The 180708-nt window shown below is 67.6% G+C and carries 163 protein-coding genes and 1 pseudogene; 95 read left to right on the top strand and 69 right to left on the bottom strand.

Features of this window, described 5'->3' with window-relative positions; translation table 11 throughout:
* Positions 1-410: 410 nt before the first annotated feature.
* Both ACTOWK_RS11115 and ACTOWK_RS11110 read right to left on the bottom strand, forming a co-directional pair.
* Positions 411-638 (bottom strand): DUF6289 family protein, encoded by a 228-nt coding sequence (locus ACTOWK_RS11115; protein ID WP_441330230.1) that lies wholly within the window; start codon positions 636-638, stop codon positions 411-413.
* A gap of 247 nt (positions 639-885) precedes the next feature.
* Positions 886-1113 carry a DUF6289 family protein gene (locus ACTOWK_RS11110; protein WP_031374244.1) on the bottom strand — a complete coding sequence of 76 codons (228 nt, stop codon included), beginning with the start codon at positions 1111-1113 and terminating at the stop codon, positions 886-888.
* A gap of 415 nt (positions 1114-1528) precedes the next feature.
* Here ACTOWK_RS11110 and serA point away from each other — a divergent pair, with 415 nt between their 5' ends.
* The 10 genes from serA (at position 1529) to ACTOWK_RS11060 (ending at position 17076) form a co-directional block, all read left to right on the top strand.
* Positions 1529-3091 (top strand): phosphoglycerate dehydrogenase, encoded by a 1563-nt coding sequence (serA, locus tag ACTOWK_RS11105; RefSeq protein ID WP_441330229.1) that lies wholly within the window; start codon positions 1529-1531, stop codon positions 3089-3091.
* Between the two features lie 2 nt (positions 3092-3093).
* Positions 3094-3738 (top strand): histidine phosphatase family protein, encoded by a 645-nt coding sequence (locus ACTOWK_RS11100; RefSeq protein ID WP_441330228.1) that lies wholly within the window; start codon positions 3094-3096, stop codon positions 3736-3738.
* Positions 3739-4874: 1136 nt separating this feature from the next.
* Positions 4875-5819: an energy transducer TonB gene (locus ACTOWK_RS11095; protein ID WP_441330227.1), complete on the top strand. Its 945-nt coding sequence runs from the start codon at positions 4875-4877 to the stop codon at positions 5817-5819.
* 61 nt (positions 5820-5880) lie between these two features.
* Positions 5881-7170, top strand: a complete 1290-nt coding sequence (gene folC / locus ACTOWK_RS11090) for a bifunctional tetrahydrofolate synthase/dihydrofolate synthase (protein WP_441330226.1) — start codon at positions 5881-5883, stop codon at positions 7168-7170.
* A gap of 174 nt (positions 7171-7344) precedes the next feature.
* Positions 7345-8472: an SPOR domain-containing protein gene (locus tag ACTOWK_RS11085; protein WP_441330225.1), complete on the top strand. Its 1128-nt coding sequence runs from the start codon at positions 7345-7347 to the stop codon at positions 8470-8472.
* A 102-nt stretch (positions 8473-8574) separates the two neighbouring features.
* The gene (locus tag ACTOWK_RS11080) at positions 8575-9402 is read left to right on the top strand and encodes a CvpA family protein (RefSeq protein ID WP_441330224.1); all 828 of its coding nucleotides are present in this window, start codon (positions 8575-8577) and stop codon (positions 9400-9402) included.
* Between the two features lie 33 nt (positions 9403-9435).
* Positions 9436-10905 (top strand): amidophosphoribosyltransferase, encoded by a 1470-nt coding sequence (gene purF, locus ACTOWK_RS11075; RefSeq protein ID WP_441330223.1) that lies wholly within the window; start codon positions 9436-9438, stop codon positions 10903-10905.
* A gap of 7 nt (positions 10906-10912) precedes the next feature.
* Entirely contained in the window at positions 10913-11728 is an 816-nt protein-coding gene (locus tag ACTOWK_RS11070) for a ferritin-like domain-containing protein (protein ID WP_441330222.1), read from the top strand.
* 254 nt (positions 11729-11982) lie between these two features.
* Positions 11983-14463, top strand: a complete 2481-nt coding sequence (locus tag ACTOWK_RS11065) for a DPP IV N-terminal domain-containing protein (protein ID WP_441330221.1) — start codon at positions 11983-11985, stop codon at positions 14461-14463.
* 333 nt (positions 14464-14796) lie between these two features.
* Complete coding sequence (locus ACTOWK_RS11060) at positions 14797-17076, top strand: TonB-dependent receptor (RefSeq protein ID WP_441330220.1); 2280 nt, start codon at positions 14797-14799, stop codon at positions 17074-17076.
* A 121-nt stretch (positions 17077-17197) separates the two neighbouring features.
* On the opposite strand, the gene lpxH is transcribed toward ACTOWK_RS11060, so the two are convergent.
* Positions 17198-17932, bottom strand: a complete 735-nt coding sequence (lpxH, locus tag ACTOWK_RS11055; protein ID WP_441330219.1) for a UDP-2,3-diacylglucosamine diphosphatase — start codon at positions 17930-17932, stop codon at positions 17198-17200.
* Positions 17933-18199: 267 nt separating this feature from the next.
* Between lpxH and gltX the strand changes: the two genes are divergently transcribed.
* Positions 18200-19600, top strand: coding sequence for a glutamate--tRNA ligase (gene gltX, locus ACTOWK_RS11050; RefSeq protein WP_441330218.1), 1401 nt, complete (start codon positions 18200-18202; stop codon positions 19598-19600).
* A 31-nt stretch (positions 19601-19631) separates the two neighbouring features.
* Positions 19632-20120: a transcriptional repressor gene (locus ACTOWK_RS11045; protein ID WP_441330217.1), complete on the top strand. Its 489-nt coding sequence runs from the start codon at positions 19632-19634 to the stop codon at positions 20118-20120.
* 526 nt (positions 20121-20646) lie between these two features.
* Here ACTOWK_RS11045 and ACTOWK_RS11040 read toward each other — a convergent pair.
* The 3 genes from ACTOWK_RS11040 to ACTOWK_RS11030 form a co-directional block, all read right to left on the bottom strand.
* Positions 20647-21903, bottom strand: coding sequence for an MFS transporter (locus ACTOWK_RS11040; protein ID WP_441330216.1), 1257 nt, complete (start codon positions 21901-21903; stop codon positions 20647-20649).
* Positions 21904-22329: 426 nt separating this feature from the next.
* Complete coding sequence (locus ACTOWK_RS11035; RefSeq protein WP_441330215.1) at positions 22330-22725, bottom strand: MarR family winged helix-turn-helix transcriptional regulator; 396 nt, start codon at positions 22723-22725, stop codon at positions 22330-22332.
* A gap of 271 nt (positions 22726-22996) precedes the next feature.
* A complete protein-coding gene (locus ACTOWK_RS11030; protein ID WP_441330214.1) occupies positions 22997-25027 on the bottom strand; it encodes a TonB-dependent receptor in 2031 nt (676 codons plus the stop codon).
* Positions 25028-25119: 92 nt separating this feature from the next.
* On the opposite strand from ACTOWK_RS11030, the gene ACTOWK_RS11025 reads away from it, so the two are divergent.
* From ACTOWK_RS11025 to ACTOWK_RS11015, 3 genes are all read left to right on the top strand, one after another.
* Complete coding sequence (locus ACTOWK_RS11025; protein WP_441330213.1) at positions 25120-25527, top strand: MerC domain-containing protein; 408 nt, start codon at positions 25120-25122, stop codon at positions 25525-25527.
* Positions 25528-25702: 175 nt separating this feature from the next.
* Positions 25703-25891, top strand: a complete 189-nt coding sequence (locus tag ACTOWK_RS11020) for a 30S ribosomal protein THX (RefSeq protein WP_031373010.1) — start codon at positions 25703-25705, stop codon at positions 25889-25891.
* 234 nt (positions 25892-26125) lie between these two features.
* A complete protein-coding gene (locus ACTOWK_RS11015) occupies positions 26126-26758 on the top strand; it encodes an outer membrane beta-barrel protein (protein WP_441330212.1) in 633 nt (210 codons plus the stop codon).
* A 116-nt stretch (positions 26759-26874) separates the two neighbouring features.
* On the opposite strand, the gene ACTOWK_RS11010 is transcribed toward ACTOWK_RS11015, so the two are convergent.
* Together ACTOWK_RS11010 and hutI are read right to left on the bottom strand one after the other, a co-directional pair.
* Positions 26875-28077: a dipeptidase gene (locus ACTOWK_RS11010; RefSeq protein WP_441330211.1), complete on the bottom strand. Its 1203-nt coding sequence runs from the start codon at positions 28075-28077 to the stop codon at positions 26875-26877.
* Positions 28078-28303: 226 nt separating this feature from the next.
* Complete coding sequence (gene hutI, locus ACTOWK_RS11005) at positions 28304-29557, bottom strand: imidazolonepropionase (RefSeq protein ID WP_441330210.1); 1254 nt, start codon at positions 29555-29557, stop codon at positions 28304-28306.
* A 107-nt stretch (positions 29558-29664) separates the two neighbouring features.
* Here hutI and ACTOWK_RS11000 point away from each other — a divergent pair, with 107 nt between their 5' ends.
* Complete coding sequence (locus tag ACTOWK_RS11000) at positions 29665-30945, top strand: formimidoylglutamate deiminase (RefSeq protein ID WP_441330209.1); 1281 nt, start codon at positions 29665-29667, stop codon at positions 30943-30945.
* Positions 30946-30986: 41 nt separating this feature from the next.
* Here the strand turns inward: ACTOWK_RS11000 and ACTOWK_RS10995 are convergent, their stop codons facing one another.
* The 3 genes from ACTOWK_RS10995 to ACTOWK_RS10985 form a co-directional block, all read right to left on the bottom strand.
* Positions 30987-31499 carry a methylated-DNA--[protein]-cysteine S-methyltransferase gene (locus ACTOWK_RS10995; protein ID WP_441330235.1) on the bottom strand — a complete coding sequence of 171 codons (513 nt, stop codon included), beginning with the start codon at positions 31497-31499 and terminating at the stop codon, positions 30987-30989.
* The gene (locus ACTOWK_RS10990; protein WP_441330208.1) at positions 31499-33073 is read right to left on the bottom strand and encodes an AlkA N-terminal domain-containing protein; all 1575 of its coding nucleotides are present in this window, start codon (positions 33071-33073) and stop codon (positions 31499-31501) included. The genes ACTOWK_RS10995 and ACTOWK_RS10990 overlap by 1 nt, the downstream gene beginning before the upstream one ends.
* Before the next feature lie 1149 nt (positions 33074-34222).
* Positions 34223-35464, bottom strand: coding sequence for an alkaline phosphatase family protein (locus ACTOWK_RS10985; protein ID WP_441330207.1), 1242 nt, complete (start codon positions 35462-35464; stop codon positions 34223-34225).
* Positions 35465-35657: 193 nt separating this feature from the next.
* Between ACTOWK_RS10985 and ACTOWK_RS10980 the strand changes: the two genes are divergently transcribed.
* Together ACTOWK_RS10980 and ACTOWK_RS10975 are read left to right on the top strand one after the other, a co-directional pair.
* Complete coding sequence (locus ACTOWK_RS10980) at positions 35658-36218, top strand: YybH family protein (RefSeq protein ID WP_441330206.1); 561 nt, start codon at positions 35658-35660, stop codon at positions 36216-36218.
* A gap of 118 nt (positions 36219-36336) precedes the next feature.
* Entirely contained in the window at positions 36337-36675 is a 339-nt protein-coding gene (locus tag ACTOWK_RS10975; protein ID WP_441330205.1) for a hypothetical protein, read from the top strand.
* A gap of 125 nt (positions 36676-36800) precedes the next feature.
* Here ACTOWK_RS10975 and ACTOWK_RS10970 read toward each other — a convergent pair whose 3' ends face one another.
* The gene (locus ACTOWK_RS10970) at positions 36801-37382 is read right to left on the bottom strand and encodes a TetR/AcrR family transcriptional regulator (protein ID WP_441330204.1); all 582 of its coding nucleotides are present in this window, start codon (positions 37380-37382) and stop codon (positions 36801-36803) included.
* A 143-nt stretch (positions 37383-37525) separates the two neighbouring features.
* On the opposite strand from ACTOWK_RS10970, the gene hutU reads away from it, so the two are divergent.
* Positions 37526-39196: a urocanate hydratase gene (gene hutU / locus ACTOWK_RS10965; RefSeq protein WP_441330203.1), complete on the top strand. Its 1671-nt coding sequence runs from the start codon at positions 37526-37528 to the stop codon at positions 39194-39196.
* 68 nt (positions 39197-39264) lie between these two features.
* Here hutU and ACTOWK_RS10960 read toward each other — a convergent pair whose 3' ends face one another.
* A complete protein-coding gene (locus ACTOWK_RS10960; RefSeq protein WP_441330202.1) occupies positions 39265-39708 on the bottom strand; it encodes an SRPBCC family protein in 444 nt (147 codons plus the stop codon).
* Between the two features lie 256 nt (positions 39709-39964).
* Between ACTOWK_RS10960 and ACTOWK_RS10955 the strand changes: the two genes are divergently transcribed.
* Positions 39965-41389, top strand: a complete 1425-nt coding sequence (locus ACTOWK_RS10955; RefSeq protein WP_441330201.1) for an MATE family efflux transporter — start codon at positions 39965-39967, stop codon at positions 41387-41389.
* Positions 41390-41440: 51 nt separating this feature from the next.
* Here ACTOWK_RS10955 and ACTOWK_RS10950 read toward each other — a convergent pair whose 3' ends face one another.
* From ACTOWK_RS10950 to ACTOWK_RS10935, 4 genes are all read right to left on the bottom strand, one after another.
* Complete coding sequence (locus ACTOWK_RS10950) at positions 41441-41677, bottom strand: hypothetical protein (protein WP_441330200.1); 237 nt, start codon at positions 41675-41677, stop codon at positions 41441-41443.
* A gap of 112 nt (positions 41678-41789) precedes the next feature.
* Positions 41790-42140 carry a VOC family protein gene (locus tag ACTOWK_RS10945; RefSeq protein WP_441330199.1) on the bottom strand — a complete coding sequence of 117 codons (351 nt, stop codon included), beginning with the start codon at positions 42138-42140 and terminating at the stop codon, positions 41790-41792.
* A gap of 30 nt (positions 42141-42170) precedes the next feature.
* Positions 42171-43049, bottom strand: a complete 879-nt coding sequence (locus ACTOWK_RS10940) for an alpha/beta hydrolase (RefSeq protein ID WP_441330198.1) — start codon at positions 43047-43049, stop codon at positions 42171-42173.
* Positions 43050-43245: 196 nt separating this feature from the next.
* Positions 43246-44157: a CsgG/HfaB family protein gene (locus ACTOWK_RS10935; protein ID WP_441330234.1), complete on the bottom strand. Its 912-nt coding sequence runs from the start codon at positions 44155-44157 to the stop codon at positions 43246-43248.
* Positions 44158-44509: 352 nt separating this feature from the next.
* Here ACTOWK_RS10935 and ACTOWK_RS10930 point away from each other — a divergent pair, with 352 nt between their 5' ends.
* Complete coding sequence (locus tag ACTOWK_RS10930) at positions 44510-45670, top strand: AAA family ATPase (protein WP_441330197.1); 1161 nt, start codon at positions 44510-44512, stop codon at positions 45668-45670.
* Positions 45671-45916: 246 nt separating this feature from the next.
* Here ACTOWK_RS10930 and ACTOWK_RS10925 read toward each other — a convergent pair whose 3' ends face one another.
* On the bottom strand, positions 45917-46858 hold the full coding sequence (locus ACTOWK_RS10925) for a LysR substrate-binding domain-containing protein (protein ID WP_441330196.1): 942 nt from the start codon (positions 46856-46858) through the stop codon (positions 45917-45919).
* Between the two features lie 141 nt (positions 46859-46999).
* Here ACTOWK_RS10925 and ACTOWK_RS10920 point away from each other — a divergent pair, with 141 nt between their 5' ends.
* From ACTOWK_RS10920 to ACTOWK_RS10910, 3 genes are all read left to right on the top strand, one after another.
* Positions 47000-48016, top strand: a complete 1017-nt coding sequence (locus tag ACTOWK_RS10920; protein WP_441330195.1) for a zinc-dependent alcohol dehydrogenase family protein — start codon at positions 47000-47002, stop codon at positions 48014-48016.
* 161 nt (positions 48017-48177) lie between these two features.
* The gene (locus ACTOWK_RS10915; protein ID WP_441330194.1) at positions 48178-48744 is read left to right on the top strand and encodes a GNAT family N-acetyltransferase; all 567 of its coding nucleotides are present in this window, start codon (positions 48178-48180) and stop codon (positions 48742-48744) included.
* Positions 48741-49292, top strand: a complete 552-nt coding sequence (locus tag ACTOWK_RS10910) for a GNAT family N-acetyltransferase (RefSeq protein WP_441330193.1) — start codon at positions 48741-48743, stop codon at positions 49290-49292. The genes ACTOWK_RS10915 and ACTOWK_RS10910 overlap by 4 nt, the downstream gene beginning before the upstream one ends.
* 44 nt (positions 49293-49336) lie before the next feature.
* On the opposite strand, the gene ACTOWK_RS10905 is transcribed toward ACTOWK_RS10910, so the two are convergent.
* The 4 genes from ACTOWK_RS10905 to ACTOWK_RS10890 all read right to left on the bottom strand — a co-directional run bounded on the left by ACTOWK_RS10905 (position 49337) and on the right by ACTOWK_RS10890 (position 54327).
* Positions 49337-50395, bottom strand: a complete 1059-nt coding sequence (locus ACTOWK_RS10905) for a DNA methyltransferase (protein ID WP_441330192.1) — start codon at positions 50393-50395, stop codon at positions 49337-49339.
* Complete coding sequence (locus ACTOWK_RS10900) at positions 50382-51515, bottom strand: hypothetical protein (protein WP_441330191.1); 1134 nt, start codon at positions 51513-51515, stop codon at positions 50382-50384. Before ACTOWK_RS10900 ends, ACTOWK_RS10905 begins: the two co-directional genes overlap by 14 nt.
* A gap of 256 nt (positions 51516-51771) precedes the next feature.
* Complete coding sequence (locus tag ACTOWK_RS10895; RefSeq protein ID WP_441330190.1) at positions 51772-53196, bottom strand: nicotinate phosphoribosyltransferase; 1425 nt, start codon at positions 53194-53196, stop codon at positions 51772-51774.
* A 75-nt stretch (positions 53197-53271) separates the two neighbouring features.
* Positions 53272-54327 (bottom strand): bifunctional nicotinamide-nucleotide adenylyltransferase/Nudix hydroxylase, encoded by a 1056-nt coding sequence (locus ACTOWK_RS10890; RefSeq protein WP_441330189.1) that lies wholly within the window; start codon positions 54325-54327, stop codon positions 53272-53274.
* 139 nt (positions 54328-54466) lie between these two features.
* Between ACTOWK_RS10890 and ACTOWK_RS10885 the strand changes: the two genes are divergently transcribed.
* A complete protein-coding gene (locus ACTOWK_RS10885; RefSeq protein ID WP_441330188.1) occupies positions 54467-55459 on the top strand; it encodes a hypothetical protein in 993 nt (330 codons plus the stop codon).
* 100 nt (positions 55460-55559) lie between these two features.
* Here the strand turns inward: ACTOWK_RS10885 and ACTOWK_RS10880 are convergent, their stop codons facing one another.
* Positions 55560-55787 carry an RNA-binding S4 domain-containing protein gene (locus ACTOWK_RS10880; RefSeq protein WP_441330187.1) on the bottom strand — a complete coding sequence of 76 codons (228 nt, stop codon included), beginning with the start codon at positions 55785-55787 and terminating at the stop codon, positions 55560-55562.
* 172 nt (positions 55788-55959) lie between these two features.
* On the opposite strand from ACTOWK_RS10880, the gene ACTOWK_RS10875 reads away from it, so the two are divergent.
* On the top strand, positions 55960-56952 hold the full coding sequence (locus tag ACTOWK_RS10875; protein ID WP_441330186.1) for a zinc-dependent alcohol dehydrogenase family protein: 993 nt from the start codon (positions 55960-55962) through the stop codon (positions 56950-56952).
* 10 nt (positions 56953-56962) lie between these two features.
* Positions 56963-57352 (top strand): MAPEG family protein, encoded by a 390-nt coding sequence (locus ACTOWK_RS10870; protein WP_441330185.1) that lies wholly within the window; start codon positions 56963-56965, stop codon positions 57350-57352.
* 78 nt (positions 57353-57430) lie between these two features.
* Here ACTOWK_RS10870 and ACTOWK_RS10865 read toward each other — a convergent pair whose 3' ends face one another.
* Positions 57431-57700 carry a GIY-YIG nuclease family protein gene (locus tag ACTOWK_RS10865; RefSeq protein ID WP_441330184.1) on the bottom strand — a complete coding sequence of 90 codons (270 nt, stop codon included), beginning with the start codon at positions 57698-57700 and terminating at the stop codon, positions 57431-57433.
* Between the two features lie 152 nt (positions 57701-57852).
* On the opposite strand from ACTOWK_RS10865, the gene ACTOWK_RS10860 reads away from it, so the two are divergent.
* On the top strand, positions 57853-58887 hold the full coding sequence (locus ACTOWK_RS10860) for a fatty acid desaturase (protein ID WP_441330183.1): 1035 nt from the start codon (positions 57853-57855) through the stop codon (positions 58885-58887).
* A 274-nt stretch (positions 58888-59161) separates the two neighbouring features.
* Positions 59162-59473 carry a metalloregulator ArsR/SmtB family transcription factor gene (locus ACTOWK_RS10855; RefSeq protein ID WP_031373429.1) on the top strand — a complete coding sequence of 104 codons (312 nt, stop codon included), beginning with the start codon at positions 59162-59164 and terminating at the stop codon, positions 59471-59473.
* 46 nt (positions 59474-59519) lie between these two features.
* Here ACTOWK_RS10855 and ACTOWK_RS10850 read toward each other — a convergent pair whose 3' ends face one another.
* From ACTOWK_RS10850 to ACTOWK_RS10835, 4 genes are all read right to left on the bottom strand, one after another.
* Positions 59520-60638 carry an SRPBCC family protein gene (locus ACTOWK_RS10850; RefSeq protein ID WP_441330182.1) on the bottom strand — a complete coding sequence of 373 codons (1119 nt, stop codon included), beginning with the start codon at positions 60636-60638 and terminating at the stop codon, positions 59520-59522.
* Entirely contained in the window at positions 60635-61624 is a 990-nt protein-coding gene (locus ACTOWK_RS10845) for an acyl-CoA desaturase (RefSeq protein WP_441330181.1), read from the bottom strand. Before ACTOWK_RS10845 ends, ACTOWK_RS10850 begins: the two co-directional genes overlap by 4 nt.
* A gap of 646 nt (positions 61625-62270) precedes the next feature.
* Positions 62271-62765 carry a GreA/GreB family elongation factor gene (locus ACTOWK_RS10840; RefSeq protein WP_441330180.1) on the bottom strand — a complete coding sequence of 165 codons (495 nt, stop codon included), beginning with the start codon at positions 62763-62765 and terminating at the stop codon, positions 62271-62273.
* A gap of 102 nt (positions 62766-62867) precedes the next feature.
* Complete coding sequence (locus tag ACTOWK_RS10835; protein ID WP_441330179.1) at positions 62868-63437, bottom strand: hypothetical protein; 570 nt, start codon at positions 63435-63437, stop codon at positions 62868-62870.
* A 193-nt stretch (positions 63438-63630) separates the two neighbouring features.
* Between ACTOWK_RS10835 and dbpA the strand changes: the two genes are divergently transcribed.
* The gene (dbpA, locus tag ACTOWK_RS10830) at positions 63631-65049 is read left to right on the top strand and encodes an ATP-dependent RNA helicase DbpA (protein WP_441330178.1); all 1419 of its coding nucleotides are present in this window, start codon (positions 63631-63633) and stop codon (positions 65047-65049) included.
* Positions 65050-65211: 162 nt separating this feature from the next.
* Here dbpA and ACTOWK_RS10825 read toward each other — a convergent pair whose 3' ends face one another.
* Complete coding sequence (locus ACTOWK_RS10825) at positions 65212-65607, bottom strand: DoxX family protein (protein ID WP_441330177.1); 396 nt, start codon at positions 65605-65607, stop codon at positions 65212-65214.
* A 160-nt stretch (positions 65608-65767) separates the two neighbouring features.
* Complete coding sequence (locus ACTOWK_RS10820; RefSeq protein WP_441330176.1) at positions 65768-66964, bottom strand: glycoside hydrolase family 64 protein; 1197 nt, start codon at positions 66962-66964, stop codon at positions 65768-65770.
* Between the two features lie 348 nt (positions 66965-67312).
* Between ACTOWK_RS10820 and ACTOWK_RS10815 the strand changes: the two genes are divergently transcribed.
* The 3 genes from ACTOWK_RS10815 to ACTOWK_RS10805 all read left to right on the top strand — a co-directional run bounded on the left by ACTOWK_RS10815 (position 67313) and on the right by ACTOWK_RS10805 (position 72320).
* Positions 67313-68734: a M1 family metallopeptidase gene (locus ACTOWK_RS10815; protein WP_441330175.1), complete on the top strand. Its 1422-nt coding sequence runs from the start codon at positions 67313-67315 to the stop codon at positions 68732-68734.
* Positions 68735-69385: 651 nt separating this feature from the next.
* Positions 69386-71830: a TonB-dependent receptor plug domain-containing protein gene (locus ACTOWK_RS10810; RefSeq protein ID WP_441330174.1), complete on the top strand. Its 2445-nt coding sequence runs from the start codon at positions 69386-69388 to the stop codon at positions 71828-71830.
* Between the two features lie 31 nt (positions 71831-71861).
* Positions 71862-72320, top strand: a complete 459-nt coding sequence (locus ACTOWK_RS10805) for a TfoX/Sxy family protein (protein WP_441330173.1) — start codon at positions 71862-71864, stop codon at positions 72318-72320.
* A 340-nt stretch (positions 72321-72660) separates the two neighbouring features.
* On the opposite strand, the gene ACTOWK_RS10800 is transcribed toward ACTOWK_RS10805, so the two are convergent.
* Complete coding sequence (locus tag ACTOWK_RS10800) at positions 72661-73545, bottom strand: LysR substrate-binding domain-containing protein (RefSeq protein WP_441330172.1); 885 nt, start codon at positions 73543-73545, stop codon at positions 72661-72663.
* A 136-nt stretch (positions 73546-73681) separates the two neighbouring features.
* Between ACTOWK_RS10800 and ACTOWK_RS10795 the strand changes: the two genes are divergently transcribed.
* From ACTOWK_RS10795 to ACTOWK_RS10785, 3 genes are all read left to right on the top strand, one after another.
* The gene (locus tag ACTOWK_RS10795; protein WP_441330171.1) at positions 73682-73978 is read left to right on the top strand and encodes a cupin domain-containing protein; all 297 of its coding nucleotides are present in this window, start codon (positions 73682-73684) and stop codon (positions 73976-73978) included.
* Between the two features lie 313 nt (positions 73979-74291).
* Positions 74292-75230, top strand: a complete 939-nt coding sequence (locus tag ACTOWK_RS10790) for a DMT family transporter (RefSeq protein WP_441330170.1) — start codon at positions 74292-74294, stop codon at positions 75228-75230.
* A 422-nt stretch (positions 75231-75652) separates the two neighbouring features.
* Positions 75653-76549 (top strand): cyclase family protein, encoded by an 897-nt coding sequence (locus tag ACTOWK_RS10785; RefSeq protein ID WP_441330169.1) that lies wholly within the window; start codon positions 75653-75655, stop codon positions 76547-76549.
* A gap of 253 nt (positions 76550-76802) precedes the next feature.
* Here ACTOWK_RS10785 and ACTOWK_RS10780 read toward each other — a convergent pair whose 3' ends face one another.
* Positions 76803-77711 (bottom strand): LysR family transcriptional regulator, encoded by a 909-nt coding sequence (locus ACTOWK_RS10780; protein WP_441330168.1) that lies wholly within the window; start codon positions 77709-77711, stop codon positions 76803-76805.
* 83 nt (positions 77712-77794) lie between these two features.
* Between ACTOWK_RS10780 and ACTOWK_RS10775 the strand changes: the two genes are divergently transcribed.
* Positions 77795-78451 (top strand): NAD(P)-dependent oxidoreductase, encoded by a 657-nt coding sequence (locus ACTOWK_RS10775; RefSeq protein WP_441330167.1) that lies wholly within the window; start codon positions 77795-77797, stop codon positions 78449-78451.
* Between the two features lie 160 nt (positions 78452-78611).
* Here ACTOWK_RS10775 and ACTOWK_RS10770 read toward each other — a convergent pair whose 3' ends face one another.
* From ACTOWK_RS10770 to ACTOWK_RS10760, 3 genes are all read right to left on the bottom strand, one after another.
* Positions 78612-79574: an aldo/keto reductase gene (locus ACTOWK_RS10770; protein WP_441330166.1), complete on the bottom strand. Its 963-nt coding sequence runs from the start codon at positions 79572-79574 to the stop codon at positions 78612-78614.
* Positions 79575-79856: 282 nt separating this feature from the next.
* Complete coding sequence (locus tag ACTOWK_RS10765) at positions 79857-80759, bottom strand: DUF72 domain-containing protein (protein WP_441330165.1); 903 nt, start codon at positions 80757-80759, stop codon at positions 79857-79859.
* The gene (locus tag ACTOWK_RS10760) at positions 80756-81175 is read right to left on the bottom strand and encodes a VOC family protein (protein ID WP_441330164.1); all 420 of its coding nucleotides are present in this window, start codon (positions 81173-81175) and stop codon (positions 80756-80758) included. The genes ACTOWK_RS10765 and ACTOWK_RS10760 overlap by 4 nt, the downstream gene beginning before the upstream one ends.
* Positions 81176-81309: 134 nt before the next feature.
* Between ACTOWK_RS10760 and ACTOWK_RS10755 the strand changes: the two genes are divergently transcribed.
* Positions 81310-81660 carry a GFA family protein gene (locus tag ACTOWK_RS10755; RefSeq protein WP_441330163.1) on the top strand — a complete coding sequence of 117 codons (351 nt, stop codon included), beginning with the start codon at positions 81310-81312 and terminating at the stop codon, positions 81658-81660.
* Between the two features lie 165 nt (positions 81661-81825).
* On the opposite strand, the gene ACTOWK_RS10750 is transcribed toward ACTOWK_RS10755, so the two are convergent.
* Genes ACTOWK_RS10750 through ACTOWK_RS10735 form a run of 4 tightly spaced genes read right to left on the bottom strand, consistent with a single transcriptional unit; the run spans position 81826 to position 87089 of the window.
* On the bottom strand, positions 81826-82050 hold the full coding sequence (locus ACTOWK_RS10750) for a hypothetical protein (RefSeq protein ID WP_441330233.1): 225 nt from the start codon (positions 82048-82050) through the stop codon (positions 81826-81828).
* 13 nt (positions 82051-82063) lie between these two features.
* A complete protein-coding gene (locus ACTOWK_RS10745) occupies positions 82064-84415 on the bottom strand; it encodes an FdhF/YdeP family oxidoreductase (RefSeq protein ID WP_441330162.1) in 2352 nt (783 codons plus the stop codon).
* On the bottom strand, positions 84412-85335 hold the full coding sequence (gene fdhD, locus ACTOWK_RS10740; RefSeq protein ID WP_441330161.1) for a formate dehydrogenase accessory sulfurtransferase FdhD: 924 nt from the start codon (positions 85333-85335) through the stop codon (positions 84412-84414). Before fdhD ends, ACTOWK_RS10745 begins: the two co-directional genes overlap by 4 nt.
* Positions 85336-85379: 44 nt before the next feature.
* Positions 85380-87089: an OFA family MFS transporter gene (locus ACTOWK_RS10735; RefSeq protein ID WP_441330160.1), complete on the bottom strand. Its 1710-nt coding sequence runs from the start codon at positions 87087-87089 to the stop codon at positions 85380-85382.
* Between the two features lie 248 nt (positions 87090-87337).
* On the opposite strand from ACTOWK_RS10735, the gene ACTOWK_RS10730 reads away from it, so the two are divergent.
* Entirely contained in the window at positions 87338-88423 is a 1086-nt protein-coding gene (locus tag ACTOWK_RS10730) for a substrate-binding domain-containing protein (protein ID WP_441330159.1), read from the top strand.
* A 236-nt stretch (positions 88424-88659) separates the two neighbouring features.
* Here the strand turns inward: ACTOWK_RS10730 and ACTOWK_RS10725 are convergent, their stop codons facing one another.
* Positions 88660-90501, bottom strand: a complete 1842-nt coding sequence (locus ACTOWK_RS10725; protein ID WP_441330158.1) for a DUF885 domain-containing protein — start codon at positions 90499-90501, stop codon at positions 88660-88662.
* Between the two features lie 973 nt (positions 90502-91474).
* Here ACTOWK_RS10725 and ACTOWK_RS10720 point away from each other — a divergent pair.
* Both ACTOWK_RS10720 and ACTOWK_RS10715 read left to right on the top strand, forming a co-directional pair.
* Complete coding sequence (locus ACTOWK_RS10720) at positions 91475-94123, top strand: TonB-dependent receptor (RefSeq protein WP_441330157.1); 2649 nt, start codon at positions 91475-91477, stop codon at positions 94121-94123.
* Between the two features lie 313 nt (positions 94124-94436).
* A complete protein-coding gene (locus ACTOWK_RS10715; protein WP_441330156.1) occupies positions 94437-95273 on the top strand; it encodes a DUF4349 domain-containing protein in 837 nt (278 codons plus the stop codon).
* Between the two features lie 68 nt (positions 95274-95341).
* On the opposite strand, the gene ACTOWK_RS10710 is transcribed toward ACTOWK_RS10715, so the two are convergent.
* The gene (locus ACTOWK_RS10710; protein WP_441330155.1) at positions 95342-95638 is read right to left on the bottom strand and encodes a hypothetical protein; all 297 of its coding nucleotides are present in this window, start codon (positions 95636-95638) and stop codon (positions 95342-95344) included.
* Positions 95639-95785: 147 nt separating this feature from the next.
* On the opposite strand from ACTOWK_RS10710, the gene speG reads away from it, so the two are divergent.
* The gene (gene speG / locus ACTOWK_RS10705; RefSeq protein WP_441330154.1) at positions 95786-96370 is read left to right on the top strand and encodes a spermidine N1-acetyltransferase; all 585 of its coding nucleotides are present in this window, start codon (positions 95786-95788) and stop codon (positions 96368-96370) included.
* 85 nt (positions 96371-96455) lie between these two features.
* Here the strand turns inward: speG and ACTOWK_RS10700 are convergent, their stop codons facing one another.
* Both ACTOWK_RS10700 and ACTOWK_RS10695 read right to left on the bottom strand, forming a co-directional pair.
* The gene (locus ACTOWK_RS10700) at positions 96456-97418 is read right to left on the bottom strand and encodes a peptidylprolyl isomerase (protein WP_441330153.1); all 963 of its coding nucleotides are present in this window, start codon (positions 97416-97418) and stop codon (positions 96456-96458) included.
* Between the two features lie 14 nt (positions 97419-97432).
* Complete coding sequence (locus tag ACTOWK_RS10695; RefSeq protein WP_441330152.1) at positions 97433-97891, bottom strand: hypothetical protein; 459 nt, start codon at positions 97889-97891, stop codon at positions 97433-97435.
* A gap of 176 nt (positions 97892-98067) precedes the next feature.
* On the opposite strand from ACTOWK_RS10695, the gene ACTOWK_RS10690 reads away from it, so the two are divergent.
* Together ACTOWK_RS10690 and ACTOWK_RS10685 are read left to right on the top strand one after the other, a co-directional pair.
* On the top strand, positions 98068-98433 hold the full coding sequence (locus tag ACTOWK_RS10690) for a PadR family transcriptional regulator (RefSeq protein WP_441330151.1): 366 nt from the start codon (positions 98068-98070) through the stop codon (positions 98431-98433).
* Entirely contained in the window at positions 98430-99362 is a 933-nt protein-coding gene (locus ACTOWK_RS10685; protein WP_441330150.1) for a sensor domain-containing protein, read from the top strand. Before ACTOWK_RS10690 ends, ACTOWK_RS10685 begins: the two co-directional genes overlap by 4 nt.
* Before the next feature lie 431 nt (positions 99363-99793).
* On the opposite strand, the gene ACTOWK_RS10680 is transcribed toward ACTOWK_RS10685, so the two are convergent.
* The 3 genes from ACTOWK_RS10680 to ACTOWK_RS10670 all read right to left on the bottom strand — a co-directional run bounded on the left by ACTOWK_RS10680 (position 99794) and on the right by ACTOWK_RS10670 (position 102865).
* The gene (locus tag ACTOWK_RS10680) at positions 99794-100186 is read right to left on the bottom strand and encodes a hypothetical protein (RefSeq protein ID WP_441330149.1); all 393 of its coding nucleotides are present in this window, start codon (positions 100184-100186) and stop codon (positions 99794-99796) included.
* 533 nt (positions 100187-100719) lie between these two features.
* The gene (locus ACTOWK_RS10675) at positions 100720-101964 is read right to left on the bottom strand and encodes a polyhydroxyalkanoate depolymerase (RefSeq protein ID WP_441330232.1); all 1245 of its coding nucleotides are present in this window, start codon (positions 101962-101964) and stop codon (positions 100720-100722) included.
* A gap of 292 nt (positions 101965-102256) precedes the next feature.
* Positions 102257-102865 (bottom strand): class I SAM-dependent DNA methyltransferase, encoded by a 609-nt coding sequence (locus ACTOWK_RS10670; RefSeq protein WP_441330148.1) that lies wholly within the window; start codon positions 102863-102865, stop codon positions 102257-102259.
* A 150-nt stretch (positions 102866-103015) separates the two neighbouring features.
* On the opposite strand from ACTOWK_RS10670, the gene ACTOWK_RS10665 reads away from it, so the two are divergent.
* On the top strand, positions 103016-103438 hold the full coding sequence (locus ACTOWK_RS10665) for a CopD family protein (RefSeq protein WP_441330147.1): 423 nt from the start codon (positions 103016-103018) through the stop codon (positions 103436-103438).
* 337 nt (positions 103439-103775) lie between these two features.
* Here the strand turns inward: ACTOWK_RS10665 and ACTOWK_RS10660 are convergent, their stop codons facing one another.
* The 3 genes from ACTOWK_RS10660 to ACTOWK_RS10650 form a co-directional block, all read right to left on the bottom strand.
* Positions 103776-105482, bottom strand: coding sequence for an alkaline phosphatase (locus ACTOWK_RS10660; protein WP_441330146.1), 1707 nt, complete (start codon positions 105480-105482; stop codon positions 103776-103778).
* A gap of 307 nt (positions 105483-105789) precedes the next feature.
* Entirely contained in the window at positions 105790-106962 is a 1173-nt protein-coding gene (locus ACTOWK_RS10655) for an MFS transporter (RefSeq protein WP_441330145.1), read from the bottom strand.
* 122 nt (positions 106963-107084) lie between these two features.
* Complete coding sequence (locus ACTOWK_RS10650; protein WP_441330144.1) at positions 107085-107861, bottom strand: SDR family oxidoreductase; 777 nt, start codon at positions 107859-107861, stop codon at positions 107085-107087.
* Positions 107862-107992: 131 nt separating this feature from the next.
* On the opposite strand from ACTOWK_RS10650, the gene ACTOWK_RS10645 reads away from it, so the two are divergent.
* The 4 genes from ACTOWK_RS10645 (at position 107993) to ACTOWK_RS10630 (ending at position 111354) form a co-directional block, all read left to right on the top strand.
* Positions 107993-108418 (top strand): ArsR/SmtB family transcription factor, encoded by a 426-nt coding sequence (locus ACTOWK_RS10645; protein ID WP_441330143.1) that lies wholly within the window; start codon positions 107993-107995, stop codon positions 108416-108418.
* A 176-nt stretch (positions 108419-108594) separates the two neighbouring features.
* On the top strand, positions 108595-109920 hold the full coding sequence (locus ACTOWK_RS10640; RefSeq protein ID WP_441330142.1) for a dicarboxylate/amino acid:cation symporter: 1326 nt from the start codon (positions 108595-108597) through the stop codon (positions 109918-109920).
* A gap of 81 nt (positions 109921-110001) precedes the next feature.
* Positions 110002-110547: a hypothetical protein gene (locus ACTOWK_RS10635; protein ID WP_441330141.1), complete on the top strand. Its 546-nt coding sequence runs from the start codon at positions 110002-110004 to the stop codon at positions 110545-110547.
* Positions 110548-110643: 96 nt separating this feature from the next.
* Positions 110644-111354, top strand: a complete 711-nt coding sequence (locus ACTOWK_RS10630; RefSeq protein WP_441330236.1) for a hypothetical protein — start codon at positions 110644-110646, stop codon at positions 111352-111354.
* Positions 111355-111410: 56 nt separating this feature from the next.
* Here the strand turns inward: ACTOWK_RS10630 and ACTOWK_RS10625 are convergent, their stop codons facing one another.
* Positions 111411-111899 carry an NUDIX hydrolase gene (locus ACTOWK_RS10625; protein ID WP_441330140.1) on the bottom strand — a complete coding sequence of 163 codons (489 nt, stop codon included), beginning with the start codon at positions 111897-111899 and terminating at the stop codon, positions 111411-111413.
* A 204-nt stretch (positions 111900-112103) separates the two neighbouring features.
* Between ACTOWK_RS10625 and ACTOWK_RS10620 the strand changes: the two genes are divergently transcribed.
* Both ACTOWK_RS10620 and ACTOWK_RS10615 read left to right on the top strand, forming a co-directional pair.
* Entirely contained in the window at positions 112104-113516 is a 1413-nt protein-coding gene (locus tag ACTOWK_RS10620) for a M16 family metallopeptidase (protein ID WP_441330139.1), read from the top strand.
* A 12-nt stretch (positions 113517-113528) separates the two neighbouring features.
* Positions 113529-114953 (top strand): M16 family metallopeptidase, encoded by a 1425-nt coding sequence (locus ACTOWK_RS10615; protein ID WP_441330138.1) that lies wholly within the window; start codon positions 113529-113531, stop codon positions 114951-114953.
* A gap of 102 nt (positions 114954-115055) precedes the next feature.
* Here the strand turns inward: ACTOWK_RS10615 and ACTOWK_RS10610 are convergent, their stop codons facing one another.
* Positions 115056-115688 carry a hypothetical protein gene (locus ACTOWK_RS10610; RefSeq protein WP_441330137.1) on the bottom strand — a complete coding sequence of 211 codons (633 nt, stop codon included), beginning with the start codon at positions 115686-115688 and terminating at the stop codon, positions 115056-115058.
* Positions 115689-115715: 27 nt separating this feature from the next.
* On the opposite strand from ACTOWK_RS10610, the gene ACTOWK_RS10605 reads away from it, so the two are divergent.
* Both ACTOWK_RS10605 and ACTOWK_RS10600 read left to right on the top strand, forming a co-directional pair.
* Complete coding sequence (locus ACTOWK_RS10605) at positions 115716-116324, top strand: NADPH-dependent FMN reductase (protein ID WP_441330136.1); 609 nt, start codon at positions 115716-115718, stop codon at positions 116322-116324.
* Positions 116321-116818 carry an acyl-CoA thioesterase gene (locus tag ACTOWK_RS10600; RefSeq protein WP_031372917.1) on the top strand — a complete coding sequence of 166 codons (498 nt, stop codon included), beginning with the start codon at positions 116321-116323 and terminating at the stop codon, positions 116816-116818. Before ACTOWK_RS10605 ends, ACTOWK_RS10600 begins: the two co-directional genes overlap by 4 nt.
* Positions 116819-118565: 1747 nt before the next feature.
* On the opposite strand, the gene ACTOWK_RS10595 is transcribed toward ACTOWK_RS10600, so the two are convergent.
* Both ACTOWK_RS10595 and ACTOWK_RS10590 read right to left on the bottom strand, forming a co-directional pair.
* On the bottom strand, positions 118566-119279 hold the full coding sequence (locus ACTOWK_RS10595; RefSeq protein WP_051885445.1) for a C40 family peptidase: 714 nt from the start codon (positions 119277-119279) through the stop codon (positions 118566-118568).
* A 182-nt stretch (positions 119280-119461) separates the two neighbouring features.
* On the bottom strand, positions 119462-119959 hold the full coding sequence (locus tag ACTOWK_RS10590; protein ID WP_441330135.1) for a C40 family peptidase: 498 nt from the start codon (positions 119957-119959) through the stop codon (positions 119462-119464).
* Between the two features lie 210 nt (positions 119960-120169).
* On the opposite strand from ACTOWK_RS10590, the gene ACTOWK_RS10585 reads away from it, so the two are divergent.
* The gene (locus ACTOWK_RS10585) at positions 120170-120649 is read left to right on the top strand and encodes an FKBP-type peptidyl-prolyl cis-trans isomerase (RefSeq protein WP_441330134.1); all 480 of its coding nucleotides are present in this window, start codon (positions 120170-120172) and stop codon (positions 120647-120649) included.
* A gap of 152 nt (positions 120650-120801) precedes the next feature.
* Positions 120802-122064, top strand: coding sequence for a DUF418 domain-containing protein (locus ACTOWK_RS10580; RefSeq protein ID WP_441330133.1), 1263 nt, complete (start codon positions 120802-120804; stop codon positions 122062-122064).
* Positions 122065-123225: 1161 nt separating this feature from the next.
* Here the strand turns inward: ACTOWK_RS10580 and ACTOWK_RS10575 are convergent.
* The 3 genes from ACTOWK_RS10575 to ACTOWK_RS10565 all read right to left on the bottom strand — a co-directional run bounded on the left by ACTOWK_RS10575 (position 123226) and on the right by ACTOWK_RS10565 (position 127068).
* On the bottom strand, positions 123226-124824 hold the full coding sequence (locus ACTOWK_RS10575) for a M4 family metallopeptidase (protein ID WP_441330132.1): 1599 nt from the start codon (positions 124822-124824) through the stop codon (positions 123226-123228).
* Between the two features lie 208 nt (positions 124825-125032).
* Positions 125033-125197, bottom strand: a complete 165-nt coding sequence (locus tag ACTOWK_RS10570) for a hypothetical protein (RefSeq protein ID WP_441330131.1) — start codon at positions 125195-125197, stop codon at positions 125033-125035.
* Positions 125198-125271: 74 nt separating this feature from the next.
* A complete protein-coding gene (locus ACTOWK_RS10565; protein ID WP_441330130.1) occupies positions 125272-127068 on the bottom strand; it encodes a M4 family metallopeptidase in 1797 nt (598 codons plus the stop codon).
* 657 nt (positions 127069-127725) lie between these two features.
* Here ACTOWK_RS10565 and ACTOWK_RS10560 point away from each other — a divergent pair.
* Genes ACTOWK_RS10560 through ACTOWK_RS10540 form a run of 5 tightly spaced genes read left to right on the top strand, consistent with a single transcriptional unit; the run spans position 127726 to position 134681 of the window.
* Complete coding sequence (locus ACTOWK_RS10560; RefSeq protein ID WP_441330129.1) at positions 127726-129000, top strand: NAD(P)/FAD-dependent oxidoreductase; 1275 nt, start codon at positions 127726-127728, stop codon at positions 128998-129000.
* Complete coding sequence (gorA, locus tag ACTOWK_RS10555; RefSeq protein WP_441330128.1) at positions 128997-130385, top strand: glutathione-disulfide reductase; 1389 nt, start codon at positions 128997-128999, stop codon at positions 130383-130385. Before ACTOWK_RS10560 ends, gorA begins: the two co-directional genes overlap by 4 nt.
* Positions 130386-130440: 55 nt before the next feature.
* Positions 130441-132612, top strand: coding sequence for a S9 family peptidase (locus ACTOWK_RS10550; RefSeq protein WP_441330127.1), 2172 nt, complete (start codon positions 130441-130443; stop codon positions 132610-132612).
* Positions 132613-132621: 9 nt separating this feature from the next.
* On the top strand, positions 132622-133428 hold the full coding sequence (hutG, locus tag ACTOWK_RS10545; RefSeq protein ID WP_441330126.1) for an N-formylglutamate deformylase: 807 nt from the start codon (positions 132622-132624) through the stop codon (positions 133426-133428).
* The gene (locus ACTOWK_RS10540) at positions 133425-134681 is read left to right on the top strand and encodes a winged helix-turn-helix domain-containing protein (protein WP_441330125.1); all 1257 of its coding nucleotides are present in this window, start codon (positions 133425-133427) and stop codon (positions 134679-134681) included. The genes hutG and ACTOWK_RS10540 overlap by 4 nt, the downstream gene beginning before the upstream one ends.
* A gap of 39 nt (positions 134682-134720) precedes the next feature.
* Here the strand turns inward: ACTOWK_RS10540 and ACTOWK_RS10535 are convergent, their stop codons facing one another.
* Positions 134721-135119 (bottom strand): hypothetical protein, encoded by a 399-nt coding sequence (locus ACTOWK_RS10535; RefSeq protein WP_441330124.1) that lies wholly within the window; start codon positions 135117-135119, stop codon positions 134721-134723.
* A 484-nt stretch (positions 135120-135603) separates the two neighbouring features.
* Positions 135604-137523: a DNA topoisomerase IV subunit B gene (parE, locus tag ACTOWK_RS10530; protein WP_441330123.1), complete on the bottom strand. Its 1920-nt coding sequence runs from the start codon at positions 137521-137523 to the stop codon at positions 135604-135606.
* Between the two features lie 332 nt (positions 137524-137855).
* Here parE and ACTOWK_RS10525 point away from each other — a divergent pair, with 332 nt between their 5' ends.
* From ACTOWK_RS10525 to ACTOWK_RS10475, 11 genes and pseudogenes are all read left to right on the top strand, one after another.
* Entirely contained in the window at positions 137856-138083 is a 228-nt protein-coding gene (locus tag ACTOWK_RS10525) for a hypothetical protein (protein WP_441330122.1), read from the top strand.
* Between the two features lie 121 nt (positions 138084-138204).
* A complete protein-coding gene (locus tag ACTOWK_RS10520; protein WP_441330121.1) occupies positions 138205-138591 on the top strand; it encodes a DUF488 domain-containing protein in 387 nt (128 codons plus the stop codon).
* Between the two features lie 332 nt (positions 138592-138923).
* On the top strand, positions 138924-140582 hold the full coding sequence (locus ACTOWK_RS10515; protein ID WP_441330120.1) for a CTP synthase: 1659 nt from the start codon (positions 138924-138926) through the stop codon (positions 140580-140582).
* Positions 140579-140881 carry a hypothetical protein gene (locus tag ACTOWK_RS10510; RefSeq protein ID WP_441330119.1) on the top strand — a complete coding sequence of 101 codons (303 nt, stop codon included), beginning with the start codon at positions 140579-140581 and terminating at the stop codon, positions 140879-140881. The genes ACTOWK_RS10515 and ACTOWK_RS10510 overlap by 4 nt, the downstream gene beginning before the upstream one ends.
* Positions 140882-140988: 107 nt before the next feature.
* Complete coding sequence (gene kdsA / locus ACTOWK_RS10505) at positions 140989-141822, top strand: 3-deoxy-8-phosphooctulonate synthase (protein WP_441330118.1); 834 nt, start codon at positions 140989-140991, stop codon at positions 141820-141822.
* 268 nt (positions 141823-142090) lie between these two features.
* Positions 142091-143377, top strand: coding sequence for a phosphopyruvate hydratase (gene eno, locus ACTOWK_RS10500; protein WP_441330117.1), 1287 nt, complete (start codon positions 142091-142093; stop codon positions 143375-143377).
* Positions 143378-143393: 16 nt separating this feature from the next.
* A pseudogene (gene ftsB / locus ACTOWK_RS10495) lies at positions 143394-143765 on the top strand (cell division protein FtsB); the annotation flags it as partial.
* A gap of 174 nt (positions 143766-143939) precedes the next feature.
* Entirely contained in the window at positions 143940-144629 is a 690-nt protein-coding gene (ispD, locus tag ACTOWK_RS10490; RefSeq protein WP_441330231.1) for a 2-C-methyl-D-erythritol 4-phosphate cytidylyltransferase, read from the top strand.
* Positions 144630-144758: 129 nt separating this feature from the next.
* On the top strand, positions 144759-145238 hold the full coding sequence (gene ispF, locus ACTOWK_RS10485) for a 2-C-methyl-D-erythritol 2,4-cyclodiphosphate synthase (RefSeq protein ID WP_441330116.1): 480 nt from the start codon (positions 144759-144761) through the stop codon (positions 145236-145238).
* Complete coding sequence (gene truD / locus ACTOWK_RS10480) at positions 145235-146326, top strand: tRNA pseudouridine(13) synthase TruD (protein WP_441330115.1); 1092 nt, start codon at positions 145235-145237, stop codon at positions 146324-146326. The genes ispF and truD overlap by 4 nt, the downstream gene beginning before the upstream one ends.
* Before the next feature lie 310 nt (positions 146327-146636).
* Entirely contained in the window at positions 146637-146879 is a 243-nt protein-coding gene (locus ACTOWK_RS10475) for a hypothetical protein (RefSeq protein WP_441330114.1), read from the top strand.
* Between the two features lie 52 nt (positions 146880-146931).
* Here ACTOWK_RS10475 and ACTOWK_RS10470 read toward each other — a convergent pair whose 3' ends face one another.
* Positions 146932-147516, bottom strand: a complete 585-nt coding sequence (locus ACTOWK_RS10470; protein ID WP_441330113.1) for a Smr/MutS family protein — start codon at positions 147514-147516, stop codon at positions 146932-146934.
* Between the two features lie 285 nt (positions 147517-147801).
* The gene (locus tag ACTOWK_RS10465) at positions 147802-148569 is read right to left on the bottom strand and encodes a helix-turn-helix transcriptional regulator (protein ID WP_441330112.1); all 768 of its coding nucleotides are present in this window, start codon (positions 148567-148569) and stop codon (positions 147802-147804) included.
* A gap of 105 nt (positions 148570-148674) precedes the next feature.
* Here ACTOWK_RS10465 and surE point away from each other — a divergent pair, with 105 nt between their 5' ends.
* The 4 genes from surE to ACTOWK_RS10445 are packed head-to-tail and all read left to right on the top strand — an operon-like array spanning position 148675 to position 151653.
* Positions 148675-149478 carry a 5'/3'-nucleotidase SurE gene (gene surE, locus ACTOWK_RS10460; protein ID WP_441330111.1) on the top strand — a complete coding sequence of 268 codons (804 nt, stop codon included), beginning with the start codon at positions 148675-148677 and terminating at the stop codon, positions 149476-149478.
* A complete protein-coding gene (locus ACTOWK_RS10455; RefSeq protein ID WP_031374354.1) occupies positions 149475-150155 on the top strand; it encodes a protein-L-isoaspartate(D-aspartate) O-methyltransferase in 681 nt (226 codons plus the stop codon). Before surE ends, ACTOWK_RS10455 begins: the two co-directional genes overlap by 4 nt.
* Positions 150156-150180: 25 nt before the next feature.
* Positions 150181-150795, top strand: a complete 615-nt coding sequence (locus ACTOWK_RS10450) for a YqaA family protein (protein ID WP_441330110.1) — start codon at positions 150181-150183, stop codon at positions 150793-150795.
* Positions 150796-150855: 60 nt separating this feature from the next.
* Positions 150856-151653: a peptidoglycan DD-metalloendopeptidase family protein gene (locus ACTOWK_RS10445; RefSeq protein WP_441330109.1), complete on the top strand. Its 798-nt coding sequence runs from the start codon at positions 150856-150858 to the stop codon at positions 151651-151653.
* A gap of 6 nt (positions 151654-151659) precedes the next feature.
* Here the strand turns inward: ACTOWK_RS10445 and ACTOWK_RS10440 are convergent, their stop codons facing one another.
* From ACTOWK_RS10440 to yhbY, 3 genes are all read right to left on the bottom strand, one after another.
* Positions 151660-152295 (bottom strand): D-Ala-D-Ala carboxypeptidase family metallohydrolase, encoded by a 636-nt coding sequence (locus ACTOWK_RS10440; protein ID WP_441330108.1) that lies wholly within the window; start codon positions 152293-152295, stop codon positions 151660-151662.
* Entirely contained in the window at positions 152292-152666 is a 375-nt protein-coding gene (locus ACTOWK_RS10435; RefSeq protein WP_441330107.1) for an Mth938-like domain-containing protein, read from the bottom strand. Before ACTOWK_RS10435 ends, ACTOWK_RS10440 begins: the two co-directional genes overlap by 4 nt.
* Positions 152667-152748: 82 nt before the next feature.
* Entirely contained in the window at positions 152749-153054 is a 306-nt protein-coding gene (gene yhbY / locus ACTOWK_RS10430) for a ribosome assembly RNA-binding protein YhbY (protein WP_441330106.1), read from the bottom strand.
* A gap of 78 nt (positions 153055-153132) precedes the next feature.
* Here yhbY and rlmE point away from each other — a divergent pair, with 78 nt between their 5' ends.
* The 10 genes from rlmE to ACTOWK_RS10380 all read left to right on the top strand — a co-directional run bounded on the left by rlmE (position 153133) and on the right by ACTOWK_RS10380 (position 163728).
* On the top strand, positions 153133-153780 hold the full coding sequence (rlmE, locus tag ACTOWK_RS10425; RefSeq protein ID WP_441330105.1) for a 23S rRNA (uridine(2552)-2'-O)-methyltransferase RlmE: 648 nt from the start codon (positions 153133-153135) through the stop codon (positions 153778-153780).
* A 147-nt stretch (positions 153781-153927) separates the two neighbouring features.
* A complete protein-coding gene (ftsH, locus tag ACTOWK_RS10420) occupies positions 153928-155835 on the top strand; it encodes an ATP-dependent zinc metalloprotease FtsH (RefSeq protein ID WP_441330104.1) in 1908 nt (635 codons plus the stop codon).
* Between the two features lie 393 nt (positions 155836-156228).
* Positions 156229-157131 (top strand): dihydropteroate synthase, encoded by a 903-nt coding sequence (gene folP, locus ACTOWK_RS10415; RefSeq protein ID WP_441330103.1) that lies wholly within the window; start codon positions 156229-156231, stop codon positions 157129-157131.
* Positions 157132-157670: 539 nt separating this feature from the next.
* Positions 157671-157880, top strand: coding sequence for a hypothetical protein (locus tag ACTOWK_RS10410; RefSeq protein ID WP_441330102.1), 210 nt, complete (start codon positions 157671-157673; stop codon positions 157878-157880).
* Positions 157881-158635: 755 nt separating this feature from the next.
* A complete protein-coding gene (gene miaA, locus ACTOWK_RS10405) occupies positions 158636-159607 on the top strand; it encodes a tRNA (adenosine(37)-N6)-dimethylallyltransferase MiaA (protein ID WP_441330101.1) in 972 nt (323 codons plus the stop codon).
* Positions 159608-159789: 182 nt separating this feature from the next.
* A complete protein-coding gene (gene hfq / locus ACTOWK_RS10400) occupies positions 159790-160071 on the top strand; it encodes an RNA chaperone Hfq (RefSeq protein ID WP_031374342.1) in 282 nt (93 codons plus the stop codon).
* A gap of 41 nt (positions 160072-160112) precedes the next feature.
* Entirely contained in the window at positions 160113-161411 is a 1299-nt protein-coding gene (hflX, locus tag ACTOWK_RS10395) for a ribosome rescue GTPase HflX (RefSeq protein WP_441330100.1), read from the top strand.
* Between the two features lie 143 nt (positions 161412-161554).
* Entirely contained in the window at positions 161555-162670 is a 1116-nt protein-coding gene (hflK, locus tag ACTOWK_RS10390; protein WP_441330099.1) for an FtsH protease activity modulator HflK, read from the top strand.
* Positions 162667-163530 (top strand): protease modulator HflC, encoded by an 864-nt coding sequence (gene hflC, locus ACTOWK_RS10385; RefSeq protein ID WP_441330098.1) that lies wholly within the window; start codon positions 162667-162669, stop codon positions 163528-163530. The genes hflK and hflC overlap by 4 nt, the downstream gene beginning before the upstream one ends.
* 6 nt (positions 163531-163536) lie before the next feature.
* Positions 163537-163728 (top strand): DUF2065 domain-containing protein, encoded by a 192-nt coding sequence (locus ACTOWK_RS10380; RefSeq protein WP_441330097.1) that lies wholly within the window; start codon positions 163537-163539, stop codon positions 163726-163728.
* Positions 163729-163965: 237 nt separating this feature from the next.
* On the opposite strand, the gene ACTOWK_RS10375 is transcribed toward ACTOWK_RS10380, so the two are convergent.
* Together ACTOWK_RS10375 and ACTOWK_RS10370 are read right to left on the bottom strand one after the other, a co-directional pair.
* On the bottom strand, positions 163966-164454 hold the full coding sequence (locus ACTOWK_RS10375; protein WP_441330096.1) for a YcxB family protein: 489 nt from the start codon (positions 164452-164454) through the stop codon (positions 163966-163968).
* 85 nt (positions 164455-164539) lie between these two features.
* Positions 164540-165013, bottom strand: coding sequence for a DUF6714 family protein (locus tag ACTOWK_RS10370; RefSeq protein WP_441330095.1), 474 nt, complete (start codon positions 165011-165013; stop codon positions 164540-164542).
* Positions 165014-165385: 372 nt separating this feature from the next.
* On the opposite strand from ACTOWK_RS10370, the gene ACTOWK_RS10365 reads away from it, so the two are divergent.
* The 4 genes from ACTOWK_RS10365 to ACTOWK_RS10350 are packed head-to-tail and all read left to right on the top strand — an operon-like array spanning position 165386 to position 168626.
* Complete coding sequence (locus ACTOWK_RS10365; protein ID WP_441330094.1) at positions 165386-166429, top strand: cupin-like domain-containing protein; 1044 nt, start codon at positions 165386-165388, stop codon at positions 166427-166429.
* A gap of 49 nt (positions 166430-166478) precedes the next feature.
* Complete coding sequence (locus ACTOWK_RS10360) at positions 166479-166724, top strand: hypothetical protein (protein WP_441330093.1); 246 nt, start codon at positions 166479-166481, stop codon at positions 166722-166724.
* Entirely contained in the window at positions 166721-167467 is a 747-nt protein-coding gene (locus ACTOWK_RS10355) for a hypothetical protein (RefSeq protein ID WP_441330092.1), read from the top strand. The genes ACTOWK_RS10360 and ACTOWK_RS10355 overlap by 4 nt, the downstream gene beginning before the upstream one ends.
* A 13-nt stretch (positions 167468-167480) precedes the next feature.
* Positions 167481-168626: a protein-L-isoaspartate O-methyltransferase family protein gene (locus ACTOWK_RS10350; RefSeq protein WP_441330091.1), complete on the top strand. Its 1146-nt coding sequence runs from the start codon at positions 167481-167483 to the stop codon at positions 168624-168626.
* A 67-nt stretch (positions 168627-168693) separates the two neighbouring features.
* Here the strand turns inward: ACTOWK_RS10350 and ACTOWK_RS10345 are convergent, their stop codons facing one another.
* The 3 genes from ACTOWK_RS10345 to ACTOWK_RS10335 form a co-directional block, all read right to left on the bottom strand.
* A complete protein-coding gene (locus ACTOWK_RS10345; RefSeq protein ID WP_441330090.1) occupies positions 168694-169164 on the bottom strand; it encodes a group II truncated hemoglobin in 471 nt (156 codons plus the stop codon).
* 72 nt (positions 169165-169236) lie between these two features.
* Entirely contained in the window at positions 169237-169479 is a 243-nt protein-coding gene (locus tag ACTOWK_RS10340; protein ID WP_441330089.1) for a hypothetical protein, read from the bottom strand.
* 214 nt (positions 169480-169693) lie between these two features.
* Positions 169694-170665: an MBL fold metallo-hydrolase gene (locus tag ACTOWK_RS10335; RefSeq protein ID WP_441330088.1), complete on the bottom strand. Its 972-nt coding sequence runs from the start codon at positions 170663-170665 to the stop codon at positions 169694-169696.
* Positions 170666-171316: 651 nt separating this feature from the next.
* On the opposite strand from ACTOWK_RS10335, the gene ACTOWK_RS10330 reads away from it, so the two are divergent.
* The 6 genes from ACTOWK_RS10330 to ACTOWK_RS10305 all read left to right on the top strand — a co-directional run bounded on the left by ACTOWK_RS10330 (position 171317) and on the right by ACTOWK_RS10305 (position 179142).
* A complete protein-coding gene (locus ACTOWK_RS10330) occupies positions 171317-173059 on the top strand; it encodes a hypothetical protein (RefSeq protein WP_441330087.1) in 1743 nt (580 codons plus the stop codon).
* 398 nt (positions 173060-173457) lie between these two features.
* The gene (locus ACTOWK_RS10325) at positions 173458-174750 is read left to right on the top strand and encodes an adenylosuccinate synthase (RefSeq protein ID WP_441330086.1); all 1293 of its coding nucleotides are present in this window, start codon (positions 173458-173460) and stop codon (positions 174748-174750) included.
* 203 nt (positions 174751-174953) lie between these two features.
* The gene (locus ACTOWK_RS10320; RefSeq protein ID WP_441330085.1) at positions 174954-175811 is read left to right on the top strand and encodes an NAD(P)H-dependent oxidoreductase; all 858 of its coding nucleotides are present in this window, start codon (positions 174954-174956) and stop codon (positions 175809-175811) included.
* 97 nt (positions 175812-175908) lie between these two features.
* A complete protein-coding gene (locus ACTOWK_RS10315) occupies positions 175909-176856 on the top strand; it encodes a hypothetical protein (protein ID WP_441330084.1) in 948 nt (315 codons plus the stop codon).
* 300 nt (positions 176857-177156) lie between these two features.
* Entirely contained in the window at positions 177157-177819 is a 663-nt protein-coding gene (locus ACTOWK_RS10310) for an ankyrin repeat domain-containing protein (RefSeq protein ID WP_441330083.1), read from the top strand.
* 108 nt (positions 177820-177927) lie between these two features.
* Positions 177928-179142 carry an XVIPCD domain-containing protein gene (locus tag ACTOWK_RS10305; protein ID WP_441330082.1) on the top strand — a complete coding sequence of 405 codons (1215 nt, stop codon included), beginning with the start codon at positions 177928-177930 and terminating at the stop codon, positions 179140-179142.
* Positions 179143-179213: 71 nt separating this feature from the next.
* Here ACTOWK_RS10305 and ACTOWK_RS10300 read toward each other — a convergent pair whose 3' ends face one another.
* On the bottom strand, positions 179214-179660 hold the full coding sequence (locus tag ACTOWK_RS10300; RefSeq protein WP_441330081.1) for a carboxymuconolactone decarboxylase family protein: 447 nt from the start codon (positions 179658-179660) through the stop codon (positions 179214-179216).
* Positions 179661-180708 lie beyond the last annotated feature (1048 nt).

Raw genomic sequence — 180708 nt, 5'->3', positions numbered from 1 at the left:
CGAGCGTCGCTGGGCTATCAGTTCCCCGCCGTGGTGTTCTTGCGCGAACTGGGCATGCCGGAGTTAGCAGCGAAAGTTCGTCAGAGTGTCTTCGATTCGTTTGCTGCACTTAGACGTTGACAGTGCATAACCAAAGAAAAGGCCTTCCTTGCAAGGGCACAAGCCCGCACGAGCGAAGCCAACGCAGGGATGCTCCAGACAGGCCATCCATGGCCTGCTTGCGCACGGCCCGCATCCATGCGGGCCGCCCTACGGGTCTTCTCTTGACCGGCAAAGCAGCAAAGCAAAGCAACAAAGCAAAGCCACAAAGCAAAGCAGATCAAAATATCGGCAACGGCAACGGCAACGGCGACCCACAAAAAAAGGGCCGGCATATGCCGGCCCTTCCTCTCCCCAATGCGAAACGACGATCAGCGCGGATTGCAGACCATGTGGCCGGCGCTGTAGCTGGCGGTGCGCACGCCCGATTCGCTGTAGACGCCCTCGCAGCTCAGCTGCGCCTGGCCGACGACCTTGCCGGCGGCGTCGAAATACACATAGAACTCGCCGATTTCGTCCGGACCCGGCGGGCGGGCCAGGGCGACGGTGGCGACGAGGGCGGCGACGAGGCCGAGACCGAGGGCGAAAGATTTACGCATGACGAACTCCCATCTTTGCTAAGCAGATTGGATACCCGGCGCGGTGACGGACACGGGGCCGGACAGTGGCGTGATCTTCGATGGTGCGGGCGCGCTGTGCGCCAAGCGTCGCTCACGCTCGACGGTGTCGTGCCGGTGCGCCGATCGCTCAGATCGGTGGTGCAGGACGAACGAGGCGACCGTTACTGTGCCGATGCGCGACATGGATCGTGCCGCGGCGAAACGGAAGGCGGCGATCGCCGGTCGATCAGATTTCAGGGTCGCAGATGAAATAACCGTCGCTGTAGTTCTTGGTGAACTTGCCCCAGGATTCGCGGGTGTTGTCGCAGCGAATGGCCGAGTAGCCGACGACGGTGCCGTTGTCGTCGTAGTAGGTGTAGAACTGGCCGGGGCCGGTGGGACCGATTGCAGCGACTGCGGCGCCGACCGCGGCGAGCGCCGCGAAGCCGAGCGTCAGAGCGAGTTTCTTGCGCATGGGTGTTTTCTCTTCGGATGCCGGCAGGACACCGGCGCCACGACGCTAGGACCCGGGTCGCGATTTCTCAATGTGCCATCGCGACTCGATTCGTATCTTTGTGACGCGGTTCCGAAGCGCAATCGCAAATTGCTAATTCCTGCACAAAACGCATTGCGCCCCGGCGAGGGCCGCCGCCGCAGTCATGAACGCGGCCGCGCTTGCCAAGCGGCGGTCGGCTGACTTAGGCTGCGCGAGCAGTCGCGGATTCCCATGCCAGCCGGCCCCGTCTCCCGACCCGTGTCAGATGCCGCCTCGTGCGGCGCCGCCATCCAGCGGCATCGCGGCCCCAGCTTCAGCCTGAGGGCGCGAGATCCAACCGTAGTGCCGGCTCGCTCGTGCTCCGTGGTCTGTCCCCTACGACCTGGAGCTTGCGATGAAAGTACTGGCCTGCGATGGCATTCACGAAGACGGTCTGGCCCTGTTCCGCGATGCGGGCTGGGAAGTCGTCGTATCCGAACCGATCAAAGACACCGCGGTGCTGGCCCAGGCCCTGGTCGGCGTCGACGCCGTGCTGGTGCGTTCGGCCACCAAGGTGCCGGCCGAGGCGCTCGCCGACGCCGCCCAGTTGCGGGTGATCGGCCGTGCCGGCGCCGGCGTCGACACCATCGACGTCGAGGCGGCCACCGAACGCGGCATCGCGGTCATGAACGCGCCCGACGGCAATACCCTGGCCGCGGCCGAACATGCGATCTCGCTGCTGTTCGCACTCGCGCGCCACATCCCGCGCGCCGATGCCGGCATGAAGGCCGGCGAGTGGCCGAAGGCGGGCCTCACCGGCTTCGAACTCGAAGGCAAGAAGCTCGGCGTGATCGGCCTGGGCCGCATCGGCGGCACGGTCGCGCGCAAGGCGCAGGGCATCGGCATGGAAGTCGCCGCGCACGATCCTTTCCTGCCGGCATCCGCGGCCGGCAAGGGCAGCGTGCCGCTGAAAACGCTCGACGAACTGCTGGCCTGGGCCGACGTCGTCACCCTGCACATCCCGCGCACCAAGGAAACCACCAACCTGCTCTCGGAAACGAGCATGCGCGGAATGAAGAAGGGCGCCTACCTGATCAACGCCGCGCGTGGCGGCCTGGTCGATGAGGCCGCCTTGCTGCAGCTGATCGAAGAAGGGCATATCGCCGGCGCCGCGCTCGACACCTTCGTCACCGAACCGCTGCCTGCCGACTCGGCGCTGCGCGCGAACGCGAAGCTGATCCTGACCCCGCACCTGGGCGCATCGACCAGCGAAGCGCAGCAGGCGGTGAGCACGATCCTGGCCCGCCAGATCATCGATTTCGTCGCCACCGGCGCGGTCGCCGGCTGCGTCAACCTGCCGCCGCTGACCGCCGAAGCCGCGCGCGAATCCGGCCCGTGGATGCCGCTGATGTCCTCGCTCGGCCGCCTCGCCGCGCGCCTGGTGCCGGCGCCGACGCGCCTGGAAATCACCTATGCCGGCCGCACCGATGCGCTCGACACGCGTCCGCTGACGCGCCTGCTGGTCGCGGCCTTGCTCGGCACCGCCTCGGGCCGCGTCACCCCGGTCAACGCCTTGCAGGAAGCGGCCGCACGCGGCCTGACCGTGGCCGAGACCCTCGGCGGCGACGGCGACGGTTTCGACCGCTTGCTCAAGCTGCGCGTGGTCGGCGAGAAGCGCACCCGCGAAATCGAAGCGACCTTGCACCGCGGCCCGCGCGTGGTCCGCCTGGACGGCGTGGAGATCGAATTCGATCCGCAGGCGCACGTGCTGTTGCTGCGCAACGAAGACCGTCCCGGCATGATCGGCGCGGTCGGCTCGCAGCTCGGCGCGGCCGGCGTCAACATCGTCAACTTCGCCCTCGGCGCGGCCGGCGACGGCCAGGCGCGCGCGGCGATCACCGTCGACCGCCCGGTCAACGAACAGCAGCTCGCGCTGCTGCGCGCGACGCCCGGCATCCTCTCGCTGGCGCAGGTCTGATCATGCGGATCTTGCTTGCCCGTCATGGAGAAACGCCGTGGAATGCCGAAGGCCGCTATCAGGGCCAGGAGGACATTGCCCTGTCGCCGGTCGGCGAAGCCCAGGCCACTGCGCTCGGCGCACGCTTGCGCGACGTTTCGATCACCCGCGCCGTCGCTTCGCCGTTGTCGCGCGCGCGCCGCACCGCCGAGCTCGCGCTCGGCAGTGAGCGCGCGAGCCTGTTGCAGTTCGACCCGGGCCTGATGGAAATCGCCCACGGCACCTGGGAAGGCTTGCTCGCCAGCGAAATCCGCGAGCGCGACGGCGACCGCCTGCGCGCCTGGCGCGACACCCCGCATGAAGTGTTGATGCCCGGCGGCGAATCGATCGTGCACGTGCTCGACCGGGCCTGGCCCGCGTTCGCACGCGCCTGCGAAGGCCTGCGTGCCGACGACACCTTGTTGATCGTCGCCCACGACGCGGTCAACCGCGTGCTGCTGTGCAAGGTGCTGGGCATTCCCTTGTCGAAGCTGTGGACCTTCCGCCAGGCGCCGACCACGCTCAACCTGCTCGAAGGCGACAGCGTGGACACCCTCGAGGTGGTGCGCTTGAACGACTGCAGCCACCATACCGCCTTGTTCGGCGAGGCGGTGCATCGGGCGTTGTGATGGGTATGGATGGACAGGAACGGACGCCTCTGCGGAGGCGCCCGTTTTTGTTTTGGGGTTACACGAGTGTTCGCGATGCGATTTTCGGGCAAGCCGTGATCCATCTTTAAGTTGCGGTTGCACCGGATCGAAGCCTGAAGTTGCTCTTGCCGAGCCTTCGCCTAGTCTTTTTGCCTTTGCCTTTGCCTTTGCCTTTGCCTTGGCTTTTGTCGTTGCTGTTGCTGTGCGTCGTTTAAGCCTCGCGAAGGCGATAGAAGACCCGGAGGGCGGCGCGCATGGATGCGCGCCGTTTTTCATCGGGACATGGATGTCCCGTATGAAAAATCCCTGCGGATGCATCGCTCGTGCGGGCTTGTGATTCAAAGAAAAGCATTTTTCTTTGGTTAGCTTTCTTTTGTTGCTTTAGACAAAAGAAAGTAACCCGCCGCTTTAGTGGCGGAAGCTCTTAGCGTTTGATCCTGATCCTGATCTTGATCTTGATCTTGCTTGAGCGATACGCCGCGAGACCGAAACGACGCGGTCGCGGCTTGCGCCGCTCCTACCCCGGCTCCAGCCGGAAGCGGCGCGAGGTTGGCGTCGCGGTCGCCGCTTCTAGGGTAGGAGCGACGCAAGTCGCGACATCGTTCTGGCGGCCTCCGGCGCAGCCTTCAAGCAAGAGCAAAGCTTCCGCCCGCTGACGCGGCCGGGTTACTTTCTTTTGCTGGCCCAAAAGAAAGCTAACCAAAGAAAAGGGCTTTCCTTGACGAAGCTCCCTTGCGAGCACGCAGCTTGCGCCGGGATTTTTCGATAAGACGTCCCTGTCTTATCGAAAAACGGCGCACGTCCTGTGCGCCGCCCTCCGGGTCTACGGTTGCATCGCAAGTTCGACACTGCGCCAAGCTTTCAAAGCAACAGCAACAGCAACAGCAACAGCAACAGCAGCGACAACAGCAACAACAGCAACGACAGCAACAACAGCAACAACAGCAACAACAGCAACAACAACAGCAACAACAGAGTCGACAGCCCATTGCAGCCGAGCGCCCTCGCTGGCCTCGACCGCGCCGCCGCCGTCCAGGCCCGCATCTCCCCTCACCCCAACGCCTGTGTTGCAATAACCCCCGCCGCAGGACGCGGTGCGATAGCAGGGAATGGCGGTGTCGAAATTCGCATGCAGATTTGCGGCCGTGCTGGCCATGTTGTTCGCCGCGCCGGTCGCGGCGCAATCGATCGGTCCGGGCGAGGGAGCGCGGATGCCGTCCGGCTGTCCGAGCGGCGGGCAGTCGTGGCCGGCGCCGAAGTATCCGACGGAGGTCTTCGGCGCCGCCGGCACGGTGACGCTGGTGCTGGATATCGACCGCTGCGGTCAGGTCGATCAGGTCTGGATCGAAATGAATTCGGGTTATGAAGCGCTGGACCGCGCCGCGGTGGAGACCGCGAAGAACTGGCGGGTCAGTCCCGAGTATCGCGACGGCACGGCGGTGGCGTCGCGGGTGCGGGTGCCGGTCGACTTCCAGGCGCCGTCGCCGGAGCAGATCGCCGCGCATATGGCCCGCGCCCAGGCCAAGTGGGACCAGGTCTGGCCCTTGGCCCAGGTGCCCGAAGTCGCCGCCGCGCGCGACGGCAGCCTCGACGGTTTCCTGCCCGATGCCTTGCCGATGGAGGAGGGCAGCGTGACCGAGCTGATCGCCAGGGCGCGACGCGAAGGCCACGAGTTGTCCGGCGGCGAGCTGGGCTGGCCGGCACTGCGCGTGAGCGACGACGGTGGAGCGTTCCAGTGGCTGTTGATCGAAGACGGTCATCCGGCAGCGCCGTCGCTGGTCCGCCAGCGTCTGGTCAGCGACGGCAAGAAATCCTTCTACGTCAGCCGCGTGCTGTGCGGCGCGGCCAAGGCGTCGGCCTGCGCGAAGCTGGAACGCACGGTGCGGGCCTGGCCACGCCAGCGTCCGGGCCAGCCGCTGTCGCAGCGGTTGTCGGCGGAACCGCCGTTGCCGCCGAAGCAAAGCCCGACCCTGCGTCCGCTCGGCCCCTCGCGGCTGGTCCCGGAGGACTCGAGCGCACCCACCGATCCGAACGCGCGGCCGGCCTGGCAGCGCGGCTGAGGGGGCGAACCGCCAGCGCCGGTCGCTCATCCGGTGCGCCGCATCTGCGAGAATTCGCGCCATGCAACGCACGCTCGCCGACTGGCTCTCCCACATCGAACGCATCCACCCCAAGTCCATCGACATGGGGCTGGAGCGCATCCGCATCGTTTCCCGGCGCCTGGGCCTGAAGCGCCCGGCCCGCAAGGTCGTCACCGTCGGCGGCACCAACGGCAAGGGCTCGACGGTCGCCTTCATCGAGGCGATCGCGCGCGCCGCGGGCTGGCGCGTCGGCGCCTACACCTCGCCGCATCTGCTGGCCTATAACGAGCGGGTGCGGATTGGCGGCGTCGATGCCGGGGATGCCGCTCTGGTCGAGGCCATCGAGGCCATCGAGGCCGCGCGCGGCGAGGTCGTGCTGACCTATTTCGAATACGGCACCCTGGCGGCGCTGTGGCTGTTCGAGCGTGCGAAGCTCGATCTGGCGATCCTCGAGGTCGGGCTGGGCGGGCGCCTGGACGCGACCAACCTGGTCGACCCGGACGTGGCGGTGATCACCACCGTCGACATCGATCATCAGGATTACCTCGGCCCGGACCGCGAGAGCATCGGCTTCGAGAAGGCCGGCATCGCCCGCGGCTGGAAACCGTTGATCCTCGGCGACGACGACCCGCCGTCGAGCGTGCTGCGCCATGCCTACGCGATCGGCGCTTCGGCGGTGCGCGCGGGCTGCGATTTCTTCTTCGAGGCCGTGCCGCCGGACGCCGAACGGCCCGATGACGGGCCACGCTGGCGTTGGCGCGAGGTCGGCTACCGCGTCGAGCTGCCGATGCCGGCGCTGGCCGCGCCGGCGCAGATGCGCAATGCCGCGGTCGCGGTGGCGGCGCTGCGCGCCTTGGGCAAGTCGCCCACGCGCCAGCAGTTCGCCGAGGGCGTGGCGGCCGCGCACGTGCCCGGCCGTCTGCAGCGTTTCGAACGCGACGGCATCGAAATCGTGGTCGACGTCGGCCACAACCCGCAGGCCGCGCGCGAGTTGGCGGCGTGGCTGGCCGCCGCGCCAGCCCCGGGCCGGACCCACGCGGTGTTCGCCGCGCTGGGCGACAAGGACGCGGCCGGCGTGGTCGCGGCCTTGCAGGCAGGCATCGACGCCTGGCACTTGGCCGGGCTGGCCGACAGCGGTCCGCGCGGGGTCGAGGTGGAGGCGTTCGCCGAGCGCCTGCGCGATACCGCGGCCGGCGCGGGCAGCCGGCATGCCGATGTCGCCGCGGCGCTGGCGGCGGTGCGGGCACAAGCCGGTGCCGGCGATCGCATCCTGGTGTTCGGCTCCTTCCATACCGCCGCCGCCGCGCTGGCCTGGCTGGCGGCGAATTGAGCCGGTCGGCTGCGTGTCCGGCGTCCCTGACGGCGGCGGGAGCCTTGCGGCGGCGGACTTTCGTTGCCAAGGATTCTGAATACAACGCTCCGGGCCAGGCATGCACACCGGTGCCTGCCCGTCGCGGGGGTATAATTCGCGCCGGTAACCGGCCCTGCGAGTGATCGAGTAGCGATGGAACCTGCCCTGAAACAGCGATTGATCGGTGCGATGGTCCTGGTCGCACTGGCGGTGATCTTCCTGCCCATGCTGATCAAAGGGCCCGCGCCCGAAAGCGGCGCCTCCGATGTTCCCTTGACCTTGCCGGATGCGCCTGCGGGCGAAACCGAGACCCGCGAACTGCCGTTGGTGACCCCGGGCGATGCGCCGCAGGGCGGCGTGGTCGGCATGCAGCCGGCCGACGTCACCCAGCCGGCCCCGACCGGCAGCGACACCTTGCCGACCGTGGACACCGCGGCCGGCGCCAAGACCATGCAACCGGCCTCCACCGCCGGCGGCGATTACGCGGTCAGCTTCGGCAGCTATGCCAGCGCCAGCGACGCCGACCGGGTGATCGCGGCGCTGCACGCCGCCCGCCTGCCGGGTTATCAGGAAACCGCCGCCGGTGCCGGCGGCCGCACCTTGTTCCGGGTCCGGATCGGGCCGTTCGCGACCCAGGCCGACGCCGAGGCGGCGCGACTGGGTTCGACCAAGGTCCGCAAGGACGTCAACGCCAAGGTCGTGGTGCTCAACGCCGACGCGGCCGAGCCGGCCGATGCGGCCGTCGCCACCACCGCGCCGGCTGCTTCGGCGCCGTCGGTGAGCGCGCCGACGCCGCTGGCCGAGAGCAAACCGCTCAAACCCGCACCGCTGCCGGCGGAAACGCCGAAGCCGGTCGCGGCCAAGCCCGCAGAAGCCAAGCCCGTAGAAGCCAAACCGGCCAAGCCTGTCGAAACCAAACCTGTGGTCCCGGTCAAGCCCGCCGAAACCAAGCCGGTGGCGACGACCAAGCCGGTCGAGACCAAGCCCGCTGCAGCGAAGCCTGTGGAAGCTGCGAAGCCTGCGCCGAAGCCGGCCGCCGCCGGCACCGGTTTCGCGGTCCAGTTGGGTGCGTTCGGCAACGTCGACGAAGCCAACAAGCTACGCGATCGTGCACGCGCCGCTGGCTTCAGCGCCTTCGTCGAACAGGTCCGGACCGACAAGGGCACGCTCAACCGCGTGCGCCTGGGCCCGGTGGTCAATCGCGCCGACGCGGACAAGTTGAAGGCGCAGGTCGCCGGCAAGCTCGGCGTCGGCGACGCACTGGTCAAGCCGCACCCGTGACGGATCGCGGCGTGGCCTGCAGTTGAATACATCGGTGCAAGGCGCGCCGGTGAACGGCGCGCCGCTCGAGCGTGCGCCAGCGACGAGAGGGAGCGTCACGCTATGACAGCACTGGATTGGGGTTTGTTGTTGATCGTCGGCTTGTCGGCGTTGCTCGGCATGCTGCGCGGTCTGATCGGCGTGGCGGTGTCGCTGGCGGCGTGGCTGCTGGCCGGCATCGCCGCCTACGTGTTCGGCGGCGAAGTCGGGCGCAGCCTCGGCGACGGCGAGATGGGCTGGCTGTCGTATCTCGGCGGCTATGCGCTGATTTTCGTGGCGGTGTGGATCGGCGTCGGCCTGTTCGGCATGGTGGTGCGGCGGATCGCGCACTCGGCCGGCTTGTCGGAGATGGACCGTTTGATGGGCCTGGGCCTGGGCGCGGTACGCGGCGTGTTCTTCGCCTGCGCCTTGCTGGTGGTGCTGGGCATGACGACCTTGCCGCGTGAGCCGGCATGGCGCGGTTCGATGGTCGCCGCGATGCTGATGCCGGGCGCGGAACTGATGCGCGCGGCATTGCCGGACGGGATGGCGCGCAAGGTCGACCTGGAAGGGCGCGGCACTTCCTTGCAGGCGACGGTCCAGGCCGAGGCCAAGAATCTGGAAGACAAGCTGCCCAAGCTATCGGGCGGATTGCCGGGCGGACTGTCGGACATGATGCCGAGCGGCGGCGGTATGGACTCGCTGCCGCAGGCCGTACCCGAAGGCCTGTCCGGGGCCTTGCCGGATGGCCTGGCCAAGGGCTTGCCCGACGTGCTGCCCGAGGCGGTGCGCGACATGCTGCCGCAGAAAGGCCAGCAAGGCGCGCAGTCGGGCGCGACGGCGACGCAGATCAAGGGCGACCCGGCCAAGGTCGGCGCCGACCGCGGCCAAGACGACAAACGCGTTCATTAGCAACAACAACGACTCTCAGCAGGATCAAGCGCTATGTGCGGCATTCTCGGTATCGTCGGCAACACGGATGTCGCCGCTCAGCTTTACGACGGACTTACGGTGCTGCAGCACCGCGGCCAGGATGCGGCCGGCATCGCCACCGCCGATGGCGCGCGCTTGCGCGTGCACAAGGGCAACGGCCTGGTCAGCGACGTCTTCAACGAGACGGCGATGCGCCTGCTCGAAGGGCGCGTCGGCATCGGCCATTGCCGTTATCCCACCGCCGGCAGCGAAGGCTCCGACGAGGCCCAGCCGTTCTACGTCAATTCGCCGTTCGGCATCGCGCTGGCCCACAACGGCAACCTGATCAACACCGACATGCTGCGGCGCGAGGTGTTCGAGCAGGACCGCCGCAACGTCAACACCGAGTCCGACTCGGAAGTGTTGCTCAACGTGTTCGCCCACGAGCTCGACCGGCATCGCGCGCTGACCGCCGATTCGGCGTTCGCCGCGATCGAAGGCGTGCACCGCCGCTGCGTCGGCGGTTACGCGGTGGTCGCCACCGTGCTCGGCCTGGGCCTGGTCGCGTTCCGCGACCCGCACGGCATCCGTCCGCTGGTGCTCGGCAAGCGCAACACCGGCGGCCAGGACGAGTATGCGGTGGCGTCGGAATCGGTGGCTCTCGACCTGCTCGGCTTCGAGCGCGTGCGCGACGTGCGCCCGGGCGAAGGCATCGTGGTCACCCCGCGCGGCGAGTTGTTTACCCGCGCCTGCGCGGAGCCGCGCCAGCACTCGCCGTGCATCTTCGAGTACGTGTACTTCGCCCGCCCCGACTCGATGATGGACGACGTCTCGGTGCACAAGGCGCGCATGCGCATGGGCCAGACCCTCGGCGAGAAGATCCTGCGCCTGCGCCCGGACCACGACATCGACGTGGTCATCCCGATCCCCGACACCTCGCGCGATTCGGCGCTGGAAATCGCCAACACCCTCGGGGTGAAGTACCGCGAAGGCTTCATCAAGAACCGCTACGTCGGCCGCACCTTCATCATGCCGGGGCAGGGCGAGCGGGCGAAGTCGGTACGCCGCAAGCTCAACCCGATTCCGCTGGAGTTCCGCAACCGGGTCGTGCTGTTGGTCGACGATTCGATCGTGCGCGGCACCACCTCGCGGCAGATCGTGCAGATGGCGCGCGACGCCGGCGCACGCAAGGTCTACCTGGCCTCGGCGGCGCCGCCGGTGCGGTTCCCGAACATCTACGGCATCGACATGCCCTCGACCGACGAGCTGATCGCGCACGGCCGCACCGACGAGGAAGTGCAGACCCTGCTCGGTTGCGACTGGCTGATCTACCAGGATCTCGACGCGCTGGAGCAGGCGGTGTCCGGGCCGAAGCACCGCATCGACCACTTCGACTCGTCCTGCTTCAACGGTGAATACGTCACCGGCGTGGAGCCGGGGTATTTCGAGCGCATCCAGCAACTGCGTTCGGACGAGGCCAAGAAGACGCGTCGAGCGTCCTGAGCCCGGGGTGCGCGCGGTGACTTCGCTGTTCGACGCCGCGCGCGCCTGCCTCGACGCGTCCACGCCCGAGGCCAAGGTCGAACTGACCTTCGCCGCGGCGCAGGCTTTCGCGCGCGGCGAGCTGGCGGTGCCGCAGGACGCGCCGCCGCCGCAACCGATCCGCATGCCGGGCCGGCCGGCCAGGCCGGCGCTGGTGCATCCGCGCGAACTGCCCAAGCGCGGCTTCGGCACGGCCGACGGCCGCGCGGCGTTCGTGCACGCCATCGCCCACATCGAATTCAACGCCATCGACCTGGGCTGGGACGCGGTCTATCGTTTCCGCGGCCTGCCGGCGCAGTTCTATGCCGATTGGGTCGGCGTGGCCAACGACGAGGCGCGGCATTTCAGTCTGTTGCGCAACCGCCTGTGCGAGTTGGGCTACGACTACGGCGATTTCGGCGCCCACAACGGCCTGTGGGAAATGGCCGAGAAGACCGCCCATGACGGTCTGGCGCGCATGGCCCTGGTGCCGCGCGTGCTGGAAGCGCGCGGGCTCGACGTGACCCCGGGCATGATCGTCAAGCTGCGCTCGCTCGGCGACGAAGCGACGGTGGCGATCCTCGAAACCATCCTGCGCGAAGAAGTGGCCCACGTCGCCGCCGGCTCGCATTGGTACCGTTGGTACTGCGAACGCGCCGGCATCGACCCGTTGCCGCGTTTCCGCGAATTGCTGGCCGAGTACGCGCGCGCCGTACTGTACGGGCCGTTCAATTTCGACGCGCGCAGCGCCGCCGGTTTCGACGAAGAAGAGCTGCGCATGCTCGAGGCCTTCGCCGTACGCTGAGCCGCCGCGGTCGTCGCGACGAGAGCGCATCCTCCTTAGAGCCCCTCTCCCGTTGACGGGAGAGGGGTTGGGGTGAGGGCCGCTGCAGGCGCAGCACCTACGCTCCACCACGCTATCGACGCCAACCCCCGGAATGAGACCGCGTTGGCGCTACTCAGGCGCCGGACGACCGTTCGTCCGTGACGCCACGCCGCGTAAAGTCGCGGCCCGGGCCCTGTGCCATCGTCGGCCTTCCGATCCAGGGGAGGGATGGCATGCACAGGCAATGGATACGCGTGGCGACGGTGTTGGCGACGGCACTGGTGTTCGGTCTCGCTGCGACCGCAACCGCCGGCGCGCAGCCGGCGAACCTCGGCACCGCCGATTACGCGCGCGCCGAAAAAGTCCTCGACTACCACCTCAAGGGCCGGATCAAGAACGCCCGGGTCGAACCGCATTGGTTGTCCGACGGACGTTTCTGGTATCGCCGCGATGGCGAGCATGGTGCGGAGTACCTGCTGGTCGATCCGGCCGCGCGCACTCGCGGCCCCTTGTTCGATGCCGCGCGCCTGCGTGCCGCCGCGAGCGCGGCCCTGCCCGCGGCGCCGCTCGCGCCCATCTCGGTCAGTCTCGAATCGGTCGGTCCCGAGAACAAGGCCTTGCATCTGCGCCTGCCCGGCGACTCGAAGCACGAGCTGTCCTGCGATCTGCTCGCCTACCGCTGCGCGCCGGTGCCGGCGATGACGCCGGACCGCTACTGGCTGACCTCGCCGGACGGCCGCCGCGCGGTGTTCGTGCGCGACCACAACCTGTGGCTGCGCGACCTGCGCAGCGGCGAGGAGCGCGCTCTGACCCACGATGGCGAGGCCCACTTCGGTTACGGCGAACTGCCCGATTTCGCCCTGCACGCGGTGCAGACCCAGCAAGGCCAATGGAAGGTGCCGCCGTTCGCGCTGACTTGGTCGCCGGACGGCAAGCGTCTGTTCGGTACGCGCTACGACGAACGCAAGGTCGAGCCCTATCCGATGGTGGCGATGGCGCCGGAACACGGCTTCCGGCCGCAGGTCCACTACATCCGCCTCGGCCTGCTCGGCGACCGCGAGGCGGCGCGCGACGAGTGGTACAGCATCGATGTCGAGCGCGGCGCCACGCGCAGCATCCGCCTGCCGCCAGGCTGGAACGGCGCCATCGAAGCCGACGTGCTGGGCTGGTCGCCGGACCACCGCCGCGCGTACGCGGTGACCGCGCGTTACGACCACCCGGCGCGGATGCGCCTGGTCGAGGTCGGCCTCGACGACGGCAAGGTGCGCGAGGTAATCGAAGAGCGATCCGACACGCGCGTGCAGCTCAACGATTTCATCTACAGCCGTCCGGCGGTGCGCGTGCTCGCGGCCAGCCATGAGGTCGTGTGGTTTTCCGAACGCGACGGCTGGGGCCATCTGTATCTGTACGACTTGCGCGACGGCCGCATGATCCGGCGCCTGACCGCGGGCGATTGGCTGGTGCGCGACATCATCGGCATCGACGAAGGCAAGCGGCAGTTGTACTTCACCGCCGGCGGGCGCGAGCCGGGCGATCCCTACGAGCGCAGGTTGTACCGGGTCGGGCTGGACGGCGGCGAGCCGCGCCTGTTGACCCCGGAAGCCGCCGACCATGACCTCGACAGCGGCGTCAGCGTGATCCTCGGCGGCGAGGCGCTCGACTTGTTGTCGCCGACCGGCACCGCGGTGGTCGACAACTATTCCACTCTCGACACGCCGCCGCGCACCGTGCTGCGTTCGACGCAAGACGGCGAAGTGCTGTTGGAACTCGAACATGCCGATGCTTCGGCCGTGCTCGCGGCGGGTTGGAAGGCGCCGCAGCGGGTCAGGCTGAAGGCAGCCGACGGGCGCACCGATCTGTACGCGACCGTGTTCTTCCCGCCCGGCTATTCGAGCGAAGGTGCGAAGCCCGCGCAGTACCCGATCATCGACGCCTTCTACGGCGGCCCGCAGGTCACCAACGCGCCGGTGGGCTTCGCCGAAGCCGCATCGGCGATCAATCCGGTCTCGCGCTCGAGCCTGGCCGCGCTGGGGTTCGTCGTGATCACCATCGACGCACGCGGCACGCCGGGACGTTCGCAGGCCTTCCACGATGCCAGCTACCACGGCGGCTTCGCCGATACTCAGGTCGACGACCACGTCGCCGCCATCGGCGAACTCGCGGCGCGTTATCCCGGCCTCGACCTGGAGCGGGTCGGCGTCTACGGCCATTCTGCCGGCGGACACGCCTCGGCGCGTGCGATCCTGCGGCGCCCGGACTTCTACAAAGTGGCGGTGTCGTCGGCGGGCAACCACAACCAACAAGGCATGTACGGCGGCGGTATCAACGGCCTGGAACGGATACTCGCCGGCGCGCCGGACTACGGCGCCAGCGGCGTGCTGCGACCCTCGCCCGATGCGGTGCCGGCCAACTACGTCGCCAACGACAACGCCGTACTGGCCGCGAACCTGCGAGGCAAGTTGATGCTGGTCTACGGCGACCTCGACGAGAACGCCTTGCCCGCGGTGACCATCCAACTGACTTCGGCCCTGATCAAGGCCAACAAGGACTTCGACCTGCTGTATCTGCCCAACCAGAACCACGAACTGTTCCGCAACGACGCCTATTACACCCGGCGCATGTGGGACTACTTCGTCGAACACTTGATGGGGGCGAAACCACCGCAGGACTACCGGCTGCAACCGCCGCCGAAGCAGGGTGGCGGGGGGTATTGATTCGGGTTCGCGCGGTGCCCGCGCCGCTTAATCGGCGCGGGATGAGTTTTCGCCTGGATTGAAACGGGTCGGTGTGGCTTCGATGTGGCGAGATCCTTGCGCTCTCGCAGGCACGCTCGTGTCCGGATGATGACGATGCGCTTCAGAGCGCTGTTTTTCAGCGCATCCCGTGATCGTCGGCGCATAGCGTCTTTGCCGAATCCACCAACTGACGCGGTTCTGAAATATCCCGTTCACACCGAATCGACAGACTTGCGGGCTTCGCTCTGACGCCGCCCAAGAGCGGACTGCGCATTACGCGCGGCGGCCACTCTGATTTGGAAGTTCCCTGAAATGACGACGAAGACGACGCTCCTCGCCGCCTCGATTCTGTTCTGCCTGTACGCCGGCAACAGCTTCGCCGCAGAAACCATCACTGCCTCCGCCACTGCTGCCGCTGCCGATCCGGCCACCGCCGCCGTCGGCGCGGGCGCGGTCGACGACGCCACCACCCTCGACGCGGTCTCCGTGGTCGGTACCGGCCAGACCCGCCAGGTGCAATCGCTGGGCAAGCAGGATCTGCAGCGCGTAGCCGCCGGCACCAGTCCGCTCAAGATCATGGCGAAGCTGCCGGGCGTGCACTTCCAGAGCTCCGATCCCTGGGGCAACTACGAGTGGTCCAGCAAGCTCAGCATCCGCGGCTTCTCGCAGCAGCAGCTCGGTTTCACCCTCGACGGCGTGCCGCTCGGCGACATGAGCTACGGCAACCACAACGGCCTGCACATCAGCCGCGCGATCGCCTCCGAGAATCTGTCGGGCGCCGAGCTCTCGCAGGGCAGCGGCGCGATCGACACCGCGTCCTCGGGCAACCTCGGCGGCACCTTGCGCTTCTTCAGCGCCGACCCGATGGCCGAGTACGGCCTGCGCCTGGCCCAGACAGTCGGCAGCGACGCCACCAGCCGCACCTATGCGCGCATCGACACCGGCGACCACAACGGCTTCAGCGCCTACCTCAGCGGCGTGTTCCACACCACCGACAAGTGGAAGGGCGAGGGCCCGCAGCGTAACGGTCAGTTCAACGGCAAGTTCGTCTATGCCAACGACGAGGTCAAGATCACCGGGTATGCCGCGACCTCGCGCCGCCGCGAAACCGACTACGCCGATCTGTCGCTCGACTCCGCGCGCCGCCTCGGCATGGATTGGGACAACTACGCCAACGACTGGCAGCGCGCGATCGACGCGGCCAACGGCAAGTTCAGCGGCGGCGTGACCAGCCTCGACGATGCGTACTACATCGCCCGCGGCGTGCGCGACGACGACCTGGCCTACCTCAGCGCCGACTGGAACGTCAACGACGACCTGGTGCTGGCGGCGACCGTGTACTACCACAACAACCAGGGCCAGGGTCACTGGGCGACGCCGTACGCGGTCTCGCCGACCGTGCCGCTGCGCATGCGCACCACCGAGTACGACATCGAGCGGACCGGCATCATGCCGAGCCTGACCTGGCAGATCGGCGACCACCGCCTGCAGGCCGGCCTATGGCTGGAGAAGAACGCCCACGGCGTGCAGCGCAACTTCTACGACCTGCAGCGCAACGAAGCGCCGAACGAGATCTTCTTCTACCGCAACCCGAGCGCGCGCGTGTTCCGCCAGCGCTTCGATACCGATACCCGCCAGTTCTATGTGATGGACCACATGGAGTTGATCGGCGGCCGCCTGGCGATAGATGCCGGCTTCAAGGGCCTGCGCGTGGAAACCGACGGCAAGACCCTGATCGGCGGCGCCAGCCGCGCGAGCGGCAAGCTGGTTTCGGAAGACAACTTCCTGCCGCAGCTCGGCGCGCGCTGGCAGTTGAGCGAGCACGAGGAAATCTTCGGCTCCTACAGCGAAAACCTGTCGGCCTTCCGCACCGGCGTCAACGGCCCGCATTCGACCTCGCAGGCCGCGTTCAATGCCGCCGTCGCCTCGCTGGAACCGGAAAGCTCCAAGACTCTGGAAGCGGGCCTGCGCACCAGTCGCGAGCAGTTCGAGGCTTCGCTGGCGGTGTACCGGGTCGACTTCGAGAACCGTCTGCTCGCCATCGCGCGTTGCGCCGGTATCGTCGGCTGCGCGTCGAGCTTCGCCAACGTCGGCGACGTGGAAAGCCGCGGCGCCGAAGTGACCGTGGTGTGGAAGCCGTTCGCCGGCTTCAGCTGGTACCACTCGCTGGCCTTCAACGATTCGCAGTACGAGTCGGATTATCTCGACGGCACCACTCTGGTCCGCACCAAGGGCAAGCAGGTCGTCGATGCGCCCAAGCGCCTGTACGCCACCGAAGTGCGCTGGGAACGCGACGGCCTGTCGCTGCAGCTCGGCGCCAAGTACACCGACAAGCGCTACCTGACCTACCTCAACGATTCCTCGGTCTCGGGTTTCTGGGTGGTCGACGCCTCGGCGTCTTACGAGTGGAAGGAGCTGTCCTGGGCCGACGCGTTCAAGCTGCAGTTGAACCTGACCAACGCCTTCGACAAGCAGTACTTCGGCAGCCTCGGCACCAACGGTTTCGTCGCTTCCGACCCGCGCGGCCTCAACTACACCGTGCAGTCGGGTGCGCCGCGCCAGGCCTTCCTGACCGCCGAGGTAAGGTTCTAAGTCGCATCGGTCCCGATGCGGCGGGGCGCTTGGATCGGGCTCGATCCAACCGTCTCATGCGAGCGCCCGGACTTCGCGTCCGGGCGTTTTCGTTTCTGCGACGGAGCCGTAGGCGGCTCGCTCAGTCCAGCGCCTGCAGGCGGGCGCCGTCGCGGTCGACGCGCAGCACCGAGCCTTGCTCGTACCAATCGCCGAGCACGATGCGCCGGCAGGCGTGTCCAGCGACGTCCAACTCGTGCACGGCCGGGCGATGGGTGTGGCCGTGGATCATGCGGTCGATGCCGTAGCGCGCGAAGGTGTCGGCCACCGTGGCCGGCGACACGTCGGTGATGGTTTCCATGCGGCCCTCGTCGCGCAGACCGGCCTGATGCGCCTTGCTCGCGGCGCGCGCCTGTTGCGCGAAGGCCAGGCGTGCGGCGAGCGGCTGCGACAGGAACTGCGCCTGCCAGGCCGGGTGCCGGGTCTGGGCGCGGAACTGCTGATAGGCGAGGTCGTCGGTGCACAGCAGGTCGCCGTGGCCGATCAGGGTCGGGTGGCCGTACAGCGGCACCACCGCGGGGTCGGGCAGCACGCTCATGCCGGCGCGCCGCGCATAGTCCTGACCGAGCAGGAAATCGCGATTGCCGCGGATGAAATACACCGGCACGCCGCTGTCGGACAGGGTCTTGAGCTCGCGCGCGACGTAGGCGCCGGTCTCGGACGGGTCGTCGTCGCCGACCCAGGCTTCGAACAGGTCGCCGAGGATGTACAAGGCCTCGGCGCCGCGGGCTTCGTCGCGGACGAAGCGGCCGAACAGTTCGGTGATCTGCGGACGCTCGGCGTCGAGATGGAGGTCGGAGATGAAGAGGGTCGTCATGGGCTTAGTTTAGCCACGCCGGTTAAGGGCGCGTGGTGGGCGATGGACGGCGCTCCGTCGGCCGGCCGAGGGATGAGCGAGCCGGGGCGAGCTCGGGATCGGTTCCGGCTTTCGTCGGGACGACGGGACCGGCGGCTGCGGCAGGTGCCGGAGCCTGGCTCGTAATCGGTTCGAACCCCTGCACGGGCGCCGGTTCGCGGCTTTTCCCGACGCCTGCGCCCCGGCTCCGTTAAAATCCCCGGTCTCCCTGGATTCACCGAGCCCCGCATGACCTGCCGCACCCGTTTCGCCCCCAGTCCCACCGGTTACCTGCACATCGGCGGCGCGCGCACCGCGCTGTACTGCTGGCTGGAGGCGCGCCGCGCGGGCGGTCAGTTCATCCTGCGCATCGAGGACACCGACCAGGAGCGCAGCACCCAGGCCGCGATCGACGCGATCCTGGAGGCGATGCAATGGCTGGGCCTGGACTACGACGAAGGCCCGGTCTACCAGACCCATCGTCTGCCGCGTTACCAGGAGGTCGCCGAGCAGATGGTCGCGGCCGGCACGGCTTATTACGCCTACGAGACCAAGGAAGAGTTGGCCGCGGCGCGCGACGCGGCGATGGCGGCGAAGGAGAAGCCGCGTTACAGCGGCGCCTATCGCGACCGCAACGAGCCTTACCGGGACGACCCGAACCGGGTGATCCGCTTCAAGAACCCGCTCGACGGCACCGTCGTGTTCGAGGACAAGGTCAAGGGCCGCATCGAGATCGCCAACAACGAACTCGACGACCTGGTGATCTTCCGCGCCGACGGCTACCCGACCTACAACTTCGCCGTCGTCGTCGACGACCTCGACATGCGCATCAGCGATGTCGTGCGCGGCGACGACCACGTCAACAACACCCCGCGCCAGATCAACATCTATCAGGCGCTGGGCGCGCCGGTGCCGCATTTCTCGCATCTGCCGATGATCCTCGACGAAGAGGGCAACAAGCTGTCCAAGCGCACCGGCGCGGCCGACGTCATGCAGTACCGCGACGCCGGTTATCTGCCGCACGCGCTGCTGAACTACCTGGTCCGCCTGGGCTGGTCGCACGGCGACCAGGAAATCTTCTCGATCGAGGAGATGACCCGCTTGTTCGAGCTCAAGGACGTCAACTCCAAGGCCTCGCGCCTGGACTCGGCCAAGCTCGGCTGGCTCAACCAGCAGTACCTCAAGAGCGACGATCCGGTCGCGGTCGGCCAGCACCTGGAATGGCATCTGCTCCACAACGGCTACGACCTGGCCAGCGGCCCGGCTCCGGCCGACGTGGTGATCGCCTTGCGCGACCGCGTCCAGACCCTCAAGGACATGGCCGAGCGCGCCTCGGTCTGGTACCGGCCGCTGACCGAGTACGACGATGCGGCGGTCGCCAAGCACCTGACCGCGAATGCGCGCGCGCCCTTGGCTGAGGCCCGTGCCCGCCTGGGCCAGCTCAGCGCCTGGACCACCGAGACCGTGTCGGCGGCCCTGCACGAGACCGCCGAAGCGCTGGCCATCGGCATGGGCAAGGTCGCCCAGCCGCTGCGGGTGGCCATCACCGGCACCCAGGTCAGCCCGGACATCTCGCATACGGTGTACCTGGCCGGCCAGGCCCAGGCCTTGCAACGCATCGACGCCGCCCTCACTAAACTCCCTGCGTAGGAAGCATCGCGCCGCGATAATGGAGTCCGCCATGAGCACCAGCCACGCCTGTACCGATCCCCAGCACCACGTCCACGACGGCAACGCCTTCGTGCAGGAGGTGGAGCGGGCCTGCGAACAGCGCGGCTTGCGGCTGACTCCGATCCGCGCCCATGCCCTGCGCCTGATCGCCGACGCCGGCAAGCCGATGAAGGCCTACGATCTGCTCGACCAGATGAAGGCCACCCACGACGCCGCCGCGCCGCCGACGATCTACCGCGCCCTGGATTTCCTGCTCGAGCACGGCTTCATCCACAAGCTCGCCTCGATCAACGCCTATGTCGGCTGCCATCACCCGGGCGGCGCTCAACACGCGGTGCCGTTCCTGATCTGCGACAGCTGCCAGTCGGCGACCGAGCTGGAAGACGAACGCATCGTCGACCTGCTCGAAGGCCGCGCCCGGGCGCTCGGTTTCGTGCCGCAGGCGCAGACCCTGGAAGTGCACGGCATGTGCGCCGACTGCGTCGCCGCCAAGGTCTAAGCTGATTGGGGACTCGGGACTCGGGACTCGGGACTCGGGACTCGGGATTCGGGATTCGGAACCGCGTAGCCGCGCGAGTTCCTCCCTCTGAGCCGTCACCGCGAAAAGCGCCCCTTTGAAAATTCGCCCCCTTTGCAGAAGGGGGCTGCGCCTTACGTTGTTTGAAGTCGGGCGAGGCTGGCTGGCGCGGGGGATTTGGCTTCAGATCGCGATGATCTGCGAAGCAAAAGCAAATCCCCCCCTAACCCCCCTTTTTCAAAGGGGGGGGAAGTCACGCATCTCGATGATGCGCAAGCTTCTGATGATCCGCACCTTCGGATATAGGGCCGCTCGAAGTCGCCCCCTTTGCAGAAGGGGCTGCGCCTTGCGTTGCTTGAAGTCGGGTGAGGCTGGCTGGCGCGGGGGATTTGGCTTCACGTCGCGATGATTTGCGAAGCGAAAGCAAATCCCCCCTAACCCCCCTTTTTCAAAGGGGGGAACTGCTAGGTAGATGCGTCGGGGCGTGAGCCGTGGTCTACGCCGCAACTCAAGCCTTCGCCGGCACCAAGCCCGTCATGACCGGTTTCGCTTCGCGGATCGGCAGGTTCGCCAGCGCGGCCAGCAAGGCCAGCACGATGTCGGCGTACCACATCCAGGTGTAGTCGCCGAACTTCGCCATCGCGATACCGCCGAACCAGGCGCCGAAGAAGCCGCCGATCTGGTGCGAGAACAAGGTCAGGCCGAACAAGGTGCCCAAGTAGCGCGGCCCGAACAGTTTGCCGACCAGGCCTGCGGTCGGCGGCACCGTCGCCAGCCAGGTCAAACCCAGGCCGGCGGCGAACAAGTAGAAGGTCAACGGCGTCGGCGGCGACAGCAGATAGATCGCGATCATCGCCGCGCGGCCGGCGTACATCAGGGCGAGCAGGTGCTTCATGCGATAGCGCTGGCCGAGCCAACCGGCGGCGAGGCTGCCGGCGATGTTGAACAAGCCGATCAGGGCCAGCGACACCGCCGAGACGTTATCCGACAAACCGCACAAGGCGATTTCGCCGGGCAGGTGGGTGACCAGGAAGGCGATGTGGAAGCCGCAGGTGAAGAAGCCCAAATGCAGCATCCAATAACTCGGGTCGCGCAAGGCGATGCGCAATTGCGCGCGCAAGCCGATCTCGACCGGCGCTGCAGCGGCGACGGCGCCGTGCGCAGCAACTGGCGGCGTGCGACGCCGCAACGGCCAGGCCAGCGGCAGGGTCGCGATGGCGGCGACGGCGAGCGTCCACATCGCCATCATCCAGCCTGAGGCGGCGATCACCGCCTGCACCAGCGGCGCGAACACGAACTGGCCGAGCGAGCCGCCGGCGTTGATGAACCCGGCCGCCATCGAGCGCTTTTCCGCCGGCAAGCGCTGCGCGGTGGCGCCGATCAGGATCGAGAAACTGCCGGCGCCGGCGCCGGCCGCACCGAGCAGGCCGAGCGTCACCATCAAGCCCCATTGCGACGACACGAACGGCGTCAGCCCCATGCCGGCGATCAACAACACGCCGCCGAACACCAACACGCGCCCCGGCCCACGTTGATCGGCCAGCGCGCCGAACACCGGTTGCACCGCGCCCCAGACGAATTGACCGATCGCCAGGGCGAAACTGATCTCGGCGATGCCGAGCCCGGTGCTCTGGCCGATCGGTTTGACGAACAAGCCCTGCGACTGGCGGATGCCCATGGTGATCATCAGCATCGCGGTGGCGGCGAGCAGCAGCGGCCAATAGGACGCGGGTTTGATCGTGGGCGGAGAGGACGTCGTGCTCATGGGATTCTCGGCGGCAGAGGAAACTGCGGGGAGGGGTTGGGCGAGCGTGGTGTTCGCGAGCGAGGAACTTCAGGAACGAGGAACTTCAGTGCGTTTCCGGCGAATGCAGTCGCGCGGCTGTTTGCGGCGACTCCCGCGCAGGGCAACTTCGCTGAAGCGAAGCGCCGGCTCTCGCGGAGTGGCGAACGGTAAGTAACTCGCAGTATTTGCCCGATCCCTCTGTCGATGCTGCGAGGCTCGAATGCGCGTCGGTGAGGATCGACGCTGGTCTGCTGCTCTCGTCATTCCCGCGAAGGCGGGAATCCAGAGACCTCGAGCGTTTTTGCATGAAAGGCTTCGAGCATTCGGTTCCGCCGATGCAGGACGCAATGCGCTTTCGCCGGAACGAGGCAAGGAACCCGGAGCGGATCGTGCGCATCGGCGCGCTCATGGCCCGTCGTCCTGCAACTGTGCGATCGCGCGGTCCAATTGCGTGTGCAGGGCGGCGATGCCTTCGGCGCCGAGCCCACGGTCGATGGCGTCCTGCGCCTGTCGCCATAGCGGTTGTGCGCGTTCGATCACGCGCTGGCCTTCGGCGGTGATGCGCAGGCGGCGTTGGCGCGCATCCACGCCGGCCACGGTCTCGATCCAGTTCGCCTGCACCAGCGGCTTGAGGTCGCGGCTCAGGGTGCTGCGGTCCATGCCGAGTTCGCGTGCGATCTCACCGAGCGGGCGGCCCTGGCCGCCGGTGCGGCGCAGGATCGAGTACTGGTTGAGGTTGATCCCGGCCGGCGCCAGAGCCTGGTCGTAGCGCTGGCTCATCAGCCGCGCGAGTTTGCGCATGCGGAAACAGGTGCAGACGCTCTGGGTCGGCGTCGGCGTCGGCGTCGGCGTCGGGGTGGGGGTGGGGGTGGGGGTGGGGGTGGGGGTGGGGGTGGGGGTGGGGGCAGATTCGGTTCGGGCGCTCATTGGGTGTATATACACCTAATTGCGTCGTCACCGCAAACGCCGACACGAGGTCGGCGTCTGGGCCACGGGGAAGCGTCAGGTCACGACTTGGAAAGAGATCGTTGCGAACCCCGAAGTCAGGTGGCGCCCATTGGACAAAGTGCCATCAGAAGAACACCCGCACGCCGAAATCGACGCCGCGGCCCGGCAGGACCACCGTGTCCTTGAGGAAGGAGGTGTGCACGCGCGCTTCCTGGTCGGTCAGGTTGCTGCCGTTGAGGAACACCTCGTAACCCAGATTGCCGGCGTCCCAGTGGTAGGCCAGGTGGGCGTCGACCAAGGTGTAGCCATCGGTCGCGGTTTCGTTGGCGGCAACCTTGTCCTGCTTCATGTAACGCGTCGCACCAAGCGAAGCGCGCCAGGAATCGGCGTCCCAACGCAGCTCGCCGCCGACCCGGCCGGGCGCGATGCGCGGCAGGTTGCCGCCGTTGTCGAGCTTGGCGCGCACGCTGTCGCCGAACACGCGCACATCGAACTTGCCGGCGTCGCCGTCGAACAGATGCGCGATCGCCTCGCCCTCGAAACCGGTGAACTTGGCGTCGGCCTGGCTCCACTGGCGCACCGGGCTGTCGTCCTCGATCTCGCCGGTGTCGAGCAGATAGATGAAACCGTCGAAACGGGTCTGATAGGCGGCGAGCTTGGCCTCGAATTTCGCGCCGTGGTAGTGCACGCCGAGCTCGACCTGGTTGGCGCGCTCCTTGCGCAGATCGGCGTCGCCGATCTCGAACGACGCGGTCGCCGCGTGCAGGCCGTGGGCGAACAATTCCTCCTCGGCCGGCGCGCGTTCGGCGCGGTCGAGGTTGAGGCTCAGGCGCCAGGCGTCGCTGAATTTCCACAGCGCGCCGGCGGACAGGCTGACCGGGGTGAAATCGCGCTTGGCCGCGCCGAACGGCGAGCTTTCGATCTTGTCCACGCGCGCGCCGAGTTCCAGCTGCAGCGGGTCCCAGGTGCGCTGCTCGGTGACGAACAGGCCGGCGGCGCGGGTCTTGGTCTTCGGCACGAAGGCCTCTTCGCCGATCGCCTGGAACTTGCGCTCGTAGCCCTGCACGCCGACCGCGCCGACCCAGCCGGCGAACGGCTTATGGGTCAGTTCGAGACGGCCTTCGGTGGCATCGCTGAGGAAGCGGGTGCCGACTTCGTCGCCTTCGAATTCGATGTGTTCGTATTCGGTGTTGGCCACGCTCGCGCGCAGGCCGCTGAAGATGCCGAAGGCCTGGTTGACGCCGCCTTTCAGCTCGAAGCGGTTCTGCTTCATGTCGATGTGCACCGGCGCTTCGCCTTCGAGCGCGTCGCCGGGTTCGCCGGGATTGCCGTAGCGGTCTTCGTAACGTGCGGCGGAGAAGCCGAGGAAGCCCAGGTCGCCGACCAGCGAGGCGCCGAGTGCGCCGGTCTTGGTGTCGACGAAGCTGTTGCGCTGGCGGCCGAGCGGGGTCTCGTAGTCTTTGTTGTTGCGGTACACGCCGTCGGCATGCAGCACCAGCGCGCCGTCGGCGCCCATCGCATCGACGCGGGCCATGCCGGTGACGCCGTCGTTGACGGTGTCGTGGCGGATTTCGGCGCGGCCGGACACGGTCTCGTCGAGCGGGCGCTCGGCGATGCGGCCGTCGACCACGTTGACCACGCCGCCGATCGCGCCGCTGCCGTAGAGCAGGGTGGCCGGGCCCTTGAGCACTTCGATCTGGTCGGCGAGGAAGGGCTCGACGGTGACGTTATGGTCCTGGCTGACGGTGGACACGTCCTGGCTGGCGAGGCCGCCGGTCAGCACGCCGACGCGCGGGCCTTCCAAACCGCGAATGATCGGGCGGCCGACGCCGGCGCCGAAGTTTGAGCTCTGCACGCCGGGCAGCTTGCCGATGGTCTCGCCGAGGGTGGCGCCGCGCGCTTCGTCGAGCTTTTCGCCGGCCAGCACCTCGACCGGCTGGGCCAGTTCCTCGGCGCTGGACTGCAATGGGGTGGCCGTGACGACGACGGCGTCGAGGCTGGTAGCCTTGTCGTGGCGGGTGTCGCTGGCGGTGCCGGCGGGCGGCTCCTGGGCACCAGCCTGGGCCGTGGCCAATACGGCCGGCAGGGCCAGGGTCAGGGCGAGAGTGAGCGCGCTGCGACGTGCGCCGAGGAATGAACGGATGGGCTTGGGCATGATGAACCGGCTGACGATGAACTGGCGGGGGATGGTGAAATGTTATAAAGTAACGTTTACCAATTGACAACCATCCCAGAAGTCATCCCCCCATGTCTTCATTGCTACGCGGCTTAATCGACCGGATCGGCGCCTTCGGCTCGCTGGCCTGCGCCATTCATTGCGCAGCGCTGCCGCTGCTGATCGCGGTGCTGCCCTCGCTGGGCTTTGCCGGTTGGTTCGACGACGGCTTCGAACTGGCCTTCGTCATCTTCGCCAGCATGCTCGGCACGGCCAGCCTGATCTCCGGCTATCGCCGCCACCACGCCGTGCGCGCGCTGTCGCTGTTGGTTCCGGGCCTGAGCGTGCTGTGGATCGGCGTGCTGTACCCGCCGCTGCACGGCTCGACTCTGCCGCACGCCATCGCCATGACCTTCGGCGGCACCTTGGTCGGCCTGGCCCATCTGGCCAACCTGCGCCTGAACCACAGCCACGTCCACGACGCCAGCTGCGCCCACTGAGCGCCCGCGAGAGCGGGTGCGAACGCCTCGGATCGACGCTTGTGCTAGGCTTCGCAGCCTCGCGCGCGGCCGCGCAGCGCCGGACACCGGGCCTCGGCCCCCGGCGAAATCGCCTGCAGCCTGCGCGGACCACCATTCGATTCAACTGTAGAACGTCTTAATTAGGAGCACGACCATGGGTAAAGGCGACCGCAAGACCGCCAAGGGCAAGCGCTACAACTCCAGCTACGGCAATGCCCGCAAGGCCGTGAGCAAGGCGACCGGCACCGCCGCCGCGCCGGCAGCGAAGAAGACCGCCGTCAAGAGCGCGACCAAGGCACCGGCCAAGAAGGTCGTGGCCAAGAAGACCGCTGCCAAGGAATAAGCCGGCCGCAACGCCGACGCTGGACGAAAAGCCCCGCATCGCGGGGCTTTTTTTTGTCTGTTTTCGGGCCTGCGCACTCGGCGTGGCGCCGCTGTGGAAGCTCGTCGCGGCGGAGTTTTCCGGGCCGTGCCTATGCCCTTGGGTACACACAGACAAGGTGTAATTTTTTCATTAAGATGCGCGCGTTCCCGAGGAAGGGAACGGTCATCACATTTCGAAGGATCAAGGGGATTTATGAAGAAGCAACTCGCGCTGGCGCTTGCGCTGGCCATGGCCTCGACTGCGGCCGCCGCTGCGGACGGCCTGAGCTACAACTACGTCGAAGGCGGTTACTCGGTGCAGAAGTTCGAACTGCCGAGCATCGATGAAGACATCAGCATCCAGGACCCGAAGGCTGCAGGCGGCTACATCGCCGGCTCGGTCGCGGTCAGCGACGCGATGCACCTGTTCGGCGGCTACCGCCAGGGCAGCGACGAGATCGACGTCAGCTACCTCGGCACCCGTCTCGGCGAAGCCGATTTCGACGCCAAGCAGTACCACGTCGGCCTGGGTTACCACCACACCCTGTCCGACCGCGTCGACTGGACCGGCGAGCTGAGCTACCTGCGCACCGAAGTCGACGTCGAAGACGAAGAAGCCGGCGAAGGCGACGACTTCCGCGCTTCGCTCGGTCTGCGCGGCGATCTGGCGGCGAACTTCGAAGGCTGGGTCAAGGCCAACTACACCGACGGCGACGTCTACGAAAGCGAGTTCAGCGGCACGATCGGCGCACTGGTCAAGTTCAACGAGACCTGGGGCATCGTCGGCGAAGCCGAATTCGGCGACAAGGTCAGCCAGTTCAACCTGGGTGTCCGCGCCAGCTTCTAAGCGGTTGCGTACCTGCGATAGCGGAAGCCCGGCGCAAGCCGGGCTTCTTCGTTGCGGCTTTGCAAGAGTACGAGCGGCGCAAGCCGCGACCGTCCTGCATGCACAACCCGGCCGCCTTACGACTTCTGCGCCAGCTTCTCGACCGCGCTCCACACCCGCAGCAGATTGCCGCCGAGCACCTTGCGTATGGTTTCGTCGGAGTGGCCGCGCGCCTTCAGGCCTTCGATCAGATTCGGATAATCCGCGACCGACTTCAGCCCTTCCGGCAGGGCGCCGCTGACGCCGTCGAAGTCCGAACCGATGCCGACATGATCGGCGCCGAGCAATTTGATGCCGTAGTCGATCTGGTTCAGCACCGCATCGATCTTGACCGCGCGCGGCGGATGCGATGTCTCCCAGGCATGGTCGAAGGATTCCTGCGTCTGCACGGTTTCGCCGCGTGCGCGTGCGGCGGCCTGTTCCTTTTCGAACTTGGCGTTGGCGTCGAAATAGCCCTGGGTGTCGGCGGCCGAGGCCGGGTCGACGAAGGCGTTGCCGAACACGATCTGGACCACGCCGCCCTTCGCCGCGACCGCCTTGGCGAGCTCGTCGCTGAGGTTGCGCTCGAAGCCAGGAGTGAAATGGCGCAGACCGGAATGGCTCGCGATCACCGGCGCCTTGCTGCGCGCGAGCACGCCAAGCACGGCGTCGTCGGACAGATGCGAAACGTCGACCATGATGCCGAGCCGGTTCATTTCGTCGACGACTTTCTCGCCGAACGGGCTCAGGCCTTTCCACTTATGGTGCTTGTCGTAGGACGAATCGCTGATGCGGTTGTCCTGGCCATGGGCGAGGGTGATGTAGCGCACGCCGCGGCCGTGGAAGCGCGCGAGCTGGGCGAGGTCGTCGCCGATCGGCGCGCCGTTCTCCATGCCGAGCGCGAGCAGCACGCGCTGGCCGCGTTCGTGCAGGCGTTCCAGGTCGGCCGGCGAACGCAGCAGGGCGAACTTGTCCGGATGGCGGCCGATCATCGCCTCGACCGCGTCGATCTGGGTGTGCGCGGTCTGCTGCGCGGTGCCGGCGACGTCTTCGCCGGGCGAGGTATAGATCGACATGAAGGCGACATCGAGCCCGCCCTGGCGTGCGCGCGGGTAATCGAACTCGACCTTGGGCGTATCGACGCCGAGGTCGTTCCAGCGACGCAGCAGTCCGCTCGGCGCGTCGATGTGAGTGTCGACGATGATCGCGTCCTGGGCGAAGCGCTGGCCCGCGCTGAGGGGCTGGTCGGCGAGCGCGAACGGCGACGACAGCAGCAGGGCAAGAGCGAGAACGGTTCGCACGGTACCTCCAGGTTGACAGCGAAGGCGGCGCGGCGCCGCATCGGGCCGCCAGCGTACAACAGCGCGCCGCGGCTGCCTTGCGGCGGCGCAGCGTATGCGCAAGTCGTCAGTGCCTGATTGGGCTTACCTAGAGCGCTGCTTGCAAGGGTAGGGGCGGCGCAAGCCGCGACCGTTCTCTGTCGGATCGTTGCGTCGAAGGGTTCAGGCGAAAACGATCGCGCCGAGCCTAGCCGACCGTATCGACCAACAATCGCCCACCCGCGAACACCCGCTGCGCCAGATCGCCGTCGAGCCAGTAGCACAGCTCCGAGGGATGGCCGATGCGCCATTGCACGAAATCGGCGCGCGCGCCGACCCGCAGCACGCCGCGATCCGCCAGGCCGAGTGCGCGCGCCGCATGCACGGTCGCGCCGCGCAAGGCTTCCTCCGGGGTCAGGCGGAAATGCGTGCACGACAGCTGCATGGCCTGGCGCATCGACAGCAAGGGCGAGGTGCCGGGGTTGCAGTCGGTCGCCACCGCCATCGCCACGCCATGTTCGCGGAAGGCGTCCAGCGGCGGCAGCTTGGTTTCGCGCAATACATGAAACGCGCCGGGCAGCAGCACCGCGACCGTGCCGTGCGCAGCCATCGCGCGCACGCTGTCGAGCGAGGCGTGTTCGACATGATCGGCCGACAAACCATCGAAACTCGCGGCCAGGGCGGCGCCGCCGAGATCGCTGAGCTGGTCGGCGTGCAGCTTGACCGACAGGCCGAGCGAGCGCGCGGCCTCGAACACGCGGCGGGTCTGCTCGGGGCTGAAGCCGATGCCTTCGCAGAACGCGTCGACCGCGTCGATCAGGCCTTCGGCATGCAGACGCGGCATCCACGCGCAGACCGCGTCGATGTAATCGTCGGCGCGCCCGGCGTACTCCGGCGGCAGCGCATGCGCGGCCAGATAGGTCGCGCGCACTTCGACGCCGAGGGCGTCGCCGACTGCGCGCGCGACCCGCAGCATCTTGCGTTCGTTGTCGAAGTCCAGGCCGTAGCCGGACTTGATCTCCACAGTGGTGGCGCCGTCGGCGAGCAGGGCGCGGGCGCGCGGCAGCGACTGGCGCAGCAACTCGGCTTCGTCGGCGGCGCGGGTCGCGCGCACGCTGGAGACGATGCCGCCGCCGGCGCGGGCGATTTCTTCGTAGCTCGCGCCCTGCAGGCGCTGCTCGAACTCGCGCGCGCGGTCGCCGGCGAAAACCAGGTGGGTGTGGCAGTCGACCAGGCCCGGGGTGATCCAGCCGTCGGCCTCGATCACCGTGGCCGCCAGGCTCGCCGGGTCGGCGCCGAGCGCGCTGCGCGGCCCGACATGGGCGATGCGGCCGTCGCGCCAGGCCAGGGCGGCGTCGGCGATCTCGCCGTAGCCTTGGGCGGCGTCGAGGGTGGCCAGCGAGGCGCCGACGATCAGGCCGTCGTAGCGGCCGCCGCCTGCGGGGTGGGATGCGGTGCTCATGGGCCGATTCTACATGGGCGATTCTACTCGGCCGGTTCTACTTGGCCGATTCCAGCCGCTGCGCCGCGACGGTCGCATCGCGCGCCCGCGCAGGCGAGAATGCAAGCATGACGACCTCAGACCAAGCCGCTCTCTGGACCCCCGCCGGCTGGCGCCGCGACGACACCATCATCGAACGCATCGTGCCGGGCATCGCCAACCTGCATTCGCACGCCTTCCAGCGCGCGATGGCCGGCATGGCCGAGCGCCAGAGCGACCCCAAGGACAGCTTCTGGACCTGGCGCGAGACCATGTACCGCTTCGCCGGGCGCTTCACCCCGGAGTCGCTGCATGCGGTCGCCAGCCAGCTCTATGTGGAGATGCTCGAAGCCGGCTATACCACGGTCTGTGAGTTCCACTACCTGCATCACGCCCCCGACGGCCGGCCCTATGCCGACCCGGCGGCGATGTCGCGCGCCCTGATCGAGGCCGCGCGCGAGACCGGCATCCGCATGACCCTGCTGCCGGTGCTGTACATGACCGGCGGGTTCGACGAACGCCCGCTCGGCGAGCGCCAGCGCCGTTTCGGCCATGAAGTGGATGCCTACCTGCGCTTGCTCGACAGCTTGCGTACCGAGTCCGATGAGCTGCTGAAAGTCGGCTGCTGCCTGCACAGCCTGCGCGCGGTGCCGCCGGCGCCGATGCGCGAGGTGCTGGCGGCGCTGCCGGACGACAGCCGCGTGCACGTGCACATCGCCGAGCAGGTCGCCGAAGTCGAGGATTGCCTGGCGATCCGCAAGGCGCGGCCGGTGCGCTGGCTGCTCGATCATGCCGACGTCGACGAACGCTGGACCCTGGTGCACGCGACCCATCTCGATGCCGGCGAAGTGCAGGGCATCGCCGACAGCGGCGCGACCGTGGCGATCTGCACCACCACCGAGGCCAATCTCGGCGACGGCCTGTTCCCGCTGCGCGATTACCTCGACGCCGGCGGCGCCTGGGGCGTGGGGTCGGACTCGCATATCTCGGTGTCGCCGGTCGAGGAACTGCGCTGGCTCGAATACGGCCAGCGCCTGATCACGCGCCGCCGCAACATCGCGGTCGGCACCCATTCGACCAGCGTCGGCGAGACCTTGCTGCGCGGCGTGGACGCGAGCGCCGAGCGTTCGACCGGCTTTGATGCGATCAGCCTGGCCGGGGATTTCCTCACCTTGGATAGCGACGCCCCAGCTTTCGCCGGCGCGACCGACGAGGACTACATCGACCGTTGGTTGTTCAGCGGCAACCGCAACCTGGTGCGCGAGGTCCATGTCGGCGGTCGCCAGCTCGTCGCCGAAGGTCGCCATCGCGATCGCGACGCGGTTGCCGCGCGTTACGGACGGACTTTGCGGGCCTTGCTCGCGGATTGACGCGCCGCGCGTGAGTTATCGCGCGCGGCCGCGACTCGCGCTCAAGCCGGCGCGAACAGGTCGTCGATCGGCACCCGCCGCGGCAGCACGCCTTCGAGGGTGAGCAGGAATTCCTTGGTCGGCAAGCCGCCGCCGAAACCGGTCAGGCTGCCGTCGGAGCCGATCACGCGATGGCAGGGCAGCACGATCGGCAGCGGATTGCGGCCGTTGGCCGCACCGACCGCGCGCGTCGCGGTCGGCTGGCCGATATGCCGGGCCATCTGCGCATAGCTCCAGGTCTCGCCCCAGCGGATCTGCATCAAGGTGCGCCACACCTGCAACTGGAACGGCGTGCCGTGCGGCGCCAGCGGCAGATCGAACGCCTGGCGCGTGCCGGCGAAGTATTCGCCCAATTGCCTGCGCGTTTCGAGCAGCACGCCGTTGTCGCCCTCGTGCCAATCCGCGCCGCGCTTGACCGGATGCCAGGGCGCTTCGAACTCGATCACTCGCAGGCCGTCGTCGGCGCTGGCGAGCAGCAGCTGGCCGACCGGGCTGTCGATGTGTTGGAACGTAATCATGCGGCTTTCCGGGGTTTCTTCGCGGCGCGTGCGGGTGCCGCAGCGGCCTGGGGGGTGTCGCCGGCGGTTTTGCCGATCGGCACCGGCATGCTGTCGCGCCAGACGTGAATCACCGCATAGGCCCGCCACGGGCGCCAGGCTTCGGCGCGCGCGTTGAGTGCCTTCGCGGTCATTCGCACGCCGTCTTCGGGCACGGCTTTCTGCAGCACCAGGTCGTCGGCCGGAAACGCATCGGGGTGGCCGAGCGCGCGCATCGCGACGTAGTGCGCGGTCCATGGGCCGATGCCGGGCAGGGCGACCCAGCGCGCGACGAAATCGTCGAGAGTGCGCTCGGCGCGGAAATCGACCCGGCCGTCGAGCAGCGCGCGCGCGACCGTGCGCACGGTATCGGCGCGGGCGCGGGTCAGGCCGATCTGGGTGAGGTCGGCATCGGCCAGGGCTTCCGGCGTCGGGAACAGATGTTCGAGGCCGGCGGCGAAGGGCTGGGGCAAGGTCTCGCCGAAGCGCTGCGCGAGCCGCGTCGCCAAAGTGCGTGCAGCGGCGACGCTGACTTGTTGGCCGAGGATCGCGCGCACCGAAATCTCGAAACCGTCCCAACCGCTCGGCAGGCGCAGGCCCGGGCGTTTCGCGAGCAAGACCTTCAGGCGCGGATCGACCGACAGCGCCGCGGCGATCGCGTTCGGATCGGCGTCGAGATCGAACATGCGGCGCAGGCGGTTGGTGATCTCGAGCAGGCGCGCCGGTTTCGGCCCGCGCAGTTCGAGTTTCAGCGCATGCTCGCCGCCGGGCCAGGCGCTGACGCGCAGCCAGCCGGGCGCATCGATCGGGCCGATCACTCGGCTATAGCTGAGCGCATCGACCGTTTCGACGCCGGGCAGGGCGCGGCCGCGCAGGAAGTCGAGCATCGCCGCGAAATCGTAGGGCGGGCGATAGCCCAGGCGCAGGGTCAGGCAATCGCCGTCGCCGTCGGGGCTTTCGTTGGGGCGCCGGCGCAGATCGCGTGGCGCCATCCGGTAGGCCTCGCGGAAGGTGGTGTTGAAACGGCGCAGGCTGCCGAAACCGGCGGCCATCGCGACCTCGGTGATCGGCAGACGGGTTTCGGTCAACAGTTGCTTGGCGAACAACAGCCGCCGCGTGCCGTGCACGCCGATCGGCGGTGCGCCGAGGCGTTCGACGAACAAGCGCCGCAGCTGGCGTTCGCCGACGCCGACGCGTTCGGCCAGGGCCGCCAGCGGTTGATCGGCCAGCAGGCCTTCGTCGATCAGCTTGAGCGCGCGCGCCACCGCGGCATCGCCGCGCCGCCACGCGCCTTCGCCCGGCGACAGTTCCGGGCGGCAGCGCAGACAGGGCCGGAAACCGGCGGCTTCCGCGGCCGCGGCATGGCCGTAATAGACCACGTTCTCGCGCTTGGCTGCGGGCGCCGGGCAGACCGGCCGGCAATAGATGCCGGTGCTGGTCACCGCGGTGAAGAACAGGCCGTCGAAGCGCGGATCGCGGCTGAAACGAGCCTGTTCGCAGACCCGCCAATGCGGCAGCGAGGCGGTTGGGGCGGGGGTGATGGGGGCGTCCATGGAGCAAGGCTAGCACCGGCGAGGGGGCGGGACTCGCCGGATTCGGACATCAATACTGGAGGGGGTGTTCTTGCCTTGTGGGGTCGGTATGCGGGGTTGATCGGTAGTTGGCGTGGCTTGAGGGGTAGGCGCGGCGCGAGCGGCGACCGCGGGGCTTCAAGCTGATGCGGCCGGTTGTTCGATGCCGCCGTGCTGGCTCTAGCTCTAGCTCTGGCTCTGGCTCTGGCTCTGGCCTTGGTTCTGCCCTTGGCTGTTGCTATTGCTGTGCGTAGCTGAGCACTCGCGAAGGCCATCGAAGACCCGGAGGGCGGCCTGCATGGATGCAGGCCGTTTTTCATCGGGACAGGGATGTCCCGTATGAAAAAGCCCCGCGGATGCACCGAGCGTGCGGGCCCTTGACTCAAAGAGAAGCAACTTCTTTGGTTACCTTTCTTTTGTTGCTTTAGACAAAAGAAAGTAACCCGCCGCTTTAGTGGCGGAAGCTTTTAGCGTTTGATCCTGATCCTGATCTTGCTAGGTCGATCCGAAGCGAGACCGCAACAACGATGTCGCGGCTTGCGCCGCTCCTACCCTGGCTCCAGCCGGGAGTGCCGCGAGGTTGAGGCGTCGTGGTCGCCGCTTCTAGGGTAGGAGCGACGCAAGTCGCGACATCGTCCTGGCGGCCTCCGGCGCAGCTTTCGAGCAAGAGCAGAGCTTCCGTCCGCTGACGCGGCCGGGTTACTTTCTTTTGCTGGCCCAAAAGTCCCACAGGGAGTTCCTTCGGTCAAAGCTAACCAAAGAAAAGGCCTTCCCTGCAAGGGCACAAGCCCGCACGATCGAAGCCGACGCAGGGATGCTCCAGACAGGCCATCCATGGCCTGCTTACGCACGGCCCGCATCCATGCGGGCCGCCCTACGGGTCTTCAGTTGACCGGAAAAGCGGCAGAGCAAAGCGACAAGCAAAGCGGAAAAACAGATCCAAATCACGGCAACGGCAACCGTCGAAGGCTCGGCTTCGGGGTAGGAGCGGCGCGAGCCGCGACGGCGAGGCTTCGATCTCGCGGCGCTGCCGTCTGTCGCCGTTGTAGGAGCAGCGTAAGCCGCGACCCCGCAGAGGCGCTGTCGGCTCGGTGCGCTGCGGCTGCGTGTCGGTCCGCGCCGCGCTCGCGCTCAGGGATCCCGCAACGCCGGTAGCAGGGGCTCGATGTCGCCGTCGTTGTGCGCAGCGGGGATGCCGATCAGGCGGGCCAGCAGCGGGTAGACGTCGACGTTGTCGATCGCCGGAATCGTCGCGCCGGGTTTGAAGGCGGGCCCGCGGGCGACGAAGATCGCTCGCATCGAGGGCAGGGCGGGGTCGAAACCGTGCGAGCCTCGCGTTTGCCCGAGTCCGTCCTTGGGCAGTTTTTCGCGTTCGATCGCATCCCAGCCTTCGTGCATCTGGCAAACGATCGGCGGTACCCGCGGGTGAGTGCCGTAGTGCCACTGCGCCGGCAATTCGGTCTTGCGCCAGCAGTCGTAGGACACATGCGGGCCGAGCAGGCGTTGCTCGACCTCGGCTTCGTGACCGCGGTTCGGGACGATGCCGATCGATTGGCCGAGCGAAGTCACCACGGCTTGTTCCGGGGTGACCATGTCTTCGACCGCGATGCGGTGGCCGGGGGCGACTTCGGCCATGCCGTGGTCGGACACCAGGACGATGTTGGTGCGATCGAGTTGCTTGCGTGCGGCCAGACCGTCGAGCAGGCGGCCGATGGCGGCGTCGATGCGGCTCAGGGCTTCGCGCACTTGCGGCGAATCCGGGCCGTGGTCGTGGCCTTCGTGGTCGAGGGCGTCGAAGTACAGGGTCGCCACGTGCGGGCGCGTCGAAGCGGGCTCGCCGAGCCAGCCCAGCACTTCGTCGACGCGGGCGTTTTCGCCGACGGCGGCGTCGAACGGGCGCCAGCGGTCCGGGCGCAGGCCGTGAATCGGCGCTTCGCTGCCGGGCCAGAACAGGGTGGCGCTGCGCAGGCCGGCTTTCTGAGCGCCGATCCAGATCGGTTCGCCGCCGTTCCACCAGCGCATCTCGCCGACGGCGTCGCGGTCGGAGATCTTGAAGCGCCCGAGCGACTCGTCGCTCATGCTGTTGTGGACCACGCCGTGATGATCCGGACGCAGGCCGGTGACCAGGGTGTAGTGGTTCGGGAAGGTCAGCGACGGATACGACGGGGTCATCCATTGCGCGCGCACGCCGTCGCGAGCGAAGCGTTCGATGTTCGGGGTCAGGCCGAGCTCGAAGTAGCTCGCGCGGAAACCGTCGATCGAGATCAGCAGCAGAGGCGTGTCGGCCGGCGGGGCTACGCGGGTCGGCGCAGCGCAGGCGGCGAGGACGAGGATGAGCAGGGCGGACGCAGCTGCGGAAAGAATCGAACGCATCGCGACATCATAGCGGCAGCCGGTTGCCGGCCGATGTCAGGCCGGCGGCGCCGGCGACCGAGCGGCGAGCGGCCGGGGTCGGCATGGTTTTTCAGCATGATCTTGCGTCACGGCTTCTCGGCATGACTTCCGTCGCTGGCGGGTCGGCTGCGGCGGGCCGATAGTGAAGCCAGCCCGCCACCGAGTCGCCGCCATGCGCCCTGTCGTCCGCGCCGCCCGCTTGTCCCTGTCCTTGAGCTTGTCGTTGACCGCGACGGCAGCCGCCGCGCAGACGCCGCCGAAGCCGCTGCCGGTGGCGCCGCTCAGCGACGAGGAATGCGCGGTGTGGGCGCGCGAACTCAGTTTCGCCGCATCGATCGCCGGGCACGACGCCAAGGCCTTCGCCGCGCATTTGCACGAGCAGGCCGCGTTCGGTTCGGGCAGCCCGCAACCGACCCGCGGCCGCGACGAGATCGCCAAGCGCTGGGCCGGCCTGATCGAGGGCAAGGCCCTGCGCCTGCGCTGGTACCCGGCCCGGGTCACGATCGGCGGCGCGCGCGATGTCGCCTGGTCGACCGGACCGGCGCTGTACCAGAAGCTCGAACCCGGCGCCGAGCCGCGTTATTTGATCGGTGCTTATCAGTCGGTTTGGCACCGCGGCCAGGATGGGGTATGGCGGGTGCTGTTCGACGACGGCCTGACCCCACGGCCGGCCACCGAGGCCGAGGCGATGGCGTTCCAGAACGGCCGCCGCGAGGCCTGTCCGCGAGGCTGACACGCGCCTAAACGGCGGTGCCGATGCGGGTCCCGGCGCCGCGGCGGAGGCGTATCGTGGCTAGGCACATTGATCGAAGCTCGTATCGAAGCCCGTGCCCGTTCACAGGAGGCACCTCATGAAACGTTTGATGTTCGCTGCGCTGCTGAGCGCTTTCGCGTTCGCAGCGTCCGCGCAAACCACCGCCGCGCAAGTCGATGCCCAGGTCGACGCGAAGGTTGCGGTCCCCGCCGTCGCCGACGTCGATGCCCGGGCCGATGCGCGGCTCGCGACGAAGACCGAACAGCGCAAACACGATCCGAATTGCCTGCGTCACACCGGCTCGCGCCTGCAGCCGCGCAACAAGGACGGCTGCCTCGCCGGCGCCGGCCGCAGCTACAGCCGCGACGACCTCGACCGCACCGGCGAAGTCGACGTCGGCGATGCGCTGCGCAAGCTCGATCCGCGTCTGTACTGAGCGAGCCCGGCGCGTATCGGTTCCGGTCCGGGCGAGAGTCCGGGCCGTCCTGAAGCCCGGCATTCGTGCCGGGCTTTTTTGTGCGCGAAGCCGGGGCTCGCACGGCGCCTTTCCGTAGGCGCCGGTCAGGCGCCGATGCCGTCGAGCAACCGCTGCAGCGAGGCTTCGTAGAAGCGGCGGAACTCGCGTTCGTCGTAGCTGAAGCGGCCGGCGCGATACAGCGCGATCAAGCCATGGGTATGCGCCCACAAGCTCATGGCGATGTCCCAGGCGTCGCCCGCGCGCAAGCGGCCGGCCTGCTGCGCTTCGAGCACCACGTCGGCGACCACGTTCAAGGTCGGCGAGCGGCGCGCACGGAAATCTTCCGGGAAGCGCCGCGCATGTTCGCGCCGCATCGAGAACGCATGGTCGAACAGATGCGGATGGGCCAGGGCGTAGTCGAGGTAGATGCGTTGCACCGCGAGCAGGCGCGCGATCACGTCGCTGCCGTCGTTGCGCGCACTCCAGTGACGGGCGATCTCGTGGAAGCTGTCGTCGCTGATGCGCTGGAGCAGGGCCTCGCGGTTCGCGAAGTGGCGATAGATCGCCATCGGCGTGATGCCGACCGCCGTGGCGACGGCGCGCATGGTCACCGCGTCGACGCCGCCGCGCTCGAACAAGGCGCGGGCGGCGCGCAGGATGCGCTCGGCGGTGGCGGGCGTGCTCATGTATACAGCGTATACATTTTCCCGCCGATACGACAAATCGGACCGAAATAGGCGCTTGCCGGCGGCTGGCGGCGGTGGCGGCGCTGGCTGGGGCCGAGAGTGCGGCGCGATAATTCCAGTCTCCCCAGCCGATCGGAATCGCCATGTCCGCAGCCACCCGCAACGATCCCAGCCGCGTCGTCCGCGCCCCGCGCGGCAGCGAGAAGAGTTGCAAGTCCTGGCTCAGCGAAGCCGCGTTTCGCATGATCCAGAACAACCTGGACCCGGACGTGGCCGAGAACCCGGCCGAGCTGGTGGTCTACGGCGGCATCGGCCGCGCCGCGCGCGATTGGCCCTCCTTCGATGCGATCCTCAAGTCGCTGCGCGAACTCGAGGACACCGAAACCCTGCTGATCCAGTCGGGCAAGCCGGTCGGCATCTTCCGCACCCATGCCGACGCGCCGCGCGTGCTGTTGGCCAATTCCAACTTGGTGCCGCATTGGGCGACCTGGGAGCACTTCAACGAGCTCGATAAGAAAGGCCTGATCATGTACGGCCAGATGACCGCCGGCAGCTGGATCTACATCGGCTCGCAGGGCATCGTCCAGGGTACTTACGAGACCTTCGTCGAGATGGGCCGCCAGCACTACGGCGGCAGCCTGGTCGGCAAGTGGATTCTCACCGCAGGCCTCGGCGGCATGGGCGGCGCGCAGCCGCTGGCGGCCTCGCTGGCCGGTGCCTGTTCGCTCAACATCGAATGCAAGCAGAGCAGCATCGACATGCGCCTGCGTACGCGCTACGTCGACGAGCAGGCGAGCGACCTCGACGACGCGCTCGCGCGCATCGCCAAGTACACCGCGGCCGGCGAAGCCAAGTCGATCGCCTTGCTCGGCAACGCCGCCGAAGTCCTGCCCGAGCTGGTGCGGCGCGGCGTGCGCCCGGACGCGGTCACCGACCAGACCAGCGCCCACGATCCGGTGCACGGCTATCTGCCGATCGGCTGGACAGTCGAGCGTTGGCTGGCCGAACAGAAGAGCGACCCCGACGGCGTGCGCGACGCGGCCAAGAAGTCGATGCGCGTGCACGTCGAGGCGATGCTGGCGTTCCAGCAGCAGGGCATTCCGACCTTCGACTACGGCAACAACATCCGCCAGATGGCGCAGGACGAAGGCTGCAGCAACGCTTTCGATTTCCCCGGCTTCGTGCCGGCCTACGTGCGGCCGCTGTTCTGCCGCGGCGTCGGCCCGTTCCGCTGGGTCGCGCTGAGCGGCGATCCCGAAGACATCTACAAGACCGACGCCAAGGTCAAGGAATTGATTCCCGACGACGAGCACCTGCACCGCTGGCTCGACATGGCGCGCGAGCGCATCAGCTTCCAGGGCCTGCCGGCGCGCATCTGCTGGGTCGGTCTGGGCCTGCGCGACAAGCTCGGCCTGGCCTTCAACGAGATGGTGCGCAACGGCGAGCTGAAGGCGCCGGTGGTGATCGGCCGCGACCATCTCGACAGCGGCTCGGTGGCCTCGCCGAACCGCGAGACCGAGGCGATGCGCGACGGCAGCGACGCGGTCAGCGATTGGCCCCTGCTCAACGCCATGCTCAACGTCGCCGGCGGCGCGACCTGGGTCTCGCTGCATCACGGCGGCGGCGTCGGCATGGGCTATTCGCAGCACTCCGGCGTGGTCATCGTCTGCGACGGCAGCAAGGAAGCCGACCAACGCATCGCCCGCGTGCTGTGGAACGACCCCGGCACCGGCGTCATGCGCCATGCCGATGCCGGCTACGAGATCGCCCAGCAGTGCGCGAAGGAACGTGGGCTGAAGTTGCCGATGCTCTGATCGGTTTGTCGGTCAGGTTCGAAGAAAACGGCCCGGTTTGCGGGCCGTTTTCGTTGGCGGCACGAGGCTCAACCCGGAATCGTCGGCTCGACCAGCCGCTCCAACAGAGTCAGCGATTCCTGCCAGCCGAGGTAACACTGCTCGGCGGGGATCACCTCGGGGATGCCTTCCTGCACGACCTGCACATCGGTGCCGCAGGACACCGGGCGCAATGTGATCGTGGTCACCATGGTGCCGGGCAGGTTGGGGTCGTCGAAGCGGTCGTCGTGGACGATGCGTTCGTTCGGCACCAGTTCCAGATAGGTGCCGCCGAACGCGTGGCTGCCGCCGCTGGAGAAATTGGTGAAGGCCATGCGGTACTTGCCGCCGACCCGCGCATCGAGCTCGTGCACGGTGCAGGTGAAGCCGTCCGGCGGCAGCCATTTCGCCAAGGCGGCGGCATCGAGGAAAGCGCGGTAGATGCGCTCGGGCGGGGCGGTGAACACGCGGTGCAAACGGACGGTGCCGGTCATGGGTAATCTCCGTAACGAGGTGAAGCCCTCACTGTCTCCGACGAACGCGAGGGGCGCGAATCGACATCCGCATCGGATTGTCGCGCACGCGGTCGGGTGCGGCGTCGCGCGGGTTCAGGTTGTAGCGCATCGCGCGGCGGCGAGGGAAGCCTGCTGCTGTGTCGATCTGTAGTCCTGCCGTTCGTCGTATTGTTGTCACTGGCGCATCGGGCAGCTCGCCCTATCATCCGTCGGTGCGACCCAACAGGAGCACGCGATGAGTCAAGAACCCACAGCCGCCCTGGCCGAGCCCGCGCCGCACACGCTTTGGAGCGACCTGCGCGACGCCGTCCGCGGCACCGATGCGGACTACACCAAGATCCCCTTGCGGCGCGCGGTGTTCCTGCTCGCGGTGCCGATGGTGCTGGAACTGGTGCTGGAATCGACCTTCGCGGTGGTCGACATTTTCTTCGTCGCCAAGCTGGGGCCGTCGGCGGTGGCGACGGTGGGCCTGACCGAGAGTTATCTGTTCCTTCTGTATGCGCTGGCGATGGGCCTGGCGATGGCCGTCACCGCCGTGGTGGCGCGGCGCATCGGCGAGGGCAAGCGCGAGGACGCGGCGATCACCGCGGTGCAGGCGATCTTCATCGCCGTGCTGGTGTCGTTGCCGCCGTCGGTGGCCGGCATCTTCTATGCCCAGGACCTGTTGCGGCTGATGGGCGCCGACGCCTGGAGCATCGAGCACGGCTATCGCTATACCCAATGGATGCTCGGTGGCAACGCGGTGATCATGCTGTTGTTCGTGATCAACGCGATCTTCCGCGGCGCCGGCGATGCGGCCATCGCGATGCGCGTGCTGTGGCTGTCGAACGGCCTCAACATCCTGCTGTGCCCGCTGCTGATCTTCGGCCTCGGGCCGGTGCCGGCGCTCGGCATCGAGGGCGCGGCCATCGCCACCAACATCGGCCGCGGCATCGGCGTGCTGTTCCAACTGTGGGTGTTGTTCCGCGGCGGCAAGCATATCCGGGTCACGGCGGCGCAGTTCGTATGGCGCGGCGCGATGTTGTGGAACATCGTGCGCACCTCGCTCGGCGGCGTCGGCCAGATGATCGTGGCGATGACCTCGTGGATCTTCCTGATGCGCATCCTGGCCAGCATCGGCAGCGAGGCCGTGGCCGGAGCGACCATCGCCATCCGCATCATGATGTTCACGATGATGCCGGCCTGGGGCATGTCCAATGCCGCCGCCACCCTCGTCGGCCAGAACCTCGGCGCCGGCCAGCCGGAGCGCGCCGAGGCCTCGGTCTGGCATATCGGCTGGTACAACATGGCCTATCTGGTCGTGGTGTCGGTGCTGTTCTTCCTGTTCCCGCGGCCGTTGGTCGCGTTCTTCACCGACGATCCGCAGGTCGTCACGATCGGCGCCGAATGGCTGCGCATCCTGTCCTACTCGTTCTTCATTTACGGTTGGTGGATGGTGACGGTGCAGGCCTTCAACGGCGCCGGCGACACGATGACGCCGACCAAGATCAACGTCGTGTTCTTCTGGCTGATCCAGATTCCGCTGTCCTACGTGCTGGCGATCACCCTGGACTGGCAGCACTTGGGCGTGTTCTGGGGCGTGTTCGTCTCCGAGACCTCGGTCGGCGTGTTCACCCTGTGGCTGTTCACGCGCGGGCGTTGGAAATCGGCGCAGGTGTAGCGGGCGAATGCGGCCATCGGCGGAAGATCGCGCAGGCCGATGCCTGCGCGATCAAGTGCCGAGATGGAGATACCAATACGCCGCTGCGAAGGCGGCGATCAAGGCCAGCCAGACCAGGCCGCCGGCCCAGGCGAACAAGGGGTGATTCGGTGCCCGCGTGCGCAACATCGGAAACAGCAGCACCCAGCCGGTCCAGTACGACACCGTCCGCATCGCTTTCCATGCCAGCTCGAGGCCGGCTCCGAATACCTCTCGGAGGACGAATTCCCCCAGGAAATCCAAGGCCATGCACTGTTCCTTCAGCGGCGGTCCAAGTGCCGAGCATAGAGGCTGGTCGGGGCGGCGGACTGAGCGCCGGCTGAAGCGCTCGCGATTGTCCAGCCGCGACGGTCGCCCGGGCTCAGCGGTCCGACCACACCGCCAGTTCGTAGCCGTCCGGGTCGATGAAGTGGAAGCGGCGGCCGCCGGGGAATTCGTGGCTGGCGACGACCTTGGCGCCGGCGGCTTCGACCCGGTCTTGCGCCTGCGCGAGGTCGTCGGCGTACAGCACGATCAAGGCGCCGCCCGGGCGCGGCGCGCCGTGGGTGTTGAAGCCGCCTTTCATGCGGCCGTCGTCGAACTCGCAGTAGTCCGGGCCGTAGTCGGTGAAGGTCCAGCCGAAGGCCGCGCCGTAGAAGGCCTTGGACGCGGCGATGTCGGCGACGGTGAATTCGATGTAGTCCAGGCGCAGATTGCGGTCGGAAGCGGTCATGGTGGTTCCTGCAGGGATAAGAATGAGGCGTCAGCCGGCCGGGCGCGGATGGACTTGCTCGGTGAGGAATGCGTCCAGCGCGCGGCGGAACTCCGGCGAATCGGCGGCGTTCGTATGATCGCGCGCCGGAACGATCAGCAACCGCTTGCGGTCTTCGGGCGGCGGCGTCGCCCGGTACAAGGCTTCGGCGAAGCGTGGCGGCGTTGCGGTGTCGTTCTCGCCGGCGACGAACAGCACCGGCTCGTCCAGGGCGGCGACGACGTGGCGGTTGCCCTGGCCGGCCAAGGCGCCCGCCGGCGCGACGCGTCGCACCAGGATGCGCGCCCACAGCTTCTGCCGAGAGCGCATGTACGCGCCCCAGTCTTCGAAGCTGGTCACCGAGCTTTCCAGGATCAACCCGTCCAATTGGCGCGCCGCGGCGACTTGACCGGCCATGAAGCTGCCCAGCGAATGGCCGTGCACGATCAGTGGCATCGCGCCCAGTTCGGGATCCCGGCGCAGGCTGTCGTAGACCGTGGTCGCGTCGGCCAGCAGGGCTTCGAGCGAGGCGGTGCCGCTGCTGGCGCCGTAGCCGCGGTGATCGACCAGGACGAAGTTGACCGGCGCCTCGGCATAAGCCTTGGCGCTGGTCGCGGCATGCTTGGCCACGGTGTAGCCGTTGCCGCCGAAGTACAGCACCGTGGCGACCGCATCGCCGCGCAGGGCGCGCAGCGAATACAGCTGCGCCCCGTCGGCGGCGGCGATGCGGTTCTCCTCGATGCGATAGGACGGAAGCTGGGCGCGCAACGCGGCCAGGTCGGCCGAGGGCGCCGCACGCGGGATCACGATGTTGTCTTCGCGCACGTGCCAGGTGCAGGCGGACAGGCTGACGGCGAGACATAACGAACACAGACGGCGGACGAGCTGCATGGTTCCTCCCTGATGACGGTGCGTTGCCTGGCCGGCCCGCGGTGGACGATGCCGTTGCGCACCGGCCCGCATGTATCGCCGATTGTCCGGCCGAAAGAAAGTGGGCCGATCCGGAGCTGCGGTGCGGCGAGTGACGCGTCAACGAAAAAGGCCGCCGGTTTCCCGGCGGCCTTCGCGCACGCGAACGTATCGCGGCTTACTTCGACAGTTCCAGCGCCAGTGAAGAGACCCAGCCCTTGTTGCCGAGTTCGTCTTCGACTTCCCACATCGCACCCTGCTTGGTGCCGGTGGGGTAGAGCATCATGCCCGGGTCGAGCGGACGCACGACCTTGCCGCTGCCGGAGGCGTTGGCGAACAGGCGCGCGGCCTTGACCACGGTGACCGCCTGCTGCGAGTTCGATGCCGACGGGTTGCCCGACAGGCCGCCGAGTTCGGTCACCAGGTTGGTGTAGGCCTGCAGGTAGGCCATGGTGATGACCTGGCCGACTTCGGTGTTGGCATAACCGGACACGCCGGCGCCGCCGAGGCCGCTGCTGCCGAACAACGCGCCGCCGGCGCCGAAGCCGATGTCGGTCTTCTTGGCGCTGCCTTCGGCCATCGCGACTTGCTCGGACGAACGCACGTCGGTCACGGTCAGGACCACGTCGGCGGTCTTCTTGCTGAAGTTGAGGTTGCCCGCGATGGCGCCGGCCTTGCCGCCGATCAAGCCGCCGAGCAGGCCGCCGATGGCGTTGCCGCCGGCGTTGCTGTTCTTGGAGATCAGGTCGGGCACCAACACGTAGTCGGCGGCGCGCACCTGGCCCTTGCCGATGTTGGACTTGTTGCGCAACTGGCCGCTGGAGGCGAGTTCGCGTTCGCGCATGGCCATGTCCATGCCCGCACCGCGGTCGACCAGGGTGAAGCAACGCGACTTCTGCACGAACACCTTGATCAGCTTGCTCGGTGCGGGCAGCTGCTGGCCGCTCCACCAGTTGACCGCGTCTTCCGGTTCGATCACCGAGATCGCGCCCAGGTTCTTCGAGCAGGTCGGAATCTGGTTCATTTTTTCCGCACGCAGATCCTGCGCGCTCTTTCTCTGCGCCCAGGTCGGTGCGGCGCTCAGCGCCATGCCCAACCCGATCACGCATGCCACTGCTTGAATTCCCCTGCTTGCCGTCTTCATCGTTTCTTCCTTAATACTGCTTTCCTGTTTGCCGCGACACGATGATCGCGACGCCTGACGGAGTCCGTTCGTCACCCGGCCTGCGCTGTGTGCAGCGGGAGGTCGCCGGGGCCCCAGACGAAGTCGGCCGCGATGGATCGCGCCCGAGTGGAGACTCGCCCGCCAATGATAACGTGATCGCCGTCCGCTTCAGGTCACCCACCCGTCGACTTTGACAGGCGGTCGCGCCCGGCGAGACCGGGCTGGTCTACAAGGGCGGGCGCCTTGCGCCGCACCGTTTCCTCGAGCCCCATGCCCCATGTTGACTACCCTGGCCGTCGCGAATTACCGATCCCTGCGTCAGTTGGTGCTGCCGATGGGCCGTTTGAACCTGGTCACCGGCGCCAACGGCAGCGGCAAGTCCAACCTCTACCGCGCCTTGCGCCTGCTGGCCGAAACCGCCCAGGGCGGGGTGGTGCCGGCGCTGGCGCGCGAGGGCGGTCTCGGCTCGACCCTGTGGGCCGGCCCGGAGACGATCTCGCCGCGGATGAAACGCGGCGAGGTGCCGGTGCAGGGCGCGGCGCGCACCGAGCCGGTGGCGCTGCGGCTCGGTTTCGCCGGCGACGAATACGGTTATGCGATCGACCTCGGCCTGCCGGTGCCGAGCCGTTCCCTGTTCGCCCACGATCCGCAGATCAAGCGCGAGGTGATCTGGGGCGGGCCGTTTCTGCGCCCGGCCAGCGTGTTGGTGGACCGGCGCGGGGCGATGGCGCGGGTACGCGACGGTCGCGGTTGGCGTGTCGCGGCCGAGCACCTGAGTCCGTTCGAGAGCCTGTTCGGCCAGATCGCCGACCCGCAGACCGCGCCCGAGGTCTTGAGCCTGCGCGAGACCATCCGCGGCTGGCGTTTCTACGATCACTTCCGCAGCGATGCACAAGCGCCCGCGCGGCAATCGCAGTTGGGCACGCGCACGCCGGTGTTGAGCCACGACGGCCGCGACCTGGCTGCGGCCTGGCAGACGATTGTCGAGATCGGCGACCCGCAGGCGCTGAACGAAGCGGTGACCGATGCGTTCCCGGGTGCGCGCGTCGGCGTGCTCGGCGATGGCGGGCGTTTTTTGCTGGAGTTCTCCCAGCACGGCTTGTTGCGGCCGTTGTCGGCGGCGGAACTGTCCGACGGCACCTTGCGTTATCTGCTGTGGATCGCCGCCCTGCATACGCCGCGGCCGCCGCCGTTGATGGTGCTCAACGAACCCGAGACCAGCCTGCATCCGGATTTGTTGCCGGCCTTGGCGCGTTTGATCGCGCGCGCCGCGAAACGCACCCAGGTCTGGGTGGTCTCGCACGCCTCGCGTTTGATCGCTGCGCTGGAGGCGGAGACGAGCTGCAACACCATCCAACTGGAAAAACAGTTCAGCCAGACCGGTGTGGTCGGGCAGGGCATGCTGGATGCGCCGGCGTGGTATTGGCCGGAGCGGTAGGAGGTGGTGGGTTGGTCGCGGTGGTGGCTGCGACAGCAGCAGCAACAGCAACAGCAAATCCCCCCTTGGCCCCCTTTTTCAAAGGGGGGAAGCACTCGGGTTGTTGGGGGGCAATGGCTGCGTGAGTGACCGGCTCAGACTTTGCTGTTCCCCCCTTTGAAAAAGGGGGGTAGGGGGGGCTTGGCCGTTCCGCTCAAAACAGAGCAGGCGGGCCATCAACAGTGCGTTCCGACGACGCATACGTCCCTAACCGCACACCACCGCCGGGTTGGCCGGGTCCCACGCCACCAACTGCGGGATGCGCTCCACCAGCAAGTCGATCGCCGCGCGCGTGCGCAGCGGCAGGTAATGCGTATGCGGCCAGACCGCGTTGATGCGGCTGCCGATCACCCGGTCGGCGTACATCACCATCTGCAGTTCGCCGTTGCGTACGTAACGCGACAGCATCCAGCACGGCAGCAGGGCCAGACCGGCGCCGGCGACCGCGGCGTCGGCGATCGCTTCCAGGTCGTCGAAACGCAGGCGTGCCTGCACGCGCGGTTCGCGCACTTCGCCGTCGTCGTCGCGCAGGCGCCAGGCCACGTTGTGGCCGTTGCGGCCATAGACCACGGCCTGGTGGCCTTCGAATTCGTCGATGTTGCGCGGCCGTCCGCATCGCGCCAGATATTCGGGCGAGGCGCAGATGCCGAGCCGTTCTTCGGTCAACTGACGCGCCGCCAAGGTCGAGCTGTCGGGCAGACGGCCGATGCGGATCGCCAGGTCGTAGCCGTCCTCGACCAGGTCGACGACGCGGTCGCTGAAAGACAGGTCGATGTCCAGGCGCGGATGGCGCCGCGCCAGTTCCAGCATCACCGGCGCGACGCAACGGCGGCCGAACTGCACCGACGCGCTGACCCGCAGGCGCCCGCTCGGTTCGCGCCGGCCGCTGTCGAGCGCGGCTTCGGCGGCGTCGAGTTCGGCCAGGGCTTTGACGCAACGTTCGTAATAGGCCTGGCCGTCGTCGGTGAGGCTCTGGCGGCGGGTGCTGCGGTTGAACAGCCGCGCGCCGAGCTGCTGTTCGAGCCGGGCGATGCGTTTGCCGATCGCCGAGCGGGTCACGCCCAGGCGTTCGGCCGAGACCGCGAAGCTGCCGGCCTCGGCCGATTGGACGAAGGCTACGATGCCGAGCAAACGGTCGTTGACGGCCATATTGGTTCCTGATGCGCTACGGAATGTGGATAAAGAAGAGGCACTGCGGATGTGCCGGAAGCGATATCGTAGCGCCACTCGATCGTTCCGGCAGCGGTTCCCGACCGCCGGCGGTCACCTCCCCCCAACCAAGAGACAGACATGAAGGCTTATCGCATCGACAGTGGCGCCGGCATCGGCGCCCTGGAGCAGTTCGAACGCGCATCCGCGCCGCTGACGGCCGGCCAAGTCCGGGTTCGCGTTCGCGCGGTGTCGCTGAACTTCCGCGACCTGATGATCGCCAACGGCGGTTACCTGAGCGGCCCGGCCGCTCCGTTCGTGCCGGCCTCCGATGCGGTCGGCGAAATCGTCGAAGTCGGCGCCGGGGCGTCGCTGTGGAAGGTCGGCGACCGCGTCGCCACCAGCTTCTTCCCGTATTGGCTGCAGGGCGCGCCGACGCCGCATGCCACCCGCGATGCCTTCGGCGCGGTCGTCGACGGCGTGCTGGCCGAAGAGATCGTGGTCTCCGAGCAATCGTTGTTCGCGGTGCCCGCGCATCTCGACGACGCCCAAGCCGCGACCCTGACCTGCGCCGGCGTCACCGCCTGGAACGCGCTGTTCGTCGAAGCCAAGCTGCAGCCCGGCGCCAGCGTGTTGCTGCTCGGCACCGGCGGCGTCTCGATCTGGGGCCTGCAACTGGCCAAGGCCGCCGGCCTGCAGGCCATCGTCACTTCCTCGAGCGATGAGAAGCTGGTCCGCGCCAAGGCGCTCGGCGCCGATGCGACGGTCAACTACCGCAGCACCCCGGAATGGCAGGACGAAGTGCGCGCGCTGACCGGCGGCCGCGGTGTCGACGCGGTGCTCGAAGTCGGCGGCAAGGGCACCTTGCAGCGCTCGATCGATGCCGCGGCGATGGGCGGCACCATCGCCGTCATCGGGGGCGTCAGCGGCTTCGCCGGCGAGTTCGACCCGTTCGCGCTGATCACCGGTGCCAAGCGCCTGTCCGGCATCTATGTCGGCAGCCGCGGCATGGCCGAGGACTTGTCGCGCTTCGTTGGCGTCAACCGCATCGTGCCGGTGGTCGACCGCGTGTTCGCTTTCGACCAGGCCCGCGAGGCCTACACCCACCTCGAAAGCGGCGCCCACTTCGGCAAGGTCGTGATCCAGGTCGCCGGCTAAGCGTCACCCGACCCGGAAGCGAACGGCGGTTGCGCAATCCTCCGCGGCCGCCGTTCGCATGTGTGGCGCGGCGACTACTGCGCGGCTGCGACTTTTCGCCGATGTGCGCGACGCGGCCGGTGTGCGATCTTGAGCGCATCGCCGCCCGTGATCGAATGCGCATGAACACCGTCTCCACCTCCACATCGAATACCGCTGGCGATGCCGCGCGCGTCCGCCGCGCCGATGCCGACGACGCCGGCGCCCTCGCGCTGGTCGGCGCCGCCAGCTTCCTGGAAACCTTCGCCGGCATCCTGCACGGCCGCGACATCGTCGAGCATTGCCGCCAGCAGCACACGCACGCGGTGTATGCGGATTGGCTGATCGACCCGGGTGCGGCGCTGTGGCTGGCCGAAACCGCGGAGGGCGCCGCGCCGGTCGGCTATGCGCTGCTGACGCCGCCGAAGCTGCCCTTGCCCGACCTGGGCGAGGGCGACCTCGAACTCAAGCGCATCTATCTGCTCTCGCGTTTTCACGGCGGCGGCGTCGGCCGCGAGCTGATGCAGCAGGCGGTCGCCGAAGCGCGCGCACGCGGTGCGCGCCGCTTGCTGCTCGGCGTGTATGCCGGCAATGCGAAAGCCCTGGCCTTTTATGCGCGCAGCGGCTTCGAACAGGTGGGCGAACGCCGCTTCCAGGTCGGCGGCAATAGCTACGGCGACGCCATACTGGCGCTGGACCTGCGACGATGAGCGCGCTTGTCGAGCGCTTGTGCGCCGAGCGTATCGAGGCTGCGCTGAGCCTCGACGGCAGCTTCCTGGTCGATTCGCGCTTGAGTCTTCACGCCCGCGATGGCGTCATCGATTACGAGCTCGTGCCGCTGCCGCCGTACCGCAAGCGTTACCGCGACGAAGCCGACGATGACGACTTGCGCGACTATCTCGCGACCGAGGATCGCATCGCCTTCGTCGCGATCGAGCGCGGCGAAGTCATCGGTCGCGTGTTGGTATCGACGAGCTGGAACGGCTACGCGATGATCGACGACATCGCCGTCGACGCGGGCCACCGGCGCAGCGGCGCAGGCGCGGCGCTGCTGGACCGCGCGATCGCCTGGGCGCGAGAGGGCGGTTATCCGGGCCTGATGCTGGAAACCCAGGACCACAACGTCGCCGCCTGCCGTTTCTACGCGCGCCAGGGCTTCGTCCTCGGCGGCTTCGACCGATTCCATTACCGCCACGATGCGGCGGTCAGGCACGAGACCGCCTTGTTCTGGTATCTCGATCTCGCCTCGCAGGTCTGATCGGTCGACTCACGCGGCAGGCTAGCAGCGCGGCCGCAGCCAACTCAATCGCCGATGTGCTGGCTCGCCAGCCCCAGATCCAGGCGCACCAGGCGGCCGAGGCGGTCGCGGCGTTGCGCACGCAGATACCAATGCTGCGCCAGCCGTTCGAGCCGCAGCGGCGGCCGTAGCGGTTCGCCCCACAGCGTGAGTTGGTAATGGCGTTCGTGCAGCCAATAGAGCAGACGGTTGAGCTCGTCCTCGTCGTCGGGCAGGCACAGGTCGGCGTCGGCCGGCGGGCGCGGCAGGGCCTGCGGCCCGTGTTCGAGCCAGCGCGCGAAGCTGCCGTACAACGTGTACTCGAAACCGGCCGCGCGCATGGCTTCGAGTTCGCTGCGGGTGCTGTCGAGGCAGACTGTTTCGGGGATCTTCTGGAACACCAGCGCGTATTCGTGGCTGCGGTCGCTGTCGGTGGCGCCCGGCGCCAACGGCTCGGCGTCGCGCGGGTAGCACAGCAGCCGCTCCTCGCGCGCCACGAACAACTCGCCGAGCATGCGGCCCAGGTCCCAGGCCAGCGGCAGCATGCGGCCGTCGACGACCAGGTTTTCGGCCATCGCGATGCAGAAGCCGCCTTCGGGCAAGGCCTTGCGCACCGCATGGAAGACGTCGCGCAAACGCTGCAGGTACGCGGCGTAGTCGTGTTCGTCGTAGAGCTGGCCCGGGCTCGTGCCGGCCTGTGGCCAGCGGCAGCCGAAGTAGGGCACGTTGGTCAGGCACAGGTCGATCGGGCGCGGGATCTCGACCTGCGGCAGGCCGCCGACCGCGATAGGCGCCTCGACGCCGTGACGCGCCAGGCGTTCGCGTGCGAGCGCGGCGCGGCCGGGGTCGATCTCGGTGCCGCAACCGTCGCGGCCTTCGAGCGCGGCGGCGAGCAAGGTGGTGCCGAAGCCGCAGAAGGGATCGAACACGCACTGTCCGGGTCGAGAGAAATGGCGCACGAACGGGCGCATCTGATTGACCCAGCCGCAGTCTCGGCCGACCAGGGCGTCGCGTTCGCGCAGGTCCTCGGGCAGGCGATGTTCGGGCGGGTCCGGCGTCGGCACCCACCAACTACGGCTGTCCATGCGCGGGCTCCCAGAGAATGTCGCGGTCGGGCTGCCAACCCGCGCACAGGCGGCCGTTGGCGTGGAACACCAGTTTGTAGAGATCGCCGCTGGCATGGCGGCGATGCATGGCGCCGTAGTCGGAGGACTCGAACACCACCTGCAGGCCGCGGCGCTCATCGCGCAGGCGCAGATTCCAGAAGTAATAGCCTTCGGTGATCTGTTGCGGCGTCATCCGCGGCCACCACGGCGCGGCCATGCAATCGGCCAGCACCGCCTCGATCGCGACTCGCTCGCGTTCGATGTAGCGCCGGCTGGCGTTGTCGCGGTAGTCCGGGCCGAGGCGCGAGAACTCGCGGAAGATCACCGTGCCGGCGCCGCAGCGCTGGGCCCAGTCCAGATAGGCGTCGATGCCGACGGCATCGTCGATACCGCCGTGTTGCAGGATGCAGACCTGGCGCAGCGGCAGCGCGTCGGCGATGCGGCGCGCGACGCCTTCGAACACGGCGGCGTCGGCGATGGCTTCGTGCTCGCGGAAACGCATGATGGCCTGGTTGCGCAAGGGCTCGGGATGATGGCGCGACAGCTCGACCCAGGACAGCCCGAACCGTTGCAGCGCGGCGATCAGTTCGGCACCGCGTCCGCGCGCGAAGCCGGCGCCGTTGCTGTAGAGCACGCGTTCTTCGACCGCGACGCCGTCGCGTTCGGCCGCGGCGAGCGTGTCCAGCAATTGCAGGAACCAGGCTTCGTCGTCGCTGGCTTCCAGCCCCGACAGCGACCACGACAGCGGCACCCCGCGCAACTGCGCCAGCGCCTGCGACAAGCTCGCGAAGTAATCGGCGCCGGGTCGCAAGGTTTGCGCCAGCGTGCCGCCTTCGAGCGGACGCAGGGTTTCCGAACAGAAGCGGCAACGCGCCGAGCAGGCGCGCGCGGAAGCGTAAGGGGTGAAGGTGATCGGTTGGGCGAAGCGATAGTCGCGGCCGTTCAAGCGGTGCGTGTGCCAGCGAGCGGCATCGTCGCCGGGGGCGCGTCGGGCGAGTTGCGGGGTTGCCGCGCGCAGGCGCTCGAACAAGGGCGACGCGGCGCTGAGAGGCAGGCTGGCCGGATCGGCGGCGGCAAGCCCTTCGAGAGGGGCTGGCATGGGCGGGTCCTGATGGGTTGTGCGTGGCTGGGTGGTCGAGAGTGAGGGGTTTGCGGCTACGGCGTGCTTGCCCTCACCCTAACCCTCTCCCGCAGGCGGGAGAGGGAACTGTTGCGTCGCGGCTAGATACTCTGTCGCTTGCGGGTAGGGAGACCATTGCGTCGCTCTTGGCCCCTCTCCCACTTGCGGGAGAGGGGTTGGGGTGAGGGCCGCTTAGAGTGAAAGCTCGCCAGCAACGTCTCAGCGAACCCTCACCTCAAAGCCGCGCCGCGTTCGCCAGCGCGCGCACCTGGGCGAAGGTCCAGTCGTTGACGATGCGGCCGTCTTCCCACACCGTCACCATCGCATCGTCGAAGCCCATCGGCTTGACCGCTTCTTCCAGCGAGGCCGCTTCCGGCGGCACCGGCACGGTCTTGAAGTGGCCGTATTCGCGATGCCGCACCAGGGTCATGCGGCCGCGCTTGCTCGACTTGCCCTTGTCGGTGACCGGGTCCTTGTAGACGTCGATCCATTCGCCGTGGATGCGGGCGGCCGAGCACTTGAGCGCGAACTTCTGGGTATCGCGGTCGAGGCGCTGCAGCAGGGCGCCGCCCATGCCGAAGGCCAGGTTGTCGGTGGCGTAGCCGTAGCTGGTGATGCGTTCGAGGATGGCGCGGATGCTGGTCGGGTTGATGCCGTCGCCCTGGATCACCCGCACGTGGTTGAGCACCTTGTAGCCCTTGCCGTTGACGGTGTGGCCGAAGGCTTCGTCGAGCATGCTCACGCATTGCTGGACGACGTCGACCGGGTCGCCGGAGTCCGGCCGCACCACCAAGGTCGCGCCGGAGGCGATGACTTCATTGCGCAGGGTCTTGCCCCAATGCTCGCGGATCGCATGGAAGATGTCGTAGCTGTCGGAGACCACCGCGACGATCGCGCCGGGCTTGCCGAACTGGGTCAGCATGTTGCGGTAGGCGTCGACCTCGTGCTCGCGGCCCCAACTGGTGATGGTGCTGTGCTCGGCGGCCGGGATCGAATAACCCGCCATCGGCTCGTGGTAGTAGCGGCGCGCCAGCAGCAGGCCGGAGACGGTGTCGGTGCCGAGGAAATTGACCAGGTGCGCAGCGCCGCCGAACGCCGCCGATTCGGTGCTCGACACGCCGCGCGCGCCGAAGTCGTGCAGCTTGAACGGCAACTGGCCTTCGGGGTCGTCGCTGGTGCGTTCGAGGAACTGGCGGATGGTCTGCTTGGCGTGCCAGCTGATCGTCGCCACCGTCACCGGGTACCACAGGCGCAGCAACAGGGTTTCCAGGTACGACGGCACCCAGTAGGCCTGCGGGTCGGTCGATTCGATCGTCACCAGCGCTTGGTGGGTCGGCACCACCGTGCCCTCGGGCACGGCGCGGATGCGGATCGGCAACAGGCCGCCGTGGGTGTCGACGATGTAGCGCCAGCCGGCTTCGTTGAAGGGCTCGCCGTGGGCGGCGAACAGGTCGCGCGCCTCGTCGACGTCGGCGTGGGTGACCGGCTTGGCCAGGTATTCCTTGAGGATCGCCTGCAGGCCGAAGAACACGGTGCGGTCGTGCACGCCGCCGCGCGATTCGACATAGAAGAAGGTGGCGTCGGTGCCGGGCGGGTATTGCAGCCAGTGGCTGGCCTTGTAGCTGTCGGTGTTGAGCAGCAGGTTGTCGAGGCATTGCATGACGGGAAGCTCCTTCGCGTCGAGTGTGGCCGGCGGTCTGTCCACCGGCGCGGAAAGCCGGGCGGTCCGGGTGGATCAGCCGCGGCCGAGAAAGTATTCGAGGATGTGCAGGTGATCTTCGTAGAGCTGCGGGCCCATCTCCAGCGCTTCGGCCACCGCGATCCAGCGCGCCTTGTCGGCGTCGTCGCCGCCGCGCACCGGCGGCAGCTCGCCACTCGGGAAATCGAAGTGGTAGGCGTGGGTGATGGTGCGGCCGCGCGAGCTGCGTTCGGGGTGGTCGAACACCCGCTCGCCCTTGAGCGAGCCTTTCAACACCGGCAGCGGCAGCTTGAGCCGGGTTTCCTCGCGCAGTTCGCGCAGGCAGGCATCGAGCAGACTCTCGCCCTGGCCGACGAAGCCGCCGGGCAAGGCCCACAGACCCTTGCCCGGCTCGGCGCGGCGGCGCACCAGCAGCACGTGGCCGGAATGCACGACGACCGCGTCGGTGGTGACGAAGGTCGGCGGATACGGCGCATCGGCCCAGGCCGCGCGGTAGCGCTCGATGAACTGGTACTCGGCGACCAGTTGGGTGAAGGCTGGGGAGCTCTTGCGGAAGGCTTCGAGCATGTCGAACACCGGGCCGGGCACGTTGGCGCGGATCAGCATCAGGCCGCCATGGCTGTCGATCTGGTTGGCTTCGAACAGATAGCGGCGCAGCTCGGTCGCCGACAAGGTCGCGGTGTGGCTGACGTCGACCAGCGGCCACTGCGGAAACTCGCGCAGGTAATAGCTGGAGGCGTCCTTGTCCATGCCGATCAGGCCGACCCGCGATTCGCTGCCGCCGCCGTCGTGGCGGACCGCTTCTGCGACGGTGCGCTGCACGCTGGCGATCCACTGGCTCTCGTTGTAGAGATGGTCGCGCAGCGGCTGCACGATCAGGCGCTCGCCGGCGTCGGGCAGGGTGGCCTGGATCATTACCGCGCGCTCGGCGACGGTGAAGGGGTTCTTGATGGTGCGGGGAGTGTCGGCGGAACCGACCAGGAAGATGACCTTGCGGGCCTTGCCCAGCGCGTGGCGGGCGACGGCGGCATGGCCGTTGTGGAAGGGCTCGAAGCGTCCGATGAAAACGAGGTAATCGAATTCGATTGCCATGAGAATCCCTCACGGTTTGAGTCGCCGCCGGTCTGTCCGAGGGCGTGGAGAAAATGCTACGCCGATGGCGCGCGCCGTCAAGTGCCGGCGTCGCCCGCGGGCTGCGCCTACAATCGGCCGACTTTGCATGGAGGCAGCGATGGCGATGATCGTTCCGGAGTTCTGGGCCGAAGCCCGTGTCCACGAGGCGTTCGATAAACGCCACGCGAGCGGTCGGCGTTCGCTGACGGTGCGCCGCTTCGGGTGGTCCGACGCGAGCCTCGGCGAGGCGCAGGCGATGGCCGACGCGCGTGCGCGCGAAGCCTTCGACCGCATCCTTGCCGGCGAATCGCTGCTCAAGCGCGAACCGCGCGTGCCCTACGATGCCGAGGGCCTGCCGATTCGCGAGCAGATCGTCGAGCGCGACGGCGACCTGGTCGTCACTCGCAACAGCTATGGCGTGCGCTGCCTCAACACGCCCGAGGTCTTGTTCGCCGACATCGATTTCGACGAGCCGGTCTCGGCCTGGCGCAAGAGCTATTTCTGGACTTCGCTCGCGCTCGCCATCGGTGTCGGCGCGGCGACGCGCTGGGGCTTGGGCGTGCTGACGATGATCGCGATGCTGTGGCTGTTCGCCTGGATCGCCAGCCTGCACTCGCGGCGCAGGCATCGCGCCGACGGCGGGCCGGAAGGGCGCGCGACCGCGCGCATCAAGGCGTTCGTCGCCGCGCATCCGGACTGGCATCTGCGCTTGTACCGCACGCCGAAGGGCCTGCGGCTGCTGGTCATGCACCGCGTGTTCGACCCGAACGAAGCGGCGGTGATCGAATTCTTCGACGCGATCGGCGCCGATGCGTACTACGCGTTGTTATGCCGGCGCCAACACTGCTTCCGCGCCCGCGTCAGCCCGAAGCCCTGGCGCATCGGCATTCACACCTATCTGCGTCCGCGCCCCGGCGTGTGGCCGATCGCGGCCGATCGCATGCCCGAACGCGAGCGCTGGGTCGCTGAGTACGAGCGCAAGGCCGAGGGCTATGCGTCCTGCCGCTTCATCGAAGCCCTGGGCAGCAGCGATTACGTCTCGGCCACGCGCAGCGTGCAGCGCGCCCACGACGATTGGTGCAGGGCGACCACGACCTTGCCATTGGCTTGAGACGATGACGGCCGCGCCTGATGGGCGCGGTCCCGACCCGCACGGCCTGGACAGTGGCCCGAACAGCGGCGTGATAAGCGGGGGATTCGCTGAGCGGCGCTCAGGCGCCGGCGACGACCTCGATGCTCACGCCCTCGCAGGCCACCGTCTGGCCCGCGCGGATCTTGCAGGTCTTGCGCAGCTCGACCTGGCCGTCGACGCGGACCACGCCGCTGGCGACCATCGCCTTGCCGGCGCCGCCGCTGTCGCACAGGCCGACCAGCTTGAGCAATTGGTTGAGTTCGACGTGGTCGTGCTGGGCGTCGAGTTCGAAACGGATCGGTTGCATGCGGGCTGGGCGTGAACGGGTGGGGCAGGGTCGCAGTGCTGAGACCTGGGCGCAAGACGTTTGCACCGGCGCGGGCGTACTCTCGCGTATGCAGTCGGCCGCCGGCGCTGGAGCGTGTGGGTTTCCGGCCGGGCCGCAGCGCCCTCTCCGCCGCCTCGAAGGATTGCACTCCATGAAGAAAGCCCAGTACGCGCAGCGCGGCCCGGTGCCGCAGGACGTCATCGAGGCGGTCGAGTTCGAGGCGCCGCCGCTGGGCGCCGGCCAGGTGCTGATCGAGGTGCTGGCCGCGCCGATCAACCCTTCCGACGTACTGACCTTGACCGGCGAGTACGGTCTGCTGCCGCCGCTGCCCGCGGTCGGCGGCAATGAAGGCGTGGGCCGGATCGCCGCGGTCGGGCCCGACGTCGCCCATCCCCAGGTCGGGCAGACCGTGTTGCTGCCGATCCAGGGCGGCACCTGGGCTACCCATCTGGTCGTCTCGGCCAAGGGCCTGGTGCCTCTGCCCGACGGCGCCGACCCCAAGCAACTGGCGATGATCACCATCAATCCGCCGACCGCCTTGCTGATGCTCAGCGAGTTCGTCGACCTGCAGCCCGGCGATTGGGTGATCCAGAACGCGGCCAATTCGGCGGTCGGCAGCTATCTGATCCAACTGGCGAAACTGCGCGGCCTGCGCACCATCAACGTGGTGCGGCGCGAGTCGGCGGTCGAGGCGGTGCGCGCGGCCGGCGCCGAGGTGGTGCTGGTCGACGGCGACGACCTCGCCAAGCGGGCGCGCGAGGCCACCGACAAGGCGCCGATCCGGCTCGGCATCGATGCGGTCGGCGGCACCGCGACCCAGCACCTCGCCCAATCGCTCGGCGAGGGCGGCGTGTTGGTCAATTACGGCGCGATGAGCGGCGAGGCTTGTTCGATCTCGCCGGCCTCGTTCGTGTTCCGCGACGTGACCCTGCGCGGGTTCTGGCTGTCGCGCTGGTTCCAGGCGGCGACGCCGCCGCGCCGCGCCGAGGTGTTCGGCGAAATCGGGCGCCTGGTCGCGAGCGGGCAACTGACCGCGCGGGTGCAGGCGACCTACGGCCTGGACCAGATCAAGCAGGCGGTCGCCGCGGCGGCCGCGGGCGAACGCGACGGCAAGATCCTGATCCTGCCGAACGGCCCGGTCTGAGGACGCGCGCATGAGCATCGAACTGCAGATGCTGGCTTGGTCGATCGTGCTGGCGATCGCGCACTTGCTGATTGCGGCGAGCCTGATGACCCAGCAGCGCGGGGTGCGCTGGAACGCCAGCGCCCGCGACGGCACCCCGGAGCCCTTGACCGGAGTGGCTGCGCGGGTGGACCGCGCCTGGCGCAACTTCCTGGAGACCTTCCCCTTGTTCGCCGCGGCGGTGCTCGCGGTCGGGCTGGCCGGACGCGGCAACGACGACACCGCGCTCGGCGCGCAGCTCTACTTCTGGGCGCGGCTGGTCTACGTGCCGGTGTATGCGGCCGGCGTTCCTTACCTGCGTTCGGCGGTGTGGGCGGTGTCGCTGTGGGGCCTGATCAAGCTGGTCTGGGCGCTGTTCTGAGTCACGCGGTCTGAGCCGGGCTGGCCTGAGCCGGGGCTGGTCCGAGCCGGGGCTGGTCCGAGCCGGGCCGGTCCGAGCTCAGGCTGGAGCGGCCGCAGCCGGCGTGTTCGCGCAAAGTGCGCGTTTTGCGCTCGCCGTCAGCTGCTTGATGGCGTATTCCGCCCGCTGCGCCGATGAACGGTCGGGGTGCGGAAACTGCGCCAGCAGTCGCAACGGCGGGTGCGAACGGGTGTAGCGCGCGCCCTTGCCGGCGACATGCTCGGCGTAGCGGCGCTCCACATCGACGGCCACGCCCGTGTACAGGCTGCCGTCGCGGCATTCGATCAGATAGACGTACCAGGCGGACATGCCGCATAGCCTAGCCGGGGCCGGGGCGGCTTGGCCGAAACGCGGCGGGAAAACTCCGAAGCCGGATAGCGATCACGTCCATACGCCTGCGAACGTCATTGCCAGGTCAGGATGCGCTGACCACAATGGACCCTCCTCTATGGAGTTGCCGCTTGAACGCCGACGCCGAACCGCAATCCACCGTCACCAATCTGCGTCAGCTTTGCGCGCGCTTCGCCAAGCCCCATCTGGGGCGGGCCGTCTGGCAATTGATCAACACCCTGGTGCCGTTCGCCGTCCTGTGGACGCTGATGGCCTGGAGCGTGGTCGGCGACTGGGGCTACGGCTGGACCCTGCTGTTGGCGATCCCGGCGGCCGGCCTGTACGTGCGCACCTTCATCATCCAGCACGACTGCGGCCACGGTTCCTTCTTCGCCAGCAGCCGCGCCAACGACCTGGTCGGGCGCTGCCTCGGCGTGGTCACCCTGTTTCCGTACGGCTACTGGAAGAAGACCCATGCCGTCCACCACGGCACTTCGGGCAACCTCGACCGCCGCGAGATGGGCGACATCGAAACCCTGACCGTCGCCGAATACCGCTCGCGCTCCTGGTTCGGGCGCCTGTGCTACCGCCTGTACCGCAGCACCCCGGTGCTGCTGGGCGTCGGCCCGCTGTACCAGTTCGTCATCAAGCACCGTTTCCCGTTCGATCTGCCCTTCACCTGGAAGCGCGAGTGGGCGAGCGTGCTGTTCAACAACCTGGCGTTGGGCCTGATCCTGCTGTCGATGGGCTTCGCGATCGGCTGGCACACGGTGCTGATGGTGCACCTGCCGGTGGTGTTGATCGCCGGCGCGGTCGGCGTGTGGCTGTTCTACGTCCAGCACACCTTCGAAGACGCCTACTGGACCCGCAAGGACGATTGGAACTGGCACGAGGCCGCGATCGCCGGCAGCTCGTTCTACGACTTGCCGCATATCGTGCATTGGTTCACCGGCAACATCGGCTATCACCACATCCATCACCTTTCCAGCCGCATCCCGAACTACCGCCTGCGCGAGGCCTACGAGTCGAGCCCGCTGTTGCAGGCCGCACCGCGCCTGACCATCTGGTCGAGCCTGAAGTGCGCGCGCCTGAAGCTGTGGGACGAAGAACTCAAGCGCATGGTCGGTTTCCCGAAGCGCGTGCGCGTCGAGGCCGTCGGCGCCTGAGCCGAGCGGCTGTGCACCGTGCAGCGCAAGGCTGCACGGTCCGGGTCGGGGCGTAAGTGGCCTGATCCGATAGAACCCCGGCGAGTCTCGCGGCCATGCGGCGCCACGACGCTCGCCTGCATCGGCTGCGTTGCGCTACCGCGTCTGCGCCGGCTTTTCCGACCTCATGGATCGCTGCCCGGGCGCCGCCCGACCGGCGGCGCTTGACTTCGAGTGGGTCGGAATTAGTATTTTAGTTAATTAAACAAATATCCGGGGCCGCGGTTCCCGCCTGATGCAGGACAAGATCTTCGAAGCCCTGGCCTCGTCGCCGCGACGGCAGATCCTGGCCTTTCTGTCCGAGCGCGAACTCAGCGCCGGCGACATCGCCGCGCGCTTCGAGATGAGCGCGCCGGCGATCTCGCGGCACCTGTCGGTGCTGGTCAATGCCGGCCTGATCAGCAGCGAGCGCCGCGGCCAGTTCGTGGTCTACAAGCTGGTGCCCGACAACCTGGTCAACACCCTGACCCAGTTCGCCTTCGAGATCTGCCCGGTGGGCGGACCGCTCAAGCGCGAAAGCCGGCGCGCCAAGAAAGCCGCCGGCTGAGCTTCGTGTGCTCTTGATCGCTAGTTCCTAGTTGCTAGTCCCTGGCTCAGCCCGCCTGCGCGCGCTGTCGGTAGAAATCCAGGATGACCTCGCTGAAATCGCCGATCAGCCAATCGGCCAGCGGCACCGTATACCAGTTGAAGCCGGTGCTGACCCGGTAGTCCATGCGGATCGTCAACAGCGTCGCGTCGCCGCGCGGAGTCAATGTGTAAGTGGTGTCGCGCAGGTCGAAGTAATCGCCGCCGATGCGCACATGGTCGTCGAGCGCGCCGGCCGGCACCGAGTCTTCCTCGAACAGGTACTGCCAGCGCACGTAGCGCTGCGGCTGCCAATCGCTCGACATTTGGCGGAAGTGGATGCCCTTGCCCATGCGCACCTCGCGCACCAGGCCGCGCTCGCTGCGATGGGTGACGCCGGCGAGCGGGGTCGGCACGCCGATCCGATACATCCAGGCGCGATCGACTTCGGCGGCCTGGATATGGTCGGCGTCGAGCAGGTGCTTCCAGACCTCGGCCGGCGCGGCCTGGATCAGCACGCTGCGTTCGACGTGTTCGAAGCGTTGCGGCGTCTCGTTGCCGACGCCGAACGCGGCCAGCACCACCGGCAGAGCGACGAAGCTGTAGACCGTGGGCCGCGACTTCCACTTCATCCGGCAGATCACCCCCATGATCAGTCCGCCGAACGCGCCCACCAGCATGAACACCGGCAGGATAAGGATCGCGCAGATCGCGCCTTCCCACAGCATCGCCATGCTGCCGAGCACGAACAGACAGGTCGATATCATCGGCGCGAGCACGTAATAGCCCAGGCTGCGCGGCTGGACGCGTTCGGCCAGGTAGACGGTGACCGCGCCGACCGCGAGCGGGGCCAGCAGCAGGAACACCGGCAGCATCGGCGAGAACCGGCCGTCCTCTTCGCCGCTGAAGATGGCGCGCAGGATCAGGCCGATCAGGGCGCCGCCGAGCAGGGGCCACCAGTTGGAGAACGTCGGCTTGTTCGATGGGGTCGGCGGCGGTGGCGGCACGACCGCATGCGAAGCCGGCAACGGCGGCGGCTCGGATGCAGGCCGGTGCCCGTCGTCGCTGCGGTCCTGTGCGTGGGCGGCGTTGTGCTCGGGATCGCGGTTGGGATCGTGTTCGTGGTCGGGCGTGTGCGGCAGGGTCATGGCAGCGTCCGGTGCAAGGGGGCGGCAAGCAGTGCGACGGGGCGCGCCGGTGTCGGTGTCGGTTCCAGGCGATGCAGTTCCTCGCGCGGTGGCAGGTCCTCGGGCAGGCGCAAGCGCCAGACCAGGCCGATGCGTGCGCAGGCGCGCAGGAACCACCAGCCCGGGTCCCATTCGCCGGCATACAGGCCGAGCCGGGCCGAGCCGGGAAACGCATGGTGATTGTTGTGCCAGCACTCGCCCATGGTCAGCAGCGACATGAAGCGCACGTTGCGGCCTTGCACGGCGGCGCCGCGGACCTCGTGATGCATGCCGCCGTGGTTATGGGCGAAGTAGCCGACCAGCCAGTGGCCGAACACGCCGGCGGTGACGCGGGCGCAGACGCCCCAGAACACCCAGCCCCAACCGCCGATCGCATAGAAGGCCAGCGCCCACGGCAGGTGTTGCCACATCCAGGTGCGCTGCAGGAAACGGTAGTAGCGATCGTCGGCGATGCGCGCTTCGATCTCGATGCGCGGCGGCGCGCTCAGGCGCAGTTCGCAATGCAGTTGCCACCAGGCGTCGATGACGAAGGGCTGGCGATGGGCGAGGTAGTCGTGACAGTCGGGCAGGCGCTGGGCGTAGTCGCGCAGGTCGTGGCTGCGCACCAGGCCGATCGGGCCGGCCAGGCCGACCTGCACGCCGCAATACACCAGCAGGTATTCCAGCCACTTGGGGCAGGCGAAGCTGTTGTGGATCAGCTTGCGGTGCATGCCGAGCGAATGGCCCAGCAACAGCACGGTGGCGGTCGACACCACGAACAAGGCGAACGCCGGCCAGCTGAAGGTGGCGATGCCGCCGACCACCGCGCCCAGCGCCATGGCGCTGAACCACAGCGAGCGCACCGGCTCCCAGATCACGCGGCCGTCGCTGACGCTGCGGATCGAGTCGAGTCGGTCGGCCTGCGACTGGACGCGGTGCGACCTCAGGCTTTCGGGCAATGCGTTCATGACCTCTCCCTGGTGAACGTGTCGAGCGGCGGTGCCGGGCGATAGCGTCTAGCCGAGCCTGCCGAGCGACGGCCGCTGCGGCCCGGGCCTCACGCCGCTGCAGGTATTCAGCAATTAACTAATTTGCTAAATGATTCTTCCGCCATCGGGCAGCGTCAAGCGCTTGCCGACGAGCGGTCGGGGAAGAGCGCAGGGATGCGAACGCGCCGTCTTATCGTCATGCGATGCGGGCGAGCTTCTTGAGGTGCGGCGAAGGGCAGGACCGAATTTTCCCTGGCCCCTTTCCGAAGGGGATGCGGGGGAGTTGTGTCGAATTGCGATCATCCGGGAGGCAAGAGCAAATCCCCCCTGGCCCCCCTTTTCCAAAGGGGGGAAGGATATTCGGAGGTTCGAAGGCGGTCGCGATACCTCGTTTGCCGCAACGAAGGGCGCTGCGGCAGCGAAAGCCTTTGATGCGATCGCGATAGTTCGCCCCCTTTGCAGAAGGGGGCTGCGCCTTGCGTTGTCCGAGGGCCGGCGAAGTCTGCTGGCGCGGGGGATTTGCTTGCAGACCGCGATGATCCCTGAGGCGAAAGGCGCCATCGGCTCCCGACGCCGGCCGACTGCGTCGGAGCTGCCTCGTCGATGCGGGTACCGCGGCTGCGGCTCAGCCGTAATCGATCGCCAGCACTTCGATCGCGAGATCGCCGGCCGGCCGTTTCCAGACCACGCTGTCGCCGACGCGCGCGCCGTGCAGGGCGCGCGCGAGCGGCGACACCCAGCTGATCAGGCCGAGCTCCGGGTCGGCTTCGTCTTCGCCGACGATGCGGTAGCGGTATTCGCGGCCGTCGTCGTCGACCGCTTCGACCCGCGCACCGAAGGCGGCCCGGTCCGACGGTTGGCGTTCCGGCGCGATGGTGATCGCGCCGAGGATGCGCGCCTGCAGCCAGCGCATTTCGCGTTCGATGTGGGCGCTTTCGAGCCTGGCCCCGACCGCATCGGCGTCGATCGCGGCCAGGCGCTGAAGCGCATCGTCCAGGCGCGTGCGCAGCAAGGCCATGCCGCGCGGCGTGACGTAGTTGGGATGCTCGCTGATCGGCAGTTCGGGCAGATCGCCGGCGCTTTCGTCGCCGTCGCCTTCTTTCACGAAAGCGCGGCTCATGGATGCAGGCAAGACGGAATCATGCCGCCACGATAGGCGGCGCTGCGTTGTCGCCGGGTGAGCGCGCGACAGCGGACGCGTCGCACAGCGCGGCGCGCGCGCCTATTGGACGAAGTCGAACAAGCGATAGATCCACGACACCTGGTAGATCAGGCTCGCGGCGACGAAGGCGCGGTGGAAGGTTTCCGAGCGGGTGCGGATGGCGACCAGGCACAGCAGCACGTAGCTCAGGTTGCGCAGCGGATATTCGATGCCGAAGCTGTCGAAATAGGCGCGGCCCTTGATCAGGGTGTCGCCGAAATCGATCAGGTAGGACACCGCCATGATCCCGAAGAACCATTTGCGCCGCGACTGGAAATATTCCTGCCAACTGCCGTAGTCGCCGATGTCGTCGGGAAACAGCAGGGTACACAACAGGTACAGCACCACCACGTACAGGATCAGGAAGGCGTAGGCGACGAAGCTCCAGTGCACGTGGTGGACCAGGCGGAATTCCCACCACCAGAAATGCGCGAGCAGGGTGAACATCGAGATCGCCCAGGCGATGTGCACGCCATAGACGCGGTCGCGGCCTGGGTGCTGGACGAACCGGGCCAGGCCCTTGAGCAGGGTGGTGATGGCCAGGCCCAGGACGATGCCGAGCAGGACGCGGATATGCAGGAACTGCTCCATGACGGGTCTCCAGGCCGGGTCGTGCAGGGGCAGGCAGGGGGGTCAAACAGGGGCGGGCAGCGCGGCAATGCCCGCAGCATAGGCCAGACCAGACCAGACCAGCTCGCCCCCGGTCCGGGGCGCAGACGGCGCTATGACGATGGCAAACCGCGGCCCCGAGCCCATGCTCGGCCCGAAGCTGCGATCATGGCGCATGAACGATCCGATCTCGCCCACCGCGGCCCCGGCCGCTGCCGACTCCCTGGCCTTCGACTCCCTTTCCCTCTCGCCGGCCCTGCTGCAGGGTGTGGCCGCGCTCGGCTACAGCACGATGACGCCGATCCAGGCGCGCGCGCTGCCGGCGATCCTCGACGGCCGCGACCTGATCGCGCAGGCGCCGACCGGCAGCGGCAAGACCGCCGCCTTCGGCCTGGGCCTGCTGCAGCGGCTCGACCCCGCCGCGATCAAGACCCAGGCGCTGGTGCTGTGCCCGACCCGCGAACTCGCCGACCAGGTCGGCCAGCAACTGCGCAAACTCGCCTTCGCGATCCCGAATCTGAAAGTGTCGGTGCTGTGCGGCGGCATGGCGCTGGGGCCGCAGCTGGCCTCGCTGGAACACGCGCCGCACGTCGTGGTCGGTACGCCCGGCCGCTTGCAGGAACTGCTGCGCAAGAAGGCGCTCAAGCTCGACGGCGTGCGCACCCTGGTGTTCGACGAAGCCGACCGCATGCTCGACATGGGCTTCGAAGAGCCGATGCGCGAAATCGTCGCCAAGACCCCGAAGACCCGCCAGAGCCTGCTGTTTTCGGCGACCTTCCCGGATGCGATCCGCGACCTCGCGCGCGGCGCGATGCGCGAGCCGGCCGAAGTCACCGTCGAAGGCGAAGCCGCGGCGCTGCAGATCGAACAGTATTTCTACGAAGTCGAAGCGGCCAAGAAGACCCCGTTGCTGGCCGCGCTGCTGCTGGAGTACCGGCCGGACTCCTGCGTGGTGTTCTGCAATATGCGCAAGGACACCGAGGAAGTCGTGGGCTCGCTGAGCCACTACGGTTTCACCGCGTTGGCCCTGCACGGCGAGATGGAACAGCGCGACCGCGACGAAGTGCTGGTGCGTTTCGCCAACCGCAGTTGCAACGTGCTGGTCGCCAGCGACGTGGCCGCGCGTGGGCTCGACGTCGAGGAACTCGCGGCGGTGGTGAACTACGACCTGCCGACCGACCCGGACGTGTACGTGCACCGCATCGGCCGCACCGGCCGCGCCGGCCGCGGCGGCATCGCGTTGAGCCTGTGCGGGCCGCGCGAAAGCGGCCGCGCCGAACAGATCCAGGAACGCCAGGGCGCGCCGCTGGCCTGGCGCCGCGCCGTGCCGATCGCCGGCAAGGCCAAGAACGCGCCGGTCGCGCCGATGGAAACCCTGCGCATCGACGCCGGCAAGACCGACAAGCTCAGGCCCGGCGACATCCTCGGTGCCTTGACCGGCGACGCTGGGCTGAAGGCCGATGCGATCGGCAAGATCAACGTGTATGCGACGCGCTCCTACGTCGCGGTGGCGCGCGCGCAGGCCGGCGCCGCGCTCGCGCGCCTGCGCGAGGGCAAGATCAAGGGGCGCAAATTCCGGGTCAACCGGATTTGAAGGCTTCGATTCGTTCGATGCGAACCGGTCCGGTCGCTCCGGTCGACCCCACCATCCTGCGCTAGAGAGTTAGCTGCTGGCATGGCCAACGTTGCGGCAAGACCGCGATGTCGCGCCGGCGTTACAGCGTTAGATGTCGCGCCGGCGCTCCAGCGTTAAGCGTTACTTGCCGTTGAGGCTGTACTGGCCCGGGCCGAACAAGGCCAGCGCGACCGCGCTGGCCAGGAACAGCGCCTGCAGTTCCAGCGCCCAGCCGCCTTGCTCGTTGAGCTGGCCGATCTGGCCCAGATGCACCAGGCCCAGCGCGACCACCATGTTGGCGGCGATCAGGGCCGCACCGATCCGCGCGTGATAGCCGGCGATCACCAGCGCCGGTGCGAGCACCTCGCCGATCAGCACGCCGTAGCCGAGGAAACCCGGCAGGCCCTGCGATTCGACCAGGCCGACGATGCCGGCGGTGCCGCCGCGCAGCTTGGCGATGCCGTGCAGGAGAATCAGCAGGCCGAGCGCGAGACGAAGAATCAGCTTGCCCAGGTCCTGGTGCTTGTCGGCGTTCATGGCGTCTCCGAGGCGGCCGCCGCGAGGGCGGGTCGTCCGCATCATAGGCCAGGCCCGGACAGCGCTTGCTGCGCTGCGGCAGGGGGAAGCCGGCCGCACGTTGCAAGCGCACGGCCGGCCGGTCCGCTAAGCGAAGACGCCTGTCGTCGCGGCGGCTTGCTCAGCGCAGGGTACGCAAGGTCACCGTCAAGGTGTCCGGATCGCCCGAACGCGCCGCGCCGCTGAAGTCCTGGCCGCCGCTCGGAGAAACGTCGTCGTAGGGGAAGGCGTAACCGCGGTTGTCCGGCAGGCGCTCGTGCACCAGCCGCGCGTAGTGGTTGGTCTGGGCGTTGCGATAGAAACGGCTGGCGACTTCGCCGCTGGGCTGGTCGGCGTTGTCGAGCAGGGTGGTGCGGTTCAAGGCGGCGGCCAGGCGCGGAATGATCGCCTTGCGCACCTCGCTGGCGCCGGCGAGGCTGAAGGGCCCGCTGTCGCAGCTCAGCACGTTGGCGGTGCTGGGCCGCGCGAAGGTCTCGCCGTTGTTGAAACGCAACAGGCCGTCGCCGCCGACGCGCGCGGTCAGGCGGCCGAAGCCGGACTGGGTGTCGACGGTCAGGGTGGTCGAGGCGTATTTGCTCCAGACCGCGTTGATGTAGCCGCTCAGATAATTCTGGAAGCGGCCGGCCTGGTAGTGGGCGCTCATCGCGCGCAGGTTGAGGCCGTTGCTGCCGCGCTGGATCAGCGAATCCCAAGCCGAACCCTCGCGGCTGGCCTGTTGTTGCAGCGCGTAGCAGATCGGATCGAGCGAGCCGGCGGGCAGGCCGGGGATGGTTTCGACCCGCCCCGACAGCGAGCGCAGCGACAAGCCCAGGGGCGCGGCGACGAAATCGACGTAGCTGATGTTGGAGAACAGCTCGTACTCGTTGAAGGTGAATTCGGCGAAGGTCCAGTTCTTGTTGAAGTTCGGATCGCTGGTGTTGAGGAAGCTGGGGTGGACGATGGCCGGGCCCGGATTGACGAAGAAATCGAGCTTGCTGCCGGTGACCACGTAGATGCGCGCGCCGTACATGCGCGGGATCGAGACCCGCGTCGACGAGCCGTGGCCGCCGAGCGCGATCGCGCAGTCCTGGCCCAGCGGCGTCACCGGTGAGGACGGCGAGGGCGGGTAATAACTGCCGCCGTCGGCGCGTACGAACAGCGGACGTCCGCCCGACAGGCCGACCACATAGGCATAAGCGGTGTTCTGCCCCGAGGCATTGACCAGGTTGAGAGTGAAACGCTGCGGCGCGGCGGCAGCCTCGCGGGAGGCGAAGGGCGCGACGACGCCGGCCGCCATCGCGGCGGCGGAGGCGCTGAGGAAAGTACGGCGAGTGACCATCCGAGGGCTCCTGAGCAGGGACAAGCCTTCGGCTTCCCGTGCCCTGGCGGGCCCAGGCGGCGCAATGCCGCGGGAAAACGCGAGCTTGGCGTGGGTGGGCGTGACCGCCCGCGACGCGATCGCCCGCGCGCCTGCGCTCACGATCCGCACCTTGGTGGTAAATGACAGCGCTGTCAGTGATCGGGGGCGCAAATCCGGCGCAATCCCTAACCGCAGACAAACCATGAACGGCCGGTGGGTTCAGCGCAGCGCCCGCATCGGCGATGATCGACGCCTGATCCCGAGGATCGGCCCGATCGGACACGAATCGCAGGACCGCGATCGGCAGGGGAAGGGATGGAGCGAACGATGCGCGATGTAGCGATGAACCACGCCAGCCGGATTCGAGCGCGCAGCCGCCTGCTGCGGCGCACGATCGCGGCCGGCGTTCTCGCTTGTACCGCCTTCGCCACTCTCGCCGCTGCGAGCAAGTCCGCGAGCGAAGCAGCGCGCGCCGGCGCCGACATCGACGTGCTGCATTACACCGCGCGTATCGAGCCCGACCTGGCCGCAAAGACCTTGCGCGGCCATGTCGCGATCCGCTTCATCGTCCGCAGCCAGGGCGCGCAACGTTTCGACTTCGACGCCGGCGACCTCGACATCGTCGCGGTCAGCGAAGACAAGCAGGCGCTGAGCTTCGAGAAGCTCGACAAGCGCGTGAGCGTGCGCCTGGCCGCGCCGGCCGCGGCCGGTTCGCGCCATGAGATCGAAATCGCTTATCGCGGCGCGCCGCGTTTCGGCCTGGAATTCCATCCCGAGCGCAGCGAGCTGTACACGGTGTTCTCGACCAGCCAATGGCTGGTCTGCATCGATGCGCCGCAGGAACGGGCCACGCTCGACCTCACCGTGACCTTGCCGGAAGGCCTGAAAGCGGTCGGCAACGGCCGATTGATGTCGAAGTCGGCGCTCGGCGGCCGCCGCGAGGCCTATCGCTGGCGCCAGGATGCGGCCATGCCGAGCTATGTCTATGGCTTCGCTGCCGGACGTTATAACGAAGCCGGCGGCACCAGCGAGAACGCTGCGCTGCGTTACCTGTCGAGCGATCTGCAAGCGCCGCAACTGCGCCGCGTGTTCGCCGACACGCCCGATATGATGCGTTTCTTCGGCCGCCGAGCCGGCATCCGCTACGGCGGAACCTACAGCCAGGTGCTGGTCGCCAAGACCATCGGCCAGGAACTGGCAGGTTTGTCGTTGATGTCGGAAGCCTACGGCCGCGAAGTGCTCGACGACCCGAGCGCCCAGGCCTTGATCGCCCACGAAGCCGCGCACCAGTGGTGGGGCAATTACGTCACCTGCCGCGATTGGGGCCATTTCTGGCTCAACGAGGGCTTCGCCAATTTCATGGCCGCGGCCTATCTGCAGCACCGTTTCGGCGACGAGGCCTACCGCAAACAGGTCGACGGCTGGAAACGGCGCCTGGACAAGCTGCGCGAGACCGGCAAGGACCATGCGCTGATCTACGAACACTGGACCAAGCCGAGCGCCGACGATCGCGCCGTGGTGTACCAGAAGGGCGCCTACGTCCTGCACCTGCTGCGCGAAGAGCTCGGCGAACGCGCGTTCTGGGGCGGCATCCGCGCCTACACCCGTGCGCACTACGGTCATTCGGTGGTCACCGCGGATTTCCGCAAGGCGATGGAACGCGCGAGCGGCCGCGACCTCGGCGAGTTTTTCGCGCGTTGGGTCGAATCGGCAGAGATCGTGGCGAAGCCGGCGGCGCCTGCGAAGTGAGTGGGGCATGGCCTTCGATGCAGCCAGATGTAGGAGCGGCTTAAGCCGCGACCGCGCCGCTGCAAACGCCGGCGTTGCGTAAAAGCCAACCGGCGTTGCTCTCGTGCGAACCGCCGCATCCATCTGTTCTCGCGCCCATGGAGCTATCGTCGCGGGTCGAGGTTTCGCGGTCGCGGCTTGCGCCGCTCCTACCCAGAAGACGCGCAGCCAAGGGGTAGGAGCGGCGCAAGCCGCGACCGCGCCGTTGCAAACGCCGGCGTTGCCGACAAGCCAACCGGCGTCGTTCCCGTGCGAACCGCCGCATCCATCTGTTCTCGTGCCCATGGAGCCATCGCCGCCGATCGAAGTGTCGCGGTCGCGACTCGCGTCGCTCCTACCCAGAAGCCGCGCAGCCAAGGGGGAGGAGCGGCGCGAGCCGCGACCGCGTAGCCGCCAGATCGCGGCGCCGCACCGGCCCAGCCGGATCGTCATTCGGGTGCGAAGGGCTGGCGTCTTCAGCCTTCGATCGGCCCCGAACCCCTGTGCCGCGCCATCCATTGCGCGGCCCCTGGCACTGTTTGTTTGCATTTCCGCGTCGCCGACTGTGCACGAACTGGCGTCTTGGCTTTAGGCTAAGGGGATGCCCCGCCCGCCTAGCCAAGGATCCTCGCTATGACGCAAGCCAGCCACCGCGCTCTCCGTCCCCTCTGTCGTGCCCGCCTGTTCAGCGCCGTCCATTGCGCGCTGTGGGTCGCCGGCGGCCTCTTCGCCGGCAGCGCCGCCGCCCAGGAGACCGAGGCCGCGCCGGCCCAGGAAAGCGAGGCCCGGACCCTGGAGACGGTGTCGGTGCTCGGTTCGCGCCGCAGCCAGCGCTCCTCCGACACCACCTCGATCTCGCCGGTGGACGTATTGCCGATGGCGAAGAACACCGAGGAGGGCGCCCAGTTCGACCTCGCCCAGTCGCTGCAATACGCCGCGCCCTCGTTCAACTCGACCCGCCAGAGCGGCGCCGACGGCGCCGACCTGGTCGACTCGGCCGCGCTGCGCGGCCTGGGCTCGGACCAGACCCTGGTGCTGGTCAACGGCAAGCGCCACCACACCACCGCCTTGCTCAACCTGTTCGGCGCGCGCAATCGCGGCAACACCGGCACCGACCTCAACACCATCCCCTTGATGGCGATCGACAGCGTCGAGATCCTGCGCGACGGCGCCGCCGCCCAGTACGGTTCCGACGCCATCGCCGGGGTCATGAACATCTCGCTGAAGAAGCGCAAGGGCTGCGAAGCGGTCGCCGGCTACGGCCAGTATTCCAAGGGCGACGGCGAGAACTGGCTGGCGACCGCCTACTGCGGTTTCGGCCTCGGCAGCGACGGCACCATCGGCATCACCGGCGAATACCAGGATCGCGGCCGCTCCGATCGCTCCGAGCCCGCCGGCAGCCCGCGCATCATCGGCGACTCGAAGATCCGCAACCAGACCATCTTCGTCAACGGCGAAAAGCCCCTCGGCGAAAACCTGACCCTGTACTTCACCGGCGGCGTGCAGAACCGCGACGCCTCCTCGGCGGCGTTCGCGCGCGACGGCCTGGGTTCGGAAGACATCCCCTCGCGCAACTCCGCGGCGATGTACCCGGACGGCTTCGTGCCCTTCATCGACGGCGAGCTCAAGGACCGCTACGGCATCCTCGGTCTGCGCTGGAGCATGGGCGAGTGGAACGCCGACCTGTCCTACACCTACGGCTTCAACGAACTGCGCTACGACATCAACAACACCCTCAACGCTTCGATCGCCAACCTCGACCTGCTCAACGGCGGCCGCGGCGTCAGCGCCGACAGCTTCGACGCCGGCGGCTTCTCGTTCCAGCAGAAGACCATCAATTTCGACGTCAACCGGTTCTACGACCAGGTCTTCAACGGTCTCAACGTCGCCTTCGGCCTGGAACGCCGCGACGAGCGCTACAAGATCTTCGCCGGCGAGCCGGGTTCCTACATCGACGCCGACGGCGTCGGCGAGGGCGGCAACGCCGGCAGCCAGGGCTTCCCGGGCTTCCAGCCGGCCGATGCCGGCGCGCACAGCCGCGACAACTGGGCCGCCTACGTCGACCTCGAAGCCGACTTTACCGACCGCTTCACCGCCGGCGTGGCGGTGCGCTACGAGGACTACAGCGACTTCGGCAAGACCACCACCGGCAAGCTCGCCGCCGGCTTCCGCGCCACCGACACCTTGATGCTGCGCGCCTCGGCGAGCACCGGTTTCCGCGCGCCGTCGCTGCAGCAGAAGTTCTTTTCCTCGACCATCACCGACTTCGTCAACGGCGAGCCGGTCGACGTGGTCATCGCGCCTAACGGCGGCACCATCGCCAACGCCGCCGGCCTGCCGCTGCTGACCAAGGAAGAGTCGCGCAACTACACCCTCGGCCTGACCTGGTCGCCGAACGCCGACACCTCGGTGACCCTCGACGCCTACCGCATCGACATCGACGACCGCATCGTGCTCAGCGGCCGCTTCGACGCCACCGACCCGACCATCGGCAGCATCCTCGACGACCTCGGCGTCGGCCAGGCGCAGTTCTTCGTCAACTCGGTCGACACCCGCACCGAAGGCCTGGATTTCACCTTCAACAACGAGCGCCAGCTCGGCGAGGACTTCAAGCTCGGCACCTTCTTCGCCCTCAACCTCAACCGCACCAAGGTCAACGCCATCCACGCGCCGCCGGCGCTGATCGGCCGCGAAGACGTGCTGTTGTCGGAGCGCGAGCGCTTGTTCATCGAGCAGGGCGCACCGAAGTCGAAGGCCGTGCTCGGCTTCGATCTGTCGCGCGGCCCCTGGGCCGGCAACGTCAAGGTGATCCACTTCGGGCCGCAGACCCTGGGCACGTTCTCGGGCACCGCCGGCGGCGTGCCGAATGCGCGCTACAAGGCCAAGACCTCGGCCGACCTCAGCGCGACCTATTCGTTCACCGAGAATACGAAGCTGACGGTCGGCGGCGCCAACATCTTCAACGTCAAGCCGACCCGCCAGAACCCGGACGAAACCGACAACGGCCACATCTTCGACAGCGTCCAGTTCGGCCTCAACGGCGCGGCCTATTACGTGCGTCTGTGGCACCGCTTCTGATCCAGGCGGGCAACGCGGTGAGGGCGTTCGCGTGAGCGAGGCCCTCATCGCCCATCTGCGCGATCTGGCTTCGGGCTTCGGCGCCTTGTCGGCGCGCGGCATGTTCGGCGGCCATGGCGTTTATCACGACGGCCTGATGATCGCCCTGATCATCGACGAGGCGGTCTACCTCAAGGTCGACACGCAGACCGCGCCGCGCTTCCGCGCGGCCGGCTGCGAGCCCTTCGTCTACACCCGCCAGCGCAAACCGATCGAGCTGAGTTTCTGGTCGGTGCCGGAGTCGGCGATGGATTCACCGCAGGACATGAAACCGTGGCTGGTCCTGGCCTACCAGGCCGCATTGCGCAAAGCCAATGCCGCCCCGCCGAAAAAGGCGGGGGTGAAGAAGACGGCAGCGAAGAAGACCACGGCGAAGAAGACCATGACGAAGAAAGCCGCGGCGAAGAAAGCGTCCCGACGCGTACCCGCCGCGCACACTGAGCGCGAATAGGGTTCTCCTGTAGGAGCAACGTGAGTCGCGACAGGGACGAGTGGAGAGCCAATCCCGGCGTGAGCGGCCGAGGCGGCAACATCATCGGCGCATCGTGCTTTCGCAGCCCATCGTTTTCGCGGTCGCGGCTTGCGCCGCTCCTACCCAGGGGCCGCCAAGGGGTAGGAGCGACGCGAGTCGCGACATGGGACGGGTGGGACACCGAGCCCGGTGTGATCGATCGAGGCGGCAAGCCCATCGGTGCTTCGTGCCTTCGCAACGCCTCGTTTTTCGCGGTCGCGGCTTGCGCCGCTCCTACCCAAAAGGGGGGGCAGCGACGATGCACGCCATCCCGCACGCCTCAATCCTTCTTCACCGCCAACAACCAATCGAGAAAGCTCTGCGCCGCGGGGCGCAGGCGGCGGTGGGCGGGATAGATCGCGTAGTAGCCCCAGCGCGCCGGCATCGAGGGGCCGGGCAGACGCACCAACTGGCCGGAACGCAGATAAGGCACGGCGATCTGTTCGCGCGCCAGGGCCACGCCGATGCCGTGGGCGGCGGCCATCATGGCGTCGGTGGTGTCGCTGAAGGTGTAGCGCTCTTCGAGCTTGCGGCCGTGCACGTCGGCGGCGCGGAACCAGTCGTGCCAACCCTGGCGGGCGTGGTCGGCGATCAGCGGCAGGTCGGCGATCTGCGCCGGTTCGGTGATCCGCTCGATGCCGGGCATGCTCGGCGAAGCGACCGGAAACAGGGCGTCGTCCATCAGATGATGCGAGGTCAGCCCGGGCCAGTGGCCGGCGCCGTGGCGGATGCCGAGGTCGGGGCCGCCTTCGTCGAAGCGCGCCAGCGCGATCTCAGTGTCGAGGCTCAGCAGTATCTTCGGGTTCGCGCTGGTGAACTCGCTCAGCCGCGGCAGCAGCCAGGTGTAGGCCAGCGAGTGCAGGGTGGTGACGCGGACCCGGTCGGTCTCCTGGCGGCTGACGCGCAGGCTTCGCAGCACGCCGTCCATGTCGGCCAGGGCGGTACCGGCGGAGTCGGCGAGCTGGCGCCCCTGCGGGGTCAGGGCGACGCCGCGCGCATGGCGCTGGAACAGGCTTACGCCGAGCCGGCTTTCGAGTTTGCGCACGTGATGGCTGACCGCGCTGGCGGTCAGGTGCAGCTCTTCGGCGGCATGAGCGAAATTCTGATGCCGCGCCGCCGCTTCGAACGCCGCCAGGGCCGGTAACCAGTCTGCCCGCAACGCCATGATCAGCCTCAAATCATATTTGTGCCTGAGTGCCAAAGTATGCGCTTGTCTGGGCCAGCGGGCCAGTCAAAATAGGCATCAGGGAAGAGCCAGATTGTTGTCCCGACCGCCGCGACCCACCAGCCAGTGCCTGCGTATGAGCCTCATCGACTTGCTTGCGACCTCCGCCGAACTGCCCGCCGCGTGGCGCTCGACCGTGGTCGGGCGTTTCGGCAACGCCAATTTCAAGCTGATGCGGATGGATGCCGGCGCTTATGAGGAAGAGACGCACGATTTCGCCGAGGGCCTGCTGGTGCTCGACGGAGCGATGCGTCTGAGCATCGGCGACGCGATCGTCGAAGTCGGGGCCGGGCAGCTCTACGTGGTGCCCGCGGGCGTGGCCCACGCGGTCGCGCCGGGCAGCCGCGGCACGCTGGCGATTCTGGACGTTTGAGCGAGGTGCCGGCGGAGCCGGCGCAGAACTCGATCCGCCCTCGGTCTGTTTCTAGTTCGATCGGGCTGATTGGATCGGGCTGATCGGATCGGGCCGATCGGATCCGGATATCCGTACCTGGACCGGGTACCGATAGTGCATTCGGGCCCTGCGCTCGATAGCGCTTGGCCATGGCCGGAGTCGGTTCCCCGTATCGCGCGCAACGGCGCCCATCGCCGCTGCGCCCACCGCTTCGCCGCCGCAAGGCCGGTGCGGCTGTGTTCCCCCCGCAGGCGTCCGCATCGCGCGGCCGCCGTTTTCGAGGACTTAGCGCATGCGTTCCCCCGAACTCGCCGCCAGCGCCACTTGCAACTGCTCCGCATCGCCGGCCGTCGCCGCCGCCGTCGCCGACTCCGAGCGCGCCGCCTGGCGCACCCCGCTCGAACTGACCGTGCTCGGCGCGATCTGGGGTTCGTCGTTCCTGTTCATGCGCGTGGCGGCCAAGGACTTCGGCGCGATCCCGCTGGTGGAAATGCGGCTCGGCCTCGGTGCGCTGATCCTGTTGCCGTTCCTGTGGAAGGCGCGCGCATCGTTCAAGGGCCTGATCTGGGCCAAGCTCGCCTTGATCGGCGTGATCAATTCGGCGGTGCCGTTCGTGCTGTTCGCCTGGGCCGCGCAGCGCGCGCCGGCCGGCATCGGCGCGATCACCAATTCGATGGCGGTGCTGTTCACCGCGCTGGTCGGTTTCCTGTTCTTCGGCGAGAAGATCGGCATGCAGCGCGCGGTCGCCCTGTTCGCGGGCTTCGCCGGTGTGGTGGTGCTGGCCAGCGGCAAAACCGCCGGCGCCAGCATCGGCTGGGCGGTCGCGGCCGGTTGTACCGCCGCCTTCCTGTACGGCATCGGCGCCAACCTGGTGCGCCGCCAACTCACCGGCTTGCCGGCCGCCGCGGTCGCCGCGGCGACCCTGGGCACCTCGGCGCTGATGACCCTGCCGTTCGCGATCGCTTATTGGCCCGACCACGCGATCCCGATGAAGTCGTGGTTCTCGGCCTCGATGCTCGGCGTGCTCTGCACCGGCATCGCCTTCGTCATGTATTACCGACTCATCCAGCGCATCGGCGCCGGCCGCGCGGTCGCGGTGACCTACCTGGTGCCGCTGTTCGGCGTGGCCTGGGGCTGGATGCTGCTCGGCGAACCGCTGACCGGCAGCATGTTGGTCGCCGCGCTGTTGATCCTCGGCAGCGTTGCGTTGAGTCAAGGGGCGGCTAAGTAAGCGGCGCGGTGCCCATACTGCCGACTGCGTCGGCTATTTCGGGACATCGCTTCGGCAAGACTCCGTACCTTGCTTCACACGTCGTCCAGCGCAGTTGCAGGTTGCCGGTTTCTCCCGACACTCCAAACCGTCATCCCCGTGTAGGCGGGGATCCACCGGATTTTCGTGCGAGAACGCCTGAAGTCTTTGCAGCCCGGCCAGGGCGCACGGCGCCCTGGCGTTCATGGATGCGCGAGCCAGTGGCTCGCAAGCGCATCCCTTCACCCCCGCCTACGCGGGGATGACGAGCAAAACACGGCGTGAACCGGACACGAATTAGAGCGCCGTATCGGCCTGCTGCTTCCGAGCGTGCGCTGATACCGACCGACGACATACTCGCAACCGCACCATCCCCATCGCCTCAACCTTCCGCGGAGATTCGCTTGAATTCCATCCAGCATCGCGTCCAGTTCGATTTCGAAATCGAGTTCAGCAACGGCGGCGGCCTGCAGGGCCAGGGGTTTCGTCTCGACATCGACGGCGACGACATCGGCGACGCCGAACTGGTCGACTACATCGTGCGCGATCTGCGCCTGCTGATGGTCGGGCCGGCGCGTATCCTCAACAAGCGCATCCTGGTCGAAGCGCACAAGCGCAAGGCCGGCGCCCTCGAGCACGGCGCGACGCGCTACGTCGACCTCAGCCACACCATCGAGGACGGCCAGGTCACCTATCCGGGCATGCCGGCCGCGCATATCTGCGACTACCTCAGCCGCGAAGACTCGCGCGCGATCTATGCCGAGGGCACCGAGTTCCATATCGGCCGCATCGACATGGTCGCCAACACCGGCACCTACATCGACTGCCCCTCGCACCGTTACCAGGACGGCGCCGACCTGTCGCAGATCCATCCGGAAGACTGCGCCGACCTCGACGCGATCGTGGTGCGTGTCGATCCCTCGGTGAAAGCCATCGACGTCGTCTATTTCCGCGACCTGGAACTGCGGGGCCGCGCGGTGCTGGTGCATACCGGTTGGGACCGGCACTTCGCCACGCCGGCCTATGCCGACGGCCATCCCTTCCTGACCGAAGACGCGGCGCTGTGGCTGCGCGATTGCGCGGTGAAGCTGGTCGGCATCGATTCGATGAACATCGACGACACCCGCGGCAAGACGCGTCCGGTGCATTCGACCCTGCTCGGCGCCGGCATCCTGATCGTCGAGCACCTGCGCAACCTGGCCGCGCTGCCCGACGAGGGCTTCAGCTTCAGCGCGGTGCCGCCGAAGGTGAAGGGCATGGGCACGTTTCCGGTGCGGGCGCTGGCGAAGATCGTCGGTTAAAGCCCTCGGCTTTCGCTTTGCTTCTCCCGCTTGCGGGAGAAGCTGCCCGTAGGGCGGATCAGGGCAGGCACCCGCTTGCGGGAGAAGCTGCCCGTAGGGCGTATCAGGGCAGGCACCCGCTTGCGGGAGAAGCTGCCCGTAGGGCGGATCAGAGCAGGCACCCGCTTGCGGGAGAAGCTGCCCGTAGGGCGGATCAGGGTAGGCACCCTCATGCGGGAGAAGCTGCCCGCAGGCGGATGAGGGCAAGCGCCCGCTACCGCTCCGTTTCCAGATAAGCCTGCAAGGCCGCGATCGCCATGCGCACCTTCGCCGGCTGCGAATCGCGCTGCGCTGTCACCGCATAGACGCCGAGCGGCGCCATCGTCCATTCCGGCAGCACCTGCACGGCGCGGCCATCGGCCAACACCGGCGCCGCATCCGGCTCGGGCAGGCGGACGATGCCGAGCCCCTGCAGCATCATCTGCTTGAGAGTCTCGGCGTTGTTGCCGACGATGCGTCCGCCGATCCGCACCCGCCGCGAGGGTTCGCCGTCGCGATGCATCTCCACGTATTCGGGTTGGTTCATCACGCTGAGGATCAGCATCGAGTGGCCGGCGAGTTCTTCCGGCGTGCGCGGCAGGCCGTGCGCCTGCGCATACGCCGGCGAGGCCAGCAGCAGATGCCGCCATTCGGCCATGCGCCGCGCGATCAGGTTGGAGTCGGCAAGCCGGCCGACCCGGATCGCCAGGTCGATGCGTTCGGCGATCAGGTCGATCTGACGGTCGTCGGCGAAGATCCGCAGCGACAGTTCGGGACAGGCACGCATCAGCGGGGCCAGAGCGGGCGCCAGATGCGCGGCGAAGCCGATCGGCGCGGCGATGCGCAACTCGCCGCGCGGTTCGTCGCGCAGATCGCCGAGGCGGCCGTCGGCACTGCGCGCGGCGTGCAGCATCGCCGCGCAGTCTTCGTAATAGGCCTGACCGATCTCGGTCGTGGTCAGTTTGCGGGTCGAACGGTGCAGCAGGACCACGCCGGTCTCGGCTTCGAGCTGGCGCAGTTGCTGGCTGACCGCCGACGGGGTCATGTCGAGCTCGCGCGCGGCCGCACTCATCGAGCCCAGTTCGACCACCCGGGCGAACAAGGCCATGCGCTTGAGTCGGTCTATCGTGAAGTCCAGCTTCATGGTGATAGCGTCCTGGGCCGGATTATCGCGGGTTCTGTAAGTCTGCAAACTATATCCCGTCCAATCCACTACGGGAGTGCCCCATGAACATCGTCCTGATCGGCGCCACCGGCTACGTCGGCCGCGCCCTGCTCCAAGAAGCCCTGCAACGCGGCCATCGCGTCACCGCGGTCGCTCGCGACACCTCGTCGCTGCAGGCGCACGACGGCCTGACCGTCAAGCCGGCCAGCATCGGCGGCGACGCGGCCGCTTCGGCGACCGTTGCCGCATTGAGCCGCGACCACGACGCGGTGATCGCCTCGTACAACGCCGGCGGCTGGAAGAACCCGAACGTCGGCCGCGACACCGTCGCCGGCTATACCCGGATCGTCGAAGGCCTGAAGCAGGCCGGCGTGCCGCGTCTGCTGGTGGTCGGCGGCGCCGGCAGCCTGGAGATCGCGCCGGGCCAGCAGGTGCTCGACCAGCCCGGCTTCCCGGCCGAGTACCGCGACGGCGCCGAAGCCATGCGCACGGTCCTCACCACCTTGCGCGAGGAGAACAGCCTGGACTGGAGCTTTCTGTCGCCGGCCGCGCACCTGGTGCCGGGCGAGCGCAGCGGTCGTTACCGTGTCGGCGGCGATCAGTTGCTGGTCGACGAGCAGGGCGAGAGCAACATCTCGGTGCAGGACTATGCGGTTGCGCTGATCGACGAGTTGGAGCAGCCGGCGCACTCGCGCAAGCGCTTCACCGTCGCTTACTGATCGTTGCGTAAGACGAAAACGAAGAGCGCGGCAGCGGGGCTGTCGCGCTCTTCATCGTGCGAGCTCGTTCGAACCTATCGTCCGGCGCGAGCGTGCGGCCCCGCGGTCGCGGCTTGCGCCGCTCCTACAGGGGGCAGATCCGGTAACGACGCGCGGGCTTTTACCCGATCGCCGCGACCAGGGCCTCGCGCTGCTTCGCATCGAGCATGGGGCCGACGCCGGCCTTGAGGTTGTCGGTCTGGTTCTTGGGCTTGGACGTCGCCGGAATCACCACTGTCACCGCCGCTTCGCTCAGGGCAAACTTCAGGAACAATTGCGCCCAGGAGTCGGCGCCGACTTCGGTGGCCCACGGCGGCAGCGGTTTGCCTTTGACCTGCGAAAACAACCGTCCGTCCTCGAAGGCCCGGTTGACCATCACCGCGATGCCCAACTCGCGCGCGAGCGGGAACACCGTGCGTTCGGCCGCGCGCGAGACCGGCGAATAATTGATCTGGACGAAGTCGGGTTTGAACGCGCGCATGGCTTGCGCGAGTTGCGCCTGCGCTTGTTCGCGGTAATGGGTCAGGCCGACCAAGCGCACCTTGCCCTGCTGCTTCAGTTCGCGCGCGAGCGCGAGCTGGGTGCGGGTGTCGCCCAGGTTGTGCACCTGCAGCAGGTCGATGCGCTCGGTGCGCAGGCGCCGCAGCGAGGCCTCGAACTGGGCCAGGCCTTCGTCACGGCCGTCGACGCCGGACAGCTTGGTGGCGAGGAACAGCCGTTCGCGCAGCTTGGCTTCGGCGATGAGATCGCCAAGCACGTCCTCGGCGCTGGAATAGGTCGGCGCGGTGTCGACGACGCGGGCGCCGGCATCGACGAAGCGTTTCAACACCTCGCGCAAAGGTACGCGCGATGCCTCGTCGGTGCCGACCTCGAAGCTGCCCGAGGTGCCCATGCCGATCACCGGGATGGATTCGCCTGTCGCCGGAATCGTGCGCTTGAGCAGGGTGCCGGCGAACGGTGTTTCGGCCGGCGCTGTTGCAGCCGCGGCGGGCGGCGATTCGTCGCTGCACGCGGCCAGCGGCGCGAGCGCGAGGCCGGTGGCGGCGAGGGAAACGGTACCGAGGAAATCGCGACGACTGGCCATGGCGGAGACTCGCTGTGGGATCGGTGCGGCGGACGCCTGAGTGGCGGGCGGCCTGCGGCGATTGTGGCATTGATCCGGGGCGGCGAGAGGCGTTGCATGATGGGCGGGAAATCAGCGGGAGGTGGGTATCGGCGCGATCGGAACGAACGCGGTCGCGACTTGCGTCGCTCCTACCCTTGTGTACGGCTTTAAGGGTAGGAGCGACGCAAGTCGCGACCGCGATGTTTCGCCCGCCGACGTTACTTCGCGCAGGCCGGCGTCGCGGCGACAGCGCTCGATCGCTCAGCGCGCGCCCAGCTTCTCCAGCAAACGCATCGCCGCGGCCGGGTTGCGCTCCTTGGCGGCGCTGATGAAATAGACGAACACTTCGCGCGGCTTGCCGCTCTCGACGGGCGCGGCGACATGCGGCAGCTCGGGGCAATCTCGCCCCTGCGCCCAGGCCTGCGCGCGTTGCTTCCAATCGTCGAGCTCGGGCTCGGGATAGCCGGTCGCCACTTCGCTGCGCGAACCCATCAGGCGGGCGTAGACGAAATCGCCGGTGACGTCGGCCAGCGAGGGGTACTCGTCGGAATCGGTGAACACCGTGGCGATGCGGTGCTCGCGCGCCAGCCGCACATAGGCCTCGTCGAGGAAGCTCGGATGGCGGACTTCCAGCACGTGCTTGAGTGCGCGGCCATCGAGCGTGCGCGGCAGGCTGTCCAGGAACGCGGCGAGGTCGTCGCGGTTGAACGCGCGGTTGGGCATCAGTTGCCACAGGATCGGCCCGAGCCGCTGGCCGAATTCGCTCAAGCCGCCGTCGATGAAGGCCTTCGCGCCGTTGCCGGCTTTGGCCAGGGCGCCGCCCTGGGTGATGCGGCCCGGCGCCTTCAGCGAGAACACGAAATGCTCCGGCGTTTCCGCCGCCCATTTGGCGTAGGTGGCCGGCTTCTGCGCGCTGTAGTAGGTGCCGTTGATCTCGATGCTGCTGAGCTGGCGGCTGGCGAATTCGAGCTCGCGCCGCTGCACCAGCTTTTCCGGGTAGAAGTTGTTGCGCCAGGGCACGAAGGTCCAGCCGCCGATGCCGGCGCGGATGCCGTCGACCGGGCCGGGGCCGGCACCGAAATCGCCGGCCGAACTCGAAGCCGGAGCGGCGGGAGCGGCGAACAGGTCGCCGGGTGCGGAGTCGCTGCTGCGTTTGCGATTCATAGGTTCCACGGGTTGTAGGTGCCGAACCACCACAGTCGGCCTTCGAGGTCGCGGCAGGTGTAGGCGCGTCCACCGTAGTCCTGGTCGGCGATCTCGACCACGATCTCGGCGCCGGCCGCGCGCGCCTGCGCATAGTGGTCGTCGGCGTCGCTGACCACCACCGAGCAGGCCTGAGTCTCGCGCCCGCCGATCTCATCGGGTTGGACGATGCGTTGGCCCCATTCGCTGCTGTCGTCGACCGAGCCGAGCATGATCATGCCCAGCCCGTAGGTCAGTTGCGCATGGTGCACGGTATCGCCATCGGCATAGACGGCATGCTTCTCGAAACCGAACGCACGGCACAGCCATTCGATCGCGGCGAGTGCGTTGCGATAACGCAGGGACGGGATGATGGTACTGCCGGTGATGCGGTCCATGAGGCGCTCCGTTGGGGTGTTGGCGGCGCGGGCCGGGCAGGCGGCGAGGGGTGTCGAAGGTCAGGGCGACGAGCATAGCGCGGCGGCGTTATCCTCGCGTCTTCACGGGCGCCGCACAGCGGCGGGAGCATGCGATGACCAAGTATTCCGGCGGCTGCCATTGCGGCAAGGTCGCCTACGACGTGGAAGGCGAGATCGACCAGGCGATCGATTGCAATTGTTCGATGTGCCAGCGGCGCGGCGGCCTGTTGTGGTTCGTGCCGCGCGCCGCATTCGCGTTGAAGACCGACCCGGCCGATCTGGGCCTGTATCACTTCAACAAGAACAGCATCGACCATCATTTCTGCAAGCACTGCGGCATTTCGTCTTTCAGCCAGGGCAGCATGCCGGACGGTACGCTGATGACGGCGATCAACGTGCGCTGCCTGGAAGGTGTCGACCTGGCGTCGGTCAAGGTCGTGCCGGTGGACGGGCGCAGTTTTTGAGTCGAGGCTGGTGTTGTGTAAGTGACGCCGGCATGGAGGGGTCGCGGTCGCGGCTTGCGCCGCTCCTACCCTGAAGCCTCCGGGTAGGAGCGGCGCAAGCCGCGACCGCGTCAGGGCAGCAACGGCGCAAATCGGCCATTTCGGCTGAACTGAGTTGCCACCGCTTTACTTGCGATCACCACCTACCCGCAGCCGTTCGCGCCCACGCTCGGTCAACACCGCGACTTGGCTCTCGCCGCGCGTTTCCACCCGCACCCAACCGGGACCGATGTGGCCGCCGATGGCGTCTTCGCCGATCCAGGCCAGTTCGCGCAGCAGCACGCTCATGCGCAGGCCCAGGCGTTTGCACAGGCGCGGCAGGGACACGCCGTCGGCTGCGTCGGCCAGCATCGCCAGCAGGGCCTCAGTCGACTCGGACAAGGCCGATGTCCTTGGCCGCCTGCAGGCCTTGCGCCGCCTGCGGCAGATGCGGGTGCACCACCACCGGGATCGATTTCGAGGTCGGGGTGCGCGCCTCGTCGGCGAAGCTCGACAGCGGTACCAGCGCATTGGTCTCGGGGTAATAGGCGGCCAGGCAGCCGCGCGGGATGTTGTACTCGACCAACAGGAAGCGCCGGGCGATGCGTTCGACGCCGTCGTCGCACAGGCTTTCCAGGTCGACCCAGTCGCTAGCGTTCATGCCCAGGGCGGCGATGTCGTCGCGATGGATGAACAACACCCGGCGCTCGCCGAACACGCCGCGATAGCGGTCATTCAAGCCGTAGATGGTGGTGTTGTATTGGTCGTGCGAGCGGGTCGTCGCCAGGGTGAACACCGGTTGCTGCCGGCTGGCGCGGGCGCGGTGCACCGGCAGGTCGGTCGGCACCGCATGCGGCTTGAACAGCGCCTTGCCCTCGGGGTTGAGCCAGCGCCGTTCGGCCGCCGCATTGGGCAGATGGAAGCCGCCGGGCACGCGCACGCGCCGGTTGAAGTCGTGGAAGTCTTCGAACACCTCGGCGATCTTGTCGCGGATGCGGTCGTAGTCGCCGATCAGCCACAGCCACGGCACCTTGCTGCGCGCGCCGAGAGTGGCCGCGGCCAGGCGCGCGACGATCGCAGGTTCCGACAACAGGGTCGGCGCGGCCGGCGCGTTGATGCCGGCGGAAAGGTGCACCATGCTCATCGAATCCTCGACCGTCACGCCCTGCGCGCCGCCGTCCTGGATATCGATCTCGGTGCGGCCGAGGCAGGGCAGGATGTAGGCGTCGCGGCCGTGCACGAGGTGGCTGCGGTTGAGCTTGGTGGTGACGTGCACGGTGAGGTCGCAGCGGCGCAGCGCGCGGTGGGTGGCCTCGGTGTCGGGCGTGGCGGTGGCGAAATTGCCGCCCAGGCCGAAGAAGGTCTTGCAGCGGCCGTCGAGCATGGCTTCGATCGCGCCGACCGTGTCGTGGCCGTGTTCGCGCGGCGGTTCGAAACCGAACACCTCTTGCAGGCGGTCGAGAAAGGCCGGCGACGGCTTTTCGTAGATGCCCATGGTGCGGTCGCCCTGCACGTTGCTGTGGCCGCGCACCGGGCAGGGGCCGGCGCCGGGGCGGCCGATGTTGCCGCGCAACAGCAGCAGGTTGCCCAGCATGTGGATGGTCGCGACCGAATGCTTGTGCTGGGTGATGCCCATGCCCCAGCAGCAGATCACGCTGCCGGCCTGGATATAAATGTCGCCGGCGCGTTCGAGCTCGGCGCGGCTGAGGCCGGACTCGGCCTCGATGGTCTCCCAGGACTCGGCGGCGACGTCGGCGGCGAAACGCTCGAAGCCGCGGGTATGCTCGGCGATGAAAGCGACGTCGATGACTCGTGCGCGGCCTTCGCGTTGCGCCAGTGCGTCGGCTTCGAGGGTGCGCTTGATGATGCCCTTGACCGCGGCGAGGTCGCCGCCGATGCGCAACTGGAAATAATCCGAGGAGATCCGGGTCGAACCGTTATGCAGCATCTCCAGCTTGTCCTGGGGGTCGGCGAATTTCTCCAGCCCGCGTTCGCGCAAGGGGTTGAACGAGACGATTGCGGCGCCGCGCTTGGCCGCCTTGCGCAGCTCGCCGAGCATGCGCGGATGGTTGGTGCCCGGGTTCTGGCCGAAGATGAAGATCGCCTCGGCGATTTCGAAATCGTCGAGCAGCACCGTGCCCTTGCCGACGCCGAGTTGGGCTTTCATCGCCGTGCCGGAGGGTTCGTGGCACATGTTGGAGCAGTCGGGGAAGTTGTTGGTGCCGAACTCGCGCACGAACAACTGATACAGGAAGGCCGCTTCGTTGCTGCAACGCCCCGAGGTGTAGAACAAGGCCCGGTCGGGCGAATCCAAGGCGTTGAGATGCGCACCGATGCGGGCGAAGGCTTCGCCCCAACCGATCGGCAGGTAGCGGTCGCTGGCCGCATCCCAGCGCATCGGATGGGTCAGCCGGCCCTGGTTCTCCAGCCAGTGGTCGCTGTAGCGGGCAAGCTCGGCGACGGTGTATTGGGCGAACAGTTCCGGCGTGGCGCGATGCTTGGTCGCTTCGGCGGCCACCGCCTTGGCGCCGTTCTCGCAGAACTCGAAGGTCGAGGTGTGGTCGCGGTCGGGCCAGGCGCAACCGGGGCAGTCGAAGCCGTCGGGCTGGTTGGCCGAGAGCAGGGTGCGCGCGCCGTGCACCGGCACGTCCTGTTCGAGCAGGTGCCGGGCGACGCTGCGCAACGCGCCCCAGCCGCCGGCGGGGCCGTCGTAGGGGCGGATGGTCTTCTTGCTCATGAGTTCGCTTCCATTGCGTTGTCGTCGCCGCCCTGATCGTCTTCGCCGGCACGCGGATCGTGCGGGCCATTTTCGATCAGACGCTGTGCATGGGTGTAGACCGCGTGCCCGTCGTCGCGGGCGAAACCGATCAGGGTGAGGTGGGCCGAGTCGGCCAGCGCGATCGCCAGCGCGGTCGGCGCCGAGATCGCGGCCAACAGCGGGATGCCGGCTTGCGCGGCCTTCATCGCCATTTCGAAACTGGCGCGGCTGGTGACGACGGCGAAACCCTGCAACGGGTCGAGGCCGGCGGCGACCAAAGCGCCGATCAATTTGTCGAGGGCGTTGTGGCGGCCGACGTCTTCGCGCACCAACAGCACGCGACCGTCGCGGCCGGCCCAGCCGGCGGCATGGGTGGCGCCGGTCAGGGCGTTCAAGGGTTGGCGTTCGCGCAGTTCGCGCAAGGCGCAGTGCAAGGCCCCGACATGGATCGGCGCGCTGTCGCGCAGGCGCGGCGGCGGCCGCAGCACCGCCTCGATGCTTTCGGTGCCGCATACGCCGCAACCGCTGCGGCCTTGCAGGTTGCGTCGGCGTTGTTCGAGCGCGGCGGCGCGGGCCTCGGGAATGGCGAGTTGAAGGGTGATGCCTTCGAGCGAAGTCGCGATCTCCCCGACCCGCAGTTCGTCGGCGCGGCCGACGATGCCTTCGCTGAGCGAGAAGCCCAGGGCAAAATCGGCGAGGTCGTCGGGCGTGGCCATCATCACCGCGAACGGCGTGCCGTTGTAGATCAGCGCGACCGGCACTTCGGCGGCGATCGCATCCACGGTGTCGTCGATGCGCGCGCCGCGGCGGCGACGCACCGGGCGCGTCACCGCACCGGCGCGCTGCGCGTCGGCCAGCGCGTCGGATGGGTATTTCTGTTCGATGGTCGTCTTGCTCATCTGGTTTCGAATGCCGGACGGCGCGGGGCCGTCCGGCCATGGCCTCAATGGAACAGCACGAACGCCTTCTGCAACGTGACCCACATGCCCCAGGCCAAGGGCAGGCCGACCGCGGCCCAGGCGGCGAGCACCAGGGCCGGATGGCCGCCGTGACCGATCAGTGCCATCTGCTCGGCGCCGACCGACGCGGGCGGGGCGCCATTGTGGCCGGTCTTCTCGTGGGCGAGGCGCTTCTCGCGCGCCAGTTCCTCGGCGGTCATGAAGTGCTTCTGCGCGATCGGGCGCACCATCAGGTTGCACAACAGGCCCAGCACCAACATCCCGGCCAGGATATACATCGTGGTGTTGTAGACCTGCGAAGGCGGCCTGCCCAGTCCGAGTTGGTAGTCGCGCATATAGGTCACCACCACCGGGCCGAGGATGCCGGCGGTGGCCCAGGCGGTGAGCAGGCGGCCGTGGATCGCGCCGACCATCTGGGTGCCGAACATATCGGCCAGGTAAGCCGGGATGGTGGCGAAGCCGCCGCCGTACATCGACAGGATCACGCAGAAGATCGCCACGAACGCGGCGATGCTGCCGGCGCCGGAACCGGCCCACGGCGCGCTCGCATACAGGGCGATGCCGAGCACGAAGAACACCACGTAAGTCATCTTGCGGCCGATGTAGTCCGAGGTCGACGCCCAGAAGAACCGCCCGCCGATGTTGAACAGGCTCAGCAAACCGGTGAAGCCGGCGGCGATCGCCGCGATCAGGCCGAGTTGCGCTTCGTCGAGCGACTTGATGCCGCCGTCGACGCCGATGAGTTTGCCGCCGAACACTTCCTGCAGCATCGGCGAGGCCATGCCGATCACGCCGATGCCGGCCGAGACGTTGAGGCAGAGCACGCCCCACAACAGCCAGAACTGCGGTATGCCCCAGACCTTGCTCACATGCACGTGCTGCTGGGTGATCATGGTGTTGGCGCTCGCCTGCGGCGGCGTCCAGCCCGCGGGCGTCCAGCCGCTCGGCGGAATGCGGTAGCCGAAGGCGCCGGCCATCATGAAGACGAAGTAGATCGCCGCCATGGTCAAAAAGGTTTCGAACACGCCGACCGAGGTCGCGGTGGCGTAGTGCTTCATCAGCAGATCGGCGAGCGGGCTGCCGATCATCGCGCCGCCGCCGAAGCCCATGATCGCCATGCCGGTGGCCATGCCGCGGCGGTCGGGAAACCATTTGATCAAGGTCGAGACCGGCGAGATGTAACCGAGGCCGAGGCCGATGCCGCCGATCACGCCCGAGCCCAGCCACAGCATCCAGATCTGGTGCGTCTTGACCCCGACCGCCGAGATCACCAGGCCGCCGCACCAGCACAGCGCCGAGACCACGCCGGCCTTGCGCGGGCCGGCGCGTTCGAGCCAGCCGCCCCAGATCGCCGCCGAACAGCCCAGCAGGACGAAGAACAAGGTGTACATCCAGGTCAGCGCGCTGACTTTCCAGTCGCAGCCGGTCGCGACCATGCGCGCGAAGAAGCCCATGCTGGCCGGGCACTCGATCGGCGCGCCGATGCCGACTGCCTGCGACAGCGGCAGCCAGAACACGCTGAAGCCGTAGGCCATGCCGATGCACAGATGGATCGCCAACGCCGCCGGCGGCACCAGCCAACGGTTGAAGCCCGGGCAGGCGACGATGCGTTCTTTCGCCAACCAACTTTCCGATTGCCGGCCTTCCCTGGCGGATGGCGGGGTTGCTGAGACCACCACGCTGTCACTGGACATAGGGACCCCTCCGATTACTACTGCGACTGCCTAGGATCTGCATCAATATGTACTTCAGGACATATTTGGGGGTCAGTCCGGAAGCGTAAGCGAGGCTATCCCAGGCAGAAGGTGACGTATATCACCGAGTAGTCTAATAATCGGCTGTGTAAAGCCGATTGGATCGGCTGCGAGCGAGCGGCGATGGCGGCCGCTGCGAGGGTGGCTCGGTCCGGTTCGCGGCAGCGAACGCTCACAGAGGCGCAGGCATGTTCAAGGTCCAGATCCAACCCAAGTGGACGCTGCACGCCGCCGACGGCCGGCCGCTGCCGCCGAAGCTGATCGACCTGTTGCTCGGCGTGCACGCGACCGGCTCGCTGGCCGCGGCCTGCCGCGATCTGGATCTGTCCTACCGCTACGCCTGGGGCCTGCTGCAGTCTTCGCGCGCCTTGTTCGGCACGCCGCTGTTGCGCATGACGCGCGGTCGCGGCGCGCGCCTGACCGCGCTCGGCGAACGCCTGGTCTGGGCCGAGCAGCGCATCGCTGCGCGCCTGGCGCCGACGCTCGACAGCCTGGCTTCGGAGGTCGAGGTCGAACTGCAACGCGCGCTCACCGCGCAGGCGGCGCCGCAGCGCCTGCACGCCGCGCACGGCTTCGCGGTCGAGACCCTGCGCCGTTTTCTCGACGAGGCCGGCACTCCGGTCGATCTGAAATACCGCAGTCCCGGCGAAGCGCTGAGCGCGCTGCGCGGCGGCGATTGCGACCTGGCCGGCGTGCATCTGCCGATCGGCGAGTTCGAGCGCGAGATCCTGGCGCTGTATGCCGACCGCATCGACCCGGTCAACGACCGCGTCCTGCATCTGGCCACGCGGCGCATCGGCCTGGTCGTCGCGGCCGGCAATCCCAAGCGCATCCGCGTGCTCGCCGACTTGCTGCGCGAAGACGTGCGCTTCATCCATCGCCAGCCCGGTTCCGGCGCGCGTTTGTTGCTGGAGCGCATGCTGGCGCGGCAGGGGCATTCGATCCGCGACGTGCGCGGTTGCGGCATCGACGAGCTGACCCATGCCGCGGTCGCGGCCTATGTCGCCAGCGGCATGGCCGATGCCGGTTTCGGACTGGAGACGCCGGCGCGGCGTTACGGCCTGGACTTCGTCCCGGTCGCCTCCGAGCATTACTTCTTCCTGGTGCGCGCCGACAGCCTGGCCTCGCCGGGCCTGGCCGAGATGCTGGCGATCCTGCGCAGCGAACGTTTCCGCTATGAGCTGGGTCAGTTGCCGGGCTACGACGCCGACCGCTGCGGCACGGTGCAGGATCTGTACGAGGCGTTTGCGACGGCGCGGGCGGTGTTCGGATAGGGGCTGTCGAAATTGCGTCGCGGCTGAGGCGGCGTGGTCGCGGCTTGCGCCGCTCCTACCCAAAAGCCGCGCACAAGGAGTAGGAGCGGCGCAAGCCGCGACCGCGGGCGATATGCCGCGGCGCGACTGCACCCGGTCGCATGCGCTGCGCGATAGGTCAGAACGAAGATCGCAGGTGTCGCGCGCCCACAAAAAAGCCCGCCATGCGGCGGGCTTTCGTTGTTGCGAACCGGTCTTCAGAGAATCGGTTCGTCCAGCATCAGCTCGCGCACGAACCGCACCGGCGGGGCGCCGTAGGACAGCACCTGGTCGTGATAAGTCTTGGCGTCGAACTTCGGCCCGAGCTTGGCTTCCACCGCCTTGCGCATGTCGAAGTGCTCCTGCGCGCCGACGAAATAGGTCGGCAGCTGCGCCGAGGTCAACTGGGCGCGTACCCACTTGCCGGCGGCTTCGCGTTCCTGCTGGAAGGTCTGCTGGGTCATGAACTGCATCGCCTGCTCGCGGCTCCAGTCTTCGACCTGCACGCCCTGGTCGAGGATCGCGTTGCCGATGCTGCGCAGATAGAACTTCAGCTGGACCAGGCGGAACAGCGGGTCGTTGTCGAGGTAGCCGGCGTCGGCCATCACGTCCTCGGTGTAGACCGCCCAGCCTTCGGCGAACACGCCCGAACGCAGCACCGCGCGCAGGGTCGACGGCGCCTTGGCCGAATGCGCGCCTTCCAGGTAGTGGCCGGGCATCGCTTCGTGGATCGACAGCAGATGCACCATGCGCGTGTTGTATTCGCGCAGGAAGGAATCGACCTGGGCCTCGCTCCAGTAGTCGGGAATCGGCGAGATCGCGTAATACGTGTCCAGGCCCTTGTCGAGCGGGCCCGGCGAGTCGCAATAGGCCAGCGCCACGCCGCGCTGGAACTCCGGCATCAGGATGATCTTGACCGGCGCATCGGGCACGCTGACCAGGTTCTTGGCGCGGGTGAAGGTGGTGGCTTCCTCGAGCGTCTGCTTGGCGAAGTCGACGACCTTGTCGCGCGCCGGCTTGTCGGCATAGGCCAACTCAAGCGCGGCTTCGATCGCCTTCTGCTGCTGTTCCGGCTTGGGGTTGTCGGGCAGTTCCGGCGCGCCGGGCTTGCCCTTGAGTTCCTTCCGCGCGATCGCGTACATCTCGGCGCGCACGTGGGCCAACTCGGACTGCGCGCGCTGCATGATCTCGGCGCGCGATAACGAAGAATTCAGCGAGAACTTCAGCTTCTCGTCGTACAGGGTCTGGCCGATGCGGAAGTTGCCCTTGGCGTTGGGCACCAGGGTCTTGTCCAGCCATGCCTGCTGTTCGGCGACGGCCTTGCGCAAGCCGGCGACGGCGGCGTCCAGGCGCTTGCGTTCGGCGCCCTTGAGCTGGCCGGCGTTGGGCACGATGAAGGTGTCGATCAGGCTGAGCACGCCGGCATTCTGCTTGGCGACGGTCTCGGCATGGATCTTCGGCACCCGCGCCGGGTCGAGGTTGGCGCGCGCCTGGGCGAAGATCGAGGGGATCTTCTCCATGCGCGCGATCGCCGACTTCAGGCGCTGCGGCATCGGCGCGAACTCGCGCGCCATCAGGTTGTAGATCGCGTCGCCGGCCAGACCGCTGTAGACCATCGGGTCCCAGGCCCAGTTCTGCAGGGTTTCGATCGACCACACTTCCGAACGCAGGCGGTTGCGCAGGATCGCCGCGTCGACCTGGTTCTCGCGCGACAGACGGGTGGCGTCGACGGCATCGAGTTCGGTCAGCAGCTTGCGGTTGAAGTCGAGCTGGCGCTGGCGGCCGGCGGCGCTGAGGTCGTCGACTTCGCCGTCGAAGCGATGGTCGCCGATCTGGGTGGCGCTGACCGGGTTGATCTGCATGACCCCGTCGAGCCAGCGCTTGGACAGTGCGGCGAAGGCGGCGTCGACGGCCGGATCGGAGCTCGCCGCGGGCGCGGCGGCGGTCTTGGCCACGGCGGTGGGCGCGGCGGTTTCGCGCGGCCCGCAGGCCGACAAGGCGAGGGCCAACAGGGCCGGAGTGAGGACGAAAGAGAGCTGCGAGGGACGCAACAGGCGCATATCCGATCTCGGTCGAGGGGGGCGGCCGGGCCGCAATGCGCGGAGGATATGCGAAGGCGATGGGGTGCGCATGGGTCATAGGTCCGGGCGGGGGGCCGGGGCGCGGGCCGACAGGGAATGTGTCGCGGCGTCTCGCGGCGCCGGGCGCTCGCGGCCGAACGCGACCTTGCCGATCCGGTCCTTCGCGCAACGGCCGTGCCCGGCGTCGAATTTCGTGGTTTCCGTGGGCTTGCGCGTCATAACCATCGGCCATGCGCTCATGCGGCGCGCGGCATGAGCGCGCCTGAATAATGAACAACGGGTCGCATTATCGCGACCGCGCGCAAGCCTTGGCCTGCGGGGGCTTGCGCGCGATTCGCGCGGTTCGCCTGCGCGTGGCCCAATTCAGGATCGTTCAGGATCGCAGCGGCCGACGACCCCGGAAACGAGGAATGCAGGCCAAGCGCCGATTGACCTCGTTTTATCGCGATGCAACATATGTCTCGTCGCCGGCTTCGGCGGCGCATTCTCCGCTGCCGACGACCTCACCGTGAATCCTGCAGGACCGACCAAAACTCATGCCGCATCGCGCCGCTCCATGCGCGCCTGCCGCTGTCGCGCGTGTTGCCGCTGATCGCGCATCGCTACACCCGGTCCGTCCGCTCCCACTTCACGTTCGTCCTTGCCGCCATGTCCGCTTCGACCCTGAAATCTCCGCTCGCGACCGCGCTCGCTTCGCTGCTGGCTCGCCCCATCGCACGAATGCCGGTGCGCTGTCGCTGTAGCCGGCAGGTGATGCCCGCGACGGGCTGATCCTGCCGGCACCGTTTCTCGCCCGTCCCGGAACGGAACGCGGCCGCACGGCAACGCCGTCGCGCGCCCCTCTCCCTCGTGACCGCACTGCGCTTGCGCAACGCCGGCGGCTGCATGCCGTTCCGGGCGGGCGTTCTTTCGTCTCTCGTTTTTCCCTTCGACTCGTACCCAGGAACTCCCCATGTCCTTCGCTCTTGTTTCGACCCGATCCGGCGTGCGCTACCGACGCCTCGCGCTGGCCCTGTCGATCGCCCTGGCCGCACCGTTGGCGCAAGCCGACGAAGCCGCCGCGCCCGACGCCGCGCCCGGCACGACCCTCGATGCGGTCCAGGTGACCGGCACCAACCTCAAGCGCAGCGACGAGGTCGGAGTCAACCCGGTGCTGGTGATCGATCGCGCGCAGATCGAGAAGAGCGGCAAGGTCACCGTGTCCGACCTGCTGCGCAGCCTCACCGTCAACAGCGGCAACAGCTTCAACGAGCAATACACCGGCAGCTTCGCCAATGGTTCGGCCGGCGTGTCGCTGCGCGGCCTCAGTCAGAAGAACACCCTGGTGCTGGTCAACGGCTATCGCGTGGCCTCGTACGGTTTCGCCCAGAACACCCAGGACAATTTCGTCGACCTCAACGCGCTGCCGCTGGGCGCGATCGAACGGGTGGAAATCCTCAAGGACGGCGCCTCGGCGCTGTACGGTTCCGATGCGATCGCCGGTGTGGTCAACCTGATCCTGCGCCGCAAGATCGAAGGCCTGGAAGTCGATGCGGCCTATGGCGCGGCGACCGAAGGCGGCATCGACCAGAGCAGCCTCGGCCTGCGCGCCGGCCACGGCGATTCGAGCAAGGACGGCTACAGCCTGCGTTTCAGCCTCGACGTGTTCAAGCGCGGCCGTCTCGACGCCGACGAGCGCGACCTGACCCGCGACGGCGATTACCGCGACCAGCCCGGGGGACGCCTCGCCGGTTGGTCGACCCAGGGCGGCGCCTATCTGTCGAACCCGCGCGCACCGGTGGCGTTCGCGTGCCAGCCCGGCACCCAGTCGCGGCCTTACGCCGATTTCGGCAGCCCGTTGCCGGGCAACGCCTGCGCGTTCAACACCCAGCCCTACCGCACCCTGGTGCCGGACGTCGAGCGTTACCAGGCGCTGGTCGCCGGCGACGTGTGGTTCAACGATTCGCTGCAGGGCTTCGCCGAAATCCTCTACAGCACCAGCCACAACGGCACCTATTTCAGCGCACCGATGTCGGTCGGCGCCGGCCTGCGCGCCTACGACCGCAGCACCGGCCGCCTGGTCGACATCCCGGCGGTGTTGCCGGTCGGCCATCCGAACAATCCGAATGCGGTGCCGACCCCGTTCGAGTACTCCTTCCTCGACCTAGGCGCGCGCTACAAGATCAACAAGTCGCAGTTCCAGCGCACCTTGATCGGTTTGCGCGGCCACGGCGAAACCTGGGACTGGGAAGTCGCCGGCAGCCATTCGGAAAGCCGTCAGCGCGAGTACGTGCGCAACTTCCTCGACCGTTACGCATTCGAGCAGACCCTGGCCAGCGGCAGTTACGACTTCCTCAACCCCTCGCGCACGCCGGGCGCGCTCGACGCCTTGCGCCTGTCGACGCGGCGCCCGGGTACCTATCGCCTGAGCACGGTCAGCGGCAAGATCTCCGGCTTCCCCTGGCAGTGGCGCGCCGGCGACGTCGGCGTGGCCGCGGGCGTGGAATTCCGCGACGAAGCCCAGGACGCGCGTACCAGCCCGCAGGTGTTGTCGGGCACCGAGCTGCGCCCGGCGATCAACCTGATCGACGGCAGTCGCCGCGTGTCGGCGGCGTTCTTCGAACTCAGCCTCAAGCCCTGGCAACAGGTGGAAGTGCAGTTGGCCGGTCGCGGCGACCACTACGACGACTTCGGCAGCGCGTTCTCGCCCAAGCTCGGCATCCGCTGGCAGGCCAGCGACGACTGGCTGCTGCGCTTCAACGCCTCGCGCGGCTTCCGTGCGCCGTCGTTGCCGGAGATCGCGCAGAGCACCACGATCAGCTACGGCAGCGTCATCGACCCCTTCGACCCGGTGCAGCCGGGCGCCTCGCGCGGGGTGACGATCCTGCGCGCCGGCAATCCCGAACTCGAGGCCGAGCGCTCCAGCAACATCAACCTCGGCGTGTTGTGGGCGCCCGATGCCGACACCAGCCTCGGCGTGGACCTGTACCGCATCCGCCAGGACGATCTGATCGCGCCGGACAACGTCCAGTTCGTGGTCTCCAACCCACAGACCAACCCGGGACGAGTCACCCGCGATGCGCAGGGTCGCCTGCAATTGGTCGAGAACCGCTACGCCAACCAGGGCACCCTGACCACGACCGGTTTCGACATCGAAGGCCGCAAGGTCTGGCATGCCGGCGACGCCGACTGGACCCTCGACGGCACCTGGACCCGGTTGCTGAGTTACGAGCAGCCGCAAGTGGCCGGCCAGAGCGCACTCGAAGGCGCGGGCGGCAACCGCTTCGGCGCACTGCCGAAGTGGCGCGGCATCACCTCGCTGGCTTACGGCCGTGGCGACTGGAACGCGCAGCTGTCGTGGCGTTACATCGGTGGGTACAAGCAGCAGATCGTCGATGCGCGCAGCAACCCGGGCCTGGACGCCAAGGTCGACGACCACCACCAGTTCGACCTGTACCTGGGTTACGAAGGTCTGCGCGACACCACCGTGTATTTGTCGGTGCAGAACCTGGCCGACAAGGACCCGCCGTTCGACCCGGCCGGTGGCGCGCTGCCTTACGACATCAGTCAGTACGACGCCTTGGGCCGCTTCGTCACCGTGGGGTTCAAGCACAAGTTCTGATTGGGTGCGGCATGTGCGGCGCTGAAGTCTCTGAGCCCTTTCGGGGATGACGGCTGGTGCGAGCGCGGCGCAATCCACCACCGTCGTTCCCGCGAAGGCGGCGCCGCTTTACTTCAGCGGAGCCGAACACCCAGGGCTTCACCCAGGCACGACTCCGAGGTCTCTGCCGTATCTCCGAAGTTGTTCAACCCCGATCAGGCCAGCGCGACGTTAGTCAATACGACCACGGCGCCAGCGCAAACCCGCTGCGCCCCCGGCCGCGATGGCATAGTGCGCGGGCCGAATGGATCACAACGGGCCAAGGAGAGAGATCATGGGGTATGGATTTGCGAAGCGGGTGCTGGCTGCGACGTTGGCGCTGGGCTTGCTCAGTGCGTGCAGCAAGCACAACGCCGCAACGATGGAAGAGGCGGTCGCGGTGCCGATGGCCGACCTCAGCAAGCCCGATGCGGGCGGCTCGGCGCCGTCGCCGGGCAAGGCCGATCTCGGCGTGCTGTTGGCCTACGAACACCGGCTGCGGATCCGTCTGCCGGGCGAGCGCATCGCCACCCAGGCCCAGGCCGTGCAGGCGGCCTGCAACGGCGGCAAGTTAGGCGCGTGCGCGGTGCTCGGCATGAACCAGAGCGGCGGCGACGAACCGAGCGCGACCCTGCAGGTGCGGATCGTGCCCGAGGGCGTCGAGCCTTTGATCGCACTGGCCGGCAAGGGCGATGAAATCAGCGAACGCAGCATCCAGGCCGACGACCTGGCCACCGCGGTTCGCAACAACACCATGCTGCAGGATCGCCTGCAGAAAGAACACGCGCGTCTGCTCGAGTTCCAGGGCCGCAAGGACCTCAAGGTCGCCGACGTGCTGACCTTGTCGAACCGCATCGCCGAGATCGAGGCGCAGTTGCAGGGCGCGCAGCAGGAGGCCGCGCAACAGCAGCGTCGCATCGCCACCCAGTTGGTGACCTTCAACTTCGAGACCACCCGTGCCCAGGCCAGCCGCAGCGAGATCGGCGAAGCCTTCCGCGATTTCGGCGGCATCGTCGCGGCGGTGATCGCGTTCCTGATCCGCACCTTCGCGGTGTTGTTGCCGGTGCTGGCGGTGTTGCTGCCGCTGCTGTGGCTGATCCGCCGCACGCTGCGCAAGCGCCGCAAGGCCTGAGGCGGCCCGCGGTTGCGCAGCGTCGGCTTCGGGCCGGCGCTGCGCCCGCTATCGCCGCCAGCGCCGGCTCAGCGTTCTTCGTCGGTCTCGAATTCGACCAGGATGTCGAGATCGAAGGCCAGGGCCTCGACCGCTTCGCGCACTTTGTTCGCGGTGGAGGCGTTGGGCGCGTCGACTTCGAGCTCGTGCACGCCGGGGCCGGCGTCGTCGGGCAAGCCGGCGGAACTGGAATCGGAGTCGTCCATATGCGGCATCAGGTCGGCGACTTCCTCGACGTGTTCGATGCCTTCCAGGCTCGACAACAGATTGCCGATGGCGCGCGCGTCGCCCTCGTTGCCGGTGATGCGCAGTCTGAGCAGGGGCATGGTGGGGCCTTCGCGCAGGGGGGTATCGACAGGCTAGGCAGACGCTGGCTAAGGCGATGTGAAGCGGCGCGATCCCTCTGTGCACTGCGACCGAAACGGCCGCGAAACGTCACGCCGGCTGCATGCCGGTGGAGTAGGGTAACGGCCATGACTACGACCTCCGCCGACGAGCATCCCGTGCCGAGCGTCACCCTGCGTCCGCTGGAGCGCGGCGACCTGCATTTCGTCCATGTGCTCAACAACAACCGCAGCGTGATGGGTTATTGGTTCGAGGAACCCTACGAGTCCTTCGTCGAACTCGAAGAGCTGTACCGCAAACACATCCACGACCAGTCCGAGCGTCGCTTCATCGTCCAGGACAGCGCCCAGGAACGGGTCGGGTTGGTCGAATTGGTCGAGATCGACCACCTGCACCGGCGCGCCGAATTCCTGATCATGATCTCGCCGGAGCAGCAGCGCCGCGGCTACGCGCGCGCGGCCACCGAGATGGCGATCAACTACGCCTTCCGCGTGCTCAATCTGTACAAGCTCTATCTGTTGGTCGACGTCGACAATTCGCGCGCGATCTCGATCTACGAGCAGGCCGGGTTCCAGCGCGAAGGCGTGTTGATCGACGAATTCTTCAGCGACGGCCGCTACCACGACGTGGTGCGGATGTGCCTGTTCCAGCCGCAGGCGCTGGAGCGCGGCGCCAGCGCCAAGCCGCTGTCGCGCGGGCCCGAACGGGACTGACACCGGCGCCGACTGGCGTCGAACACGACTGAGGCCGGCGCCTAACGGCGCCGGCCGTGCGAGACCCGACGCCGTCGATGCGAGCTTACTTTTTCTTGCCCTTGGCCTTCGCCCTGGACGGCTGCGCCGCGGCCTGCGCGGTCTGCTGGCGCACCGGCAGCGGCACGTTGCAGATGTTGATGTGGCCGGCCGGCTGCTTGTACCACTCGTCGCGGCGGTTGCGCCGCGATTCGACCAGTTCGGCGAACAGCGGCGTGTCGGTGCGCAGCACTTCCAGGTTGGCGCGTTCGGCCTTCGGCACGTCGGCGGCCAGGCGGATCGCGCGGATCGGCGTGCGCTCGGCCGGGGTTTCGTAGAAACCGAGGTTGCCGGTGCCGCGCGGCAGCGAGGACAACAGCTCGATGCCCTTGACCACGCGTCCGACCGTGGTGATGTTGCGGTCGAGGTGGCGCGGCGATTGCCCGGTCACCACGTACAGTTCGGTGCCGTTGCTGGAATCGGCGGCCATGTCGCGGCCGGCGCCGACGGTGCCGTAGCAATGGGCGAGCCAGCTCGAACCGGTGGCCGAATCGCGCGCGGCCGGGAAGCCGGCGACGAAACCGGCCTCGGCCGCCCAACCGTCGGCGTCGGGCAGTACGGTCATCGCCAGGCCCTGGCTCTTGCGGGCGAACTCGGCCGGCAACTTGGTCTTGACGCCGCGGCCGTAAGGCTTGCGCTGGGCCGCGTCCTCGGCATTGGCGTCGCCCCATTGCACGACGTAGTTGTCCTGCGAGCGGTTGATGCTGAGGCCGTTCCAGTACTGATTGGTGGCCAGGGTGCGGATGTTGGCGACGTGCGCCGGCGCGAACTGCGGCGCCAGCTCGATCACCACGCGGCCGCGCGGCAGTTCGACGTACAAGGTGTTCTTCGGGTCCAGGGCGCGCCAGTCGGCGGGCTGGCTGGCGTCGAGGATCTCCTGCATCGGGCGCGTCGGCGTCTGCGCCGCTGCGGTCTGCAGCACGGCGACGGTCAACAGGCTCAGCAGGGCGGTTTGCGGCATCGAACGCATCGGGCGATCTCCTGTCAGGGCTGGCGAGTGTAGTCGCCGCGCATGAATTCGGCGAAGTCGATTTCGCCCGGGCAGCGGTTCTCGATGACGAAGCGGTGCCGCTCGCCGTCGAGTTCGTAGCGATAGCGCGATTCGCCGCGTGGGGTGACCTGGTCGAAGCGCAGGCTGTCGCCGTGCCAGCGCCCGCGTGCCGGCGCGGCCGGATAGCCCAGCGAATCGAACCACCACCACAGCACCTGGTCGCTGCCGGGCTCGACCAGGAACACGCCGTGGCCGCGGAACACGGTCTGGCCGTCGCGTTCCTGGCGGTAGTCCTGGATCAGCGCGCCGCCGTCGAGGGCGATGCGGTAATGGCCGTGGCCGACCGAGGCCGCGGCGCCCGCTGCATCGGCATTGCGTTCGGGCCCGGACCAGGCGCCGGCGAGGCGGTGCAGCAGGGCGAGCTGGGCGGGGTCGGGTCGGGGCGATTCCATGGCGTGGGCAGGACCTCTTCGCTGATGTCGTGGGACCGGGCGCTGCGGCCGGATCGCCGCAGCCTACCCCGGGCCTGCCGGCGGAAAGCGGCCCTGCGGCTCGTCCTGATGACTATCGGCACATTCGCTATACCGAACTTCGCAATAGCATGAGCTCAACGATAGCGGAGAGCGACATGACCGACTTCGACACCCAGTTGCGAAAGTTCCAGAAAGAGCTCAGTGCCGGTACCGTCTCGCTGGCCCTGTTGGCGGTATTGGCCTCGGCCGCCGAGCCGATGTACGGCTACCAGATCGCCAAGCGCCTCGAACGCGAAGGCGAGGGCGTGTTGAGCGGCAAGCAGAGCGCGTTGTACCCGGTGCTGCGCAATCTCGGCGCCGGCGGCCTGCTCGACAGCCACGTCGAACCCTCGGTGACCGGCCCGCCGCGCCGTTACTACCGCATCACCGAAACCGGGCTGTCCGTGCTGCGCGAATGGGTCATGGCCTGGCGCGCCACCCGCGATTCCGTCGATTCCGTCCTTCAGGGGCTAGCACTATGAACACCACCGCCGCCACCGGCTCCTTCGCCCGCCTCGACAGCGCGCTGCCGCAGTCGATACCGGACTACCTCGATCGCCTGCGCGCGGCCCTGGCCGGTGCGGACAAGGCGTTGATCCAGGACGCGCTGTACGACGCCGAGGAGTACCTGCGCTCGGAGATGGCCGAGAACCCGGGCCAGAGCGAGGCCGAGGTGATCGCCGCGGTCGCCGGCAGCTATGGTGCGCCCGACGAGGTCGCCGAGATCTACCGCGACACCGAGGTCAAGGTGCAGACCGCGCTGCGCCCGCCGGCACCCAAGCCGCGCCCGTCGCTGCTCGGGCGTTTCTTCGGCGTCGCCGCCGAACCGCGCACCTACGCCGCGCTGTTCTACATGCTGTTCTCGCTGGCGACCGGCATCTTCTACTTCACCTGGGTCAACGTCGGCGTGTCGCTGTCGTTGGGCCTGCTGGTCCTGATCATCGGCGTGCCGCTGCTGATTCTGTTCCTGGGTTCGGTGCGGATCCTGTCGTTGGTCGAAGGCCGCCTGGTCGAGGTCATGCTCGGCGAACGCATGCCGCGCCGGCCGCTGTACCACAATCGCGAACGGCCGATCCTGGAACGCATCAAGGACATGTTCGCGGACCCGCGCACCTGGACCACGTTGATCTACATGCTGCTGATGCTGCCGCTCGGCATCGCCTACTTCACCGTCGCGGTGACCGGCCTGAGCGTCTCGCTGTCGCTGATCTTCTTCCCGCTGCTGCGGCTGTTGGACATCGGCACAGTGCAATTCGATGGCTACGATGTGTTCATGGCCTGGGAGCCGTGGTCGTGGCCGGTGGCGATGTTGATCGGTGTGGCATTGCTGTTCGCGACCCTGCACATCGCGCGCTTCGTCGGCAAGTTCCACGGCCAGATCGCCAAGCATCTGCTGGTGCGTCTGGGCTGAGGCAAGGCGAAGCAGCGGCCGTCACTGCCGCCGTCGATCATCGCGAGACTCGAACAAGACGAAGCCGGCCCGAGGGCCGGCTTCGTCGTTGTGATGTGTACCCACAACCGAGTGCGCTCAGTCGCTGGCCTACGTCGCTGCTACGCTGTTCCCCCCTTTGCAAAAGGGAGGCGGGGGGATCTGCTCTTGCTTGCCCCCCGCATCGCGCCGAACAACAAATCCCCCGCGCCGCAACCCGCATCGGGCTTCGTGCCGCGCCGGGCGCTCGCCCCCTTCTTCAAAGGGGGCGATGTGCGAGGGGCGATCCGAGAACGTTTGCGCTTTTGCTGTTCCCCCCCTTGCAAAAGGGGGGCAGGGGGGATTTGCTCTTGCCTGTCCCATGCATCGCGCCATTGCCGCGTACGAACCGCGCGGCGAATCGAAGCCAGCGATCAGGGCAGGAAGCAGCTCATCTTGACCTGCAGGAAGCTGACGTCTTCCTGCTGCATTGCGGCCCGGCAGATCGGGTCGGTCGAGGAGCCGGCCTGCTGGCATTTCATCGCGCGCTGCTGCGAAACGATGTTGTACATCTGCCGGTTGATCGAGCACTGCGACGTCGGTGCCGGGCATTGCGCATCCATCATTTGCCAATAGATGTTCTCGACCTGCTGGTGTTGTTGGCAGATGGGGCTGTTCGGACCCTGCAAAGTGCAAGCCTGGACGCGCTGGATGTGGCTGACTTCGACCTGTATCCGCGCGGACTGGCAGGCCGGCGTGGCGGCGGACGCCGCACCCGAGCACAGCAGCAGGGCGGACAGGACGGCGGAAACGGTGGCGAGTTTCATGCGGTTCTCCTTGAACCTGGGGCGGTGGAACGACGGGAGGATGAAGCACGACCCGAGGCAAGGGCGCGGACAGAGCGCCGGTGGCTTGCGACAGGAGGTAGGGGCGGGCGATCGCAGTGGGCGATCGCGCTTGCGATGCGCGCGCGGGATGGCGCCATGCGACGCGTCGGCGTTGCGGCGGGCGATGGCGAGGGAACGATGCGATGCGGCATTGGGCCTTCCTGGCGTGTCGCGAACGGCGTGGCCGGTTCGCGTGGTCCTGATCAGTGCGAGCTGATTCGCCGAGCTGATTCGATGCGGCCTCGAAGCGAGGGCGACGGCACAGGCAGCGTTCGGTGGGGCGCGGCGATCCTTCGGCGGGCCTCACCGCCGACTGTATCCGCAAAATTCGCCGGGTCCGCGCCGCTACTGGCGCGTTTGCAACCCAGTCGACAGTTTTTCCGTGCCGATCGGCCGGATTCGTGCAAAAAAAGCCCGATGCAAGGCATCGGGCTCGGGGTGCGGCGGCTATGCGCGCGGCGGCGCGAAGAACTTCAGGCCGCGTACTTGGCGATGAACTTGCGCACCTGCGGATAGACCTGATCGCGCCAGCGGCGGCCGCTGAAGATGCCGTAATGGCCGGCGCCGAGGATGGTCAGGTGCTCACGGTCGGCTTCGGCCACGCCGGTGCACAGGGTGTGCGCGGCGCGAGTCTGGCCCTGGCCGGAAATATCGTCCAGTTCGCCTTCGATGGTCAGCAGCGCGGTGTTCTTGATCGCGCCCGGATTCACCCGTTCGCCGGCGACGTCCCACAGGCCGCGCGGCAACAGGTGTTCCTGGAACACCACGCGGATGGTGTCGAGGTAGTACTCGGCCGGCATGTCGAGCACCGCGTTGTACTCGTCGTAGAAACGGCGATGCGAGTCGGCGTCTTCCAGATCGCCCTTGAGCAGGTCCTGGTAGAAATCCCAGTGCGACTGGAAATGCCGCTCCGGGTTCATCGCGACGAAACCGCCGTGCTGTAGGAAGCCCGGATAGACGCGGCGGCCGCGGCCGGGGAAGTTGGCCGGCACGTGATGGATCAGGTTGCCTTCGAACCACCACAGCGGCTTGTGCACGGCGAGGTCGTTGACCTGGGTCGGGCTTTCGCGGGTGTCGATCGGGCCGCCCATCATCACCAGCGAACGCGGCGTGGCTTCGCCGCGCGCGGCCATCAGCGAGACCGCGGCGAGCACCGGCACGGTCGGCTGGCAAACGCTGATCACGTGCAGGGTGTCGGCGCCGATCAGGCGGATGAAGTCCTGGATGTAGGCGACGTAGTCGTCGAGGGTGAAGGCGCCGTCCTCGGCCGGCACCATGCGCGCGTCGACCCAGTCGGTGATGTAGACCTTGTGGTCGCGCAGCAGGGTCTTGACCGTGTCGCGCAGCAAGGTGCTGTGGTGGCCCGACAAGGGCGCGACCACCAACACCGGCGGGTCGTCCTTGAGCTCGGCGATGTTGTCGGCGTCGTCGGCATAGCGCTTGAAGCGCAGCAACCGGCAGAACGGCTTGCGCTGCATCTCGCGTTCGATCACCGGATAGGCGTTGCCGTCGATCTGGATCGAGTGGATGCCGAATTCGGGCTTCTCGTAGTCCTTGCCGACCCGGTACAGCAGTTCGTAACCGGCGGCCAGGCGCGAGGCGCCGGGCACGGCCGAGAGCCAGCTGCCGGGCGCGGCGAACATCTTCGCGCCGGCTTCGGCCCAGTAGGTCATCGGCGCCATCCAGGCACGGCCGAGTTCATGCATCTGATAAAGCAGCATCGGATGGGACTCTCTGTGGCGTTACGACGGTGGCGGTACGGCCTGAGGCAGGAGCGTGGAAGGGCTCCTGCCCGGGTGGTTTGCTGCGCCGCAGCATAGCGGATTGGGATGGCGGTCGCGTGAATGGCCCGGGCGAATGCGACCGGCGTTCCAGGATGGGCTGAGACGCAGTGGCGCCGCGGTTGGGGGTAGGAGCGGCGCAAGCCGCGGCCGTCATGTTTCCCTCTGGCGTCGTCGTTGCGGATTCGCGGTCGCGGCTCGCGCCGCTCCTACTGCAAGCGCAGGCGGGTTACTCGGCGGTTTCCAATGCCGCGGTGCCGCCGCGCAACCCGGGCGCCAGCCACAGGTGCGAACCCAGGCTGGCGAAGCCCTGGGCGGCGAAACGCTCGCGATAGAACCTGGCCGGGCGGCGCTTGAAGCCGTCGGTGTCGCCCTCGATGCCGTCTTCGCGGCTGAAGGTTTCCAGGAAGGCGACGCCGCCGCAGAGTTCGGCCAGGCCCGACAAGCCGCGGTCGAGTTCGCGTGTGTCCAGGTAATGCAGCACGTCGCTGCAGATCAGCAGGTCGACCGGGGCGCTAGGGCGCAGAAACTCGAAGTCGCCGAAGCGCGCCAGGTGCAGGTTGCGGCTGCGGCCGTAGCGGCCGATCGCGTACTCGCTGCTGTCGAAGCCCAGGTAGCTCGCGCGCGGCCGCAGCTTCAGCAGCGGCGCCCGCCACGGCCCTTCGCCGCAGCCGATGTCGAGCACGCTGCGCAGCGGGCGTTCGAGGTGGTACTCGGCGGTGGCGACGGCCAGCGCGACCTTGCGCGCCAGGCGGGCGCTGCCGCCGATGGCCTGGTCCTTGAGGGCCGGGTCGCGGTACCAGCGCTGGAAGTAGTCGCGGTCGTACTGTTTGCTCATGGGGTCATCGGCGTTGCGTGGAGCGTGGCATCCTATCGCGCCCGGCCGGCGGACAGGGCGCGACGCGAGCTATGCGTCTGCGCTTTGCCCGATGATGGTTTCATCGGTTCCGCCCGCCGACACCGCCAGCCGACTTCAGGACGCCCGCGCATGAATGCCTATCTGTGGACCAAGACCTTCCATCTCGTGTTCGTGATGGCCTGGATGGGCTCGGTGTTCTACCTGCCGCGGATCCTGGTCAACCTCGCCGAGGCCGGCGACGAGCCGGCGGTGCGCGCGCGCCTGGTGCTGATGGGCCGGCGTCTGTACCGCTTCGGCCACATCATGTTCGGCGTCGCCGCGATCCTCGGCGGCGTGCTCTGGTTCGTGTTCCACATGAGCGGCGGCTGGTTGCACGCCAAGTTGACCGTGGTCGCGGCGATGCTGGCCTTCTACATCGTCACCGGACGCTGGCTCAAGGGCGTCGACCAGGGCCGCCCGCTGCCGTCCTCGCGCAGCCTGCGCATCTTCAACGAGATCCCGGTGTTCGCCTTGATCGCGATCGTCTGGTTGGTGTTGGCGAAGCCGTTTTGATTCGGGGTTCGGGGTTCGGGACTCGGGACTCGTAAGCGGGCCGGCGCTGACGACCGAGTAACGAAAAACGGCGACCTGCTGGCGGGTCGCCGTTTTGTTATGTGCCTGCAGGAGGGGCTGGTGGGGACTGCGCGCATCGCGCCGAACGGCAAATCCCCCGCGCCGAAACCCATATCAGGCTTCGTGCTCATGCCAGGCGCCCGCCCCCTTCTTCAAAGGGGGCGATGCGAGTGCGCGATGGCAAAGAATGTTCGATACGTGCGCCTAACGTCATGCTTTTGCTGTTCCCCCCTTTGGAAAAGGGGGGCAGGGGGGATTTGCTTCTAACGCGAAGGCTTCAACGATTCTTGAAATCGCCCGCCTTCGGCAGCGCCAGCGGAATCGCGTTCGCGTCGCAATCGCCCTTCGCGCACAGCGCGGTGCGCAGCTTCGGCATGCTCTGCAGCATGAAGTGATAGATCGTGTTCTGCTCGACGCTGCCGCGCACGGCGTCGCTGCCGGGGCCGCGTGCCCAGATGCCGACGTCGTCGCCGCCGTGGGTCTCGGCGTTGGTCGGCACCAGGGCTTCCTGCATGTAGTCCGGATGTTCGGTGTCGACCTTGCTCAGGTCCGGGCGGCCTTTCTCGGCCATCTGGGTGCCGCTGACGGTGTGCGGGTAGCGGTGCGGGCCTTCGGGCTGCTGCGCGCTGGCGCCGACGTAACCGGGGCCGTTGCTGTAGTTGAGGGTGGTGTAGGGCATGCCGAGCGCGTCGCGGGCGTAGTCGCTCGGGTCGCCTTCTTCGCCGCTGCTGCCGCGCACCTTGCCGAGCATCGGGTTGCCGCGCACCGGGTAGCCGACGAAGCTCAAAGTATGCGAGTGGTCGGCGGTGACCAGGATCAGGGTGTCGTCGGCCGAGGTCGCCTTGTTCGCAGCCTCGACCGCTTCGCTCAGGGCGATGGTGTCGGTCAGGGCGCGGTAGGCATTGCCGAGGTGGTGGGCGTGGTCGATGCGTCCGCCCTCGATCAACAGCACGAAGCCGTTGTCGCCCTTGATCCGCTTGAGGCGTTCGATCGCCGCGGTGGTCATCTCGGCGAGCGAGGGTTCGCCGGCGCCGTCCTGCGGGCGGTCGTGCGAGAACTGCATGTGGTCGGGTTCGAACAGGCCGAACAGCGGCTGGTTCTTCGGCGCCGCGGCGAATTGCTTGGCGTTCCACACATACGTACCGCCGGGGTGGCGCTGTTTCCAGGTCGCGACCAGGTCGCGGCCGTCGAGGCGCTGGCCGACCTTGTCGTCGTACTCGGGGTCGCGCTGTTCGACGGTCATGAAGTTGCCGCGGCCGCCGCCGAGCAGCACGTCCGGGCCGGTGCCGTAGGGCGATTCGATCATCTGCCGGGCGATGTCGGCGCAGCCTTCGGCCTTGGCCTTCTCCGGCAGGTCCATGTCGTTTTCCCAGTTGCGATCGGCCGAATGGCTGAAGGTCGCACCCGGGGTGGCGTGGGTGACGCGGGTGGTGGTGACCACGCCGGTCGCCAGGCCGCTGCTCGCCGCCAGCTCCCACAGGGTCAGCATCGGTGCCGCCAGCGCGCCGGCGCAATCGCCGCGCACGGCCTGCTGGCCGATGCTGAGCACGCCGGCGCGGGTCTTCACCCCGGTCGCCATCGCGCTCATGGTGCCGGCCGAATCGGGCGTCTGCGAATCGGTGTTGTAGGTCTTGCTGAGCGCAGTCGAGGGGAAGCGTTCCCAGCTCAGGCGGTTCTCTTCGCCGGGCGCGCCCTTGAGCTGGCCGGCGAGGATGCGCGCGGCGGCGACCGTGGTCAGGCTCATGCCGTCGCCGACGAACAGGATCACGTTCTTGGCCTTGCCGCCGCTGGCGCCGCGCTGCGCGGCCTGGGCGGCGCCGTCGCGGTACCACCAAGCCGGCGTCTCGCCTTGCGGGTGTTGGATCGCGGGGACGTCGATGGCGACGGCGTGCGCCGCGGACGCGTCGCTGCGCGTCGGCGCGGCGGCGCAGGCGCTGAGCAGCGCGGGAACGAGAAGGACGGAAGCGGAACGCAGCTTGGACATGGACGGCCGGCTAGGGATGACTAGCCGGCGATTATGCCCCGGGTCTGTGACGGCCATAACGAGCGCGGGCAGATGCCCTGGGGGATCGCCTTTGCCGGTCGTGGCGGTCCGCCTGGAGGCGGGGTTGGCGCGGCGGTTGCGGACGATTGCATCGTGGCTGCCGCGGCGTGGTCGCGGCTTGCGCCGCTCCTACCCTTGAGCGACGCCGGCCCAGGGTAGGAGCGGCGCGAGCCGCGACCGCGACCCTTCGGCGACGACGCTGCTGACCCGCAGGCCGCGCCGACACCGGCCCGCGAAACCGTCTCGATCAGATCGCCATGTCCAGGCGCCGGTCGGCGCGGTGCTCGAGGAAATTCACCACCAACCCCAGCCCGATCACGAACGCGGCGACCACCAGGATCTGGTTGAGCCCGACCTGGCGCAGCACCACGCCGCCGATCAGCGAACCCAGGGCGATGCCGATGTTGTAGCCCGACACGGTCAGGCTGGAAGCGATCTCGGCCGAACCCGGAATCAGCCGGCGCGACACTTCGATGCCGTAGTGCCCCAGCGACGGCGTCGCGCTCATCGCGAACAGGCCGAGCACCAGGATGCCGGCGTACGCCGCCGAGGGCAGGCCGATCAGGAAATAGATCGCCAGGAACAAGGCTGCGATCAGCGCGTAGTTGAAGCCGATCGTGCGCGACACCCCGAAGCGCGCCGCGGCGATGCCGCCGACGTGGTTGCCCAGCACCACGCCGATGCCGAACAGCAACAGCAGCAGGTTGGCGGTGTCCTGGCTGTAGCCGAGCGAATCGATGATGAGCTTGGGCAGATAGGTGTAGGCGATGAAATAACCGCCGAACAGCAACACGATCTTCATCAGCGCCGACAACACCCGCGGGTTGGAGATCACCTCGACGAAACCGACCGGCTGCGCGTCGATTTCGCGGGCGCTCGCACGCGCAGGAATCCAGCGCCACATCGCCGCCGCGGCGATGAAATAGCTGGCGCCGAGCAACCAGAACGTCGCCTGCCAGTGGTAGTGGTCGCTGACGAATCCCATGACCGGAATGCTCAACACGATGGCGATGGTCAGGCCGGACACCACCTGGGACATGCCCTCGATGGTCGAGCGCGGGCTGAGTTTTCCGGCCAGCGGCATCGCCAGCGAGAAGAACAGGCCGTGGTTGGCGCCGAGCAGCAGCCGCGCGAGCAGCAGCAGGCCGAAGTGTTCGCTGGCCGAAGCGAGCACGGTCAGCACGCCGGCCAGGGCCATCGACACCGCCAGGGTCAGGCGGGCGTCGTAACGCTGCAGCAAGCGGGTCAGCACCGGCGCGCCGATGGTCACGCCGATGGCGTAGATCGCGACCAGCCAGCCGAGTTCGTCGCTGCTGCGGTGCAGCTGATGACTCAACGACGGAATCAGCCCGACCGTGCCGAATTCGGCCGAGCCGAGCGCGAAGGCGCCGAGCAGGAGAGAGAACAGGGGTTTATTCATGGGGCGGGAATCTGGAATCGAGAATGGGAAGCGCAAGACAGGAGCGGAAGCGGGATGAGATGGCGGATGCTCGCGAAGCCGCTCCAACGATTCTCTAATCCCGATGCCCCATTCCCGGCGGCTTACAAATGGCTGCCGCCGCTGGCGTCGAGCGTGGTGCCGGTGAGCCAGCGGCCCTCGTGCGAGGCGACGAAGGCTACCGCATCGGCGATGTCCTCCGGTTGGCCGACCCGCTGGATCGCCTGGCTCTGCAAAATCGCGGTACGGCCGGCGTCTTCCTGCAGGAAGGTGTTCATGACCGTTTCGATGGCGCCGGGGGAGACGTTGTTGACGGTGATGCCGCGCGCGGCGAACTCGGGCGCGAGCTGCAGGGTCAGGGTTTCGAGCGCTCCCTTGCTGGCGGCGTAGGCGGCCAGGCCCGGGGTGGCGACGCGGGTCGACAACGAGGAGATGTTGACGATGCGGCCGCCTTCGTTGAGGCGCGGCGCGGCCTGCTGGATGGCGAAGAACACGCCTTTGACGTTGACGTCGAACAAACGGTCGAACTGCGCTTCGGTGGTGTCGGCGGGCGTGGCGACCACGGCGACGCCGGCGTTGTTGACCAGGATGTCGAGGCCGGGCCGGCCGGTGGCGTCGAGCAGGAACGCATCGAGTGCGACGTAGGCCTGGGCGATCGACCCGACCGAGCCGAGGTCGGCGCCGATGGCGACCGACTGCACGCCCACGGCGCGGATCTCGGCGGTCACCGCTTCGGCCTCGTCGCGCGAGGCGCCGTAGTTGATCGCGACGTGGGCGCCGTCGCGGGCCAGGCGCAGGGCGATGGCGCGGCCGATGCCGCGGCTGGCGCCGGTCACGAAAGCGGTCTTGCCGTGCAGGGGTTTGCTGGAAAGCGTGCTCATGTCGGGTGTCCGGAGGGGGAGGGACGGCTGGGGAGGGACGATCGGGGAAGACGATGTGTTATTCTGTTGTTCCGATATTCGGAACAATGGAAACCATAGCAGCAGGCCTCGGCTTGTTGCAAGCTGTCGCCATGAGACCCCTGCATCACCCCGCCATCGACGACATCGAGATGACCAGCGTGCTGTATGCGCTGGCCGATCCGGTGCGCCTGGGCATCGTGCGCTCGCTGAGCCGCGACCATCCGGTGTCCTGCGTCGGCGCCTGCATCGACGAAGCGCTGCCGCGCGCGACCTTGTCGCGGCACTTCGACGTGCTGCGTTCGGCCGGCCTGGTCAACACGGTCAAATCCGGAACGCAGTATCTCAACACCCTGCGCTGCGACGATCTGGAGCGACGCTTCCCCGGCTTGTTGCGGGCGATCCTGGCCGGCGCCGGCGGCGCGCAGCCGGGCAAGAAAACACCGCCCAAGGCTTCGGCCAAGCCACCCGCGAAAGCGCCTGCGCGCGTACGCCGCAACGAAGCCGCGCGCACGCCGCCGGCGAAGGCGCGTGCATGAAAGCGCGGACTGCGTCGCGGTGTTTTGCCGAAGCGGTCGCTCTTCATGAAATTTCGTTGCCGGCTTATGCGCTAGGGTTTGCCGGCGGCGTATCGAACCTGTTTATGGTGTGCCGCTCGCTCCGCGCCGGGCTGGTCCGGCCGGAGTCTTCCGACGAATCTTCTGGATAGTCCGTCATGACCGCCTTGCTCTCCGCGTGGTTCCGCATTCCGTTCTGGCAGCGCGTGGTCGGCGGCTTCGTGCTCGGCGCGCTCGCCGGCTGGGCCTTCGGGCCCGCGGCCGAAACCTGGTTCGGCCCGCTCGGCGATCTCTACGTCACCCTGATCAAGATGATCGCGGTGCCGCTGGTGTTCTTCGCGGTCATCAACGCGGTGGCCTCGCTGCACGGGCAGAAGTCGATCGCCGCGCTCGGCGGGCGCACCTTCCTGTGGTTCGCGGTCACCGCGATCCTCGCCGTCGGCATCGGCCTGGCGGTCGGCACCGTGCTCCAGCCCGGCAGCGGCGTGATGGGGCTGGCGATCGACAGCGGCTACAAGCCGCGCGACGTGCCCAGCGTGACCAAGGTGCTGCTCGACGTCGTGCCGAGCAATCCGTTCTACGCCCTGACCGGTATCGGCACGACCAAGAACGCGGCCGGCGAGACCGTGCTCGCGGCCGGCAAGGGCTCGATCCTGCCGGTGATCTTCTTCGCCGGCCTGCTCGGCTTCGCCATGGTCAAGCTCGGCGAAAAAGTCGCCGGAGTGCGCAAGCTGGTCGGCGAGACCAGCGACCTGATGATCCAGGTCACCCGCTTCGTGCTCGAAGTCACCCCGATCGGCACCTTCGGCCTGATCGCCGCCCTGGTCGGCGCCTACGGCTTCGAGAAGTTGCTGCCGCTCGGCAATTTCGTGTTCGCCCTGTACCTGGCCTGCGCCCTGCACATCGTCGTGGTCTACAGCGGCCTGCTGCTCGCGCACGGGCTGAACCCGTTGAAGTTCTTCCGCGGCGCCGCGCCCGGCATGCAGGTGGCGTTCGTGAGTTCGTCGAGCTTCGCGGCGATGCCGGTGGCGATGCGTTCGATCACCCACAACCTCGGCGTCAATAAAGACTATGCGGCGTTCGCCTCGCCGCTCGGCGCCAGCATCAAGATGGACGGCTGCGGCGCGATCTATCCGGCCCTGTGCGCGGTGTTCATCGCCCAATACACCGGCACGCCGCTGACCGCCGACCAGTACTTCATCGTCATGATCGCTTCGGTGCTCGGCAGCTTCGGCACCGCCGGCGTGCCCGGCACGGCGGTCATCATGGCCACCGTGGTGCTCAGCGCCGCCGGCCTGCCGCTGGAGACCATCGGCTATCTGTATGCGATCGACCGCGTGCTCGACATGATGCGGACCATGACCAACGTGACCGGGCAGATGCTGGTGCCGGTGCTGGTGGCCAAGGAGACCGGTCTGCTCGACAAGGCGGTCTACGACGCGGCGCCGACCAATGTCGGGATCGAGGAAGAAAGCAAAGCCTGAGCGAGGACGAAGGCCATGCAGGTTGCGAGGCGTCGATGTAAGCGAACAGGCGGAACGGCGGCGCGATGGCCGTTCCTGCTGTTGGTCCCGGGCCTGAGCCTGCTGCTGGCGGCGTGCGCGACGCGCCCGAGCCCGAGCCCGCCCGAGGCCGAAGAGGCCGGCCGCAGCGGCCAGGTCGGCGTGCGTTCGATCGACAAGCTGATGCCGGCCAGCGAGCGCATGCAGCTGGCCGACAACGAAACCTTCCAGATGCCGCTGGCCGAGTACGGCAATCCCAGCCCGCTGTATCCACCGGTGCTGCTGGCCCAGCGCCTGCCGCCGCAGACCATCTGCCTGCGCGTGGCCATCGGCGAGGACGGCAAGGTCATGGACAGCCAGCCGATCGACGATGCCGCCAGCGGTTGCCCGCGCCCGGCCCAGACCGATCCGCGCTTCGTCGAAGCTGCGCGCAATGCGGTGGCGCAATGGCGTTTCGACCCGGCGTTCCGCTGCGTCTATCCCGGTGCTCGCCCGATCGACGAGCAGGGTTGCGTCAGCGGCCGCGAAGAAGCCGTGGCGGTCAGCCTGGCCTTCAGCTTCGTGTTCGAGCAGGAAGACGGCAAAGGCTCGGTACGGGTCGGCGGATAGCCGGCGCGTTAGTCGGGCGGATCGAAGATACTGGTGCGCTTCGCCAACGCAACGCGCGCTCTGGCTTCGATCGGGTGCGGCCAACAAGGACCAAGGATGTCGGTGGAAATCGTCTCGTGCCCGATGACGGCGCGCGAGCTGCAAGTCCTGGCCAAGTTCGGCAAACGCGCGCCTGGCCCGGGTTGGGCGTCGCGCCTGCGCTCGCCCAGGGCGATCGCCGTGCTAGTCGCCGCCGCGGGCCTCGTGCTGGTGGGTCTATGGCGAGGACCGGCCTGGTGGCTGCATGCGCTGGGCGCCGGTTCCGGCTGGCGCTTTCAAGCGTGGTCGCTCGCGCTTGCGGTGCTGGCCTGCATGGCGGTCCGGCAGTCCTGGAGCAAACGCAAGGCTGCGCTCGGCAACCGCGAGCGGCTGTTCGGTGCGTACTGGGCCGACCTGGCGTTGGGGGCGGTCGACGAGGAACGTTATGAGTTCGAGGACGCGCTGTGCCTGCTCGAACCCGAGAGCAGCGGCCGAATCCATCTGCTCAAGATCGATGCCGCACGTTGCCTGGTGGTGTTCGACCGCGAATCAAGCGTCTGGCGCGAACGCGGCGGCGACCTCTCAGGCAGCGCGATGCGGCCGGCGCGTGCCGCGGTGTTGCGCCGCGCGCCGCGTTCGGGCCTGGTGCTCTCCATCGAGTTCGCCGGCCCGGCATTCGACAAAACGCCGACCGGGGCATTCGGTCGCGAGGTCCCGCCGTGGAGCCTGAGCAGCCGTGTTTGGGAGGTGCGCTGGGACGAGCTGACGCGGCGGATCGGCGACGCCTGAGCGCGCTGCGCTCAGATCCGTCCCGCTCAAGTCCGCTCGGCTTAAATCCGCCCCGCTTAAATCCGCGAAAACTTCCACGACTGCATGCGCCCGTCGCGGTACGGCATCACCCCGTGGAAGGGGCGGGGGTCGGCGTCGAACACCAGCGGCAGGAATTCGCGGTCGCCTTCCCACATCGGCAACTCGTGCAGGCGCTCGATCGGCACCCAGTCCAGCGTGCCTTCGGGGTTGCTCGCGAACGGCGTGCCGTCGAAGGCGGTGATGGTGAACACGAAGCCCAGCCAGTCTTCGCCGTGCTTGCCGAAGCCGGGCCAGCTGATGGTGCCGCGCAGGTTCATCGCGGTGCAGTCGATCCCGGCTTCTTCGAAGATCTCGCGACGCATGCCGGCGACCACGTCCTCGTCGGCTTCGAGTTTGCCGCCCAGGCCGTTGTACTTGCCCAGCTGATGGTCGTCGGGGCGCGCGTTGCGGTGGACCATCAGGACTTGGCGGCCATCGGGCGAAATCACGTAGCCCAGGGTGGCCACGATAGGCGTGTACGGCATCGGCGGGGGATCTGCAGAACAGGAGCGGGGCCGCATAGTGTCGGCGATTCGTCCCGCAACGACCAGCGCCGCCGATCCCCCTACGTGACTTTCGACCCGTATCGGCGGGCCCGTCCCGGGTTAGGGTGCCGGAGCCTCCGGCGCGTCGCATCCAGCGGTCCCGCGACGGCCGACGGACTCATTCGACAGGACAGGGAGATTCCCATGCGCAAGCGTCACCTCTGCGTGCTGCTGGCCGGTCTGACCACGATCACGACCGCCGCGTTCGCCACTGCGCACGCGGCCGAGAGCGATCGCTGGCAGTTGCCGGTCGCAGTCAAGAAACTCGACAACGGATTGACCGTGGTCGTCTCGCAGGACCACAGCTCGCCGACCGTCGGCGTCAGCGTGGTCTATCACGTCGGCATGCGGCTGGAGCCCAAGAACCGCACCGGCTTCGCCCACCTGTTCGAGCACCTGATGTTCCAGGGTACGCCGGTCGCGCCCAAGGGCGTGTTCGACCAGGTCATCAGCGGCGGCGGCGGGCGCAACAACGGTTCCACCCGCGCCGACTTCACCAACTACATCGAAGTCGCGCCGGTCTCGGCCCTCGACCGCATCCTGTGGCTCGAAGCCGACCGCATGAAGACCCTCGACTTCAATCCGACCACGCTGAAGAACCAGCAGGACGTGGTCAAGGAAGAAATCCGGGTCAACGTGAAGAACCAGCCCTACGGCGGCTTCATGTGGATCGACATCGGCCAGCACGCGTTCCAGAAGTGGGAGAACAACCACGACGGCTACGGCAGCTTCCAGGACCTGGAGAACGCCAGCCTCGAAGACGTGCGCTCTTTCCATCGCGATTACTACGGCCCCAACAACGCCGTGCTCGGCATCGCCGGCGACATCAGCCCGGAAGACGCGTTCAAGCTCGCCGACAAGTATTTCGGCGCGATCCCGGGCCGTCCGACCCCGCCGCCGCCGGATTTCGCAGAAGGCCTCAACACGAAAGAAAAGCGCATCGAACAGACCGACGCGCTGGCCCAGGTGCCGGCGATCGCTGCGGCCTGGAAGATGCCGACCCGCGGCAGCCGCGACCACGCGCCGATGGCGGTGCTCGGCAGCCTGCTCGCCGGCGACGAGGCCTCGCGTCTGTACCAGGGGCTGGTGAAGCAGCGCCAGATCGCGCTCAACATCGACGCGCTGTACGGCCTGACCGACCCCTGGACCTATAACGGCCCGACTCTGTTCACCCTGTTCGCGCTGTACAAGCCCGACACCAATGCCGATGCGGTGCTCGCCGCGATCGACGAGGAAGTGGCGAAGGTCGCCCGCGACGGCGTCGACGCGGCCACTCTGAAGCGGGTCAAGACCCATATGCTCGCCGATTGGTACAACGGCCTGGAAAGCTACATCGAACGCGCCGACACCGTCGCGCGCATGCAGACCTTGTGGGGCGATGCGAACGTGGTCAACAAGATCCCCGGCTGGATCGAAGGGGTGACCTCGGCCGACCTGCAGCGCGTCGCCAAGACCTATCTGACCCGCGCCAACCGCACCGTGATCGACCGCAAGCCGGTCGCGATGGCGACGCCGGCCGCGAAGCCCGCCGCGGCCGCGCCGTCGGCGGCGAACTGAGGAGGAGACGACATGAGAATCCACAACAATCTGCTCGCGCTGTCGACCTCGTTGGCCCTGGTCTGCGCGGTCGGTACCGCCGTCGCCGGCCCCGCCGCCAAGCTGCCCAAGCAACTGCCGCCGCTGGCCGCCGACAAGGCCCTGCCGGTGCCGCAGATCGCCCAGAAGACCCTCGCCAACGGCCTGCAAGTCTGGGTGGTGCCGCGCAAAGGGCTGCCGCGCGTCGACTATGCACTCGCCGTGCGCAGCGCCGGCTATGCCAGCGACGGCCCCGATGCCTCGGGTTTTGCTTCCCTGTATGCCGGCCTGTTGACCCAGGGCACGGCCAAGCGCGACGCCAAGGCGATCGCCGAGGCCGCGCAGGGCTACGGCGGCGCGATCGGCGCCAATGCGCTCAACGACGGCGTGCTGCTCAGCGCCAATGCCCTGCCGTCGCAGGCCGAGCCGATGATGCGGCTGTTGTCGGAAGTGGCGCAGCAGGCGACCTTCCCCGATGCCGAGGTCAAGCTCGCCCAGGCCAACGCCCTGCAAGGCCTGAAGGTGTCGCAGGCGCAGCCGAGCTTCAAGGCCACGCGCGCGCTGCTGAAGGCGACCTACGGCGATCATCCCTATGCGCGCAGCCAGCCCACCGAAGCGGCGATCGGCGCGGTCACCGCCGACAAGGTGCGGGCCGAACACCTGCGTCGTTTCCGTCCGGACCGTGCGTTGCTGATCGTCACCGGCCGGATCGGCGCGGAGGAGGGCTTCAAGCTCGCCGAAGCCGCCTTCGGCCAATGGAAGGCCAGCGGCGAAGCCATCGCCGACGCCGTTCCGGCGCGCGCCAGCGCCGACCCGCAGCGCATCTTCGTGCAGCGCGACGGCAGCGTGCAGTCGGCGGTGCGCCTGGGGCGTCCGGCGATCGCCGCGACCGATACCGACTACCTGCCGGCGCAGTTGGCCGGGATCGTGCTCGGCGGCGGTTTCAGCAGCCGTTTGATGCAGAACCTGCGCGAGGAGAAGGGCTATACCTACGGTGCGCGCGGTGGCCTCAACGCTTTGCGCGACGGCGGCAGCATCCAGGCCTCGGCCGATGTCCGCAACGAGGTCACCGGCGCGGCGATCGGCGAATTCATCTACGAATTCGGCCGCCTCAACGACTACCCGGTGCCGGCGCAGGAGCTCGAAGACACCAAGCGTTACGTCGCCGGCGGCTATTTGATCGGCAACCAGTTGCAGAGCTCGGTCGCGGCCTCGCTGGCCAGCAACTGGTTGTACGGCCTGCCGCCGGAATTCCTCGGCGAGTACGTGCCGAAGATCCGCGCGATCAGCGCCGAGCAGGTCCAGGCGATGGCGAAGAAGTACTACGCCTCCAAGGACCAGTCGATCGTCGTGGTCGGCGACTATAAGGCCGTCGAAGGCCAGCTCAAGGAATACGGCGAGTTCACGCTGGAGAAGTAAGCCCCGGCGATCGTCGCAAACACGAAGCCCCGGCCGTCGATGGCCGGGGCTTCGTCGTTTCTGCAAGGTGTCGCGCCGATGCCGATGTCGAAGCGGCGGCGCTCAGTTCTCGCCGAACCACTTCAGCACCACGCCGGCCGCGAGGCCGGCGAAGAGCAGCCCGACCACGCCGTACAACAGGCCGGTGACGAATAGGCCGTAGCCGCCTGGAAACGCGCCGACGATGGCGCCGGTCAGCAGCGAATACGCCCCGTACAGGGGAATGAAGATCAGCCGAGCCAGCCACGCACCGCGCTCGCGGCGCTGGTCGCGCTCGACCGGGCTGCCGGTGGCGGCCCAACGCACCGCCATGCGCGCCAGCACGACCGGCGCGAACAGCAGCGCGACCGCTTCCAGCGCTTTGTAGCCGAGGACCAGACCGACCGCGAGCATGCCGCCGCCGATCAGCAGGGCGGTGTCGTCGCCGGGCGCGCCGAAGCGGGCGAGGCCGGCGCCGATCAGGAACGCGACGACGAAGACGCCGAAGCCATAGAACACTTGTTTCATGCCGGGCCTGTCTGGTGGGTGCGGGCAAAAGGCGCCGAGCCGATCGGCCGGCATGGGCAGCGGTGGAACGGCGATCGCCGCCGTCGTCGTCGTGCGAAGCAGGTGCGGTCCCTCCCCGGAGCGGATGCGCGGAGCATCGCCTTGCCGGCGCCGGGTTTCAAGCTCCCGCCGCTGCGGTGCCTCGCGCATAATCGGCGCCTCGCCACGGAGCACCTCATGCCCCCCGCCAACCCTGCCGTCTCGCCGGTGCGTCTGCTCGCCTTCGCCGGCAGCCTGCGCTCGGGCTCCTACAACCGCCGCCTGATCCCGGTGCTGGTCGAAGGCGCGCGTGCCGCCGGCGCCGAAGTGACCCTGATCGAGCTGCGCGACTACCCCTTGCCGATCTACGACGGCGACATCGAAGCCGAGGCCATGCCCGAACAGGCGCGCCGCCTGCAGGCCTTGCTGGCCGAACACGACGGCCTGCTGATCAGCACGCCCGAGTACAACGGCTCGATGCCGGCGCTGGTCAAGAACACCCTCGACTGGATCTCGCGCCCGCTCGCCGACGGTCGTTCCGGCACCGCGCTGTTCGCCGACAAGGTCGCCGGCATCGTCTCGGCCTCGCCGGGCCCGCTCGGCGGATTACGCTCGCTGCTGGTGCTGCGCGACGCCCTGGCCAAGCTGGGTTTGATCGTGGTGCCGCAGCAGGTCGCGGTCGGCCAGGCCGCCGACAAGCTCAGCGATTTCGGCCAATTGAACGACGAGCGCCAGCGCGATGCCGTGCATCGCGTCGGTGCCGCCGTGGTGCGCCATCTCAAGGTTTACCAGGGAGCTCCGGCATGAAAGGCCAGCAACGCGAATTGAACCTGCGCTTCCTGGCGCAGCCGACCGACGTCAACTACGGCGGCAAGGTCCACGGCGGCATGGTGATGAAGTGGATCGACCAGGCCGGTTACGCCGCCGCGGTCGGCTGGAGCGGCAAGTACAGCGTGACCGTCGCCGTCGGCGGCATCCGTTTCGTCGCCCCGATTCGGATCAGCGACCTGGTCACCGTGCACACCAAGCTGATCCACACCGGCACCAGCAGCATGCACTTCGCAGTCGACGTGAAGGCCCGCGACCCGGGCCTGGACGACGGCGAGCCCGAAGAACGCCTGTGCACCCATTGCGTGATCGTGTTCGTCGCCATGGACCAGGTCGAAGGCAAGCCGACCCCGGTGCCCTCGTGGACCCCGGTCACCGAGGACGACAAGCGCCTGGCCGAGTACGCGCTCAAGGTGATGGAGTTGAGCAAGGGGATCGAGGCGACGGTGGAGCGGTATGTGCACGAGGGGTGAGGGTTGTTGCTTCCTTCGATATACGGTTGCTGTGTGCCCAAAGTAGGAGCGGCGTAGGCCGCGACCAAGGGACGCGCAGAGGTAACAACGCCGATGTCATTCACCGAAGCGGCGTGCGTTCGCGAGGAGTAGGAGCGGCGCAAGCCGCGACCGCGCAGCTTGCGGTTGCGGCGCTTCTTGCCGCAGGGGCAGTGAAGCAACTTCTAAAGCTTCTGTCCGCTGCGATGGCATCGCAAGTTCGGAACTGCGTCAAGCACATTACGGCAACGACAACGGTCGTCGTTGCTCTTGGGTAGGAGCGACGCAAGTCGCGACCAAGGGACGCGCAGAGGTAACAACGCCAATGTCATTCACCGAAGCGGTGTGCTTTCGCGAGGAGTAGGAGCGGCGCAAGCCGCGACCGCGTTGTGTCCCGCTGCGGCGTTGCTTGCCGTAAGGCTGTGAAGCAACATCTAAAGCTTCCGTCCGCTGACGCGGCCGGGTTACTTTCTTTTGCTGGCCCAAAAGAAAGGTAACCAAAGAAAAGGCCTTCCTTGACGAAGCTCCCCTGCGAGTTCGGTGCGTTCGCGGGGATTTTCCGATAAGACATCCTTGTCTTATCGAAAAACGGCGCACGTCCTGTGCGCCGCCCTCCGGGTCTACGATCGCATCGTGAGTTCGGTTCTGCGCCAAGCTTTCATGGCAACGGCAACGGCAACGGCAACGGCAACGGCAACGGCAACGGCAACGGTCGTCGTTGCTCTTGGGTAGGAGCGACGCAAGTCGCGACCAAGGGACGCGCAGAGGTAACAACGCCAATGTCATTCACCGAAGCGGCGTGCTTTCGCGAGGAGTAGGAGCGGCGCAAGCCGCGACCGCGTTGTGTCCCGCTGCGGCGTTGCTTGCCGTGAAGCAACATCTAAAGCTTCCGTCCGCTGACGCGGCCGGGTTACTTTCTTTTGCTAAGCCCAAAAGAAAGGTAACCAAAGAAAAGGGCTCTCCTTGACGAAGCTCCCCTGCGAGTACGTAGCTGTCGCCGGGATTTTCCGATAAGACATCCTTGTCTTATCGGAAAACGGCGCACGTCCTGTGCGCCGCCCTACGGGTCTCCAGGCGTCCTCGCGAGCTCGTCGCTGCGCCAAGCTCTCACGGCAACGGCAACGGCAACGGCAACGGCAGGTTGCCGTTGCCGTTGCCGTAAAGATTTTGCTGTTGCTTTGCGTCGCCTTGCCCTAGCGAAGGCAATCGAAGACCCGGAGGGCGGCGCGCAGGGATGCGCGCCGTTTTCATCGGGACAGGGATGTCCCGTATGTAGATCCCCGCGGAAGCACCGTTCGCGCGGGCCCATGATTCAAAAAGAAGCAACTTCTTTGGTTAGCTTTCTTTTGTTGCTTTAGACAAAAGAAAGTAACCCGCCGCTTTAGTGGCGGAAGCTTTTGGCGTTTGATTCAGATCTGGCTCTTGCTTGATGGATGCGCCGTAATACCGTCGGAACGCGGTCGCGACTCGCGTCACTCCTACCCTGGGCCTACGGCCGGCAACGACGCGAGACCGTTGCAGCGCGGTCGCGGCTTGCGCCGCTCCTACCCCCGCGGAAGTGCGCCGCTTCGAGGAGCGACCTAGGCGTTACCGCCTCTGCGCATCCTTTGATCGCGGCTTACGCCGCTCCTACATTTGGAACGGTTCGTCGCACGACAACGATCCGCCAGCCCACAACGCAACAGGCCGCCCGAAGGCGGCCTGTCGATATCGATCGGGAAGCGAGAACTCAGATGCCGTCGACGCGACGGGCTTCCATGAACTTGCCGCTCCAGTAGCCGGTGTCCAGGCTGGAGACGGTCACGTCCTTGCCGGTGCGCGGGGCGTGCACGAAGCGGCCCTCGCCCAGGTAGATGCCGACATGGTCGACGCGGCCGCGGCGGCCGAAGAACACCAGGTCGCCTTCGGTCATCGCGTCGCGGTCGATCACCGCACCGGTCTTGGCCATCTCGCGCGAGACGCGCGGCAGTTCGATGCCCAGGGCGTTGCGGAACACGTAGCCGACCAGGCCACTGCAGTCGAAGCCCTGGTCCGGGGAGCTGCCACCCCAGCGGTAGGGGGTGCCCAGCAGGCCCAGGGCGCGCTGCAGCATGCTCTTGATGCGGCTCTGCTCGGCGACCGGGATATCGGCCTTGCCGAGGTTCACGTTCGGGCCCAGCAGGCGGTTGAGGTCGGTCGCCAGGAGCAGGGCGCGATCAGACAGGGTCATGGCCTCCGGGAGCATGTTGCTGGCGGTCGGCTCCGGCGCATCGGCCGAGTCGTTGCGCAGCGAGGTGCCGCCCGGGAGGGAACTGCCGAGGCTCGAACCCAGCGCAGAGGACTGCTGGGCGAAGGCGGGCAGGGCGCAGACCGCGAGTGCGGCGGTCAGCAGGATTCGTTGGCTGGCCCGGACGACCGTGGTCGTGCGAGCGGTGGCGCAAGGTGCTTGGGGGGTGGCAGCCAGGCGGCCGTGGCGAGTCAATTGGGTCGTCACGTATTAATCACGAAGTCGTCACCGATAGGGGATGATGCCCGTCATGTGCGAGATATAGGTTCAAATTTCGTTAGGCGGTCGTTAACAAGGCTGTGATTTGATTCACAATTTTCATCTGCGCTATGCCCGATCGCGCATTCATGAAAGTCTCGTTACTTCCTGAGAACCCGTTTCGCGCCGCTGTAGTGGTCGACCCAGTAGGCGCCGTCGAGGCGGTCCAGGCGGACCGTGCCGCCGGTGCTCGGCGCATGGACGAAGCGGCCTTCGCCGACGTAGATGCCGACGTGGGAGACGTTGCCGCGGTTGCCGAAGAAGACCAGATCGCCGGCCGCGAGGCGCAGCGGCTCGATCTTGGGGCCCTGGTAGGCGGCCAGGTCGCGCGAGGTCCGGGGCAGGCTCAGCGACAGCATGTCGCGGTAGACGTAGTTGACCAGGCCGCTGCAGTCGAAGCCGCTGTCGGGGGTGTTGCCGCCGTAGCGGTACGGGGTGCCGACCAGGCTGATCGCCCGCATCAGCACGGCGTTGGCGGCGCCGGGGTTTTCCGGCTCGGTCCGCGGCCATTCGCGCACCGGCTTGCCCGGGGGCGGGCGGCGGACGACTTCGCGACCGCCGCCGCAGGCTGCCAGCAGGCCGCACAGGACAGCGGCCATGGCCAACGCCGGCCACGGCTTGCGCACCCGCGCTGGCGCGGGAGCGGTGTTGCCGGGATAATGCGCGGCCTTCGTCACGGCCGATAGCTTGGCGGCTAAGCGCCGAGACGACAAGACAGTCCACGTGTCGTTTTGTGGCGGCCCGCTCAAAGACGGTGTCGCCGTTTCCTTTCCTGATCGCCCGATGGCGGTCTCCAGTCGGGTCCTGCAATGAAAATCGAGAAAGATCGCGTCGTCCGTTTCCACTACACCGTGTCCGAGCAGGGCAACGAGCCGCTCGAGACCTCGGAAGGCCGCGACGCGCTGGCGATCCTGATCGGCCACAACAACATCATCCCGGGCCTGGAAAAGGCGATGGACGGCCGCGAAGCCGGCGACAAGTTCGAAGTAGACGTGGTCGCCGCCGAAGCCTACGGCGCCCACCAGGAAGGCCTGACCCAGCGCGTGCCGAAGAAGTACTTCAAGGACGCCAAGCTGTTCCCGGGCATGCAGGCCGTGCTGCCGACCAGCTTCGGCCCGCGCGCGGTGACGATCCTCAAGGTCGGCATGAGCGTGGTCGACGTCGACCTGAACCACCCGATGGCCGGCAAGGACCTGCACTTCGCCATCGAGATCGTCGAAGTGCGCGAAGCCAGCAAGGAAGAGATCGAGCACGGCCACGTGCACGGCGACGGCGGCCACGCGCACTGAGCGCGACGCCTCTGCGATCAGCGACGGCCCGCCTGCGCGGGCCGTTTCTTTTTGGGCGACGGGTCGAGGCCGCTGCCGGCCGAGGCGCGGACGTAGAATCGCGATAGCCGCGGGCGCGGCCCAACCAGCGCCGAGCGAGTGCCGACAGCGCCATGGCCCCCACCGACGACAGCGAGAGCATGAGCGCCAACATCGCCGCCCCCGGCCTGGCCCCGATTCCCGCCCATGAACGGCTGCTCGCACTCGATGCGCTGCGCGGCCTGGCCCTGCTCGGGATCTTCCTCAGCAACGCCGAGATGTTCACCCGCCCGCTGACGGATATTTCCGACGGCATCGATGCGCAACTGCGGGGGCTCGATCACGCCGCGTCGGCTTTCGTCTACGTGGCGATACGCAGCAAATTCTGGACCCTGTTCTCGCTGCTGTTCGGCATGGGTTTTGCGGTGATGTTCGAACGCTCGCGCCAGGCCGGGCGCGCTTTCCGCCCGCTGTATCTGCGCCGCAGCGTCGGTCTGCTGGCCATCGGCCTGGTCCATGCCTGGTTTATCTGGGCCGGCGACATCCTGGTCACCTATGCGCTGGCCGCGTTCGCGCTATTTGCGATGCGCTCGTTGTCGCCAGGCGTCTTGTGGCGGATCGGTCTGTGCCTGTATCTGAGCGTGCTCGGCTTCTTCCTGATGATCGCCGTCGTGTTGGCGATTCCCGGCGTGGCGCAATCGACGGCCGCCGACAGCGCCGCCGACCGGGCCGAGCGCGCCGCCGAAATCGCCGCCTATGCGCACGGCGACTATGCGCAGGCGACGGCGCAACGGCTCGCTTATTTCGCCGGCGAGACAGTGTCGAGCTGGTTCAGCATGGTGCCGATGGTGCTGGGCTTGTTCCTGATCGGCGCCTGGTTCGTGCGCAGCGGCACGCTCGCTGATCCGGCCGCACATCGCCATCGCCTGAAGTCGATGATCGCTTACGGCGTGCCGGCCGGCGTGGCCCTCACCGGTTTGAGCCTGCTCATCGACAGCTCGCCCACGTTCACCCCGGTCAGTGCCGCCTCGGTTGCGGCGAGCACTCTGCACATGCTCGGCGCCTTGCCGTTGGCGTTGGCGCTGATCGCCGGGGTCGTGCTGATCGTGCATGGCGGTGCGCGCTGGCCGCTGCGCTTCGCGCCGGCCGGGCGGATGGCCTTGAGCAACTATCTTGCGCAATCGTTGATCGGCACCCTGGCGTTCTACGGCTATGGCGTCGGCCTGTGGGGGCAGGTGCCGCTGGCGGCGCTGATCGCAGCGACCTTCGCGGTGTTCGCCCTGCAGATGCTGCTGAGCGCGGCATGGCTGCAGCGCTACCGCTTCGGCCCGATCGAATGGCTATGGCGTGCCTTCACCTATTGGGGCTGGCCGCCGATGCGGGTTCGGACGTCGTAGCGAGCGTTTGCGTTTGATCTTGCGGGATCGGTGCGCCAAAGATCGAAACAGTGCGGTCGCGACTTGCATTGCACCTACCCTGGGCTCTGGCCGGAGCGGCGCGAGGTTGAGGCGTGGTGCTTGCTGCTTCAGGAGTAGGAGCGACGCAAGTCGCGACCGCGTCCTGGCAACTGCGGGCGTACCCTTCAAGCGAAAGCAAAGCTTCCGTCCGCTGACGCGGCCGGGTTACTTTCTTTTGCTGGCCCAAAAGTCCCACAGGGAGTTCCTTCGGTCAAAGCTAACCAAAGAAAAGGCCTTCCTTGCAAGGGCACAAGCCCGCGCGTTCGAAGCCGACGCAGGGATGCTCCAGACAGGCCATCCATGGCCTGCTTGCGCACGGCCCGCATCCTTGCGGGCCGCCCTACGGGTCAGCTATTGACCGGCAAAGCGGCAAAGCCGATCAAAATCACGACAACGACAACGACAACGACAACTTTGGGTGCCGCGACATGCTCTTGGGTAGGAGCGGCGCAAGCCGCGACCGCGTGGCTTCAAGTTCGCGCTGCTAATTTCGATGCCGTCGCCTCGGCCGTTGCTGTTGCTGCTGCTGTGCGCCGCCGAGCACTCGCGAAGGCAACAGAAGACCCGGAGGGCGGCCCGCATGGATGCGGGCCGTTTTTCATCGGGACAGGGATGTCCCGTATGAAAAATCCGTGCGTCTGCACCGCTCGTGCGGGCCTGTGATTCAAAACAAAGCATTTTTCTTTGGTTAGCTTTCTTTTGTTGCTTTAGACAAAAGAAAGTAACCCGCCGCTTTAGTGGCGGAAGCTTTTGGCGTTTGATCTAGGTCTGATCTTGCTGAGAGAGGCGCCGCAAGGCCGTCGCAGCGATGTCGCGGCTTGCGCCGCTCCTACCCGGCGAAAGTACCCCACCTCGATCGATGACGACGGCGATGCCATCGCTGCGCGTCCCGCGGTCGCGGCTTGCGCCGTTCCTACCCGGCAAAGCGCGCCCGCTTCGATCGATGACGAGGGCGATGTCATCGCTGCGCGTCCCGCGGTCGCGGCTCGCGCCACTGCTACAGGGAAGGTGTGGCCACCCAAGAGGGATTCGCTACCCCACAAGAAAACAGGCCGCCCGAAGGCGGCCTGTCGATACGGTCGATTCACCGGGACCGCAGGCTCAGTTCACCGAGACCGCACTCCAGGCGCGGGCGACCGCGTTGTACTGGGTCGAACCGTTGCCGTACAGATCGCTTGCGGCGTTGAGCGTGGCGGTGCGCGCCTGCGGGTAGGTGGTGCTGCTGGTCATGTACACGGTCAACGCGCGGTACCAGATGCGCTGGGCCGCATCGCGGCCGATGCCGGCGATGCTGGTGTCGCTGTTGCAGACCAATTGGCTCGGTGTGTAGCTGAAGCCGGTCGGCGACACCGCGCCCTCGGCGAGCAGGTAGTAGAAGTGATTGGCCGGGCCGGACGAGTAATGCGGATCGACGCCGGCGAAGCCCGTGGCCGGGTAGCAGTTATACGACTTGCCGCCATCGGCATCGCCCGGGCGGAACATGTAGCGCAGGGCTTTCTTGCCGTCCGGGTTGCTGCGGTAGATCTTCTCGCCGATCAGGTAGTCGCCGGCATCGGTGGCGTTGTTGGCGTAGTACTCGACCATCGTGCCCATGATGTCGGAAGCCGCCTCGTTGAGGCCGCCGGCGTCGTCGGAATACACCAGGCCGGCAGTGGCTTCGGTCACGCCATGGGTCATTTCGTGGCCGGCGACGTCGAGCGCGACCACCGGGTACCAGGTCGAGGTGCCCAGACCGTAGGCCATGAACTTGTACGGTGCGCCGTACCAGCCGGCGTTGCCGCCGGTGCGGCCGCCCTGGGTGCGGAACAGCACGTTGACGATGCTCTTCACGCCGACGCCGTCGTTGAAGATGCCGTTGCGGCCGAACACGTTCTTGTAATAGTCCCAGGTCGCGGCGACGCCGTAATGCGCGTCGGAGGCTTCGCTGGCGACGCTGGACTCGGTGTTGTTGCCCCAGTTGTTGTCGGCGTCGGTCATCACCGCGGCCGAGCTGTAGACGGTCGAGATTTCCTTGCCCACGCCGTCGCGAGTGTTGCCGCCGCCGCGGGTGGTGTCGACCATTTCATAGCCGCTGGCGGTCGAGTTGGTGGCGATCGACAGATCGCCGAGGAACAGGGTCTGGCCGGTGCCGACCGCGGCCGCGGTCTGGATGATGTTCCAACTGTCGAGCACCTTGCCGTTGCGCGCATCGACGAAGTAGCGCATGTCGGCTTCGCCCTGGCGGTCGGACACGCCGCGCAGACGGATCTCGTAGGCCAGCACCGGCTTGGCGCGGCGCGCGTACACGACCAGGCCGTTGCTGCTGACTTCGTCGATCTTGCCCTGGAAGTCGGCGCCCGCGGCGACCATCGCCTCGTCGGCCTTGATCGATGCGGCCAGGCCCGGGCGTTCGCTCGACTTCAGCGACAGGCTGGCGTGCTTGAACCGGCCGTTGCGCGAGTGCACGACGACGTCGCCGCCGATCACCGGCAGGCCTTGGTAAGTACGGTCGAAACGGACGTGTTCGCTGCCGTCGCGGTCGACGACCACATCGCGCACGGTGAACGCATCGGCGCTGGCGCGCTGGGTGGCAACGGCGGCGGCATTGTCGATCAGGCCGCGCGCGCGACCGGCGGCGGCAGAGGCATTGGGGTTGGCGGCAACAGCGGGAGCGGCGGCGAGTACCGAGACGACGGCGGCGGCGAGAAGGCGGACTTGCATGTGCATTCGTAAAGACCCTTTGGCTGTAGCGGCTAAGTGCGAGCCTTCCGTGGAAGGCGTACTGAACACATTCGCCAGGGCGTGTTCGCCCTTGGCACATTCACGATGCGTGGCACATTACCTGTGCCAAACGTCATGACGAATCCACAATGGGTTCATTTGAAACTGTTGTCATGCGGCATTGCGTCACGGTTTCTTTCGATGCTCGTCACGGGATTTTTCGCGCTGTTTTTGCGGCCTCGCTTGATTTTTCGCAGCGCAGCGCTTTAAGCACATTTCGATTCGGGTAGCTGAACGAAACCGCCGCGATGAAGCCTATGGATCGCTCACGCGGCAGGCCCCGCGATTCCGCGCTGCGCATTCGCTTGCGCATGCCGTAGCCAGGGTGACAAAAAAGAACGGCCCGCTCGCGCGGGCCGTTCCGGGTCTTGCCTGGTAATACGGGGATCAGTTGACCGAGACCGCGCTCCAGGCGCGGGCGACCGCCTTGTACTCGTTCGAGGTGCCGCCGTAGAGATCGGTGGCGGCCTGCAGGGTGGCGGTGCGCGCCTGCGGGTAGGTGGTGCTGGAGACGAAGTAACGGGTTAGCGCGCGGTACCAGATCGCGCCGGCCTTGGCGCGGCCGATGCCGGCGATCGAAGCGTCGCCGTTGCAGACCAGTTGCGCCGGGGTGTAGTTGAAGCCGGCGGGCTTCACCGCGCCTTCGGCGAGCAGATAGAAGAAGCGGTTGCCCACGCCCGAGCTCAGGTGCGGGTCGTACTTGCCGTTCTGGCCGGTCTGCGAGGCGGTGAAGCCGCCGACGGGGTAGCACGAGAACGAGCGGCCGTCGGCGTCCTGCTTGAACATCAGGCGCAGCGCCTTGGTGTCGCCGGGGTTGTTGATGTAGACCTCTTCGCCCAACAGATAATCGCCTGGGTCGTTGACGTTGCCGACGCTGAATTCGACCAGGGTGCCGAAGATGTCGGAGGTGGATTCGTTGAGGCCGCCGCTGTCCTTGATGTTGTAGTAGCCCAGGCGCGCGGTGGCGCCGGTCACGCCGTGGGCCATTTCGTGGCCGGCGACGTCGAGCGCGACCAGCGGGCGATAAGTCACGCCGTCGCCGTCGCCGTAGACCATCGCGCTGCCGGTCCAGTAGGCGTTGACCAGGTTGGCCGGGCCGTAATGCACATAGCTCTTCACGCCCTGGCCGTTGTTGAAGATGCCGCTGCGGCCGTGCACGTTCTTGAAGTAGTCGAAGGTGGCGGCGACGCCGTAGTGAGCGTCGGCCGCGGCCGAAGCGCGGTCGGAGGTGGTGTTGTTGCCCCAGACGTTGTCGCTGTCGTTGAAGGCGACCGCGCCGGAGGTACCGGACTGGTTGCGCGCATCCAGGGTCTGGCCATTGCCGCGGGTCGGGTCGGTCAGGGTGTAGCCGCCGCTGATCGAATTGCCGACCAGGCCGACGTTGCCCAAGGTCAGGGTCTTGCCGGTGCCGTTGGCGGCCGCCGAATGGACGCGGTCGTCTTCCTGCAGCAATTTGCCGGTGGCAGCATCGAGGTAATAGCTGATCAGGCCCGGCGCCGGGTCGTTGCGGCGGTCGCCGCTGACGTCGACCTGATAGGCGAGCGTCGGTTCGGTGCCGCGGGCGAAGATCACCAGGGCGGCCGGCGTCATCGCCGTGACCGTGCCGTCGAATGCCGCGCCGGCTTCGACCTTGGCTTGTTCGGCGCTGATCTTCGGTTCGATGGCGGGACGCCCGAACGTGCGCATATTGTCGCCCTGGCTGATCGACTTCAGCTCGCCGTTGCGCGAATGCACGACCAGATCGCCGCCGACCACCGGCAGGTCGCGGTAGGTGCGTTCCATGCGCACATGCTCGGTGCCGTCGCGGTCGATCATGACGTCGCGGGCGACGAAACCGTCGGCTTTTGCGCGATGCACTTCATCGGCAGCGACGGTTTCCAGCAGGCCGCGCGCGCGTTGCGCGGCCGGCGAAGCCGCGGCCTGCTCGGACGAGGTCGAGGCGGCGACGAGGTCGCTGCCCGAGCGGGCGCCGACCGCGAGTTGGCTCGGCGCCCGCGCCGGATGCTGCGCGGCGGCGCTGGCGAGGGCGCCGGCAGCGGCAGGGGCGCCGGTGGGGGTGGCCGCGGGCGCGGTGGCGGGCGCGGCGGCGAACGTGGTCGAACCCGAGCTCGACAGGGACGCGCTCGCCAACACGGCGATGGCGCCGACGATGGCGGTGCTCAATACAGCGGTCTTCAGTTGCATGGGTGGATCCCCTAATGAAGGTAACGGTCGTGTTTTGTGAGGTGCTCTGCTTGGTTTTTCGCAGCCTCCGGCGGCGCCCTTCGTCGGTTGCGACGGGGGACGTTCGGCTTGGAGGGATCGGCCTATCGGGTGTGCAGCGGTGGCGTCTGCGTGAGTCGGACGGTGGGCCTGCAGTGACGTTAGGCCTCCAGCCCGCTGTGCTTGAATGAAAAATCGGTGCGAGCGGTCACGTAACGGCGACCCGCATTTCGCGCTTGGTCACAGAACCGGCGCGATAGGCGAAAACGCGGTGGACGCGCTAGCGGATCGCGGGCTCGATGCGCGGCGACGAGGTGTCGAGATTGCCCATCGCCGCGGCCTTGCATGCGCCGCTGTACGGCGAATCGCTCGGCGAATCGCCAGTCGACGCGGTCGGCATCGATGGATCGCAGCGTTCCGTTCGCCGTGCAGCCCCTCGCGACAGCCCGCAGCGCGGCGCCGCCCGCCCCAAGCCGCAAAGCCCGCGGCGCTCGTCGCGGCCCAGTCTTAGTACTATGCGGAACGTGCCGAGCGGTTCCCGGCGGCACCCGGGGCCGCGGCGGCGACGCTGCGGCCCGGCCACGCGACAACGAACCGGACTGGCTGACAGGGCAAATGCGCGAAGCACAGGTGGGTGGGGTGGAACAGCGAACGGCCGCCGCGGGCGGCGAAGACGCGATCGTGATCGGCGCGGGCGTGATCGGCCTGACCTGCGCCCTGGCCTTGCTCGAAAGCGGGCGCTCGGTGCGGGTCATCGATGCCGGCCGCATCGGCGGCGGCAGCTCGCACGGCAATTGCGGCACCATCACCCCGAGCCATGCCACGCCGCTGGCCGCGCCGGGCGTGATCGCCCAGGCCCTGCGCTGGATGCTGACCCCGGACGCGCCGCTGTACGTGCATCCCAAGCTCGATCCGCAGTTGTGGGGCTGGCTGCTGCGCTTCGCCACGCGCTGCAACGAGCGCGACTGGCGGGCCAGCGCGCAGGCCAAGTCGGCCCTGCTCAACGATTCGCGCGAACGCCTGGAAAGTTGGGTCGGGCGCTACGGCCTGGTCTGCGAATTCGACACCGCCGGTGTCGACTATGTGTTCCGCGACGCCAAGGCTTTCGCCAGCGGCCAGCTCGAACTCGACCTGCTGCGCGAATTCGGCATCGGGGTGAGCCTGATGGACGGCGCCGCCTACGAGGCCCAGGACCCGGCCTTCAAGCCCGGCGTCGCCGGCGCGATCCGTTTCGACCACGACGCCGTGCTGCGGCCCGACCGTTACGTCGCCGAACTCGCGCGCACCGTGCGCGAGCGCGGCGGCCGCTTCACCGAGCAATGCGCGCTGCGCGACCTGCGTCGCGAGGGTGCCGAGATCGAACTCGACACCAGCCTGGGGGTGCTGCGGGCGCGCGACGTCGTGGTCGCCATCGGCGCCTGGACGCCGAAGCTGTCCGATGCGATCGGCCTGCCGTCGCTGCAGCGCGCGATGCAGCCGGGCAAGGGCTATTCGATCACCTACGACCGGCCGCCGCTGATGCCGCGCCGGCCGGTGGTGCTGCGTGAGCGCAAGGTCTGCGTGACCATGTGGGACAGCGGTTTCCGCCTCGGCAGCACCATGGAATTCTCCGGCTACGACGAGAGCCTCAACCCGCGCCGGCTCGCGGCCCTGGAACGCGGCGCCGCCGAATACCTGCACCATCCGGTCGGCCCGGTCGAGCGCGAGCGCTGGTACGGCTGGCGGCCGATGAGCGTCGACGACGTGCCGCTGATCGGCCGCGTGCCCGCCTGCGAAGGGCTCTGGCTGGCGACCGGCCACGGCATGATGGGCGTAAGCATGAGCGCGGGCACCGGCCAGCTCGTCGCCGACCTGATCGCCGGGCGAGAGACCGCGATCGATCCGCATCCTTATCGACCGGAGCGCTTCGCATGAGCACGCCCCTCGAAGCCAGCAACGGCAGCAGCCAATTCGACCTGATCGTGATCGGCGGCGGTTCCGGCGGCCTCGCCGGCGCCTTCCGCGCCGCCGAACACGGCGCACGCGTGGCCTTGCTGGAGCCCTCGCTGCTCGGCGGCACCTGCGTCAATGTCGGCTGCGTGCCGAAGAAAGCCATGTGGCTGGCCGCCGACATCGCCGGCAAGCTGCGCATGGCGCAGTCGCTGGGTTTCTCCATCGACGCCGACCCGAAACGGCCCTGCGCGCTGGACTGGCCGACCTTCATCGTCCATCGCCAGCGCTACATCGCCAACATCCACGACAGCTACCGGCGCCGTCTCGACGCTTCCGGCATCGCCGTGCTGCCGATGCGCGCGCAGTTGCTCGACGCGAATACGGTCGAATGCGAGAACGGCGCGCGCCTGAGCGCGCCGCGCATCTTGATCGCGACCGGCGGCCACGCGGTCAAGCCGGAGCTCCCGGGCGCCGAACTCGGCGCGACTTCGGACGATTTCTTCCAGTGGTGCGCCGCGCCCGAACGCGTCGCGATCATCGGTGCGGGGTATATCGCGGTCGAGCTCGCCGGGGTGCTGCAGGCGCTCGGCAGCCAGGTCGAGGTGTTCGTGCGCGGCCAGCGCCTGCTCGAAGCATTCGACGCCGAACTGACCGCGCAACTGGCCGAGGACTACCGCCAGAACGGCGTGCGCCTGCATTTCGGCCATGCGGTCGCGGCGCTCGAAGCCGACGGCTCGCGCGTGCGCCTGCGCGGCGCCGACGGTTCGCTCAGCGAGCCCTTCGACCAAGTGCTGTTCGCGACCGGGCGCCGCCCCAGCACCCAGCGCATGGGCCTGGAGCGCGTCGGCGTGACGCTCGATCCGCGCGGCCACATCGTCGTCGACGAGCTGCACGCAACCAACGTCGTCAACATTCACGCCGTCGGCGACGTCACTCCCGACGCCCAGCTGACGCCGGTGGCGATCGCCGCTGCGCGCCGGCTCATGGATCGCGTCTACGGCGGCCGCGAGGGCCGGCTCGACCAGAACGACATCCCGACGGTGGTGTTCTCGCATCCGCCGATCGGCCGGGTCGGCCTGACCGAGGAGGAGGCGCGGGCGCGACATGGTGACAATCTGCACATCTATCGCGCCGGATTTCGGCCGATGCTGTACGCCCTGGCCGAGTCGCCGCAGCGCAGCCTGTTCAAGCTGGTCTGCGTCGGCCAGGAACGCCGCGTGGTCGGCATCCATCTGCTCGGCGAGGCCGCCGACGAGATGCTGCAAGGCTTCGCGGTCGCGCTCAAGCGCGGCATCACCCTCGACGACCTGCGCGACACGGTCGCCATCCATCCGACCAGCGCCGAGGAAGTGGTGCTGATGCGCTAGCGGCGGCGATCGCCGCGCGGCGCGCGCCAGGCAGGCGATCCGAGCAGGGGCAGCGATGAATCAGCAGGGACGTCATTGGGTGCGCGCCGGCGCGATCGGCGCCGCGATTTTCTCGAGCACGGCTTTATTGGGCACGGCCTCATTCGCCGCGCTGGCCTTGGCGACGAGCGCCTCGGCCGTCGCCGCCACCGCGGCACCGGCGATGGACATCGCCGACCTGCTCAGCGTGCCGCGGCCCGACCAGATGATCGGCGCGAGCGATGCGCCGGTGCTGGCCTGGGTGTCGAACGATCAGGGCGTGCGCAACGTGTGGACGGCGCGCGCGCCCGGCTTCGCGCCGCAGAAGCTCACCGCCTACGACGAAGACGATGGCCAGGCCATCGGTCCCTTGCAGCTCAGCCGCGACGGCCGCTGGTTGGCCTATGTGCGCGGCAGCGGGCCGGACGCGGCCGGCAACAACAGCAACCCGACCAGCGACCCGGACGGCCAGGAGCAGGCGGTGTGGGTGGTCGCCAGCGACGGTTCGGGCAAGCCGCAGCGCATCGGCGCCGGCCGCGGCATGCAGTTCGCGCCGCAGGGCGACGCGCTGTTGGTGCAGGGGCGCATGCTCGGTTGTTACGCGGTGCCCGGCATCAAGGCGCCGGACTGGTGCAAGGAAGCCCTGATCAAGACCCGCGGCAGCAACAGCGCGGCGGCGTTCTCGCCGGACGGCAAGTTGCTGAGTTTCATCAGCGACCGCGGCGACCATAGCTTCATCGGCGTGCTCGACCTGGCCGCGCGCACGGTGCGCTGGATGGGCGCGGACTTCAATCGCGACAGCAACCCGGCCTGGTCGCCGGACGGCCGCCGCATCGCCTTCCTGCGCATGGCCGCGGCGCGCAACGGCGAGCAGTTCGACCTGACCCGCGCCAATCCTTTCGAGATCTGGGTCGCCGACGCCGCCACGGGTCAGGCCAAACGCGTGTTCCGTTCCAACGATCACGCTGGCGGTTACGCCCAGTTCGCCGAGCCTGACCCGCTGCAGTGGAGCCGCGACAACCGTCTGCTGTTCAGCTCCGAACAGAGCGGCTGGCTGCATTGGTACGCGCTGTCGCCCGAGGGCGGCGAGCCGGTCGCGCTGAGCCGGGGCGAATGCGAGGCCGAAACCAGCGTACTGGCCGAGGACGGCCGCTTCTTCTTCAGCGGCAACTGCGCCGAACTCGATTACCGGCAGATGTTCGCGGTCGACGCCAAAGGCGCCGCGCAGACACTGCTGACCGGCAAGCACGAAATCGCGACCGAGCCGGTCGCGGTCGCCGGCGGGCAGTGGTTGGCTTTCCGTCATGCCGATGCGCGCCGGCCGAGCGCGATCGCGGTGATGCCCCGCAGCGGCGGCGAACTGCGACGGATCTTCCCGGCGCAGTTGCCGGCGGGTTTTCCGATCGACCGCCTGGTCGAACCCAAAACGCTGAGCCTGCGCGCCAGCGACGGCGTCGTCTCGCACGCCACCGTGTTCGAGCCGCCGGCCTCGTTCAAGGGCAAGCGCCCGGCGCTGGTCTACGTGCACGGCGGCCCGGTCCGGCAGATGCTGCCGGGCTGGCACTACGGCAGCTATTACTACGCCGACTACGCCAGCAATCAGTGGCTGGCGAGCCAGGGCTTCGTGGTGCTGGCCTTGAATTTCCGCGCCGGCACCAATTACGGGCAAGCCTTCCGACGCGCCGAGAAACAGGGCCCGCGCGGCTTCAGCGAGTATCAGGACGTGTTGGCCGCACACGCCTATCTGACCAAGCGCGACGACATCGACGCGCGCCGGATCGGCATTTACGGCGGCTCTTACGGCGGCTTTCTGACCGCCTCGGCCCTGGCGCGCAATTCCGACCTGTTCGCGGCCGGGCTCGACCGCCACGGCGTCCACGATTGGCGCGAGAGCGCCAAGGGTGGCGACAACAGCGGCCTGTGGGGGCTGGGGCCGGACGAGCTGGAGCTGGCCTGGCAATCCTCGCCGATGGCGCACGTCGACAGCTGGCGTTCGCCGGTGCTGTTCGTGCACGGCGACGACGACCGCGCGGTGAAGTTCGCCCAGAGCGTCGACCTGGTCGAGCGCCTGCGCGCGCGCGGCGTGCCGGTCGAGACCCTGGTGCTGCCCGACGAGGACCATTTCTTCCTGCGCCACGCGACCTGGCTGCAGGTCCATCGCAGTACCATGGAGTTCTTCCGCCGGCAGCTGAAGCCCGGCGCCGATTGAGCCGAACGCATGACGCCGCACCCGACTGAACCCGTCTACCGCCTGCACCGCGGCACCGCGCCCTTGCTGATCAGCCTGCCGCACGATGGCGCGCTGATCCCCGACGCGCTGTCCGCGCGCATGGTCGCCTCGGCGCGGCGCGCGCCGGACACCGATTGGCACGTGTCGCGCCTGTACGCACTCGCCCGCGCGTTCGGCGCCTCGATCATCGTGCCGAGCTATTCGCGCTACGTGGTCGACTTGAACCGTCCGCCCGACGACACCTCGCTGTATCCCGGACAGAACACCACCGGCCTGTGTCCGGCGGTGCAGTTCAGCGGCGAAGCGGTGTACCTCGAAGGGCAGGCGCCGGCGCCGGACGAGGTCGCCGAACGCGTCGAACTGTATTGGCGCCCGTATCACGACACCCTCCTTGCCGAGCTCGACCGCATCCGCGGCGAGCACGGCCGCGCGGTGCTGTGGGAAGGCCATTCGATCCGCGGCGAAGTGCCGTTCCTGTTCGAAGGCCGTCTGCCGGACCTCAACCTCGGCACCGCTGCCGGCAAGAGCTGCCTGCCGGAATTGCAGGCCCGGCTCGAACGCATCCTGGCGGCGCAGAGCGACTACGAATGGGTCGCCAACGGCCGCTTCAAGGGCGGCTACATCACCCGTCACTACGGCGACCCCGAGATCGGCGTGCAGGCGGTGCAGTTGGAGATCAGCCAGCGCAACTACATGAACGAGGCCTCCTTCGCCTACGACGAAAGCAAGGCGGTGCGCCTGCAGGTGGTGATCGAGGCCTTGCTGCGCGCGACCCTCGACGCGGACGACGCATGACCCAGGCGCCGACGGCGCCGCTGCTGACCCTCGGCCAGGCGCGGGCGCTGCATTTGGCCGCGCAAGGCCTGCTGGCCCGGCCGCGCCGCCGCGCGCGCCGGCCGGATCTGCTCGCCGCCATCGTGCGCATGCAGTTACTGCAGATCGACACCATCCACGTGGTCGCGCGCAGCCCCTATCTGGTGCTGTTTTCGCGGGTCGGCGGTTATCGCGCGCGCTGGCTGGAGGAATTGCTGGCCGAGCGCGAAATCTTCGAGGTCTGGGCGCACGAAGCCTGCTTCGCGCCGATGAGCGATTACCTGCTGCATCGCAATGGTTTGCCGCAGCGCGCGCATCACTGGGCGATCCGCAGCGCCCAGCGTCATCGCCAGAGCAGCGGCGCCAAGATCGATCGCCTGCTCGGGCACATCCGCGAGCTCGGCGCGGTCAAGTCCTCGGACTTCGAACGCGAACCCGCGACTGCCGGCGGGGGCTGGTGGGGCTGGAAGGACGAGAAGCGCTGGCTCGAAGCCGGCTTCGCCCTCGGCGAGCTGATGGTCGCGCGGCGCGACAACTTCCACCGCGTCTACGACCTGGCCGAGCGAGTGGCCGGCGTGGCGGTGCCCGGCTGGGACAGCACGTCGATCGACGCCGCGGCGGTGCGGCGCGACACCCTGCTCAAGTCGGTGCGCGCGCTCGGCATCGCCCAGGCGCGCTGGATCGCCGATTACTACCGGCTGCGTCCGCGCCTGCGCGACGCCGACCTGGCCGAGCTGGTCGAGGCCGGCGACCTGCTGCGGGTCGAGGTCAAGGGCTGGGCCGCGCCGGGCTATGTCCACCGCGATCATGCCGACTCGCTCGCATCGGCCGCGGCCGGGCGCTTGCGCGCGACCCACTCGACCCTGTTGTCGCCGTTCGACCCGGTGGTCTGGGATCGCGAACGCGCCAGCGAGTTCTTCGGCTTCGACTACACCCTGGAGTGCTACACGCCGGAGCCGAAGCGCCGTTACGGCTATTTCGTCCTGCCGATCCTGGTGCGCGGCCGCCTGGTCGGGCGCCTGGATGCGAAAGCGCACCGCGCCGAGGGCGTGTTCGAAGTCAAGGCGCTGTACCTGGAGGAGGGCGTCGTCGCCGACGAGAGCCTCGCCGCCGAAATCGCCCGCGCGATCGACGACTGTGCGCGTTGGCACGAAACACCGACGGTGCGCTTGACGCGTTGCCGGCCGGCGGCCTTCGCCAAGCCGTTGAAGGCGGCGTTGGCGGCGCGGGCCTGAGTCGAAGCGTCGAAGCCAGCAGGGAGAGATCGCGCCGGCTCAGCCTGAGCGCTGCACGATCACCACGCAGGCCGCGATCAGGCCTAGCAGGGGAATCAGGTTCAGCACCAACGCCGGCACCGCGATGCTGTGGCGTTCGCGGCGGAACAGCGCGACGATCGCGAGCAGGCTGCCGAACAGCCAGCTCGCCGCGGTGAACAGGATCGCGCGGCCGGTGCACTGCAGGCTCCAGGTGCCGCATTTGTCGTCCGGGGTCAGGCCGAACACGAACAGCCAGGCCAGCACCGGGCCGAGCAACAGCGCGAACCAGGCCAGCACGCCGAACAAACGCGGCCGCGCGTACTCGACGCCGGCGTCGGGAAAGGCGTCGGCCAGCGTTTCGGCGTAGGCATCGGCATCGCGCTCGCTCAAAGCGCCTTCGGCGCGTTCAACCGGCATGGCGCGGTCCCTCCGCAGGGCGCCCGCCAAGAGCGGGCAGGGTGGCCGGGGCGTCCTTCCATATCGATCTCCTGGCCCATCGTTGCGTCCAAGCTGCCGCAAGCCGCGGCATGACGGCGTGATGCCGGAGAGAACGCCGCAAGGCGGTTGTTGCGAAAAGGAAACGCTTCGCGAAAGACCGATGCGTCGATGTCGAAGGCCGCACGCGGCGGTCGCGACGGTCTCGGCGGAAATCCCGTGCGGGCAGCGGACGGCGTCAAAAAAACAGTGTGGCAGGTTGGGATAAGTCCCAAAAAAGAAACGCCGGACAAGGCGGCGGGCATCTCAAAAGAAACGCCGCACGAGGCGGCAGACACTCTAACTAAAAGAAACGCCGCACAAGGCGGCAGACACTCTAAAAGAAACGCCGCACGAGGCGTGCGGGCATCTCAAAAGAAACGCCGCACAAGGCGGCGTTTGGTATCGCACGAGCGGAGGGCGAGGCTCAGACTTCCAGGGTCGCCAGGTCGCCCTTGGTTTCGAGCCAGGACTTGCGGTCGCTGGCGCGCTTCTTGGCCAGCAGCATGTCCATCAGCGAATGGGTCTGGGCGTTGTCGTCGATGGTCAGCTGGACCAGGCGGCGGGTGTCGGGGTGGATGGTCGACTCGCGCAGCTGCGAGGCGTTCATCTCGCCCAGGCCCTTGAAGCGGGTGACGTTGACCGGGCCGCTGAGACCCTTCTTGCGGTCGCCTCTCTCGCGCTCGATCTTTTCCAGGAGGATGCGTTTTTCCTCCTCGTCGAGGGCATAGAACACGGTCTTGCCCACGTCGACGCGGAACAGCGGCGGCATCGCCACGAAGATGTGGCCGCTGGCGACCAGTGCCGGGAAGTGGCGCAGGAACAGGGCGCTGAGCAAGGTCGCGATGTGCAAACCGTCGGAGTCGGCGTCGGCGAGGATGACCACCTTGCCGTAGCGCAGGCCGCTGATGTCTTCCTTGCCCGGATCGCAGCCGATCGCGACCGCCAGGTCGTGCACTTCCTGCGAACCGAGCACGCTGCCCGAGGCGACTTCCCAGGTGTTGAGGATCTTGCCGCGCAGCGGCAGGATCGCCTGGAAGTCCTTGTCGCGGGCCTGGCGCGCGCTGCCGCCGGCCGAATCGCCCTCGACCAGGAACAGCTCGGTGCGCGAGAGGTCCTGCGAGCTGCAGTCGGCGAGCTTGCCGGGCAGGGCCGGGCCCTGGGTGATCTTCTTGCGGGTGATCTGCTTTTCGGTCTTCAGGCGCGCGGCGGCGCGCTCGATCGCCAGCTGGGCGATGCGCTCTCCGAGTTCTGTATGTTGGTTCAGCCACAGCGAGAAGGCGTCGTGGGCGGCGCCCTCGACGAAACCGGCGGCCTGGCGCGAGGACAGGCGTTCCTTGGTCTGACCGCTGAACTGCGGATCGGTCATCTTGATGCTGAGCACGAAGGCGACCCGGTCCCAGACGTCTTCCGGGGCCAGCTTGACCCCGCGCGGCAGCAGGTTGCGGAAGTCGCAGAACTCGCGCAGTGCGTCGGTGAAGCCGGTGCGCAGGCCGTTGACGTGGGTGCCGTGCTGGGCGGTCGGGATCAGGTTGACGTAGCTTTCCTGCACCAGCTCGCCGTCGGGCACCCAGGCCACCGCCCAGTCGACCACTTCGGTGTCTTTCTTGAGCTGGCCGACGAACAGGTCCGGCGGCAGCAACTCGCGCTGCGGTTGGCTGTCGCGCAGCTCGCCCGACAGGTAGTCGCGCAGACCGTCTTCGAAGTACCACTCGATGCGCTCGCCACTGGCCTCGTCGAACAACTTGACGTTGAGGCCGGGGCACAGCACCGCCTTGGCGCGCAGCACGTGCTTGATCGAGCGCAGGTTGAACTTGGGCGTGTCGAAATACTTCGCGTCGGGCCAGAAGCGCACGCGCGTGCCGGTGTTCTTCTTGCCGACCGTGTTGACCACTTCCAGCGGGGTGGCGCGGTCGCCGTTCTGGAAGGTCATGCGGTATTCGTTGCCGTCGCGCTTGATGTGCACTTCGACCAGCTTGGACAACGCGTTGACCACGCTCACGCCGACGCCGTGCAGGCCGCCGGAAAAGGTGTAGTTCTTGTTGCTGAACTTGCCGCCCGCGTGCAGGCGGGTGAGGATCAGTTCGACGCCGGGGATGCCTTCCTCGGGGTGGATGTCGACCGGCATGCCGCGGCCGTCGTCGGAGACCTCGCAGCTGCCGTCGGCGTGCAGGACGACCTCGATGCTGCGGGCGTGGCCGGCGAGCGCCTCGTCGACCGCGTTGTCGATGACCTCCTGCGCCAGATGGTTCGGGCGGGTGGTGTCGGTGTACATGCCCGGGCGTCGTTTGACGGGGTCCAGCCCGGAAAGGACTTCGATGTCGGCGGCGTTATAGCGACTGCTCATTAACTGGAGGGCGTGGCCGTGGTGTTCGGAGCGGCGAGAATGGCGACGGCGGGCTAGGTGGTCAAGCCGCACGACGTGAAGAGTGGGTAAGAAGCTTGGCCCACTTGCGTCTCGCCTGGCGAGACCGGCTGAGACGGCGGCCCGGCCTGCTCGAACGGAGGCCGCGCCGGCGTGGCGTGGCGGGTTGATATCGGTCGATTCAGCCACCAGCATGGGGGTAGGGGTTAGGGTCCGCCGCGTCGCTCAGGGAAGCGGTGCGCCGATTGGCTCACTGCCCACGACACACGGCGCAGCCCGTCGCGCCGGTCCCCATTCCGTCAGGAGGCCACACCATGAACATCCGCAAGCTCGTGCTCCCCGCCGCCATCGCCGCCGCCCTGGCCATGTTGGCCGCGCCTGCCGCTTTCGCGCAGCAGGACCCGCAGACCGACGCCAAGAAGGCCGAAGAGGCCAAGAAAGCCGAGGATGCGAAGAAGGCCGAGGCGCAGAAGAAGGCCAAGGCCGACAAGAAGCAGTCCGGCGACCGCGGAGTCGAGCCGGAAGAGGAAGGCGACAAGTAATTCGGGTCGCATCATCCGGGTTGCGGTATGCACCCACGTTTCTACGAAACGCCCCGGCTCGCCGGGGCGTTTTCGTTGCTGAAGCCGGTAGCATCGAAGGACCGTCAGTCAGGAGACCGTCATGGCGATCCGCATCGTGAGACTCGGCAGCCCGCGCCTGAAGGGCGAGGGCACCCGCATCGGCACGGTGCGGCGGCCGCCGCGCGGGGTGCCGAAGAGCGAATTCGCGACCCGGGACTGGTACGACGTGTGGTTTCCCAACCTGGCGCCGAGCGCGGACACGATCAAGCTGGGCCAGGAAGCGCAGACCCCGGCGCAACGGACCGCCTTCGTGCGCAAGTACCGGGCCGAGATGGCCACCCCGGACAATGGCCATATCCTGCAATTGCTGGCGACCCTGTCGCAGCACAGCGATTTCTCGGTGGGCTGTTATTGCGAGGACGAGGCGCGCTGCCATCGCTCGGTGCTGCGCGAGTTGCTGGCCGATAAGGGCGCGAAGCTGGCCTGAGGTCTGTGGCGGCCCGGGGTTGGGGCGGCGTCCCACGGGGAATTCTGCGGTCACGAGCCGTAACCCGCGCCGGCGGGCGAAGTGGCGCGGTCGCGGCTTGCGCCGCTCCTACCCTTGAAAGCTGGGGTGGCGCGATCTGCGAGAACGCTCTCGGGCGGTTCCGGCCGCAATCGCCAGGGCCGGAACGGTCCGAGCCGATAGACCGCCGTTTCCGCCGCAGGCCTTGCCGCATCGGGCTTTCCGGGGCGCCTGGGCGATCGCCGGCGCTGTCAAGCAGTCGCGGGCCAAGCCGTCAGCCTGTAAACTGCGGCTTTCCAGCGGCAGCAAAATCCATGACTCCCCTGATTTTCGTCACCGGCGGCGTGGTGTCCTCCTTGGGTAAGGGCATCGCGGCAGCCTCGTTGGCGGCCATCCTCGAAGCGCGCGGGCTGCGCGTGACGATGATGAAGCTCGACCCCTACATCAACGTCGATCCGGGCACGATGAGCCCGTTTCAGCACGGCGAGGTCTACGTCACCGACGATGGCGCCGAGACCGACCTCGACCTCGGCCACTACGAGCGCTACCTGCGCACACGTCTGAGCCGCAAGAATTCGATCACCACCGGCCGGATCTACGAAAACGTGATCCGCAAGGAACGCCGCGGCGATTACCTCGGCGGCACCGTCCAGGTCATCCCGCACATCACCGATGAGATCAAGCGCTGCATCGTCGAGGCCACCGAAGGCTTCGACGTCGCCCTGGTCGAGGTCGGCGGCACGGTCGGCGACATCGAGTCGCTGCCGTTCCTCGAAGCGATCCGCCAGTTGCGCACCGAGCGCGGCCCCGAACACGCCTTGTTCATGCACCTGACCCTGGTGCCGTTCATCGCCGCCGCCGGCGAGCTGAAGACCAAGCCGACCCAGCACTCGGTCAAGGAACTGCGCTCGATCGGTATCCAGCCCGACGTGCTGCTGTGCCGCAGCGAACAGCCGCTGCCCGACAGCGACCGCCGCAAGATCGCCTTGTTCACCAACGTGCCCGAGAAAGCCGTCATCTCGGCGGTCGATCTCGACAACATCTACAAGCTGCCGCAGTGGTTCCACGAGCAGGGCCTGGACGCGATCGTCCTCGACCGCCTGCGCATCCAGGCCGGTCCGGCCGAACTGCGCGAATGGAACGAAGTGGTCGACGCCACCGAGCATCCGGTCGACGAGGTCACCATCGCCGTGGTCGGCAAGTACATCGACCACCAGGACGCCTACAAGTCGCTGTCGGAAGCGCTCAAGCACGGCGGCCTGCGCCAGCGCACCAAGGTCAAGCTGAAGTGGCTGGAATCCAGCGAGATCGAGCGCGACGGCGTGGAATCGCTGAAGGGCGTCGACGGCATCCTGGTGCCGGGCGGCTTCGGCGACCGCGGCTTCGAAGGCAAGGTCGCGACCGCGAACTACGCGCGCGAGCAGAAGATCCCGTACTTCGGCATCTGCTACGGCATGCAGGCGGCGGTAGTCGATTACGCGCGCCACGTCGCCGGCCTGGACAACGCCAACAGCACCGAGAACGACAAGAACAGCCCGCATCCGGTGATCGGCCTGATCACCGAGTGGCGCACCGCCACCGGCGAAGTCGAACGCCGCAGCGAAACCAGCGACCTCGGCGGCACCATGCGCCTGGGCCTGCAGGACCAGCGGATCAAGCCCGGCACCTTGGCGCGTGAGTTGTACGGCCGCGACGTGGTCGGCGAGCGTCACCGCCACCGCTACGAGTTCAACAACCGCTACCGCAGCCAGCTCGAGGACGCCGGCCTGGTGATCTCGGCCAAGTCGATGGACGACCTGCTGGTCGAGATGGTCGAACTGCCGCGCAGCGAGCACCCCTGGTACCTGGCCTGCCAGGCGCACCCGGAATTCCTGTCGACGCCGCGCGACGGCCACCCGTTGTTCATCGGTTTCGTGCGCGCCGCGCGCGAGGCCAAGGCCGGCGGCAAGCTGCTGCGCGAGGTCACCGGTTGAATCCGGCTCCGGCCGACCCGGACCCGGGCGCGCAAGCGCGGGCGAGCGTCGGCCGGCCTGCACGCAACGATTTTCGCGGCGCCGGCCGCTGGATGATGGGCTTGGCGCTGGGCGCGGTCGCCGCCGGATACCTCGCGTATCGGGCGATCCTCGGCGAAGGCGCCGACGGCCTCGGCCTGCTGGGCGCGAGCATGTTCACCATCACCCTGGCCGTCGCCGGACCCTTGGGCTTGATCGGGGGCGTACTGTGGCTGGTCGGCGCGGCGCGTTCGAAACGCTTAAGCGGGCCCGGGCCATGATTCGCCAGGCCACGATCCGCCAAGCCACGATCGCCGGGCTTGTCCGCGGCGAGCGCGGCATCCACCGATGAAGATTCCTTCGTACTCATGAATTCAGGAAGCAAGCGATGAAACTCTGCGGCTTTGACGTCGGCCTCGACCAGCCTTTCTTCCTGATCGCCGGCCCCTGCGTGATCGAGTCGATGCAATTGCAGCTCGACGTCGCCGGCCAGCTCAAGGAGATCACCGGCGCGCTCGGCATCCCCTTCATCTTCAAGTCGAGCTTCGACAAGGCCAACCGCACCTCGGCGACGAGCTTCCGCGGCCCGGGTATGGAGGAGGGGCTCAAGGTCCTGGCCGAGGTCAAGCGCCAGATCGGCGTGCCGGTGCTGACCGACGTGCACGAGTACACGCCGATGGACGAGGTCGCCTCGGTCGTCGACGTGCTGCAGACCCCGGCCTTCCTGTGCCGCCAGACCGATTTCATCCAGAAGGTCGCGCGCGCCGGCAAGCCGGTCAACATCAAGAAGGGCCAGTTCCTGTCGCCGTGGGAGATGAAGCACGTCACCGCCAAGGCCCAGGCCACCGGCAACCAGCACATCATGGCCTGCGAACGCGGCGCGAGCTTCGGTTACAACAACCTGGTCAGCGACATGCGTTCGCTGTCGGTGATGCGCGACACCGGTTGCCCGGTGGTGTTCGACGCGACCCACTCGGTGCAGTTGCCCGGCGGCATGGACGGCAAATCCGGCGGCCAGCGCGAATTCGTGCCGGTGCTGGCGCGCGCGGCGATCGCGGTCGGCGTGTCGGGGGTGTTCATGGAAACCCACCCGCGCCCCGAGGAAGCCTTGTCCGACGGCCCCAATGCGGTGCCGCTGCCGAAGATGCGCGCGCTGCTCGAGACCATGGTCGAACTGGACCGCATCACCAAGAAGAACGGCTTTTTGGAACAAGATTTCTGATGCGGCCCGCGTTGCGGTTCGAACCCTGCCGCAGCGCGGCCGTCGCTGGGCCGGGACATTCGTCGTCCCGTTCGTGTTCCGGCCAGCACACATCGGGCTGGCCGGTGCGGTTCCGCCGCGCCGCCCGCACCGTGTCCGCGCGGCCCCTCCGGATCGATTCGATCCGCCACCGAATGTCGCCAATTTCGACGGCGCCCACCCGGGCCGGCCGCGAACTCGGCTATCGTTCGTCCCGACCCCTTTCCCACTGAACCCCGACTCCTCCGACATGAGCACGATCACCCAGATCCACGCCCGCGAAATCCTCGACAGCCGAGGCAACCCGACCCTGGAAGCCGAGGTCACCCTGGCCGATGGCAGCTTCGGCCGCGCCATGGTCCCCTCCGGCGCCTCGACCGGCAGCAAGGAAGCGGTCGAACTGCGCGACGGCGACAAGACCCGTTACCTCGGCAAGGGCGTGCGCAAAGCCGTCGAGAACGTCAACACCACCATCGCCCAGGCGCTCAAGGGCCTGGACGCGACCGACCAGGCCGGCCTCGACCGCCGCATGATCGATCTGGACGGCACCGAGAACAAAGGCCGCCTGGGCGCGAACGCGCTGCTCGGCGTGTCCCTGGCCAACGCGCATGCGGTCGCCGCTTCGCGCAAGCTGCCGCTGTGGAAGTACCTGGCCGGCGATCGCGCCGCGGTACTGCCGGTGCCGATGATGAACATCATCAACGGCGGCGCGCATGCCGACAACAACGTCGACCTGCAGGAATTCATGATCCTGCCGGTGGGCGTGCCGACCTTCGCCGAGGCGCTGCGCGCCGGCGCCGAGGTGTTCCATGCGCTGAAGTCGGTGCTCAAGGGCCGCGGCCTCAGCACCGCGGTCGGCGACGAGGGCGGTTTCGCCCCCGACCTGCGCAGCAACGAGGAAGCGCTGGAAACCATCCTCGAAGCGATCGGCAAGGCCGGTTACAAGGCCGGCGAAGACATCCTGCTGGGCCTGGACGTCGCCTCCACCGAGTTCTACGACAACGGCAAGTACCACCTCGTCGGCGAAGGCAAGCGCCTGACCAGCGAGCAGTTCGTCGACTTCCTGGCCGGCTGGGCCGCGCAGTACCCGATCGTGACCATCGAAGACGGCATGGCCGAGGACGATTGGGCCGGCTGGAAGCTGCTGACCGAGAAGATCGGCAACAAGGTGCAACTGGTCGGCGACGACCTGTTCGTGACCAATCCGAAGATCTTCAAGGAAGGCATCGACAAGGGCGTGGCCAACTCGATCCTGATCAAGGTCAACCAGATCGGCACCCTCACCGAGACCCTGGAAGCGATCGCGATGGCCGATGCGGCCAAGTACGCGGCCGTGGTCTCCCACCGTTCGGGCGAAACCGAGGACACCACCATCGCCGACATCTCGGTGGCGACCACCGCGACCCAGATCAAGACCGGCTCGCTGTGCCGCAGCGACCGTGTCGCCAAGTACAACCAGTTGCTGCGCATCGAAGAGCAACTCGGCGCCGCGGCGAAGTACGCCGGACGCGATGCGTTCGTGTCGCTGCGTCGCTGAGCGCGGCTGAGTCGCCATGGCCGAGAACACGGGCAAGCGCTGGCTGAGCGTGCTGGTACTGGCGTTGCTGGCGCTGCTCGCGTTTTTGCAGTATCGGCTGTGGTGGGCCGGCGGCGGCAGCGGCGGCAGCGTCGCCGCGCTGCAGGCCCAGGTCGACGGCCAGACCCGCGAGAACCAGGGGCTGCAGCAACGCAACGACGCGCTCGCCGCCGAGGTCGAGGACCTCAAGTCCGGCGAGGCCGCGGTCGAGGAGCGCGCGCGCAGCGAGCTGGGCATGATCAAGCCCGGCGAGACCTTCTATCGCGTGGTCGAGGCCAAGCCGCAGGCGCCGGGTGCGAATGCGGCCGCGGCGGTCAGCGCAGTGCAGAACGGCGCGGCACCGGGCGAGCAGGCCACGCCGGACGAATCGAGTCTGGAAGAACAGGTCGACGAACCGCCGAGCGAATTGCCGCCACCGGCGCCCGAACCGGCTCCGTCCGAGCCGCCGGCACCGGTGCGCGAGCGGCCGGCGCATTGAGGCGATGAACGCGGCGACGCATTCGCGCCTGAGTTTTTTCAAGGGATACGACGCATGATCTGGGCCGTGATTCCTGCCGCCGGCCGCGGCCAGCGCTTCGGCGGGCCGACCCCGAAACAGTATCTGCAGGCGGCCGGCAAGCCGCTGATCGAACACGCCTTGAACGCCTTGCTCGCGCACCCGCGCGTGGCCGGGGCGATGGTCGCGTTGTCGCCGGGCGACAGCCTGTGGCCGGGTTGGACCGACTTGCACGGCAAGCCGGTGCTGCGTTGCATCGGCGGCGGCGAACGCGCCGACTCGGTGCTGGCGGCCTTGCGCGCGCTGCCCGCGGAGGTCGGCGATGAAGCATTGGTGCTGGTCCACGATGCGGCACGGCCGAACCTGCGCGGCCACGACCTCGACCTGTTGATCGCAGCCGCCGAAGCCAGCGCCGACGGCGCGATTCTCGGCGCGCCCTTGCGCGACACCTTGAAGCGCGCCGCCGATGGCCGCATCGCCGCCACCGAGCCGCGCGACGGTTTGTGGCGCGCGTTCACGCCGCAGGCCTTTCGTCGCGGCGCCCTGACCGCGGCGCTGGAGGCGGCCGCGCAGGCCGGCGTGATCGTCACCGACGAGGCCTCGGCGATGGAACGCATCGGCGCGAAACCGCATCTGGTCGAAGGCCGCGAGGACAATCTCAAGGTGACCACGCCAGCGGATCTGGCGTTGGCGGAATACCTACTAAACAAAATCTGAGGAGATGCAAGCGAGTGAAGAGGAGTGAGCAGTGAGCGAAAGCGCGGCATGCTGGCGCCCAGCGCTCCTGCTCCTGCTTCCGCTCACTGCTCACTCCTCTTCGCTCACTCCTTTACCGCAGGTCCACTCATGAACATTCGCATCGGCCAAGGCTACGACGTCCACGCATTCGGCGACGGCGACCACATCATGCTCGGCGGGGTGCGGGTGCCGCACGACCGCGGCGTGGTCGCGCATTCCGACGGCGACGTGGTCATCCACGCGCTGTGCGATGCGCTGCTCGGCGCGCTCGCGCTCGGCGACATCGGCCAGCATTTCCCGCCCAGCGACGAGCGTTGGCGCGATGCCGACAGCCGCCAGTTCCTGCGTCATTGCCAAGTGTTGATCGCCGAACGCGGTTACAAGCTCGGCAACGCCGACGTCACCGTGGTCTGCGAACGGCCCAAGGTCGGCCCGCATGCGCAGGCGATGCGCGAGGCGCTGGCCGCCGATCTCAGCGTCGAACTCGATGCGATCAGCGTCAAGGCCACCACCAGCGAACAGCTCGGTTTCACCGGCCGCCGCGAAGGCATCGCGGCGATGGCGGTCTGCCTGTTGGTGTCGGCATGAGCGAGGATTCGCGCGACGACCTGGCGCAGAGCGGTTCCGAGCAGGACGCAGCGTTGGCACGTGCCCATGGCGCGGCCGTGCTCGGTGCGCGCATCCGCACCTCGTCCGAGGATTTCCGGGTCGAGGAACTGCCCGGTTTCGCCGCCAGCGGCAGCGGCGAGCATCTGCTGCTGACGGTGGAAAAGCGCGGCATGAACACCGCCTTCGCGGCCAAGCGCATCGCCGCCTGGGCCGGCATCGGCGAAGTCGGGATCGGCTACGCCGGGCTCAAGGACCGGCATGCGGTCACCGTGCAGCGCTTCAGCGTGCATCTGCCCAAGCGCGTCGCGCCCGATCTGGCGAGCCTGCAGGACGACGAACTGCGCGTGCTCGACAGCCAGTGGCATGCGAAGAAACTGCCGCGCGGCGCCTTGGCCGGCAATCGTTTCGTACTGACCCTGCGCGAGATTCGAGGCGAACGCGAAGCGATCGACGCACGCCTGGCGCAGATCGTGGCGCGCGGCGTGCCGAACTATTTCGGCGAACAGCGTTTCGGACGCGACGGCGACAATGTCGCCAATGCCCTGGCGATGTTCGCCGGGCGCCGGGTGCGTCGCGAACAACGCAGTCTGTTGCTGTCGGCGGCACGCTCGGAACTGTTCAATCGAGCCCTTGCGGTGCGCGTGGCCGACGGCAGCTGGGACGGCTTGCGCAACGGCGCGTCGCTCATCGGCGAGGTCTGGGCCCTGGCCGGCAGCCGCAGCGTGTTCGGTCCGGAAGCCTGGAACGAGACGCTCGCGCAGCGCCTGGCCGCTTTCGACATCCATCCCAGCGGTCCCTTGTGGGGGCGCGGCGAGCTGCGCAGCACCGACGAGGTGCGCACGCTGGAGTTGGCCGCGCTCGAAGGCGAGCAGGCGCTGGCCTTGCGTGCGGGCCTGGAAGCGGCGGGGCTCGATCAGGAGCGTCGCGCGCTGCGCCTGCGCCCGGACGGCCTGGCCTGGCGCTGGCTCGACGACGGTGCGTTGGAGGTGTCGTTCGCCTTGCCGGCTGGCGCCTACGCCACCGTGGTCCTGGCCGAGCTCGGCGAGATCCGCTCCGGGCCTGCCTGACCCCGCGCTCGCGGAATCTGCGCCCCGCAATCCGGTATTCGTGAAGTCCGCATCCATGAAGTCCGCACCCACGAAGCCGGCGCTCGCGCAATCGCTGCGAGCGCCGCCGGCGATTAGCCCGGGATAACGAATTCGCCGGCGTTTTCGCCGCTTTCGGCCGTCGAAAGCGACCGTTCGTCGGGTGCCATGCGGTGGCACTGGTTCACGTTTCCGGCCGGCGTATAAGCCGAAGGTGACAGCCGGCACGTGCCGGTTGCCGTCCGGCCGCGCTGAACCGCCGCCGGACTCCACCGCGTCAGGGAGTCGGGTCATGAACGCTACGTTGCGTATTGCCGTCCTGTCGTTGTCGGTGCTGGGCCTGTGCGCATGCGCGGGGACCCAGACCAGAAGCAGCTATGCCGAACCCTCGGTCTCCAAGCACGCCATCGCCGGCATGAGCCGCGACGACCGTTACGTCAGCGCGGTCGAGCGCCTCGCCAAGCGTCGCGGCATCGAAGTGGTCTGGGTCAATCCGCCGGATCGCCGCACGATGGGCGGGCATCAGGAAGAGTGACGGCGCCGACGGGCCCGAGCCGAAGGGCGGGATCTAAGCTCGGACCCGGGGCTTAGCGCCGTTTGCGCGGCGCCAGCAGTACCAGCACCGCTCCGGTGCCGCCCTGCGCGGGCGGTGCGGAGTGGAAGGCCAGGGTGTCGGCGCGCTGGCGCAGCATCCGGTCGACCAGATTCTTGAGCACCGGCAGGCCGCGGCTGTCGACGAAGTCGTTGCCGCCGCCGCGCCCCTTGCCGTGGATCACCCGCACGCAACCCACGCCGTGTTCGCGGGCATCGTTGAGAAAGGCGCGCAGCAGCGCCTCGGCCTCGCGCACCGGGCTGCCGTGCAGGTCCAGCTCCTCCTGGGCCGAGATCTCGCCGCGCTTCAGCCGCGCGAACACCCGCGGCGGCAGCTCGTTGCGGCGATAGCTGAGCGCATCGCCGGCTTCGAGCAGGTTTTCCTCCAGGGCATGGCGGAACTCTTCGCGAGCCGCGGCCTCGTCGCGCTCGGCCATGCGCGCACGCGGACGCGGCTTCGGCGCGGTCGGCGGCAATGGCGCATCGGGCAGGCGGCGGACTTCGCCGATCGCGGCACGGAACAGGGCCGCGTCGTCGCTGTCGTCGCTGTCGTCGTCGGGACGGTCGGGTGGGGGCGTCATGGGCACAGCATAAAAGCCCCGGCCCATCCTTGGGACCTGCGGCCCGTCGGTATCGGGCCGGCACCGGGGAAAAACCAAGGTGCGGTGCGCGCCGCGAAGTCCCCTCGCGCCGTGCGGCGCGCATGCGTCAGCGAACACCGCGTGCATCCAGTTCAGCATGGGCGAGCGCGCATGCGCGGCCGGCCTGTAAGAACAGACAGGTGATCGGGTGGGACCGGTGCGGCCAACGACCAGCGCCCGGAGCGCGCCTCGTCGCTCGCGTTCGCGACGGTCACGACGAGGCGGTTACAGAAAGATCAGGCCCAAGGCGACCGCACGCGCGCAAGCGGCGCGGCGGCCCTTGACGCCGAGCTTGCGGGCCACCTGCTGCAAGTGGAAATTCACCGTGCGCTCGCTGATCCGCAGGATCATCGAGATCTCCCACGAGGTCTTGCCGATCGCCGACCAGCGCAGCACTTCGCGTTCGCGTTCGCTGACGGTCGGCAGCGTCTGCCGTTGCCGCATCAGCCGATCCAGCGTGGCCTGCATGCAACTGACGAAATACACCGCCGAGGCGACCGTCGGGATCATCTCGCGCGGGTCGACGATCGCGGTGTGGGTGAAGGTCATGAACGACCAGCGCATGCCCTGCGACCAGCTCGGCACGGTGATGCCGCCGCGCAGACCGTGCTCGCCGGCGATCTCCAGCGTGCGCCGTGTGCGCTGTCGCAGATAGACCCGCGCGCCGAGCTCGTAGCTGGTCTGGCCGCGGCAGTTCCAGGACGCCGCCGGCAGACCTTCGCGGGCCTGGATGATGCGTGGGTCGGAGCGCTCGGCCTGGGCCGAGGCGAGGCCGGGATAGGTCTTGGACCAGTCGCTGGCGAAGTCCTCGAAGAAAAAGAAGTCGTCCGACGCCCCGCTGCCGAGGCCGGGCTGCAGCGTCGGCTCCTGCAGTTTCATCGCATAGCCATGATGCTGAAACCCCAGCGCCCTGGTATAGGCGGACGTGGTCGATTTCACCTCGTCGAGCGACTGGGCGCGAAACACGCGATCGATATGCTCCCAATACTGCATGCCTTGCCTGCATTCAGTCGGTATGGCGCCCATCTTAACGCCCGGCGCCCGTCCGAACCCCCGGGCCAGATCGGGTATCATCCTGCCTTTGATTGCGGAATCCTCATGCGCGTATTGGTCAGCAACGACGACGGCGTCGACGCACCCGGCATTCGCATCCTCGCTCAGGGGCTGCGCGAAGCAGGTCACGAGGTGCTGGTGGTTGCTCCCGATCGCGACCGCTCCGGCGCCAGCAATTCGTTGACGCTGGACATGCCGGTACGCGTGCACAAGCTCGACGAATCGACCTGGCGCGTCTACGGCACGCCGACCGACTGCGTCCACGTGGCGATCACCGGCATGCTCGAAGTCGAGCCCGACATCGTCGTCTCCGGCATCAACAACACCGCCAATCTCGGCGACGACGTGATCTATTCCGGCACCGTCGCCGCGGCGATGGAAGGCCGCTTCCTGGGCCTGCCCGCGGTGGCGATGTCGCTGGCGACCGCCGACCACGTCGGCCGCCACTACGAAACCGCGGCGCGCGCGGCGGTGGAGATCATCGCCCGCCTGCGCACCGATCCGCTGCCGGCCGACACCATCCTCAACGTCAACGTGCCCGATCTGCCCTGGAGCGAGATCGCCGGCTTCGAAGTCACCCGCCTGGGCAACCGCCATCGCGCCGAAGCCTGCACCCCGCAACAAGACCCGCGCGGCCGCCAGTGGTGGTGGATCGGCGCGGCCGGCGCCGAGCAGGACGCCGGCCCCGGCACCGATTTCCAGGCGGTGCGCACCGGCAATATCTCGATCACCCCGATCCATGTCGACCTGACCCGCTACCAGGCGCTCGACCAGGTCGCCAGTTGGGTCGGCGGTCTGGCCGACGCGCTGGCGCAGCCGGAGCCGCGCGCGCCGGAGTCGGTCGCATGATCCAGCGCATGCGTCTGCAGCCCGAGGCGATCGGCAGCGGCCTGACCTCGCAGCGCGTGCGCGACCGCCTGGTCGAGCGCCTGCGCGAGGCCGGCATCCGCGACGAGCGCGTGCTCAACGCGATCCGCACCGTGCCGCGCCATCTGTTCGTCGACGAAGCGCTGGCGATGCGCGCCTACGAAGACACCGCCTTGCCGATCGGCCACGGCCAGACCATTTCCCAGCCCTGGGTGGTGGCCAAGATGACCGAGGCGCTGCTCGAAGACGGCATACCCGGCAAAGTGCTGGAAATCGGCACCGGCTCGGGCTATCAGGCGGCGATCCTCGCCGCACTCGGCCTGGAAGTGCATACCGTCGAACGCATCGGCGAGTTGCTGCGCACCGCGCGCAAGCGATTCCGCCAACTCGGTCTCAACGTGCGCAGCAAGCACGATGACGGCCGCATCGGTTGGCCCGAGAATGGCCCCTTCGACGCGATCATCGTCACCGCGGCCGCGCCGGCGCTGGTCGACGCGCTGACCGACCAGCTCGCCGTCGGCGGCACCCTGATCGCGCCGGTCGGCGCCTCCTCCTCGCAGTCGCTGTTGAAGCTGCGCAAGGACGCCGACGGCAACATCAGCCAACACACGCTCGCGCCGGTGGTCTTCGTGCCATTGCTGTCGGGCATGATCGACTGACACCTCACCCGACAGGGGTTCGCTTTTGAAGATCTTCGGTCCGCTCTACGAGCGCGCGCTGACCTGGGCCCGGCATCGCCACGCGCCGGCCTATCTCACCGGCTTGAGCTTCGTGGAAGCCATCATTTTCCCGATCATGCCCGAGGTGATGCTGGCGCCGATGTGCGTCGGCGCGCCGCGACGCGCGTTCTGGTTCGCGACCCTGAGCCTGATCGGCTCGATGGCCGGTGCGCTTGTCGGCTATGCCCTGGGCCATTACGCCTTCGAGGCGCTCAAGCCGGTGTTCGCGGCGATGGGCATGCTCGCCGGCATCGAGGCCGGCATCGCCACGGTCCAGGCCAAGATGGTCGAGTCGCCGTGGGCGGTATTCACCTTCCTGGTCCTCGGCGGTTTCATGCCGATCCCGATGAAGGTGTTCACCTGGGCGTCGGGTATTGTCGGCGTGCCTATGCTGCAATACGTGCTGAGCATGTTGATCGGCCGCGGCAAGCGGGTGTTCCTGCTGGCGCTGGCGATCCGCATCGGCGGCGAACGCGCCGAGGCGACGCTGCGACGCTACATCGAGCCGATCGGCTGGATTGCCACGGCCATCATCGCGGCCGCCGTAGTCTGGTTGATATGGCGCTCGCAGCAGGGCTGAGGCCGCTGCGAACCCCGCAATGACGAAACACCGGAACATGGACGCTGCAAGAGGATGCGCATGATCGAGACGACCCGGACCCCGACCCTGGCGATGGCCGCCTGCGTTCTGGCCGCGCTTGCCCTGATCGGCTGTTCGAGCACGGTGGTCCGCGAGCCTTCGCGCGGTCATTCCAGCCGCGGTCCGTCGCGCCCCTCGGCGCGTCCGGCGCCGCCGCGTCCGTCCAGGCCCAAGCCTGGCGCGACCATCGTCGTGCAGCGCGGCGAAGGCTTGTACCGCATCGCTACCAACAATGGCATCCAGGTCGCCGACCTCGCTGCCTGGAACGGCCTCTCGCCGCCGTACACCCTTTACCCCGGCCAGCGTCTGCGCCTGTACCCATCGAGCGGCGGCGGCAGTCGCCCCTCGGCGGGCACGCCGTCGAGCAGTGGCGGCAGCGCGCCGCGGCCCACGTCGCCGGCGCCGGTCGCCGCACCGATCAACAGCGGCATCCGCTGGCGTTGGCCGGCCGACGGCCCCTTGCTGAGCCGCTACGTCGCCAACGAGCCGACCAAGCAGGGCGTCGACATCGCCGGCTCCAGCGGCGCCGCGGTACGCGCGGCCGCCGACGGCGTGGTGGTCTATTCGGGCACGGGCCTGGTCGGTTACGGCGAACTGATCATCGTCAAGCACAACGAACAATGGTTGTCGGCTTACGGCCACAACCGCAAGCGCCTGGTCAACGAAGGCCAGGTGGTCAAGTCCGGCGAACAGATCGCCGAGATGGGCCGCAGCGGCGCCGCGCGCGACATGCTGCATTTCGAGGTGCGCTACAACGCCAAGCCGGTCGACCCGCTGTTGTACCTGCCGGCGAAGTAAGCGGCTTCAGCCCGGCCGGGCTGTCGCGGTAAGCCGGCACAGCGAGGTCTTGCGCGAAAAATCCTCGCCCCAGGTGCGGAAACCGCCTGCGTCGATGTGCAGATGACGGCGGTCGTAGAAGCCGAGACCGAAGCCGGTCGCGCCGCCGCGACGGCGCCAGAATGCGCACAACTCGCGGGTCGGGGCGTCGACAGCCAAGTCGAAATCGTAGGCGCCGCCGCTCATGTGCCGGCTGCGCGAACTGCCGCCTTCGCAGCGGTTGAGGGCCTCGTCGCGGTACCCCGAATTGATCTCGGCACCGGCCAGCAGCCCGGCACGGCGCAGTTCGCCGATCAGGCGCAGCGTCCGCACCGTATCCGGCCAGGCCGGTTTCGGCGGCAACGCGAACTCGGGGGCGCCGCAGACGCGCCAGCGGCGTCCGCTGCGCAGCAACTGCCTCATCGGCACGAATCCGGCGGCACCGTGGGCGTGCAGATAGCCGCGGTATTCCTCGACCGCAGCCTGATGGCCGTCGCCGAGCCAATGTTGGTAACGCTCGGCCGGCGAGGGCGGGGCGCAGGCGGCGAGCAGCATCGCCAGAATCGCCAGGCTTGGGACGATCAGAGGTGCCGGCCACCGCGAGCGGGGCGCAGCGAAGCTCATGCGCCGAGCACGAACCCCATGACGATGCGCCGGCCTTCACCGGCCAGCACGTTGAAGGTGCGTGCGGCGGCCGGGTTGGTCATGGTTTCCAGGCCGACACCGCGGCCGAGACAGGCGGCCAGGGTCGCCGCCGGCGGAAACGCCTGGGTCGCGCCGCAGCCGAGCACGATCAATTCCGGTTCCAGCGCGAACACCAGCGCCAGGTCCTCGATGGTCAGGGTCTTCACGTCGCGCACCGGCCAGTCTTCGATCAGCCGGTTCGGCGCGAGGATGAAACTGCGTTCGAGGCGGCGATCGTTGACCAGCGCGACCTGGCCGTCGGCGCCGCGCAGGAAGAACTCGTGATCGGGACGTTCCAGGGTCAGTAGCATGGCGGCAGGCGATGTGAGGCCGGGGCGGGCGCGAGCGCCGCGCGTTGCGGGCCGGTCGGGCCGGCGACGGCGGCAGACCGGATCAGGTCCGCGGCAGGACGATCTGGCGCTTTTCCTTGCTCGGGCGGTACAGCACGGCGGTATGGCCGATGCGTTGGACCAGGGCAGCGTCGGTGCGCTCGGCAATCTCAGCGATGGCTGCGTCGCGGGCATCGCGGTCTTCGGCGCCGACCTTGATCTTGATCAGCTCGTGGTGCTCGAGGGCGCTATCGACCTCGGCGACCAGCGCATCGGTGATGCCCTTGCCGCCGACCTGGAGCATGGCCTTGAGGTCGTGGGCCTGTCCGCGCAGGAAACGGGTCTGGGCGGAGGTCAGCAGGGTGGGCATTGGGTCACACGAACGGAGCGGGAGGGGCGCTCAGGGTATCATGGCGTCCCCAACCCCCACCGGGACGGCCGCCCGCACATGGCGACCCGCAGCAAAAGCAGCCAACGCTGGCTCAAGGAACACTTCTCAGACCCCTTCGTAAAGAAGGCCAAGGCCGAAGGTCTGCGTTCGCGCGCCGCCTACAAACTCGAGGAGCTGGTCGAGCGCGACCGCTTGCTCAAGCCGGGCATGGTCGTGGTCGACCTGGGCGCCGCCCCGGGTGGCTGGTCGCAATGGGTCCGCCAGGAGCTGTACCGCCTCAACGCCGCCAAGCCGGGCCGGATCATCGCCCTGGACATCCTGGAGATGCCCGGCCTGGCCGGGGTCGAGTTCATTCTCGGCGATTTCCGCGAGGACCAGGTCTTAACCCAGCTGGAGCAGGCCCTGGCCGGGCAGACGGTGGACCTTGTGCTGTCCGACATGGCCCCCAATATGAGCGGTGTGGATGCGGTGGACCTGCCGCGGGCGATGCACCTTTCCGAGCTGGCGATGGATTTCGCCGACCGGCACCTAAGGGTCGACGGTACCTTCCTGATCAAGCTGTTCCAGGGTGTGGGCTTCGACGATTACGTGCGGGAACTGCGCCGTCGCTACGCCAAGGTCTCGATCCGCAAGCCGGCGGCCTCGCGCAAGCGATCCCCGGAGGTGTACGCGCTGGCGCAGGGCAAGCGGGCCACGCCGACCTGAACGCCAAGGCATCGGGCCGGCGGCCGGCCGACCCGCCTGCTTTTGGCAGGTGTCCGGCGAGCGGTGGTGTGACAATCTGAGCGGTACCGCCGGCGCAAGAGGCGTCGGAGGACACGAGGCCCCACAGGGCCGCAGGCTAGGAAATACATGAACGATTTGGCCAAGAATCTGCTGCTTTGGGTCATCGTCGCCGTCGTGCTGATGGTGGTGTTCCAGGCGTTCGGCCCGCGTACGCCGGGCACCGATGCGCTGGCCTACGACCAGTTCATCAATCAGGTCCAGACCGACGTCATCAAGGAGGTCAAGATCTCCGACGACGGCACGACGATCACCGGCACGCGCAAGGACGGGACCAAGTTCACGACCTACAGCACCCGCGATCCCTACCTGATCAACGACCTGATCAACCACAAGGTCGTGACCGAGCAGACGCCGCCGTCGAGCAGCCCGTCGCTGGTGGTGATCCTGATCAACGTATTGCCCTGGTTGCTGTTCATCGGCATCTGGGTCTATTTCATGCGCCAGATGCAGCAGGGCGGCAGCAAGGGTGCGATGAGCTTCGGCCGTTCGCGCGCCAAGCTGCAGGGCGAGGACCAGGTCAAGGTGACCCTGGCCGACGTCGCCGGCTGCGACGAGGCCAAGGAAGAAGTCGGCGAGCTGGTCGAGTTCCTGCGCGATCCGTCCAAGTTCCAGAAGCTCGGCGGCAAGATTCCGCGCGGCGTGCTGATGGTCGGCCCGCCCGGTACCGGCAAGACCTTGCTCGCGCGTGCGATCGCCGGCGAAGCCAAGGTGCCGTTCTTCAGCATTTCCGGTTCCGATTTCGTCGAGATGTTCGTCGGCGTCGGCGCCAGCCGCGTGCGCGACATGTTCGAGCAGGCCAAGAAGCACGCCCCGTGCATCATCTTCATCGACGAAATCGACGCGGTCGGCCGTCATCGCGGCGCCGGTCTCGGCGGTGGTCATGACGAGCGCGAGCAGACCCTCAACCAGTTGCTGGTCGAGATGGACGGTTTCGAAGGCGGCGAAGGCGTGATCGTGATCGCTGCGACCAACCGCCCCGACGTGCTCGATCCGGCGCTGCTGCGTCCGGGCCGTTTCGACCGCCAGGTCGTGGTCGGCCTGCCGGACGTGAAGGGCCGCGAGCAGATCCTGCGCGTGCACATGCGCAAGCTGCCGCTGCACGACGACGTCGAGCCGATGACCATCGCGCGCGGCACCCCTGGCTTCAGCGGCGCCGATTTGGCCAATCTGTGCAACGAGGCGGCATTGTTCGCCGCGCGCGAGAACGGCAAGGACGTGCGCATGGAGCACTTCGACAAGGCGCGCGACAAGATCCTGATGGGCGCCGAGCGCCGCTCGATGGCGATGAGCGAAGACGAGAAGAAGCTGACCGCCTACCACGAGGCCGGTCACGCCATCGTCGGCCGCATCGTGCCCGAGCACGACCCGGTCTACAAAGTCACCATCATTCCGCGCGGCCGCGCCCTCGGCGTGACCATGTACCTGCCGGAAGGCGACAAGTACTCGATGAACCGCGTGGCCATCGAGTCGATGCTGTGCTCGCTGTACGGCGGCCGCGTCGCCGAGGAGCTGATCTTCGGCGTCGACAAGGTCACCACCGGCGCGTCCAACGACATCGAGCGCGCCACCAAGATGGCCCGCAACATGGTCACCAAGTGGGGCCTCAGCGACGAGATGGGCCCGATCGCCTACGGCGAAGAAGAAGACGAAGTCTTCCTCGGCCGTTCGGTCACCCAGCACAAGAACGTGTCCAACGAGACTGCGCGCCGGATCGACGAAGTCGTGCGCGGCATCCTCGACAAGGCCTACGGCCGCACCTCGCAGATCCTCAAGGACAACCTCGACAAGCTGCATGCGATGGCCGAAGCCCTGCTGCAGTACGAAACCATCGATGCCGCGCAGATCGACGACATCATGGCCGGCCGCGAGCCGGGTCCGCCGGCCGATTGGGCCAAGTCGGGCCGCATCTCCAAGGACGACCCGGGTCCGGGCCGCCCCGGCAGCCAGATCGGCGGGCCTGCGGCGCAGACTTAAGGGCCGGGACTCGGGACTCGGTAAAGCACCGGGACTCGGGACTCGGGTTTCGGCAAAGCACAAAGCGAACGGCGCCTGAGCAATCGGGCGCCGTTTCTTTTTGGCCGGGATTCGTGATTCGGGATTGGTAGAGGCCAAAGCCTCGAGGGACATCCAGGTCGGGTGGATGTTTTTGCTCCCGACCGAAGTTAAGCATCCAGAATGCTTGCGTAAGCTCGAGGCAGCGCGAAAACTCTTTCCCGAGTCCCGAGTCCCGAGTCCCGAGTCCCGAGTCCCGAGTCCCGAGTCCCGAGTCCCGAGTCCCGAGTCCCGAGTCCCGAGTCCCGAGTCCCGAGTCCCGAGTCCCGAGTCCCGAGTCCCGAGTCTTCAACCCGAATCCTGAGTCCCGAATCCATGTTCGATCTCGCCACGACCCTCGACTGCAACGGCCGCCGCCTGGTTCTCGACCGCCCGCGCATCATGGGCATCGTCAACGTGACCCCCGATTCCTTTTCCGACGGCGGCGCTCATGACCGCCTCGAGGCCGCGGTCGCACACGGCCTGAAGTTGGCAGAGGAGGGCGCCGACCTGCTCGACATCGGCGGCGAATCGACCCGCCCCGGCGCGGCCGAGGTGCCGCTGGAAGAAGAACTGCGGCGCACGATCCCGGTGATCGAGCGCCTCGCCCGCGAGACCATGCTGCCGATCAGCATCGACACCTCCAAGCCGGAGGTCATGCGCGCCGCGGTCGCCGCCGGCGCCGGCCTGATCAACGATGTCTATGCCCTGCGCCGCGAGGGGGCGCTCGATGCCGCCGCCGAACTCGGCGTGCCGGTGGTGCTGATGCACATGCAGGGCGAGCCGCGCTCGATGCAGACCGACCCGGTCTACGACGACGTCGTCGCCGAAGTGCATCGCTTCCTGGTCGAGCGCCTGTTCGCCGCCGAGATGGCCGGCATCGCCAAGAAGCGGATCGTCGTCGATCCCGGCTTCGGCTTCGGCAAGACCCTCGCCCACAACCTGGCCCTGCTCGCGCAGTTGGAGCGTTTCGGCGAACTCGGTGTGCCGGTACTCGCGGGGCTGTCGCGCAAGCGCAGCATCGGCGAGCTCACCGGCCGCGACGACGCGCAGCAGCGCATCCACGGCTCGGTCGCCGCGCACCTGATCGCGGCCCAGCGCGGCGCCAAGCTGCTGCGCGTGCACGATGTCGCCGCCACTGTCGACGCGATCAAGGTCTGGGAAGCGGTGGCGGCGCAGCCGATGCCGCGGCGCGCGGCTTCGTCGGCGCCGAGCCTGAAATGGCCCGACGACGAATAAGCGTCTTCTCGGCTGCGGTGCCCGGCGCGAACAACCCGGTGACCTGAAACGAAGCGGCCGTCTGCGACCAGAGTCCGCAAAACCGCCGTCGCTGAAGTGCTCGGCCTTTGACGCTGTGGGCTGAGCGGCCGGCGTGAGAAAGCGATGCGGCACCCGATCGGCGCCTTGTCATCCTCAACAATCGCGATGATCGCGAAAGCCTTGCCGCGCAAGGCGTGAAACACGCTGCATGAAGTTTATCCGCAGCCTTGTCCACAGCCATCGTGGATGGTGCGATGCAGCCGTTTCGATGAGTCGTGTGCAGGTGGCGGCCGGTCCCGGCTTTCGAGCAGCGAGGACATCGAAGCGTGTCGCTGCCGCAATCCGGCGCTGCGTCCGCCAGCGCGAAGTCAAGCGTTTGACGAAGCGAGCGGCCTGTGGCCTTCGACCCGCGGTGCGTGGTCAAAATTTCGCCATAATTCGTGCGCCCTTGCGGCACAAGGCGTGAAACCCGATTCCACTGCGTGTGTCCGCAGCCTTGTCCACAGCGATTGTGGACATTGCACGAACTGTTTCGCGCAACGAAGCTTCCGCAACTGCGCCTCGGCTGGATATTTTGCGCGGTCTACATCGGCATCGGTCCGCATGTGCACATCGCCCGCTCAATCCGGCTCAATCCGGAAGGGATGCGTGGCCGCACGATTTCGGCCCTTTCCGTGCGTGGTCAAATTTTCGCCATAGTTGCTGCGCCCTTGCGGCGTAAGGCGTGAAACCCGATTCCATCGCCGCTGTCCGCAGCTTTGTCCACAGCCTTTGTGGACATCGCCGCACGCATGCCGCAGGCGATGCGGTTGCGTGTTTGTTGTGAGGCGACACGACACCATGCCGGTTGTGTCCATAGCGGCGACGAGCATTCGCCGGATGCCGCATCGCCTTCGATGTCAAGTCTTGGCTGGCGATTTCCCGCGAATTTCTTCGTCGCGAACGCGTGGCTAAAAATTGATCAAACTTGTCGCGGCCTTGTCACATAAGGCGTGAAACACGGTTGCACGGTGTCTGTCCGCAGGTTTGTCCACAGCGATTGTGGACAGCGCTTCGCGTCGCTTGCGCGCGTCGTCGTCGTGGGTCGAGCGGCGTCGCTCCGGGATGCCGACAATGCGATGCAAGTCAAGAAAAATAAGTGATCAATAAATGATCAAACTTATCGCGAGCGTTACGCCGCAACGGATTGCGCCCGCTCCGCGGAGACTGTCCGCAGGCTTGTCCACAGGCTGTGTGGACAAACGTCATCGCCTGGTCAAAAAAGCGACAAACAAGCGCCATGCCTTGCCAGGCCTGGGCGCGACGGGCTTGTCCACAGACTTGCCCCAGTGCTTCTCCACAGCTTCTGTGGAGCGCGCCGTCGCCGCGCGAATCGGGTCGCGGATTGGCCGCGGATCGGGCAGGGCAGCCGAGCCGCCGCTTCCTCGATGCCCGCGCCTGTGCGAGGCTGCCGGCTCGCTCCACCGCCGTGCCGCCGTCCCGCATGAACGCTTCCGCCGATCCCCGCCCGCTCGCCATCGCCTTGATGGGCCCGACCGCGTCGGGCAAGACCGCGCTTGCCCTGGAGTGGGCGCAGCGCCTCGGCGGCGAGATCGTCAGCGTCGATTCGGCCCTGGTCTATCGCGGCCTCGACATCGGCGCGGCCAAGCCGAGCGCCGCCGAACAGGCCAGCGTGCCGCATCACCTGGTCGACCTGCGCGAGCCCTGGCAGCCGTATTCGGCCGCCGAGTTCGCGGTCGACGCCCGCCGCGCGCTCGACGACATCGCCGGCCGCGGGCGCCTGCCGATCCTCGCCGGCGGCACCGGCCTGTACTTCCACGCCTTGCTGCACGGCCTGTCGGCCATGCCCGAGGCCGACCCGGCCACCCGCACGCAACTCGCCGCCGAAGCCGAAACGCTGGGCTGGGCGGCCCTGCACGCGCAACTGGCGCAGATCGACCCCGAGGCCGCGGCGCGCATCCACGCCACCGACGCCCAGCGCATCCAGCGCGCGCTGGAAGTGTTCCGCCTGTCCGGGCGCAGCATGAGCGACTGGCGCCGCGACTCGCTGGCCGTGCCGCGGCTGCCGTATCGGGTGCTCAAGCTGGTGTTGGCGCCGGCCGACCGCGCCGTGTTGCATGCCCGCATCGAGCGCCGCTTCGAGCAGATGCTCGCCCAGGGCTTTCTCGATGAAGTCCGCGGTCTGCGCGCGCTGCCGGCGCTGCAGGCGCATCCGCGGCCGCAGGATCTGCCGGCGATCCGCGCGGTCGGTTACCGCCAGGCCTGGGAGCATCTCGACGGCGAATACGGCGCCCGGGAGTTCCGCGATCGCGGCGTCTACGCCACCCGCCAGCTCGCCAAGCGCCAGTTGACCTGGTTGCGCGGCGAGCTTGACGCGCGTTGGTTCGATCCTTTGCGCGATGCGGCCGAACTGGAGCGCGCCCTGGCCCTGTTTACCGGCGTCGGCCCGCCGTAGGCACATCCCGGGCTTAGAATGGGCGCGCAAACCCGGCACCGGGTCGCAATGTTTGCTTTCACTTGCGTTAACATCGGCCGGTCGCCCTGTGGGGACAACAGCCGGCGATACGGCCGTGCTCCGCACCACACGGGTGCCGGGCGTGCCGTCCTAATAACTAGAACATGCTGGGGAATTAGAAGATGTCTAAGGGGCAATCCCTACAGGATCCTTTCCTGAATGCGCTGCGTCGCGAACGCGTACCGGTCTCGGTCTACCTGGTCAACGGCATCAAGCTGCAGGGCACGATCGAATCCTTCGACCAATTCGTGGTGCTGTTGCGCAATACCGTGAGTCAGATGGTCTACAAGCACGCCATTTCCACCGTCGTTCCCGCGCGTAATGTCCGCGTCGGTCCCGGCGGCGGCTATGTGCAGTCCGCCGATGGCAGCGACAATGGCGACGGCGGCGACGAAACTGAGTAATCCGATGACGATGGCGGCGCTCGCGCCGACGGTGCGGACCTGTGTTTGAACGTTCGCGCAAGGGTGAGCACGCGCTGTTGATCCAGCCTCATGCCGGCGGCCCGCCGGATGAGGACCTGCTGGAAGAGTTCGCCGATCTGGCCCGGTCGGCGGGCGCGAGCGTGGCCGCGGTCCTGACCGCGCGCATCGATCGCCCGAACGCGGCGACCCTGATCGGCAGCGGCAAGCTCGACGAGGTCAAGGCCGCGGCCGAGGCCAGCGGCGCCGACCTGATCCTGGTCAATCACCCCTTGTCGCCGGGCCAGGAGCGCAATCTCGAGCGTTTCCTCGAACGGCGCGTGGTCGACCGCACCGGCCTGATCCTCGACATCTTCTCGCAGCGCGCGAAGAGCTCGGAAGGCAAGCTGCAGGTCGAACTGGCCCAGCTCAAGCACATGGCGACCCGCCTGGTGCGCGGTTGGACCCACCTGGAACGCCAGCGCGGCGGCTCGATCGGCCTGCGCGGCCCCGGCGAAACCCAGCTCGAAACCGACCGGCGCCTGTTGCAGAAGCGCCTGGAGCAGCTGCAGCGTCGCCTTGACAAGGTCGAAGTGCAGCGCACCCAGATGCGTCGCGCGCGACTGCGCAGCGAATTGCCGCGGGTGGCCCTGGTCGGCTACACCAACGCCGGCAAATCCACCCTGTTCAACGCGATGACCGGTGCCGAGGCCTACGCCGCCGACCAGTTGTTCGCGACCCTCGACCCGACCGTGCGCCGGATCGAGCTCTCCGGCGGCGCCGCGGTGCTGGCCGACACGGTCGGTTTCGTCCGCGACCTGCCGCACGGACTGGTCGCCGCCTTCCGGGCGACCCTGTCGGAAGCGCGCGAGGCCGATCTGCTGCTGCACGTGATCGACGCCGCCGACCCGCTGCGCGACGAGCGCATCGCCCAGGTCGACGCGGTCCTGAACGAAATCGGCGCCGGCGACCTGCCGCAGGTGCTGGTGTTCAACAAGATCGACCGCCTCGACGGGGTCGAGCCACGCATCGACCGCCCCGGCGAAGACAGCAGCCGGGTCTGGGTGTCGGCCCGCGACAGCCGGGGCCTGGACCTGCTGCGCAGCGCGCTGGGCGAGGCCCTGCAGCTGCGTCACGTGGCCGGCAGCGTGCGGATCGCGCCGCAGGACGCGCGCCTGCGCGCACGCCTGCACGAGCTCGGCGCGGTGCGTTCGGAGCAGGCCGACGAGCACGGCTGGCTGGTCGAGGTCGACCTGGCCGTGGCCGACGCCCAGCGCCTGTTCGCCCAGGCCAACGGCGAAGCATTGCGCCCCTTGCTTGAGGCCGTTCAGGCCCCCACCTAGAATCGACGGGTTCGTGCGCGGGTGACTGCGTGCGGACTCCCGCGGCGCAACCGGCGCTGTGGACCGGTCGCGGCGCAAGCCGTGGCCGGTGCAGCGAGCTGGACAGGACGTCCCGCCCGGCGCCCACACCTTTAGGAGCAGGCATGGCCTGGAACACCCCTGGCAGTGACAATTCCGGCGACAACCCGCGTCCGCCGCGACAACGCAAACCGCAAGGTCGCGGTCTCGATGCTGTGATCGAGCCCTTGCGCGGCTTGTTCGGCAACGGAGGCGGCGGGATCCTGCGCTGGGTCGCGCTGCTGATCGGCCTGTGGCTGGTGTTCAACTGCTTCGTGCTCGTGACCGAGCAGGAGCGTGGCGTGGTCCTGCGCTTCGGCGTGTTCTCGCGCGTCCTCCAGCCCGGCCCGCACTTCAAGGCGCCGTGGCCGATCGAGCGCGTGACCAAGCTCAACGCGACCCAGAGCCAGGCCTACACCGAGACCATCCCGGTGCTGACCCGCGACGGCAACATGGTCAACGTCGAGATCAACGCCCAGTACCGGATCGAATCGCCGCGCCTGTTCCTGTTCGGCTCGCGCAAGCCCGACGACGTGCTCAAACAGGCCGCGCAGAGCGCGGTGCGCGAGCAGATCGGCCGTTCCGATCTCGACACCGTGCTCGGTGCGCGCAGCCTGCTGACCGCGCAGGTGCGCCAGCGCCTGCAGGCCTCGCTCAAGGACTACGAGACCGGCCTGATCCTGACCGAGCTCAACCTGCCCAACGCGCGCCCGCCGGACGACGTCAAGGACGCGTTCGACGAAGCCCAGCGCGCCAACGCCGACAAGACCACCTCGATCAACCAGGCCCAGGCCTACGCCAAGCAGATCGTCCCGGAAGCGCGAGGCGAGGCCCAGCGCGTGCGCACCACGGCCGAGGGCTACAAGACCTCGACCATCGCCCGCGCCCAGGGCGACGCGACCCGCTTCTCGCTGCTGGTCGACCAGTACAAGAGCGCGCCCGACGTCACCCGCAAGCGCCTGTGGCTCGACACCGTGCAGGAAGTGCTGAGCCAGAACCGCAAGATCGTCGGCGGCGATTCGCGCCAGGTGCTGTACGTGCCGATGGACCGCGGCGTGCCGACCACGCCGGGCCCGGTCAGCGTGCCGCTGGTGACCCAGCCGGAAATGCTGAGCCCGGTCACCGCGACCGAATCGCAGTCCACCGTGCCCTATATCGGCCGCCCCGCGCGTCCGAAGTCCCGCGATGAGGTGATCCGATGAGAGTTCCCGCCCTGATTGCCGCGGGCATCGCGCTGCTGCTCGCCTTGTTGGGTTCGGTGTTCGTGGTCAGCGAAGGCCACAGCGCGATCGTGTTCCGCCTCGGCACCGTGGTACGCGAAGACATCGGCCCCGGCCTGCGCTTCAAGTGGCCGCTGGTCGAAACCGCGCGCGTGTTCGATCGCCGCCTGCAGATTCTCGAATCGCCGCCGGAGCGTTACCTGACCGCCGACAAGCTCGACGTCAGCGTCGATTTCTTCGCCCTCGGCCAGATCGACGACATGCGCCGCTTCTTCCAGGCCACCGGCGGCGACGAGACGGTCGCGGTCGAGCGCCTGGCGCCGATCATCCGCGATTCGCTGCGCAACGAGATCAACTCGCTGAACCTGCTCGACGTGGTCAAGGGCGATCGCGAAGCGGTGATCGGCAAGCAGCTCGAAACGATCAACAAGGGCGCCGCGACCCTGGGTATCCGCATCAAGGACATCCGCATCAAGCGCATCGACCTGCCGCAGGACAGCAACGTGTTGGCCTCGGTCTACAACCAGATGCGTTCGCAGCGCCTGCAGGTCGCCAGCCAGCTGCGCGCCGAAGGCGTGGAACAGTCGCAGGCGATCCGCGCCACCGCCGACCGCGACAAGACCGTGATCCTGGCCGAAGCCGAACGCGACGCCCAGCGGCTGCGCGGCGAAGGCGATGCCGAAGCCACCCGCATGTACGGCGAGGCCGCCAGCAAGGACCCGGCGTTCTTCACTTTCCAGCGCAGCCTGGAGAGCTACCGCAAGTCCTTCGCCGACGGCCAGAGCGTGATCGTGCTCGACCGCGACGACCCGTTCCTGCAATACCTCAAGTCCGACCGCTGATCGCGCATGGTCGGTGAGTTGATCCGGGCGCTGTGCTTGGTCGCAGTGCTCGAAGGCCTGTTCCTGTTCGTCGCCCCGAACGGCTGGAAACGCGCAGCCGAACAACTGCAGGCCTTGCCCGACCGCCACCTGCGCATCGTGGGCGGCATCGTGGTGGCGATCGGGGTGGTTTCGCTGTGGGTGGTGCGGGGCGGGTGAGGGTTTGTTGCGGCCGTATCCGCGGTGAGCACGGCCTGTGTCGCGCGAGCCCAGTTACTCGCTAACCGGCATCAAGCCCGCTATCTTCGCCCGCCGTGCGGACACGGTGCGGTTGCGCACACTCGCAGGCCGCTGCCGTGGTCGACGCCAACATGGCGATAACGAAGACGATCATCTTGCGCATCGGTGGGGTCTACTCGGTGGGTGCAGCGAACGGCGTGGGGGACGGGTAAGTCGTCAACTGACCTTGCCGCCCGCCGCGCCGACACGCTCAAGAATGTACGCCTGAGCGTCGGACGGTATGTCGGCCAGAGGCAACGTGACGAACTGGGCCTTCGAGAACAGCAATAGCCAGCAGCTTTCGAACTTCCATATCTCGGCGACCGCCGTCCACGGCAAAGTGGCCGAACCGGAGTCGGCGCAGAGGCTGAAAGCGGTCTGGGAAAGCTCGAACTTGGCCTGCGGGTTGCGCATCGCCCTGAACTTGCGCAACGAGTTGCGGTAATGGAAGAGATAAAGCGTCACGACGAAGCACAGGCCCAAGGCGAATGTGGTCGCCATCAGGCCGGTCAGCCAGGAGCCGTTTCTTTGCGCCAGCAATACGCCGAGAGCGACACCATTGAGCGCCATCGCGATCAGGAAGCGCAGCCCGACGACCCGCCACCAGAACCCGAGCACGGCCCGGCGCAGCAGCGGTTCGCTATAGGTGAGGGTCAAAAGATGCATGGGCGCTCGAAGCGGGAGGATCGCGATGCGTGCATGGTTTGCGCCAGCCTGGCAGAGACGATGATGCCAACGCGCCGCGCCCGAGTCACTGTCGTGTGGCGGTGCCATCGCGATAGTGAGCGCCCGGCGCCCAATACTCCTCGAGTGCGACGATGGCCTCGTCTTTCCAGGCCGAAGCTTCCTCGAAGGCGAGGGCGTCCAGCACCGCGACGACCGCTTGCGCTTGCGCCTGGGACAGCGAGGCGAAGCGGGGCGGGTCGCGGTCGGGCGGACGCAACGAGCTCAATAGTGCGTCGATCGCCATCGAATCCGGGTGCTCCAGTTTGAGCAAGGCGTGGCGCAGGAGCGCGGGCAGATAGTAACGCCACGAGATCGGGTCGAGATGCGCGACGCCCCAATGATGGGTTTCCAGGTACTTGGCGACGGGGCGGTCCAGGTGCGCATCGAACGGCGGCGGCGCATCGTAGCTGTCGAGGGCATTGCCGGCGCGCAGCGACATCGTCGGCATGGCGATGCCGTCCTGAAACGCACGGTCGACGATGTCCCGAATGCTGTCCATAACGCAGGTTCATGAGTCGGCGCTGAAGTGGGCCGACAAGGGATGGAGGTGGCCCATGCCAGCTAATCGTCGCCGACATCTGCAGCAGGGATACGCAACGACAACCGTCGAGTGGCGCAGCTTGCACGACACAGTATGCCGACGGAGCAGCAACCCGCTCATCACCTCATCCCAGAATGCTTCGGGCGAACGCAGGCTCCCGTTGAAATCCATGACCGGTTCCTCAGCGCCGGAACCTCCCGGAAGAACCGGCGCTTCGGCAGACGGCCTGATTTGGGCGAGCCGTGAGTCGGCACCGGCACCGGATGGAGATCTCTGCGTGTCTGAATGCGTTTGCCTCTCAGGTTTGACCGGTCTGCCGGATGGACTGCGTTGTACCAGCAAAGTGCCCAGAGTAATCAATGGGTTATTGACATGGATGCGGCCCTCGGCGACTCCCTCACCCTGTCCGAGATGGGCCGTCGCGGTCTGCGCTTCGGCAAGGCCTCCAGGATAGGCACGGTCCCCTTCGAAACCTGCCGCGGCCAGGACGGCGATTTCGCGGAATCCCCGGCCAAGGTCATCCGCAATATGCGGATCTGGCCCGATGCCGAGGCTTCGATCAGTCACGAATGGTTGCGTCGCCGGTATGGCGATGTCGAATTGCAGGTCGCAGTCGGCCACAGGTTGAATCGAGTCTACGAAAAAATGCCGCTGCGGCAGGCGTTGGACGTCATGCGCACACCGGCGACACCACAGGCGCAGAGCCTGTATCTCAGGCAGGTACCGGTGCCTGGACCTCTGCCGGAAATCGAAAAAATGTTGCGGGTTCCGGAAATATGCCCGAAAGACCGTGCCGTCCTCGCGCATCTCTGGGTGGGTCCGGAAGGCAGCGTGCAGCCGTTCCATAAGGATAACCATCACCCTCTGGCGCCCATCGAAGGTCTGCTGGTGCAGGTCGAGGGCGAGAAGGAGGTGTTGCTGGTCTCCGCGGAGTACGACCATCTGATGGCGCAGCGATCGGGCTCGACGGCGGACTACCACTTCAGTCGGCTCGATCTGTTCGGCGAGGCCTGCGAAGCGAACCGGAACATCGAACAGATCGAAGTCGCCTACGCGACGATCGGCAGCGAAGAAGCGGTGCTGATTCCGTCCAACACCTGGCATCACGTGCGGTCGATGTCGCTGAGCGTGTCGGTCAGCTTCTGGTGGCACAAGCAATACGTTTCCGACGTCGTGTTCCGTCTGTTGAACTCCGAACTGGAACGCCCTTATCGGCCCTATGGGGCGACGGAGTACGAGCCCATTACCCCGGCGCAGGTGAAGGCCTACGGCGGTCTGCCGGCGGTCCGGAGCACTGTTGCCGGCATGTCGGCGAGCGCACGCAAAAGACTGATCGCACTGCTGCCCAAGGAAATTTCGAAGGACCTTGCCTGAGGCTCCAATTCCGGAGCCTGAGCGAGCTTGGTAACCAAGGAGGTTGCTCATGAAAGACAAAGAACGCATGCCCCCCATCAGTTTCGATCTGAGCCCGGACCAGGCCAAGGCCTTGGCGACCTTGGCGGGCGGCCGTGGGGTAAGGCTGGCCGGCATCGTCACCGGCGACAAAGTCGTGATCGATTTCATCGCCCTCAACAACGGTGTGGTCAAGATCAGCGAGACGCCCTTCGACGTGCCGGGCATGGCGCCCTTCATCGCCTGCAACGGACCGATGCCGGACGTCGTGGGATGAAGGTCCTGCACGAGCTGCTGGACCGCGAACTGCACGATTCCGGAGGTGTTGGCGCTTACCCGTCGTATTGCCAGCACCTCCGGGCGGCGTTCGAAGACGATCCGCCGCCGTACTCGCAGGCCTGGTACGGCGATGCGTTTCGAAACCTGTCCTCGAATCCGTTCTGGCTGATCCAGTGCCTGATCTCGAATGCCGCCAAAGAGGCGTCCGGGGCGCTGGAACTTTGGCAGTTGGCCGGTGGGGTGGCGGACGACAGGATACGTTCGCTGCTCAAGCAGCACGCGGTGGACGAATCCGGCCACAGCGTCATGTACATCTCCCTGGTGGACACGATCTTTCCCGATGCGGTCAGCAAGGAGCAGCGCCGCGAGTTGCTGGCCGTTTCCCCGAGGCTGAAGCTCGACGACGAGGTTCCCGCGAGCGAACCCCTCGAAACCGACTTCATCATCGATCAAGTCGTGCAGATCAACCTGGGCGAATTCAGGACCCGGCTTCATCAACTGTTGATGGAACCGGTGATACGCGCCATCTGCTCAAAGGAACGGTCCAGGAAGATGGATGCGATCCTGCGCATCCTCGCACGCGAGGAGCGCAATCACCTGCGTTACACGACGGGCCTGCTCAACGATTGGTGCGAAAGCGGCCACTCGAACTACGTCGGCGACCTGGTTCGCAGGCGCTCGTCCTTCTTCAATCGACTGACCATGGCCGAGGTCGGCGAACAGCGGTTCGCGGTGAGTTGAAAGACCCCACCGAATGGACAGTATCGCGCCGGCACCGACCTGGGACGGGTTCGTCGACAGCCTGCAGCGACAGCGCGGAATGCCCTATACGCCGGCCTTGCAGACGGCGCTTACGCGCTGCCCCCGTCACCGCTTCGTCAAGCGCTTCAAGGTCCGAGGCGGCGACTGGCTGGAAAACCACGGCGAATGGAGCCGCGAAGCGGCAGCCCTGATTTTTTCCGACAGGGCGCTGGCGTTGGTCGAGACCGACGACGGGATTTTCTCCTCCGCCCAATCGACGCCGTCCTTCATCCTCGACCTGCTGGAGAGGCTGCAGATCGCACCGAACGACAGGGTGCTCGAGATCGGCTCGGCCAGCGGATGGTTGTTGGCCTTGATGTCTTGTCTCGCGCCCTCTTCGAGTTTGATCGCCGGCACGGAGATCATCCCGTCGCTGGTCGAGAGCAGCAATGCGGCCTTATTCGAGGCGGGGTTTGGCGATACGAAAGTCTACCAATGCGGCGGCCTGCCGGACGCGTTGAGCGAGGCTGAGTTCGACGTCATCGTGTCGACCTCGGCCAGCGCGGTGCCGCAATGGCTTGCCGGCCGCTGGGCCGAGGGCGGGCGCTGCGCCCTGGCGATGGCGATTCCCGGAGGCGGAGACTATACGGCGATCTTCGTGCGAGAGCGTTCGATCGGCCGCGCTATTTTCGGTCGCTACACCTTGTCCGTGCCGGGTGTGGATTCGATTTCGGCGCCCGTGCTGCGCAAGCGGATCTCCAAGGACGAATTGCTCGCCGCCGCGAAGCACCATCCCTTGGGCGAACTGCTTGCGACGGCGCGCGAAAACCAGTTGTCGAGTTATTTTCTGCGCTTGCGGCATTATTTGTCGGTATCGGCGCCGGATTTCTGTCTGTTCGATATTCATCACCCGGGCTCCGGCAGCTCCGTGTCGTTCGGCATTCACGACGAGCGCGACGCCAGCTTCGCATTGCTGACCGGCCAGGGGGTCTATGGCGGCGGAGGGCTGGGCGCCTGTTCGCGCCTGCTGGCGGCGATGGATCGTTGGGAGCAAGCGATGCGGCGGGGCGCCAGCTTGCTGCCCAAACTAGAACTGATGTCGGATGGCCTTGGCAGCGGAGCGTTGTCTTCGCGTGTCGTATGGGAATTGAGCGCCTAGGCGCTGAGATAGATTCGTGCATCGCCGGGCACCTGCGAAGTCGCGCGGAACGACAACAGCGAGAGGCTCAACCCGTGTATGGCCCCTTGACCTCGCCCCAGCCCCAGCGTGGCATCGGTGCCTGCGGGTCGACCGTCACGCCGGGTTGCGAATTGATCACTGCCAGGCGCGAACCCCATTCCAGATAGCCGACCAGCGCCGAGCGGAACTCCGGGTCGTCGGGCATGCCGAGCTCGTCCGCCGTTTCCAACAGCAGGCCCACCCAACGCCGCCGTTTCTCCTGGCTCAGATGGCGGTTGAGATGCTGCTGGACCATATGCGGATGACCGCCGTGCTGCTTGCTGTAATCGTCCGGCCCACCGAGCACCTCGGCGAGAAAGGTCGCGACATGGCCCGGATGATCCGCGCCCATGTGCTCGAACACCGGCCCGAGCAACGCGTCGGCCTTGACGTGCTCGTAGAAACGATCGGTCAGCCGGTTCAGCGCATCGATGCCGCCGAGCCAGTCGTACAGGGAAGGGATGTGTTGTTCGGACATGACGTCGTCTGGATTCGGTGAGGTGGCTGGGCCACGTGGGACTACAGGCTCAATGAGACTGCTGCATGGAGCTTATCGTCGCCATGGCGTGATGCGGCCGGTAACCAGTTCAACGAAATACCAAATGACACATCCCAACAAGCCTGTTGCGCAAATTCCTGTCAGAACGAAGGCTGCGCCGATTCCGAGTCGCCACGCCGCCAACATACTGATTGCGGCGATCGCCATGCTGATCATCGCCCCGAGCCAGAATAGAAAGCAGAAGATCTGTGCGCGCGGATAGTGGCCGGGAATCTTGTCGAGAATTTTAAGCATGTCTTTCGTCCGCCCGTTTTTTCATGCTGGCGCGATGCGTATGAACCATCGTGATCGGTGCCGCCGGAGTAGGGACGGGCCACTTTCTACAATCTGCGATCATCAAGCCGCCAGTTGTTGCTGTAGACGACATTCGTCATGCGCACAGTCCGGTTCGTCGACGCCATGCGCGCAGTGCCGATGATCGCAATGCGCGCGCGGCGTCCGTGGCGAATCAGCGAGCGGCGCCCTGCTCGGCTTCCCAAACGAAGCTGTCGCCCTGGGGCTTGATGTGTCCCAGCCCCGGGAAGGGGAAATGCACGGCGTAGACGCGCAGTTTGCCGTCGACGGCGCGTTGCAGGAGCGCGCGCCGGCTGGTCTGGGCCAACGGTGCGTTCATGTCGTACTGCACCGTCCATTCCGGGCGCTGCACCGAGATCACATAGTGATGCGCGGTATCGCCGAGGTAGAGCAGACGTTCGTCGCCCGATGCGATTTCGTAAGCGCTGTGTCCCGGCGTGTGTCCGTCGACGGCCACGGCGGTGACCACGCCGGGAACGATCGACGCCCCGGGCTGGAAGGTCGCGACTTTCGGCGTGATCGCGGCGACCAGCGCGGCGGCATCGCGGTCGCCCTTCAGGGATTTCCATTCGGGAGCCGAGAGGTGGATGGCCGCGTTGGGGAAGGCCAGCGCGCCTTCGCGCGTCAGCAGGCCGCCCACGTGATCCTGGTGCTGGTGCGAGAGGAAGATGTCGGTGACCTGCGAGGGCTCGACGCCGGCCGCGCGCAGCGAGGCCGGCAAGCGCCCGGCGTGCGCGAACGAGGCATCCGCCGCGCCGGTGTCGAACAGCAAGATGCGCGCGCCGCTGCGGACCAGCAAGGGCTGGATGCTGAGGTGCAGCGTGTCGGTCGGCGCACCTGCGGCGGTCAGCAGCGCGTTCACCTGATCGAGCGGCTGGCCGATGGCGAAGGTCTTGCCGTCGTTGACGGTCTCGATGTCGCCGTCTTTCAAGGCCGCGGCGTCGAGCGTGCCGATGCGGAAGCGCAGTACGTCGGGGTGGGTCGCTTGCTGCGGTGCCGAGGGCGTGGCCGGGGCCGGAGCCGGGGCGGACGCGTCGGTTGCGGCAGGCTTGGGCTCCGAACATCCGGAGAGCATCGTGCCGGCCAGGAAGGCGGCGGCCAAGGCAGAACGGTAGGTGCGAGTCATCAAGATGTTCTCGAGAAGGGCGATGGTGTTTGGCGATGACCGGCATCGCAGCTCGAAGAGCTTATACACGGGTATGTCGGCCAACAGGCGATGCTCACCATCGGTCAGAGGCGCGCGCTTGTCGACACGAGGCATCAAACGGTGCGTGCCATGGAACGGAGCCGTCCGGAGACCCGCTTGGACCGCAGCGGGCCATGACGGCATTGCGAGACAGACGAGGAGCTGGCGAGAAACCGGTCGGAAACATGGCCGCCCAATGGCTACGTCCTGCGGCTGACGCAATCAAGATCCGGAACCGGCCATCGCGACCAGCCGCAAATGCTTCGTTTCGCGACTCACCCAATCTCTCCCCTCCACGACGCGCATCAAACCCGCCCGGAGACCCGCATCACTGTTGCTCGCGGTTCGCCGGTCGCGTTGCGAATCCTTCCCGCGCTGTCCCGGTTTCGACCCGGTTTCGACCTGTCGCGGCGGTAGGTATGCGTCTAGAACCGGGGGGCGGCGAACAGGCGCGGTCGTCAGGCAGGGGATGCCGCCGGACCGCAGGCCACGCCGTTTCCGTCGATGCAGATGGCGTCGGGCCGTCCAAGTCCGGCAGGCCCGGTGCTTCGCAGCGACGCACATCCATGCATCTGCTTATGGAGTAGCGTCATGAAGGAATCGTCCCAACTGCGGCGGACCGCGCTCGCGCTCGCGCTGTTGTCGCTGAGCGGGTCGGCGCTGGCCGCCACTTGTCCGGCTTATAACCCGTCCAACAAAGCCAACAAGCTTTACCTCGTCTATCCGACTGCGCCGCTGGCGTTTCCGTCGTTCGGTTTCTCCGCGGCCTCGGCCACCAATCCGGCGGCGCCGTTCACCGCCGTCGATCTGCCCAGCTACACCGGCACCACGGTCGCGCTGCGCGATGCGGTCAGCCATGTGGTCGAGCTCGACTACTGCGAGTTCAACGTACAGGTGATTCCGGGCTCGGCGCTGCCGCCGGCGACGTTCGCCCGCCGCAACGTGGTGGCGGTGACGACCAAGGCGAACATGACCGACGGTCTGTTCGGCCTCGCCCAGGCTGTCGACACCAACGACCCGACCGCGGTCGACTATTCCTATGTCTGGGGCGGCACCTACCAAGGTTGGACCGGCGGTCCCGGCGGCGCCTTGAACGGCGCCAACTCCACGCTCGACCGCTGGGCCAATTCGATCGGCGGCACCACCGCGCACGAAGCCGGCCACAACTACGGCCTGGCCCACAACACCATCGTCGGTACCGGCGAAGACACCTACAAACATCACGTGATGCCGGCCGGCGGCAGCCTGACCGCCGAAGACCGCGCCGGCTATCGCCGGCATTTCAGCGATCACGAATTCTCGGTGCTGGCCGCCAACGTCGGCCTGTCGCTGCAGACGATGTGGAACTGGGACCTGGTCAATCCGAACGCCGCGCCGGCGCATAGCCTGGACCTGCGCGTGCTGTATCCGTCGGCCACGCCGCCGGTGATCGACTGGGCGTATGCGGGCTGCAACAGCCCGTGGATCAACCCGACCGTGATCGGTCCGATCGGGCCGTCGGAGATCTTCCAGGGCGGCACCTACTATCCCTACACGGTCAAATGGAGCACGCCGAATCCGGGCTGGGGCACCGGCGGCTGCGTCGGTCTGCCGGGACCGCCGGGGCAGGCGCCGGGCGGGGTCAAGTTCCACATCGGCGCTTCGTTCGCCGGGGTGAACTTCGGCCTGTCGACGCTCAACCCGATCGTGATCAAGGACATCGCCCTGCGCGACGTGGCGAGCAACCCGATGGCATTGAACCCGCGTCTGCATGCTTTCGATGCCGGCACGCTCGACACCATCGGCAACCTCAACCTCGGGGTGTTCAACCTCGCCGCCGCGCCGCTGGTGGTGCGCGACCTGCAGATGATGGAATTGCCGCGCGTGCTGGCGCTGGACCAGATGGTCGTCAACGGCCGCATCGCCGACTTCCTCGGCGTGCCGTTCGAGCCCTGGCCGAACACCACTCGCTCCCTGGTGCGCGAAGCCAGCCTGTCGCAGGGCAAGGGCCTGAGTGTGCCGATCGCCAAGGTCGGCCAGGCCCGTCACGTCTATGAGGTCATCACCGCCGACGATTGCAAGAAGAGCCAGGCCGACCGCTTCACCGCCGGTCCCGACACGGCCGACTGCCGTCCGGGCACCAACATCGACCTGTTCCCGTCGACCACGGTGTATTTCACCGCCAACAGCGTCGACCCCAACGCGACCTATTGGGACCCGGAGAAGCGCGCCTACGTCCGCGGCGCATTGAGTACGCGGACCTACTACCAGCTCAGCGGTCGCCGTCTGGACAAGGACCGCAACGGCATCGACGACTACGTCGACGCGCGCCAGCGCGACGCCCAGAGCAAGTGATGGCCTGAGCAAGTAATGGCCTGAGCGGTTGAAGTCGCCGGGCGCGTCGGACCGCCCGGCGGCCTGCGGGCCCGGTGCAAGGCCGGGCCCGCGTTTTGATCTGCGTGGGAGGCCCAGGGAGGCGGGCCCGGGCCGGCCGGGGCGAAGGGACAGAGGCGGGCGGGTCGGTTCCGATCCATGAACGAATCGCGTCAATTTGCCCCGACCGCCCAATCCGGACCGATTTGGGGTGGCCTTGGCCTATCGAAACCCGGATAATGCACAAAAGCCGGCCGGGGACATCCCCGCCGGCTTTTTTCCGTTCATGGCCCTGTGGCGCGGCATCGGCTGCGACTGGGTCGGGGCGGTCGCCTCGCGGCCAATGCCGCTTTCACAGCAAGCGCAGGAGTTACAAGGTCATGGGTCAGTCAGTCGTCGTTCTCGGTGCCCAATGGGGCGATGAAGGCAAGGGCAAAATCGTCGACCTGCTGACCGAGCAGATCGGCGCCGTCGTGCGGTTTCAAGGCGGTCACAACGCCGGCCACACCCTCGTCATCGGCGGCAAGAAGACCGTCCTTCATCTGATTCCGTCGGGCATCCTGCGCGACGACGCGCTCTGCCTGATCGGCAACGGCGTGGTGCTGAGCCCGGCCGCGCTGCGCAAGGAGATCGGCGAGCTCGAGGAAACCGGCGTGGAAGTGCGTTCGCGCCTCAAGATCAGCCCGGCCACGCCGCTGATCATGCCGTACCACATCGCCCTGGATCAGGCCCGCGAGAAGGCCGCCGGCGGCAAGGCCATCGGCACCACCGGCCGCGGCATCGGCCCGGCCTACGAAGACAAGGTGGCGCGCCGCGGCATCCGCGTCGCCGACCTGCATTACCCGACCCAGCTCGCCGAGCAGCTGCGCACCGCGCTCGACTATCACAACTTCGTCCTGACCAATTACCTGGGCGTCGACGCGGTCGACTACCAGCAGACCCTGGACGAGGCGCTGGCCTTCGGCGAATACGTCGAGCCGATGAAGTCCGACGTCGCCGGCATCCTTCACGACTTGCGCAAGCAGGGCAAGCGCGTGCTGTTCGAAGGCGCGCAGGGTTCGCTGCTCGACATCGACCACGGCACCTATCCCTACGTCACCTCGTCCAACACCACCGTCGGCGGCGCGCTCGCCGGCACCGGCGTCGGTGCGGACTCGATCGACTACGTGCTCGGCATCGCCAAGGCCTACGCGACCCGCGTCGGCGGCGGCCCGTTCCCGACCGAACTCGACGACGAAGTCGGCCAGGGCATCCGCGACCGCGGCCAGGAATACGGCGCCACCACCGGCCGGCCGCGCCGCTGCGGCTGGATCGACATCGTCGCGCTGAAGCGTGCGGTGGCGATCAACGGCATCACCGGCCTGTGCATCACCAAGCTCGACGTGCTCGACGGCATGAAGACGCTGAAGATCTGCATCGCCTACGAATACCGCGGCAAGCGCACCGAATACGCGCCGCTCGACGCTGCCGGCTGGGACGAGTGCACGCCGGTGTACCTGGAGTTCCCGGGTTGGGAAGAGAACACCCACGGCATCACCGAGTGGGACAAGCTGCCGGCCGCGGCCCGCGCTTACCTGCGTGCGCTGGAAGAGCTGGCCGGTTGCCAGCTGGCCATCGTCTCGACCGGTCCGGACCGCGCCCACACCATGGTGCTGCGCGATCCCTGGGCGTAAGCCCCGTCGATCGGCATCCAATGCGATGAACGAAGAGGCCCCGCGAAAGCGGGGCTTTTTCGTGGGCGTTCGGACGGCGCGAAGCGTCGCCCGGTCCCGTTTCGATTGGTGCCTGATACGACGCGCAGCGTCGATTAAAATGCGTCACTGCGGAATGATGGGATTGGCTAAGGTAAGCCATCCCTACGCAAAGGCCTTAGGCCATGTCCACGAATACGCTGCAAGCACCGTCGAACCTCCCGTCCGAGCCGCAGCGCCCCAAGCGGGTGCTGATCGTCTATGCCCACCCCGAGCCGGCCTCGTTGAGCGGTTCGCTCAAGGACACGATGCGGGCGCATCTGCTCGCGAGCGGGCACGAGGTGCAGGTCACCGACCTGTATGCGCAAGGCTGGAAGGCCATCGTGGACGCCGAGGACTTTCCCGAACACGACCCGCGCGAACGCCTCGGGGTGGTGAACAGTTCCAAGCGCGCGTACGCGTCGAATGCGCTGACCGAAGACGTGCTGCGCGAGCAGGAAAAACTGCGCTGGGCCGATGCGCTGATCCTGCAGTTTCCGCTGTGGTGGTTCACCATGCCGGCGATCCTCAAGGGCTGGATCGACCGCGTCTACGCTTTCGGTTTCGCCTATGGCGTCGGCGAGCATTCCGACACGCGCTGGGGCGACCGATACGGCGAAGGCCAGTTCGCCGGCAAGCGCGCGATGCTGTCGGTCACCGCCGGCGGTTGGGCCGACCACTACGGCCCGCGCGGCATCAACGGCGACATCGACGACCTGCTGTTTCCGATCAACCACGGTGTGCTGTATTACCCCAGCTTCGAGGTGCTGCCGCCGTTCGTGGTCTATCGCAGCGACGGCCTCAATGCCGAACGTTACGCCATCGCCGAAGCCGAACTGCGCAAGCGCTTGGATGGCTTGTGGACGCAGGCGCCGATTCCGTACCGCAAGCAGAACGCGGGCGATTACGAGGTGCCGTCGATGACGCTCAAGCCCGGGCTCGAATCCGCGGGTGCGCGCGGCTTCGGTCTGCATCTGGATCATCGCCGCGTCGTCGCCGACTGAGCGAGCTGACGCGATGGTTGGGCGCAACAGGCGCGGCGCACTTGGCCGCGCCGCGTCGCGGGGGCCGTTTCCCTCGTGGTCGGCACAGGAGACGGCCATGGCCACGCATTCGCACCTGTTCATCAAGAAACTGCTGGTGACGGCCGCAGCGACCTGCGGCCTGCTGCTCGCCGCCGGACCGGCGCGCGCGGTCGAATGCGGGATGAGCCGCGCTTTCCTGCAGCCCGACGGCAATGCCCCCGGCGGCCAGACTGCGGTCTGGTCCGACCCGCAGGGTTCGGCGCTGTTGTTCGTCGAAGGGCTCAACGTCAACACCGACGGCACCCGCCGTTCCTACAGCGTCGAGGATTTCTGGGGCGAGACCCGCGCGCTCAACAATCTGTGCAATGCGATGAGCGACGCCTGCGCCGGTCTGTCCAGCGCCGGATTGAAGGCGCGGCGCATCGCCACGCAACAGGCCGCCGCCGCCGGGTGGCCGGCCGATCAGTTGCGACGCACCAAGATCGCGCCGGCGATCATTCCGTTCCGCGACGGCAAGCCTTGCCCGGCGGTGGACGGTTTCCTGGTTTCGGCGACCGCGCTGCGCAAGCCGAGCGGCGGCGATGCCTGCGACATCGAGACCTATGTCGATGCCTTGGCCACGCCGGCGCTGGTGATTCCGAAGAGCCCGTCGCCGTTTTCCAGCCGGGCCAAGGTCGGCGACCTCGCGGTAGCGATGAATCCGGGCGGCGACCAGCCGGTGTTCGTGGTGGTGGGCGACAGCGGCCCTTCGCGCGAACTCGGCGAAGCCTCGATCGCGCTCAACGGCCGACTGCTCGGCCGTAGGGCTTTGCCGGTCAACTATCGCGAGGTGCGCGGCCGCGGCGAGTTCAGCGGCCGCGGCTGGACCGTGCCGCGGGCAATCGTGCTGATCTTTCCCGGCACCCGCGACACCGCCAACCCCTTCATGACGCCGCAACGCATCGACGAGGCGGCGCAGGGCCGGTTCGAGCAATGGGGTGGCGTCGCGCGCCTGCAGGCCTGCGCCGAGGCCTATTCACGCTGAGCCGTTTCGCGTTGACCCAGGGGTTGCTTCGGCCCGATCCGTCGCGACGGCCTTCAGGTCTTGTCACGCGGGCGGCATGCCGCGGCGCCAGGATCGTCCTGTGCGAGCGACCCCGCCCGGTTTTGTGACAACGGTCCGTCTCGGCTGCGGGCTCTCCCGGTTCTTGCTAGGCTGCCCGAGCCACGGTACGACACCGTATGTCGCAAGACGCTACGGTAGGGGATACGTTCCGCGCGCGTCGTTCGACGTCCCGCCACGCAGCGGGCTTATGGGGTAGGCAGTGCTCAGGAGGAGTGCAAGATGGCAGTAGTCGATATTCATGAGGTGTTCGCCGATCCGGCCGTGGCCGAGTTGGCCGAGGCGGTCGCCGCGGGCGACAGCGCGGACATCCGGCGTTTGGCCGCGGGCGTGGACCTGCGGACGCATGGCGACAAGAACGTCACCCTGCTCGAATGGGCGGTGCTCAATCAAAGCCTCGACGGCCTGAAGGCCTTGCTCGACGCCGGCGCCGATCCGGCCGAGCCGGGCATCGACGGCGGCACCGTCGTGCACATGGCGGCGATGGCCAACGATCCGGCCTATCTCGAGGTCCTGCTCGCGCACGGCGCGGCGCCGGATACGTTGCATGGCGACAACGGTTCGGCCCCGCTCAGCGCGGCCTTGATGGGCGAGCGCTCGGCGCAGTTCCATCGCTTGCTCGAAGCCGGCGCCAACCCGAATCACGCCGACCGGCTGGGCAATACCGCCTTGCACGTGGCCGGCAAGATCAACCAGCCCAATCGCGCGCTGGAATTGCTCAAGGCCGGCGCCGACGCCGACGCGCGCAATCGCCAGAACGTCACCTTCCAACGCTATCTGTTCATGACCCCGCCGAGCCTGCTGAACGCGCAGACCCGCCAGGATCGTGAAGCGCTGGTGGCGTGGTTGCGCGAGCACGGCGTTGCGGTGGAAAGCGGCGGCTGAGCGCTGCCGCAGCGCGTGGCGCGCCGGTCAGGGGAGTGATCGCCGCCGCGCCGCCCGTCCGTACTTCAGGGGTTTCAAGGGTTTCAGAGATTTCAGGGAGATCGAATCATGAGCGAGCAGTCCCCGCGTCCCGCCAGCGGCGGTGAACCGTCGTTTGCCGAGCAAGTCCGAGGCCAGGACGCCAAGCCGATCGACAAGACCTTGGCGCGGTTGATGGCCGACCTGTACGACGAAGGTCCCGGCACCGACGGCTTCAAGCCTCTGAATGCCGAGCAATTGCGCGACGCCGGCATCGACCCGTCGACGCTGAAGAGCGAAGACAGCGGTTTCCTCGCGCGCATCTACGGCGACGACAAGGGCCATTACGTCATCGCCTATTCCGGCACCGACGAAGGCAAGGACTGGCTGACCAATCTGCGTCAGGGCGTAGGTCTCGAGGACGCTCAGTACAACCAGGCGATCGCGCTGGCGCGCGAAGCGCGCGTCGCGTTCGGCGACCAGGTCGTCATCACCGGCCACTCGCTCGGCGGCGGCCTGGCCGGCGCCGCATCGATCAGCAGCGGCATCCCGGCGGTGACCTTCAATTCGTCCGGCGTGCACGACAAGACCCTCGAACGCATCGGCATCGATGCCGACCGCGCCAAGGAAGAAGTCGCGAACAACGGCCAGGTCCGGCGTTACGCGGTCAAGAACGAAATCCTGACCGACCTGCAGGAGCACAGCATTCCCTTGAAGTGGGCGATGCCGGACGCGGTCGGCCACAAGATCGAATTGCCCGATCCCGACCCGCAATCGTTCTGGCGGCGGATGATCCCGGGCAACGGCATCAAGCACGGCATCGACATGCACTACATCGATGCGGTGATCAAGGCGCAGGAAATGGCTTCGCCGAGCCTGTATCCGCAAGGCACCGCCGCGGTCGCGCCGCTGCATTCCGGCCGTGATGAGCACTCGGCGACGTCGCCGGCCAATCCGGATCACCCGAATCACGCCTTGTACGGCCAGGCCTTGCGCGGCCTGCAAGGCCTCGACAGCCGCGCCCTGGATTTCCACGGCGAGCAGGGCTATCGCAACGCCGCAACCCATGCCGCATCCGATGCGCGCGCGCACGGCATGGACCGGATCGATCACGTGGTGCCGAGCAACAACGGCGCCGGTTTCTTCGTGGTCCAGGGCGGGCTGGACGATCCGGGCAACCGACGCGTGTTTCTCGATCAATCGCGCGCCTTGTCGCAACCGGCCGAGCAGCCGGCCGTGGCCCAGGTTGCGCAGACCGAAGCGCCGATGCAGCAGACCGAGGCGCGCCGCGCCGTGATGAGCTGAGCCTCAGCCTTCATCGGTTACGGCGAACGGCGGCTCAGGGCCGCCGTTGGCTTATCCGCGCTACGCGCCGATCAGGCCTTCCACGCACCGGCCGGCTGCTTCACCGCGACGTTGAGCCGGTTCCACACGTTGATGTTGGCGATCGCCACGACCAGAGCGGCCAGCGCGGCTTCGTCGTAGTGTCGCGCGGCCTCGTTCCAGACCTCGTCCGAGACCGCATCGGGACGGTCGCTGATGCGGGTCAACGCCTCGCTCAGCGCCAGCGCGGCGCGCTCGGCCTCGTTGAAATACGGCGCCTCGCGCCAGGCCGACACCGCGAACAAACGCTCGTCGCTCTCGCCGGCCTTCTTGCCCTCGCGCGCATGCATGTCGACACAGGCGCCGCAGCCGTTGATCTGGCTGGCGCGCAGTTCGACCAGAGTCAGGGTCTCAGCCGGGACGCCCTTGTGCTCGATCGAGGCTTTCAGCGCCCATAGCGCCTTCATCGTGTCCGGGAGGATCAGGGCGGGGTTGTTCATTCGTGCCTGGGTCTGCATGGTCGTCGGTCCTCGTTTGATGGTGAGTGTTGCATCGTCATTGGTCTGACGAACCACGGGTGCGGGGCGTGACATGGGCGGCGTCTTTTTTTGCAGGTTCGGGACGCTTGGAGACCGCGTCGCCGACGTCGTTGTTCGAAGCCGTGAACAATCGGAGTAGGAGCGGCGCAAGTCGCGACCGCGAGGGCCCCAATCTCGCGCCGCTTCTGGCTGGAGCCAGGGTAGGAGCGGCGCAAGCCGCGACCGCGGGACTCCCAGAGGCGACAAGGCTGACGTCACTCATCGGCGCGGCGTGCTTTCGCCGGGGTAGGAGCGGCGCGAGCCGCGACCGCGCTGTGACGGTCTTGCGGCGTATGGTTCAAGAAAGATCAGGATCACGATCGGGATCAAAATCAGGATCAAACCCAAAGCTTCCGCCGCTTTAGTGGCGGAAGCTTTTGGCGTTTGATCTTGTTTCTTAAGAAGCCTCAATCAAGAGCAAAGCTTCCGTCCGCTGACGCGGCCGGGTTACTTTCTTTTGCTGGCCCAAAAGTCCCACAGGGAGTTCCTTCGGTCAAAGCTAACCAAAGAAAAGGCCTTCCTTGCAAGGGCAAAGCCCGCGCGATCGATGCATACGCAGGGATGCTCCAGACAGGCCATCCATGGCCTGCTTGCGCACGGCCCGCATCCCTGCGGGCCGCCCTACGGGTCTTCAATTAACCGACAATGCGGCAGAGCAGAGCAGCCAAGCAGATCGAAATCACGGCGACGGCACGCCGCTTCAATAATGTTGCCGTTGCCTTGCGTCGCCGCGGACTAGTGAAGGCAATCGAAGACCCGGAGGGCGGCGCGCAGGGATGCGCGCCTTTTTTCATCGGGACAAGGATGTCCCGTATGAAAAATCACCGCGTCGGCATCGCTCGCGCGGGCCTGTGATTCAAAACAAAGCAACTTCTTTGGTTAGGCGGAGTCAACATCCAAGTGCATCACCCCACCGCAAGCACGTCCTCAATAGAGAAGTTCACCGGCCGCCTGTAAAGCTTCTCCAGAA

This window comes from Lysobacter sp. CA196 (assembly GCF_052078695.1).
GTDB lineage: Bacteria > Pseudomonadota > Gammaproteobacteria > Xanthomonadales > Xanthomonadaceae > Lysobacter.
The sequence above is the reverse complement of the archived record's forward strand: the minus strand, read 5'-3'. Positions and strand labels throughout refer to the sequence as shown.

Coding starts and splice junctions, on each gene's coding strand:
- ACTOWK_RS10600 (WP_031372917.1), top strand. CDS start 116,321: ATGAAAGGCCAGCAACGCGAATTGAACCTGCGCTTCCTGGCGCAGCCG.
- hflC (WP_441330098.1), top strand. CDS start 162,667: ATGAGAGTTCCCGCCCTGATTGCCGCGGGCATCGCGCTGCTGCTCGCC.
- ACTOWK_RS11025 (WP_441330213.1), top strand. CDS start 25,120: ATGTCTTCATTGCTACGCGGCTTAATCGACCGGATCGGCGCCTTCGGC.
- purF (WP_441330223.1), top strand. CDS start 9,436: ATGTGCGGCATTCTCGGTATCGTCGGCAACACGGATGTCGCCGCTCAG.
- lpxH (WP_441330219.1), bottom strand. CDS start 17,932: ATGACGACCCTCTTCATCTCCGACCTCCATCTCGACGCCGAGCGTCCG.
- eno (WP_441330117.1), top strand. CDS start 142,091: ATGAGCACGATCACCCAGATCCACGCCCGCGAAATCCTCGACAGCCGA.
- ACTOWK_RS10575 (WP_441330132.1), bottom strand. CDS start 124,824: ATGCAAGTCCGCCTTCTCGCCGCCGCCGTCGTCTCGGTACTCGCCGCC.
- ACTOWK_RS10380 (WP_441330097.1), top strand. CDS start 163,537: ATGGTCGGTGAGTTGATCCGGGCGCTGTGCTTGGTCGCAGTGCTCGAA.
- ACTOWK_RS10690 (WP_441330151.1), top strand. CDS start 98,068: ATGACCGACTTCGACACCCAGTTGCGAAAGTTCCAGAAAGAGCTCAGT.
- ACTOWK_RS10730 (WP_441330159.1), top strand. CDS start 87,338: ATGTTCAAGGTCCAGATCCAACCCAAGTGGACGCTGCACGCCGCCGAC.
- ACTOWK_RS10955 (WP_441330201.1), top strand. CDS start 39,965: ATGAGTCAAGAACCCACAGCCGCCCTGGCCGAGCCCGCGCCGCACACG.
- ACTOWK_RS11045 (WP_441330217.1), top strand. CDS start 19,632: ATGAGCACCAGCCACGCCTGTACCGATCCCCAGCACCACGTCCACGAC.
- ACTOWK_RS10850 (WP_441330182.1), bottom strand. CDS start 60,638: ATGACCCTGCCGCACACGCCCGACCACGAACACGATCCCAACCGCGAT.
- ACTOWK_RS10990 (WP_441330208.1), bottom strand. CDS start 33,073: ATGGACGCCCCCATCACCCCCGCCCCAACCGCCTCGCTGCCGCATTGG.
- ACTOWK_RS10885 (WP_441330188.1), top strand. CDS start 54,467: ATGGCGATGATCGTTCCGGAGTTCTGGGCCGAAGCCCGTGTCCACGAG.
- ACTOWK_RS10345 (WP_441330090.1), bottom strand. CDS start 169,164: ATGTCCGAACAACACATCCCTTCCCTGTACGACTGGCTCGGCGGCATC.
- ACTOWK_RS10305 (WP_441330082.1), top strand. CDS start 177,928: ATGAGCGAGCAGTCCCCGCGTCCCGCCAGCGGCGGTGAACCGTCGTTT.
- ACTOWK_RS10745 (WP_441330162.1), bottom strand. CDS start 84,415: ATGAGCAAGAAGACCATCCGCCCCTACGACGGCCCCGCCGGCGGCTGG.
- parE (WP_441330123.1), bottom strand. CDS start 137,523: ATGAGCAGTCGCTATAACGCCGCCGACATCGAAGTCCTTTCCGGGCTG.
- ACTOWK_RS10640 (WP_441330142.1), top strand. CDS start 108,595: ATGACCGCCTTGCTCTCCGCGTGGTTCCGCATTCCGTTCTGGCAGCGC.
- ACTOWK_RS10925 (WP_441330196.1), bottom strand. CDS start 46,858: ATGGCCGTCAACGACCGTTTGCTCGGCATCGTAGCCTTCGTCCAATCG.
- ACTOWK_RS10695 (WP_441330152.1), bottom strand. CDS start 97,891: ATGGAATCGCCCCGACCCGACCCCGCCCAGCTCGCCCTGCTGCACCGC.
- miaA (WP_441330101.1), top strand. CDS start 158,636: ATGAACGCTTCCGCCGATCCCCGCCCGCTCGCCATCGCCTTGATGGGC.
- ACTOWK_RS10605 (WP_441330136.1), top strand. CDS start 115,716: ATGCCCCCCGCCAACCCTGCCGTCTCGCCGGTGCGTCTGCTCGCCTTC.
- hutI (WP_441330210.1), bottom strand. CDS start 29,557: ATGAGCACCGCATCCCACCCCGCAGGCGGCGGCCGCTACGACGGCCTG.
- ACTOWK_RS10845 (WP_441330181.1), bottom strand. CDS start 61,624: ATGAACGCATTGCCCGAAAGCCTGAGGTCGCACCGCGTCCAGTCGCAG.
- ACTOWK_RS10775 (WP_441330167.1), top strand. CDS start 77,795: ATGAACATCGTCCTGATCGGCGCCACCGGCTACGTCGGCCGCGCCCTG.
- ACTOWK_RS10525 (WP_441330122.1), top strand. CDS start 137,856: ATGAACATCCGCAAGCTCGTGCTCCCCGCCGCCATCGCCGCCGCCCTG.
- ACTOWK_RS10870 (WP_441330185.1), top strand. CDS start 56,963: ATGAGCATCGAACTGCAGATGCTGGCTTGGTCGATCGTGCTGGCGATC.
- ACTOWK_RS10655 (WP_441330145.1), bottom strand. CDS start 106,962: ATGAATAAACCCCTGTTCTCTCTCCTGCTCGGCGCCTTCGCGCTCGGC.
- ACTOWK_RS10890 (WP_441330189.1), bottom strand. CDS start 54,327: ATGGCAATCGAATTCGATTACCTCGTTTTCATCGGACGCTTCGAGCCC.
- folP (WP_441330103.1), top strand. CDS start 156,229: ATGTTCGATCTCGCCACGACCCTCGACTGCAACGGCCGCCGCCTGGTT.
- ACTOWK_RS10945 (WP_441330199.1), bottom strand. CDS start 42,140: ATGACCGCTTCCGACCGCAATCTGCGCCTGGACTACATCGAATTCACC.
- kdsA (WP_441330118.1), top strand. CDS start 140,989: ATGAAACTCTGCGGCTTTGACGTCGGCCTCGACCAGCCTTTCTTCCTG.
- ftsH (WP_441330104.1), top strand. CDS start 153,928: ATGAACGATTTGGCCAAGAATCTGCTGCTTTGGGTCATCGTCGCCGTC.
- ACTOWK_RS10340 (WP_441330089.1), bottom strand. CDS start 169,479: ATGCTTAAAATTCTCGACAAGATTCCCGGCCACTATCCGCGCGCACAG.
- ACTOWK_RS10455 (WP_031374354.1), top strand. CDS start 149,475: ATGATCCAGCGCATGCGTCTGCAGCCCGAGGCGATCGGCAGCGGCCTG.
- ACTOWK_RS10535 (WP_441330124.1), bottom strand. CDS start 135,119: ATGCCGGTTGAACGCGCCGAAGGCGCTTTGAGCGAGCGCGATGCCGAT.
- ACTOWK_RS10520 (WP_441330121.1), top strand. CDS start 138,205: ATGGCGATCCGCATCGTGAGACTCGGCAGCCCGCGCCTGAAGGGCGAG.
- ACTOWK_RS10350 (WP_441330091.1), top strand. CDS start 167,481: ATGGACAGTATCGCGCCGGCACCGACCTGGGACGGGTTCGTCGACAGC.
- ACTOWK_RS10615 (WP_441330138.1), top strand. CDS start 113,529: ATGAGAATCCACAACAATCTGCTCGCGCTGTCGACCTCGTTGGCCCTG.
- ACTOWK_RS10300 (WP_441330081.1), bottom strand. CDS start 179,660: ATGAACAACCCCGCCCTGATCCTCCCGGACACGATGAAGGCGCTATGG.
- ACTOWK_RS10905 (WP_441330192.1), bottom strand. CDS start 50,395: ATGGACAGCCGTAGTTGGTGGGTGCCGACGCCGGACCCGCCCGAACAT.
- ACTOWK_RS10910 (WP_441330193.1), top strand. CDS start 48,741: ATGAGCGCGCTTGTCGAGCGCTTGTGCGCCGAGCGTATCGAGGCTGCG.
- ACTOWK_RS10865 (WP_441330184.1), bottom strand. CDS start 57,700: ATGTCCGCCTGGTACGTCTATCTGATCGAATGCCGCGACGGCAGCCTG.
- ACTOWK_RS10370 (WP_441330095.1), bottom strand. CDS start 165,013: ATGGACAGCATTCGGGACATCGTCGACCGTGCGTTTCAGGACGGCATC.
- ACTOWK_RS10375 (WP_441330096.1), bottom strand. CDS start 164,454: ATGCATCTTTTGACCCTCACCTATAGCGAACCGCTGCTGCGCCGGGCC.
- ACTOWK_RS10550 (WP_441330127.1), top strand. CDS start 130,441: ATGAATCAGCAGGGACGTCATTGGGTGCGCGCCGGCGCGATCGGCGCC.
- ACTOWK_RS10440 (WP_441330108.1), bottom strand. CDS start 152,295: ATGAGCTTCGCTGCGCCCCGCTCGCGGTGGCCGGCACCTCTGATCGTC.
- ACTOWK_RS10325 (WP_441330086.1), top strand. CDS start 173,458: ATGGGTCAGTCAGTCGTCGTTCTCGGTGCCCAATGGGGCGATGAAGGC.
- ACTOWK_RS10760 (WP_441330164.1), bottom strand. CDS start 81,175: ATGGACCGCATCACCGGCAGTACCATCATCCCGTCCCTGCGTTATCGC.
- ACTOWK_RS10755 (WP_441330163.1), top strand. CDS start 81,310: ATGACCAAGTATTCCGGCGGCTGCCATTGCGGCAAGGTCGCCTACGAC.
- ACTOWK_RS10670 (WP_441330148.1), bottom strand. CDS start 102,865: ATGAGCAAACAGTACGACCGCGACTACTTCCAGCGCTGGTACCGCGAC.
- ACTOWK_RS10840 (WP_441330180.1), bottom strand. CDS start 62,765: ATGAGCCGCGCTTTCGTGAAAGAAGGCGACGGCGACGAAAGCGCCGGC.
- ACTOWK_RS10735 (WP_441330160.1), bottom strand. CDS start 87,089: ATGTCCAGTGACAGCGTGGTGGTCTCAGCAACCCCGCCATCCGCCAGG.
- hflK (WP_441330099.1), top strand. CDS start 161,555: ATGGCCTGGAACACCCCTGGCAGTGACAATTCCGGCGACAACCCGCGT.
- truD (WP_441330115.1), top strand. CDS start 145,235: ATGAGCGAGGATTCGCGCGACGACCTGGCGCAGAGCGGTTCCGAGCAG.
- ACTOWK_RS10580 (WP_441330133.1), top strand. CDS start 120,802: ATGGCCCCCACCGACGACAGCGAGAGCATGAGCGCCAACATCGCCGCC.
- ACTOWK_RS10970 (WP_441330204.1), bottom strand. CDS start 37,382: ATGAGCACGCCCGCCACCGCCGAGCGCATCCTGCGCGCCGCCCGCGCC.
- ACTOWK_RS10950 (WP_441330200.1), bottom strand. CDS start 41,677: ATGGCCTTGGATTTCCTGGGGGAATTCGTCCTCCGAGAGGTATTCGGA.
- ACTOWK_RS10790 (WP_441330170.1), top strand. CDS start 74,292: ATGCGTTCCCCCGAACTCGCCGCCAGCGCCACTTGCAACTGCTCCGCA.
- ACTOWK_RS10645 (WP_441330143.1), top strand. CDS start 107,993: ATGAGACCCCTGCATCACCCCGCCATCGACGACATCGAGATGACCAGC.
- ACTOWK_RS10620 (WP_441330139.1), top strand. CDS start 112,104: ATGCGCAAGCGTCACCTCTGCGTGCTGCTGGCCGGTCTGACCACGATC.
- ACTOWK_RS10825 (WP_441330177.1), bottom strand. CDS start 65,607: ATGAACGCCGACAAGCACCAGGACCTGGGCAAGCTGATTCTTCGTCTC.
- ACTOWK_RS10625 (WP_441330140.1), bottom strand. CDS start 111,899: ATGCCGTACACGCCTATCGTGGCCACCCTGGGCTACGTGATTTCGCCC.
- ACTOWK_RS10445 (WP_441330109.1), top strand. CDS start 150,856: ATGATCGAGACGACCCGGACCCCGACCCTGGCGATGGCCGCCTGCGTT.
- fdhD (WP_441330161.1), bottom strand. CDS start 85,335: ATGAGCAAGACGACCATCGAACAGAAATACCCATCCGACGCGCTGGCC.
- hfq (WP_031374342.1), top strand. CDS start 159,790: ATGTCTAAGGGGCAATCCCTACAGGATCCTTTCCTGAATGCGCTGCGT.
- ACTOWK_RS10710 (WP_441330155.1), bottom strand. CDS start 95,638: ATGCCCCTGCTCAGACTGCGCATCACCGGCAACGAGGGCGACGCGCGC.
- ACTOWK_RS10330 (WP_441330087.1), top strand. CDS start 171,317: ATGAAGGAATCGTCCCAACTGCGGCGGACCGCGCTCGCGCTCGCGCTG.
- ACTOWK_RS10720 (WP_441330157.1), top strand. CDS start 91,475: ATGTCCTTCGCTCTTGTTTCGACCCGATCCGGCGTGCGCTACCGACGC.
- ACTOWK_RS10320 (WP_441330085.1), top strand. CDS start 174,954: ATGTCCACGAATACGCTGCAAGCACCGTCGAACCTCCCGTCCGAGCCG.
- ACTOWK_RS10935 (WP_441330234.1), bottom strand. CDS start 44,157: ATGGCGCTGAGCGCCGCACCGACCTGGGCGCAGAGAAAGAGCGCGCAG.
- ACTOWK_RS10900 (WP_441330191.1), bottom strand. CDS start 51,515: ATGCCAGCCCCTCTCGAAGGGCTTGCCGCCGCCGATCCGGCCAGCCTG.
- ACTOWK_RS10685 (WP_441330150.1), top strand. CDS start 98,430: ATGAACACCACCGCCGCCACCGGCTCCTTCGCCCGCCTCGACAGCGCG.
- serA (WP_441330229.1), top strand. CDS start 1,529: ATGAAAGTACTGGCCTGCGATGGCATTCACGAAGACGGTCTGGCCCTG.
- ACTOWK_RS11065 (WP_441330221.1), top strand. CDS start 11,983: ATGCACAGGCAATGGATACGCGTGGCGACGGTGTTGGCGACGGCACTG.
- folC (WP_441330226.1), top strand. CDS start 5,881: ATGCAACGCACGCTCGCCGACTGGCTCTCCCACATCGAACGCATCCAC.
- ACTOWK_RS10630 (WP_441330236.1), top strand. CDS start 110,644: ATGTCGGTGGAAATCGTCTCGTGCCCGATGACGGCGCGCGAGCTGCAA.
- ACTOWK_RS10585 (WP_441330134.1), top strand. CDS start 120,170: ATGAAAATCGAGAAAGATCGCGTCGTCCGTTTCCACTACACCGTGTCC.
- ACTOWK_RS10650 (WP_441330144.1), bottom strand. CDS start 107,861: ATGAGCACGCTTTCCAGCAAACCCCTGCACGGCAAGACCGCTTTCGTG.
- ACTOWK_RS11100 (WP_441330228.1), top strand. CDS start 3,094: ATGCGGATCTTGCTTGCCCGTCATGGAGAAACGCCGTGGAATGCCGAA.
- ACTOWK_RS10475 (WP_441330114.1), top strand. CDS start 146,637: ATGAACGCTACGTTGCGTATTGCCGTCCTGTCGTTGTCGGTGCTGGGC.
- ACTOWK_RS10895 (WP_441330190.1), bottom strand. CDS start 53,196: ATGCAATGCCTCGACAACCTGCTGCTCAACACCGACAGCTACAAGGCC.
- ACTOWK_RS10820 (WP_441330176.1), bottom strand. CDS start 66,964: ATGGTCACTCGCCGTACTTTCCTCAGCGCCTCCGCCGCCGCGATGGCG.
- gorA (WP_441330128.1), top strand. CDS start 128,997: ATGAGCACGCCCCTCGAAGCCAGCAACGGCAGCAGCCAATTCGACCTG.
- ACTOWK_RS10855 (WP_031373429.1), top strand. CDS start 59,162: ATGCAGGACAAGATCTTCGAAGCCCTGGCCTCGTCGCCGCGACGGCAG.
- ACTOWK_RS10975 (WP_441330205.1), top strand. CDS start 36,337: ATGAAACGTTTGATGTTCGCTGCGCTGCTGAGCGCTTTCGCGTTCGCA.
- ACTOWK_RS10815 (WP_441330175.1), top strand. CDS start 67,313: ATGCGCGATGTAGCGATGAACCACGCCAGCCGGATTCGAGCGCGCAGC.
- hutU (WP_441330203.1), top strand. CDS start 37,526: ATGTCCGCAGCCACCCGCAACGATCCCAGCCGCGTCGTCCGCGCCCCG.
- ACTOWK_RS10700 (WP_441330153.1), bottom strand. CDS start 97,418: ATGCGTTCGATGCCGCAAACCGCCCTGCTGAGCCTGTTGACCGTCGCC.
- ACTOWK_RS10660 (WP_441330146.1), bottom strand. CDS start 105,482: ATGTCCAAGCTGCGTTCCGCTTCCGTCCTTCTCGTTCCCGCGCTGCTC.
- ACTOWK_RS10565 (WP_441330130.1), bottom strand. CDS start 127,068: ATGCAACTGAAGACCGCTGTATTGAGCACCGCCATCGTCGGCGCCATC.
- yhbY (WP_441330106.1), bottom strand. CDS start 153,054: ATGCCCACCCTGCTGACCTCCGCCCAGACCCGTTTCCTGCGCGGACAG.
- ACTOWK_RS10665 (WP_441330147.1), top strand. CDS start 103,016: ATGAATGCCTATCTGTGGACCAAGACCTTCCATCTCGTGTTCGTGATG.
- surE (WP_441330111.1), top strand. CDS start 148,675: ATGCGCGTATTGGTCAGCAACGACGACGGCGTCGACGCACCCGGCATT.
- ACTOWK_RS10765 (WP_441330165.1), bottom strand. CDS start 80,759: ATGAATCGCAAACGCAGCAGCGACTCCGCACCCGGCGACCTGTTCGCC.
- ACTOWK_RS11060 (WP_441330220.1), top strand. CDS start 14,797: ATGACGACGAAGACGACGCTCCTCGCCGCCTCGATTCTGTTCTGCCTG.
- ACTOWK_RS10960 (WP_441330202.1), bottom strand. CDS start 39,708: ATGACCGGCACCGTCCGTTTGCACCGCGTGTTCACCGCCCCGCCCGAG.
- ACTOWK_RS10680 (WP_441330149.1), bottom strand. CDS start 100,186: ATGAAACTCGCCACCGTTTCCGCCGTCCTGTCCGCCCTGCTGCTGTGC.
- ACTOWK_RS10570 (WP_441330131.1), bottom strand. CDS start 125,197: ATGCGCAAGCGAATGCGCAGCGCGGAATCGCGGGGCCTGCCGCGTGAG.
- ACTOWK_RS10795 (WP_441330171.1), top strand. CDS start 73,682: ATGAGCCTCATCGACTTGCTTGCGACCTCCGCCGAACTGCCCGCCGCG.
- ACTOWK_RS11030 (WP_441330214.1), bottom strand. CDS start 25,027: ATGCCCAAGCCCATCCGTTCATTCCTCGGCGCACGTCGCAGCGCGCTC.
- ACTOWK_RS10875 (WP_441330186.1), top strand. CDS start 55,960: ATGAAGAAAGCCCAGTACGCGCAGCGCGGCCCGGTGCCGCAGGACGTC.
- ACTOWK_RS10465 (WP_441330112.1), bottom strand. CDS start 148,569: ATGCAGTATTGGGAGCATATCGATCGCGTGTTTCGCGCCCAGTCGCTC.
- ACTOWK_RS10335 (WP_441330088.1), bottom strand. CDS start 170,665: ATGACTCGCACCTACCGTTCTGCCTTGGCCGCCGCCTTCCTGGCCGGC.
- ACTOWK_RS10980 (WP_441330206.1), top strand. CDS start 35,658: ATGCGCCCTGTCGTCCGCGCCGCCCGCTTGTCCCTGTCCTTGAGCTTG.
- ACTOWK_RS10610 (WP_441330137.1), bottom strand. CDS start 115,688: ATGCGCGAGGCACCGCAGCGGCGGGAGCTTGAAACCCGGCGCCGGCAA.
- ACTOWK_RS11115 (WP_441330230.1), bottom strand. CDS start 638: ATGCGTAAATCTTTCGCCCTCGGTCTCGGCCTCGTCGCCGCCCTCGTC.
- ACTOWK_RS10880 (WP_441330187.1), bottom strand. CDS start 55,787: ATGCAACCGATCCGTTTCGAACTCGACGCCCAGCACGACCACGTCGAA.
- ACTOWK_RS10310 (WP_441330083.1), top strand. CDS start 177,157: ATGGCAGTAGTCGATATTCATGAGGTGTTCGCCGATCCGGCCGTGGCC.
- ACTOWK_RS10985 (WP_441330207.1), bottom strand. CDS start 35,464: ATGCGTTCGATTCTTTCCGCAGCTGCGTCCGCCCTGCTCATCCTCGTC.
- rlmE (WP_441330105.1), top strand. CDS start 153,133: ATGGCGACCCGCAGCAAAAGCAGCCAACGCTGGCTCAAGGAACACTTC.
- ACTOWK_RS10835 (WP_441330179.1), bottom strand. CDS start 63,437: ATGGAGCAGTTCCTGCATATCCGCGTCCTGCTCGGCATCGTCCTGGGC.
- ACTOWK_RS10930 (WP_441330197.1), top strand. CDS start 44,510: ATGTTGACTACCCTGGCCGTCGCGAATTACCGATCCCTGCGTCAGTTG.
- ACTOWK_RS11040 (WP_441330216.1), bottom strand. CDS start 21,903: ATGAGCACGACGTCCTCTCCGCCCACGATCAAACCCGCGTCCTATTGG.
- ACTOWK_RS10940 (WP_441330198.1), bottom strand. CDS start 43,049: ATGCAGCTCGTCCGCCGTCTGTGTTCGTTATGTCTCGCCGTCAGCCTG.
- ACTOWK_RS10470 (WP_441330113.1), bottom strand. CDS start 147,516: ATGACGCCCCCACCCGACCGTCCCGACGACGACAGCGACGACAGCGAC.
- ACTOWK_RS10315 (WP_441330084.1), top strand. CDS start 175,909: ATGGCCACGCATTCGCACCTGTTCATCAAGAAACTGCTGGTGACGGCC.
- dbpA (WP_441330178.1), top strand. CDS start 63,631: ATGAACGATCCGATCTCGCCCACCGCGGCCCCGGCCGCTGCCGACTCC.
- ACTOWK_RS10725 (WP_441330158.1), bottom strand. CDS start 90,501: ATGCGCCTGTTGCGTCCCTCGCAGCTCTCTTTCGTCCTCACTCCGGCC.
- ACTOWK_RS10515 (WP_441330120.1), top strand. CDS start 138,924: ATGACTCCCCTGATTTTCGTCACCGGCGGCGTGGTGTCCTCCTTGGGT.
- ACTOWK_RS10810 (WP_441330174.1), top strand. CDS start 69,386: ATGACGCAAGCCAGCCACCGCGCTCTCCGTCCCCTCTGTCGTGCCCGC.
- gltX (WP_441330218.1), top strand. CDS start 18,200: ATGACCTGCCGCACCCGTTTCGCCCCCAGTCCCACCGGTTACCTGCAC.
- ACTOWK_RS10915 (WP_441330194.1), top strand. CDS start 48,178: ATGAACACCGTCTCCACCTCCACATCGAATACCGCTGGCGATGCCGCG.
- ACTOWK_RS10715 (WP_441330156.1), top strand. CDS start 94,437: ATGGGGTATGGATTTGCGAAGCGGGTGCTGGCTGCGACGTTGGCGCTG.
- ACTOWK_RS10540 (WP_441330125.1), top strand. CDS start 133,425: ATGACCCAGGCGCCGACGGCGCCGCTGCTGACCCTCGGCCAGGCGCGG.
- ACTOWK_RS11110 (WP_031374244.1), bottom strand. CDS start 1,113: ATGCGCAAGAAACTCGCTCTGACGCTCGGCTTCGCGGCGCTCGCCGCG.
- ACTOWK_RS10435 (WP_441330107.1), bottom strand. CDS start 152,666: ATGCTACTGACCCTGGAACGTCCCGATCACGAGTTCTTCCTGCGCGGC.
- ACTOWK_RS11085 (WP_441330225.1), top strand. CDS start 7,345: ATGGAACCTGCCCTGAAACAGCGATTGATCGGTGCGATGGTCCTGGTC.
- ACTOWK_RS10590 (WP_441330135.1), bottom strand. CDS start 119,959: ATGGCCGCTGTCCTGTGCGGCCTGCTGGCAGCCTGCGGCGGCGGTCGC.
- ACTOWK_RS11080 (WP_441330224.1), top strand. CDS start 8,575: ATGACAGCACTGGATTGGGGTTTGTTGTTGATCGTCGGCTTGTCGGCG.
- ACTOWK_RS11015 (WP_441330212.1), top strand. CDS start 26,126: ATGAAGAAGCAACTCGCGCTGGCGCTTGCGCTGGCCATGGCCTCGACT.
- ACTOWK_RS10920 (WP_441330195.1), top strand. CDS start 47,000: ATGAAGGCTTATCGCATCGACAGTGGCGCCGGCATCGGCGCCCTGGAG.
- ACTOWK_RS11020 (WP_031373010.1), top strand. CDS start 25,703: ATGGGTAAAGGCGACCGCAAGACCGCCAAGGGCAAGCGCTACAACTCC.
- ACTOWK_RS10770 (WP_441330166.1), bottom strand. CDS start 79,574: ATGGCCAGTCGTCGCGATTTCCTCGGTACCGTTTCCCTCGCCGCCACC.
- ACTOWK_RS10355 (WP_441330092.1), top strand. CDS start 166,721: ATGAAGGTCCTGCACGAGCTGCTGGACCGCGAACTGCACGATTCCGGA.
- ACTOWK_RS10800 (WP_441330172.1), bottom strand. CDS start 73,545: ATGGCGTTGCGGGCAGACTGGTTACCGGCCCTGGCGGCGTTCGAAGCG.
- hutG (WP_441330126.1), top strand. CDS start 132,622: ATGACGCCGCACCCGACTGAACCCGTCTACCGCCTGCACCGCGGCACC.
- ispF (WP_441330116.1), top strand. CDS start 144,759: ATGAACATTCGCATCGGCCAAGGCTACGACGTCCACGCATTCGGCGAC.
- ACTOWK_RS10750 (WP_441330233.1), bottom strand. CDS start 82,050: ATGCTGGCCGACGCAGCCGACGGCGTGTCCCTGCCGCGCCTGTGCAAA.
- ACTOWK_RS10780 (WP_441330168.1), bottom strand. CDS start 77,711: ATGAAGCTGGACTTCACGATAGACCGACTCAAGCGCATGGCCTTGTTC.
- speG (WP_441330154.1), top strand. CDS start 95,786: ATGACTACGACCTCCGCCGACGAGCATCCCGTGCCGAGCGTCACCCTG.
- ACTOWK_RS11035 (WP_441330215.1), bottom strand. CDS start 22,725: ATGCGCAAACTCGCGCGGCTGATGAGCCAGCGCTACGACCAGGCTCTG.
- ACTOWK_RS10360 (WP_441330093.1), top strand. CDS start 166,479: ATGAAAGACAAAGAACGCATGCCCCCCATCAGTTTCGATCTGAGCCCG.
- ACTOWK_RS11000 (WP_441330209.1), top strand. CDS start 29,665: ATGACGACCTCAGACCAAGCCGCTCTCTGGACCCCCGCCGGCTGGCGC.